Source organism: Natrinema thermotolerans (assembly GCF_031165565.1).
Taxonomy (GTDB): domain Archaea; phylum Halobacteriota; class Halobacteria; order Halobacteriales; family Natrialbaceae; genus Natrinema; species Natrinema thermotolerans.
Genome location: NZ_CP101873.1, coordinates 2458750 through 2679514, shown reverse-complemented (window position 1 = coordinate 2679514; position 220765 = coordinate 2458750). Strand labels below are relative to the sequence as shown.

Sequence of the window (220765 nt, the reverse complement as noted above, 5' to 3'; positions counted from 1 at the left end):
GGGAGGCGACGTTTACCTTCTCCGGCGAGGAGTGTGGCGACTGGTACGGCCACCGCGAGGGCGAGACCTACACCGTCGCCGGCAACCTGTTGACCGGTCCCGCGGTCCTCGAGGCGGCCGCGGAGGCTTACGAGGCGACCGCCGTTCGCGACGAACCGGACCCCTCGACCGGTCCGGACGCCGTCACCACGGACGTCGACACCGACCCGCTCGCGAAGCGATTGATCGACGCGCTCGCCGCTGGCGACCTCGAGGGCGGAGACAAACGCGAGGAGTTGTCGGTCCAGAGCGCGGCAGTCGTCGTCGAGACGACCGAGTCACACCCGGTGGAGCCGCCGTACAACGACCTGCGGGTCGACGCGACCGAGACGCCGATCGCGGACCTGCGGGAGACCTACGACCTCGCGGTCCGGGGCTACCGGGACACCCTCGCCCGGTACGAGGGCGCCTACGAGGCCGACGACCTCACGGAAAGCGGCGAGTGAGCGCCGGCCGAGCGGCGAACGGTGGGTGGCTCAGTCGCCCGCAGTGAGTCCGGACTCGGCCGACCGATCGACCCGGAGCGGCTCGTCGTCCCACTCGATCTCGAGCCGATGCCGCGAGAGGTACGGTGCCAGCGTGTGCGCGGCGAGCAGCCCGCGGTACCGGCCGTCAGCCACGACGGGGAGCTGTCTGACCCCGGCGGTTCGCATCCGTTCGGCGGCCGCGGACAGCGTCGCAGTCGGGCCGATCGTCGTCACCGGGTTCGACATGAACTCCCGAACGGCCGGCCGGTCGTCCGTCTCGGCGACCAGTGCGACGATATCCGACCCGGTGACGATACCAACGATCGAGCCGTCCTCGAGAACCGGGAGCGCGGACACGCCCGGACGGCGGAGTCGCCGCGCCGCTTCGGATACCGGGGTCGTCGGTGCGATCGTCGGGGGTGATCGGAGGGCGACCGTTTCGACCGTCGTCCCTATCATGGGACATGAGACCGCACGTCATTATATAAGGTCTGTGGACATACGTCTTCTAGATCCTAGTATTGCTAGCACTATCTCTCACTAACCGAGGAATTTGAACGGATTCGTAGCAGAGTTTTGGGTCGACGGGGAAACGCGCGCTCTCGCCGCCGCATGACCCGACCGACTCACCCGGTGAACTCGTAGAGGTCGTCGCCGACGTGGTGCAGCGAGTCGACGACCTTCCCCTCGTTGCCGGCCATCTCCGATCCGTCGACGCGGGCGCGGCCGACGGCCAGGACCTTACCGTGGGACTCCTCGGCGATGACGACCAGATCGTCCGGCGAGATGTCGTCGGTGGCCTCGGTGATTCCGGGCCGCATCACGTCGGCCCCGTCGCTGACGAACGAGACCGCGCCGGCGTCGACCGTGACGAGTCGCTTGTCGGGATCATAGGCGTTAGCGCCCCGGACCGTCAGGAACGGTTCCTCGTCGAAGTACGCGACCTGTGGCTCGCCGTCGATGAGGACGACCTCCCAGTCGGTGTCCTCGAACTCGACGCGCTCGTAGGCGTCGCCCTCGGGGGAGACGCCCAGCTGTGCCTCGAGCGTGTCCTCGAGGGCCGAGACCGCGTCGCTGCGGAGGTGGTGTCGGGATTTGACCTGCATGTCCGGGCCAACGAGCGGTCCGGAGTTAAAAGACCCGTTCCGGACCCTCGAGCCGCCGGGCGTCGCCGCGGGGCGTACCAATTGCTAAGTGGGTCCACCCCGTCGGACCGCGTATGTGGCCCGCTCGGTCGGGAACCGAGACCGTCACCTGTCTCGCCTGTGGCACCGAGTGTCCGCGCGACGAGGCCCGCGAGTACGACAAACACGGGGATCGCTGGGACCGCGCGGACAAGACCTTCGAACACCTCTGTAAGTCCTGTCACCGCGAGCTGTGTCATCACCCGCGGGACGACCTCGAGGACCTGCTGGTCGAGATCGAGGCCGGGCGGCGGGACCGGGCAGGCTTTCTCGCGAGCTACCTGACGGCGGTCGAGGAGCGATACGGGCCGCTCGAGGAGGAGTCGTAAGCGGCGTCGCAGTCGGAACGGCGCTACCCCGTGTCGATGGCGTCCGTCACGAGCGTCGCTTCCGCTTTCCGCAGTAGTTCGCCGGCCGTACTGCCGGCACAGTCCAGTTCGGCGGCGACGTCCGCGACCGAGCCCGACCGCGGAACGTCGTAGTAGCCGACGGCGACGGCGGCCTCGAGGGCGGCCCGCTGGCGGTCGGTCAGCCCGGCCGCCGCCCGACGGTCGAACTCGCGGACGCGTTCGATCGTCCCCTCGCCCAGTTCGGTCAGCTCGTCGTAGAAATCAGTCAGCGCGTCGGCTCGTCCGACGGCCTCGAACGCCACCGCACCGGTGTCGCGAAACGTGACCGGCGGCAGGAACACGACCCGCGCGTCCTCGACGAGCGTAAGGATCGCCGCCTCGAACTCGTAGGTCGTCTGGTGGACGAAGGCGTACGTCCCGTCGTCGCGCTCGACGAACTCGGTCGCGGTGACGCTCTCGACGGCGGCCAGCAGGTCGGCGGTCGCGGCGGACCCGCCGTCACACCACAGCAGCGTCGTCACGGTCCCCATCGGCCCCCACATCAGGAGTTCCACCCGCGACACACCGTCCGTCGCCACGAGCCGTCGATGGAGGGGGTGTGCGACCCCATCCGGAAACGTCACGCTGAACGAAACCCGTCTCATCGTCGGCCGATGTCACCGAGAGCTATTAAAAGACCGCATGGGTCCGGGAGAAGTCACTCCCGGATCGGGCGACAACGCTCGGTCGATGACACAGTCGCGATCGGATGCCTCGGCCGAAGACGACGGCCGCGGGGCAGATCCACCGACGATCGTTACAGAGGCCGACGGGAGGCGGGTCGCGTACGCCGACTACGGCGACCCGAACGGGACGCCGGTCGTCGCCCTCCATGGTACACCCGGCTCGCGCCGCTTCGGTGCCCTGTTCGACGACCAGGCGCGGGAAAACGGTGTTCGGCTCCTCGTCCCGGACCGGCCGGGGTACGGACGCTCGTCGCCCGTTCCCGACCGCGACGTCGCCGACACCGGCGCGACCGTGGCCGCGGTCCTCGAGGCTGAAGGCATCTCTCGGGCAGGAATCGTCGCGTTCTCCGGGGGCGGACCACACGCGCTCGCGGTCGCAGCGACGCGGGGAGATCGCGTGACGGAGATCGATATCGTCTCGGGCGCGCCGCCGCCGTCGCTCGCGGCCGATCTCCCCGCCGTTCAGCGCCTGCTCGGCTCGCTCGCACGGCGGACCCCTCGCATACTGCGCGGGTTACTCGGGGTCCAGACGCGACTCGTCGCGCGGACGCCGCCGGCGGTCGTCCTCTCGCAGTACACGACGGCGGCCGAGCGCGCCGAGATCCCGCCGACGATGGCGGAGCGCGTTCGGCGCGACTTCCTCGAGGGGGTCGGGACACAGCGGGACGGGTTCGTCACCGAGACGCGACTGGTAACGACGGAGTGGGAGTTCTCGCCGTCGGATATCGATCACACGGTCCGGCTCTGGCACGGCGACGCCGACGCGAACGCGCCCCTTCGAGGGGCCCGCCGCCTTCGGGAGCGGTTACCCGACGGAGAGTTGACCGTCCTCGAGGACGCCGGCCATCTGACCGCCCTGTCCCGCAGTCGGTCGCGGATCGTCCGGTCCCAGCGGTAAGCGGGCGCGCTTGGCCCGACGCGCCCCGCCGCCCGGTCGGCGGTTCCGAGCGGGGCCGATCCCGACACGACTTTCACTCTTACGTGCGTAGCCCTCGGCATGAGTGACGACGCACAGGCCGAAGCCGGGACCGTGGAAGGGCAAGGTCCCGTCGAGGTCTCCGAGGATCTCGCGCGCCATCTCGAGAACAAGCGCGAGGACTTATTCGAGAAGTTCGAGTTGCGCGACGAGTTCCCCCCGGAAGTGTTGGAGGAGGCCGAGGCCCGGACGGAGGGCGTGACGGCCGAGATCGAGGACGAGATCGACGAGCGGAAGGATCTGCGCGATCTGACGACGTGGACGACGGACCCGATCGACGCCCAGGACTTCGACGACGCGCTCTCGATCGAGGAACGCGACGACGAGTACGTCCTCTGGGTCCACATCGCCGACGTGACCCACTACGTCAACCCGGAGACGGCCATGTGGGACGAGGCCGTCGAGCGGGGCAACACGGTCTATCTCCCCGGCTACACGGTCCACATGCTGCCGCCGGTGCTGGCCGAGACGGTCTGCTCGCTGGTTCCCAACGAGGACCGACTGGCCCACACCGTCGAGATGCACCTCGACAAGGAGAACCTGACCTACGAGAACATCGAGATCTACAAGTCGGTCATCGAGTCCGACGAGCGGCTCACCTACGCCGAGGCCGAAAGCCGGCTCGAAGAGCCCGACGCCGACCTCCACGAGGAGAACGCGCTGGTCTACGATCTCGCAGAGCAGATGCACGAACAGCGCAAGGAAGACGGCTCGCTCGTCCTGAACCCGGCCCGCGACCGCGCCCACACCATCATCGAGGAGTGCATGCTGAAGGCCAACAAGGCCGTCACGCACGAACTCATGTGGAACCGCGGCGTCTCGGCCATGTACCGGGTCCACCCTCAGCCCAGCCCCGACGAGTGGTCCGAAGCGCTGCGGGAGATTCAGGACCTCGACGGCGTCTCGATCCCCGGCAGCACGTGGGACGACCCGCGCAAGGCCGTCAACGCGACGCTCGAGGACGCGCCCGAGCGCCAACTGGACAAGATCCAGTGGGCGGTGATGAAGGTCATGCCTCGAGCGCGGTACATGAACGACCCCTTCGGCGGCCACCACGCGCTGAACTTCGAGATCTACGGCCACTTCACGAGCCCGATCCGGCGGCTCAGCGACCTGATCAACCACTGGATCGTCTACCAGAACGACGTACCGGAGAACCTCGTCGAACTCTGCGATCGGGCCAGCGACAAGCAGAAAGACGCCGAACAGTGCGAGCGCGAGTACAAGGACTTCCTGCAGGAGGTCGGCCTCGATCCGATGGCGGTCAACAACCGCGGGATCGAAGTCGTGGACGAGAGCGAGGCCGAGAAGACGCTGTGAGGGAGGTCGTCCGAGACGGCAACGCCGTCTCGTGATCCCGAAAATATCCGATTTTCGAGGACCTCGGCACAGCGAGCGGAGAGCGTAGCGAGCTGCGAGCAGGCGAGGAAGCCGAGAAGACGATCTGACCAGCTTTCGTTGTCAGAACTTCCTTCGTGAGCGCCCGTGTTCGGTACTGTGCGATTACACCGGGAAGCGGGTACGTTAACGCGTGATTCGGTTGGTTGTCATGCGATGCCCCGCTCGCGCGGCAAATTTGCTGTCAAATTAACTTCTTGCGTGCCACATGTCACCACGGCCGCGCTAAGATGGACCCATTCTTCACCGAAAGCGACTCAACAGGGATGTGACACCCGTGGCCTCCGCGGCGATGACGAATCCGATCACACTTACGCCTAACCCCCAGACGAGACTGGACATCCCCGAGTTAGAAAGCGCGAGGTCTATACCACCGAAGACGAAGAACGCTGCGAGTCCCAAGTACACGACTGTGGCAACCGTCGCTAGCATCGCATCTTTCGTTGCGGAATAGACGGTAGTATAGAGTTGTTCCTGGTCGATACCAGGGGTTGCACCACCATCGGTGGCCGTTTTCTCTTCAGAGTTCATACCTATGGTAATCGCACCTGTGGCTATAAAATTTGTCCGCCAACATACATGAACGACCCGTTCGGCGGCCATCACGCGCTGAACTTCGAGATCTACGGCCACTTCACCAGCCCCATTCGCCGACTCAGCGACCTGATCAACCACTGGATCGTCTACCAGAACGACGTACCCGAGAACCTGATCGAACTCTGCGATCGGGCCAGCGACAAGCAGAAAGACGCCGAGCAGTGCGAGCGCGAGTACAAAGACTTCCTGCAGGAGGTCGGCCTCGATCCGATGGCGGTCAATAACCGCGGGATCGAAGTGGTCGACGACGAGGAAGCGGAGAAGACACTGTAGCAGCCGGAAACCGTCCAGTTTTCTCCCGTTCAGTGGGGACGAGTTGCGGTGGCGCGAACGACCGGCTCAGTCGGCGTCGAACCGCCGTTCGTAGACGTGTTCCTCGAGCCCCTCACCCAGATCCGACGGTCGAGTGCCGACGCGGTCGAACCCCCGCGATTCGTAGAAGGCAATCCCGACGTCGTTGGCTGCAAGCACCGCCAGTCGGAGCCGGTCGGCGGTCCTCTCGAGGGCGGTTTCGAGCGCCTCGAGCAGGGCGGTGCCGACGCCCTCGCTCCAGACGGCCGGGTGGACATAGAGGCGGGCGAGAAACGCCACGGAGGTGTCCTCCGGCCACGGGACCGCGTGGGCGAACCCGTGACAGTCCGCGCCCGTCCCGGTCCCGTCCTCGCCGTCGTCGGTCGATCCTTCGGCCACGAGAAAGGCAGCATCCTCACGGTCCGTCGCCGCCGCGATCGACGACTCGAGGTCGCCGAGCGCGTACCACTCGTCGACGACGGTATCGACCCGCTGGGGGCCGAGGATGTCGTCGTAGGCGGCGTGCCAACTCTCGCGTGCGATCCCGTGGACGACCCAGACGTCGTCGACCGTCGCCGGACGAACGGTTCGACTCACGGCCGGAGGTAGTACAGCGGTCGATAAAAAGCGAGGCCCGACCCCCAGCCGTTCGTTACGGTCGCCGTGCTGTGACTTCGGACCGAGCGAACAGTTACCAACCGACTACCGCGAGATGTCCCTATCCTGCTCTTTGACGACGGCCTCGACCTCGTCGGCGGTGACCAGCGCGACGTCACCGGGGATAGTCCGCTTGAGTGCGGCCGTCGCGGCGGCGTACTCGAGGGCGGTCGGGACGTTGTCGCCGTCGAGTCGACGGGCGATGAACGCACCCGTGAAGGCGTCGCCGGTGCCGATGGGATCGACGGTGTCGGTCTCGTAGGCCGCGTGATCGTGGACGACGCTGTCGTGCCAGCCGACTGCACCCTCTTCACCGCGGGTAACGACGACGGTCGTGAAATCGTATTGCGAGCCGAGTTTGTGTGCCAACTGTCGCGGGTCGCCCTCGAATCCGAGGACCGTCCGCGCGTCGCGGGCGGCGATCACGAGGACGTCGATGCCGGGGAACAGCTTGGTCAGTGTCTCTCGAGCCTCGTCGGGCGACCAGAGCTTGCGACGGTAGTTGAAGTCGAAGGCGGTGGTCGTCCCGCCCTTTCGGGCCGCTTTGAGCAACTTGAGCGTCGTGTCCCGCAGCGTCGAGGAGAGCGCCGGCGTGATCCCGGTCGTGAAAAAGACCCGCGCGTTCTGAATCTTGTCGACGTCGATATCGCGGACCTTCGCCGTCGAGACCGCCGTGTTCTCCCGATCGTAGATCACGTTCGTCCCGCGGGGTTTGCCGGCGTGTTCGAGGTAGTAGGTTCCCTGTCGGCCCCGGTGGCTCCAGGTCACATCGGTCTCGATGCCGTGGCCCCGGAGTTCACTGACGACCCGGCGACCCAGCGGCGTCTCGGGCACCTTCGACAGCCAGGTCGCCGACGCGCCGAGCCGGTCGGCCGCGATGGCGACGTTGCTCTCGGCCCCGGCGGCCCGGACCTCGAACTCGTCGGCGTTCTCGAGGCGCTCGTTCCCCGGCGGCGAGAGCCGGAGCATCGTCTCACCGAAGGTGACGATGTCGCTCACCGGTCGGCCCCCCGAGTTGTACGGCCGCGACGGTCGGTGTGTCCCTCGGTCATACTCCAGCTAACGAACGGCGTTGATATAAGTTGTGGCGGTCTGTCAACCCAGAATCACGCTGAACCGAGGGGAGGGTTTCGCTCGGACCGCGAATCACCTTCGGTGGCGCGGGAATCGACTGACGCTTTACGCTACCAAATGTCGCGTCGGCCGAACGATTATAACGTTGCTATTCGAACATGTCTCCGGATGGTGTCGTCAGACGGACTCAAAACGTGGTTCGACTACCAACTTCTCTTTCTGGGACTCGCGATCACGGTGGTCATCGCCACCGTCGTGTGGAATCGACTGATGTCCTACCTGAGAACGCTACTGCTCGCGGCCCCGGAGTTCGATCCTGCGGCTCCGCAGTTCGCACTCGCGGTCACGGGAGCGGGTATTCTCGTCATTTCCCTGCTGGTCGTGCTAACGGGGCTGTTGAACCGAGAACGGCCGTGACCCCGGAGCCACGCGCTACGGAACCCCGTTCAACGGCGACGAGACCGAGGCGAGCGTCGTCTCGCCGTCGTCCTCGAGGTCGATCTCGGCCCCGAACGCCTCGAGCAGCTCACACCGGGTTTCGACGTGATCGGTCACGGCCGGGATCCGCAGTCGGCCGCCCGCGAGCGCGAGGAAGCCAAGCAGTTGGTCGGCCATGTGTCGATCGACGGGGGCCGCCCCTGCGAGGAAGCGGTTCGCGGCGTCGGCCGCCTCCTCGCCGACCCGCTCGGCCGGTTTCCCGCGTTCGCCGAGGGCGGAGACGCCGGCGACCGCCGTCCCGTGATCGATGCGAATCACGATCGCGGAGCCCGGGGACGGGCTGTCCACGGCGGTTTCGCGCCGCGTTGCGAGTTCGGGGGCGTCCGAATCGAGTCGCTCGAGCGCCCCTTCGGCCTGTCGGTGGGCGACGTCGCGGTCGGCCAGCGATTCCGACTCGGTCGAGTAGAGGTGCAGGGCCTCCAGCGCCCCCCGCTCGACGATTTCGATCGGCTCGAGAGCGGACGGCTCGAGCCGGAGCGTGACCTCGCCGCCGCCCTCGGGGTAGAACCCGCGACGGTCGACCTCGCACGCGGCCTCAAGGCCGAACCGCCGGACGAGCGGGAGTTTCACGTATCGCAGGTAGTCCAGCGGGGGCGACCACGCCACGTCCGTCCCGCCGGTGACCGTGACCGACAGCGGCGACTCGAGGACCGTCGCCAGCGGCAAGAGTGCATTGCAAAGCAGCGTCGCGCTGCCGGCGGTTCCGATGTCGACGGCGTACTCGCCGCCCTCGAGTCCGCCATGGCCCTCGAGTCCGGGGTCGAACGCGACGGTCTCCGCGCCGAGTTCCGCGCCCGAAACGTCGGCGTCACAGACCTCGGCCAGCGTCTGGAGGACCGCCAGATGCTGGTGGCGAAGCCCGGGCGTCGGCCGGTCGCCGCGGACGTTCTCGAGGCGGACCGGCTCGTTCGTGCGGACCGACAGCGCGAGCGCGGTCCGGACGAACTGGCCGCCGGCGTTCGCGCCGTCAAGTTCGCGCGGAGTCGTCATGGATTCGACTGCGGACTCGAGGTACCTACCGGTGGCGGCTTCGGGCCGGTACCGATGAGCGGTTCGTCAACACGGGCTGCGTTTCCGGTTTGTTAACTTTTTCCACGCTCCGCGGAGGAGTTCCAGCGTAATGCGATTCTGGCACGATCCGCTTCGGCGTCGGTGGCTCCTGTGGGCGATCCTGAGCGTCCTCTTCTTGCTGGTCAACGTCAGCCGGCTCTCGACAGCGGTCCTCTCGGAGGATCTGATGGCCGCCTTCGGGACGACCGGGGCACAACTGGGGACGCTCCACGCCGTCTTCTTCTGGGTCTACGCGGCGATGCAGATCCCGTCGGGCCTGCTGGCCGACCGGATCGGGCCCCGGCTGACGGCCACCGCCGGCGCGATCGTGATGAACGTCGGCGTCGTCTGGTTCTCGTTCGCCGAGGGCTATCTCGAGGCGACGCTGGCCCGCGGGCTGATCGGGCTCGGGGGGAGCGTGATCTTCGTCTGCGTCCTCCGGTTCTGTGCGAACTGGTACCGCACCGACGAGTTCGCGACGATGAGCGGCGCGACCTTCGCCGTCGCCGGCTTCGGCGGCGTCTTCGCGACGACCCCGCTCGCGCTGGCGGTCGGCCGGTTCGGCTGGCGGTCGACGGTCGCCGGGCTCGGCGTCCTGGGACTCGCGATGACCGTCGCCGCCTTCGCCCTCGTCCGGAACTCCCCGAGCGCCGCCGGCTTCGAGCCGCTCGAGGGCGTCCCCGGACAGGAGGTCCTGACGAACGCCCAGCTCAAATCCTATCTCGCCGCCGTCCTCCGGGACCGCTGGCTCTGGGTCGTCAGCGTCATGCTGTTCTGTTCGACCGGCGTGAACATCACGCTCTTCGGGCTCTGGGGCGTCCCCTACGTCGTCCAGACCTACGACGTGACGGTGACCCGGGCCTCCACGCTGACCCTGCTGGGCGGGCTCGGGCTGATGGTCGGCCCGCCCGCCGTCGGCTGGCTGGCCGACCGCCTCGAGCGCAGGATCGAGCTGATGGTCGCCGGCGGTGTCTGTTACACCTGCTGTCTCGCCCTGATCGCGGTCGTCGGAAATCCGCCGCTGCCGGTCGTCGGTGCGGTGTTTCTGGTGAGCGGCATCAGCCTCGGCGCGTTCGTGCTGGGGTACTCGGTCGTGCAGGAACGCCACCCCAGCAGCGCGAGCGGGATTTCGACGGGAGCGGCGAACGCGGCGGCCTTCACCGGCGCGGCGATCTTCCCGACGCTGATGGGGCGGGCGCTCGACGCCTACTGGACCGGCGACCTCGTCGGCGGCGTCCGCGTCTACACCGAGACCGGCTACCGGATCGCGTTCGGAATCGCCACCGTCGCCGGCGCGATCGCGTTCGCCTGTACGGGCTGGCTCTACTACCGCGAGAAGCGGGGTGCGACGGGTCCCGCCGACGCGCCCGCCTCGAGCGGCGAGAACCCCGACCTCGATCCCGACCCCGATTCGGACGAGCGGGGCGACGAGAAGACGGACGGCGACGACGGGGGTCGAGGCGTGCCCGGCGAATAAAGCCGGGCGTACCGCTACCGGTCCGGATCGGCGCTCTCGATCGTCGCGGACCGGACCGCGACCTCGTCGTCGACGGTGACCAGCAACGACTCGTTCCCGACGGGGATCGAGACCGCACACCGCCACGGATCCGTGGCCGTCACCGACGCGGCGTCTCGGGAGACGCACCACTCGAGTTCCCAGAACGGCGTCGCCGAAAGCGAGCGGCCGCGCTCGGCGGCGAACCGAACGACGCGTTCGTGTTCGAGGAGGACCAGCCCGGGCTCCGGTCGAAGGCGATTGCCACACCGCCGACAGCAGAAAATCGCGATCGGATCGTCCTCGGGGGCCGCGTCGTCGCCGTCGGAGTCGGTACTGGCGTCACCGTCGACCACCGACGGAACCGTGACCGCCATCGGCCCCGTACAGGCCGGACAGATCCCATCACGGGCAAGCGCCACGTGAGACCGAACGCGCCGATCGAACGCCTCGAGGACGTCCGGTAACGTGCGGGACTCGAGCCCGCCCGGCGGAAACGGGTATCTGACGAGTCGGTCGTCGCAGCCGAGACACTCGACGACGAGCCACTCCTCGCGGTACGACGCGACGAGAGACGCCGCCCCGCAGTGCGGACAGCGGCCGTCGATCCCCTCGGGGCCGAATGCGGCCCGCCGGTTGTACGTCCCCGCGAGGATCGAGGTCGCCACGGCCCAGCCCGCGTACCGGAGTTCGTAGCCGTCGTCGGTCCGCCTGACGAAGTGCCCCGTCAGCTCTCCGAGGTGGTAATTGAACTGCGCGCTGACCTCGGCGCCCACCTGCTCGCGCAGCGTCGAGAACGACGCGGGGTACTCGCCCCCCGTGCGACTCCGTTCGAGGAGCGCCCGCAGAATGTCGACCCGGAGGTCGTGTCCGAGCAGGGAGAAGGCGTCGGCGGGAACGAGATCGTCAGGCGCCGTCCGCTCGCGATCCATGCCTCGAACGTCGTCCCGACGCTGCAATAATCCTGCCGCCGTGGCGCCCACAGGAGTGTTAAATCCCCAACTAAAACTCGCGTTCGCGAGCGTATTTCCGGGCTCGGCAGTAGGTATGGGACGACGATGTCGCGAGTTCGCGGAGGGCGCTCGGTCGCTATCGCCTACTACCTGTACCGGATGGCCGACTCGGTCGGATTCATCTGGCCGGTGTTTACCCTCTTTCTGTTGTGGAACGGTCTCACCTACGTCCAGATCGGGACGTTGAGTGCGATGTCCGCGGTTCTCGTCGTCTCGCTTGAGGTCCCGACGGGCTACGTCGCCGACCGGTACGGCCGTCGGCTCGTTCTTGGAGTGGGAATGCTCGCGATGGCCGCCTCGACGGCGGGATTCGTCGTCGCCGACGCCTTCCTCGAGTTCGCGGTACTGTACGCACTCTGGGCGCTCTCGATGGCGCTCCAGAGCGGGACCGCCGACGCGTGGCTCTACGACGCACTCGGCGGCGACAGAGCGGAGAACGAACCGTCCGAATCGCGACGGTTCACACGTGTACGGGGCCGGGGCGGGGCCGTCCACCAGTGGACGTCGGCCGTCACGATGATCGGCGGGGGCTTCCTCTACGTCGTCCACCCGACCGCTCCCTTCGTCGCCTCGGCGTTGCTCAACGCGGTCGGCGTGCTGGTGGTCGTCGCCATGCCGCGAAATGCGCAGTTCGAGGGGGCGGCCGCGAACTCCGGGAAGACGGACGAGCGGCTCGGCATCTTCGAATCGCTCTCCGTACTCGCCGCGCGACTCGCGGCCCCCTCGATTCGGGCGGTCGTCGCCTACGCCGCGCTGTTTTTCGGCATCGTACACGCGGCCGACACGTACGTCCAGCCGATCACGGTCGACGTTCTCCGCGCACAGGTCGGTGGGGCGCTCGAAAACGTCTCCGTCGCCGGGATCGCAATCCGATCGGCGGCGCTGCTCGGGTTCGTCTACGCGGGGTTCGCGGCCGTGGCCGCCGTCGGCAGCTACTACGCCGAGGCCGTCCGTCGGCGGGTCGGGCTCCGGCACGCGCTCCGGTGGCTCCCGGTCTGTGTCGCTGCGTCGTTTCTCCTGCCGCTTGCCGTCCCGTTGCTCTCGGTTCCGGTCTTCTTCGGTATGAAAGGTGGCGAGGCGCTCTCGAAGCCGCTCGTCGCACAGTTCCTCAACGACCGGATACCCGACGCCGGCCGGGCGACCGTCCTGAGCGGGGTTTCGATGGGCAATGCGCTCGTCCGTGCGCCGTTGCTGCCTCTGGCCGGCGTCGTCGCGGACCGGGCGGCCCCGACCGGGGCCGTCGCCGCACTGGGCGGCGGTTTCCTCGCGGTCGCCGCCGTCGGGTACCTCCTCGCGTCGCCGCTCGCCGACGCCGCACCGAGGGCACCGTCGGAGGGGTAACCTACCCCGTCAGCCGCCGTGACCCGGATAATCCCGTTCGAACCGATCCTCGATCTCGGCCTCGTCGAAGCGGACGATCACCGGCCGGCCGTGCGGGCAGGAATAGGGGTTCTCGCAGTCGTCTAACGCCTCGAGCAGGTCGACGACCGACCCCTCCGTCAACGACGTGTTCCCGGTGATCGACGGATAGCACGCGAGGTCGCCGAGGAACTCGTCGGCCAGCGCGTCGACCGTCTCGGCCCCCGCCTCACGGTCGCCCGCGACGAACGAGGCCAACACGTCCCGCAGGCGATCGGGCTCGAGGGTCTCCTCGAGGACGGCGGGGACGGTCGTCACGGCGACGGTGCGGTCGTCGACCCGGTCGGCGTAAAAGCCCAGCCGCGAGAGCGCCTCGCTGTACTGCGCGAAGGCCTCGGCCTCGGCGGCGGTCAGCTCGAGTTCGACGGGGTCGGCCAGCGCCTGCGCGGTGGCGTCGTCGGCGAACGCCTGCTGCAGGCGCTCGTAGTTGACCCGCTCGTCGGCGGCGTGTTGATCGATCAGGACGAGCCCGTCGTCGGTCTCACAGACCAGATAGGTGTCGTGGAGCTGTCCCAGCACCCGCAGAGCAGGCAGCGAGTCGAACGCGGTTTCCTCGCCCGTCGCGGCCTCGCCGGTCAGGGTCCGCTGCTCGGTCGCGGCGTCGAACTTGCGGTCGGCATCGTGGTCGCGGTCCCGATTCGTCCCAGACCCGCTCGAGGCTCCTGTGGTGGCCGTCCGATCGGACTCCCCCTCCGTCTCGCTCGAGTCAACGGCGGACCCGCCGGTGTCGGACGCCGGCTCCCCAGCGGGCTCCGCCGCAGTCGGAGGCGTCGACCCGCTCGAGTCCGAGTTGGCGCTCGCGGCCCGATCGCCGGCCGCGCCGCTCGGATCGGCGATGGGGTCGCCGGCGTCCGTTTCCGTTCTCGCGTCCGCAGCCCCGTCGGTCGATGACCGCTCGACCGGGTCGTCGTCACCGTCGCGTTCGGTCCCGCTCGAGTCGGTCGCCGCCGACGACGCCGTTTCGACGCCGTCCTCGAGCGTCGCGGGTTCGCCACCGGCAGCGGCCGGATCGGTCCCGGCTCCGGTTCCGCGCGCGTCGGGCCGGACCCGCGCCTCGCCGGGGGCCGACCGACCGCGCGGGGCGCGCGAGCGAAGCAGGCCGTGATCGAGCAGGGCCGATTCGACCGCGGCGTCGACCTGCCGGCGGACCGCATCGTCGTCGTCGAAACGGACCTCCCGCTTGCGCGGGTGGACGTTGACGTCGACCGCCCCGCCGGGCACCTCGAGGAAGAGGGTGACGAACGGGTAGCGGTCGCCGCCCAGTTGCGTCCCGTAGGCACCCATGAGTCCCTCGCGGACGGCGTCGGCGGTGACGGCGCGGCCGTTGACGTAGGTCGCGAGGTAGTCCCGACTCGAGCGGTTGGTCTCCGGATGGGAGACGAGCCCCGAGACGGACTCGAGGGGGCCCGGTGGGAGGTCGTCGGCGTCGGCCTCGACGGGGATCATCGAGGAGGCGACCTCGCGGCCGTAGACAGCTAGGACGGCGGCCTGGAGGTCACCCTGGCCGGTCGTCGAGAACACCTCGCGGCCGTCGTGGGTCAGCGAGACGGCGACGTCCGGGTTCGCGAGCGCGTAGCGGGTGACGACGCGATTGACGTGGGAAAACTCCGTCGCGGTCGTCTTGAGGAACTTCCGGCGGGCGGGCGTGTTGTAGAAGAGGTCCTCGATTTCGACGGTGGTTCCAGCGGGACAGCCCGTCGGCTCGACACTGGTCACGTCGCCGCCCTCGTAGACGAGTTCCGTCCCCGCACCCTCGCTCCCGCGGGGCCGCGAGCGGATGGTCATTCGCGAGACCGAACCGATCGTGTGGAGGGCCTCACCGCGGAATCCCAGCGTCGCGACGCCCGACTCTAAGTCCTCGAGGCCGTCGATCTTGCTGGTCGTGTGTTCGCGGACCGCCGCCCGAAGGTCGGCCTCGCTCATTCCGCGGCCGTCGTCGACGACCCGGATCAGTTCGGTGCCGCCCGCCTCGACGGTGACGTCGACGCTGTCGGCGTCGGCGTCTAAGCTGTTCTCGACGAGTTCCTTCACCGCGCTGGCTGGTCGCTCGACGACCTCGCCGGCGGCGATCCGGGCGACGGTGTCCTCGTCTAACTGGCGGATCTCGGTGTCGTCCTGGGGTGGGTCGGTAGTCATTGCTGGATTCGAGTACGGCGGCGTCGGTACCGTCGGCGTTCGTCCCCGTCGTGCGCACTCGATGGGGATCCCGGTGCGCTCCCATCGGTCCTCGTCCGCGGTCCGTTCATGGTTTTGGCTCGCGTTCGAACGGCGTTAAATTGTGGTTTGGGAATCGGCCGTCCCCCGCCGCGCCCGCTCGATCGCGTCGCGAACGACCTCGGCGTCCTCGATCGCCGACCGATCACAGCGAACGGCCGGTCGCCACCGGCGCTCGAGGACGAGTCGATCCGCGGTCGTTCGCACGTCGACGATCCGGTCCCACGGGACGAACCGCCTGTACGACGGAATGTGACGAGGTTCGATGACGATGCCGTCGGGATAGGCGCGGACATCGGCGCGGGCACCTTCGAGCCCGGAGACCGAGAACAGCGTCAGGTCGTCGCCGCCCGGGTTCGGGATCGAGAGCGTCGGTGCCCACCCGAGGACGATGAAGACGATCGATGGGAGGAGGAACCGGTACGAGGACGTGCCGGCGACGAGCGAGGCCGCCGTTCCGACCCCGAACAGGGCGAGGCCGATGGCGATCAGGAACGCGTGGGTCCCGGATTGATACCACGTCCAGTCGACGAGCATGTCGTCGCGATCGTCGATCACCGCACCGACGTAGGCGTCGCGCGTCGTCCGCGACAACAGCCAGCCCGAGAGGACGACCGCACCCGACGCGATACCGAGCAGTAGCAGCTGCCAGTCCCGTGCGCCTGTGTCGGTCACGGAGCGGACGCCGACACCGCCCGCGACGAGCGACGTGGGCGCCCAACAAGCGACGGTCCGCAACCGCGAGGCACCGAATCGGATCGCGGCGTCGGCGGTGACACGCGCGACGATGGCCCCACAGAGCAAGCCGGCGGTGAACGCGGTCGGAACCAGCGCGACGAGAACGTCGCTCGAGGCCCCCGCGGCGACTCCACCGAGCGCGACGAGGCCGACTGCGACCGCCGCGACGTACAGGCCAACGGCCGCAACCACGTCGATGCCGGGGTTCCCAGAAGTCGCCATCGGCTACACTTGGTAGCCGGTCGACATATTCGTTACCCGTCCGTGCTACCGCGGGGCGCCCCGGATCGATCCGCCAGCGGCTGACACCTGGACAGGGGGAAAGCGAGACGGAGTTCCCGACGCCGTCAGTCCTCGAGGCCCAGATCCTGCGACATCGAGTTGCCGGCTCGCGGGACGCCTTTCACCGTCACGGTCTCGCCGTTCATGAAGGCGGCGGCGGGGCTGGCGAGGAACTGCGCGACGTCGGCGATGTCCTCGCCGTAGCCGATGCGGCGGTCGGTCTCCTCGCGGGGCGGCATGTCCTCGCTGTCGATACCGAGCGTCTCGGCGACGCCGGGCGTCTGGATCAGGCCGGGCGCGATGCAGTTGACGCGGATGCCGTACTCGGCCCACTCGACGGCCAGCGTCTCGGTCAGGCGGATGATCGCGGCCTTGGACGCGCCGTAGTGGCTCTCGCCGGGCGCGGCGTGCTGTCCGTTGACGCTGGACATGTTGATGATGACCCCGCCGTCGCCCTCACGCATGACCTCGCCGGCGAGTTGCGTGCAGTGGACGGTGCTGTTGAGATTGAGGTCGACGATGGTCTCCCAGCCGTTCGCGGAGATGTCCTCGAAGGGCGCGACGAACTCCCCGCCGGCGTTGTTGACGAGGATGTCGACGTCGCCGAACTTCTCGACCGTCTCGTCGACGAGATTTTGAACCTGCTCGCGCTCGCGGACGTTGCACTCGACCGCGAGCGCCTGGGCCGCGTCGTCGGCGTCGTTGATCTCTTCGGCGACCGGACCGACACGATCCATCGACCGCGAACAAATGGCGACGTCCGCGCCGCCCGCGGCCAGCGTCTTCGCGATCGATTCGCCGATTCCCTGGCTCGCGCCGGTGACGATGGCGGTCTTCCCCGCCACGTCGAAGTCTGCTTCGTGCATCGTGCTACCGAGTGCCCCAGTATCTCAAAGTTCTACCGATCGCCGACGGCCTCGCCGTCTCTCGGTCGCGTGGCATCGACGGTCGTCGACCGCAGTGACTGGCGGAATCTCGACGAACTGTGTCGTTCCTCAGTCGGACGGAACGCGACGCCGGCGCTCCCACGGAACGGACCGGTGCTGAACGTTCTGCTGACTCCCCTAGTGAAATTTATATCGTCGGTCCGAAACGCGTCGGTATGAGTTCGTCTCCGCACCGTCGATTCGCCCGAACCCTGGCCGGCTTGGGTGCGATCGCGGTCCTCGTCTCGGCGGTCGTGTCGCCCCCGGATCCGTACACCCAGCTCGTGTACGCCACCCCGCTACTGCTGCTCGCGCTGCTCCTATCGGTCCTGCGATCGTACACGGACGCGCTCGAGGCGTTCGAACGGGACCGCCACCAGTAGTTTCCGGTTCGTGTTCCTCCGCTGGAGCCGGAGAACAATCCAATTCAGGGCACGAAAGTGATACAGACAATATATATCATGAGATGCTTAAAATAGTCGTACAATGAATAATAGACCGATTATCTTCCGCCTTAATCTGATTATCGTACTTTTGCTTAGCAACCTTGTACTGCTGCTTTACCTTATTCTCCCGCGTGAGTTGTTACTTATTGGGGTTGGTTTGATTTTGTTCCTCGGTCCGATGGTGGCTCTGCTAACGCTCCGACTTCTTCGATAAGTTCGCATGTCCACCTGTCGATTCAGCCGCTCCGTTTTCGGAACCCATCCGAACACCGATCGCTACCTCTCGCTCTCCGACATCGAACGCGGCGTCGGCGGCCGGGTCACTCCTCGAGTCGCTCCTGTAGCTCCTGGACCCGCGAGACGAGTTCGATCGGCGGCGTCGTGTTGACGTCGATCGACTCGAGGTCCGCGAGGACGGCCTCGGTTTCGGGATCGAGCGACCCGCCTGCGGCGTCGTTCGCCGCCGGGCCGCCGTCGGTCGACGCCGCCTGCGACCGGTCTTGGGACCCGGTCTGCATCGTCCCGCTGCCCAGATCGAAGACCGCCTGCACCGGCTCGCTCGAGGCCCCGCCTTTCGCCTCGATGGCCTTCTCCTCGCGTAGACGCTCGAGGACTTCCCTCGAGCGGTCGACGACGGGGTCCGGAACGCCGGCGAGGTCGGCGACGTGGACGCCGTAGCTGCGGTCCGTGGGGCCGTCTCGGACCGTCCGGAGGAAGGTGACCTCGCCGTCGCGTTCGTCGGCCGCGACGTGGACGTTGGCGACGCGGGGGAGGTTCTCGGCGAGGCCGGTCAGTTCGTGGTAGTGGGTTGCGAAGAGGGTCTTCGCTTTCACTTCGTTGTGGAGGTACTCCGTCGCGGCCCAGGCGATCGAGATACCGTCGTAGGTCGCGGTGCCCCGCCCCACCTCGTCCAAGATGACCAGCGACTCCTCGGTCGCGGTGTGGAGGATGTTCGAGAGTTCGCTCATCTCGACCATGAACGTCGACCGGCCCTGGGCGAGTTCGTCGAGCGCGCCGACGCGAGTGAAGATGCCGTCGACGACGCCGATCTCGGCCGACTCGGCCGGAACGAAGCTCCCGATCTGGGCCAGCAGGACGATACACGCGACCTGTCGCATGTACGTCGACTTGCCGGACATGTTGGGGCCGGTGACGACCAGAAAGCCGCGGTCCTCGTCCATGCGGACGTCGTTGGGCACGAACTCCGTCGTCTGTTCGACGACCGGGTGGCGGCCCTGCTCGATCGTCAGGTCATCGCCCCGATGCAGTTCCGGCCGCACCCAGCGGTTCTCGGCGGCGTGGGTCGCCAGACTCGCCAGCGCGTCGATCGTCGCTAAGGCCCGGCCGACGTCCTGCAGCAGTGCCGCCCGCTCGGCAACCTCGTCGCGGAGTTCTGCGAAGAGTTCGTACTCCAACTCGCCGCGTCGGTCCTCGAGTCGGAGGACGTCGCGTTCCTTCTCCTCGAGTTCCTCGGTCGTGAACCGCTTGGAGTTTTTCAGCGTCTTGATCTGCTCGTAGTGGTCGGGCACGCCGTCCGCGGCCGATTTGCCGACCTGAATGTAGTAGCCGTCGGTCTTGTTCCGGTCGACGGTGACGTGTGAGAGCCCGTGCTGGCGCTTCTCGCGCTCGGCGAGGGTATCGAGCCACTCCCTGACTTCCTCGTGGCGCTCGATCACCTCGTCGAGTTCCGCGTCGTACCCCTTCCGGAGGAGTTCGCCCTGCGTCACCGTCGACGGCGGGTCCTCGGCGACGGCTTCCTCGAGGGTCTCGCGCAGTTCCCGGGCGGCCGCCCGGTCCGGCCGGTCGACGATCGCCGAGAGGGGGGAGTCGGCCAGTGCCGGCGTCGACTCGATCGTCTCGGCCACGGCCGGGAGGACGGCCAGCGTCTCGCGGACGGCAACCAGATCCCGGGCGTCGGCGCTGCCGTGGCTGGCCTTCGAGGCGAGGCGGGCGAGATCGTAGGCCTCGCCGAGGTGATCCAGCAGTTCGTCGCGGGCCAGCGCCGCCGTCGAGAGCGCGTCGACGCTCGCCTGTCGCTCCTCGAGGGTCTCGAGCGACCGTCTGGGCCGCTGGAGCCATTCTTTGAGCAGGCGGCCGCCGGCGCTGGTCTCGGTGTGGTCGATCGTCGCGAACAGCGAGCCGTCGCGCTCGCCTTGCATCGTCTCGGTCAACTCGAGGTTGCGCTGGGTGGTCGCGTCCAAGGTGACGTGGTCGTCGCCGTGGTGGGCCTGGATGCGGGTCATCGAGGCCAGCACGCCCGCGCCGGTCTCCTCGACGTAGGAAAGCACCGCACCGGCGGCCGCAAGCGTCTGCTCGCCGACTGACAGTCGGTCGACGGTCTCGGTTCCGAACTGCTCACGGACAGTGTGGGCACCGCGTTTCGGCGCGAACGCGTCGGTCTCGTGGAGCGTCAGCGTCGCGTCGACGCGCTCGCGAAGTTTCCCGAGCAGGTCGTCGTCCGTCCGCACCTCGGGGCCGGGCAGGACCTCGACCGGGTCGAACCGGTAGAGTTCCGTCAGCGCCTCGTCGGCGTCGTCGGCGTCGGCGACGAGAAAGCGGCCGGTCGTCACGTCGGCGAACGCGAGGCCGTAGCCGTCACTGCTCGCCCCGCCGATCTCGCCCCCGTCGACGACCGCCGCCATGTACTGGGCGTCGGCGTCGCTCGTCTCGAGTAGGGTGCCGGGGGTCACGACGCGGACGATTTTCCGGGCGTGGCCGGAATCGGTCTCGTACTGGTCGGCGACGGCGACGCGGTAGCCGCGTTCGACTAAGGCCTTGAGATAGGGCGTCAGGTCGTCGATCGGCACGCCGGCCATCGGATAGGAGGAACCGTGCGAGGACTTCTGTGAGACTTTGAGGTCGAGTTCCTCGCTGACGAGTTCGGCGTCCTCCCCGAAGAACTCGTAGAAATCGCCACACTGCATCGTCAGGAGGTCGGCGTCGGTGTCTTCCTTGAGCGAGAAGAACTCGCCGACGATCCCCGTCGCCTCGGTCATATCCGGTGACTGTCCCTCCACCGCAAAAACCCTGCGGGATCCGCGGTGAACGTGGCCGGGCAGCGACGGGACGGCCCTACTCGGACTCCTCGTTCGTCGGCTCGAGCGGGATGCGCTCGATCTCGAGGTCGTCGTAGTCACGTTCGCTACCGAGAACTGGCGTCTCCCACGTGTCGACCATCCCCGCGTGAAGCGAGTCGAAGTTCGTCATCCCGTACTCGTCCTGATACTTGACCGCCTTGAGAACGGCCTGTGAGTGTTCCTCGGGCCGAACCGGGACGAGTTCGACGAGGTTGGAAATCGCTCGAACGCGATCGACGTCGTAGTCGTCGAGGAGGAGAAAGAGTTCTGCGTAGGCGAGGATCGACGTTTCTACCTCGTGTTCGTCGAGGGCAGCTTTCGCCTCGGCCTGCAACCAGTCAGAGTCCTTGAGAAGCGCTAGCAGGAAATCAGTCTCGACGTACATCGTTCGCTGCCTCCTCGCGGGCCAACTCCCGGGCTTCGTCGCGCAGTTCGTCGATCGATTTGTCGTCGAACGCGTCGCCGACGGCTTCTCGAAGTCCCTCGAGCGGGTCGTCGTCGATCGGGATCAGTTCGATGTGGTCGCTGTATTCGACGACGTGAAAACGCTCTCCGTGTCGCTCACGGAGATCCTTCGAGAGATAGAGCCGTCCGCGGTCGTCAGTTTCCGTCCCCATCTTTCACACGTATACGGTTACAGTGGGTACTACTTAGACTATTCCCAAGATCAGTACAGCGTTCCGCCCAGCGGCACGTCCTCGTCCGGCGAGACCAGCACGGGATACCCCTCCTCGCTGGGAACGCCGACGGTCAGCGCCTCCGATTTGAACCCCGCGATCCGCACGGAGCCGAGGTTCGTCGCGCACAGCACCTGCCGGCCCTCGAGGTCGGCGGCGTCGTGATGGTGGTCCAACTGCGCCGCGGACTGGATCTCCTCGTCGCCGAGGTCGATCCACAGCTTGGTCATCTCGGGTTTCTCGGCTTCGGGGAACGGTTCGGCCTCGAGTACCTCGCCAACCTCGATCGTCACGTCGAACGGGCTCTCGACCATGCCCCACGGTACCGTCGCCACCGAAAACTAGGTATCGGTCCGCGACCGTCAGCCGCCGCGGGTGCGGTACCAGACGCGGGCACCGATCGGCGACTCGTCGGCCGCGAGATCGAGTCGCCGGAGGACGAGATCCCGGATCGCGACCGTCACGACGAGTTCGACCGACTCGCCGCCCTCGGCGATTACCTCGAAAACGGCGTGACCGTCCCGTTGGTCGATGGCGGCGATCGTTCCGACCGACCACCGCTCGAGGTCGTGTGTCGGTTTCCGCGCGTGGATCCTGTCGTGGGCCATACGAAATCGAACGGGTGCCACGGGGGAGAGTCTGGCGGGGGGCGACGGTTCCGGACGCCGTCGGTCCGGCGGGCTGAAAGCGGGTCAGTAGTCCCCGAGGACGCCGAGCCGTCTCGCCCGACGGGTCGCGTACTGGAAGATCGCGTAGCCGAGCGCGACGTAGCCGACGGCGACCCCGAGCAGGATCGCGAGATCGACCGCAGGGAACTCCCAGAGGCGGACGTCGTGGATCATCGTCCGCTGGAGGAGCGCGCTGCCCTGGGCGAGCGGGAAGAACCGCAGCCAGCCGAGGTCGAACGCGGGCGCGGAGATCAGCACGATAAAGCCGAACTGGAGCAGGTTGAGCCAGTTGCCGACCCGCTTGTAGAGGACGGTCACGCCGCCGGCGGCCAGTCCGAGCCCCAGCACCGAGACGATGCTGAGCGTCGCGACGACGACGATCGTCAGGACGTTCAACTCGAGGCTCCGCCCGGTGATGAGCAGCATCACCGCCAGCAGCACCGACGAGGTGACGAACGACCGGACGATCTTGGCGAGGCCCTTCAACAGCGCCACGGGGGCGAAGCCAAACGGCGACATGACGTGGCGCTCGAGGGTCCCCCACTGGACTTCGCTCCCGATATCGTTCGCGATCGAGGAGTACGCCCCGACCGAGAGCGACCACAGGAAGTAGCCGACGATGATCCCCTCGATCGAGTCGGTCAAGGCCTGTCCGGCGATCGCCCGGCCGCCGTAGAACAGCAGCCCGAAGAAAAACACCGAGATGACGAGCCCGCCGACGGCGTTTGCGGGGTAGCGAACGAAGATCAGGTACTCGCGATAGAGGACGGCCCGCGCGAGGTGCCGGTAGCCGGCCGGCCGCGGCGCTTCGGCCGCATCCTCCCGACCCGCGCCCGCGCTCATCGCTCACCCCGATCGTCGCTCGTCAGTTCGACGAAGACGTCCTCGAGGTCCGGCTCGACCGTCCGGACGCGCTCGAGGGTCACGTCGGCGTCGCGGAGCCGCTCCAGCAGCACGTAGAGGCCGTCGCTGTCGGTCACGACCTCGATCCGGTGGCCGGCGTCGCGTCGCTCGGCCTCGATCGCGTCGAAGTGCCGTCGCAGTCGCGAGACGAGCGCGGCGTCGATGTCGGCGCTCGTGATCCGAACGCAGTGGCGGTCCGTGTCGGACAGCAAGGCGTCGACGGTGTCGTCCGCGATGATCGCTCCGTCGGACATGATGAGAACGCGGTCACAGACCGTCTCGACGACGTCCATGTCGTGGCTGCTGAGGACGACGGTGAGGTCCTCCTCCGCGGCGAGGCGTCGCAGTTCCCGCTGGAGCGTCCGGGAACTCTCGATGTCCAGACCCAGCGTTGGTTCGTCGAGAAAGACGACCTCGGCACCACCGGCGAGGACGCTCGCCAGCGACACCTTCTGTTTCATCCCCCGGGAAAGGTCGCGGACCGGAACGTCGGCCTTCGCCTCGAGGTCGAGCTGGGCCAGCAGCCGGTCGTGGCGGTCGCGGACCGAGTTCGGATCGACGCCGCTGATCGTAGCGAAGTACCGCAGGTTCTCCCGGACGGTCAGCCGCCAGTAGTCGTTGCGCGCTCCCTCGAGCATGGCATCGACGGCGCTGTAGGCCGCCCGCGGTCGTTCTCGGAGGTCGATGCCACGGATCCGGACGCTGCCCGCGTCCGGCACGACCATCCCGAGAATCGACTTGATGAGCGTCGTCTTACCGGCACCGTTCGGCCCCAACAGGCCCACGATCGAGCCGGTCTCGATGTCGACGCTCACGTCGTCGACCGCGGTGACCGCCGTCTCGCCGGCCCCGAACCGCTTCGAGAGTCCGTCGACGGAGACGGCGACGTCGCGACTATCCGTCGCCGACGGCTCGCGGCTGTCCGGGCGCGTCTCGGTCGGTGGCCGCTCCCGGTCGAACCCTCGGTCAGTCCCCACCGCGTCGTCGCCGGGCGGCGCACCGGCTCCCTCACTGAACGCGGCCACGGCGTCCGTTCCGTTCGTCGTCACGCTGTTTTCTCGCGCCGTCACGGTACTGGTTTAAGTGGCCGAGCTACAAAAACGCGCGGCCGTCCGCCGAAACGGGGCTCGAGGGGGCTGTCGTCGGCCGGGATATATTACGCTGCCCGTGGGAGAGTCACTCGTCAGTCATGTCAGACCGCGCCCATCGCGTGTTGATCCCGGTCGACGTCCTCGAGGGGGAGAGCGTTCCGCGGACGCTCGTCGACGCGTTCGCGTCGATTCCGGTCGTCCTGCTGGGCTATCGCGAACTCCCGGACCAGACCGGCACGGAGCAGGCACGCGATCAGTACGGCGATCGCATGCGGGCCGAACTCGCGGAGCGACGGACGGTGTTCGAGGACGCCGGCTGTGACGTCGCGTCGCGACTGGCGTTTACCCACTCCCGACTGAAGACGTTCGAACGCGTCGCCGTCGAGGAATCGTGCGACGCCGTCCTTATCCTCAACCCAGCGCCCGTCCTCGAGACGGTACTCGTCGCGATTCGGAGCGACGTCAACGTCGAATACATCGCCCGATTACTCTGTACGGTCCTCGCCGACACGACCCTCTCGATCACCCTCTTTCACGTCGCGGCCGACGAGGGGGCGCGGGACGCGGGCGCGGAACTGCTCGAGACGGCGCGGTCGGAACTGGTGGCCGCTGGCCTCGACGACGGGCGGATCGACAGCACGGTCGTCGTCGACGACTCGCCCACGGCGGCGATCCTCGACGCCGCGGCGGATCACGACCTCCTCGTCCTCGGCGAGAGTCGGCCGTCGATCCGCCGGTACGTCTTCCGGGACCGCGTCGAACGACTGGCACGGGAGACGGTCGATCCGGTCCTCGTGATTCGCGGCGAGTACCTCGAGACGACAGCAGAGGACACGGAACACGGCGGCGAAAACGAGGAGTAGCGACCGTGTGGAACACCCACACGCAGTGATCACGCGCCGTCGGAACTCCGGACGATGAGTACCGGACCGACCGACTCGGCGGCGACCCGCTCGGCGTCCTCACCCAGCAGGAACGACCGGAGCGACGGTGCTTGCTCGCCCATGACGATGGCGTCGTGGTCCGCCGCGGCGTCGACAAGCGCCTCGAACGGCGCGTCGTCAACCGCGAGTTCGGTCTCGACGTCGATACCGGCCGCGGCGAGGGCTTCGGCGGCCGCCTCGAGCGATTCGCGGCCGCCGGGCTCGTCGTCGGTCGCGAGAAAGAGCGTGACGTCGATCTCGCGGCCGGCGACCAGGTCGGCGACGAAGGAACCGATGCGGTCGACGGCGGCGGCGTCCGAGAGCGCCACGAGGAGCCGATCGACCGGTCCGGTCACGCCAGTGATGGCGTAGGCGTCCGCTCCCGTTTCCGCGGCGACCCGGTCGATCGTCTGCTCCCGGTCGTGAGTGAACACGAGACGATGATCGGCCGCGCCGCCGGCCGCTTCGAACTCGGCGACGAGGTCGTCGAGGGCGGCGGTCGCCCGGTCCTCGTACTGGAGGCGCGCCTGGTCCGGCGGCGTCTGTTCGGGCAGGACGTGATAGCCGAGTACCGTCACGTCCGCCGGGGCGAGCAGCGTCGGCAGGCCGGCCGGGACCGTCTCACCCTCGAGGATCGCCAGCGGGACGAGGACGCGGGTCATTGGAGCGCCCCCCTGAGCGTAACGTCGCGGGCGTAGTAGGCGTACCACCCGGCGGCCGCGACCATAATCGCGATGCCGATGAGCTGTGACGCGCGTTGCATGAAGCCGATCAGGGCGAAGCTGGCGAGCGCCCCGAGTATCGGAACGACGGGATAGCCGGGGACCCGGAAGTCGGGGTCGTACCACTCCGGCTCGTCGCGCCGCAGTGCGAGCAGGGCCACACAGATCAGCCCGTACATGACCAGATGCAGAAAGGAAGCGACCTCCGCGAGCAGTTCCACGCGGCCGGTCGCGACCAACACGAGGATCGGCCCGCCTGCCAACCCCAGCGCGACGTGTGGCGTGCCGTAGCGGAGGTTGATGTGGCTCGCCCGCCGCGGCAACAGGGCGTCCTTCGAGACGGCGTAGATGGCTCGAGACGTGCTGAGAATCGACGCGTTCGCGCTCGACATGGTCGCGAGCAGCCCGCCGAAGACGATCGCGACGGCACCGGCCGCGCCGAGGTAGTGGCGGCCGACCTCGACCATGGCCGTCTCGCCGAACTCGGCGAGTCGTTCGCTCCCGAAGGCGCTCGTCGCGACGAAGATCGTCGCCACGTAGAGGACGCCGACGATGAGGACGGAGCCGACCATCGCCAGCGGCAGGTTCCGGCCGGGGTCTTTCATCTCCCCGGCAACGGTCGCGACCTGTGCGAAGCCGAGATACGAGGTGAACACGAGCGCCGCGGTCGTCAGTATCGGCATCGTGCCGAAGGGCGCGAACTGTTCGGGCGTGGACGGGTCGCCGATGAGCCCCATTGCGTCGAGGCCGCCGTACCCGAGGAAGACGACCAGAATCGACAGCAGCAACGCGACGATCCCGTTCTGGAGCTTCGCCGCGTTTTCCGTCCCGGTGACGTTCAACACGGTAAAACCCGCGCCGAACAGCAGCGCCAGCGGGATGACGAGTCCGTCGCCGACCGCGACCCCGAGTTCGGCGAGCGTATCGACCGCGTAGTAGCCGAAGCCGACGAGGTAAAACGCCGTCGCGAACACCAGCCCGAACCACAGCGACAGTCCGACGACGGTCCCGGCGAGCGTCCCCAGACCGCGGGAGATGTAGTAGTAGCCGCCCCCGCTTTTCGGCATTGCCGTCGCGAGTTCCGACGTCGGCAACGCGACCAGCAGGGCGACGAGCGCGCCGATCGCGAACGAGCCCGCCGCGGCAGGGCCCGCCTGCCCGGCGGCGAGTCCCGGAAAGACGAAGATGCCGGCCCCGATCATCGTCCCGATCCCGATGGCGAGGCCACCAGTGAGCCCGAGCGTCCGCTCGAGTTCGGCGTCGTCGGTGATCGTCGCCTCGTCGGTCTCGACCGTCGGCTCGAGTTGCGGTGACTCCCCGTCGACGTTAGTCCCGCCGACCGACGACGAATCGCTCATACCGGGTGCGTCTCACGCCTGCCGTATAGCTCTACTGTCGAGTACTGACCGCTGGGATGTCCGCCGGCGGAACGTCACGCGGCGAGTGCCGCGGCCAGCAGCGCCAGACTCTCGTCCCCGTCGTCGGCCGCGTTCGGGATCGCGAGCATGACCTCCTCGATGCCGGCGTCGGCGTAGTCGGCGAGCCGATCGCGGACCTCGGCCGGCGTTCCGGTGGGTGCCGTCTCGAGGTAGCCCGACAGGAAGAACTCCCGGGGCTCGCTCGGCCCGTCCGCGGGCAGGAACTCGTCGCGGAACGACTCGCGCTTCGCCTCGGCGGCCGCGGTCGTCTCGCCGACGAAGACGAACAGTTCGGCGGACTTGCGTATCTCGTCGTACCGGGCGTCGCTCTCGCAGTGATCGCGCAACACGTCGAGCTTGTCGGCAAAGCCCGCGGGCTCAAGCGTGCCGTAGTTCCAGCCGTCGGCCAGTTCGGCGGTGTAGCGCAGCGTAAACTGCTCGCCCCCGCCGCCGATCCAGATCGGCGGGTGGGGCTCCTGGACCGGCTGTGGTTCACAGAAGGCGTCCTCGAGGTCGACCTCGAGGTGTCGGCCCTCGTGACTGTAGGTCTCGGTGGTCCACAGCCCCTGCAGAATTTCGATGGTCTCGGCGAGCCGGCGGAGTCGTTCGGCGGGCGGTTCGCGGAACTCGTAGCCGAAGCGGTCGTACTCGGCCTCGTACCAGCCCCCGCCCAGTCCCAGCTCGAGCCGGCCGTCGCTGATCCGATCGACCTGCGCCGCCATCTTCGCCAGCAGGGCGGGATGGCGGTAGGACTGACTGGTCACGAGCGTCCCTAGCCGAATCTCGTCGGTGGCCTCCGCGAGTGCGCTGAGCGTCGTCCAGCACTCATGGGTCGCTCGCCGGGGGTCACCGATCCACGACTGGAAGTGATCCTCGAGCCAGACCGCATCGTAGCCCAGCCGCTCGGCCTCGAGTGCGGTGTCCCGAACCGTGCCGATCTCGGTGCCGTACTGCGGCAGGATGATTCCGGTCTCGAGGGCGGGCGCGTCGCCGTCGGCGGGGCTCATCGGGTCACCTCGCGCTCGAGCGCCAGCGTCCGGTCGGCGAGCGTTTCGGGGTCGGCCGCGACGATCTTCACGAGCGCCTCCTTGCCGACCTCGCCGCGATCGACGACGGCGACGGGGGGCTCCTCGCGGTCCGCGAACGCCTGCCGGGCACCCCATCCCATCGTACTCCCCTCCGTCTCCCTGATCTCGGCCGACTGATCGCCGCGATCGTACTCGGCGATCGGCCACGCGAGGGCCTCGAGTGCGGCCTCGACGTCGGCGTCGAACCGGCAGTTCACCGCGAATCGGAGGGCGGGGACGAACTCCCGCGCGGACAGCAGGAAGCGAGCGACGTGGCTCGAGGCCCCGAACCGGACCCCGCGGTTGGGTCGAACCCCCGAGAGGGTCCGCGTGATCCGGCCCTCGACGGCGGCGGTCTCGGCGACGGATTCGGCGTAGGGGGTTGCGCCGACGACGTTCATTCCCACTTCGGGGACCAGCGCCGAGACGTCGGCCGCGACGAGTCGGTCGACGATCGCCTGTACCTCCTCGGCGGTGGGTTCCCGGGCGGCGTCGTTTCGCAGCGGGTGCATGTGGTTGACCGCGCCGTGACCCTCGCCCACATCATAGGGGTACCGAACCGCGCGGGCAAGGAAGTCCGTCGCCCCCTCGACGGCCGGCTCGAGCGGTTCACCCGTGGCCAGTCGGGCCGCGATCGCGGCGGCCAGCGCACAGCCCGAGCCGTGGGTGGCCTCGGTCCCGACGCGGGGGTGTTCGAACGTCCGGACCGTCTCCGCGGTGACCAGCACGTCCCGGACCCGCTCGCCGGGGACGTGCCCGCCCTTCACGAGGACCGCGTCGACGCCCGTCTCGAGGATCGCCTCGCCGGCCTCGCGGGCCCGTTCCTCGTCGGTGACGGCGATGTCCGTCAGCACTTCGGCCTCGTCGGCGTTGGGCGTCGCGACCGTCGCCGTACCCAGCAGCTCCTCGTAGGCCCGTTCGGCCTCGGGCTCGAGCAGGCGATCGCCCGAGGTCGCGACCATCACGGGGTCGACGACCAGCGGGAACTCGAACTCCTGTGCGTACTCGGCGACGGTCTCGATGACCTCGGTCGTCGCGAGCATCCCGGTCTTGGCCGCGCCGACCGCGAAGTCGTCGGTGACGGCCTCGAGCTGGGCCTCGATCTCCGCGGTCGGGAGGACGTGCGAAGACTCGACGCCGCGGGTATTTTGTGCGGTAACGGCGGTGATCGCCGACGTGCCGAAGACGCCGTGGGCGGCCATCGTCGCGAGGTCGGCCTGGATCCCCGCGCCGCCGCCGGAGTCGCTGCCAGCGATCGTCAGCGCGACCGGCCGGCTCTCGGGTGCTGGTGTTCGCATACGAAACCGTATTCCCGGCTTATACTAAGCGGTGGTGGTCAGCGACGCTGAGAGTCGTCCGCGGTGTGATCGACGCCTCGAGGACGGCCGGTCGTCGGGAACCGCCCGCCGTCAGTCGTCAGCGAGTTCGAAGAACCCCTGCTCGTGCGTGATCGTGCCCGCGTCGTGGAGCGCCGAGATCGCGCGACTGACGGCCGCCTCGCTGCAGTCGTGTCGGTCCGCGACCCGCTCCCTGAGGGCCGTGTGCGTGTATCGCTCCCCCTCGAGTTCGTCGACGATCGCCGCCTTCTCCCGTTCGAGGTCGCTCATCGGTCACGGCGGGATACGACCTCGAGACGGGTACGCCTTGCCCGCGGTCGCTCGAGGCGGACCCGTCGGCGGAGAGGGGGGCCGGCAGGTCCCGTCGAGATCGGTTTCGAACGGCGACACGCAGCCCGGACGGCAGCGTTATCGGTATGGATATGATATGAATACGTATGGGCGAGCCCGAAACGCGGAAAGTCGGCGATCGCGGGCAGGTAACGCTGCCGAAGCGGCTTCGAGAGGCGTTCGATATCCACGGCGGCGACGAGGTGACGATCCGCGAGGAGGACGACAAGATCGTCATCGAGAAACCGACGTCGCGGGCGGACCTCGCGGAGGGGTATCGACGCCGCGCCGAACACCACCGCGACCTCGCGGCCGAGATGGACGGGACCTCGCGGGAAGCGAACGCCTCCCTCGGCGACGCACCCGACTGGGAGGAGTGACGATGCACGTCCGCCGCGGCGACATCGTCGTCGTCGTCGAACTCGATCCGACGCGCGGCTCCGAACAGCGGGGGACCAGACCCTGTCTCGTCGTCCAGAACGACGTCGGTAACGAGAACGCCCCGACGACGATCGTCGTCCCCTTCACCACGTCCTACGGGGGCGAGCAGTATCCCTTCGAAGTGCTGATTCCAGCCGACGAGTGTGCCCTCCGCGAGGACTCGGTCGCGCTCTGTAGTCAGGTTCGAACCGTCTCGATCGACGACAGGATCACGGACGTCGTCGGATCGGTACCGGACGACCGGATGGCCGAGGTCGACACCGCCCTCGAGTACAGCCTCGGCCTGCGCGAGGTCTGAGCGGCGAGGCGGAGCGTTCGATCATCCGTTCCATAAAATACATTCGTCTAGCCTCGCCAACAATCATCGAATGCCCTCCAGACGCGAAGTAATGGCCGCCCTCGGTGCGACCGGTATCGCGACCGCCGCGGGCTGTCTCGGCGGTTTGTCGGTCGATCCCGGGACGGACGAATCGTACGCGTGGCCGACGGGCGGCGCGGATCGGCGGAACTCGAGAGCGATCCCCGACGGCGTCGCACCGCGCGAGGACCCTACCGTCGACTGGCGCGTCGATCTCGAGTCGGCGCACGCGACCGCCGACCCGGTCGTGGTCGACGGGACCGTCCTCGCGACGATCGGAACCGACGTGGTCGCGTTCGATCGGACGAGCGGGGACCGGCGCTGGTCGATCGACCCGAACAACGAGGCCAACACCTACCGCGGGGCACCGACCGTGTACGAGGGGCTGGCGTACGTCCCGGAAGTGGACACGGTGACCGCTCGCGACCTCGAGAGCGGCGCGGTCGAGTGGAGCGAGACGTTCGAGGCGACCATCGGACAGGGGTCGCTACTGGTCACCGACGACGGGGAGAACGGCCGCGTCTTCACGGCCGGCGGCAACTCTCTGCACGCACTCGACGCCGGAACCGGCGAACGCCTGTGGGAACAGGAGCTACTGGGGACCCCGGAACACTCGCTCGCGAAGTACACTGACTACGTCTACGTCGCGACCGACGGCGGCGAGTTGTACGCCGTCGACGAGTGGGGGACCGTCCAGTGGCGGCGAACCGTCGAGGCCGGCATTCGGAGCGGTCCGGCGGTGCGGTCACTAGACCAGAGCGGGTCCGAGTGGGGCATCGCCGTCGTCGGCGGCGACGGGACGGTCGTGTACTTCGAACCGGACGGAGCGCGGGCGTGGGAGACCGAGATCGGCGGGTTCGGCAACGACGGCATCGCTATCGCCCACGAGACACTGCTCGCGCGCTCGGGACCGCGGGTGTTCGCGCTCAACCTGGCCGACGGGAGCGTTCGCTGGCGGCTCGATCTCGGCGAGAGCGCGCACAATCCGCCGATCGTCGTCGGCGACACGGTGTACGTCGGCGGCGATCGGCTCCGAGCGATCGACATCGAGGGCGGGATCGGGGTTCGATCGTACCGAACCCGCCACCTCCGGTTCGAGTACGAACCCACCGGCGCGGTCGGCTTCGTCACCGCGGCCGACTCGAAGCTGTTCGTGACAACGAACGTCTTCGGAACCGAGACGGAAACCGCCGAGTTGATCGTTCTCTCGTGATTACGAGCCGTCGCTCGCCGCGGCGGCCAACTCCGCGTAGGCGTCCCACGAGGGATCGGCGTTCGGGTGCGCGAGCCGGTCCTCGTCGACCAGCACCTCGCCGCCGTCGCCCTCGAGCGCCTCGACCCGGCCGATCTCGGCGACCGGCGTCCCCCGATCCGCGAGCGCCTCGCGGACGTCGGCGACGCCGTCGGGGTCGACCGCGATCAGTAGCGAGCCACAGCTTGTCGCCGCCCAGGGATCGATCTCGAGGGCGTCACAGACCTCGCGGACGCCGGGGCGCAGCGGGACGGCGTCGCGGTCGATCGCGAACCGGGCGTCGGCCCCGTCGGCCATCTCGTTCAACGCGCCCGCGAGGCCGCCTTCGGTCACGTCGTGCATCGCCCGGACCGGCCCCGCGGCGGCCGCCGTGAGGGCGTCCCGAACGGCGTAGACCTCCTCGAGGCGGTCCTGGGCGGCCGAGATCGTCTCGGCGAGACAGTCGATTTCCTCGCCGAAGAGGGTACTCAGCAGGCCGACGGCCTCGACGGCGGGGCCGTTCGTCAGGAGGAGCCGGTCGCCGGGACAGGCCCCGTCGGGCCGAACGATGTCGCCGTAGTCGCCGACGCCCATCGCGGTGGCCGCGCCGACCCACGGATGGGACGGGTCGGCATATCGCGCCGTGTGGCCGGTCACGACGGCGACGCCGAGGTCCGCACACTCCGCGTGGATCGTCTCCCAGACCGTCGCGAACTCGTCGTCGGTCATCCCCTCGGGCAGCGTGAAACAGATCGAGAGATGTGACGGGGGGACGCCGCTGACGGCCACGTCCGCAAGGACGAGATCGAGGGCGAACCGTGCGGCCCGCTCGAGGCCCAAGGCAGGCAGGATCGAGAGGGGATCGGTGGCGGTGACCAGCGCGCGGTCGTCGATATCGAGGACGCCGAAGTCGACGCCGTGGGTCGGCCCGACGGCGACGTCGTCGCGGTCGGCACCGAGGTTCGGCGCGATGTGGCGGTCGAAGAACGCGCGATCGATTTTTCCGAGGTCGCTCACGGTTGATCGATATTAATCAGTCGACTTATACGTACTGATTCCCGCTCGTAATCGGAATCAGGCGGCGGCATCGACCTCGGCCGGCCTCGCCGATTCGAGCCGAGCGGGTGACTCTCACGCCCGATTCCGGTACCCAACAGTGCAGGGTGAAAACCTAACCGAGTACGTTCATAAGAAGGGTTACTAATCGTGAAATCTGATATGTTCGGAGCGACCGTCGTCGGGGACGCGGGACGGGGGGAGGCGGAATGCACGGCATAATCCTGCAGACGCTCCAGTCGTTCGTCGTCGACACCTACGGCGAGGACGCCTGGCTAGCGATTCAGGACGAGGCCGACATCGAGGAGAAGGTCTACGTCCCGGTCACGGTCTATCCGGACGGCGACGTCTACGAGATCGCCCGTACTGCCGGCGACCTCACGGATCAGAGCCCGCGGACGATCCTCACCCAGTACGGGCGGTGGGTCGTCCCCGCGTTGCTCGAGACCTACGATCTCCACATCGACGACGACTGGGAGGGGCTCGAACTCATCGCGAACATCCAGCGGTTCCATACCTCACTGCGGACCCGGGACATGACGACGCTGACGACCCCGCGCATTCGGTCGGAGCGGGTCGACGAGAACCGGGTCCGGATCACCTACGATTCGGACCGGAAACTCTGTGACGTGGCTCGCGGCGCGATCCAGGGCGTCGCCGACCGCTTCGACGAGGACCTCGTCGCCGAGGAACGGACCTGTATGCACGAGGGCGACGACGCCTGTGTCTTCGACATTCGGCGGCGAGTACCCGCCGAGGCGGACACGGCTACCGTCCGCAGCGGGGAGGCGAATGACTGACTCGCTCGAGGCGGCCGGCGCGGACGCCTCGTCGCCGATCCCCGGGGTGATCCAATCGGATCGACCGGTCGGTTTCGCCCTCGTAGTCGCCGTGGTCGGACTGGTCGTCGTCGCCGTCGCGGCGGTCGCGCTCGGCGGCCAGACCGCGGCCGTCTTCGGGGCCGGCGTCGCCGGCGTCGTCGCGACGGGCGCCACCGCGGCCGGGATCGCTGCCGCCTCGAGCGCCCGAACCGCGCCGGGCCAGCGCGACCGGCTGCGCGAGGGGATCGCCGACCTGACCGAGCGGGTGACGCACCTCGAGGCCGGCGAGTACGACGACTCCTTCGATGGCGACCGCGACGACGAGTTTGCGGCCCTCGAGTCGTCGCTGGCCAGCATTCGCGAGCAGTTGGCCGAACGCGACCGGACGGACCGGTCGCTGGACGAACTCGAGCGGACGGTCGAGGCCCACGCGGAGACGACGCGAGCGGTCGCCGCGGGCGATCTCACCCGGCGGTTCGAGCGGCCGGGCACCCACGAATCGCTCGACGAGTTGGCCGACAACTCCAACGCGATGCTCGCGGAGATCGAGGACACCTTCGGGACGCTGAAGTCCTTTTCCGGCGAGGTCGTCACCTACAGTCGCGAACTCACGACCAGTATGGAGGCGGTACAGGCGGAAGGCGAACGCACGAGCGAGGCGCTGACCGAGGTCGTCGCGGACAACAGGGAACAGAACGAACAATTACGAACCGTTACGGCCGAGATGGAGAACTTCTCGACGACGGTCGAGGAGATCGCCGCGACCGCCTCCGAGGTCGCCGACACCGCCGACCGGACCGCACGCGTCGGCCGGCAGGGAAGCGAGGCCGCGGGCGACGCGATCACCGGCATGGCCGTGATCGACACCGAGACCGAACGGACCCTCGAGGAGATCGAGGGGCTCGAGGCCGAAGCCGAGCGGATCGACGAGCTGATCGAGTCGATCAGCGAGATCGCCGAACAGACCAACATGCTGGCGCTGAACGCCAACATCGAGGCGACTCGTTCGGGCGAGGCCGGCGGCGAGGGCTTCGGCGCGGTCGCCGACGAGATTCAGACCCTCTCCGAGGAGGTCTACGACTCGGTCCAGACCGTCGAGGAGCGCCTCGAGGGACTCAAAGAGCGGGCGATGGCCGCCGCCGACGAGGTCCGGACCAGCCGCGGCCGAATCGAGGACAGCGTCGCCGACGTCGAGGACGCCGCGACCGCGCTCGAGGAGGTCGCCGGACTCGCCGAGGAGACCAACGACGGCGTCCAGGAGATCTCCGCGGCGACCCAAGAGCAGGCGTCGGCGACTCAGCAGGTCGTCGTGCTGGTCGAGGACGCCGCCGAGACGAGCGCGGCGACGGCGTCGACCTCGGCGCGAGCGGCCCGCCGGGCGTCGGCCCAGGCGGAGGCACTCTCCCACGTGGCCCGCAGCGCGACCGTCCTGACCGAGCAGGCCGGCGAGCTGAACGCACAGCTCGTCGCCTACGACACCGAGAGCGGCTACGACCTGCCGGAGCCACGGACCGCCGACGACGTCGACCCGGAGGCCGTCTCGACGGCCGACGCGACGCCGGAGACGATCGGCGACGGCGGCACCGCGTCTCGATAGCGACGACCCGACTGCCGGCCGCCGACCCGCGGCTCGAGGGAGCGTCCCGACCCGCCGTTCGATAACCACTATAGATTACGCTTACGCCGACCCGAAAGGGAGAGTAGTTACAGGCAAGAGTCAAGTCCGTCCCCGAATTACGGGGGACAGATGGCGTACTCCGTCGAGTCGCGGGCCGATCGCGACCTCGAGTTCTCCGCGGGCGAACTCACGGGTGCGCTAGGGGATTCGGTTACGGTGTTGCCGCTGCTGGTGGCGCTCGGGGAGACGACGAGCGTCTCGCTGCCCCACGTGCTGCTTGGCTTTGGCGTCTTCCAGATCGTCTGGGGACTCCACTACGGCCTGCCGATCTCCGTCGAGCCGATGAAGGCCCTGGTCGGGCTGGCGATCGTCGGCGCGCTTTCCTACGCCGAACTGGCCGCGGCCGGACTGCTCGCCGGCGGGGTCTTGCTCGTCGTCGGCCGGCTCGGGCTCGTCGGTCGGCTCCAGCGGATCGTCGGCGAGCCCGTCATCCGCGGCGTCCAGTTCGCCGTCGCACTGCTCCTGCTCGAGGCGGCGGTCGACCTCTCGGTCGGGAACTCGTCCATAGCGGCGGCCGGGCTCGCCGTCGTCGGCCTGCTGGCGCTGGTCGGCCACGCCCGGACGAGCGCACTGGTCGTCCTCGGGCTCGGCGCGGTCGCGGCCGTCGCGACGGCGGGCGTTCCGACGCCGACCGCGCCCGCGCTCGCGGTCTTCCCTGCCGGGCGGCCAGCGCTGTCCGCGGCCGCCATCGAGGGGACCGTCGCCCAGCTGGGCATGACGATCGGGAACGCCGCCATCGCGACCGCCCTGCTCTGTGGCGACCTCTACGACCGCGAGGTCTCGGCCGACGCGCTCTCGCGGAGCATGGGCGTGACCTGTCTGGCGGCGGTCCCGCTCGGCGGCGTGCCGATGTGTCACGGCAGCGGCGGGCTGGCCGGCAAGTACGCCTTCGGCGCGCGGACCGGCGGCGCGAACGTCCTGCTCGGCGTCGGCTACCTCGCACTCGCGCTGGTCGCCGCCGGGGCCGTCCTCGCGGCGTTCCCGATGGCCCTGCTTGGCGTCCTGCTGGTCGTCGTCGGTGGTCAGCTGGCTCGAGCGGCGTTCGACCCAGTCGACGACCGTCGGTCGCTCGCGCTCGTGGTAGGGGTCGGGGCCGTCGGCGCGGTCGTCAACGTCGGCGTTGCCTTCGTCGCCGGGGCCGTCGCGTTCTGGCTGCTCTCCTGTATGGAATAATCGTCGGGAGCCGGACGACCTTTCATCCCGTAGCGCCAACCGTCACCGATGCCACCGAGCTGGGCCGACCTGTTCGATCGCGGCGCGGAGTACGACGGGGATCTCGAGTCGATCCGAGCGGAACGCACGGCGATCCGGGAGGAAGACGATGCCTGAGGAGCCCGATCCCGCCCGCGTCGTCGCGGACGCCGACGTCCTCGCGGCGGACCTGCTGATCGGCGGGTCGGCCCGCGAAGCGCTCGATCACGTGCGCCGGCACTCGTGGGTCGAACTGGTCGCGAGCGATCCGCTGCTCGCGGCGACCGAGGAGTTGGTGACGGCACTCGCCGACGCCGACCTCGCCGCCGATCACCGCGAGCGCCTCGAGGCCGAGCGGGTCGCGGTCGACCAGCCCGAGGGCGACCATCCCGCGCTGGCGTCGGCCTATCGGGGCGAGGCGGCGCACCTGCTCTCCTACGACGAGCGGCTACGATCGGCAGAGGCCGGCCTGACGCTCCAGCCCCGCGTCTCGGTCAGCGTCCGGCCGCCGGACGCGTTCGCGCGCCTGTTCGATCCCGAGAGTCTGTACGCGGCCGTCGAGGATGGCGAGTACCCCGGGCCGGACCGGGACCCGCGAGCGTAACCGCCGGCGACGGGACCGCTACACGAAGAACGTGTGACTTATGCGGTGGGAGCCCCTGATTTATGAGGGGAATGACCAATCTACGTGATCTCCGGACCGGACTGAGCTACGGGGACGTTCTCCTCGTCCCGCAGCGCTCGCCCGTCGACAGCCGCAGTACCGTCGACCTCGAGACGCCGTTCACGCCGAGCGTCGACCTCGAGACGCCGCTGGTCTCGGCCGCGATGGACACCGTCACGGAGGCCGAGCTGGCGGTCGAACTCTCACGGGCCGGCGGCCTCGGCGTGTTACACCGGTTTCTCACGGTAGCCGAACAGGCCGAGCAGGTCGAACGAGTGAAAGAGGCCGACGAGCAGGTGGCCGCCGCCGTCGGGATCAACGAGGACTACGTCAAGCGAAGCGACGCGATCGTCGACGCCGGCGTCGACGCGATCGTCGTCGACGTCGCCCACGGCCACTTGGAGCGGACGCTCGAGGCCGTCGAGCAACTGAGCGAAGCGTTCCCGGAGACGGATCTCGTCGCCGGGAACGTCGCGACGCCCGCCGGCGTCGAGGATCTCGCCGCGGCCGGCGCGGACTGTGTGAAGGTCGGGATCGGTCCCGGTTCGCATTGTACGACCCGGAAGGTCGCCGGGGCCGGCGTCCCGCAGTTGACGGCCGTCGACGACTGTGCGAGCGCCGCCGAGGACCTGGACGTGACGATCTGTGCCGACGGCGGGATCCGTACCTCCGGCGACGCGGTCAAGGCGCTGATGGCCGGGGCCGACACCGTGATGGTCGGGAGCCTGCTGGCCGGCACCGAGGAAGCACCCGGCGCTGTCGTCGAGGTCGACGGCACCCGATACAAGCGCTCGCGGGGGATGGCGACCACCGCGGCCGCCGAGGACCGCGACGACAAGGACGTCGACGTCGACGCCGACGAGGGCGTCGAGGCCCTGACCCCCTACAAGGGGCCGGTCGCCGACGTCGTCGAGGAGTTCTGCGCCGGCATCCGATCCGGACTCTCCTACTGCGGCGGACACACCATCCCGGCCGCCCGGGACGGTGCCGAGTTCATCCGCGTCGCACCCAGCGCGAAGGACCGCGAGGGGTACCACACGGACCACGACTGGGAGGGCGTCAGCGTCGAGAGCGAATCCGAGACCGTCACCGAGGCGGACCTCGTGGCCGACGACGGCTCGAGTCCGCCGGCAGAAAGCGACGACTGACGACCGAGCGTACTGATCGCCGAGCCGCGGGAGCCACGCCCGTTACGCGTCGCGGTCGGCGTACCACTCGGTGAACGCCGCCAGCGCGCGCCCGCGGTGAGAGATCGCGTTCTTCTCCTCGGTACTCAGTTCGGCCAACGTCTGCCCGTTGTACTCGAAGATGGGATCGTAGCCGAACCCGCCCTCGCCGCGGGGCGCGACGAGCGTTCCGGCGACCGATCCCTCGAACGTCTCCGTTCCGTCCTCGTCCGCGTACGCGAGGACGGTCCGGAAGTGCGCGCGGCGGTTCTCCTCCTCGCTCGCGAGTCGCCAGAGCCGCTCGACGCCGACGGTGTCCTCGACGTACGCAGAGTACGGGCCGGGGAACCCGCCGAGCGCGTCGACGAAGAGGCCGGCGTCGTCGACCAGTACCGGCTCCTCGCCCCCGAGTTCGTCGAAGGCCTCCCGGGCCCCGTGGGCCGCGATTTCCTCGAGCGAGTCGCTTTGAATCTCGGTGTAGTCGTACTCGATCTGCTCGACGGGCTCGATGCCCGAGAGATAGTCCCGCGCCTCGCGCGCCTTGCCCGCGTTGCCGGTAACGAATCGAACGGTCATATCCGAGCGGGGGGCCGCGGGCCGAAAATAGGCGTCGGTTGCCCCGTCCGACGGTTCGGGAGCCGGTCTTCCGGCCCCGAAAGACCCATCATATGGTGCCTGGATGACACATCATGGACATCACCGAGTGGGACGACCCCGAACGGATCGACGACCTCGAGGGCGGGCAGCGGCGCGTACTGTCGTCGACCGACGATCTCGTGCTGGTTCACTACGCACTCGAGGAGGGCGCGGAAGGCGAACCACACGCCCACGAGGAGGCGACGCAGGCGACGTTCGTCATCGAGGGGCGACTCGAACTCCGCGGGGAGTACTCGCGGATCGTCGAGGCGGGCGATTCCTACGCCGTCCCGCCGGGGACGATCCATGGTGTGCGTGCCCTCGAGCCGTGTCGCGTCATCGACGCGTTCACACCGCCGCTCGAGGCGTATACGGAGTAGGGATCGGAACCGCGACGCGTCGGCTACAGATCGAGAGCGTCCATCACAGTTTCCTCCGCCTTCCGGAGGTGTTCGGCGGCCGTCCCGGGCGCACAGTCGAGTTCGGCGGCGACGTCCTCGACGCCCGCCGCGCGTGGGACCTCGAAGTACCCCAACTCGCGAGCGACCCGGAGCGTCTCCCGCTGGCGGGCGGTCAGTGCGCTGACCGCCGCGTCGGCCCCGTCGTACTCGCCGACGCGGTCGACGGTCGTCTCGATGCCGTCGGGCATCTCCTCGAGTGCCGCCCGGAGATCGGCCGATTCGCCGACGACGGAGAACCGGACCGTCCAGTCCGACCGGTACTCAAGCGGTGGCAGGACGACGAGACTGCCGGCGGTGAGGCCCTCGAGGAGCCTCGTGTCGACGTCGGCCGGCAGATCGCGGACGTAGACGGTAAAGGTTCGATCGCCGGTCCGCGTGAGTTCGTAGTCGTCGACGCGGTCGGTCTCGGCGAGCGCGGCCTCGTAGACGTCGGCGTCACCGACGACGTGAAAGATAAAGACGTTGTCGTCGTTCTCGCCAGCGAAGTTGCCGTGGACCAGCCGATAGGACTCGAACGCGTCGCTCTCGGCGACGAACCGGTGCATCGGGTGGATCGTCTCGGCGTCGAACCGCAGCGTGAGCCGAACGGTCTTCACGACCGGAGGGTCCGGCCTGCGTATATAAATAGCCTAGCCCGTGACGCAGAACCGACTCGCCTCGAGCGGCCGAACGGCCGGCTATGACAGCGGATTCGACGCTCGAGTCGCGGCCGGTAAAACGGGGCGACGCGGACGGGGAGGAAACGCTCGAGGGCCTGCTCGGGGACGCGGTCCTCGGGCGGGACGATCACGAGAACGCGCCGGCGGTCGTGATCCGGCCCGACGAGGTACAGGCGGTGCTGGCGACGCTTCGCGACGAGGCCGGGTTCGATCACTGTTCCTGTGTGACGGCCCAGCAGTATCCGGACCGGTTCGAGACGATCTATCACTTGAAGTCCTACGCGGACCCGACGCGGGAGGTGAGCGTGGTGGTGCCGACGCCGACCCGCGAACCGAAAGGCGAGTCGGCCGCGCCGGTCTTCGAGACGGCCAACTGGCACGAGCGCGAGGCTTACGACCTGATCGGGACCGAGTACGAGGCCCACCCCGACCTGCGGCGAATCCTCCTGCCGGAGACGTGGCAGGGACATCCCCTCTCGCTGGACTACGATGCGGAGCAATCTCAGATCGTCACCCTCTCGGAACACGCGAACCCGATCGCGGGCGACGAACACGACACCACCTCGGAGACGATGTTTCTCAACATCGGCCCGCACCATCCCTCGACCCACGGCGTCCTCCACGTGAAGGCCGTGCTGGACGGCGAGACGGTCGTCGACGTCGACCCCGACATCGGTTACATCCACCGGTGCGAGGAGCAGATGTGCCAGGAGAGTACGTACCGCCATCAGATCATGCCGTACCCGGACCGCTGGGACTGGGTGTCCTCGGGACTACTCAACGAGTGGGCCTACGCCCGCACGATCGAGGCCCTCGCGGACGTCGACGTGCCGGCGTACGCGCAGGTGATCCGGACGATGGGGGCCGAACTCTCGCGGCTGGCCTCGCATTTCATCGCCATCGGCACCTACGCGCTGGACATCGTCGGCGAGTTCTGTGCCGCCTTCCAATACGCGATCCGGGATCGCGAACTCGTCTTGGACTGTCTCGAGGCGCTGACCGGCCAACGGATGATGTTCAACTACTTCCGAGTGGGCGGGGTCGCCTGGGACCTGCCCGAACCCCGCGGGGAGTTCATCGCGAACGTTCGGGACGTCCTCGACGGCTTCCCGGCGAAACTCGAGGAGTATCACGACCTGCTCGTGACCAACGAGATCTTCCAGCGTCGCTGCGTCGACACCGGCGTCTTGGAGCCCACGGTCGCGAAGGACTACGGCTGTACCGGCCCCGTCGCCCGCGGTTCCGGCATCGACTACGACCTCCGCCGTGACGACCCCTACGGCTACTACGATGAACTCGAGTGGGACGTGGTCACCGAACCCGACGGCGACAACTTCGCTCGCTTGCTCGTCCGACTGGGCGAGATTGAGGAGTCGGCGAAGATCGTCGATCAGTGTCTCGACCTGCTGGCCGACTGGCCCGAAGACGACCGGACGGTCCAGAGCAACGTCCCCAGAACGCTCAAGCCCGAGGCCGACGCCGAGAGCTACCGCGCCGTCGAGGGCGCGAAGGGCGAACTCGGGATCTACATCCGGTCGGACGGCACCGAGACGCCGGCGCGGTTCAAGATCCGCAGTCCGTGTTTCTCGAACCTCTCGGCGCTGCCCGAGATCGCCCGCGGCGAGTACGTCGCCGACCTCATCGCGGCGATCGGGAGCCTCGACTGCATCATGGGCGAGGTCGATCGCTGATCGCGTCAGCCAGTGAATTTCAACGGTTACCACCGTTCTCTTCGAAATCACTCCGACGATAGACGTACCACAGCGGAACGACCACACCGAGAAGCGGAAGTCTCGCAGTTAACGTCGGAAGCTGTTTTATTTTCGGGTCGGTATACCCTCTCCGTCGGATATCAATGCGGAGAAGAAGATAGCCTAGATATTGAACTATGATCGCGAGTACTGCGATTGACAGTAATATCTCCTCCATTTTAGTATCCATTTCGAACACTATAATAAATCATTTTAAGCAAAGGAACTAGTGAGATCTACACCGATATACGGAATTATGCATAGGCACTCTCAGAGCTACTAGCGCGGCTAAAAAGGAAGCGCGCTTAGTCGTCGGTGTCGTCGACGATGACCTCGACGGGTTCGTCGACCGATTCCTCGTCGTCACCGGACGCGCCCTGTTCCTGCTGCCAGAGCAAGCCGCCGGCGACGGCGACGACGATCCACGAACGCCAGTTGGCGAGGTTCAGGGTGTAGCCGACCCCGAAGGGTTTCTCGACGAGCATCCCCTCGCCGGGCTGCCAGTACGACGAGAGCATGCGACTGATGCTCGGTCGTTCGAAGTTGTACGGTACCCCCAGGATCTCACCGGACGTCGACTTGTCTGCCATGCTCGGTGATACGTCGTCCCCCGATAAAGGGATTGTGTGCTGGTGCCGTCACCGAGGACGACTGCCGGCGACCGGATCGCCGGCCCGCCCTACGCGTCCGACTGGTAGCGGCCCCGGCCCTCGACCGCCCGCAGGCGCTCGAGCACCCGTTCCTCGCCGACCTCGCGATACCCCGCCCGGACCGCCTCGCGCAGCGGCTCGGGGTCGTCGGCGGTCCCGACGAGGCTCTGGTCGAAGACGTGGAGATCCATCGCGTAGTCCTCGACGTGGTCCGTGTGGTAGCCCAGCCCGAAGTCGATGAGGTAGGTGCGGTCCGGGCCTTGCTCACGGACGTCGTCCGTTCGCTCGTTCGGCGGCGCTGCGCGCTGCTCGCGGTCGTCGACCGCTCGCTCGGACCGGGACGCGTCGCGTCCCACACGCCCGACCCTGACGTTTCTGGTCGTCGGATCGCCATGGACGAAGCCGGCGTTGTGCAGTCGGGCGAGGTGCCGGCCGACGTCACGAACGCCCGCAGCCGTCAGCGCCGCGCGGAGGTCACGTTCGCCGACGTACTCGAGTTCCAGCCGCGCCTCGCGGGAGTCGACGTCCGACAGCACCGGCGTCGGCACCCCCTCGCGGCGGGCCAGACTGGTCAGGCGGGCCTCGAGGGTCGTCCGCTCGCGACGGAGCCGGTCGTCGAGTTGGGGGTGGCGGTAGGTCTTGGCCTCGCGGCGTTTCGTGACGCGGCCGGCCGCGGGCTCGAGGTCGACGAGCGCCTCGGCACCGCGGACTTGCGTGTCGCCGTCCGCACGCCCCACTGCGAGGTCCGGTTCGTCGGAGCGCCAGGTGACGGAGACCTGATCCGGCCGGAAATCCGGATCGACGCGGGAGTCCTCGAGCGCGAGGGCATCGCCGGCGTCGTACATCTTCGCGCCAAGCACGGCGATCATCCCCGCGTTGTCCCGCAGGAACCGCGGCTCGGGGGCGTGGAACTCGGCCCCGCGCTGGGCGCACATCTCTCCGAGCATCTCGCGCAGGCGGTCGTTCTGGCCGACGCCGCCGCCTAACACGAGTTCGTCGCTGCCGGTCAGCGAGAGGGCGCGTTCGGAGACTTCGGTCAGCATGCCGAAGATATTCTCCTGCAGGGAGAAGCAGACGTCCTCGACGGGGACGCCGTCGTCGTACGCTTGCTTGGCGGCGCTCATGATCCCCGAAAACGAGAAGTCCATCCCCTTGACGACGTAGGGGAGGTCGACGTAGTCGCCGTCCGCCGCTGCCGCCTCGACTTTCGGCCCGCCGGGGTGGGACCAGCCGACGTGGCGCGTGAACTTGTCGATGGCGTTGCCGACGCCGGTGTCCATCGTCTCGCCGAGGACGCGATAGCGGCCGTTGCGGTAGGCCAGCAGATGCGCGTTCGCGCCGCTCGCGTTCAGACAGACCGGCGCGTCGAACCCCGAGGTGTGGCGACCGATCTCGAGGTGGGCGACCATGTGGTTGACGCCGACCAGCGGCACCGAAAGCGCCTGACTCAGCGCGCGGGCGGCGGTGCCGACGACGCGCAGGCACGGGCCCAGTCCGGGACCGCGCGAGAAGGCGACGGCATCGATCGGCGGTTCGCTCGCGGGGCCGTCGTGGGTCTCGCGGGCGTCCTCGAGGGCGCGTTCGACGACACGGGGGACGGCCTCGTGCATGTGTTCGGCGGCCTCGCGAGGGTGGATGCCGCCGCTCTCGGGCTGATAGGCGTCGCTCTCGATGAACACGTCGTCGCGTGCGGCGTCGAAGACGGCCGCGCTGGCGGCCCAGGCGGTGCCCTCGATGCCGAGGATGCGGGTGTCAGTCACGGCTGAAAACGGGTAGTCATCGGCGGTCGAGACATCCCGCTACGGTCGGGTGACCGCGCGCTTGCGGGTCGTTTCACGTCCCGCTCGCGTTTCGATGTGCCTCGCGGTCGCTCGGCACATCGCCTTACTCCCACTCGGTGTAACTGCACTTCCCGCAGTGCTTGCGGTCGCCGTGGTCGGCGAGGAACACGTCACCGCAGCGGGGACACTGTTCGCGCTCCGTACTCCCATCGTCGTTGTAGAGTTCGTAGCGAGCCATTTAGGCTTCCTCCGGTTCTGCCTCGGCGTCGGCCTCCTCGTCGGCACCGATCTTGTTCCGCTCGAGCATGTGGTCTTGCTCGACGTCACGGGCGTCGTCTGCGGTCTCGTAGACCTTGGCCTGCCCGACGGTCTTGCGCATCCCGAACTTGGTGTCGAGCTTGCGGATGACGACCTCGTCGGCGTCCTTGTTCAGCTTCGCGGCCAGACTGTCCCGAACCTGCAGTCGCTCGGGAGTCGCGTCCTCGTGGGAGAGTTCGAAGGTCACGTCGGTCCGATGCAACATGGGGTTCTCCGTTTCGGAGATGATGTCGACGTCCATGATATCACTCAGTTACCCTACTATCCCCGTGTAGCGCCTAAAAGGATTTCGAAGCGGCCACCGATGGGACTCGAGGCGTTCTCCGACGAGTCCGAAACCGCGGCCCGGCTCCGTGGTCCGATCGGATCGAAATGTGAACGCATTTATTTATTGAACTTACAGGTTCAGTGGAATGCCCTCCAGACGACAGGCGCTCGCGAGCGGCGTTCTCGGGGTCGGCGGCCTCTTCGGCGGCTACGCGGCCGTTGACGATCGAGCCGACGCCGCGACGATCGACTGGCCGATGGCCCGCTACGATGCCGCCGGAACCGGCCACAGCCCCGACGCGGTGGGCCCGAAAGACGACCTGCGGCTCGCATGGGAGGGGCGACTCGCGGACACCGGCGGCTTCGCGGTCACGCCGCCCGTGGTCGTCGACGGGACGGTCTATGCCGGCAACGAGAACCTCACCGCATTCGACGCCACGGACGGCGACGAGCGGTTCTCGTACGACAGCACGTTCCGTTCCAGCCCCGCCTACGTCTCCCCCTCGATCTACCGGACCGGAACGCTGACGGTCAGCACGGACAACGGCATCGCCGGGCTGAACGCCGGTGGCGGCCTCCGGGCGTTCGGCGTCCAGTTCGGTGCGAACCGGTGGCGCGGGCCGGGGCCGTCCCCCTCGTCACCGCCCGTGAACGCGCTCGAGAGCCCGCCGCCGGTCCCCGCGGACGGGACGGTGTACGTCGCCGCCCCCGACCGCGGCGAGATCGTCGCGCTCGGGGCCACCGACGGCAGCGAGCAGTGGCGGCGACGGCTCGACGCCGGCGACGAGTTCAGCGTGACCGTACGACGGCCGGCAGTGAAAGACGGGACCGTCTTCGTCACCGGCTGGCCGTCTCAGGTCCGGGCTCTCGACGCCGAAACGGGCGACGTCGTGTGGGAGGACGAACTCGACGAAGCGATGGTACTCCCGCCGACGGCGACGGCCGACGGGGTCGTCGTCCCGACTCGAGGCGGCCTCACAGTCTACGAGGCGAACGGCGACGTTCGCTGGTCGCGGGATCTCGCGGGCAACGCGACCGGCGGCGCGGCCGCCGTCGCCGACGGCCGGGTGTTCTTCGCCGACGGCACCGAGTCGCTACACGCACGCGACCTCGAGACGGGGGCCGAGGAGTGGACGCTGGCGTTCACCCGGGAAGCGGCCCCCGTCGTCGCGGACGGCGTCGTCTACGTGACCGGCGGCTACGACCTCATGATCCTCGACGCCGCGACGGGTGACCGGCGGTTCACCCGCGAAACCGACTGGTTCTTCTCGCAACCGGCGGTCGGCGACGGCGTTCTCTACGTCGTCGACGGCGACCGCGTCCTCGCGCTGGAGGGAGATCATGAGTGACGACGAGGGCGACGACGGACGGGAACGGGAGCCGACCATCAGCGACGACTCGGCGACACCGGCACCGACCGACGAGGCGGCCTCTGAGACCGATAGCGACGATGCCGACACGCCGCCGACCGGGATCGCCGGCGCGATACCGCGTCTCCGGCGCGATCCGGCGCTGCTGGTGCCGTTTACCGTGGCCGGGCTCGTCCTCGCGCTCCTCGACCGGCTCCGGCGGTGGGACCCGATTCCGACGCTGGTCACCGGCGACGACGTCTCGATCGGGATCGAATACGCCGGCTACCCGACCGGCGTCCCGGACACGGCCCGCTCGCTCGGGGCGCTCATCGACCTGAAACTCCCCTACCTCGCCTGGGCGGTCGGCCTCGAGGCGCTCGCGATGGCTGTCGTCGCGGCCGCCGGAACCGCGACCATCGCGCGAACGCTCGAGAGCGACGACGGCTGGAGCTGGCGACAGTGGGGACGGCGATGGCTGGCGTATCTCGGACTGATCGTCCTGTTCGATGCGGTCGGGCGGGCGGTCGGCTCCATCGGCGACGTCGGGCTCGTCGTCGGCGTGATACTCGCGGTCCCCCTCTTCGCCGCGTTCGTGCGGTTCTTCCCCGCGCCCGCGTTCGTCGTCACCGGATCGGGGCCGGTCACCGCGCTCGCCCGGAGCGCTCGTGCGACCCGCGGGATCGGCTGGCGGCTGCTCGCGCTCGTCGTCTGTTTCGGCCTCGCGGCGTGGCTGTTGGGACTCGTTCCGGTCGTGGGAACGGCGCTGAGTACGGCTCTCGTCGGCTCGACGCTGGCCGTAACGATGGCCGCTGTCCGAGACGGGAGACCCGCTGATACTGGCGGGTGACGCGGCAACGCGCCGACCGGCTCGCCGGCCACGTTCGGTGGCGCTCGACTGCGGCAACCGGACCGACCCACGGACGACCGTCCCCGCTCGAGCGCGACGGTCGGCTATCGGGACGGGCCAGTCGCCGGAGGATCGGGGTGCCCGTCGGTCTCGGCCGCCCGTTCGGCGTCGCCGCTGATGAGCGACGACATGAGCCGGGCCTCGATCCGGCGGAGGTGTTGGCCGACCGTTCCCGCAGAACAGTCCAGCCGGGCGGCGATATCCCCGTAGGTGACCTGTCGGGGCTCTTCGTAGTATCCCTCCTCGACGGCGACGCGTAACACCTCCCGCTGGCGATCAGTCAGTTCGGTAAAGGGCCGTTCGGCGGACGGATCGTAGCTGCCGAGTCGCTCGATTTCGACGTCGACGATCGCCCGCGTCTCCTCGATGAGACGACGGAGTGCGTCCTCGCGGCCGATCTCCGAGACGCGGAGGCTCCGGTTTGCCGGCCCGGTGTACTCGAGCGGGTAGTCGAGCAACACCGCGTGCCGGTCGTGTATCGCCCGTAACTCCCGTGTGAGGTCGCTCGGCTCGTAGTGGAGTTGAAGGATCGACCTATCGCCGGCGTCGGTCAACTGGTAGTCGACGACCGTCGGCCCCGTCTCTTCGAGTGCCCGCTCGGCGACGGCCCGATCCCCCCGCAGCACTTTCTGTGTCATGATCGTCCCGTCGTTGAGTTGCTCGACGTTCCGAACGGCATCGAACGTGACCCCAAGTTCCCGGAGACGCTCCGCACCCCGATCGAAGTACCCTCGTAGTGGCGTGATAACGTATGTCACGTACCGCATGCTATTGGATTACGAACCCGTCATAAATAACAGTTATGCGTTCGAATGGATTATTTGAACGACAAAACAAGCGGGCTAAACGACCGACGGGGAGCGCCCCGTCCATAGGAGCCCCCGCAGACCGAATCGAGTGCGCTTTCGGACTCCGATTCAGGTGTAATACGGCCAGTACAGCGACCGGCCGATCTTCACCAGTCGCCAGAGGGGACTACAGCCCCGCTCCCAGACGAAGACCGGGACAGCCCGGCCGCCAAAACTCTCCTTGAACCGGAAGACGCCATCCTCGAAGTCCGCGGTCGTACTCCCGAAGTCGTAGGTCTCGTAGCCGTGGTCGATTCCCCACTGAAACACCCGATCGTAGAGCAGTTCCGACGCGTGATCGTCGAAGTACTCCCGCGGCACAGCCGCGAAAAAGCCATGAACTGCGTCCCGCTCGTCGTCGAGGACCTCGAGCATCCCGCCGGCGTACTCGCCGTCGATCCGGATCGTCAACAGGAGGAGCCGGTCGGCCATCGGCCGGAGCGCATCGAAAAAGGAGAACGGGTAGGTCTCCGCACCGACGCGGTCCATGACCCGTTCGTACGCGCGGTGGAACCGCCGGAGGTTCCCGCGGGTGATGTCCTCCGCGACGATTTCGTAGTCGCCGTCCTCGCCACGTTCGATCCCCCGTCGCCGGGTCCGACTCATGCCCGCGCGGATCGCGTCGTGGCCCCGCGTCAGATCCAGCAGGAACCGACACTCGCGCCGATACGGGCGATACCCCCGCTCCTGCAGCGGATCGTTGTACCGCAGATACCCCGCGTCCAGTCCCCGAATCTGGTGGACGATCGTCCGTCCGCCACAGCGCGACGGCACCGCATCGAGTACCCGCTCGAGCGCGTCGCTCGTGTCCGTCGGCACCAGCGGCCCGCCGAAGCCGGGATAGGCCGACGAGAGCCGCTTGAACGGCGTCTTCTCGATCCCAACGACGACGTTCGGCATGCAGCCGATCGTGTTCCCGTCTTTCCGAACCACGAGGTGTTTGGCCGGATACCCAAGCCCCGACTCGACCGCCGCGAGCCACTCGTAGCGATGAAAGACGCTCTCCCGACTCGAGCGCTCGACCAATCCGTTCCAGCGCTCTCGACCGACCTCCGCGACCGAATCGACGACTTCGATCTCGAGGCTCGAGTCCGCATCGACCGTGGGGCTGACGTGTTCGGACAGCACCGCCCCGACGCGACGGAGTCTCGAGCGCGCTTCGCCGCCGGTCCCTTGTGCCATTGATCGACGACAGACGGGGCACCCTATTTGGTAGTCTCTCCATTCCGTCCCGGGTCGGGGACGGTAACGACGGCCAATAGGTGGAGACCGCGGCTCGAGCGCCGTTGGACTCGGCGTCGGGGTGTCGAGTCGGCCGTCGGGAGGGGCAGCCCTCGCGGCGGCTCCTACGGATCGGGGAGCAACTCCGGTGGCATCCGACAGCCACACGGGGACACGCTGCCGTCGGTCGGCCCGAGGACGACCGTCATGACCACCGGGCCGCCACAGCGCGGACAGACCGGTCGGCCGCTCGAGTCGTCGGCACCGTCGCTCATCGCGACCCTCCGTCGTTGGACGCGCCGGTCGCTCTCGCGGAGTCGATCGATGAACGCGCTCGTCGGTGAGCCCATCTTCTTGAGGTCTGCACCGAGACCTGCATCCCGCATGATTCCGTAGAGTACCTCGGCTTTCAACGAACCGGAAATACAGTTGTGGTAGCCCCAGCGGAGATTGAACGTCTCGCGCTCGAGTTCGCGAACGACGAACCGTGCGAGCGTCGTCTTCCCCGTCCCGCTCGGTCCGAAAACCAACACGTTCTCGCCGGTATCGCCGTCGGTGATCGGCCGGAGCGCACCGGCCAACTGTTCGATTTTTCCGTCCCGGTGATGGAGATCGCTCGGGACGTACGACGGGCGGAGGGCTCGAGCGTCCGTAATCATGACTGGTAGTTTCCGGACTACCTATTAATTACTGACGAGTCGATTGGATGATGAACAGACGGAGGAACAGCAACCGAATTCGTTCAGACTCGGTATGGGTGATAGTTGGAGAACAGATCGATAGTGGGGCTGGTTCAGTCAGTCAGACTGTTTCGGGCTGTTCGAATCCGAGCGCACGTGCTGCATCGGCCGACACCATGACCCCGCTGTCCGCGACCGTCACGGACTCTCCTGCGACCGATTCAATGAGAGACGCCAGTTGCTCCTGATAAGTCCGGGGGCGATCCTCTTTGATCGCCAGTCCGGCGTTATCGACGTGGGGCTGGCCACGGTTCTCGAGATAGATATCGACGAATCGTTTCCGGACCGCGTCGGGGGCATCTTCGAGGTACGACGGAAGCGACAGTTCGCCGGCGTTGGTCTTGCTCCCCAGTGGTACCCCAAGGACATGGAGGGCGCGGCCGATGATCGCAGCATCCGCCGCTGGCCCGACAGTCGGAGCATCTCCAGTTCCGTTCTCGAGTTCCTGCGATCCGACGCCGATCAGCTCGAGGCTGTTGACGACCAATGAGTTCTCGAGCGATTCAACCGTAAACGTGGGCTGGTAGTTTCGGGCGTCGATCGTCCCGGCCGAGAGGGCGGCAGCGACGAGGATATTCAGCGGCGTAATTTCGTCGTAGTCGACCCCGAGTAGTTTGTAGTCATGTGCTTTGTACAAGCCCTGGGCAACCAGCGGCGTCGCACCGTCGTCGATCCACGAGACGACCGAGTTGCGAGCCGCTCCCGAGATACGCATGAGTTCGGCGATCCCGGCGTCGGGGTTGTCGCGATGGTAGGCGATCACCCGCCGGTACTGTTTGACGGCGGCCCACGCATCGTCGTAGGCCCCACCGTCATAGGTACGCGCGAACTCGGGTTCGGTCACGTGCGCGTCTGGCATGGACAATTCCTACGGCCGCATGATCAAATCGGTACTGGTTCGTACTGACGAGCGAGGAATCGCCCGACTGCACCGCTTCAAGACACTGCTGTAAGATATCTGCGGCCGCCTGATTCTCAGTTCTGAAAGTCTTTCGTTTTAAACAGATGGTCACGGACCCATACCATTATATGGGATTGGTCAAGTCATCACTATGAGCATCGGACAACAGTAGGAAAGCGGGGACAAAGGGTTGGTCCAATCCCCCTAACCGCAAGTCTCGGATCACCGAGACTGCAAATAAGCTTTCCTGCGATTTAACACCGGTGCGTGGGAAAAACATGGACGGAAAATCAATTCGAAACAAGTTGATTGGTACAGACGACGAACGGGCTGTGTCGCCCGTCATCGGGGTTATCCTGATGGTTGCAATCACTGTTATCCTCGCGGCTGTGATCGCGGCGTTCGTACTTGACCTCGGTCAAGGCCAAGAAGCTAATCCGACGGCAGGTATCAGCTATGACGAGGATTCGAGTACAGTTACGGTAAACAATCTTGGTCCAAATACTAAGGGAGTTTATTGCAGTAGTACTGGCACAGACTTCAGTGGTGCAGGTGAGAAGGCCTCATCAGCAGGAGGTACATTCTCTTGTAGCGATAACGTCATCGGAGTTACCGAGAGCGGAAACGAAGCTGTGATTCAGAGTCTATAAAAATGGATTTAGAAAAATATCAAGCGAAGCTGGTTGGGAGTAAAGAAGAACGAGCAGTGTCCCCCGTTATCGGGGTTATCCTGATGGTTGCAATTACTGTGATCCTCGCGGCCGTGATTGCGGCATTCGTGCTAGACCTCGGCCAGGGCCAAAGTGCAACACCAGCTGCTGGAATTACCTTTGACCAGAGTGGAGAAGACATTACGATCACTGTCAATAATATTCAGCGTAATGATGCGGATTTCCAAATCCGGGGCGACACCTTAGGGTGTGACAGCGACATTACAAGTGATACTATCTCAAACAGCGTTGGTGCTTCACTAGAGAAAACAAACTGTGACTCATCCGGCACTATCAATATTATTGGTACGTACGAGGGTGAAGAAGCAGTTGTGGCAGAATACGAACACAGCCCATAATCAAGTAGTGTTCCCAATATGATGTCAGTTCAAACCAAAGAAAACAGTTCCGAACGGGCCGTTTCACCCGTTATCGGAGTCATTCTCATGGTTGCGATAACCGTAATACTCGCTGCCGTGATCGCGGCCTTCGTGCTTGACCTCGGACAAGGACAAGAAGCAAACCCCCAAGCAGGACTCAGCGTCGATGAGTCCGCCGGGGAAGTCACAGTGAACAATCTTGGTTCCAATACTCAAGGGGTTTATTGCAGCGACGGTGGAGACTACTCGGGTGGCAGCTTCACTGGCCCTAGTGCAACATCGGCAGGAGGTACATTCCCGTGTGACTCTGGTGACAATGTCATTGGTGTGACTGAGTCTGGAAACGAAGCAGTCATTCAATCACTATAAACAATGGACGGAAAATCTATCCGTAACAAGTTGATCGGTCCGGAAAGCGAACGAGCAGTATCCCCTGTTATCGGGGTCATCCTGATGGTCGCAATTACTGTCATTCTCGCGGCCGTGATTGCGGCATTCGTGCTTGACCTCGGACAGGGCCAAAGCGCGAACGCGCAGGCTGGTATAGACTTCGACGAAGGTAACGACAATGTTACTGTAACTGTGAATAACATCCAACGGGCAGATAGTTTCTCGCTAAGTGGAACGGGAGACTGTAACGCCTACTATGATACAGACTCGGCTGATAAGAACAGTAGTGCTGCAATAGCCGCTAGTGTTGGATCTTCTGTAACAATTCACACAGGGAATGCAGAGCAAGGTGCAACTAGTAGCCTAAGCCTGAGCGATCTTGATAGTTCAGGAATCGGATTTGTCTGTGGAGATGAAAGTACTCATGGAAGTTCGTATGGTGGTCCAAGCAGCGCGTCAGATGGTTCAATCCAAGTGATTGGAACCCACGACGGGAAGGAAACAGTCATCGCTGAATACGAACTCTAATAAACATTTTCTTTTTAGTCATCCGGTGAACGTCAGATCTCGCGGGATAAATCCGTCTTCCGTATACATCTGAGCGCGACCCGTGGGGTCGGCTTCGAAGACCCGGTTGCAGGTCTCTCGGTCATGGACCGATCCGCAGTACGGTCTTCATGTACCACTCGTAGACGAGAATAGACCCAACGAATGCGAACCCGAGGGTAGCATAGTGGCCGTTCTCGTACACGGCGAGGACCTCGGTGAACAGCGGGTAGAATACGACACCCATCGGAAGAATGGCTGCGATCGCGAACCCGAGCGCTATCACCCAGTCCCGCGGCCTGGTCCCTCGAAGACTGGCAGCGAGTGATTCGAACACCGTTGGCCTCTCGTCGCTCACGCATCGATCTCCTCGCCTCCGATTCCGGCGAATTCCTTCGCCTGCTCGAGGTCGTCTGCTTCCTCGAGAACGCGGGCGATCGCCTGCTGGACGAGCTGGGGGAGCCGAGCCCGGAGTTCGATCGCGGCCGTCGCTTCCCGCTCGAGGTCTCGCCGTTGCTCGCGTCTGGCCTCCTCCAGGTACTCGTCCATCATGCCTCGATCTCCTCGACCAACTCGAGGGACCACTGGCCGTCGTCGACGTGACGGATGTGCATGTGATAGTCGCCGTCGATCTCGCCGTCCTCGTCGAGAAGGCCCTCGATGCGCATGTCGTCTTTCGGCATCGTGATGCCAACCGAATCGCGATCGATTTTTCGCAGTTTGTTCAGCGCCATATCCGGCGGGCAACCCGCCTTCTCATAAAACTTCGTGACTCTCTGGGTTCCAAGTGGGGACCCCAAGGGGAGTATCCCTTTATTCCGAGGTTTTTCGGAGAGGCGGGTTGCCGACCGAGCGTATGGCACTGAGTTTGCCAGCAAGCACAGTCCCGGACGCCGTGCGCCGGGAAGATGGTATCGACCTGATTGATAGCGTTCTCGCGCCCCTGTTCGTCCTCGCGTCGTTCTCGGTCGCCGCGGTTGGAACGTTCACCCTGAACGCGCCGTTCAATACCGGCTTCGAGGGTGTTCTGGTCTCGAGCAATGGAACCGAAATCACGTGGGGGTTCCTGATCTCCATGATTACGATCGTCGTCGCGTGGGTCACGAACGGTCAGACAACGGTGGACGACTACACGGACATGGAGACTGTCGTCTTGCTCCTGATGTTCATCCTGAACATCCTGAGCGCCCTCGTGCCGGCCGTCTCGGTCGCGGTCACATCGACGTGGCCGCTCGGTTGGTTCATGGTGTTCCTGAACGGGGCCGGGTTCTACCTGATCGCCTACAAGTGAGGGACCGAACGATGGAAACCACTACTAACGACTCGAGCGCGGAAACGCCCCGAATCGTCCTCGAGAACTTCAGCGAGGGTCTCGAGCGCGACCGGATCATCGCGACGCTGAAGAGCGCCGGAATCCGGCGGGAGGCGATCCATGTCGAATAGACTCGCGACTGGGCTGCTGGCGCTGGTCGTCCTCGGCTCGCTCGTCGGCTTCGTGGCGATCGGCACTGCACAGTCGTCCGAGTTCACCACCAACGAGACGGTGACCGTCTCGAATGATTCGACTCCGATCAACGTCTCGGTCACGTGGAACGAATCCGTCACGGACCCGGCGAACACGTCGGCGTTGGTCACGTTCTACAACGAGACGGAATACGCAAACGACCCGGCCAACGCCACGATCGTCCTCAAGGACACGATCGGGGCCGACGCTGGGAACACGACGACGGCCAGCTACGACGAGAATGCCAGCGGTCTCGAACTGGACACGGATTACCGAGTCATCGTTTCGGGCGGGTCGGCGATCGACAGTGCATCAGTTGAAGACAGCTCTGGCTACCTCGGCGGCGTCTTGCCGAGCGGCGGTGACTCACTCGGCGGCGGGATACTCGTCGGAGGCGCGGTGATCGGGGTCGCCGCAATCGGTGCGGCGCTCTGGACCATTCGCGACTAAGAGATACATCAATGATTCCATCAATCTTTGACAGTACGGACGCTGAGTTGTACAGACCCGCTTCGATAGCTGGTACGGAGGTGGCCTGATGTCGGCCCATCGGCCCATAGCCCATCGCGCCTTTACCGTCCTGCTCGCGTTCCTCCTGGTCGGCTCGGCCGTCGCCCCGATCGGGGCGACACAACCAGCGGCGGCACAGTCGAGTCCGACGCTCCCGAGTGGTTGCACGACGGCGGACTTCCTGAGTTTCTCCGGCGGTGTCGGTAGCTGTCCTACGTCGTTCCTGAATCAAGAGATCAACGACCTGCAGGATGCGAACGACATCTATAATTACGGTTTGAACGGAATGGCGGGGACCGAGGCCGCCTTCACGTTCTTCGATAATTACCTGAATGATACGCGGTCTCCTGCACGGATGCGGATGCAGGTAGCTGTCTCTCAGGCGTACCAGAACGGTAGTTCTGAGATCAAGGCAACAAGCGACGCTCGGGCCGCAGTTACGGAGTATTACACCGTCAAAGAGGAGAATCTTCTGCGAACCTATAACACATCCCTCCATCTTGCTGATGGGATGGTCCAGCGGACCGAGACTTCCGGCTTCGACCCGAAGAATACGACCCGTCTTGTCGGGTCGAGTTCTGAGGGGTACTCCTATTCGTTCACTGGCTCCTTTCGGATCGTCGGCAGCACGACCGTTGAGTTAGGGGACAACTCGACCACGGTCCAAATGCCGGTCATGGAGACGACGTTGGGCTCGATCGGCACTCACAGTTCGTATGGGAAGGTGAATGTCACCTCGACGGCCCGATTCACGCTTCTAAACGCCACGGATGCGCACACTCTACAGTTTGAGGATACCGACGGTTCTGAGACAGGGAGTTTCGATATGTCGTTTACTCAGATCAACCTGCGGCACGCAGTCGATCCGGCGACCTATCCGAAGCACGTCTATCTGGACGTGTCTAAGTTCGAGAACCGACGATCTACTATCACGGATCAGCGTGACGAGATGCTGAACTACTCGGAGAGCTTCGTCTCTAACACTTGGTCCGCCTACGAAGAAGGCCGGATCAACGCAAACGACGTAGTCAGCCGTCTTACCCAACTTGAAGGATTCTCGCAAGATGCCGTCGGCGAGAATGCAACGATGGACGACGTTGTCGTCGCCCTGTCCTCGATGGGGCTGGCGACACCCGACCTAAATTCGACCGGATACATGAGCGTGGAGTTCACGCCGGAAGCCGGCTCTAATCCCGACCCGATTACTCAGGAGGGAATGCTGTTGTCGTCGTCGTCACCCGAGAGTGGTAGCTGGTCCGCGAACACTACTTATACTCCGAGCGAAATCGAGAACTCGACGCCGCTGATGATGGCGACCGACACCGGCGAACAGTACACTATCAACGCCTCGGAAAACGTAACGCTGTACGAGATCGTAGATACCGACGGAGATAACGTCGAGAACACAACGACCGACGAACTCCCCGAGAACTACGACACTGTCGATACTGCGCAGCTAATCAGTGACCTGAACACCTCTCTCCAGCGGATTGAGGAACTCGAGCAGCAAAAGCAGGAAAGTGAGGAACAGGAGGGCGGGATCGGGCTCCCGTCCATCGGCCTCCCAGAAGCCGGGGGCGCGTTCGTCGGGCTCGTGGTGATCGGCGTCGCAGTACTGGCCGTCATCGGAATCGTCACACGGGGAGGGCGACCATGAAGCGGGCAGTCGCTTTCGTCATGGTCGCGATCGCGGTCGCGATAGGCATGGGCGTGGGCCTTGGGCCGGTCGCCGCGCAAGAGCAAGCCAACGAAACAGCGAACCAGACCGACCAAGAGCCGGTGGTCGACCCCGAAGGCGACAACGCCCTTCGGACGATCGACAACCAGACGCGAGTCACTGACTGGAGTTACAGCCCCGGCCGGTTCTCCCTCGAGATCGAAGCCGACGAGCCGACCACGATCAGCCTCACTGAGTCAGGGTCGTTCGAAGAGGACGCGGAGAGCTTCAACTACGCCGAACACGAACTCGAGGAAGGAACGCAGACGGTCACGTTCATGGTCGCGCCGCGGCAGGGCGGCAAGGGCGCGGCCGTCGCGATCGCCACACAACAGTCCCTCGAGAACGGCGGTGGGGCAGTCGTCTCAACCGGAACGGTCCAGAGCAACCCGTTCAGCAACTTCGGGGGCACAAGCGGGCTGTTCTCCGGCGTCGCAATGACCGTGGGCTTCGCCGGGCTCGGTGCCTGGTATGTCGTCCGCTCGGAGAACGACGGGGTGGTCGAAGCATGAGCCTCGATACCAGCGGTACGTTCGGGAGCTGGCGCGATCGCCTGACCTACGTGTTCGCAGAAGCCCAGTTACTCGTCTTCGCCGTGCTGTTCTCGGTCGGCGTCGCGATCCTCTGGTTCCGACCCTCGATACCGGGAATCCCGCCGATCGCAGTCGGCTGGTTCGCTGCGGCGATCCTCCTAGGGCCACCGCTGTTCGCGATGTTCGTCAGCGGAGCCCGGAAGCTCCGCAACCGCCGGATGGTCGACGTGTACCACATCAACGGCGTCGACGACACCCGCCGGAAGCTCTACGTCGCGCCCGAGGTGTGGTCGGAGAAGACCGTCGAGGGCCCGTCGCCGTACAACTGCAACGACGGCGATGCCTTCGAAGTCCGCGAGTTTACCTACCACGAGGACACCGGCCAGCTCGTCGTCCGCGGCTGTTACTTCAGCCAACTCGCCGACTCCAAACTCGTCACGATCAAAGCCATGCTCGAGGACATCCACGGCGATCTCGTCGACGCCTTCCTCGAGTACAATCGACTCCGTGGTCGGATCTCGAAGATGGGTCTCGAGATCCAGAGCGACGTGATCAACGAGGAAGCCGAAGCCGACGAGCGCGGGCTGATGAACCCGCGGACGACGGTTAAGGACCGCTTCGAGGCGGCAAAGCAAAGCGCCGAAGAACGGGACGTCGACGAGATCAAAGATGTCTCTCAGTACGTCGACGACTACACCGAGACTCACGGCGATCGGACGCCGGTCGAAGCGGACGAATCGGCACCAGAACAGCCTGCAGCGACTGACGGAGGGACTAACCGATGAGATACATCCACGACGGGAAACTACGGAATCGGACGATCGATCCGCCGACCGTATTCGTCGTTGATGAGGCGGCCACTCCCGGAATCGGCCGGACGAATACCGCACTCAAGACGGCACTCCTACACCAGCGCCGAACGACCTCGAGCGATCGACACCAGTGGAGGTGGACCGATCGATGAGCGACGAACAGGACAACTTCACGGTCGGCGGCTTTCGCGAGTACCAGGACGACAACCTCGAGCGCAATCCCGACGAGGTCCTCCCGCATTCAGGGTTCGTCCGCGACGAACAGATCGATCGCCAGATGACCGTCCGGGCTCTCCACCATGATCCCGACCGGTGGGAGGGGAAGGCAGCAGCGACCTATATGGACGTGCAGAAGAACCGTGATATCCTCCGCGGGGAAGGCAGCCACACGGCCCGCGACGCCCTCGAGAACGGCGATACGCTCACGCTAAAACACTACATCGGCGACCCGAGCCAACAGGCCGACCTCTCGGGCATCAAGGCGATCACCCGACTGCAGGAGATCGTTGCCGGGCCCGCGCCCGTGATCGTTGTGCTTGGCGAAATGGGAGCGGGCAAAACGAACCTCGCATGTCTGCTCCTGCAGCTCCGTGACCGCTGGGTCGACGGCGATCTCCTTGTCGGCTCGAACATCCGGACGCTCCCGAAACGACGATTGGGTCCGCGACGACGGCACCGTCGAAGACGGCTGGATTCCGAACTTCCCGCTGCTCGAGGAATGGGTCGGCCAAGACGGCGACCCGGTCGAGAACCCCCAACAGCCGAAAGCGTTCGTCGGTGACGAGTTCTCGACGAACGCCTCGGGCACCGGTTCGGACGGCCAGAAGGTCCGCAAACTGATGGGGCCGCTGGTGTTCAAGATCCGCAAGTACAACGGGATGCTCATCTACATCGGCCACGACGAGAGTTCGATTCACCCGATGCTCTGGCGCGTCGGCACGATCATCAAAAAGCCCGATCGCAACAACAAGGGCAAGGCGATCGTCGCCGACCGGATCTCCGGCGGCAAACTGCAGGATGTAGACCCACGACCGTTCACCGGTATCCCGCCCGCGGACTTCGAACCGCACACGAACGACGAGGCCGACTGGTCGTGGTCGGCTCCCTCGAGCAAGGACGACGGCCCGGCGATCGCCGAAGACGAGGTGAAACGCGTCGCCGCCTGGACGATGGAAGAGTGCCGTCAACAGGGAATGTCCGCCCGCGAAACCGCCGAGTTCGTCCCGTACAGCCACGCTACCGTCTCGAACTGGTGGAACGATATCGATGAAGGCGGCGAGAAGCGCGAGTGGGTTAACACCGTCGAGCGGGTGATCGCATGACGGCGTCGGGGTGGAAAGCTGTAAAGCGTAACCTGCCCCCCTTTAGAGAGAGGCCCACCGCCCACGGCCCACCGCGCTCGCTCCCGGTCGGGAGCGAACGGAGAGCGATGGGCCCGCCGTCGCTACAGCCAGCGGAGGAGGATATATATCAGCACGCGGAGCGCGTGTGTAGCCACCAGAAAACCGACATTTTCGAAGGGCGATTTCGAAGAAATCGCGACGCGCGTCAGGGAGGGCGATCGCCGTGACGGTGACGCTGCTCCGGAACCTCGCGTTCGTCGCTCGATTCACCGCCGTCGATCTCGCCCACCAGCTCCGGCGCGACCTCGAGCGGGGCGTGTTCTCGAGACAGACCCTCGGGTTGATCGGCGTCGCGATCGCCGTCGCGGTGTTCGCGCTCGGGCAGGGTGCATGGTTGGTTGCGGTCCTGTCGCTCCTACTCGCCGGGTTCTTCACCTACGGCCCCGCTCGAGCGGACCGACGCTGGCGTGACGACCGGAGGGAACCGTGAACCGCTCGAAGCGCGCGAACCACTTCGGAACCGCCGTCGAGAAACGAATGGCCGAGAAGCGTCGGTTCGACCTCGAGCGGGCGAGCTGGCACGACGCCCGCTTCGGGAACGGGACGCCAGTCGAAATCAAGAGTACGATGCACGAACACGCGGACGGCCAGCCCGGCAACTGGAAGGTCTATCGTGAGTACCATGAGAAACTCCGGCGTCACGACGGCTGGTACTGTTTCGTCGTCTACCGACCACATGGGCGCTCGGGCTGTACGATCCTCCGCGACAAGATGGTCCGCGCGGGCGATATCCCGCTGCTCCGCTGGCACGGGGGCGGCGATCACCGCGGGACCGAACAGGCGAAGGTTTCGATCGACTCGATCTTTTAGGAGAGAGTGTCTAACCGGCACCGTTTGCTTGTTTCTAATCCGGATGGCCAACAGGGCTATTGTAGTCTAACTTGAAGTCACGGACGGCGAGGCACGATTCAGTCGTTCCCGACAGAATCCGCCGACTCCGAGACAAGCGGCACCTCGCCGATGAGATCGTTCCGACACCAATGGCCACATTGACAGCGATCTCAGACCCTCCGATTGATTCCCATCATCGGAAGGGGGCTCAAACGCTGGCTTCCGCCGGCGTTTCTCGAGGGACCGATTCACTCTGTAGTGACGACGATCTCGTCGTCGATATCGAACGTCATCGCTCGCGTCGACAGCGTCTCGGCGATCTCCCGCCGCTGCTCGAGGGTGAGGTCGTCGCGCTCGAGGACCTGGCGGGCGGCCTGGACGAATTTCGGAACGTCATCGCAGGCGCTCACGACCGCTTTCGTCTTGTTGCAGTCGTAGAAGTCAGCTGCCCGTTCGATCGCATCCCGTCGGTACGCGTAGTCGCCGTCGGTCCTGATTCGCATGCTCGTACACACGACCCCCGAAATCCTAGTTTTTTCGACTCACTGGACGGCCCATTTCGGCCCACAACCGGCGGAATCTGTCGGATAGTCGGAGACGAACGACGGTTCAAGCGACGGATCGACTCGAGATATGCACACGAGGTGTCGCGACTCGTGTGCATATTCGGGAATCGGATTCTGTCGACGTGCGACCCCAGGGACCGAGAAACTAGATCCGATCAACAGACTCTACTAGATTATTTTGCTATTTTGCATTAAGGTACTCGCGATATAGAACCGAGGACGTCAAAAATATGCCAAATATGAATATAAATGAAACGAATGTAAGCAGGAGGTATTCAACACTGTCTAATCCAGAATTTAATCCTCCTGCAAATAGTTCATACTTTGAACCACCAACACGAATTGTCCCTGCAATATTAGCTAATAGTATTGCTGTTACTAAAAAGTCAGTAGTAATCTCGCAACAGCCAATAACACGAAAACTCATATCTCAGTTGGTAAACCTTGGCTGTAAGCATATACAAGAAATGAAAGCCCTATCACAAATAGGGGGACAAATCCAAACCCAGAAACCAATATACTCGACAGTAATCCAATAACACCAATCCCGATTGTGGCGATTATGACCGCTAGATAGATGTCTTCGAGACTGCTTTGGTGATTGTCTTCTCTATTCACGTGATGTCTAATACTGTTGACTCCTCTGTCAACACGCCCACGTAAATCTCTTCGCTCTTCTTGTGCTTGCTGCTGATTATCCTCTAAATGAGAGAGTTTCTGGAGTATTTTTTCATTCACATCTGAATCGGAACCACCACTGAAGTCTCTAGGGTCCGGTGGCGACTGTGGATCGCTATCAGTATCAGAATCGGCACCTGACATATCTTATCCGAGAATAGTCTATTTGAGGTATAATTCTGTCGGTTATAGAGACTCTTCTTCGTCCTTTTCTTCTTCGTCTTCTTCTTCGTCCTCCTCTTCATCCTCTTCCTCTTCAACCTCGCCAACCCCAATATCAACGATTAAAACGGGAGAATTATCAACCTCTGTTTCCCCTTCTGAATTGATGACAGAGAATTTTGAATATTGCTTAACCACACTTTTCACCTCATATCTCTCCTCACTTATTATATCCAGTTCATCTCCCTCTTCTTCGTTTTCATAAATATCCATGTCTGAAAGATATATCTTTTCTTCTTCTTCTGGTATCGGTAAATTATTCGACGTAAAACTTTCTATAGTTTCCATTTCTTCGTTTATAAACCTGAAGAGTATCCCTGCAGAAGAAGCAGTACTAGCGTTACTGTCCATGCTCCGCTGTTGAATAGACTTGACTGTAATTCCTTCGAATATTAGCAGCATGAGATACAATATTCATGTGGAGATTCTCGTACTGGTAATCACGAACGTCGCTTGTCCCTGAAGTCCAATAATTCATCTCGATGTACCCTCGTGTACTCGCGAAGACTGGTCTTTGAAGAGACGAAGCAACCTCTGTTTCATGTGCTTCAACTGGAGATTTGCGCGCGGAGGCAGGGCAGGGCGCTGTAATTTTTTGGCGCTGTCGCCTTGGCGACACCCGCCAAGGGGGCTTTCGCGCGAAGCGCGAAACGACCCCGCCGGCGTTGCGGTGCGATCGCGGTGCCGACCCCGCCCTCGAGGGACGGACTACAACCAGTGTTGTCTAAGCATCGCTGTTAGTCAAGCGAACTTGTAGAAAACAGCGAACGCGAGAGTGTTGCCACTACGCGGGCCGGTTCAGCGATCCGCAACAGCACCGACGAATCCAGTTTCAGTCCCGCCGCCCGGAGTCTTCCAGGTAAGCTCGACACCGCGGAGGACGGTCGGGTCGTTCCCCGACTTCGACCACTTCTCGAGGGCCTCGGTGGCGATCGTCGCGACGTTCTCGAAGCTATCGGCCTTCAACCGGGAGAGGATCGTATCGATCCGCATCCTCCGCGGGTCGCCGTTCTCGTCGAACTCGAGGTCGGCGCCGTTCGTCGCGAGCCACTCCTGGAAGGGCGACGACTCCGCGACGTGATCGGCCAAGCCCATGATGTGTTGCATTCGGTCGGCATAGCTCTCGATCGCGTACTCAGCCGACTCGACGAGCGCCCGCAGTTCCTCTCGGTACTTCCGGGCCCGGAACGACACGTCGCCCTGATCTAGTTCGAGGATCTCACCGAGGTCTGATATCGCTCGGTAGATCGTCGCGGGGTGCTTCCCGAGCTGGTCGGCAAGGTCGTCGACGGTCGCACCGCCGTCGGTCGCAACCGTCTCCGAAACGTCGCGGGCGGTCTCGCCCATGTCCCGCAGCGTCGTCATCAACAGGTGGTCCGTCTTCGCCTCGAGGCGCGGCGTCGGATCCTCGTAGAGTTCGACCAGGTCGTCGCGGGCGACCGCGTCGAAGTGATCGTCTGCGACGTAGACACCGCTCCCGTCGGACCCGAGCGGGATGTCTTCCCAGTGGAGCGCGTTCAACAGCGTCTCCTCTATCTGCTCGGTGACCTCGTGACGATCGGCCCACGCCCATGCCTCGCCGTCGTTCATCGACTTGTTTACCAGAACCTCCACCTTCGGATGGTACGACGGGTGGTCTTTCGACACCGCGTCCGGATCGGCCAGCTGGTAGATCTCGAACTTCCGCCCGTACGTGTGGCCCGGCAGTAGCTCACCGGCCGACGTGGGGTTCAAGAACAGCCGGTTCTGGTGGTTGACGATCTCCTGATTGTCGATGTGAAGCTCGGCCTTCACTCCCTCGAGGTCGGAGAGATAGTGCGCGACTTTCTGCAGGACACCGGCCGACGAGAGCTTTTCCGCCCACTCCCGACGGATCCGAACGTAGCGCTCGTATGCCCACATTCGGCTCGCCTCGTGCGGTTCAGTTCGGAAGTACTCAGAGTGAATCCGCTCGCCGGCGTGATCGAAGATCGCCCCGAAGAACTCCGGCAGCAACTCGAGGCCCCGATCGGGCTCGATGTTGCTGGTGTGGAATTCGACGTCGACGCCGTCGACTTCGCCGACCTGATTCTCCCACGGGAGCTGCAGTCGCTCACCGCTCTCCCAGTGGCGCATGTTCGGGAACCGCGGGCCGATGTTGTACGACGCTTTCCGCTCACCGCGCCCACGACCCACGATATCCCACTCGTAGAGCCGCTCGGCGTTGATCCCGTCCGATAGTCGCGGCGCAAACCCCGACTTACTGTAGCTGACTTCGAGGTGCCAGGGCTCGCCGTCGATCTCGGTGTCGATCTCGAGGTAGCCCTCGAAGGGCGGCCCGAGCATCACCGATGACAGCGCGTCGTAGGGACCGCGACCCCAGTCGGGCCACTTCCATCGGCCCTCGATCTCGTGCGGGGTCGTCTCGACCTGGGACACCGCTACTCACCCCGCTCACTCTCGAGCAACCCGGTTAGGACCGCGACCGGGTTCCACCACGTCGCGCCCTGGCACGGGTAGCAGACGTGTTTGAACGACGTGCAGTCGCTCGCCTCGAGGGTGGTCGGATCGGCATCGGGTTGATCCAGTTCCTCGAGGCTGGCCCGCTTGACACGGGTCCGCCCACAGCCCACACAAACGGCGTCGACGGGGATCCCGGACTGGCCGGCCTCGGCGCTGGCCAGCTCGCCCTCGAGGTCGCGGTCGTCTTGATCGGCGTCGACGCTCATCGCTGACCACCGTCCTCGATCTCTGCAGGGTCGAACACGCGCGCCCAGCTGAACTGAACGTATTCCTCGCTGCGACCCTCGCCGGCCGACCGCCACCCGTCAGTAATCACGCTGATGAGGTGGTCGACCTGCGTCGCCGGGACGATCTTCGCGGCGATCAACTCACGATCGTGGGGGGCACAGACGGCGAACAGGTAGACCCCACCACGCTCGAGTAGTTCCTCGTGCTGTCCGCGACGCGGCTGAAACCGACCGCGGCGCTGTTGCTCCCCGTAGACGACGGCGACGCTCTTGATCTCGACCGGCGTCCCTGACTCGAGGACGACGAGACCGACGAACGGGAGTTCGGCGCTGGGTTCGACGAGGTTCTCGGCGATCGCATCGTAGTGCGGCGATTCCGTATCCGGGACGTACCGAAGTTCATCGACGTACTCGAGGACGACCGACTCGGACCGATCACCGGCCTGTCTCGAGGCAGCGAGTTGGGACTGCTGAGAACTCATAGCGGCCCCTCCCGCGCGTTCCGAACCGCGCGCGTACACTCGGGACAGAGTCGGCGAAGCGCGTCGACGCGGTCACCGCACCGTTCGCACTCGTCGGATTCGACGAGGCGGCTCATCGGTCAGCCCCTCCATTTCGCGTAGAGTTCTCAGAATCTGAAGGTGAGCGATCGGTACCCGGGTGTATGGAACGGACGTCCCACGGCTCTGGCTCTGCATCTTTTGGCTGGTAAAGCGGGTGAACCGGGTGCCCTGCCTTCGTTGTGTCGAGTGCGTAGAGGTCGGCGTCCAGTATCTCTCCGACCTCTCGGCCACGTCCGTACAGGTCACCGTTTGCTCCCCACGCGGCGACTACCTTGTCAGCGAACTCGCAGACTGCTTGGAGTTCGTCGTCGTTCCGGCCTCCAACAGGATCCGGATGTTCTCGAAGTTCGTCAGGGTCTGTCGCACGCAAAGCAAACAGGTTGCCGACCGTGATCGAGCCGTATCCCCAGTCCTTCGCGTAGCCGATACAACGCCGGATCGTTGGGTCATCTTCTGTCTCGTCGGCTGTGCTGGGGTTCAGCATAATCCAGCCGAGTGTGGGCTTGCTTTCGTCCCACTTCCGAGTCAGTGTGTAGCGATAGTCACGATGCTCGTCGAACGTCGCGTAGTGACGGTCATCTTCGAGGAGCGGGGATTGGTCAGTATCGCTCGAGGGCTGTCCGCCGTCGGTACAGATCTCTCGGTCCTCGAGCGCGCGACGAACGTCGGTGTCGGTCGCTTGATGGGCCGGATGGGCGATGGGCGTCCGGCTGTCGACATCGTACAGTTCGCTCGCCCGGACGAACCCGCTACGCATCGGCCTCTCCCCCGTGGCGACCCTCGGAGGTTTCCGGATCGGGGACCGCCACGTCGACACCAGCGGCGGACCCGCGGCTCAGTCGGGCGTACGTATCGCAGTCGCCACAGCGGTGGGCGCGGTCCTCGTCGTCGCCGAAGACGCGACGGAACCGGTCCGTCACATGAGTGCCACAATGGAGACAGGTAGACTGTGTTACCTGTCTCGAGAGTGTGGTACTCACGCCGACCACCCCGGATTTCCTTCGCTGAAATCACGGGACAGCGCGGACCCGAATTCGGCATCGTTCGTCCCTCGATTTTCTACGGGGGTTTGTACGGGTTCGGTGTCCGCGTATAATTCGGTATCAGTCGCGAGACTCGCGACTAACCGGGTAATTCGAAACGTTACAAGAGTCGAATGGACTCGCGGGGATTTGAACCCCGGGCCTCTTCCTTGCGAAGGAAGCGATCTACCACTGATCTACGAGCCCTCGAACGTTCATATCCGTGGTTTCTATTTGAGGCTTGTGTTTCGAAGCGGGATCGGGACACACCACCACGGTCGTGGCTCGAGCCGGGTCGTCGCTCGCAAAACGCGGTTGTCGTGATCGGGGGTTCCCTCGGTGCGACGGCACGAAGCGACGGTCGTCGCGATCCACAGTCGGTCACCGGGAGACGACCCTGCTCGGAGTTCAAATCCTCGTGGCGTCCGAGCCGTCACTCGACCCGACCGCGAGAATGCGCGCCCGTCCGGCGACGGCACCGACGAGGAAGCCGACGAAGTGTGCGAGCAGGGCGACGCTGGGCGAGGCGGTCGCGACGGTGACCGCGACCGCGAGGCCGACGACGACGAGCGCCGACAGCCAGGGCGGGACGTCGACGAGCGAGCCCAGCCCGCTCGAGAGGCGATTCGACGCGAGGAGGTAGCCCAGCAGGGCGAAGACGGCGCCGCTGGCCCCGAGGACGCCGGGCGAGGGCGCGACGGGGATCAGCGGTACCGACGCCAGCAGTCGCGTGAGGACGATCTGGGCAGTGCCGGCGGTCGCACCCGTCACGGCGACGAAGGCGTGAAAGCGGGCCCGCGTCGTCGCCCGCGCGACCGGCCAGCCGAAGACGATCAGGGCGAGGCCGTTCGAGACGAGGTGGCCGAGGCCGTCGTGGGCGTAGACGCTCGTGACGATCGTCCACGGGTCGGCGACCAGCGGCGGTCTGAGGACGAAGAACGTTCCCATCACGCCGACCAGCGCGGTCAGCCCCTGGACGACGAAGACGAGGACGAAGACGGCCAGCACCTCGAGGACGGCGCTGCTCGAGCGGGGTCCCGACTCCTCGCTCCCGGAGTCGGGTCGCAGGTCGATCGTCGATTGGGACGTGGAGGGACGGGCCATGAGGGGAGTTGGGACGGCGGTGGGCAAAAGTCCCGGCGCTTACTGGTGTGGTGTCGACGGTCGGCGCGGGCCCTCTCGGATACCGATCGAGACGGCGGCCGCTGGTCGAACGGGAACGGCGAAAACGTGAAACTCGCTCTCGAGTCGCGATCGGACCGTCAGTCTTCGAGGACGATCTCGATCGAGACGTCGTTCGGCACCTGAATGCGCATGAGCTGTCGGAGTGCGCGTTCGTCGGCGTCCAGATCGATCAGGCGCTTGTGGACGCGCATCTCCCAGTGCTCCCACGTCGCAGTGCCCTCGCCGTCAGGCGATTTCCGGGTCGGCACCTCGAGGGTCTTCGTCGGCAGCGGGATCGGACCGCTCAGGTTGACGCCGGTGTTGTTCGCGATCTCGCGGACGTCGTCGCAGATGTCGTCTAAGTCGTCTGGACTCGTGCCCGCGAGTCGAACGCGTGCTTGCTGCATTTATTCTTTCTCGTGGACTTCGAGGACCTTGCCGGCGGCGATGGTCTGACCCATGTCGCGGATGGCGAAGCTCCCGAGTTCGGGGATCTCGCTGGACGGCTCGATGCTGAGGGGCTTTTGCGGTCGGATAGTGACGACCGCGGCGTCGCCCGACTGGATGAAGTCGGGGTTCTCCTCGGCGACCTCGCCGCTCGAGGGGTCCATCTTCTTGTCGATCGACTCGATCGTACAGGCGACCTGAGCCGTGTGAGCGTGGAAGACCGGGGTGTAGCCGGCCGTGATCACGCTGGGGTGTTGCATGACGACGACCTGCGCCTGGAACGTCTCGGCGACGCTTGGCGGGTCGTCGGCGGGGCCACAGACGTCACCACGTCGGATGTCGTCCTTGCCGATGCCGCGGACGTTGAAGCCGACGTTGTCACCGGGCTCTGCTTTGGGCACCTCTTCGTGGTGCATCTCGATCGTCTTGACCTCGCCGCCCACGTCGCTGGGCTGGAAGGAGACGTTGTCGCCGGTGTTGAGGAGGCCGGTCTCGATACGTCCGACGGGGACGGTACCGATACCCGAAATCGTGTAGACGTCCTGGATCGGGAGTCGAAGCGGCGCGTCCGTCGGCGGCTCCGGCTCCGGCAGGTCGTTCAGGGCCTCGAGCAGGGTTTCGCCGTCGTACCACGGCGTGTTGTCGGACTTCTCGGCGATGTTGTCGCCTTCGAACGCCGAGATCGGGATGAACGAGGCGTCGTCGGTCTGGAACTGAACCTGCTTGAGCAGCTGGTTGACTTCCTCGACGACCTCGTCGAACGTCGACTCCTCGTAGTCGACGATGTCCATCTTGTTGATGCCGATGATGAGTTCGTCGATACCGAGGGTACGAGCCAGGAAGACGTGTTCCTGGGTCTGGGGCGCGACACCGTCGTCGGCGGCGACGACGAGGACCGCGTTGTCGGCCTGCGAGGCCCCAGTGATCATGTTCTTGACGAAGTCTCGGTGGCCCGGACAGTCGACGATTGTGAAGTCGTAGGCGTCCGTCGAGAACTCCTGGTGGGCGATGTCGATGGTGACACCACGCTCTCGCTCCTCGGCGAGGTTGTCCATGACGTAGGCGAACTCGAAGCCGCCCTTACCCTTCTCTTCGGCTTCTTCGCGGTGCTGTTCGATGACGTGCTCGGGTACGCTCCCCGTCTCGTAGAGGAGTCGCCCCACGAGCGTACTCTTCCCGTGGTCGACGTGACCGATGATGGCCAGGTTCTGGTGTTGGTCGCTCATTGTTGTAGCTCACGCGCAGAGGCGCTTATATCGGTCCCTTTGGCTCGTTGCGGTTAAAACCATTTCGAAAGCGTATTCGGTCCATCCCGCCGCCTTCTTGCGGTTTGGCTAGCATTCACACGACACGGACCGTTCGAACGGCCGGGGTAGAGGTCGCTCGGACACCCACGACGTCGAGGACGAACTATTCGAACGGAAGAGCCGAAACACGGAGCGTACGGGGGAGAAACAGCCGGTTACAGCGGCGGGAGACGGCCGACGTCCGACAGCACCGCGGTCGCCGTCTCCGGGCCGCCCGCGCCGCGGCCGCTCGAGTGCAGGGAGCCGGCGTTGCGGGTCTCGATCTGGACGATGTTTCGCGTGCCCGTGACCGCGAGCGCGCCGTTCTCGGGGACGAGTCGCGGGCCGACGCGGACGCCGTCGCGGGTCGCCTCGCCGATCAGCCGGATCGTGCGGCCGTCCTCGGCCGCGAGATCGAGCGCGCTGCCGGGGATCGACTGGATGCCCTCGACGGTCGCGTCCTCGAGCGAGAACCCGCCGTCGGCCAGCACGTTCGCGAGGATGACGAACTTCAGCGCGGCGTCGGTGCCGTCAACGTCGAAGGTCGGATCGGCTTCCGCGACGCCCAAGTCCTGGGCCTCCGCGAGGACGTGTTCGTAATCGAGTCCCTCCGCGGCCATGCGCGTGAGGATGAAGTTCGCGGTGCCGTTGAGGACCCCGCGGACGGCGGTGACCGACTGGGGCGTGCAGTCCTCGATCGTCGACAACACCGGGATCGCGCCGCCGACGGTCGCCTCGAACCGGATCGAGCCCGCGCTGTCGGCCTCGAGCGAGCGAAGTTCCTCGTAGCGTTCGGCGACCGGCCCCTTGTTCGCCAGCACGGCATGGCGGTCGGCCTCGAGCGCGCGTCGGACGTGACTGAAGCCGGGTTCGGCGTCGTCCAGCGTCGTCGGCGTCGCCTCGATGAGGACGTCGTACTCGGTCTCGAGGACGTCCTCGGGATCGGCCGGCCCGATGGCCTCGTCGCCGGCCTTGCGCTCGAGAGCCGCCTCGACGGGGATCCCGTCGGGATCGACCGCGGCGCTGGTCGAGTCGGCCAGCGCGACGACCTCGTGACCGTACTCGCCGGCCAGATCGGCCACCGAACGGCCCACGTCGCCGGCACCCAAAATTGCGAGTCGCATCAGGCCTCACCTCCGAGCAGCGGTTCGACGACGGTCAGTTCCTTGTCCGACCCGATCGAGCGGATGGCCGCGAGGGCCTCCTCGGAGCGGCCGGAATCGATCGCCAGCCGGGCGCGGGCGCTCGAGATGCCGTCGGTACCCTCGGGCGCGGCCAGTGAGAGGTCCTGAACGACGGCGTCGGCCTCGTCCTCGATCCGCGAGAGGGTATTCGAGAGATCGGTCTCGACGAGGTTGCCTACCAGCACGACGCTGACTTCCTCGCCGTAGTGTTCCTCGCCGGCCTGAATGACGTTGACGCCGGCACCGCGCAAGGCGTCGACGATGTCGTCGAACCGGTCGGGCGGACACTCGAGGTCGACCTCGACGGGAATGTGCCCCCGCGGTGTGATGTTGCCCCGCTGGTGGTGGATGCTCAACAGATTGCCGCCGTTGTCGGCGATCGGGGCGAGCGCGCGAAGCAACTCGCCGGGTTCGTCGACCAGCTCGAGCCGGACGGTGTACGCGCGGACGCCGCCGTCGGTCTCGGCGTCGGGCTCGTCCTCGCCGGAATCGGGCGCGTCACCCATCGCCGACACCTCCTGCCTGCAGGCGTCTACTCGTCATGATATCTGATGTCCGTAACGGGCGCGTAAAAGGATATAGGACTTGCCAAAACTGTCCGACCCTGTCAACGTGGGACACAGGGGGAAGACGAAGCGTAACCCAGTATCCGAGCCGTCAGAGGTGGTCCTTCCCGGGGTTCGACGAGCCCCAGTCGCCGCGGCCGCCCTCGGTCCGGTCGACGCCCATGATCGACTCGGGTTGGTCGGGGCCGCCGAGGCTATCTCGAGCGTCGGGGACACGGACGGTGACCTCGTCGATCTCCGGCCACGTGATGAGTTCGGCCTCGATGTTGCCGGTCGTCACGTCACTGACCGAACACCCCTTGCAGCCGCCGCCGAGTTCGATGATCACCTCGCCCGTCTCGGGGTCGGCCGCCCGCACCGCGCTGGTCCCGCCGTGCATCTGAATGATCGGCATCTCTCGGGCCATCCACTGCTCGACGCGTTCCTGCAGTGACGGCTCGTCCTCGGAGTTGGTCATGTGCAATGCTAGGCGCTCGAGCGTGGTATAAGTTGGGTCACGACCGCGAAAACAGCCGAATTAATCCTGAACGTTTCCGTTCCCGCGTCGGCGGCACCACTCGAGGCCGGCCACGCCCCCGGCGAGGGTGGCGAGCCCGGTGAAGCCGGGAATCGAATCGTCGCTCGCGGCATCGTCCCCCGCCCCGTTCCTGTCGGACCCGTTGGACGGACCGGACTCTCGCAGCGACGGCGGATCGGCCTGTTCGCCGCGCTCGATCGGGAAGGTATAGAGCGCCCCCTCGAGCGCGGTGTTGGGAATCGCTTCCGTACTCGAAGCGATGAACGTCTCGCCGGGGTCGGCGACGCGGGCCGTCCAGAACCCGGTCTCGTCGGGATCGCGCCACCACGCGAGCCGTTCGGGGTCACTCGGATCGGAGATGTCGTGGATCTTCACCCCGCCCTGATACCACGACGAGAAGAGCCGGTCGCCGCGGAGATCGAAGTTGTGTGAGGTAGTCCAGCGCCCGCCACCGTGGCTCTCGTCGTCGGTCCGGGGCGGGTCGATCGAGCTTCGGTGGACGGGGGCCGCGGGATCGCTCACGTCGTAGAGGTCGATTCCACCCGGCCGGTCGGGCTCGCCGTCGGTCGCCCAGGCCTCCCGGCCGACCGCCAGAAGCTCGCCGGTATCGTCGACGGCTGCGTAGTGGTCGTTGCCAGGCAACCCGTAGACGGCGTCCTCGTAACCGATCCCTCGTTGGGCCTCGAGAGTGGTGTCGGCGACGTGGGTGATGTACTCGGGGTCGGTCGGGTCGCTCACGTCGACCAGATAGGTGCCGGCGTTCCAGTAGGGAAGGGCGGCGATGTCGTCCTGGACGGAAACGTCGTGGAGATATCGCCCGAGAAACGGACGGTCACGCCAGCCCGGCTCGTGATCCAGGAGGGACCACGAGCCGATCCGCGTAATTTCGCCGTCGACGTCGAAGATCGCGAGCGCGTTCGTGTCCGTCTCGGACTCGTTCTCGGCGACGAACAGCAGGTCTCCCTCGAGCGTACAGTTGTGGATGTGGAAGGTGGTCGCGTACTCGTCGACGGCGGTCGGGTCGGCGGGATCGCTCACGTCGTAGCAGCGAAACCCCATCGGCTCGTAGCCGAAGTTGGCCGGGCCCGCGACGACCAGCCGGTCGCCGTCGACACTCACGTCGAGGATATTGCGCAGGGACTCGCCACCGATCTCGACATCATGTTCGGCGAGGACCGTCGGGTTGGTGGGGTCGCTCACGTCGACGGTCGCGAACCCGGTCGTGGTCGCGAGGTACGCCGTCTCACCGTCGTCGCCGACGACGGCCTCGGCGGCGGCCTCGACGGTGACCCGACCGAGCGGTTCGTACGACGCCTGCCGTGCGGCCGCCGGCGCCGCTTGGACCGCCGAGATCGTGGTCGCGCCTGCCAGCGACAACCCGGCAGCACTGGCCCGGAGGAAGGCTCGTCGCTCCATACGTGTTCGCTCTCGCCCAGCTACATAGAAGGTCCTACTCGAGCGGAGCGGGCAGTGCGGTCACGGAACGCGGGGCCACAGCCGGTCGCGAACGGACCGTCGATCGGTCACTCCCGCAGTCGCCGCCGGTCGCCGGTGCCCTCGGTGAGCGCACTCGCCAGCGCCCCCTCGACGACGACGTCGTCACCCTGATCGGTGACGCGAATCTCGGGGACGTTGGTCATCACCATCTCCGAGACGCGCTCGCGGATCGGATCGACGACCAGCTCCTCGTTGTACAGGGCGACCGCGCCGCCAAAGGAGACCACGAGCGGGGCGAAGGCGTGGATCACGTTCGTGACGCCGATCGCGTTCCAGTGGGCCAGTTGCTCGATGACGTAATCGGCCAGTTCGTCCTCGCCCGCGAGTTCGAAGACGTCCTTCGCGGTGAAGTCGGGGCCCTCGAGCGGGAGGCTCGTCGAAATCGTCGGGTCGTCCTCGGCCAGCAGGCGGGCGTAGTCGGGGATGGCGTTGCCCGAGCAGTAGGCCTCCCAGTGACCCTCGTGACCGCAGCCACAGGTCAGTCGGCCGCGCGGGTCGACGACGTAGTGGCCGACCTCGCCGGCGTTGCCGTCCCAGCCGCCCACGACCTCGCCGTCACAGCAGACGCCGGCACCGATCCCCGAGGAGATAGTCACGTAGACCATGTCGTCGGGGTTGCGATCGGCGTGAAAGCGCTCGCCGATGACGCCGGCGGTGGTGTCGTTGTGGAGGAAGACGTCGTCGCTGCCGATCAGTTCCGAAATCGGCCCGGTCAGCGGGATCCGATCGATCGAATCGGGGAGGTTCGCTGGGTCGATCACCGCCCCTTCGGCGAGGTCGAACGGTCCGATCGACCCGATTCCGGTCGCGGCGATCCGCTGAGGGTCGATCCCTGCCTCCGCACACGCCCCCCGAAGCGTTCGCAGCACGCCCTCCGTCACATCGATACCAGTCGGCCCGCGCGGCGTCGATCGGCGGCTCGCACCGATCCTCGTCCCGTCGGCCTCGGCGACGACCGCCCGGACGTTGGTCGCACCGAGATCGACGCCCGCATAGTAGACCATGCTGTCCTAGGGACGACCGCGACCCTACTTAACTACCCAGATTGTACTCGCCGATGAGTTGCGATCTCGATACGTCACGGCCGGCGTTGCCCGCCGTCCGGTCCGTGATCGGGGCGTCCCGCCGTCGGCGACACTCGTATGTTACTCTATGACATAGCCATAGTATGGCTACCGACGAGCCACACCCCGACCGCGACGCCGACCCGGCCGCGGTGCCGTCCGACGCCGAACTCGAGGCCCTCCACGAGGTCGAACTCGGACTCGAGTGGATCCAGCGGGCCCAGGGCTGTCTGCTCGAGTTCCACCACGCAACGGGCCACGGGATGGACCACCTCGCCCGGAGCGAGGAGTTGCTCAGGGAGGCCGGTAACGACGACCTCGCGGACGCGATCCGAACCGAACTGCTCCCCCACGGTGTCGTCGACGAGGACCGCTGGTCCTACGACGTCCTCGAGAACTTCCAGACCACGCTGCTCGCGGAGACCCGATCGCTCGAGCGCCGGGTCCGGCGCGAGTTGGCCGACGGGAAACGACACGTCCGCGAACGCCGACAGGAACGGGAGTGGAAGCGACGGGCGGAGAAGTGATAACCGATGCTGTCGGTCGCCGAACGCCGTTCGTGAGTGGGCGTCTGTCGCGTCGCCGCCGGGACACGGAATCGGGCGAAAGCGAGACGGCGGATCGTGGCCTACTCCATCACGTCGAGGTCGCGGAAGTAGGTGACCGGGCAGGGGGCCTGCAGGATGATCTCCTGCGAAACGGAGCCGAGAACGGCCTTTTCGGCGGGCGAGCGCCGGCGGCCGCCGACGACCATGCGATCGGCGTCGACGTCGACCGCCATGTCGACGACCTCGCTACTGACCTCGCCGAGCGCGCCCCTGATCTCGTAGTCGACGCCGGCGTCCTCGAAGCGCTCCGCGAGTTGGGGCACCGGCGCGCGCTCGGCGGCGACTGCGTCGGGGTCGACGTCCTCGGCGCGAGCGTCGAAGCCCAGTTCCTCGTGGATGTCCTCGTACTCGTCTTCGGTGAAGGCGTGGCCGATCACGACCGTCGCGTCGAGTGGATCGGCGATCTCGAGAACGGTCTCGGCGAGTTCCGGAGCGCGTACTGTGTCCATCGGTCCGACCGCAAGGAGTACTGTATCGATTGCCATACCGTCACAGTGGTTGGGCCACCCGCTTAAGTATTCTCGTCGTTGCAGTATTCCAGAAATACCCGACGGGACCCAGGCGCGGACGGGTCGTGGCGGGACTACTCCTCGAACCCGTCGCTGCGGACGAACGTGACGGGACAGGGGGCCGACAGCATCACTTCCTGGGCCGTCGAGCCGAAGATCGCCTTCCCCGTCGGCGACCGCCGGCGACCACCGACGATGACCCGATCGGCACCGGCGCTCTCAGCCAGTTCGACGATCGACGGGCCGTGTTCGCCGACCGCACCCCGAATCTCGTAGTCGACGTCGTGGTTCTCGAGGACGTCCCGGATGTCGTGGATCGTGGCGTGACGCGAGGCCACCTCGTCGGGGTCGATCTCGTTGACGGTCGGATCGAACTCGAGGCGGTCGAGGACGTCGTCGTACTCGCTACTGGTGAACACGTGCGCGAGAACGACCGTCGCGTCGGCGGGGTTCGCTACCTCGAGGGCAGCCTCGGCCAGCAGTCCGCTTCGGTCGGAATCACCGGGACCGACAGCAAGCAATACTGTCTCTAGCATGGACAGGGATTGCTCGCGCAGCGACGTAAATCCGAGGGTCACGGAAGCGGACGGTGACGGCCCCGTCCCGGGCGATTTTTCCACGTTCTCGCCGACGGGGAAGACATGGACGGACCAGACCTCACGGGGCAGACGGTACTCGTCACCGGTGCCGGCCGCGGCGTCGGCCGCGAACTCCTGTTGGCGACGGCAGACTGCGGCGCGAAGACGGCGGTCCACTACCACACGAGTGCCGACGCCGCTCGCGAGACGGCCGCCGACGCCCGCGAGCGCGGTGCCGAGGCGGCGACGACGGTACAGGCCGACGTGACCGACCCCGACAGCGTCGACGATCTCTTCGAAACCGTCGAAGCCGAACTCGGGGATGTCGACGTACTGGTGAACAACGTCGGCGACTTCGCGCCCGCCCACTGGGAGTCCCTCGCGTTCGAGACCTGGAACCGCGTCCTCGAGACGAACCTCAACGGGACCTACCTCTGCTCGAAGCGGGCGCTGCCGGCGATGCGCGAGAACGAGTACGGTCGGATCGTCAATATCGGGTACGCCTCGAGCGAGCGGGCCATGGTGAGCCCCAAGAACTTCCCCTATTTCGTCGCGAAGACGGGAGTGCTGATGTTTACGCGGATGCTCGCGGCCGACACGGCCGACGACGGGATCACGGTCAACGCCGTCTCGCCGTACGTCGTTGAGAACTCCGACGAGTTCCCCGCGGACCTCCCGCGGGACCGGCCCGCGAGCTTCGAGGACCTGATCGCGCCGCTGTATTTCTTCCTCGATCCCGACAGCGGGTACGTCAGCGGCGAGAACATAGAGGTCGACGGTGGCTGGTTGCCCGAGACGGTGTAATCCGATCGACCCGCGGCGTGATGTGCCGCGGATAGTTTTTGGTCCAGATTTTTGCAAGGAGCGGGTCTCGAACGGCGTGAGAGACCCCGACGCAGTAAAAAGGCGGGTGTAGAACCTCGAGGTAGACGGTGGCTGGTTGCCCGAGACGGTGTGATCCGATCGGACCTGAAATGACCCTCGGACGGACCCGTCAGGACCGAGGGGCCGGGGTTGACAACGTTTGGGGCCGTCCTTTCACGCGCTCGGACGCTAACCAGAGTATGAGTCTCCCGATCGCGATGGGGTGGCGGCACCTGCTCTTTGCCAACTGGGCGGTCGATCCTGGGGTCGTCGCGGCCCGACTGCCGGACGGACTCGAGGTCGAGACCTACGACGGCCGGGCGTGGCTCTCGGTTGTACCGTATCTCAACGTCGACGTCCGTCCGCGGGGCGTGCCCGCGGCCGCCGGCGTCGACCTGCCCGAACTCAACCTCCGGACCTACGTCAGCCGGGACGGCGAGCCCGGCGTCTACTTCTTCAGCCTCGACGCCGAGGGGGTCCTCGGTGTCCTCGGCGCGCGACTGTTCCACCGGCTGCCGTACTACTACGCCGACATCGAGATCTCCGGGACCGAGCGCGGGATCGCCTTCGCGAGCGAGCGCCGGCACCCGGGCGCCGCACCGGCCGAGTTCGTCGGCACCTACGAACCCGTCGGGGACGCCTTCAAGCCGGAACCCGGATCGCTCGCGGCGTTTCTCACCGAACACTACCGCTACTACACGACGGCTCGAGACGGGACGCTTCGCTACGCCGACATCGACCACGAGCCCTGGACGCTCCGTGCGGCGACGGCCGAGATCGAGCGGAACACGCTGTTCGAGGCCAACGGGTTCGACGCGCCCGCCGGGACGCCGGTCTGTTACTACAGCCGCGGCGTCGACATCGCGTCCTCGCGGAATCGGCGGTGGGAGTGAGTCGACCGCGGGGCAGTCGAACGCGCCTCTGACCGCTCTCTCGAGCCGAACGTCCGGCGTCGCCGCGTGCGTCGGCGACGACCTCGAGGCGCGGTCGTTACCGGTCGACCGGAACGAGCGGAAGCTACATGTTCGTGAGCCCGAACGGCCACGTACGATGAACGAACCTGGCATCCAGTCGCTGATGGACCAGGAGACGCTCGATCGGCGCGTTCGCACCGGCGAAGCCCCCGAGTGGGTCGCCGACCACTGGCACTCGTTTCGCGAGGGGCTGCTGGGCGAGCGAAACGACACGTCGTTTCCGTGTTTCTTCGGAGCCGAATCGGTCCGGGACGGCGAGCCGATCTACACCGCAGTGCCCTCGATGAGCGACGCCGACGCGCTGTTGACGCTGCGCGATCGGCTCCTCGAGTACCTCGAGGTCTACGAGGACCACTCCGACCGGGCGTCGCTGGTGACCTTTTTCAAACCGCCTTCGGAGCCGCTGTCGGAGCGGGAGTACCACGACGCGCTCTGGCACGTTCTGCAGACGCTGCACTGTCACGACCCCGAGCCCTGGCCCGCGGACATCCCGACCGATCCCGACGACCCCTACTGGGAGTTCTGCCTCGGCGGCGACCCCATGTTCCCGACCTGCCGGGCCCCCTTCTACGACGAGCGCAGGAGCCGGTACTGCCCGATCGGCCTCGAGATCACGTTCCAGCCGCGGGCGCTGTTCGAGTCCCTCGACGTCACCGCTGACACCGAGGCCGGCCAGCGCGCCCGCGACGTGATCCAGGACCGCCTCGAGGAGTACGACGGCGTCTGTCCCCACGCCGACATCGGCGACTGGGGCGTCGAGGGCGATCGGGAGTGGCCCCAGTACATGCTCTCGTCGGACGAGGAGCAGGCCCCGTCGACGTGCCCGATCACGATCACGCGAACGCACCCGAAACCCGCCGCGCGACTGCCATGACGGCGGACGGGGTCGCGATCGGCGACCGGCTCGAGAACGCCGCGCTCGTCCTCGTCGACCTCCAGCGAGGGTTCGACCACCCATCGTGGGGTGAGCGGAACAACCCCGACGCCGAAGCCAACGCCGCGGCCCTGCTCGAGCGCTGGCGCGAGGCCGATCGCCCGGTCGTCCATGTCCGGCACGACTCGACGGAGCCCGACTCGCCGCTCCGGCGCGACGGGGAGGGGTTCGCGTTCAAACCCGAGACCGCGCCGGTCGACGGCGAGCCGACGCTCGTCAAGTCAGTCAACAGCGCGTTCGTCGGAACGGGCCTCGAGGAGCGACTCCGCGAGCGGGAGATCGAGACGCTCGTCCTCGTCGGGCTCACGACCGACCACTGCGTCTCGACCACGACCCGGATGGCGGAGAACCTCGGCTTCGAGCCGATCGTCGTCGCCGACGCGACCGCGACGTTCGGGCGGACGTTCGACGGCGACTCGTTCGATCCCGAAACGGTCCACCGAACCGCGCTGGCCCACCTCGAGGGCGAGTTCGCCGAGATCGCATGCACCGACGAGTTGCTCGCCGTCGATTCCTGATCCCGCGGACGACGCGACGTGCGGACTGGTCGCGATCGCACCGGGAAATCGGACGGGGGTCGCCGACCGTACCGATGACAAAACAGTAATAGAACGGGAGACAGTCAGGGAGACCAATGAGTGACGATCGACGACCGTTCGTGGTCGTGTTACTGGGGAGTGCGCTGGCCATGGCGGGACTCGTTCATCTCTGGCTGCTCCCGCGATATCTCCCGAACGAACCGGTGTCGGCCGGACTAGCGCTGATAGCCGGCTGGGCGAGCGTGACGTTGCTATGTTACGCGATCGGACGACTCCAGTCCGCTCCCCGGGAGTTGCCGAACATGCGGTTTGCCGACATCGGTATCGCGCTCCTGTTGGTCTCGCTGGTGATCGCGCTGGCGCTCGATGCCGTCGGACTCGCGTCCGAAGCGACCGCGCCGGTCTATGCCCTGCCGGCGCTTGGCATCTATGCCGGCCTCGCACTGATCGGCTGGTCGATCGGCCGCCGGACGGAAGCGATCAACGAGATCGTCCGCTAGTCCCGCCGGCTGCTCGTCCGGTCGGGCCCGGCTCACTCGACGCTCGATTCGGAGTTGGCGACGAAGACCGGCACGTCGCCGAACCGGACGACGTGGTCCGTAACGCTGCCCATCGCCATCCGGTGGACGCCGCCCCGTCCGCGGGTCCCCATGACGATGAGGTCGGCGTCGACGTCGCGGGCGTACTCGAGGATCGCCTCTGCCGGCGGTCCGTCGAGGACCGCCCCGGTGGGCTCGAGGCCGGCGGCTTCGGCGGCTTCGACGACCGCATCGACGGATTCTTGCGCTCGACCCCGCATCGCGTCTTCGGCGCTGGCGGCCTCGCCCGGGAGGCGGAGACCGCCGAGCAGACCGGTGTCGGCGACGCTGACGACGTGTACCGCCGCGTCGTGGGCGGTCGCAAGTTCGATACCGGTCTCGGCGGCGACCTCGGCGTGGTCGCTCCCGTCCGTCGGAAGCACGATCGTGTCAAACATTTCTCGGTCGTACGACAGGCGCGGTGAAATTCCTACCGGAACGTGACTTCGATCGGGGCCGACGGATCAAACGAACGCCAGCGGCACCATCACGGCCACGCCGACGGCGATCCCGGCGAGTAGTTCCCGCTTGCCGCCGCGAGGGAGTCCCTCGCCGACGTCAAGCGCCTCGGGGATGAACTCGGTGAGGACGAGGTAGATCATCGCGCCCGCGGCGAAGCCGAAGCCGTAGGGAAGGAACTCCCGAGCGTAGCGGACGAAGCCAAACGCCAGCACTGCCCCGATCGGCTGGGGGAGACTCGAGAAGACGGCCCACCAGACCATCTTCCATTCGGAGACGCCCATCGAACGCAGCGGGATCGAGATCGCGGTCCCCTCGGGTACGTTGTGGATCGAAATCGCGATCGTCATGAAGATTGCCAGTACGGGGACGGTAAAGCCGAGGAACTGCGCGCCGCCCTCGAGACCGAGGTCCGCGAAGGAGACGCCGATGGCGACCCCCTCGGGGAAGCTGTGAACCGTCAGGATCCCGAGGATGAGGACGAGTTTCTTGAAGTCGGCCTGCTCGTACTCCCGCGGATCGATCTCGGTGTCCATCAGGACATCGTGTGCGATGACGACCAGCGCGACGCCGGCGACCATTCCGATCGCGATCTCGAGGGGTGTCCCCTCGGCCAGCCCCTCCTCGACCAGTCCGAACAGCGACGCCGACACCATGATCCCCGAGGACAGGCCCCAGAGAACGACGTTACGCCGATCGCTAATGCCATCGAAGAAGAAAAACGGGAGCGCGCCGAGGCCAGTCGCCAGCGCCGTGATCAGGCCGGCGATAAACACCAGTACGAGGTTCTCCAGAGCAACCATCTGCCGGATATCGGTGATAAACGTATAAATCGGCGGCGAAAGCGGCGTTCGTAACCGTGTTATCGACGGGTCGTCCCCTCATACGGTGGGAAGCGGGGACGGTCGCTCCGAGATCGCCGACCGATACCGTCAACAGCCACCCGTCGAATGGCACGTGTATGTCACTGTGGCGATCGCGTCGGGCCGGCTCCTACCTCGCGCTGGTGGCCGGAACCACTGTCGCCGCAACGCTACTGTACAACTACGGGATGGCGACCTTGGAGAACGATCCCCAGCCGCTCTACCGGTCGCTCGAGGTCGTCTTCCAGACCTTTACGACGACCGGCTACGGCGAGGATGCGCCCTGGTCGACGCCCCAGATGAACTTCCTGATGATCGGGCTCCAACTGACGGGAATCGGGCTGATCCTCACGGGTGTCGACATCTTCGCCGTCCCGTGGCTCCGGTCGGCGCTCGCGACGACGCCCCCGACGACCGCATCCGACCTCGAGGACCACGTCATCGTCTGCGAGTACTCGCCCCGCGGCGAGGCGTTCATCGAGGAACTCGAGTCCCGCGGACAGGAGTACGTCGTCGTCGAGTCCGACGAAGGAGCGGCGAGGGAACTCCACGAGACCGATCGGCGGGTGGTTCACGGTGATCCCGAATCCATCGACGTTCTCGAGGACGCGGGGATCGAACGGGCGCGGGCGGTCGTGGCCGACGCGGCGGACGACACGAACGCGAGCATCGTTCTCTCGGCGCAGGAGGCAAACCCCGAGATCAGGGTCGTGACGCTGGTCGAGGATCAGCGCCTCGGGGAGTATCACCGGATCGCGGGGGCCGACGAGGTCCTCTCACCCCGGCAGTTGCTCGGCGAGAGCTTCGCCCACCGGGTACCGACGGCCGTCACGACCGCGGTCGACGAAGGGGTCGAGATCGGGAACGATCTGGAACTCGTCGAACTCTCGATCGCCGAGGGAAGCGACCTCTGCGGGCAGACCGCCGACGCGGTCGGGCTCCGGAACCGGTTCGGCGTCGACGGGATCGGTGCCTGGTTCAACGGGGACTTCGAGAGCCCGATTCCGCCCGATCGCGACCTCGAGACGGGGACGCGACTGCTCGTAGCGGGCGAGCCCGACCGGATCGACGAGTTGCGGGCCGAGGCCGCGTCGACGGTCCATCCCTTCGCGGCACGGCGTGTCGTGATCGCCGGCTACGGCGAGGCCGGTATGGCGGCCGGCGAGGCGCTCGCGGCGACGAACACCCGGGTGACAGTCCTCGACAGCGACGACAAGGACGGCGTCGATATCGTCGGAGACGCGCGCGATCCGGCGACGATCGACGAGGTCGGGATCGACGGTGCGTCGGCCGTGATCATCACGCTGGACGACGACACGAGCGCCATCTTTGCCACGCTGGTCGTCCGGGACCTGGACCCATCAGTCGACATCATCGTTCGGGCCAACGACGCGGAGAACGTCCAGAAACTGTACCGTGCGGGTGCGGATTACGTCCAGTCGCTGGCGACCGTCAGCGGGCGGATGCTCGCCTCGACCGTCCTCGAGGACGAGGAGGTCCTGGCCGTCGACAGACAGGTCGACGTCGTGAGACTCCCCGCCGGCGAGTTGGCCGGGCGAACGGTCGTCGACGCCGACGTCCGCTCCCGGACCGGTTGTACCGTCCTCGCCGCGGTTCGAGACGGCGAGACGATCACCGAGTTCGATCCGGCCACGTTCGTCTTCGAGGCGGGCGACGAGGTCGTCATCGCCGGGACGGACGAGAGCGTCCGCTCGTTCGAGACGCTGTTTCTCGACTGAGAACGCGGCACGCGGTTCGGTCGTCGCGGGTCAGTTCGGTATCGCGGGCCGGCGGCCGCTGCCTATACCAGCGAGCGGAAGTCCAGATCGAAGTGCTGTTTCGCGAGTTGGGCGAGCAGCGGCGCGTCCTCGAGTTCGAGCAGGCGCGCGATGGCACGGAAGTTCCCCTTGTTCGCCTTGGCCAGCGTGTCGTCGTCGAGGCGCTCGAGGTCCCGCATGAGCTTGTCGTAGCGCTCGTTGGGTGCGAGATAGAGGAGGCGAGTCATCAGCAGCCGGTTGTCGACGTTGGGCGCGACGTCGCGGTGCCAGAGGGTGTCATAGACCGCGAGGTTCTCGGCGGTGGGCTCGATGTCGTCGTGTTTGAGACAGCTGTCAGCGGCCATGGCGGCCACCCGGCCCGACTGCATGCACTTGTTGATCCCCTCGCCCCAGAGCGGGTCGACGGTCGGGACCGTGTCGCCGATGGCCATGAACCGGTCGGTGTGGAGCTGTCCGGGCTTTTGGATGTGGGCCGAGCCGCGGTGTTGCTTGCCGGCGATCCGCTCGGCCTCGCTGAATCGAGGATCGGTCTCGAGCCAGTGTTCCATGTAGTCGTCGATGGTGTGGCCGTCCTTGGCGTAGCGGCTGTGGTGTTCGTTCTGGATGTAACAGAGGCCGACCTTGGCGGTGTCCTCGCCGGTGTGGAAGATCCACGAGTAGCCGCCGGGCGCGATCTCGTGGTCGAGCCGGAGCATCATCGCGTCACGCAGGTCGGCGAAGCCGGGGCGGTCGATATCGATCCCCTCGAACTCGTACTCGATGCCGATGGCGTGGTTCTCGCGTTTGAGGTCGACGACGTCGAGTTGCTTCGCGAGGGGGGCGCTCGGCCCCGTCGCGTCGACGACGATATCGCCGTATACCTCTTTGTCGCCGTTGTATCTGACGCCGGCGATCTCGCCGCCCTCCATGATCGGCGCGGTCACGCGGGCGTCGAACCGGTACTCCGCACCCGTTTCGCGCCCGTCTTCAACGAGGTACCGCTTGAAGTCCGCGAACTCCAGTACCGCACCGGGCTGGTCCCGGACGTAGTGTTCGGTCGGGGACTCGAGGACGACGCTGTCGGTGTACTGCATCACTACGTCGTCGGGGATACCGAACGCGGACATCATCGAGTGGAAGGTTCCCGCAGTGGACTTGTTGCTCTGGCGCGGGAACTCGTCCTCCGCTTCGGTCTCGAGGACGACGACGTCGTACCCCCTGGCAGCGATATCGCGGGCACACTGTGCGCCGGCGGGACCGGCACCGGCGATGACTACGTCGTAGCGGTCGTTCATGTAATCGGGACTGTGGCGGACCTTAATTAGTTTGTCCAGTTACGATGGGCGGTACGTAGTGGAATCCCTTGAGTACCGGGCCTGACTCGGGAGAACCGATAGACCGGTCGTACAGCATCGATACCGGGAGATACTCCGCCAATCGAACAGGTCCGGCGGAACGAATTGCCGTCTCGAACGTAACGCCGTGGGCATAGTTGCCATAGAACAGAGAGTTCTTCGAGGCCGTCCACGACGAGACGCCGCTCGAGGCGGTCGTCTACGCACGCCTCGAGACCCATACCTCGGAGACGGTCTCGTCCGCCCGTTTGTGCGCCTCGAGGGGTTCGTACGCGTCCCCGGAGAGGCGGACGCTCTTGGACATCTGCAGACAGTCGGATGCAGAAACCGAAAGGCGAATACACGAAACGACGGGTCGCTACCGAACGATCGTCACGGGGACGGGCGCCTGTCGGGCGATCCGTTCGGCGACGCTGCCGAGCAGTACCCGCGAGAACCCGGTCCGGCCGTGACTCCCGACGACGATCCGGTCGACGCCGTTCTCGACGGCGAAGTCGACGATCGTCTCGGCCGGTTGGCCGACGATCGTCTCCGTTTCGAGCGCACAGTCGTACTCGACCGCGCGCTCTTCGGCCTCTACGAGCAACTCCTCGGCGGCCTCCCGCTGGCGCTCGAGCAGTCCCTCCGGGCCCAGATGTGCCATCTCGCCGTAGCCGCTATCGGTCGGATCGACCGCGTGGACGACGGTGAGGTCGTCGTCGGGATGCTCCCGGCAGGCGAACTCGAGGGCCGCCCACCCCGGTTCCGAGTCATCGAGCGCGACCAGTTGGTGCATACCGGACCGTACGCCGACCACCCACTTGAGTGTCAGGCTCCCTCACACCTAGTGACGACTGACTGTCCCGCAAACCGAGTTGCCGCGAGCGAATCGACTCAGGCTGCAGTCACTCAGCCGATCCGGCCGGTGGGACGGCCGTCGCGATCGATCGCAGCCACGACTCCCGATCCGCGGCCTTGAGGGCCGCGGAGGCGGCCCCCGTCGCGTCGACGCCACACTCGAACGCGCGGGCGACGTCCGCGGCGGTGCGGACCCCGCCGCCGACGAACGTCCTCGTCGCCGGGCGTTCGTCGGCGACCGTCTCGACGAACGCCGCGATCCGCTCGGGGTCGCTCCGGATCAGCCCCGCGTCGCTGCCGATATCGGCCGGCCGCTCGAAGAGCAGACAGTCCGGCCCGGCGGCCAGCGCCATCCGGGTCGTCGCCCGGCTCTCGACGGCGACGATCGAGTCGAGGCCCAGTTCGCGACACCGGTCCACCGCACGCTCGAGGGCCGTGAACGCGACCTCGTTCTCGGGATGCGAGACGTAGACGGCGTCGGCCCCCGCGGCCGCGACCGCCTCGAGGGAGAGGTCGCCCACGCCACACTCCGCCCGTGGGGTACCCGCCTGCGCGACGACGAGCAGGTCGGTTCGCTCGGCGACGCGCCGGAGGTCGGGGGGCTGCGGAGCGACGGCGAACCGACGCCCCGTTTCGTCGGCGACGCGGTCGATCGTCTCCGCGAACGCGAGGCCGTCGTCGCCGGCCGTCCCCTCGGCGGTCTTGAAATTGACCAGGAAGAAGGGGTACTCGAGGCCCATCTCCGTTACTCGGAGTAGCCCTCCTGTAAGAACGCTCCCTCGGTCTCGTACATCGAGACCAGTTCCTCGATGAGTTCCTCGGGCGATTGGCCCTCCTCGCAGTGGCTTTCGAGTCGCTCCGCCAGATCGTCGCCGATCTCGAGTGTCTGTGTCATGGGTACGTGTGGTGCGGCCGGTCCGCGTTCCGTCAGCCGTACGGTCTGCACCCAGCGGCAAATAGTCCGGGGGCACACAGCCGAAACCGACCGGGTTCTGGCCGGTTCTCGCCTGCGGCCGTCCCCCGCCGGCACGGGACGGCCGGTCGTTTACCCCGATCCCCCTCGTATCCGCTCCCCGTGACAGCACCACTGACCGACGACGCGGTCGGCAAGACCGTCGTCGACGTCGAAGGGAAGGAACTGGGCATCGTCGCGAAAGTCGAGAACGGCAGCGCGTACGTCGATCCCGATCCCAGTCTGACCGAACAGGTCCTCGCCTCGGTCGGCTGGGAGGGCGAAGACGACGAGGACTACGTCGTTACCGAGGACATGCTTCGCCGCGTCGACAACGAGGTCGTCCTGCGGGGCGAACTCTAGTCGTTGCGTTCGCACCGGCCGACAGCGTCACTCGAACGACCCGTCGTCCAGCGACTGTTCGCGCCAGGTCGTCCAGTCGTACATCCGCTCGAGTTCGCCGCCCTGCTGGCGGATTGCCACGGCGGTGTTGAACAGGAACGCGGCGACCAGCGAGGTCCCGACGAGCCACGCGGCGTCGGCGAGTGCCCCGTAGCCTGCGAGGTGGTTCGTCACCAGATCGACGAAGACGACGGCAGTGACACAGACGATCGCCGGCAGCAGGTGTCGCGTCAGGGCGGCGAATGTCGTCCCCTCGTGGACCCGCACGGCGCGGACGCCGTACAACACCGCCCACGCGGAGGTGACGATCCAGCCGACCGCGACCACCAGCCGGGTCGAGGCGGTCTGTGCGAGGAAGGCCCCCCACCACGCGGCGACGAAGCCGGCGATGACGACGTAATCCGCCCACGCCGGCAACAGCCGGGACCGGTCGCCCGCAGCCGGCTGGTCGTGGTACATCGCACGGATCGCCAACGCGATAAAGAGGAAGAAAAAGAGGATCGCGCCGTCGACGAACCGGCCGATCCACTCGGGCTCGAGCAACAGCGAGGCGACGCCTGAGACGGCGTAGACGATCGCCGCGCCGATGCCGATCAACAGATACCACTGTTCGGTGGTGGCTTCGACGGCCAGCACCTCTCGCACGTAGATAATAGCATAATAGAGCAATACGACAGCTGCGACGCCCATCGAGAGGTACGCGAACAGCCGTCCGATCGCGACCGTCGTGGCCGGATCGCTGGCATCGAACGTGATCGACGAAATAGGGGCGAACACCATCGGATGAACGTGACAGCCGCGCCAGTATAAGTATGTATCCCTGTTTCCGCCGCTCGGGAAGCCGTCGCGGGCGACCGCGGGTCGTCTGCCCCAGCGTCTGACGTACCGACCAGTGACGAGTCGGTTCGGCGACCGCGGTCGCCCCGCTCGAGGCGACGGCCGTCGGTCCAGACGCGGTCAAACAAATTCCGAGGCGGCGAGAAAGGAATCAGCGGCCGAGTCTCCGCTCACGGGTCCTCGTCGTAGATGTCGCGGGTGGGCTCGCCGGTGACGTCGACGACGCCGAGAGCGCCGCGGCGGGCGGCACGAGTCAGGGCGTGGTCGACGATCTTGACGGGGCCGGGGACGGGGAACTCCATTTCGGCCGCAGCGGTGGTGCCGGGTGCGACGGGAGCGGTCTCGACGTTCAGATCGGGGTCGGTCAGGAGGTCGCCGTCGCGGTAGAAGCGACTCCAGACGTTGCCGATCGCGTGCCACGAACTCAGCAGGTTCGGGCCACCGTTGGCGAAGTACACCCGCGCAGTTTCGCCGGTGTTGGCCTCCATGGGGACACCGCCGTCGGGGGTGAAGCCGTAGGCCTGGCCGTTGAACACGACGTAGGTGGGCTCTTCCTTGAGCATGGCGTCGAAGTCGAAGCCGTGGTGGCCTTCCTCGCCGAGGTCGCCGTCCGTGTAGATCTCGTGCTGGCCGAGGTAGAACTCGTTGTCGACCTCGGGGAGGCCGTCCTCGGGTTCGACGAGGATCGAGCCGAACATACCGCTACTGATGTGCTGGTCCATGTTCGGGATCGCACAGTGGTAGATGAACACGCCGGCGTAATCGGCGGTGAAGCTGATCTGGGTGGGGTCGTCGCCGGGCGCGATCGTGGTCGCGTCGGCACCGCCGCCGGGGCCGTAGACCGCGTGGAAGTCCATGTTGTGAGCGGCCACGTTCAGGTCGTCGGGGACGTCGAAGGTGAGGTTCACCCGGTCGCCGCGGCGCACTCGGAGCATCGGCCCGGGAACCTGCCCCTCGAAGGTCATGTAGTCGAAGGTGACCCCGGGCTCGATCTCGGCCGTGACCCGCTCGGTCCGGATCGTGACGTCGTGTTCGCGGGGCTCGTTCCAGTCGACCGGGTCCGGAATGTCGGTCGGGTCCCGCGCGATGCGGTCGACGTCGACGGCTTTGGCCGCTGGCAGCCCCTCGTCCTCAGCCGCCGACTGGTCGCCGTTGCCGCTGTCGGTCTGCGTGTCGCCACCGAGGCAGCCGGCGACTGCCAACGCGCCGGTCGCTCCGATCGCCTGCATCGCCCGTCGTCGGGTGAGATTGGATTGGGTCATTGGTCTTCTCCTCACGTGGTCGTATCGGGGATATACGTACAGGGGCATCGACGATTCTCGAGCAGTGGTAAGCGAATTGATCGTTCCCGATATATCGTGGGTGTTTAAGTGGCGAATCGAATACCGGATTGATTCGACCGAAAAGAGAGGTTTCAGGCGGGTCGAGACGGGGGAGAAATCGACAGCTGACGTCGAGTCCTCGATTTCCCGATACGAGAAGGCCCGCTCGACCGTCGGGGAGGCCGCCAGAGCGAACACGGGACGGCACGAACGGTCGGCCGATGGATCCGATCGAGTTACGCGAGGCGGTGCCCGTCCTCGAGTCGAGCGTCTACTGTAACTGTGGGGCCGGCGTCACCGAGCGGGGGATCGTCGCCCGACCGCTATCGACGCCCGACGCGATCCGGGCGTCGATCCACGCGTTCAACAGCGCGGCCGACGCGGACGCTGCTCGAGGCACTGTAGCGATTCGCGAAACCGGACCGGCGGAAGTCAGTCGGCGGCCTGTCGCTCCTCGAGGGCGGATCTAACGTCGCCGTACCGCTCGAACCGATCGGCACCGATGTAGTCGACGGTGTCTTGCAGGTACTGGGCGAGCTGTTTGCCGATCTGTTGCTGGTCGTAGCCGTCGAAGGGCTGCTCGTCGTAGATCGGGTCGGCGAGCAGTCGATTCTCGACGTACTCCTCGATGCGGGGCTCGTAGACGTCGGTGACGATGTCCGGTTCGGCCACGGCCAACTGCTGTAAGACCCAGCGGCCGTTCTCGATGTGGCGGGTCTCGTCCTGTCGGACTTTGCCGATGGCTTCCTGGAACGACTCGAGGACGATGTCCCGTCCCATTGCCTCGGCTTTCAGTTCGATCATCTGATCGAAGCTGAGGTAGCCGCCGCGGGCGAGTTGCGCCTCGACGATCCCCATGTAGTTCAGGTAGGCTTCCCCGAGGGTGTAGACGAGTTCGGTCCGGTCACCGCCGTTGATCGCCGCGAGGAGGTCGTCCGCGGTGTCGTAGAGGTCGTCCGTGCTGTACCCCTGCTCCTGATAGCCGCCCTCGCGGTAGGGGGCCGTCTCCTGCGTGCCGAAGACCTCCTTGAAGTACCGGCTGAAGAGGTCGGTGTGTTTGGCCTCCTCGTAGACCTGCTGGGCCAGGTACATCTCCTCTTGGACGGTGTCGAAGGGCATCTCCTCGTTGGGCAGGGCGTCCAGCGCCATCATGTACGGCGCGAGCGTCCGGGTGACGTCCTCCTCGCCGTCGTAGAAGCCCGAACACGTCGCGAGGAACCGGTGTTGTTCCGCCTCGGTGAACGACGCCCAGTCCTCCCGATCCCGCTCGAGGTCGTACTCGTCGGGGTCCCACGTCCCCTCCCGTTTGCCCTTCCGATAGAGTTCGTACGACGTCTCGCGATCGCTATAGTCGATTGTCATGTGGGCCACGACAACAGATACCATAATCAACGTTCCGGTCGGTTTCACCGACTGTCGTCGGGAACGAGAGCAGTCGGCCGAACCGGTATCCGGCGGTCTGGGACGCCGCAGCCATCCGTTTCCGAACCGCTACTCGGCGGCCGAATCGGCCGACGCGGCGGCCGTCTCGAGCATCGTCTCCCGCTCGTCGAAGTAGGCCGGCGCGTCGGCGTCGGCCTCGAACTCGATGACCCGGGTCAGGGCCGTCTGGCCGTCCTCGACATCCGTAGCCAACTCCTCGGCAAGATCGGTATAGTCGGCCGCCAGATCCTGAAACGCCTGCATCCGTGCCTGTTTGGCCTCGACGAGGAGCTGTTTCTCCTCGAGTTCCGCCTGTAACTCCTCGATCGCCGCGACGTCGACCTCGCCGGCGTCGGGGACATCGGCGGTCGAGGGGGTTTCGGTCGCCGGTACCTCGTCGGGCAGGGCCTCGAGGCGCGAGCGGATCTCGGCCATCTCGGCGTCGATCTCGTCGAGGAGGTCGTCGGCTTCCGCGGCCATCGTCTCGACGCTGCCCGAGAGCAGGCCGGCCTGCGTACGACAGTACTCGACGAGGTCGTCGACCGCGAGTGGGTCCGCGGCGTCGTCGCTCATAGTCTCCCTTGGGGCTGCCGGCCGAAGTCACTTTGGTCCCGACGGTGGGGCCGGACGACCGTTCGACTCCGAAGCGTCCGCTCCGCACTCGGTCCGGATTTCACTGCGTCCCGAACACTTCCAGAGAGTCCGTTTCCAACGGGGCCTTCGAGAAGAGGGAGACGACGTCGCCCGTTTGAATAACGGTCTCGCCTTTCGGCGTGAGGACGTCTCCGTCCCGTTCGATCCCGACGACGAGCATTTCGTCGGCCAGCAGTTCTTCATCGACCGCCTCTTCGATAGTCGTGTCCGCGATCTCGGCCCCTTCCGAGACGGTAAATTCGACGACTTCCGCGTCTCCGGCCAGACTCATGAAGTCGGTTAACGACGGTCCCTTGGGCACGTTTTCCGGGCCGAACGGGTTGTACGGCGTGTGATACTCGCCTTCGATAACGCTCTCGTCTTCGATCTCCAACCCGAGATCGGAGAGTTCGCCCGCGATTTTGTTAATCTCGTTCGTGTCCGCTCCGACGACCGTGATCCCCAAGTTCGCGGATCCGGCCATCAACTCCTGGACCGTTATGACGCCCGAAATTTCCAGGGCCGACTGGGCCAGCCGGGCACGATCCGGAATGGGGGCCGTACACCTGAAATGATAGGTGACGTACCCGTCGATGGACTTGTAATCGATATCAGCGAGATACCCGCGAAGGATCCCCTGCTCCTCGAGTTGTGCGATCCGGTTTCGGATCGTTGCCGGCGTCACCTCCATTTCTTCGGCGATATCCGATGTTGCCGTGTTCCGTGCATCCAGTGCCAAATAATAGAGGATGCGTTTGTCGATTTCATCGACGCGCTGGGTCATAGGGAAACTACGTTCAGGGCTCATAAATGTCTTCTCTGAACTCCCGCGTTCGTCCAGCGATGCTGGCGCCGAAACTCCCGCAGACCCGCACACGCGGTATTCGTCTCCGTTTGAGTGAAGCGATTCAACCGATTCGTAACGACGACCCGTCCGCGTCGTTGTCGGGCGGGTGAATCGGAGTCGGCGGGGTCGGAGTCTGACGCGATCCGACACTTGCTACCGATCATACTGGTGCCACTATTTCCGCATACAAAAATTTTCCTGGCTTTAGATTCGCTATACCGAAATAGAACCAGGCATATTTATGGTGTGGGAGAAATTTGGATCAGAGCAGGAACGTGTCGTGACAGCTAACGTATCGTTCGCGGACCGCATGACCGGCCGTCGTAGTCCGTAGCCGAACGGAAACGGCGGAGATCCAACTCAAAGTATGACAACGACTGATGCCGATCCCCCGGAGACCGTCCCCGAAGAGATCGCTGCTGTCCTCGAAGACAGCAGTGATAGTCAGCTCAGGGAGATAATCAACTACGCGCAACGATGCCTCCGAGAGCAGCCGCCCCTCACTGATACAATCGAAGCACGAAACGGGGAAGAACTCGTTCGCATAGCGGAGTACGACGCATACACGAACGTCGTCGTCGAACGCCCGGACGAGACGGGCGAGGCACGAGGACCGTTCGCCTACCGTGTCAGGTGGGAACCCCACATCAACGACGAAGGGGGAACGTACCGGTGGCACTACCTCGGAAGAGTCTACGGCGGAGTCGAGGGGGACCGAGATGACTGAGCCACTTTTCCGACGGATCGTCGTTCCGATCGCAAACCGCGACGACGCGACAGCGACCGCTACCGCACTCCGCCCGCACGTTGCGGGGACGGATCGTACCGTAATCGTCGTCCACGTTATCGAGAAGAGTAGTGGCGCACCGGATAAGGCGTCGGTTGAGCAACGCAAGCGGTATGCGGAAGACGTCTTCGCCATCGTTTCCGACGAGTTCGACGATTCCCGAATATCGATTGAAACGGATCTTCGCTACGGAACCGACATTGCGACGGCCATCATCGACGCGGCTCACGACAGTGACGCGAGTGCGATCGCGTTCACACCACGAGGGGGCAGTCGCTGGCGGAAACTGTTGACCGGAGACGTCTCTCACAACCTCATCGAAGACAGTGATATCCCCGTTCTCGTTCTCCCCCGGCCGAACGGTGAGCGAAGCGCAAGTGAGATCAGACGGAACGCTCGAGACTAGCTGCTAAAATATAAGACAACACACATATGTATATAATCATCGTCGGAGCGGGAGATATCGGATCGCCACTGATCGACATCGCTACTCGCTCCGGAAACGAGGTCGTAGTGATCGAGAAAGACGGAGCGAAAGCCGACGAGATCGCCGGCACGTACGACTGCCTGGTGCTGAATGCGGATGCGACGATAAAAGAAACGCTGAGTGAAGCCGGTGCCGACCGAGCGGATGCAGTCATCTCGACGACGGACTGGGACGCAACGAACGTCATGGTCTGTTTACTCGCAAAGGAGTTTGGCGTTCCCGCGATCACGTCCGTGGTTCACGATACGAGCCACATGAACCTCTTCCGTCAGGCGGGGGTGAACACGATCGAAAACCCGCAACAGCTCATCGCGGGCTCCCTCTATCGGGCGGTGGCCAGGCCGGCTATCGTCGATTACATGCGAATCGGGGAGGAGGCGGAAGTCTTCGAAATCAGGGTCACAGCGGAGGCACCGATCGCCGGCAAGACCCTCACTGAAGCAGGCGAGGGGCAGCTCCTACCGGACGATACCCTGATCGTCGCTATCGAACGGGAGGGCGAAGACCAGCCACAGACGCCACGAGGAGACACCCGAATCCGGGCGAACGACCTGCTGACGGTCTATTCCGCGACCGGCGCTGATCCAGAACTCACGGACATCTTCGGCCATTACGAAGACCAATTGGTGTAACTCACATGTCACATTCGACAGTCGGTCGCTCCGGGTTCGTGGCTGCATCGAAAACGGTCAGTAGGGACATCGGTGCCCTCCAGGTCCTCATCGGGGGACTGATGTCTGTACCGCTACTCGTATCGCTCCTCTATCAGGAATGGTATAGCGCAGTTGCGTTTCTGATTGCGGGGATGATAACCGCCCTCGGTGGCGCAACCGTGTATAAAATATGCGAAGACGCTCCCGAACCGAAACGCCATCACGCGATGATCGTTGCGGCGCTCGGGTGGTTCGTCACTGCGGCGTTCGGTGCCCTCCCGTTCATCGTTGCCGCCCACATCACGCCACCGGCCGTACTCGAATCGTTCGTCCCGGCGGGGGAGAGTTACCGCTCGAGTCTCCGCTACTTTCGGAACCCTCTCCATGCCTTCTTCGAGAGTATGAGCGGGTATACGACGACGGGGCTGACGATGAGCGTGCATGAACCCTCGGTCGGGCACGGGTTCCTCTGGTATCGGTCACAGATGCAGTGGATCGGTGGCGCGGGGATGATCGTCCTCTCGTTGGCGATTCTCAGACAGCCCCACGGGGTCGCAGGCATCTCGCTCTATCAGTCGGAAGGACGAAACGAGAAGTTACGGCCCAGTATCGCCGGTACGGCGCGTGCGATCTGGAAAATTTACGTCGGTGTTACCGCTCTGGTCGCCGTGTACCTCGCAGCGGCGACGTTCCTCATCGCCCCGAATTACGGCATCGAGAATACGATCTTCGACGCGATCAATCACGCGATGACCGGGCAGTCCACCGGCGGGTTCAGCACGCTCGACGACTCCATCGCCGGCTACGATTCCTACGCGATGGAACTCGTCCACATCCCCGCGATGATTACCGGCGCGATCTCGATCCCGGTCTACTACGGGGTGCTTTCCGAGCGTGACGTCCGGGAGTTCACTCGAGATCCGCAGGTCAGGGGACTCTGTGCAATGTTCATCGTCGGTGTGGTCGGGCTGACAGCGTTCCTCGCTCGCTGGGTCGGCGTTCCCTATACCGGAGATCCGATAGCGTACCTCGGTAACGTGGTGACGAGTCAGGCGCTCCGTGACGGGCTCTTCCAGTTTATCAGTGCCCAGACGACCACCGGCTGGCAGACGTCCGCGATCGGCGACTGGAACGGCGGCGCAGTCATGGTCATCGTCCTCGGTGCCATGTTGCTCGGCGGGTCCGCAGGTGCGACGGTCGGCGGAATCAAAATCATCCGCGGCCACATCATCGCGCGTGGGATTCGGTGGGAGATATCCCGCGTGTTCCTCCCGAAGCACGCGATCGATGATCTCCGCATCGGACAACGGAGAGTTACGGCCGATGAAGCCAACGACGAGATACGGGCCGCAACGACCTTTGCGTTCATCTATCTCATCGTACTGGCCGTCTCGCTGTTCGTGCTGTTGGCGGTTCTCCCATCGGACTTCACGCTCGCCGACGGGATCTTCGAAGTGGCGACTGCACAGGGTACCGTCGGACTCTCGTCGGGGATCACTGGCCCGGACATGCCGGTTATCGCGGAGCTACTGTTCATCGGTCAGATGTGGATGGGGCGCCTCGAGATCATCCCCGTCCTCGTCCTGCTTAACAGTCTCTTCAGGAGGTGACGTGGATGTTCAACCGGACCGAATCCAGTACGCCCGTCCTCGACGTGCCCGGCCCGCCGACCGGTCGTGATCCCTCGGTCGTATCGCTCGTCGACTATCGCCGTCAGACACCATCACAATGTACGTAATCATCATCGGCGCGGGCCGCACCGGAAACACTGTCATCGACCTCGCAACGCGGGACGACCACGAGGTGGTCGTCATCGAACGCGATACGGAACTAGCCGAAGCAGTGAGTACGACCTACGACTGTCTGGTCCTCAATGCGGATGCGGCATCGAAAGAGATCCTGCTCGAAGCCGGCATCGAAGAGGCGGACGCGCTCATTTCGACAACGGAGAGCGATTCGGTCAATCTCATGATTACCATGTTCGGCAAGCAGTACGGGGTCGAGACGCTCGTGAGTTCGATCAACGACCCCGCCCACATGGAACTGTTCGAGGACCTCGGTGTGAGTATCGTCGAGAGTCCCCACCGACTCAACGGCCAGTATCTCTATCGCGCGGTCCAACACCCCGCGATCCAGGACTTTATGCCGATAGCGGGTGGAGCGGAAATCTTCGAAGTCACGGTCGATGCGGGCGCGCCGATCGACGGCCGCAGCCTGATCGATGCTGACAGGGACGGCCTGCTGCCCGAAGAGACGATTATCGTGGCTATCGTACGGGACGACGACCTGGTCATTCCACAGGGAGAGACCGAGATCCGAGCGGATGACGTTGTCACGATCTTCGCAAGAAACGGGGCAACGAACCGGGTCACGGATGCGTTCACGGGGTCGTAACCATGGTCGACGGTTCCGAGCGAACGGCCGTTCGCATCACCGTCCCACGCCAGTCCGTCGATTCGGATGTGGATTCGTCCCTCCGTAGCGGACCGCTCATCCGGACGCCGGAGTATACCGTCGTCGTCCCCGTGACCGACGTATTGCTCGATACCGAGACGCGGAGCAACGTCCGGCGGCTCCTCCGGACAGCAGTTGCACTCGCAGCGGACAACGACGGCCGGGTACTGTTGCTCGGCCTCGAGACCGTGCCGAACGACGCGTCACTCGAGACGGTTCGACGGTATCTCCGACGGGAACGATCGGCCGACTCCGACGCGGAAGTACCTGAGACCGTCGAAAAGCGACGCAAGCACGTCGCCCGAATAGCTGAGCGGGCTCGAGACCTCGAGCCGAGCGTCCCGATTCGGCCGGTCGTTCGGGTCGTGAGCGATGCCACGGACGGGATTCGTGCCGTCATCGATGACGGGAGTGAAACGGCGGTTCTGTTGCTCCGGGACACCGGGTTCGGTGCGGACGGGCGACGCAGCGTGGGGAGGATTGATTCGAACCTGGCTGACGCCGAGTGTGACGTGTTCGTCGAAACGCCGAGCGTGCGAGGGGAAGAGACCCCGCTGTACGTCCCGGACGTCGAGGACCACACTGTCGCTTCGCTCGCGGAAGCCGAAGCGACGCCGATCGACTCGATACTGTTGCCCGTCGGAGGGGGCCCACACGCCGCCCTCGCTGCGGAAGCAGCACGCGCGCTGGCACGCGCTGTCGATGCGTCAGTCACCGTCCTCCACGTGATTCCCCCTGATGCACCCGCCCAGACGGCGGCTGAGGGGACAGAGCTACTGAAATTCGCCGAATACGTCCTTGGCTCCGACGTGACGTCCGAAGTGGAACTTAGAGAGGCCCCCGAGACGGCCGACGAGATCGTACGGGAAGCGAAGACACACGATCTGACATCGATAGGGGCCCCGGAGCAGCGATCCCGATTGGAACAGTTAGTCTTCGAATCGGTTCAGCAGACGCTTTCGGAACTGCACGGGACAACCGTCCTCGTGGCTCGAGACGCTGATCGAACCACGCGGTCGCTCTACTACCGGTGGAAGCGGGGTATCGAAGCGAGCGGAGACGAGCGCGAGTCCGTAAACTGACGGCGGTCTCTCCGAAGCGTCGACCGACCGTAGGGGGAGAGAGCGGAGAGCAAGCCGTTGGGAGACGGAGGGACTCTGCCCGGAACGGGGCGGTGGCAGTATCGTAGCCGCTGAAAGTCATTGCATACCTGATCGCACGACAGCGTTGCGATCAGTGTGTAACTCGTTTCAGCGGCTACTATCGCTATCGTGTGTAGCGCTGTGAAAAAACGCGATCGCCGTTCGTCGCGATGAGCGACAGCGGGCGGTCGGTATTACTTGCGGACGAGGTTCGTCGCGCGGGGTCCCTTGGGGGATGATTCGATGTCGAACTCGACTTCCTGTCCCTCTTCGAGGTCCGGACCGCCGACGTCTTCCATGTGGAAGAACACGTCCTCGTCGTCGTCTACCTCGTCGCTGTCAGTCGAAATAAAACCGTAGCCGCCCGTGTCGTTGAAGAAGTCAACCTTACCGTTTGCCATTACAACCACTCGTAGTCCCGACTCGGGGATAACACTTCCGAAAGACCCGCCGCCACGACTCGCCGTCGGAATCGGACGCCAGTCCGACGTACTCGTCCGTATTCCAGCGATTCGGCCGTCCGGAGAGAGCGGACGCGACGGTGCGGCCGTCGCTCACGGAGACAAGTATTTACGCCATGGTAACATGGGCCTACAAGCATCGCTATGAAACCGTGTCACAGCTGTCAGGCGGTCATCGACGAGTATCTCCTGGATAAACAACTCGAACCCCTGCGCGACCTCACGGTCGACGACTTCAACGTCTGTGCGGACTGTGTAACCATCGTCGCGGACGCGTGCGTGGAATGCGGCAACGCGGTGTACGTCCCTCGAGGCAAATCCGCCACCCCCGACTACTGTCCGGCGTGTCGGTCCGATCTCATCGAGCAGACCGGCCACGACCCCGGATGGAATCGCGATCTGCCCTCGGTCTGATACGGTTTACTGTAACGATGTACCGGTGGGACCGCAGGACGGTCGCGGTCCCAGCGGCAATGACTTACAGTAGACCGTATGAACGGCGGTCCCGACTCGAGCGACGACGGAGCGGTCGACGTGTCGGATCGCTATTTTTTGTGGGTGAAGATGACGCCCTTGCCGTCGGCCGAGCCGACACAGAGGTCCAGCTGTTTCGAGAGGTTCAGACTCGTCGGGTTCTCCTTGCAGACGACGAGGTCGTCGAACTGCTCGTCACAGGCCGGGCAGGCGACCGCGACCGTGTTCTGGTAGCTCTTGATCGCCTGGTTCTCCTCGCGCAGCGTCAGCGATGCCGCGAGTTCCTCGAGATCGATCTCGTCCATACGTCCCGTTTCGACCCCGGCGGCATAAAGACGGGCGAAAGTCGCGACTCGCGACCTCGGACGGCTATGCGGTTCGAGGGGACGGCCTCACGGACCGATTCTGAATGTCAACGCACACCACGGCATTGGGCTTTCAGACTCGTTAAGTTCTTCCGGCCACTGACTCAGTACAATGAATTCGACACCGTATCGCCGACCCGAACAGTCCCGATTTGCGAGCGAACGATGAGCAAGGACACTATCGACGTCCGCGGTGCGGAAGAACACAACCTCAAGGACCTCGACGTGACGATCCCCCGCGAGGAGTTTACCGTCGTCACCGGCCTCTCGGGGTCGGGCAAGTCCTCGCTGGCGTTCGAGACGGTCTACGCCGAAGGGCAACGGCGGTACATCGAGAGCCTCTCGGCCTACGCCCGGAACTTCCTGGGCCAGATGGACAAACCGCAGGTCGAGACCGTTGAAGGACTCTCCCCGGCGATCTCGATCGACCAGAAAAACGCCGCGAACAACCCCCGTTCGACGGTCGGGACGGTGACGGAACTCCACGACTATCTCCGGCTCCTCTACGCACGCGTCGGCACGCCCCACTGTCCCGACTGTGGCCGCGAAGTCGGCGAGCAGAGTGCGCAAAACATGGTCGAGCGCATCCTCGAGTTGCCCGAGGGGACCAAGGCCAAGCTCGCGGCACCGGTCGTCCGCGACCAGAAGGGGGCCTTCGAGGACCTCTTCGAGGAACTCGTCTCGGAGGGCTATGCCCGCGTCGAGATCGACGGGGAGGAGTACGACCTCACGATGGACGATCCGGATCTCGACGAGAACTTCGATCACACCGTCGACGTGATCGTCGACCGCGTGAAGGTCAGCACCGAGGACCGGCCGCGGATCATCGACAGCGTCGAGACGGCGCTTGCCGAGGCCGAAGGCGTCCTGAAGGTCATCCTCCCGGATGCATCCGAGGAGGTCGCCGCCGACCTCGGCGAGGAAGCCCGCCGAACCGGCGCGCTGGGCGAGGAACGCGAGGAGGACGACCGCTTCGTCGTCGAGTTCTCGAAGGACCTCGCCTGCACCCACTGCGGGATCGACGTCCCCGAGATCGAGACGCGTTCGTTCTCGTTCAACTCGCCCCACGGCGCGTGTCCGGAGTGCGAGGGACTGGGCGAGACCAAGGAGGTCGACGAAGACCTCGTCGTCCAAGACGAGTCCAAGCCGCTCAAGCACGTCTTCGAGGCCTGGAGCTACAACCGGTCGTACTACCAAACCCGGCTCGACGCCGTCGCCGAACACTTCGGCGTCTCCCTGTCGACGCCGTTCAAGGACCTCGAGGAATCGATCCAGCAGGCCTTCCTCTACGGGACGGACGAGGAAGTGGTATTCAAGCGAAGCACCAAGAACGGCACCCGCCGGAAACGGAAGCGCTTCGAGGGGGTCATCCCGAACCTCGAGCGCCGCTACATCGAGACCGACTCCGACTCGACGCGGGACCACATCGAGGACTACATGTCGGTCACGGAGTGTCCGGCCTGTGAGGGCACCCGGCTCAAGCCAGCCAGTCGCGCCGTGTTGGTCGACGGGACCGCGATCACCGAGATCAACGCGATGAGCATCGGCGACGCCCTCGAACACTTCGAGTCGATGGAGGCCGACCTCACCGAGCGCGAGAAGGTCATCGCCGAGGAGATCTTAAAGGAGATCCGCGCGCGGCTGAGCTTCATGGTCGAGGTCGGACTCGAGTATCTCACGCTCGATCGGGAGGCCGCCACCCTCTCGGGCGGGGAGAGCCAGCGCATCCGACTCGCGACCCAGATCGGCTCCGGTCTCGTCGGCGTGTTGTACGTCCTCGACGAACCCTCGATCGGGCTCCACCAGCGGGACAACGACCGCCTGCTCGACACGCTCGAGGAACTGCGCGATCTCGGTAACACCCTGCTGGTCGTCGAACACGACGAGGAGACGATGCGGCGGGCGGACAACGTCATCGACATGGGGCCCGGCCCCGGCAAGCGCGGCGGCGAGGTCGTCGCCAACGGCTCCGTCGAGGAGGTCAAAGCGACCGAGGAGTCGATCACCGGCGATTACCTCTCGGGCCGCAAGCAGATCCCGGTGCCCGACGAGCGACGCGACCCGGAGGGGGCGCTGACCGTCCTCGGGGCGCGCCAGCACAACCTGACGGACCTCGACGTCGACATCCCGCTGGGCTGCTTTACTGCAATTACGGGCGTCTCGGGTTCGGGCAAATCCACGCTCATGCACGAGGTCCTCTACAAGGGGCTGGCCCGCCAGATGAACGACAACACGAGCGTGATCCCGGGCGACCACGACAGCTTGGAGGGTCTTGAGGAAATCGAGACGGTCCGGCTGATCGACCAGTCGCCGATCGGTCGCACGCCCCGGTCGAACCCCGCGACCTACACCGGCGTCTTCGACTACATCCGCGAACTGTTCGCCCAGACGAAACTGTCGAAACAGCGCGGCTACGAGAAGGGACGGTTCTCCTTCAACGTCAAGGGCGGCCGCTGTGAGGAGTGTGGCGGGCAGGGAACCGTCAAGATCGAGATGAACTTCCTCTCGGACGTCCACGTCCCCTGCGAGGAGTGTGACGGCGCGCGGTACAACGACGCCACGCTGGACGTGACCTACAAGGGGAAGACGATCGCCGACGTCCTCGAGCTGTCGGTCGAGGAGGCCTACGACTTCTTCGAGTCCTCGAGCCGGATCCGCCGCCGGCTGAAGCTGCTGAAAGACGTCGGGCTGGACTACATGAAACTCGGCCAGCCATCGACGACGCTCTCCGGTGGTGAGGCCCAGCGGATCAAGCTGGCGGAGGAGTTGGGGAAGAAAGACTCGGGCGAGACGCTGTACCTGCTCGACGAACCCACGACCGGGCTCCACAGCGAGGACGAGCGCAAACTCATCGACGTCCTCCACCGACTGACCGATGACGGCAACACCGTCGTCGTCATCGAACACGAACTCGATCTCGTGAAAAACGCCGACCACATCATCGACCTCGGCCCCGAGGGCGGCGAGAACGGCGGCGAGATCGTCGCGACCGGAACCCCCGAGGAAGTCGCGCGCCTGGACGACTCCCACACCGGCCGCTATCTGCGCGATCTCCTGCCGAAGATCGACCTCGAGGGGCCTCGCGGCGAGCGGGTCGAGCCCGTGACCGCGCCGATGGACGACGACTGACGGCGACGAGCGGTGTCGGCCACCGGGCCGACACGAGGACCGCTCGCTCGGCACTCGACAGCGAACAGTATAACTGCGTTCCGTCGGAACCGCTCGAGCGATGAGTCGATTGAAGACCGTCGTTCGCCGCGGGTTCACCGGCGGCGGCGTCGCGACCCTGTTGTTGGCCGGACTGTTCGTCGTCGGTGGCGAGCCGGGCGCAGTCTCGACGCTGGTTCCGGTCGGGTGGCTCGGTGCCGTCGGCGTCACGCTCTTCCTTGCAGGGACGCGAGAGCGACTCGCGATTGCCGGACGCACCGTCGGCTGGCCCCGCGTGGCCGCGGTCGGCATCTGTCTGCTCGCCGTGGGCTGTGGCGGGTTCGGCCTCACCCAACTCGGCGCGTTCGCCGTCGGAAGCGTGCCGTGGCTGCTCACGGCCGCACTAACCGTCTTCGCGGTGGGGTATTTCGGCTGGTTCGCCCGCGAGTGCTGGACCGGCGGGCGGCTGTTGGACGCGGAGATCTTCGCGGTCGAGTGACGGGAGAGCCACAGCGGCGGGTCGTACCGGCTGTCGGTCCCGGGCCTGCCCGTTCACGATGGCGTCGCCGTCGGTCCTTCGTGGCGCAACTTTCGGAGTGACGACCGGGCGTACAGCCAAGGGGACGGACGGTCAACCCCAGGACATGGGAGAGAACGAGACACACACTGACGAACCGCCGGCGACCGAGGAGGCGCGGACGGACTCGTTCGACCTCGAGGACGCCGAGCGGGTCCGGATCGGCGTCACGCGGGGCGAACTCGACCTCGAGATGGGGCCGCCGCGGGAGTATCCCGAGCGGGCCGATATCTCGGTGCGGCCCGAAGCGGAGGACCGCCACCGAGTCGTGCTGAGCATCGACGCGATGGCGGGGGACCACGCGACCGGCCACGCGGACGTCGAGCTGACGCCGACGGAGGCGCGGCGGTTGCGGGAACGTCTGGGCGAGGTCGTCCGCTGGATGACCGAGGGCGACGCGCCCGGGGACGAGGTCGACTCGTCGTAACGGACACGGGACTCGGCTCGCCCGTCGGGCATGGACCGCCGACCGGCAGTCGTATGACTGGTCGGCGAATGACGGCTACGAGTGGTATGAAAAGCTGTACGCCGGAGCGACGCATCGGGAGCGACGACCGGAGAGTCCGTCGGAGCCCGAACCGGGGGGCTACTCGGGACTCGGCTCCTGTACCCGCGAGATGTAGCCGGCCAAGTCCGATGTCGTGACCATTCCGATGACGCCCTCGTCCTCGTCGACGACGGGGATATGGTGGAAGCCGCGTTCGACCATCACGTCGGCGGCGTCGCGGATGCTGTCCTGTGCCCCGACAGTGACGACGTCCGTACTCATGTAGGTCGAAACCGGGGTCCGGTCCTTGGGCTTTCGCTCGGCGACGATCCGAACGAAGTCCGTCGTCGTCAGGATCCCCTCGAGCCGGTTGTCGTCGTCGACGACGACGACCGACCCGATTCCGTTGTCGAGCATCTCGCCCGCGGCGTCCTCGACGAGCGTATCCGGCGCGACCGTATAGACATCCGTTGACATGACTCGCGCGACGAAAATGTCTTCCATACCGTACGGTATTCGGTAGACAATATAAGAATTGTCGGACTGCGGAAGGCGGACGGAGGGCAGCCGAGCCGTCTCCGAGCGACCGGACGGGTGAGTGGCGCACATTTAAATACGAAATCGGCCATACAGGGTGACGTGTCATGCCGTCCTCGCCAACCCTCGAGGGAACGTGCAAACTCCTGCCCGAACCCGCGCCCAGCGACGCTCTCCTCGCGGCCGCCGCCGACGAGTACGCCGCCCTCGCCGCCGATCACGGCCCGCGGAACGTGCTGGTGCTGAAACGGCATCCGGCGGGCCTGGCATCGCTGACCGAGGCGCTGGCCGATGCGCCCCTCGAGCGCGCCGGCGGCCCCCGCTCGCCCCGCGTCGAGTCGCTGCCGGAACACGCCTCCAAGACCATCGAGGCGTACGACCCGACCCTCGACCGCCTCGAGTACGAGGAACGCATCGAACTCATCTCGCTGGTGATCGACGGCGCGAGCCGCTCCGTCCCCGACTACCTCGAGCGCGCCGCCGACCACGAGGGGTTTTCCCGCGACGTGGGCCAGTTCCTGCTCGAGGCGACCCGCCAGCGGATCCGCCTCGCGGACCTCGACGACCCTCACGACTGTCTGGCCTTCCTCTACGCGATGAACGACCGATTCCACGACGAACTCGCCGACCGGGGCTACGTCGAGCGGGCGGACGTGATCCCGCGGGCGGTCGACCTGCTCGAGGCCGACGCGGACGGCCTGCGATCCCGCGTGACGGCCGCCTTCGACGCCGTGTTGGCCGTCGAGTTCGAGGAGTACCGCCGGCTCGACCGCCGCTATCTCGCCGCGCTGTCGGCGGACGCCGATCTCGTCTGTCTCGGTGAACGCCACGCCAGCGTCGAACGGACGCGGGTCGAGCCCGGAGGAGTCGCCGACATCGCGACCGAAGCCGGGCTTGAGGTCGAACCGCTCGAGCCCCCGAGACCGAACGCCGACGGGCCGCCACACCGGGCGATCACGCGGTTCCTCGCGACCGGCGAGTCGCCGATTCGGAGCGTGGAACCGGACGACAGCAACGGACCGACGGCCGCCGACGCGACGGACGCGACGCCGGTCGGTCGGGCCCGACGGCTCCGGACCGAGACCGCTCGTGAACAGACCCGGGCGGTCGCTACCGAGATCCAGTCGTTGCGCGACCGCCACGGCTGGCCGTTCGACGAGTTCGCCGTCGCCGTCCCGCGGATCGAGCGCGTTCCCGAGACCAGACGGCGGCTCCGCGAGGCCGGCGTCCCGACGGCGACGATCGGCACTCCCTCGCTGGCCGAAGACCCCGCCGTCAACGAACTCTACGCGGTCGTTACCTGTCAGTGCGAGCGGGAACGGGACGGCGACGCACTCGAGCGGGCCGACGCCGATCCCGTCGACCCCGACCGGGACCGGCCCGATTCCCTGACTACGTCGTTGGATCGGCTCCGGGCCCGGGTGCCGGCGTTCTCGCCTGATTTGCTCGCCGAGACCGCCGGCTCGAGCGTCCGGCGTTCGCTCGAGCGCTGGATCCGGCGGACGGACCTCAAGGGGCGGATCGCCCGCGAGGAAGCGTGGGTCGACGCCCGCGAGGGCTACGAGGGTGTCCGCCGGGTTCTCGAGATCGCCGCGTTCGTCGAGGAGACGGACCTCGTGGGGCCGGACTGGCAGGGACTGCGCCGGATGCTCCGGCGGACGATCCAGTACGACGCGCCGTACGTGCATTCGGTCGAGACGCGGCCGCCGACCGGCGGCGTTACCGTCTGTGCCGTCGGCGACCTCAAATACGACTCGCGGCGGGCAGTGTTCCTGCTCGATCTGACCGACGAGACCTATCCGGGCGAGCAGTTTCTCACCCAGCTGTTCCCCGGGGCATGGCTCCGATCGATGCCGAGCTACCCCGCGGTCACCGACCCGTCGGTCGACGCCATCGCCGACACCTTCGCCACCGTCGACGCCGACGGCGTCGGCGACCGCTTCGAGACCTACCACGCACAGCGGTCCCGACGCCGGCTCGCACTCGGGGCTCGAGCCGCCGAGCGGGCCCTCTATTTGTGTTCCTACGAGCGCGGGTCGGACGGCCTGCGCCGGACCCACGACGAGTCGCGGTACCTGCAACTGATCGACGCGACGCCGGGGCTCGCCCTCGAGTCCGTCGACGCGACGGCCGGGGCGGCGATCCACGGCGAGACCGACGCCGTCGAGGCGCTGCTTGCCCAGCCGCGGGGCGAACTCGAGCGGCTCCTCCGGGAGGCGAGTACGGGGGGTGAGGCCGACCTCGGCGAGACCGAGGCGCTGTTCGAGGAGATCGCGGTCGTCCTCGAGGACGGCGACGTCGACCCGGAACTCGCCGAGGCGGTCCGGTCGCAGTTCGAGTTCGCCGCTGGCGAGGTGATCCGGGATGAGTGACGCCGACGCCGTTCCCACGCTCTCCGTCGAGGGGCTCCGGACCGGCCTCCGCTGTCCCCGCCAGTACGAGTTCGCCCACGTCCACGGCCTCGAGGGCGAGCCGGCGGCCGGCGACGACCGGGTCGACTTGCTGCGGACCGCCCTCTGTGACGCGCTCCGGAGCGCCGATGCGGACCGCGAGGCCCTCGAGTCGGTCGCCGCGGACCGGCTGGGTGCCTTGTGGGCCGACCACGACGAGCGCTTTCATTCGGCGACCCAGCGCCGCCACGAGCGGCGCGTCCTCGAGGCGACGGCCGCCGCGTACGTCGAGGCCGTCGGCATCGACCACGCCGCGGGGATCGAGCGACTCGAGGCCGAAGCGACCGGTGGCGAACTCGTCGGACCGGGGCTCCCGCTCTCGAGTACGCTTGAACTGTCCGAGCCGAGTCTCGAGACCGACGCGGTACGGATCGACGCGACGGTCGACTACGTCACCGTCGACGGCTCGTCGCTCGTCGGCGTCCGGTTCGTACCGACGGTCGCGCCGCTTGGCCTCCTCCGATACCGATCGGACTGGGAGGGCGACGTCGCTGCCCTCTTTACCGACCACTTCGACCCCGAGTCGGCCGCGTTCGACCCTGCTCCCGTCGGCGCGCTCCTCGAGACGGCCGTCGTCCTCGACGGCCTCCGCGGGCTCCGCGACCGGCTCGGACTGGGCGATCGGACCTGCCGATACGTGCAGATCCCGCTGGCCGACCGGTCGGGGACGGCGATAAACTGGGTCCGCGACGACGTCGAGACGAGCCTCGAGATCGTCGACCTGACCAACGGCTACGTCGATCACCACACCTTCGGGATGACCCACGAGCATCGCAACGAGACCGTCGACGACCGCCTCGCGGCGGTCGCCACTGAGCTGGTTTCGGGGCCATACGACCCCACGGCGCGGTGGGCGGCGATCGAGGACCACGCCTGCCCGACGTGTGAGTACACCGTCTGTTGTCAGGACTACATCGCCCGGGAGGTGGGATTCGATGGCTGAGGACCGCCGCAGCGGCCCCGACCGCGATCCGACGGACGGGCTCGAGGCCGGGGCCGACCGCGGAACGAGCCGAGCCGACGCCGGCGACGCGCCCGGCCACGCGTTCGCGGCCGGCGTCGACCCCAAGGGCAACCAGCGGGCGGTCATCGAGAGCGACGCGGCCTGTACCTCCGTCGACGCGGGGGCTGGCACCGGAAAGACGACGACCATGCTGTTGCGGATCGAACGCGCCATCGAGCGCGGCGACGTCGACCCCGAGGACGTCCTCGTGTTGACCTTCGCCAACGAGGCCGCCGCGAGCATCCGCGACGCGGTCGCCGAGCGGCTCTCGCCCGACGCCGCCGCGGCGATCGACGTCTACACCTACCACTCGTTCTGTTACCGGCTCGTCCGCGAGTACGCCTACTACCTCGGCTATGCGCCTGACTTCGAGGTCGTCACCGAGCGCAAGCGCCGCCGGATCGTCGGCCGGCTGCTCGCGAGCAACGACTACGACTTCGCGGCCGCCTCGGCCAGCCCGGACGAGGGGACGGCCGATCTCGCCGACGCGGTCGACGACTTTATCGCCGCGATGAGCCGGGAGGGGATCACCCCCGAGCGACTCCGGTCGGCACTGCCGCCGATCCGAACCCTCGAGTTGTGCAACGAGTTCGTCCTCTGGCTCGAGCGGACCGCCGACGCGGAGTTGTCCTTCGACAACGAGGCGCTACGGTGGTTCAACGACGAGGACCACCTCGAGACCGCCCGCGAGTCGCTGGTCGACTACGGCAAGCTCATCGAGTACTGCCGCGAGAAGATCGCCGAAGCGCCGGACGCCTTCCGGGCGGAGGACGTGGTTCGGGACATCGATCGCTATCTGCGGGCGCTCCAGACCTGCGTGACGAACGCGATCGAGGCGCTCGACCTCGCAGAGCCGACCACGAAACACCTCCCGCGGGCGCTGTTCGGCAACGAGATCTGGGGGTCGGCCACGGAACGGCTCGAGCAGACGCCCTTCGGCCGGCTCAAACACTACGTCGAGTTCCTCCGGCTGGCCCGCCACTACACCGACGTCTACGCGGACTACCACGACCACCTCGAGGCCGAGCGGGCACTGGACTTCGACGAACTGGTGCGGACGGCGACGGACCTGCTGGACGATGACGCCGTCGCCCCGGCAATCACCGGCCAGTGGACGCAGGTCTACTGTGACGAGTTCCAAGATACCGACGCGACCCAGTTTTCGTTACTGACCGAACTCACCGACGGCCCCGACCGGCCGGACCTGCTCGCGATCGGCGACAAGGACCAGGCCATCTACGGCTGGCGCGGCACCGACCGCGAGGGGCTCGACCGGCTGGCGACGACCACGGCCGACCACCGCGGGATCGAACTCGAGCTCAACTTCCGCTCGCGACAGGAGGTCCTCGCGCTGACCAACGCCTGTGACTACGCCCACCAGTCCTCGAAGACGCTGCGCGAACACGGCCGGACCGAGGGGACCTACGACGAGGCCGACCCGCCGGATCGCGTCGTCAAAATCGAGAGCGACGAGATTCCCCAGTCGACGCCGGAACAGGTCGCGACGACGGCCTCGCGACTCCTCAATGGAGAGGCGGAAAACGTCCCCCAGCGCTCGCTTGGCGATCTCGCGGTCATCGTTCGAACCAACCGCCACGCGCAGGCAGTGGCTGACGAACTCCGGTCGCTGCGGATCCCCTACGAGGTGTCGGGCTCGCCGCGGGGCGAGGTCTCGCCCGGCCTGCAGACGGCGCTGTCGTACCTCCGGGTGCTGGTCGACCCGGGCGCGGACGCCCACCTCCGGCGCGTGTTACTCTATCGGTACCGGTTCTCCGAGAGCGATCTGGCGACGCTCCAGCGACGGGACGGCTCGCTGTACGACGCCGTGACCGCCGCCGAGCCATCGGCGCTCGATCTCGAGGACCCCGACCGACTCGAGACGGTCCGGGACCACCTCGCGATCCTCGAGGAGTACCGCGACGTCTATCCGCTGTCGGGGTTCGTGCGGCGGTTCAGGGACCTGACCCGGCTCGAGTGGTTCTGTACGGGGGAGGAGCGAAGCGAGTTCGACCGCATCGAGCGGTTCGTCGAGGCCTACGAATCCGATGGGGTCGTCCAGTCGCTCTCGGGGGAGTTCGTGGACGCGCTCGCGGCGACGCTGCGAAGCGGCGGGGGCGACCGTACCCGGGGGAGCCACTCGGCGGACTGCGTCGACGTGATGACGGTCCATCAGGCCAAGGGACTGGAGTTCGACACCGTCCTCGTCCCCTTCCTCTCGGACGAGGAGTGGTGTGTCGAGGGCGACTACGCCGACCGTGCCCGGGATCGCCTGCTGGCGGCGACGCTCGATGACGACGTCGACTCGCCGCTGACGGCCGATCTGGCCGCCGACTCGGTCGCCGAGGAGTGGCGGGTCCTCCACGTCGCACTCACCCGCGCGGCGAATCACCTGTTCCTCTTCGGGTCCGAGTACGAGTACGACCCGGCCGACGGGCTCGCGGCCACGACCGCCGACGCCTGTCTGGCCGACGAGATCGCGTGGTCGGTGACCGGCCGGCGGATGGACCTCTGGTCGTCGCTGACCGAGAGCGTCGAGCAGGTCCGGGAGACCTACCCCGAAACCGTGGTCGACCGCACCGACGAGATCGCTGCCTCGGCCGGCGAGACACCCGGCACGATCACCTACTACGCCGGCTACGGCGACCGCCCCATCGAACCCCTCGAGACCCGCGAGGCGGTCGAGACGGTCCACCGACTGGGCCGACAGCTTCGCCACGGCTCGTTACTGCCCGTCGCCGACGCCGCGAGCCACGGCGGCCTCGAGGCGGACGCGGACGGGCGGGCGGTACCGAGCGGCCGCCGCCCGTCGGCGCTGACGACCGATACCGTCCGCTTCCCCGTCGAGACGCTCGCGACCGCGACCGAGCTGCCCGTCGCGATGCGACACAGCTACTCCGCGATGGACACCCACGAGACCTGTCCGCGCAAGCACTATCTCGATCACGTCGTTCGGGCGTTCGACGATCCGCCGGCGACGGCGGAGCCGGCGGACAGGACAGTAGACGACACGGAGGGAACCGCGACGGAAACCGACGACGCGGCCTCTCGGCTCGTCGGCACCGTCTTCCACGACGTCGCCGAGGAGGCGTTCCACCGCGAGTACGACGGCCGCGAGGCCTGGCGCGAGGCCGCCGTCCGCCAGCTCACCGCGCGGGACCTGCTCGAACACCGCGAGCCCGTCCTCGCCTGTATCGATCGGTACTTCGCGGCGACTGCGCCCGCATACGACCGGCCGGTCGCCGACTGGGAACCCCTGGCCGCGGAACTCCCGTTTTCGCTCGAGGACGTCGCGGACGTGAGCGGGGACGTGGTCGGCTACGTCGACTCAGTCCGTCGGCTCCCCGACGGCGGGCTGGCCGTGCTGGACTACAAGGCCACCGCCGAGCGGATCGCGCCCGCGGACGCGGTCCAGTTGGCACTGTATCTGCGGGCCTGCAAGCAGCGGTTCGACGACCCGATCGCCGCGGTCGGCTACGTCTACGTCGGCGACGTCGACGACCCCCGCGTCGACCTGTTCGACCCCGACGAACTGCCGGCCTGGGAGTCGGTCCTCGAGACGCTCGCGGCGGTCGACGAGCCCTCGTTCACGGAGACGACACCGGGCGACCACTGCCGGCACTGTCCGCACCGGTCGCTGGGCTGTGGACCGGACGAGTGGACGCCGGATACGGGTGTTTCGGACGACGACTGAGGCTCGGACGGGCGGGAAAAGTAGCTCCTACGACCGCCAATCGAACCGTTCCGGATCGTGCGCGGCCAGCGCCGTCCGGACCGCGGCGACGTTCTCGGTTACGTCGTGGACCCGGACGATGTCGGCCCCGCGATCCGCCGCGAGCGCCGTCGCCGCGACGGTCGCCTCGAGTCGCTCGCCGCCCTCGCGACCGACTTTGGCGAACATGGACTTGTGGGAGTGTCCGAAGAGGACGGGACACCCAAGCGCCCGGAACTCGTCGATCCGGTCGAGGAGTTCGAAGTTCTCGGCGGCGGACTTGCCGAAGCCGATGCCGGGATCGACGATGATCTGCTCGCGGTCGAGACCCGCCTTCTCCGCGAGCAACACGCGCTCGGAGAGCTGGTCGATCACGTCCGCGACCACGTCGTCGTAGTCGACGTCGCGGTCGGGGACGACCGGCGCGTCGATGCTGTGCATCACGACCAGCCCCGCGTCGTGGTCGGCGGCGACGAACCGCATCTCGGGGTCCTCGAGCCCGGAGACGTCGTTGACGATGTCCGCGCCCGCGGAAAGTGCCGCGTCGGCGACCGCGGCGCGGCGCGTGTCGACGGAGATCCGGGCGTCGAGATCGGCGATCCGCTCGATGACCGGCACCACGCGCTCGAGTTCCTCGTCGACCGAAACCGGATCCGCACCGGGACGGGTCGACTCGCCGCCGATGTCGATGATGTCGACGTCGTTCGCGACCATCGCCTCGGCGCGGTCGACGGCGTCCTCGAGGGCGTCGTACTCGCCGCCGTCGTGGAAGCTGTCGGGCGTGACGTTCAGAATGCCCATGACGGCCGTCCGGTCGCCCCAGGGGAATCGGTGGCCCGCGTCGTCGCCCCGGGAGTCGTCCGCGGGACGGATCGTCGTCCGCGACTCGTCGCTCGCGTCGATCTCGAGGGTCGCTCGCAGTTCGCGGGCCACGTCGGCCAGCCCGTGGGGCCGCGAGCGGGCCTCGAGAGCCTCGACGAGGGACTCGAACTGCGCTACGGTTCCCATCAGGACGGCGTCGACGGCCTCGTCGTCGCGCTCGAGGCCCGACAGGGCACACTCGCCGCCCAGCCGTAGCAGTTCCTCCTTGAGGACCGACGCCTGTCGGTCCCGCAGGGCCGTCCTGACGACCCGGTGGACGGCGTCGCCGTCCAGTCGCTCGACATCGCCCGCCGCGACGTTGGCCTCCGCGAGGGCGTCGCGGGCATCCGAGCGGTCCCGAATCCGTTTGGGGACGTCGGTGCGAGTCCACCGGGAGCGGGCCTCCGCGACAGCGAACAGCGAGCCGGTCACGAGGACGCAGTCGTCGGCGTCGGCGTCGGCCAGCGCGGTCGCCAGCGCGTCCTGAACGGCAGCCTCGGTCCGGACGCGGCCGGCACCGGCGTCGGCGAACGCCTCGGCGAGGACCGCCGGCTCCTCGGCCCGGTCCAGCGTCGGCTCGGTCGTCACGATCGAGGCCGGCGTCGGCAGGGCGGCGGCCATCTCGCGGTGGTCCTTGTCGTGCATCGCACCGAAGACGAGGTGGAGGTCGTCGTAGTCGTACGTCTCGAGCGTCGTCGCGAGCCCGTCGCAGGCACCGGGGTTGTGCGCGCCGTCGAGGACGACCAGCGGCTCGGTATCCATCACCTCGAACCGGCCCGGCCAGTGGGCGCTGCGCAGACCGCGGGCGAGGTCGGTTTCGGAGACGTCACCGATCTGACGGGCGAGGGCGGCCGCGATACCGGCGTTGACGGCCTGATGCTCGCCCAGCAGCGGAATTTCGGTCTCGAGGTCCCAGTCGTCGGCGTCGATCGAAACGGCGGCTTCGGTGTGGTTGGTCCGGCCGTCGTAGGCGACGTGGACGTCCGGCGCGGTGGGGTCCGACTCCCCCGCGGGTGAGGGGCCGACGGTGATCACGTCGCGGGCGATCTCGCGGACCGCCGCGAGCGCGTCTCCGGTCGTGCCGGTCACGAGCGGGGCCTCGCTCGGCGCGACGTGGGCCTTGTCGCGGGCGATCTCCGTGACGGTGTCGCCGAGGATCCCCGTGTGTTCCAGTGTGACGCTCGTGACCGCGCTGGCGACCGGATCGACGACGCTGGTGGCGTCGTACTTGCCGCCGATACCGACCTCGAGGACGGCGACGTCGACGTCCTCGCGGCCGAACTGCCACAGCGCCATGGCGGTCATCGTCTCGAAGAAGGTCGGCGACTCGCCGTCGGCACCGCGGGTCGTCACGTACTCGCGAACGGCGTCGACGAACTCGCAGACGGCCGACTGGGGCATCTTCCGGCCGTCGACGCGGACGCGTTCGCGGAGATCCTCGAGGTGGGGCGAGGTGTAGAGGCCGACGGAGTAGCCGGCCTCCCGCAGCGTGCGCTCGACCATTCGGGCCGTGCTTCCCTTCCCGTTGGAGCCGGCGATCTGGACGCAGTCGACGTCGTCGTGGGGGGTCCCGAGGTGGGCGAGTAGCCGGGCCGTCGACTCGGTGCCCGGCTTCGGGCGGAACCGACGCAGATCGAATAAGAAGTCCGCCGCCTCGTGATACTCCATACGAAACCACAGCACCCGGTCGTTTTAGAGTATTCCGTTCGCGGACCGCTCGCGTCGCCTCGAGGCGGCCGTTCCCGGCTGCCCGTGCGCTCCCCAGGACGGGCCAATATGTTCGGGGGAAGACCGACCCCGTCGGCCCGTCTCTCCTCCGGTACGGAATTAGGCGGACCTAGATCCGTCGACAATTCAGCCATGCCAGCAACCGATTTCGACGCCGAACGGGCGTACGACGAGGACCAGTTCAGCGCACAGCCGGTGTTCAAAAACGACCGGATCAAGGTCGTCTGTGGCTACTTCGAGCCCGGACAGTTCATCCCGGTCCACGCGCCGGGCAGCGACGTGACGATCTGTGTCCGGTCGGGCACGGGCGTCGTCCGCGAGGGCGAGACCGAACACGCGGTCGAACCCGACGACATCGTCGTCGTGGAAGCCGACGTCGACCGGGGGATTCGAGCGAGCGAGGACGAACGGCTCGAGGCCCTGCTGGTCACGAGCCCGCCGCCGACCGACGCCGAACACGACCCCGTCCGCGAGGGGTTGCGACGCGGCGTCTTCGATCCGTAGCGCGGCCGTCGTCGTGACGGCGACTCGCCTCCGGTCCGGACTCAAGGCGCGACGGACGGTTCACGCGCCCTGCAGCCCGGTCGGCGGGCGGAAGAACAGTCCATCGAGCAGGGCCAGTAAGGCGATGGCAACGCCACCGAGGAGGGCCGCCTCGGTGGGGAGATCGAGGACCTGTCCGACGAGCGCCGCGACCGTCAGCGCCGTCGGAATCAGTCCGAGCAGGCAATCGTATCGGTCGATCGTCGAGAGGCGGTCGGCGATGCGAGCAACCGTATCGAGGCCAGTGATGTCTCTCCGTACCATCGATTCTCACCTCCGGACGAGCGTACGATCGCGACTTACTAAAAACTATGGGGAATCGAACGCCGTAGCTCGCCGATACGAGTCTTTCCGTGCATCTAACGCGGTTTCGGCGCGAAAAGCCGTCTCGAGGGATCGGGGGGTCGAACGGCCGGTCACTCGGCGCGGGGCTCGGCCGCCGTCTCGTCATGATCGCGGGTGATCTCGAGGAAGGCGTCCTCGAGACTGCGGGCGTCGCCGGTTTCGGCGCGGGTCTTGAGCCGTTCGGGGTCGTCCTCGGCGACGAGTTCGCCGTCGTGGAGGACGCCGATCGTATCGGCCAGCTCGTCGACGACCGGGAGGATGTGCGTCGAGAGGAAGATGGTCATCTCGTGGTCGGCGAGGTCGGCGATGGTGTCGCGCATCGTTCGGGCCGCGCGGGGGTCGAGCCCGCTCGTCGGCTCGTCGAGGAAGGCGACGTCGGGCTCGTGCAATACCGCCTGGATGACGCCGACCTTCTGGCGCATCCCCTTCGAGTAGTCCTCGATGCGCTTGTTCGCGTCGTCGAGCAGGTCGAACCGCTCGAGCAGCGACTCGATGCGCTCGCTGGCCTCGTCGTCGGGCAGATCGCGCAGCCCGGCGGCGTACTCGAGCTGTTCCCGGCCGGTGAGTTCGTCGTAAACCGGCGGTTCCTCGGGCAGATAGCCGATGTGGGGAGTGACCGACTCGCGGTCGACGATCGAGTGGCCGGCGACGCTCGCCGTTCCTGCGGTCGGCTTCGTCAGCGTCGTCAGTATCCGCATCGTGGTCGTCTTCCCCGCGCCGTTGGGGCCGAGAAAGCCATAGACAGTCCCGCGCTCGACTTGCATCGTCAGATCGTCGACCGCCGTCGTGTTGCCGTACCGTTTCGTCAGGCCATCGGTTTCGATAGCGAGGGCGTCGACAGGGCTCATAGGCGTCTTTTCGTACCGCTATAGTTAAATGTGTGTCATAAGTGTCGGCCGTCAACGGCCACGGGCGACCGCCTCGAGTCGGAGCCGATTCGACCGACCGAGCGACGCCGCAGTGATGACAAAAACCGAATATTTTACTGAATGCGTTACGCAGGCCCGACTATGAGCCCTGTCCATCCCCGCACGCTGCGATCGACTCGAGGTGATCGCTGATGGGACAAGCCGCTATCGCCCGTACGATTACCGAAACGGAGTTCCGGCGGACCGCTCGCGCTATCGCGGGCAACCGGACGCGGTTGTTTCTGATCGCGATCGCCCTGCTGATCGCGCTCGGCCCGATTACGGCAGTCGGTGTCCTCTTCCTGCCGGAATTGGGCGAACGTGCCGCCGCCGGCTCGCTGTCGGCGTCCGGCACCACAACGATCACGGAGTTTGTCACCGGTGGAACGGCGCTCCTCTGGCTGTTTCTGGTCGTCATGGGCGTCATGCGGGCGGTCACGACGACCGCTGACGTCGATAAGCCGGCCTTTCTCCTGTTGTCGACGTCGGTCCGCAACGCCGTCGTCGGCCTCGTCGGTGCGGAGATCGCCCGTTTTCTGACCTGGGTACTGCTGCCGGCGGTGGTGTTCGCCGCGGCGTTTGCCTCCGGTGCGGGAACTGTAGTACCCGTCCTAGTCGCGCCGCTTTTCCTAGTGGTGATCATCGCGACCGCCGTCCCGGTCGGGTTCGCCGTCGGCGTCTGGGTTCGTCACCTGATCACCGCCTACGAACCGATCGCCAAGTACCGGACGCTGCTGTTTGCCGCCTTCTGGGTCGCGTACTTCGGTGTGATCATGACCGGGGGGATCAACGAGATCGCGGCGACACTCTTTCGGCACCTGCAGGCCAGCCCGCTGGGCTGGCCCGGCCATTTGCTATTGGTCGGCGTCCCCATCATCGATTCGTCGATGGTCGCGATCGGTGGTGCGGCGGTCGGCTCGCTGCTCGTCGTCGGTGCCGCCCTCGTCGTCGGGACGGCCGGCGCACGGACCCACTGGTTCGCCGATGCGGCCCGAACCGAGGACGAGCCCGACCCGACCGTCGAACGGGGCGACGACCGGCTCACGGGTGCCCTCTCGGGCGTCCTCACGCGGCCGGTCCGAACCGTAGCCGTGACGGCGATCCGACGGACGAAACGCTCGCCGATCCGACTCGCGTACGTCGGCTACCCGCTGCTCGGTGCCATCGGGTTCGTCCAGCAGATCATCGAGTCCGGGACCGTCCCGTCGTTCATGGTCGCGCTGTTCTGTCTGTACGTCGTCTGGGCGGCCGGCGCGCTGTTCACGCTCAACCCGCTCGGCGATCTCGGCCCGGCCCTGCCCGCCGTCGTCACGTCGACGCTCACCGGCCGGCAGGCGATCCGCGGTCGGATCGTCGCCGCCGCCCTCGTCGCCGTCCCGTTCGCGGTGGTCGTTCCGCTCGTCCTCGGGGTCGTCAGCCCCCTCTCGCTCGAGCGGACCGGCGCCCTCGTCGCCGGGACCGTCGTCGGGGCGATCGCCACGCCGGCGCTGGCGTCGGGGATCGGCTCGGCGTTCCCCCGGTTTGGCAGCGTCAGCGTGACCAACAACCGCGAGGCGGTGATGCCGAGCAAGACCGCGTTCCTCGTCTACACGCTGGCGATCGCGCTGCCGGCGATCGCGGCCGCCGTCCTCTACCTCGAGGCCCCGGAGACGATCGCCGGCCTGCTTCGAGCCGCCACCGCGTTGACCCCGCTGCCCGAGGTTGAGGTCTCGGCCCGCGCGATCACGATCGGGGCCTGGCTCGTGCTGATCGGCGGCCTGCTCGCGCCGCCGCTGTCCTACCGCTACGGTGTCGAGCGGTTCGACTGGTACGACTTCGAATGAGCGATGTCGGTCGATCGACTGCCGCGTCGGTTGCACAGAATGCGGCCCCGTCTCCGCTGAAGGAGACACGAGGCGACAGCACCGATGCGCTTGGCTGGTCCGGAAAGCAAGCACACCGCGTCAGAAAGAGACGCCGAGTAGGGCGTTACTGCGACGTGCCCCACTTCGCGGCGCGCTTCGGCCGCTCGGTGACCGACGCCACCTCGAGATCGCCGTCGAACTCGTCGAGCGCTTCGACGTAGGCCTCGGCGCTGGCGACCGTCGAGAGGTAGGGGATCTCCTCTTCAACGGCCATCTCGAGCGAGTCGCGATCGCGGCTGACGACGAAGTCGACCTCGCCCTCGCGGATGGCCGCCGGCACGTCGTCGAACTCGGCGACATCGAAGTGGGTCTCGAAGCCGTCGACGTCTAAGTCGACGACGGCGGTCCCCTCGCTGACGGCGTTGCCGGCCGCCTGCTGGGACTTCCAGTAAGCCGTGCCGAAGTCGCTTGCCGTGCCCATGACCTCGCCGGTGGATTTCATCTCCGGACCGAGACGCGGGTCCGAACCCGGCAGGCGGTCGAACGGCAGGACGACCTCCTTGATCGAGGTGTGTTCGGGGATCTGCTCGTCGGCCTCGAGGCTCGAGAGCGTCTCGCCGGCCATGACCTTCGCGGCGAGTTTGGCGATCGGGACGCCGGTCGCCTTCGAGACGAAGGGCACGGTACGCGAGGAGCGTGGGTTCGCTTCCAGCACGTAGACTTCGCCGTCACGAACCGCGAGCTGGACGTTCAGCAGGCCTTTGGTCTTGAGCGCCTCGGCGATGTCTTCGGTGACCTCGCGGACGCGTTCGAGCGTGTCTTCCTCGAGCGAGCGGGGCGGGATCATACACGCGGAGTCGCCGGAGTGGACGCCGGCGCTCTCGACGTGTTCCATGATACCGCCGATGATGACGTTGCGGCCGTCCGAGACGGCGTCGACATCGAGTTCGACCGCGTCCTCGAGGAAGTCGTCCACGAGGATCGGCTTGTCGGGTGCGACGCGGACCGCCTCCTCGATGTAGGTCTCGAGTTCGTCGTCGTTGTAGACGACGTCCATCGCGCGGCCGCCCAGCACGTAGGAGGGGCGCACGAGGACGGGGTAGCCGATGTCGTGGGCCAGTTCCAGCGCCTCCTCCTCCGAGAAGGCGGTGCCACCGTCGGGCTGGGAGATACCCATCTCCTCCATCAGGAGGTTGAAGCGGTCGCGGTCCTCCGCGAGGTCCATCGCCTCAACGGAGGTGCCCATGACCTCGCAGTCGAGATCGCGACGGTTGAGTTCGTCCTCGAGGGGTTCGCCGATGTTGACGGAAGTCTGGCCGCCGAACTGGACCATCACGCCGTCGGCACCGGTCGCCTCGGCGACGTCGGCGACCTCTTCGGCGGTGATGGGCTCGAAGAACAGCCCGTCGGAGGTGTCGTAGTCGGTCGAGACCGTCTCGGGGTTGTTGTTGACGACGTAGGCGTCGATGCCGAGTTCGCGCAGGGCGCGGACGGCGTGGACCGAACAGTAGTCGAATTCGACGCCCTGTCCGATGCGGATCGGGCCGCCGCCGACGACGATCACGCTCTCGATGTCGCGATCGACCTCGAGTTCGCCCGCGGCGGCGTCGCCCAGCAGCGGGCCGGACTCGAACTCGGACTTGCGCGCGGAGTAGTAGTACGGCGTCTCGGCCTCGAACTCGCCGGCGCAGGTGTCGACCTGTTTGTAGGTGCGGCCGGGGACCTCGGTTTCGACGGTGTCGACGTCCGCACCGGCGGCCGAGGCGATCGTCGCGTTGGTGTGGCCGGCGATGGCGGCCTCGGTGAAGTCGCCCTCCTGGGCCGCCAGCGTCGAGTCGGCGATGTTCTTGTAGCGTTCGGTGTACCACTCGAAGATGCCCGTCAGGTCGACGACCTCGTCGACGGTGTAGCCGCGTTCGAACGCCTCGAACATGGCGTAGGGGCGGTCGGGCGAGGGACGCTCGAGGTAGTGTTCCTCGAGTTCCGCGTCCGAGACTTCCTCCCAGTCGACGTCGGGTTCGTACTCCGAGGAGCGAAGCGCCTTCAGGAGGCTCTCCTCGAAGCTGCGGCCGATGGCCATCGCCTCGCCGGTCGACTTCATCGCCGTCGTCAGCTCGAAGTCGACGTCGTCGAACTTGTCTTTGGGCCACCGTGGCACCTTGGTGACGACGTAGTCGATCGCGGGCTCGAACGCCGCCGTCGTTTCGCCGGTGATCTCGTTGTCGATTTCATGGAGGCGCTTGCCCAGGGCGACCTTCGCGGTGACGCGGGCGATCGGGTAGCCGGTCGCCTTCGACGCGAGTGCGGAGGAACGGGAGACACGGGGGTTGACCTCGACGACGCGATACTCGCCGCCGGGGGTGCCGTCGTCGTGCCAGGCGAACTGGATGTTACACCCACCTTGGATACCGAGTTCGCGGATGACGTCGAGCGCCGCCGAGCGCATCTCCTGGTGGCCCTCGTCGGGGACGATCTGGGACGGCGTGACGACCGTCGACTCCCCGGTGTGGATGCCCATCGGGTCGATGTTCTCCATATTACAGATGATGATACAGGAGTCGTCGGCGTCGCGCATCACTTCGTACTCGTACTCGACCCAGCCGGCGATGGACTCCGTGATGAGGACCTCGCTGTTCCGGGAGAGACGCAGGCCCTTGCGGACGCGGCGCAGCAGTTCGTCCATCTCGTGGACGACACCGGAGCCGGAGCCCCCCAGCGTGTAGGTCGTGCGGGCGATGACCGGCAGTCCGCCGACCTCGTCGACGGCGGCCTCGACGCGCTCTTTCAGGTCGGCCTCGGTCATCTCCGAGACTTCTTCGTCCTCCTCGAGCGAGATGGTGGTCGAGGCGGGAACCGGCTCGCCGATCTTCTCCATGCGCTGGCGGAAGAGGTCGCGGTCTTCGGTCGCGTAGATCGTATCCAGCGGCGTCCCCATGATCTCGACGTCGTACTCCTCTAAGACGCCCTCCTCGGCGAGTTCGGCGGTGACGTTCAGACCGGTCTGGCCGCCCAGCCCGGCGATGACGCCGTCGGGGTTTTCCTTGCGGATGATCTCGGCGATGGCGTCGGTGGTGATCGGCTCGATGTAGACCTCGTCGGCCATCTCCGGGTCGGTCATGATCGTCGCCGGATTCGAGTTGACGAGGACGACGCGAGCGCCCTCTTCCTGGAGCGCCCGGCAGGCCTGTGCGCCCGAGTAGTCGAATTCGGCGGCCTGTCCGATCTGGATCGGGCCGCTGCCGATCAACAGGATCGTGCGGCCGTCGCCCGTCTCGGCGTCGGTGGCGGTGTCCGTACTCATTTGTCTTGTCGAATCGGAGTTCGCACATCGTAATAAGCCCCACGATACAGTACGAATCTCGAAATCGATTTTCGAAATTCGAACCCACGGCGTCGGACGGGTGCCGGAGACACCGGTTTCGGGTTTCGACGACCGATCTCCGCCGGTTAAACGTGAATTACGTGCGTAATTCGATCCCCCGTGCCGTTCCCGTTATCCGCGGTCATACCCATATATGTCGGCCGAATTTCTTATCACGGCCCGTTTCCTTGCTTCGGAGCAATCAGATGGTTAGGGCCGGCTCGGATCAGTTCTCTCGACCGACGACCATTATCTACGCCGATCCATCCCCCGAACGCCGACGACGGACGGTCGACGCCCTCGAGTCGGCAGCGAACACACTCACGGTCGTCCCCGTTGCGACGCCGACCGCGCTCCGCGACGCGCTCGCGGGGGCGTCCGAGCGCACCTGTGTCGTCACCGAACGCGACCTCGGCGGGACGAGCGCGGTGACGCTGTACGACCGGATCACGGCCGGCGAGGAGCCGCCCGTCCCGTTCGTCCTCTACACCGGCGACGGCGACGAACTGCTCGCGAGCGACGCCATCGGGGCCGGACTGGCCGGCTACGTTCCGAGAGGTCGCGAGGATTCGCTCGAGCGATTGCTCGCACAGATCCGACGGGCCATCGAGGAGGCGGGACGCGACGAGACGGCGATCGGTCCCCGGTCGGACGGGGCCGTCGAAACCGAGCGGGGCCGGTTTCGCTCGCTGTTCGAGAACATCCCCGATCCGGTCGTGTTGACGGTTCGTGACGACGGCAATCGAATTCTCGACGTCAATCCGGCGTTCGAGGAGATGTTCGGGTACGACCGGGAGACGCTGGTCGGAACGACGATCGAGGATCGGCTCGTCCCCGACGGCTCGGAGCCGATCGACGCCTACGGGGAAAGCGGTCCCGGCGGGAGCGTGACCACCATCGACGAGCGGGTGACGGCGGAGGGGCCCCGGGAGTTCCTGCTTCGCGTGTTCGCCGTCGATCTCGGCGACGAGATCCACGAGTACGCGATCTACACCGACATCGCCGCACAGAAGCGCCGGGAGCGTGACCTCGAGCGGTATCGGACGCTCGTCGATACCGTCGGCGATCCGATGTTCGTCCTCGACGCGGACGGGCGGATCGAGATGGTCAACGAAGCGATGGCAGCCGTCCTCGGAACGACGCGTTCGGACCTCGTCGGGGATCACCCGAGCGCCTACATGCCCGACGAGGACGTCGAACGGGCGACGGCGACCCTCCGTGAGATCCTTGCCGACGAGGATCGGACGTGGGAGACCTACGAGATGCAGTTCGAGCCCGTCGACGGCGACCCGTTGCTCGTCGAGAACAACGTCGCGCCGCTGGTCGACGAAGGCGGGACGTTCACCGGCAGCGTCGGCGTGATCCGCGACATCAGCGATCGCAAGGAGCGCGAGCGACGCATCCACCGCCTCCACGAGGGTACCCGTCGCCTGATGGCGGCCGAACGCACCGACGAGGTCGCTCGCGTCGCGACCGAGATCGCCCGCGATGCGCTGTCGCTCGAACTCAACGCCGTCCACCTGTACGAGGAGCGGCCGACGATCCGATCCGCGTCGGCTACCGACGCGAGCGCAGGGACCGGCCGCCCCAGCGAACGACGGGACGAACACGGCGTTCTCGTCCCGGCCGCGGCGACCGACGAGACGGAAGCCCTGCTCGGGACGGTGCCAGCACTCGGCCCCGACAGCATCGCCTGGGACGCCTTCACGGCCGGGGAAACGCTCGTCCACGGCGACGTCCGCCGTGCCGATAACGTTCGCAACCCCGAGACGCCGATGCGGAGCGAGATCCACATCCCGCTGGGCGACGCGGGGATCTTCATCGCCGGTTCGACGACGCCCAACGATTTCGACGCCGAGACGGTCACCCTCGCGCGCATCCTCGCGGCCAACGTCGAGGCCGCCCTCGAGCGGGCCCGTCGCGAGGCCGAACTCGCCGCACGCACGGCCGAACTCGAGCGCCAGAACGATCGCCTGGACGCCTTCGCCAGCACCGTCTCCCACGACCTGCGGAACCCGCTGACCCTCGCGGCGGGCCACCTCGAGAACCTCGAGGCCCACGTCGATAGCGAGGGTGAACGCTACCGCGAGGAGATCGACTGGGCGCTCGAACGGATGAACACGCTCATCGAGAACGTTCTCACACTGGCCCGGAGCGGCCAGCACCTGACGGAGACGGACGCGGTCGATCTCGACGAGATCGTCGAGCGGGCACACCGGACCGTCGATCCCGACCTCGACCTCGTCCACGCGGACTCGCTCCCGACGGTCGAGGCCGATCCGGAGCGGCTGCTCGTCTGCTTCGAGAACGCCTTCCGCAACGCCCGCGAACACGTCGGCGAGGACGTGACGGTCACGGTCGAGCGGACTGCCGACGGGTTCGCGATCGCCGACGACGGTCCCGGCGTCCCGCCAGCCGAACGTACGGACATCCTCGAGTCCGGCTACAGCACCGATCCGGACGGGACCGGCTTCGGGCTGGCGATCGTCTCCGAGGCGATCGAGGCCCACGGCTGGTCGATTGCGGTCGAGGAAAGCGACGCGGGCGGGCTCCGGCTGGCCGTTTCGTTCGAGGAGTAGACGCCAAGGCGGGCGGCCTACAGCGCGCGGTCGTGTTCGCTCTCGAACTCCCGTTCCTGCCGGTACTGCTCGACGAAGGCCTCGACGTCGAACTCGAGCATCTGGGACTCGAACTCGGAGACGGCGGCGTCGTCGTCGGCGTGGCTGATCGCGTGTTCCATGAGTTCGACGACGAGTTCGACGACGACCTCGTGGAGTCGGCGGGCGTCGAAGTCGGTGATCCAGACGAGCGTGTAGCCGACCGCACCGTCGTCGCTGGCGTCGTGGACGACGACCGCCTCGGGGAACTCCTCCAGAACGACCCCCAGCAAGTGGGGGGTGCCGAACTCCTCGAACTCGTCGTCGGTGTCGATCGTCTCCCGCAGGACCGTCACCAGCGATTCGGGAAAGAACCGAGAGGGCGGGTGGACGTCCGTGACGACCGCGTGGCTGTCCCCGCAGGGACAGTCGTACTCGCGCATCCCCAGATCGATCTCGTGGGGGTCGAGGTGTTCCCCGCAGGGTAACTCGAGCCGATCGCCGCCGTCCGCACCTGCAGCGCCGGGGCCTGCCATTGCCCGCCGTTCGGCCGGAGCGGGCTTAAGGGCGACGATCAGAGGTCGGTCCCGTCGAACAGGACGAGGCCGATCACCAGCGACACGAGGACCCACGCGAGCAAAACGAGGACGCCGATCTCGGGGCTCGCGTAGAACGGCTCGGCTGCGTCGGCCGCGACATCGACGCCGGCTCCCGCCTGGGCCGGCTCGGCCGCGTCCGCGAGATCGGGCAGCAGGGCGACGACGGTCGAGAGATACGCCGACGAGGGCGACAGCTGCAACAGGGGGTACAGCCAGTCCGGCATCGTCGACGGGATCGTAAAGCCCTCGAGGACGTAGAGGATCCCCATCGGGATCACGTCCCAGAGCAGTTCGAAGACGACGAAGAAGCCAAGTGCCAGCGTCGTCGCCCGGGACGTCGAGCCGGTCGCCGCCGAGATGCCGACGACGATCGTCGCGTAGACGGCCGCAAACGCCAGCGTGATGAGGACGAAAAGCAGTGCCGCGGCGGCGTCGAGGTCACCGAGCAGTGCCGCACCGACCCCGAGACCGACGAGGAGGCCGACGCCCAGCCCGAACGCGAGGACGGCGGCACGGCCGACGACCTTCCCGACGAAGACCCGCCGACGCGTGGTCGGCAGTGAAAGCAGGAGCTTGATGCTCCCGAGTTCGCGCTCCCCGGCGAGGGACTTGTAGCAGACGACGATCGCGGCCAACGGGACGAAGAGGCCGACGAGACCGACCGTGAAGAGCAGCAAGCCGCCGAACGTCGCCGCCGTCGTCGAGCCAAGCAACGCGGGCGCTTCGACGTAGGCGTACGTCGAGGCGATCGACAGGACCACGAAGACGGTCACGAGCGCCCACAGCGCGCGCGACTGGACGGCATCCCGGAAGTCCTTCTTCGCGACTGCGACCCAGCTCACGCCTCGACCTCCTGTTTTTCGGTCGTGTACCGAACGAACAGGTCCTCGAGCGACGACTCGACGACCGAGAAGTCCTGTACCGGCGCGATCTCGTCGATCGCGTGCAACACGGCGAACTTCGAGACGCCGTCGACGGTCACCCGCAACCGGCCTTCGTCGATCGCCGCTCGCCCGACGCCGTCGAGGCCACGCACGCGCTCGAGAACACCCTCATCGAGCGCCGTGACGTACACGTACAGCGTCTCGCCGGTCTCGGTCGCGTCCCGGAGGCCGTCGATGGTGTCGACGGCGACGAGCCGGCCCCGATCGATGATCGCGACGCGGTCACAGACCGCTTCGACCTGTTCCATGATGTGACTCGAGAAGAAGACGGTCGTCCCGCGAGCGTTCTCCTCGCGGATGATCTCGCGCATTTCCCGAGCGCCGTTCGGGTCGAGTCCGGTCGAGGGCTCGTCGAGGACGAGCAGGTCGGGATCGCCGGCCAGCGCCATCGCCAACACCAGCCGCTGGCGCATCCCCTTGGAGTAGCCGCCGGCGGGGCGGTCGGCCGCGTCGGCGACCCGGACCCGCTCGAGCAGGGCGTCGGGATCGTCGTCGACGCCTTTCATCTCGATCGCGAACTCGACGTGCCGGCGACCGCTAAGTCGGTCGTAGACGTGGTAGGCGTCCGGAAGCACACCGGTTCGCTGCCGGACGGCCAACCCCTCCGACTGGGCGTCGTGACCCAGCACGGACGCGGTCCCGCCGGTCGGTCGAGTGAAGTCGAGCAGGATGTCGATCGTCGTCGACTTCCCCGCGCCGTTCGGGCCGAGAAAACCGAATATTTCGCCCTCCTCGACGGTCAGATCGAGTCCGTCGACGGCGACGACGTCCCCGAACCGCTTGGTCAGTCCCTCGAGTTCAATCGCGGCCATGGCCGAGCCTCCCGACCGCCGACGAACTGCGTGCTCGCGGTTGTACAGTCTGCATACGGCTTCGTGGACGGCCACTACGATAAGGATTAGCGTCTTTCCGCGGAGTCGGCTACGACGGCAACTCACGGCACGGGGCACGTGCGCCGGGGCCGCGGTCGGTCCCGAATGCGGTTACACAGGGACGACGCGGCTCCCCCGGAACGGGACCGGCCGTCGCTGCGACGGTCTCAGGGCCAGTCGTCGCGGACCTCTTCGGCCTCGTCGTCGTCGTCCTCGGCGCTCGAGGCGATGATCCAGTCGGCCGCGTCGGCGGCGTCTTCGACCGCCAGATACTCCCAGTCGACCTCCTCGGCCAACTGTTCGTCCTCCTCGCTGGCTCCGACGTAGACGTAGCGTCCGGTGTCGAACTGGTCTTTGACGCCCTCGAGGCTCTCGGCTTTGCCACGGGGCCCGGAGAAGAAGTCCTGACGGATGCGGTTCTTTCGGGTGAAGTTCGTGACGACGTAGGTCGGTTTCTCGGAGACGACGCCGATGTACTCGGTCCACCCTCTGGCGTCTTCGAACACGCGCTCGGGCGAGGCGAGTTCCTTGAGCGCCTCGAGTTCGAACGCCAGTGTCATGTCGCTGTCGCCGTTCATGCGTCATCGAAAGCGCGCACACGGGAAAACGACTTCGATACCGCCCCCGGGAAGGAGACGGAGCCCTGGCGGCTCAGACCCGTTCGACGCGGAAGTAGTCCGTGAAGACGATCACCTCGCCCGGCTCGAGGTCGGTCTCGGCGGCCGAAACGGGGCGGTCCTCGGTGACGGCGCGATAGATGGCGTCCAGCGTCTCCGTCTCGAACTGATCGACGTGACGGACTGTCGCGTCCGCCGGCACGGACGGGACTCGCTCGAGTCGCACAGCAGCGGACTCGGGACGTACTGATCGGGACTGGAGTTCACTGGTCGCCATGTTCATTGTTACCAAATGTACTCATCTGTGTTAAGCGTTCCGCTTCCGGCAGTGGCGGCGGCGAGACGGGAGAACAGTTCGTCGTCGCGGAGACGCCGGTCTCTCGGTTCGATTCGTCGGAAAAGCGCCGCGAACGGATCGGAAAACGGAGGTGGCCGCTACTGCTCCTGTGCGGGGGCGAGGTCGTCGAGGTCGACCGATTGCTCGAGAAGGACCTCGGCCTGATCGGCGACGACGCGCTGTTCGCGCATCAGCTGTTTGAACTTGCTCTGGGGCGAGAGGTCGCCGATGAGGACGCCGCCGACGATCTTGCCGTCCTTGAAGGCGATGCGTCGCCACTCGGTGTCGCTGTATTTGCGCTCGGCGTGTTCGTCGCCGCGTGTCGGATGACCGAAAGAGAGGAACGGGAAGTCGAAGTGCGTAATGGAGTACGACGAAACCCACTGGAAGCCCTCTTCCTCGGCGTCGGCGGCCATGTTGATGGCGGCGACCCGACCCTGTTCCTTGGCCGAGCCCCACGAGCCGTTCTGGGCCTGCTCGCCCAGCAGGACGTCGTGGAACTGCGTGAGGTCGCCGGCCGCATAGACGTCGTCGACGTTGGTCTGCATGTACTCGTCGACGACGATCCCGTTGTCCTGCTCGATGCCGGCCCCGCGGAGGAACTCGGTGTTGAACGACAGGCCGATAGCGACGCCGGCGAAGTCACACTCGTAGCGGTCGCCGTTGGGGTCGACCGCGGCGGTGACACGGCCGTCGTCGTCGACCTCGAAGTGGTCGACGCCGCTATCGAAGACCGGCTCGACACCGACGCTGCGCATGCCCTCGTGCATGATCTCGGCACCCTCGGCCGAGAGGGCGTAGCGCCACCAGCGATCACCGCGCATCAGGTAGTCGGCGTCGATCCCCTGTGCGCCACAGACCGCGGCGAAGTCGATCCCGAGCAGGCCCGCGCCGACGATGACGCCCCTGTCGGCCTCGTCGGCGTGGTTGCGGATCCCGCGAGCGTCCTCGAAGGTCCAGAAGTGATGGATTCCGTCGGCGTCGCTGTTCTCGACGGGCAGTTGGGTCGGCGTTCCGCCGGTCGCCACGAGCAGCTTGTCGTAGGGGATCTCCCCGCTGTCGTGAGTGTGGACGACCTTCCCCTCCGTGTCGACGCTCGTGACGTGGGTATTGAGCGAGAGGTCGATGTCGCGGTCCTCGTACCAGTCCTCGTCGTGGATCGAGATCGGGGCTTCGGGGAGTTTGCCCTTCGCGTGTTCCTTGATGAGAATCCGGTTATACAGTGGCTCCCCCTCATCGGTGATGACGGTAATCTTCGCGTCCGGGTCCTCTTCCCGGAGGGTCTCGGCGGCCGAACTGCCCGAGATCCCGTCACCGATGATGACGTACTGAGTCATATCCCGATGGTTCGTAATCCGGGTTAAAGTGGGTTGCTATCTCGTCTATTTTGCCGGACGACAGTGTTTGACACTACGAGCGTAAACTGAACGCCGAATATATTCACCAGAGTTTACCGATCTCGAGCCATCCGGCACCATTTCTCGAGCATGCAACGATTGCTGGCATCGCCGACGATCGCGGACCCTAACAGTGTTGTCCGAACCGTTCTTTAGGATATCCCCCCAACCGTCGGGCATGAAACTGCGACAGAACGCGAAACACTTCGCCTATCGCAAGGCCCTCGAGACGCCCGGGATCCGCTCGGTCGCCAACTCGGGGCTGGTTCGACTCCACACCAAGATCTTCACCGGGAAGGCCGACCCGGCCCGCGCCGAGGAACGGAAAGCCCACCTCGACGGTCTCTTCGACGCGACGATGGACACCTACCTGCGGGCGCTCCAGGAGGGGTACTCCGAGGCCGAGGCCCGCGAGATCACCCATATCCAGGCCAACTTCGACTTCTACAACCACGGCTGGACCGAGATGATGGAGTTTCCGGCCGACGAACTCGAGGCCCATTACGACCGCTACGGCGAGTTCTTCGAGCGCTGGGACGTGACCATCGACGAGCCGCTGGGCCAGTTCGCCCCGCCGGAGGGACTGCCCGCGGCACCGTCGACCCCCGAACGGCTCGACGACCCCGACCATCCCCACGCCGAGGGCGGGTTCGCCGACGACGTCTACGTCGAGACCGATGACGGCGAGCTGATCGTCGGGGGGCAGGACGAACCCGAGGACGTCGACGTTTCGGAGACAATTAATACAGATGAATAACTAGCGGGTTATTCTGTTTGAAAAACAGAATAATAGAAGAGCCACTAACAAGGCACCTAAAAGAGATTGAAACGCTGCTAATAACCGGATTAGAATCGTTGTCGGCTCAATATCACCATATCCTAATGTGCTAAATGTAGTAGAGCTAAAATAGATCAAGTGTAAAACTTCCGTAACATAATCTGATGTTGGGGGAATCTGATCCGGAAAATGTAACGTAGCTACATGCGAACGACCACTACTGTCTATTCTAACACCACCAGCTATTCCATAGAGAACAGTAAAAAGCAAAATTGATAGAGAAGATATACCAATAACCCTATATGGGCTTTCTCCATACTTCGACGACCACCTACCCAGAGCTAGTATATTCCAGTTTGTGAAATCACCCTCCAGAATAGACTTTTTTCTCCAAGCATCTTTTTCTCGGACCCTATATTCGCGGATTTCTTCATAGAGGGCATTTTCCCGCAAAATACGCTGATACTCTCCATAAATATGTATCGCCTTTTCCAAATCTGAAACAGGTCGATGGGTGCCATTCCTATTATAAATTATATAGGCCGGGGGGATCTTCCGCAGGAGTTTATTAATAAGAGAACTCTGGGAAAGGGCGGAATTAGCATCTTTTTCAGCAAGACATCTACTCCCAAATTCTGTCTTCTTATCAACTTGAATGTCCTCCAGTCTACTTTTTTCAAAATCTACATCCACAAGACAGGATCCAGATAAATCAACAGAATCAAGCGCAGACTCAAAGAAATGCGTATTAGATAGATCTGTACCCGTGAAATCCACATTACTTAACTCGGATAAGTCATAGTTGCAATTTAGGATATCTGAGTAGGGGAAGTTAGATTCAATAATTTCAATACGTTCACCAGACACACACTCAAACCGACTACGCTTGAAATCTGAATTGTATATTCTAACACCGATAATGACAGTATTTTCTAGGACTATTCCATATGCAGTAGTTTCTGAGATATTTGCACCCTCCAGATCACAGTCGATAATATTTGAGCGAGCTATATGCGAATCCTCAATAGACATTCCAGTTAAATTAGAGCCATTGAAATTTGCTCTATGAAAATGAGATTTAGCCATAGTACTGAACCTCAATTGCGAATTGTCAAATTCAGAGCCATCAAACAATGAGCTTCTGAATATGGCCCCATTCAAAATTGCATCAGTAAAAAATGACGAATGCAGATTGGAATCTAAGAATTCTGAATTGGATAAGTCTGAATTATCAAATATTGTTGATTTCATTCGGCAGTCTACAAACTTCGAATTGTTAAGAGAGCAACCAGAGAAATCAATAGGCGAGTTTCCAATATAGGACTCAGTTTCCGATAACTCTCCCTTTCGCGATAGTCTCGCTATAGAATTGTTGATTGGGCCGCTATCGACACCACGGAAAATAGCACCATCAAGCCTCTCTGGGCCATCTTTCCTCGCTTCCTTTAATTCATCATATGGCTTATTGGCTACATCAGCATGCCATATACATCGATTATTATCTCTCCAACAATCCCGTTCACAGATGTCATCTGAACTGTTATCTCCGGTGGAATATTCATACTCACATTTCGATGGCATTCAAGTCTATCAACCCGACTCGAATATAATAGTCTCCTTGGTCAGGCATTCCCGTATCGAGTTGATTCATAGCGACAAAGACCAAGTCGCTAAGTATTCGGAGCCTCCGGGTTTGAGCAACGGCTATCATGGCACTCGAGGGCAACGACCGATCGATCGCGGCGTTTACCATGGCCGGCCACGCGCTGGTTCACTGGTTCGAAACCTCGATTCCGATCTTTCTGGTCGTCTGGCTGGCCGAGTTCGACGCGGGCGTGAGCCTGTTCGGGATCGTCGTCGCGCTGGGCTATGCCCCCTTCGGGATCGGCGCGTTGCCCGGCGGCGTCCTCGCGGACCGATACGGCACGAAGCGGCTCATCGTCGCCTGTCTGGCCGGGATGAGCGCCGCCTTCCTCGTTCTCTCGCTGGCGACGTCGATCTACGCCATCGCCGTCGGCCTCGTCCTGTGGGGCGTCGCCGCCAGCGTCTACCACCCCGCCGGCCTCGCGCTGATCAGCACCGGCGTCGAGGAACGGGGCACCGTCTTCGCCTGGCACGGGATCGCGGGCAACACCGGCATCGCGCTCGGCCCCTTCGTCGCCGCGACCCTGCTGATCGTCCTCGAGTGGCAACTCGTCGCCGCCCTCCTGGCCGTGCCGGGCGTCCTCGCGGTGCTGTACGGACTCAGTGCGGAGTTCGATCCCACCGCGGCCGTCGCCGAGGGCGTCGACGCCAGCCCCGACGACGCGCTGTCGCTCTCGGAGTTCCTCGCGGACTCGCGGGCGCTGTTCGCCAGCGCCTTCGCATTGATCTTCGCCATCGTTGCCGTCGAGGGGCTGTACTACCGGGGGATGCTCACCTACCTCCCGGAGATTCTCCACGGGCTGCCGGCCATCGAGGGACTGGTCGTCCCCGCCGGCCTCGAGGGGATCGAGCCCGCGGACTACATCTACGTCGGCCTGTTGGTCGTCGGGATGGGCGGCCAGTACGCCGGCGGGAAACTGACCGATCGGCTCGAGCCAGCCCGCGGTCTGCTGGCGATTTTCGGCGTCCTCGCGGCGCTGGCGCTGGCGTTCGTTCCCGTGACCGGACTGGGACTGCTCCCCGTCGCCGCGCTCTGTGGCGCGTTCGGGTTCTTTCTCTTTGCGATCCAGCCGTTCTATCAGAACGCCGTCGCGGTGTACACGCCGCCGGACACCCGGGGGTTGTCCTATGGCTATACCTACCTCGGGGAGTTCGGGATCGGTGCTGCAAGCATCGCCGTCGGCGGGTTCGTCCTCGGCGAGGCGTCGCTGGCGGCGTTTTTCGGCGTGATCGCGACCTTCGCCCTCGCCGGGGCCGGCCTCTCGGTGGCGTTGCTCGCTGGTCTCGGTCGATTCACCGGGGCCGAACGCCCCGCCGGGGCGAAGGAGTAGCCGACACTGGGCTCCCACGCGGCGACGGGGAGAAACGCGGTCGCCGCCGCTCGCTCGAGCGGAAGATTACGCGAGCCAGGTGGGCGTCTGGTACTCCGCCGTCGCTCGGTCCTCCGGCCAGATGATCTCCTGTGATCCCTCGCCGTCCTCGTTTTCCTGCCACTGGAAGTAGACCGGGTCCGGATCGGAGCTGTTGTACCGGAGATCGTGCGTGTATTGATGGTCCCGACCGTAGAACTCGACCGTCCCGGCGGTGCCGGTAAACGAAACCTCTTCCATATACGAGACGAGTTCGTCGGCGTCGAACGTCCCCGTATTCTCGACGGCGTCGGCGAACAGGGCGACCGCGTCGTACGTGTGATAGCCGGTGTACACCGGGCTCGATCCGCCGTAGGCGTCCTGATACGCGTTCACGAACGGCTCCGTCTTGTCGGTTCGCTCACTCTGTGCCGTCGCGCTGCTCTGACCGACCCCGAACCGACAGGCCTCGTTCGTCGCCTCGTAGTACGAGGGGAGTTGCATCGGCACGTGGATGCCGCCGAACGCGAACGGGCGCGGTTGGGGCGTGACCCAGTCCAGGAGCGCGTCGGTGCCGGTGTGGGCCGTCGTGATGAACGCCGCGTCCGCCCCGGCGGCCTCGACCTCGTCGTAGATCGCCGTGAAGTCCTCCGTCGCGGGCGGATACTGCTCTTCCATGACGACGTCGACGCCCGCGTTCGGGAGCTGGTTCTGGTAGACCTTCCACGGCTCCTCGGTCCAGTCGTAGTCCTCGACGAGGACGGCGACGGAGTTCCAGCCGATATCGTCGGCCTTGTCGGTCAGGAAGTCGACCTGCATCTGGCCGAGGTCGTGATTGTTGTTCGGCCCAACCCGGAAATGATACTTGTACTTCTCGTACTGCTCGCTGATGCGCTGGCTTACCGCCGTCGTCGCCGCACCGGACGTGAGGTGAACCGTCTCCTGTTCGGCGATGTCGTCGATGATGTTCATCAGTGCCTCGCTGGCGAAGACGCCGATCGTCACGTCCACGCCCTCCTCGAGAATGAGCCGCTGATACTGCCGCCGGGCCTCGGACGGACTCCCGTTCGTGTCGCCGACGACCAGTTCGACGTCCCGCCCGTCGATTCCGTCGTTGTCGTTGAGTTCGTCGACCGCGACCGACGCCCCGCGTTCCATCGACCGGCCGATCTGATCGCTGTCCGGATCGGGTGCGAGCAACCCGATCCTGACCGGTCCCTCGGTAGCGCTTCCGCCGACGATCGATTCGTACGTCCCGAGACAGCCCGCAAGCGATGCGCCGGCGGCGACTCCACCCGTCGCTCTCAAGAGCCGTCGGCGGTCGAGTGCCCGAGAACGCGACGTCGAGTGGTCGTTCGGTTCGGTACCGTGGCCCTTGCTCCCATTCATCTTGACAAGCGTTTCTCCTTGGGTTTCTTAGTGTTTTCGCATAGTTACAATCAGAATACTACTTATTGAATGACACGTGTCGATACGCATAGCAGCTCGTGCCGGTCCGCACCACCGGGCAGTCGCCGCTCGGAGCGTGACCGGGAATCGATGACTGGCCAGGGCGAATCCGGCGACCGGATCTCGGCTCCTGCGTCGCCTACTTCCCGCCTGTATCGCTGTACTGTCGCTGGACGGACGCTCCGAACGCAATCGATGTGGCCAAGCGCCAGCCATCGGCCTAACCGGTCGTCCGAGTTCCCATCCGAACGGATATCTCGGCGGTACAGGTTGGACCGACAAACGGGGCCGTCGCTGCTCGTCGAGACCGGTGAAAACGACGGCAGTCGTCGTGAGGACCGACCGCTATCGGATGGAACCAGCGCCGAAACGGCGGCAAACGGGAAAAACTCGAGCGGGTTACAACCAGTCCGGCTGTTCGTACTCGTCGCCGTCGGCCGCGTGTTCGTCGGGCCAGATGACCGTCTGCTCGCCCTCGCCGTCGTCGGTCTCCTGCCACTGGAAGTAGACGGGATGGACGTTGCCCTCGCCGTAAATGACGTCGTGGGGGTGTGGGCCGTCCTGGCCGTGGAACTCGATGGTGCCGGTGGTACCGGTAAACGAGGTCTCCTCGAGCGGCCCGACCAGATCCGTCGACGCGACGGTCTCGCCGCGCGTGGCCGCATCCGCGAACACCTTGACCGCGTCGTACGCGATGTAGCCGGTGTAGACCGGACTCGTCCCGCCGTGTTTGGACTGGTACGTGGAGACGAAATCCTGCGTTTTGGACGTGATCTCCGCGGTGGACACTGCACTGGCGTAGCCGACGGCGTACTCACAGGCACCATTGGTCTCCTCGTAGTACGAGGGGAGTTGCATCGGCACGTGGATACCGCCGAACGCGAACTCACGTTCGGCCGGTCGCCAGTCCTGCAAGGCCGCAGTACCGGTGTGGGCCGTCGAGATGAACGCCGCGTCGGCCCCCGACGCCTCGACGTCATCGTAGATGTCCGAGAAGTCCTCGGTCGCCGGCGGATACCGCTCCCACGTGGCGACGTCGATGTCGGTGTCCGGGAACTGGCTCTGGTAGAACGCCCACAGGCCGTCGGTCCAGTCGTAGTCTTCCGCGAGAACGGCGATGGAGTCCCAGCCCATGCTCTCGCTTTTCTCGGTCAGGAAGTCGATCTGTGCCTGTGCGAGGTTGGTCCCGTTGATCGGCCCGACTCGGAAGTGATACTTGTACTTGTCGTAGTCCGAGCCGACGTTCTCGCTGGCCGTCGTCGTCGCGGAGCCGGCCGTGAGATGGACGGTCTCCTGTTCGGCGATATCGTCCATCAGCGGCTCGAGGACCTCGGTCGTCGAGATGCCGACGGTGACGTCGACGTCCTCCTCGAGGATGAGCCGCTGGTACTGGCGACGACCTTCCGTCGGACTCGCGTTCGTGTCGCCGACGACCATCTCGACGTCTCGGCCAAGCAGCCCATCGTTTTCGTTGAGTTCGTCGACGGCGATCCGAGCGCCCTGCACGATCGAGCGGCCGGTCGAATCGCTGTCCGGATCCGGTGCCAGCACGCCGATCCGAACCGGCTCGGCCTCGTCGTTCCCGACGATCGAGCCATACGTCCCGAGACAGCCCGCAAGCGATGCACCAGCGGCGATCCCGCCCGTCGCCCTCAAGAACCGTCGGCGGTCGACCCTCCGAGAACGAGACGTCGTTCGGTCGTTCGATTCCCCACCACGTCCCTTGTACGCATTCATCCTGACGATCGTTTCAACCTCTGTTTCTTAGTGTTTTCGAATATTACAATCAACATATTGGACATATTATGTGATATGCTACTTGGCGAGTGGGGCTCGTATCATCCGCCACCTTCGCCGCGCAGTCACTGCTCAAGGACGAAACGAGGACTGCAGTCGGCAATCACCACGTCTGGTGGCCGGGTCACACCCTGCTGTCTCGTCTCGCCGTCCGCATCGCTTCGCTGCCGCTGGACGAGGTTCCGACGGACTTCGATGGTGCCAGACAGCCACAACCGAGACGCTGGCTGTACCGCCGGCAGTCGCGAGAGAGCGATAGGCAGTTGCCTGCCGAATCCCCCTCAGAACCAGTCGGGTTCGACGTAGTCGGTCGTCGAGTACGTGTCGGGCCAGATCGTCCGCTGAACGCCCTCGCCATCGTCGTTTTCCCGCCACTGGAAGTACAGCGGATGGACGTTATCCTCCCCGTAGATGACGTCGTGGGCGTGTTCGTGGTCCGCATCGTGGAACTCGATCGTTCCGGTCGTTCCGGTAAAGGAGGTCGATTCGAGCGCACCAACCAGGTCGTCGGAATCGAACGTACCGGCCCGTTCGGCCGCATCGGCGAAGAGTTTGATCGCGTCGAACGCGATATAGCCGGTGTAAACGGGGGCGTCCCCTCCGTTTCTGTTCTGATATTCCTGAACGAACGGCTGGGTCTTGTCGGTGGTTTCAGCGGTCGGTGTCGCGAAGGCGTAGCCGGCCGCGTAACGGCACGCACCATTGACCTTCTCGTAGTACGAGGAGAGTTGCATCGGGACGTGAATCCCGCCGAAGGCGAACGGCCGCTCCGCCGGCCCCCAATCCATGACGGCCTGGGTACCGGTGTGGGCCGCCGAAACGATCGCTGCGTCGGCACCCGATCGTTCGACCTCGTCGTAGATGTCCGAGAAGTCGTCAGTTGCCGGCGGGTATCGTCGTTGCATCGCAACGTCGACGTTCACGTCACCGAGTCGGTTCTGGTACACCCGCCACAGCCTCTCAGTCCAGTCGTAGTCCTCCACGAGAATCGCAACGGAGTCCCAGCCGATTTCGCCGCCCATATCGTCCAGGAAGTCGATCTGGGTTTCGGCGAGATTGACGTCGTTGATCGGGCCGGCACGGAAGTGATACTTGTACTTCTCGTATTGGTCGTTGACCAACTGACTCGCCCCCGACGTCGCGGAACCGACAGTGAGGTGCGGAACCGCTTGCTCGGCGATGTCGTCCATCAACGCCATCAGCACCTCGGTCGTGGCAATACCGATAGTCGCGTCTACCTTCTCATCGAGGATCAGTCGCTGGTACTGGCGGCGCGCCTCGAGCGGACTTCCGTTCGTGTCACCGAGGACCAGTTCGACATCCCGCCCGTCGATGCCGCCGTTGTCGTTGAGTTGCGCGCGGGCGATCGCAGCACCGGAAACGATCGATTGCCCCGTCGGATTGCTATCCGGGTCGGGTGCCAGCACGCCGATCCGAACCGGCTCGACCACCTCATCGCCGACGATCGATCCGGCGGTCTCGAGACAGCCCGCAAGCGAGAGTCCGGCGACACCGCCGGCCGTCGTTTTCAGCACGTGGCGGCGGTTCGGCCCACGTGCTGGCGTATCGGTTGGAGCGCGCCCGCCGTTCCGACGGCCGCAGCTATCTTCAGCCATATTGAACGGTCGTTTCGACCTCCGTTTCTTAACGTTTGCGAAGCTACCGATCTCGAAAGTATAGCATTGTGACTCGTCGAGAGCGGCAGGAGAGACATTCGTTCCAGCCACCGATACGGTTCGAAATACTTTATTTTACTATATTGGCCCGGAAGAATTGGACAAGGGAGAGGATTTCGACTATGTGTGTGACGATGTGGTGAAACGGTGCCATTATCAGCTTCGATAACCACGCCTGACAATTTATGTACCGACGAAATCACGCGTGATCTATCCATGGATTTCGCTCGACGACTGGTGCCGACAGCTATCCGACGGCGGTACGCCGTCAAGTTCGGAATCGCGCTGTTGATTCTCGGACTCTCCGTCGGTCTCATCGGATACGCTGCAACGGGGGCAATTACCAACCAGGTGGAGGATCGGGTGCAGAACGACCACGCGTCTGCAGCGGGACAGGAAGCACAGAGCCTGCAGATGTGGAACGAACAGAACGAACATACGATCAGTACGATCGCCAGATCGGACGTCGTCGCCAGTGACGATCCGGAGGCGATCCAACAGCGGTTCCTCGACTGGGAGGAACACCTAGACGCCGACACGTTCGACATCTCCTACGTCGATACCAGCAACGACACGGTCACGGCAAGCACCGACGCGGAGCTTCGTGGGACGACCGCAACCGAGATGGACAACGTCGACGCGAGCGCCTACGAGGAGGCGACCACGAACGTTCCGTGGGTCTCCGACGCCTACCTCGCCGAGGGCGAACTCGGCGAGGAGACGACGGTGATCACGTACGTCCAGTACTCGCCCGAGACGGAAGATCGGGCGATCGTCTACACCGCCGACCTGCAGGCCTACGCCAACCAGCTCCAAGACGAGAAGGTCACGACGATGGTCGTCGACGGCGACGACGAGATCATGCTCGACAACGCCAACTACGGCGGCAACCACTCGACGCTGGGGACCGCCTACGCCGGCAACAGTAGCCTGTTAGAGTCCGCACGGACCGAGGGTGCGACGACCCAGCAGACCGATAGTTCCACACTCACCTTCGAGAACGATGCCTACGGGTTCGGATCGGACGGCCACGACGAGTACGTCACGAGTTCCGCACGCGTGTTCGGCACCGACTGGGTCGTCGTGACCCACGAACCCGCCGATCAGGCCTTCGGGTTCGTCAACGCGGTCAACCAGTACGGGATCTACGCGACGATCCTCGGCGTCCTCATGATCGGCATGGTGGGTGCCGTCCTCGGCCGGAACACCGCCGTCTCCATCGACCGACTGACCGACAAGGCCGGCCAGATGGAGGAGGGCAACCTCGACGTCGACCTCGAGACGAAGCGGATCGACAACATCGGCCGGCTCTACAACGGCTTCGACTCGATGCGTGACGCCCTTCGCGAACAGATCCGCGAGGCCGAAGCCGCCCGTGAGGAGGCCGAACAGGAGCGCGAACGCGTCAAAGAGATCAACGACCACCTAGAGGACAAGGCCGCCGAGTACTGTGCGGTCATGGGCGACGCCGCCGACGGCGATCTCACTGCCCGCGCGGACGCCAACAGCGACAACGAGCAGATGCAACAGATCGGCGAGGACTTCAACGAGATGCTCGACGAGATCGAGCAGACCATCGCCGAACTCAACCGGTTCGCGACCGACGTCGCGACTGCCTCCGAACAGGTGACCGCCTCGAGCGAGGAGGTCCGCTCGGCCTCCCAGCAGGTCACCGAATCGATTCAGGAGATTTCCGACGGTGCGGACCGACAGAACGAGTCGCTACAGTCGGTCAACCAGGAGATGAGCGGCCTCTCGACGACGACCGAGGAGATCGCCGCCTCCTCGAACGAGGTCGCCGACATCGCCGAACGGACCGTCAACACCGGACAGGAAGGGCAGGAAGCCGCCCAAGAGGCGATCGCCGCCATGGAAGAGATCGAGACCGAGTCCGAGTCGGCCGTCAGCGAGATCCGCCGGCTCGAGGAGGAGGTCCAGCAGATCGACGAGCTGATCAACACGATCTCCGAGATCGCCCGCCAGACCAACATGCTGGCGCTGAACGCCAACATCGAGGCCTCCCGCTCCGCGGGCGGCAGCAGCGACGACGAAGGGTTCTCCGTCGTCGCCAAGGAAGTCAAGGCACTCTCGGAAGACGTCGCTGAGGCCGCCAACGAGGCCGAGGACCGCCTCGAGGCGATCCGCGATCGGACCGAGCAGTCCGCGGCCGAGGTCGAGGGCACGAGTAGCGACATCGAGAACGCCAGCCGGCAGGTCCAGGAGGCAGTCAGCGCGCTCGAGGAGATCGCCGACCTCGCCAAGGAGACCAACGTCGGTGTCCAGGAGATCTCCGCGGCGACCGAAGAGCAGGCGGCCTCGACTCAGGAGGTCGTCGCGATGGTCGACGACGCGGCCACGATCTCCGAGGAGACGACCTCCGAGGCCGAAAACGTCGCCGCCGCCGCCGAGGAACAGACCACTGCACTGACCGAGGTCACCAAGTCCGCCTCGAGTCTCTCCGAACAGGCTTCGCAGCTCTCGGAAGCGCTCGACCGGTTCGACACCGAGATCGACCTCGCGGACGTCGAACTCGAGTCGGCGTTCGACGTCGATACGGAACTTAGCGAGACCGAACCCGAGTACGCGGTCGACGACGGGGCCGACGAACAGGAACAGGGGATTACCTTCGATACCGACGCCGACGACACCGAGACGGCGGCAAGTCCCGGCATCGGTGACGACGACGCGCCCGCGGCCGACGCCGAGCCGACGGACGACGACAACGACGGGGACGCCCTCGAGGCGACGCAATCGAGCGCCGACGAAACGGACGCCGAGCCCGCGACCGCGGTCGAGGACGCCGACACCCCCGAGGAGATCGGTGCCGAGGAGATTCTCGGCATCGAGGACGAAGCGGCGGCGGAGCCGCTGACGGACGCCGACGAAGCGACCGCGACCGACGATGTGGATCCGCTGGCCGACGACGAGTCAGCCGAGCCGCTCGGCGGCGACACCGAAACGGATCCGCTCGCGGACGACGGCGAGACGGACGACCCGCTGGCCGACGCCGACGAACCGGATCCGCTGGCCGACGACAGTGAGCCGGCCGACCCGCTGGCCGACGAGACGGAATCGGCGACCGAGGGCGAACCCGCGGCCGACGAGAGTCCCGGATTCGAAGTCGACGAGGAAGCCGACAGCGACGATGCGGCCGCCGAACCGCTCGAGCCGGTCGACGACGCTGACGACACCGACGAGGGAGACGCTGACGACGGCGGAACCGACGCTGACGACGGCGACGACGACGACGTCTTCACGTTCGGCACGACCGACGACGAGTAACGACGATCGACCGAGCCGGTTCCCGATCGGGACCGCTCGAGGTGACGACGGCAGCCGCGGCGGCTGCCGTCGTCGTTCGCTACCTTTTTGACTGCAGTCTGGAAAGGAATCGGCATGCTCACCGTGCGGGCCCCCGCGACGAGTGCGAACCTCGGGAGCGGCTTCGACGTCTTCGGCGTCGCTCTCGGGACGCCCGCCGACGTCGTCCGGGTCGAACGCGCACCGGAGACGACGATCTCGGTCACCGGTGCCGGCAGCGAGTACATCCCCGAAGACCCCGAGAAGAACACCGTCGGTGCGGTTGCGAAGGCGCTCGACGCCCCCGCTCGCATCCGAATCGACAAGGGGGTCCGTCCCTCGTCGGGGCTGGGGTCGTCGGCCGCGAGCGCGGCCGCCGCGGCCGTCGCCCTGAACGCCCTGTACGACCGCGGTCGCACCCGGGAGGAACTCGTGCCGATCGCCGCCGAGGGCGAGGCGCTCGTCTCCGGCGAGGCCCACGCGGACAACGTCGCACCCTCGCTACTGGGCGGGTTTACCGTCGTCACCGACGACGGGGTCACGCAGGTCGACGCCTCGGTCCCCGTCGTCGTCTGCCTCCCCGATATCTCCGTCTCCACGCGCGATGCGCGCGGCGTGGTCCCCGAGTCGGCGACGATGGACGAACTCGTCGATACCGTCGGCAACGCCGCCACGCTAGCCGTCGGCATGAGCCGGAACGATCCCGATCTCGTCGGCACGGGGATGGCCGACACGGTCGTCACGCCCGAGCGCACCAAACTCATCGACGGCTACGACCGGGTTCGGGAGGCCGCCCTCGAGGCGGGCGCGACCGGCGTCACCGTCAGCGGAGCCGGCCCCGGGATTCTGGCGGTCTGTCACCGGGGGGACCAGCGGGCGATCGCCTCGGCGATGGTCGACGCCTTCGACGCCGCCGGCGTCGAGAGTCGGGCCTACCAGACGACCGTCAGCGAGGGGGCGACGCTGTACCGGGACGGCTCGTAGCTCGGCGATGGGAACTCGAACCGACGCGGTACTTGCGTCGATCTCGCTGGCCGGGTTCGTGATCGCGTTCGCTCACGTCGGCTCCCGGCTCTCGATTTCCTGTTTTGTATTCGGCTGTGTCGGGACGATCGGTTTCGAGCTGGTCGCGTTCCAGTACTACGGGACGGTCCGGGCGTACTGGGAGCGCAGGCCGGTCCAGCTCGCGGCGCTCGCGCTGTCGTTCGGTATCGTCGGGCTCGGCGTCGCGTTCGCACCGACGGCAGTCCTCTCGGCGGGGATCGGAACGCTAGTGACGTACCTGCTGTTCCTGTTTGCCGTCGTCATATCGCGTGCCAGGTAGTCGAACTCTCCGGGCAGTTCGTCGAATCGAACCGCCGTAACGACCGTCTACCACCTGGTAGGCCGCCGATTACGGGTCGGAACTCGACTGATAACTATCCGTGACAGTCAGGGATCGATTCCCGTATGCGGGGGGAGTTCGACGCGCCGCGGAGCGGGGGAGTACCGAGGATCGAGCGGGACGCCGAAACGTCGTCCGGCGGCGTCCCGACGGATCTGGATCGAGGACAGACACACCTGCTCGGCTACGTGTTGCTCGTCGGTATCGTCGTCGTCGGATCCGGCGCGGTCCTGTTGTTCGGCGGTTCCGGCCTCGAGGCATCCGAATCGGCCGTCGAGATCGAACACGCCGAGCGCTCGCTGCTCGCGTTCACGCACGCGACCCGGACGGCGACCGAGGCGGGCGACGACCGGGTCCCGGTGACGATCGAGGGACTCGAACGCGGGACGCTCGAGACGCGAGCGGACGCCGGCCGCGTGCGGATCGTCCGCGAGGACGGGTCGGGGACCGAGGTGTTGTACGACGAACCGCTCGGAGCGGTCACGTACGCCAACGGCGACACCGAGATCGCGTCCCAGGGCGGCGGCGTGTGGCGGTCCGACGGGGATGGGACCGTCGCCGTCTCCGCGCCGCCGCTCGAGTATCGGGACGGGTCGCTGTGGTTCCCCGTCGTTCGGTTCGTCGAGACGCGGACTCGAGGGAACGCCATCGACGGCGTCGTGAGTCGGTCGGAATCGCCGACACGCGTCGGCCGGGGCGACCGCCGGTCGGCGGGAAGTGGCGACGTGCGGATCGAGATCGAGAGTACCTACTGCGAGGGCTGGCAGCGCGAGATCGAATCGACGCTCTCCGGCGGAGTCACCGAACGATGTTCGGCGGGGCGGACCGACCGCGTTCGGTTCGAACTGACCGACCCGCCCGACATCGGCGGTATCGATACCGCCATCGCCGCACACGAGGTCGACATCCACCGGAACGCGCCGCCGATCGAGGGCGACGTCAACGCGGCCAGCGTCGACGCCGACCGGGTCGACGGGAGCGTCTCCGGAGCGGGCTACGACCACCCGTCGGTCGATAGCTACGTCTCCGGCCGCGTCGCGGCGTGTGAACGAACGGGGTTCGAGGAGCCCGACGACGTCCTCGAGGCCGGTCGCTACTGCGTCGAGGCGCTCGAGGACGGGCACACGTTCGATACGTCCGACGGGGACGTCGAGGTCGTCGTCCGGGACTCGATCGACGTTCGGGGCGACGCCCTCCGTCACGTGGGCGAGAACGACGTGACCGTCCTCGCGGACGGGCCGGTTTCCGTCGGCGGGAACGCCGTCCTCGGAAACGAATCCGATCCGGGCCGAACGCAGTTGCTCGTCTCGGCCGACGGCGCCGTCGCGACTGCGACGGGCACCCCGACGGTCGCGGGACTGGTCTACGCGCCGGACTCGAGCGTCTCGCTGCAGGGAAACCCGACAGTACGGGGCGGCATCGTCGCCGAACGCGTTGCGGTCGGCAACGTCAGACCCGGTGGAGTCGCGTACGACGAGCGGATCGCCGCCGCGGAAGTCGCCGCCACCGGACCGCGGCTCCGGCGTCTCGGCGTGACCGCCTACGACGTGTCGCTCGAGGAGTGAGTGTGGACTGACCGGTGACGACGAACGCTGCGTGGGTCGGTGTGCAGCGTCCGTGACGAGCGGAGAACGAGGCGTCGAGGAAACGAGTCGTGGCCGATCAGACGCCGCGGTCCTGCAGCTTCTCTTCCTCGGGGAGGTCGGCGTTCGCGTCGCCTTTCATCCCCTTGCCGAGGTTCTTCGAGATCTCGGCGAGGCGCTCGGGATCGTCCCAGTTGTTCGTCGCCTCGACGATCGCCTCGGCCATCGCGGGCGGGTTCTCCGCGCCGAAGATCCCGCTGCCGACGAAGATGCCGTCACACTCGTGGTGCATCATCAGGGCGGCGTCGGCCGGCGTCGCGATGCCGCCGGCGGCGAAGTTCACGACCGGGAGCCGGCCCAGTTCGGCGGTCTCGTGGACCAGTTCCGCGGGCGCTTCGATCTCACGCGCGTAGGCCTCGCGTTCCTCGTGGGTCATCCCTTCGAGTTCGCGGATCGCGCCCTTGATCGTCCGCTGGTGGTGGACGGCCTGGTTGACGTCGCCGGTACCGGCTTCACCTTTGGTGCGGATCATCGCCGCGCCCTCGTTGACCCGGCGCAGTGCCTCGCCGAGGTTGCGCGCGCCACAGACGAAGGGCGCGGTGAAGTCGCGCTTGTCGATGTGGTAGGCGTCGTCCGCCGGGGTCAGGACCTCCGACTCGTCGATCATGTCGACACCGATCGCCTCGAGGATCTGTGCCTCCTTGGTGTGGCCGATCCGGGACTTGCCCATCACCGGGATCGAGACCTCGTCGACGATCGCCTCGACGTCGGCGGGGTCGGCCATCCGGGCGACGCCGCCGCGCTTGCGGATGTCGGCCGGAACGGCCTCGAGGGCCATCACGGCGACCGCGCCGGCGTCCTCGGCGATTCGGGCCTGCTCTTCGTTGACGACGTCCATGATGACGCCGCCCTTCTGCATCCGCGCGAACCCGCGCTTGACGAGATCGGTCCCGCGTCGTAGTTCTTCGAGATCGGCTGGTTCCGACATACTGCGCGCTTAGGAGTCGTCGCACTTACGCGTGTTCTTTGGGAACGGTCCGGCCGCGGACCCCGAAATCGTTCGCCTCGCCCGGCGGTCGGTCACCGCCGTTGCGCCGTCGACCGCCGGATCGCTCGCGAGTCGCTCCCGAGGCCGGCCGCGGTCACGGACCGGACCACTGCTCGAGGCAGCGCGTGCCGGTTCGGAGACCGCTACTGTTTTGCGGGTGCCGTCCGTCGCGCCGGACGATGACCGCGTCGACTCGGACGGCGGAGCGCGGACGCGCGGACGACGAGGAGTCGCTCCCGGCCTATCTCGCGCCGGTCCCGAGAGCGCTCGAGGACCTCGGCCTGCGCTTTGCGTGGCTGGTCGTCGCGATCAACCTCGCGGGGACGGCCTTTGGCTTCTGGTACTACTCGGGACAGTTCGCCGGGACCGCGACCGCGCTGTGGCCCTGGGTGCCCGACAGTCCGCTCGCGACGCTGTTTATCGCGCTGGCGATCGCCGCCTGGAAACTGGGTCGCGAGCAGCCGTGGCTGACCGCGCTCGCCTTTTTCGGCAACGTCGTCCTCGGCCTGTGGACGCCGTACACGCTGCTTGCCTTCGCCGACTCCTACGCGTACCTCCCCGTCTGGATGTATCACTTCCTCTTCTGGAGTCACCTCGCGATGGTCGTCCAGGCCTTCGTCCTCCACCGGATCAGCGACTTCCCGGTGTGGGCCGTCGGCGTCGCCGCCGTCTGGTACTGGAGCAACCTGATCGTCGACTACTTCGTCCCGATCGTCGGCGAGCCCCACCACACGATCATCCCCGTCGAGCGCGCGAGGGCGATGTTCCTCGAGGCCGACGCACTGGGCGTGATCGCCGCCGGCGAGGTCACGTTCGTCCTGCTGGCACTGTTTCTCGCGCTCTCGATCCGGGTGCAAAAACTCGAGACGTAAACGGGAACGGGCGGAGCGAAGCAGCGATCGACCTCGATTCGGGACCCGAAAGGAACACGCTACTGGGGCGGCAGGACTCGGGTATGTGTGCTTCGGACGCGATCGACGAGATGGACCCCGGGAAGCGAGACATCATGGAGGCGACGTACACCGCCGTCAGTAAACACGGGTACAGCGACCTCACGATCCAAGACATCGCGGACGAGTTCGAGAACAGCAAAACACTGATCTATTACCACTACGACGGGCGAAACGAACTGCTCGTCGACTTCCTCGACTACGTTCTACAGCGGTTTCTCGCGGAACTTCCGGCCAGTTCGGAGTCGCCTCGAGACGAACTCGAAACGCTCGTCGACACGCTGTTACCGACGACCGTCGACGAGGAGCCGTATCGCGTGATGCTCGCGATGTTCGAACTCCGGGTCAACGCGCCCCACGACGACGACTGTCGGGAACAGTACCTGGCTGTCGACGACGAACTCAAATCGCATCTCACGGACATCCTCTCGCGCGGTCTCGAAGCCGGAGACTTCGAACGGATCGATCCGGCAGTGGAGGCGGAACTGCTCCTCTCGCTGTTGATCGGAACGCGGGCACGGCGTCTCACCGTCTATGAGCCGGCAGAGTCGATCGACTCGCTCAAGGCCGCGATCGAGTCCCACATCGACCGCATCTCGGCCGACGCCGACTCGAGCGCGCCCCGAGCGGACGACGACTGAACTGGATTCGTCGGATCGGGGCTCCCCACTCAGGCGAGTTTTCCGCCTTCGACCGGAAGGGCGTGACCGTTCACGAACGACGCGTCCGCCGAGGCGAGCCACGCGACCGTACTGGCGATTTCCACCGGTTCTGCCATCCTGTCGAGGGGCTGTTCGCCGGTGATCCGTTCGACCGCATCGGGGTGTTCCTCGAGCGATCGTTCCACCATCGGGGTCCTGACGACGCCCGGACAGACCGCATTGACGCGAACACCCCGATCGGCGTAGTTGACGGCCGCAGATTTGGTGAGCCCGACGACGCCGTGTTTGCTCGCCGTATAGGGTGCGGTCCCATCAGCTGCGAGGCCGGCGATCGAAGACGTGTTGACGATCGCACCGCCGTCCCCCTCGACGAGTTTCGGGAGTTCGTATTTCATCGACAACCAGACGCCCGTCAGATTGATGTCGAGAACGCGGTGCCAGTTCTCCGCCGTCTGTTCGGTCAATGGCGCGTTTTCCCCCTCGATACCCGCGTTGTTGTGGGCCACGTCGAGGCCGCCGTAGGTTTCACACGCGGTTTCGACCATCCGTTCGACGTCGTTTTCGTCGGTGACGTCGACTGCCACGAAGGTCGCTTCACCACCGTCCGCTTCGATTCCGTCGACGGTCTCGGTTCCGCCGTCCTCGTCGACGTCGGCGACGACGACCCGTGCCCCTCGAGATGCGAACTGTTCTGCCGACGCCCGTCCGATACCCGATCCCGCTCCCGTTACGATCACCGTCTTCCCGTCGAATTCGTCCGGCATACTTGTATTGAATATTTGGTTAATATATAAATCTTGGGTCACTCCCTCCACAGACGACACGTTCAGACCAAACACGGTGTACTCGGTTCGGACTCGTCCCTTCTCGAAGCGATCCGGATCGCTCCGGGTCACCGAACGGAGACAACAGCTCCTCACTATCGCGAATACCTCACAGAATCGTCCGAACACTGCCCAGTCGGGTGGGTGTCACGCCGCACGACCCTCGGTGCGAGCGCCAGAGGACCGTTCCGGTCGCCGACCGCGACGGATGGCGAAAACGGCCAGCACCGTCCGCGATGGAGCAGTCAGCCGCGACGAACGGCGGCAGTTAGCGAACTGCAGTACTGATTTCTCGACGTTCCAACGGGGCTCCGACGGACCCGCTTTCGGCGGCCGTTTCAGCCCTCGAGGATGACGACCGCCGATTCGGTCTCGATCATCTCGCCCTCGCCGGAGTAGGTCCGCTCGAGTTCGACTTCGAACAGGTCGTCCTCGAGTTCCTCGCCGGCGACGCGCAACACACCGTCGTCATCGTGGTCTCGCGGCTCATCGCCGCTCGACTCGTCCGCGGAGCGTTGCTCCGCGCTCACGATCTCGTACTCGCCGCTCTCGATCCCGGCGTCGATCTCGCCGACCTTCGAGCCGAACTTCGGCCCGAGCGTCGAGTAATCGAGGTCGATTTCGGCGACCTCGGTCGAGATTTGGGGCTCGTCCTCGAGCAGAGTCAGCTCCCGCACGTGCATCACGTTCCGGATCGCGTCCTCGAAGCCGTCGACCGGGCCGTAGACCGACACCAACTCGAGGTCGGCGTTCAGCGGCAGCTGGTTCTCGCTTTTGTACCGGCGCAGCGCGGAGATGACCTCCATGGCGGTCTCGCCGGCCTCGAGATCGGCCTCGTATCCCTGCGGTGCGGGCCAGTCGCGGACGTGGATGCTGCTGTCCTCGAGGGCCGCCTCGCCGTCCGCGTAGACGGCCTGCCAGATCTCCTCGGTCGCGTGGGGCAGGAACGGGGCCCAGAGTTCGAGGAAGGTCCGGTGGGCCGTCCGCAGCGCGTACTGCGTCGACGGGTTGTCCTCGCGGGTCTTGGCGATCTCGAGGTAGTCGTCACAGAAGGTACTCCAGAAGAACGTTCGCAGGCGGTCGCGGGCCTTCGCGAACTCGTAGTCCTCGAAGTGGGCGGTCAGATCCGCGACGGCGTCGTCGAGTTCCGCCAGCAGCCAGCGGTCGATCGCCTCGAGGTCGGCGGGTTCGTCGGGCTCGCGCGGTGCGAGGGTGTCGACGAGCTTCGAGGCGTTCCAGAGCTTCCGGAGGAGTTTCTCGCCCGCGGTCAGGTCCTTCTCCTGGTACGGGAAGTCGTCGCCGACGGCGGCGCTTGCGGCCCAGAACCGGACTGCGTCGACGGGATACTCCGCCAGGACCTCGTCAGGGGCGACGATGTTCCCTCTCGATTTCGACATCTTCTCGCGGTTCTCGTCTAAGACGTGGCCGTTGATCATCGTCGCGTCGAAGGGCACCTCGCCGGTGTGTTCGTAGCACTTGACGATGGTGTGGAACAGCCAGAAGGAGATGATGTCGTGGCCCTGCGGACGGAGATCGAAGGGGTAGAGTTCGGGGTTGTCCATCGTGAACGCCTCGCTGTCGGCGTCCCAGTCCCAGCCGGCGTTGATCAGCGGCGTCAGCGAGGAGGTCGCCCACGTGTCGAAGACGTCCTCCTCGGCGACGAACTCGTCGTGGCCACACTCCGGACAGTGATCGACGGGTGGGTCGTCGCTCAGCGGATCGACCGGAAGGTCCTCCTTTGCGGCCATGACCTCGTGATCGCAGTCGGCGCAGTACCAGACCGGGAACGGAATCCCCGAGTCGCGCTGGCGCGAGATGAGCCAGTCCCACTCGAGGCCCTCGATCCAGTGCTGGTAACGAGAGAACATCTTTTCGGGGTACCAGTCCATCTCCCGGCCGGCCTCGAGGTACTCCTCCTTGTGATCCAGAATTTCGACGTACCACTGCTTGGAGACGCGGTACTCGACGGCGGTATCACAGCGTTCGTGAACCTGCACGGCGTGGGTGATCTCCCAGCGGTCGCGCAGGGAACCCTCGGCCTCGAGGTCCTCGACGATGGCCTCGCGGGCCTCCTCGGTGGACATGCCCTCGTAGTCGCCGGCGAGGTCGGTCATCGTCGCGGACTCGTCGATGGCCACCCGCAGCGGCAGGTCGTGGGCTTGGTACCACTCAATGTCGTTCTGGTCGCCGAAGGTACAGCACATCACGACGCCGCTGCCTTTCTCCATGTCGACGCGTTCGTCCTCGATGATCGGCACCTCGTGGCCGAAGATCGGGATGCGAGCGGTCTCACCGACGAGGTCCTGGTTCTCCTCGTCGTCGGGGTGGACGAAGACGGAGACGCAAGCGGGGATCAGCTCGGGGCGCGTCGTCGAGATAATGAACTCGTCGCGGTCCGTCCCGTCGCTCGCGAGTTCGAACGCGATGTCGTTGAAGTGCGAGCCCCGTTCGTCGTCTTCCATCTCGACCTGCGAGATGGCCGTCTCGCACTCGGGACACCAGATCGCGGGCGCTTTCTTCCGGTACTCGCGGCCCTTCTCGTAGAGATCGAGGAAGGACAGCTGGGAGATCCGCTGGACGCGCGGTTCGATCGTCTTGTAGGTGTTGTTCCAATCGATCGAGGTCCCGAGGTTCTGCATCTTCTCCGTGAACTCGGCCTCGTACTCCGTACAGACCTCGCGGCAGAGTTCCTGGAACTCCCGGCGCTCGTAGTCCTGATGGCGAATGTCCAGTTCCTTCTCGGTCAGGCGCTCGCTCGCGATCCCGTTGTCGTCGTAGCCGAAGGGAAAGAGGACGTCGCCGTCGGCCATCCGCTGGAATCGCGCGGCGAAGTCCTGCAGGGTCGAGCCGTAGAGATGGCCCATGTGCAGGCTCCCCGAGACCGTCGGCGGCGGGGTGTCGATCGCGTAGACGGTGTTGGGATCGCGCTTCTCGTCGCCGTCGTAGGCGTAGACGTCCGAATCGACCCAGCGCTCCTGCCAGCGCGACTCGACCGCCTCGGGGTCGTAGCCGCCCTCGAGGCTCGGCTCGTCGGCCTGTTCGGGCGCGTCCATGCTCATGCTCTCACCGCCCGTCGCGGGCGTCGTCGATCCGTCGAAGTTCGAACGTGCAGTCGATTGTCGTCCATAGAGCGGTCGTTGTGCTGTGAATGCTGGTCGGCGACAATACATCCGTCGAAACGGGGTGGGAATGCGGGGCTACGGGGCCCCTACGAAAACGGTGCCGCACGGGCCGTCGAACGGGTCGGTCGCCGCGACGGACTCGATCATACGTCTCACTTGCCCCGGGAACGGTGTTAGGTGTTTCGTCGTCCACTGTCGATCGCTACTCGGAGAATTACCGGTCTTCTACTCGTTCACCCAACCACTATACTAGTCGAGTATTATCGATTGAGGTATCGCACATGCGCCAAAGAGAACAGCGTCGAAATTGCTGTTATTGAGAGTAATACTGTGAGTAGAAGCTGATTCGAAAGATAGGTGTAATATCCGAGGAGTGAGAACGCCACAGCAGACAGAATTCGACTACTGTCTCTTCGCTCGGTATGTAGATGCAGATACAGGCCGAGAGACGCGATAACAAGCGAAATAGGAACGATCACCCATGGATCTCCGAGACCGGAGATACCTCCGAAAGCCTCTCGCATACAGATATGAAATCAATTTCTATTCTGAAATAACTTTTGTCTATATTATGGTCTGTCGAAGAAAATCAACCGCCGAGGATCTCATTCGTCTGCATCGTCATCCGAGTGGGCCCGCACCCACAGTTCGCCGATCCGCGACAGCCGCGTCCGGTAGGACTTCCCGTGTTCCTCGCGCTCGATGTAGCCCTTGCCGCCCGGCCCCAGCCGGTCGACGTTGTAGATGACCTTCGAGCGGAAGCTATCGGTGTACTCCTCGTTGAGTTCGCGGGCCAGTGACTCCGCAAGTTCCGAGACGGAGTCGAACTCGCCGTCCTCGCCGAGCTTGTAGAGGATGAGTTCCTCGAAGGGCTTGACGTTCGAGAAGGAAGCGACCGGTAACTCGACGATGTGCTTGCCGTCGATCTCTTTCGCGCCGATCGTCGTCCCGCGCTCGTCGAACTCGGCCAACAGGTCCCGCGCGCTCTCGAGGCGGGTCGCGATCCGGTCGTCTTCGGGGTCGTCGTCGTTCCGGAGGTCCTCGAGCAGGGCGATCTGCTCTCGCAACTCCTCGGCGAGTTCCGTCTCGAGGTACTTCTCGGGGGCGGTGTAGTAGGTGTGGATCCCCTCGCGGTCCTCCTGGCGCTCGACCATCAGCGAGTGGGCAGCGTTGGCGAAGGCGAAACTCACCGTCCGGGGCATCGCGGCGACGTTGACCCAGACCTCGTTGCCGGCGTCCAGTTCCGCAGTAATGAGTTCGTAGGCCTGCTCGAAGGCGTCGTCGTAGTCGTAGACGTCCTCGAGGACGAACCGATCGGTGTCGGCCCCCAGCAGGTTCTTGAAATCGGTCTCGAGTTTCTGAGAGAGGTGGCGGGAGTACTCGACGTTGGCCTCGCTCCCGACCGCGCCCTCGAGCAGAATGACGCTGTCGACGTCGATCTGATCGCGGACCAGCGGCGCGATCAGCCGGTCGTAGTCGAAGCCGACCGGGACGATGTGGGTTTGCATGGCTGGGGATTAGACGGGGCCGATACAAAACCCCTCGAATCTCGGCCGCGTCACTCGGTCAGCGGCATGACGATCCCGAACACGAACGGCGACGCGAATCCGATCGCGAAGCCGACGAGTGCCATCGCGAACAGCAGCGTGTTCTCCCACTGCGGGAGCGAGCCGAAGAGGGCGTGACCGACCAGTTCGGTCCCCGTTCCGACGACGAAGAGCGCGAGGCCGACAAAAAAGCCGGTCTTCGTCAGTTTCGAATAGTTCCGACCGCCGTAGTGTGCCATGGTTGAGTGATCACGCCCCGATCACCTAATTATTACGACAGAGCGACGGTCAGTCGCCGTCGGAGGCCTCGAGGTCGAGCCCCCGGAAGAGGTCCACGATCGCCTCGCGATCACGGGCCGGATCGACGTCGAGGGCGGCCGCCAGCAGGTCCGACTCGGGGGCCTCGAGCGGAAGGAGGCCGCCGGCCAGCGTGTAGGACTCGCCGTCGGGCCAGACCGCGGCGTGGACCTCGGCGTCGATGGTCACGGAGTCGTCATCGGGCGTCCCGCCGTCGGTCGCCGCGGTCGCATCGATCGGGTACGCGGCCTCGAGGACCGTCAGGTGGCCGATCGCGCCGTCGGGCCGGTCGATGTACTCGTTTGCGCGTTCCGCGCCGACCTCGATCCCGTCGTCGGCGAGCGTCTCGACGACGCCGTCACGGGCCTTCGGGGCGGCCAGCTCGAGGGCGTCGCCGGGGTCGAGCCCGATCGCCGAGAGGGAGGGGCTGATCGCGAGGTCGACGGTGAACAGCGACCGGGCCGGGACCGAGCCGTCGGCGCGGAGCCGCTCGAGGGCGTCGGCGGTCGGCCGGTGGCGGAAGACGGCCGTCTCGGCGGTGATCGTGGCCAGCGAGAGACTCCGGTCGTCGGTCCGGCCGCCGACGTGGTGCCAGTCGTCGGCCACTGCGGGCGGCAGATCGATAGCCATCGCCGACGGATACGACGGCGGGGCGGTTCAGCGTGGCGGTTCGGCGGTCAGTCCGCGCCGAGTCGATCGAAGTAGATCGTGCGACGCTCCTCGGCTGCCGGCGACGTGACCAGTGAGACGGCGACGGTGACGACGAGGCTCAGCCCCATTCCGACGATGCCGGCCGTCCAGCCGGCGTAGGAGCCGGGGACGACGGCGAGGAAGAGACTCGAGAGGTAAAAGCCCTGACTGGCGAGGATGCCGGCGGTGATACCGGCCCGCGTGATCGACCGCCAGTAGAGCGCGAGCAGGACCGGCAGCGCGAGCTGTGCGAAGCCGCTGAACGCGGCCTCGCCGAGTTCGAACAGTCCGGCCGGACGGAACAGGCTGCCGAGAAACGCCGCGGTCGCGAAGAGGACGACACCGCCGCGGGCGATCAGGTCTTCCCGGCGGTCGGAGAGGTCCCGTTCGACGAAGGGTCGGTAGAGGTCCCGCGTGAAGTACGACGAACCAGACAGCAACATCGAGTCCGAAGAGGACATCATCGCGGCCATCGCGCCGGCGATGACCAGCGCGGCGAACCAAGTCGGCGTGTACTCCGCGAGGACCAGTGGCAGGACGTTCGCGCCCTCGGGGACCGCGACCTCGAGGCCGGCGGCCCACGCGCCGAGCATGAACGACGGAACGAACAGGAGGACACACAGGATCGGCCAGAGGGCAAAGGTACGCTTGAGTACGGTTTTCGAGCCCGCGGCGAAGAAGCGCTGGTTGACCTGCGGGAACATCGCGACGCCGAAGCCGATCGTGATCGCCGTCGAGAGGATCCACTTGACGGTGTAGTAGTCGCTGCCAAGCGAGAGGAAGCCGGCGGTGTCCGGGTTCGACGCCAGCGCCTCGGTCGCGGCGCCGGGGCCGCCGACGGCCGACAGCACCCACAGCAGCGCGACCCACGTGGTCACGAGCATGAACACGCCCTGTAACGTGTCGGTCCAGGCGATCCCGCGCATCCCGGCGGCGACGACGTAGAGGATCATGAACGCGGTGATCAGCCCGGCCCCCGCGGCGTAGGAGACCGCGCCGTTCGTGAGTGCCTCGAGGGCGGTGCCGGCCCCGACCTGCTGGAGCATGACGTACGGGAAGAGCCACACGAGGCTCACGGCGGCGACGAGCCCGCGAAGCCACCGCGAGCCGAAGCGGTCGCCGAGCATCTCGCCGAGCGTGACGTAGCCGTGTTGCCGGCCGAGCAGCCACTGCTTGTAGCCGATCACGTACCAGAGGACGGCGAAGATGATCCCGTCCATCAGCCCCATGACGAGGATCCACTCGGGGCCCTGCGCGTAGGCGACGTTCGGGCCGGCGAAGAAGGTAAACGCCGACAGCAACGTCGCAAACGTCGTAAAGAGCAGGACGACGGTTCCGAGGGTTCGGCTCGCCAGATAGAAGTCCTCGGCGGTGCGGTCGGTCAGCCGGTAGGCGACCAACCCGACGGCGAGGGCCAACAGCAGGTAGCCGATGATGATCGACAGCTGGATGGCGACGGCGTTCATCGGCGGTCACCTCTGACGTCAGTCCCGTCGCGCGAGCCGTCAGCGGCCGTTTCGATGCCGAGTCCCCAGGCCCGCTGGGCGAACAGCCAGAAGGCGACCGACGCGAGACACATCCAGCCGACGTGCCACCAGAGCCAGACCGGCAGTCCGGCGACGACGGTCGAGGAGCCCCACAGGAACCACGGCACGGTCAGTCCGGCGAGGACGACCGCGGCTGCGAGCCACGGCAACAGTTCAGTCCGGCGCATGTCGGATCGTTCGTCCCGACATGGGTAGTTCTTGCCCTTCGAATACCGATATCGAAGAAATATATTCATCGATAGGGCATCCCCACCATGTCCTGCGGTTTCCGGTAGGTGAAATCGGTCTTTCACCGAGGAAAAAGAGTATATGTGTTTGTCATCGAATAGGAACCGACACCTGTATGGCTCGTCTGTTTCCCTTTCGCTCCGAAACGAACGCCGAGGAAGGCACGCCCCGCGTCGTCGATCTCGAGGGAGAGGACGCCGACGCGGTCTTCGCCGCGCTCTCGTCGACGACGGCACGGCGGATCTACGCGCATCTAGACGGCGAGCCGGCGACGCCGAGCGATATCGCCGAGGCGGTCGATTCCTCGATCCAGAACGTCCGCTACCACCTCGAGAAACTCGAGGGCGCGGGGCTGGTCGAAATCGTCGATACGTGGTATTCCTCGCGGGGCAACGAGATGAGCGTCTACGCGACGACCGACGGGCCACTGATCGTGACCAGCGACGAGTCCCGCGCGACGCGGCTCAAGGAGGCGCTCTCGCGGCTGCTTGGCGGCGTCGGCGTGCTGGCCGGCGGAAGCCTGCTGGTCCAGTACGCGGCGACGCGGTGGCTCGGACCCACGGACGGGCAGCCGACGGACGATAGCGGGGCACAGCCCGTCGGGGCGGACGGTGGGGCCGACGACGGCTCGAGCCCTAAATCGACCGAGGACGGGAACGATATGGGGACGACAGACGTTGGCGAAAACGACAACGGAACCGCCGGCGATGCGGGTGCGGACGGTGCCGACGGTGATGTGGGTGCAGACGGTGCCGACGGCGACCTCCTCGAGAACGCCACGGACAACGAGACGGTCGGCAACGTTGCCGACGGCGGCGCGGAAGTGGCGGATGCAGTCTTCGGAACCGTTCCGCCGGGACTGCTGTTTTTCCTCGGCGGGTTGACCGTGCTGCTCGCGGTCGCGGCCTACTGGTACTGGTACCGACCGGCGTACTGAGGGAGTACGACCGCCCGCTGCCGGAGATTTCGGCCGAGGCAGTCAAGCGGGTCTCCGTCTCGCTCTCTCACACGCAGGTCCCGAAGTTGGCGGACGCGGACCACGTCCGCTACAGTCAGGAGCGAGATGAGGTCGCGCTCCTGGATCACGTAGCGCACCTCGAGCAACTCCGGCGCTATCTCGCGGCCGAGCGATCGACCACGAACGGTTAGTGCAGCCAGCGACGACCGCGCCCTCGCGGGATCACACGAGACGAGTCACGGAGTGTCCGACCGGGAGCCGGGATGCAAGGCTGGCACGGGTCAACAGCTATTTGCCTTTCACGAACGAAATCGTATATAAATCGGTCTCTGTACGCGTTTCCCGCGTCACCGCCCCTCACGGGGACAGATCTCCCATGGAAGACACCTCGAAATACCTCATTCACGCGGACGTGACGGCCGACGGGGTCGTCGAACGCAGCGACGTCGTCGGTGCCATCTTCGGCCAGACGGAGGGCCTGCTCGGCGACGACCTCGACCTTCGCGACCTCCGTCAGTCCGGCAAAGTCGGCCGTATCGACGTCGAAATCACGAGTACCGGCGGCCAGTCACACGGCCAAGTAACCATCGCGACGAGCCTCGACAAGGTCGAAACCGCCACCCTCGCGGCCGCCTTCGAGACGATCTCGCGGGTCGGGCCCTGTCGGGCCGCCCTCGAGATCCGCGAGATCGAGGACGTCCGGGCGGCAAAGCGAAAGGAAGTCGTCGACCGGGCGAAGGAACTGCTCCGGACCGGCTTCGACGACACGATCATGTCCTCCGACGAGATCCTCGCGGAGGTCCGCCAGCAGGTCCGCGTCGAGGACATCACCGAGTACGAGGGGCTGCCCGCGGGTCCCCGGGTGACGGACAGCGATGCCATCATCGTCGTCGAAGGACGAGCAGACGTCCTCACGCTGTTGAAATACGGCATCAAAAACGCCATCGCCGTCGAGGGGACGAACGTCCCCGACGCGGTCGCCGAACTCACCCGCCACCGTACCGTCACGGCCTTCCTCGACGGCGACCGCGGCGGCGATCTGATCCTCGAGGAACTCGCACAGGTCGGCGACATCGACTACGTGGCCTTCGCCCCGGCCGAGGGCTCCGTCGAGGACCTGGACCATCACGAACTGTTCGCCGCCCTCCGGAACAAGGTCCCCTACGACACCGTCGCCGAACTGAACGAACCCCGGGAGGCGGTCGCCGCGACCGACGGCAGTGCGACGCCGTCCCCGCCGCCGACGGACGCCGGACCCAACGCGACCGACCGTCGAGAGACGACGGCCACGACCGAGACCGGGGCCGGCGACGGGGCGACCGCCGCCGATGCCGACCCGACGCAGCCGGCGAAAGCGAAGACCGAACGGACGGCCACGACCCGATCGGCGGACAAGTCCGGACCGAACCGAACCGGTGCGGAGTCGTCCCCGGCATCCGGCGGTGACCGGACGGCCGCTGATGAGGCCGAATCGGACGACGATCGCTCACCGGAAACCGTCTACGGCCACGCAGCCGCCGTCGTCCGTGCGGAGACCGACCGCGTTCGGTTCCTCGACGGCGACGGGGAGACGATCGACGAGGTCCACACCGGCGACGCGTACGACGCCCTCGAGGACCTCGAGCCGGTGCCGACGACGGTCGTCCTCGACGACGCCTTGGGACAGCGGCTGCTCGATCTGGCGGCCGACCGCGGCGTCGACCGGATCGTCGCCCGCTCGCTCGGGCAGTTCACCAAACGGCCGACGGCCGTCCGGATCCACGCGATCGACGAGATCGCCGAGCGACCGCCGGAGACGAATAAGAGCCACTGAACCGGGTTTCGTACTGATCGCAGGAGAGTCGTGGGCCGGGTGGACAGTGCTGGCAGTGGCTCCGACGGCGTCCTCACCGGCCGGGAGCGGTCCGAACCGTTGATAGGCGGCGAGTGCCGAGCGGCCGGTAATGGCACACCCGCGACCGCCGCGCTCGCGCTGCTCGGCGTCTGGATTCTCGTGACTCTGTGGGCAACGACGACCGCCGCCAGAGGGCAAGCGCGGGCCGACGATCGATTCGGTCTCGAGGAACAGTCCGAACAGTCACTCGAGGAGCCGTCGTTCTCGACTGCGGACGACTGACTCGTGTGCCGGTTTTCGTCCACGCCAACGTCAGCCGAGGAGGGGAACGACCATCACCAGCGCGGCGCTGGCGAGCGCGCCGGACAGCGTCGCGAGGAAGTTCACGCTCTGATTACCCAGCAGCGGCCCCTCAAGGGTCGCCCCGAGGAGGCTGTCGACGGTCATCCCGACGACGCCGGCCGCGACGACGATCGCCCCGCCGACGAGGTCGATCTCGGGGAAGACGCCGGCGGTGATGGCGGCGACGACGGTCGCGCCCGTGAGACCGGCGAGTTCGCCCTGCCACGTGACGCCGCCGTCGGTGCCTGGTTCGACCGGCTCGAGCGTCGTGATAAGCCGGGGGCGATCGAAGACGCTACCGATCTCGCTCGAGAGGGTGTCGCTCATTGCGGTCGCGATCGAGCCGGCGAAGGCGAAGAGAAAGAGTTCGGGTTCGTGGGGGAGCAATCCGGCGTCGCTGGCCGCGTAGCCGAGGACGGCGACGAGCGCGACCGCGGCGTTGCCCAGGACGTTGCCGCTGCCGCGGGCCCCGTTGTTGTCCTCGGCGACGCCGAGTTCGGTCTTGCGGTCGTACCGGAACTTCGTCGAGAGGCCGCCGATGGCGAAAAAGGAAACGAGGACGGCGACCCAGCCGTACCCCCCGAGAACGATCGTCAGCAAGACGAGCAAGACGCCGGTGAGCATCCCGGCGATCGAGGCCGTCTCGAGGGCGTAGGAGGCGTAGCCGAGCGCGACCGTGACCGCGAGCGCGACGACGATCTCGAGGCGGCCGATTGAGGGGCCGAGTTCGGCGAGCAGCCACAGCAGGAGGCCGACCGAGAGGACGACGATCGGGTCGTCGGACCGCAACAGCATGTCCCGGAGCAACGCGCCGAGAACGGCACCGCTCGCGGCCAGAAAGACGACGACCGGCAGCGCCGCGGCGACGGGATCGCCGGCGAGAGCCCGCGTCCCCGCCAGTCCGGCGACGGCGGCCAGGCTCCCCGCGAGACAGAAACCGGCGACGCGAACGACGTCGTTGTCCGTCCGGAGCCTGACGAGTTGCTCGCCGAGATTACCGTAGCCGACCAGCAGGATCGTCCCGACGAAGACGGCGACCGGCATCGACGCCGCGGTCGCGATGAGCCCGAGGGCGACCCCCGCGAGGACGAACGTGATCAGGCCGTACAGCCGCGCGTCCTCGTAGTCGCCCGGGTAGGCGAGCAGGTCGAACAGCGACCCCTCGGGGACGAGGTAGGCCCCGAGCAGGACGACGCCCGCGACGGCGGCACCTACCTGCGGACCGAAGAGCGGCACGGCGAGCGAGAGCGTACAGAGCGCCGCGAACACGCCGGCTCGCCGAACGGGTGCTGTCACGATATCGATCCCTTTCTGTGGCGGTTACTTCAAGCTTCGTGAACCGCTCGAGGCGGGTATTACCGCACTCAGCGGCCCCACTCCGGACGAATCGGCCGGCCGTCGAACGACCGGTCCGAACCCGTAACCGGTATAGCAGCCGCCGAGAAAATCGCCGGTGTGGGACTGTACGAACGGTACCTCGCCTTTCGGATCCGGCGTCACGACGGCGACCCGCCCGATCACGTCGCGCTCGTGATCACCGAACGCGATCTCCTAGAACGGGGAGCCTACGAGACGCTGACCGATTTCTTCGAGTGGGCCACGGAGTACGCATCGCGGATTACGGTCTACGTGAGCGTCCTCGACGAGGCCGCGGTGCCGGCCCTGCAACGGGAACTCGAGACGATCGATGCGCCGCGGCCGGTCGCGGTTCGAGGCCCGGGCGATCGGGCCCGGGCCGACGCGCCGATCCGAATCGGGATCGGGCTCGGCGGGAAACACGAGTTCACCAGCGCGGTCCGGACGCTGGCCGAACGGGTCGAAGCGGGCGAGTTAGCGCCCGACGAGATCGACGACGACAGCGTCGAGGACCACCTGATATTCCCGTCGGAGCCGGATCTGGTGATCAAGACCGGAGCCGAACGGCTCTCGGATTTCATGATCTGGCAGTCGGTCTACTCGGAACTGTACTTCACCGACGTGAACTGGCGGAACTTCCGCAAGCGGGACTTCCTCCGGGCGGTCCGAGAGTACTGTAACCGGTCGCGGCGGTTCGGCCGCTGATCGCGGGTCACGGGGACGCGTTCGGCCCCGATCGGTCGGGCAGCGATGGGTCCGTGAACGGATCCGCGGCCGCGACGACCGGGCGCTCGAGACGGATTCGACCGGTTTCACCGTCGTACTCGAGAACGTCCGCACCCGCGAGTTTCGGGAGGACGACGTGGACGAGCGACGCTTCAACGGTCCGCTCGTCGGCGCCGTCCCGGTCGGCGACGACGGCGGCCAATTCGGTGACCGAAACCGGTGGTTCGGCCGCCGATAGCGCGTGCAAGGCGAGACGCGTCCGCGGGTTCGCGAGGAGCGTGTACGCCTCGTCGAGCGGGACGTTCGTCAGCCGAACGAACCGTTCGACGTCGACTGGAGGGGCGGTGTTCGGAGTCGGCATCACGACTACTACTGCCATAATGACAGTGAAATGTCTTCTGGTGGCTGAAGTAGTCGTTACCGGTGGGGACGAGAACCGATGCGGTCAGTCCGCGGCCTGACTACCCGAGTCACCGGCCTCGAGATCGTCGGCGTCGGGCCGTTCGGCGGAGGGCAGCGAGTCGCGGAACCGATCGACGATCGCTCGGGCCTCGGCGAGTTCGGTCTCGCTGACGGCACCGAGCAGGGCCAGCGCGCGCCGGGCGCGGGTCCGCCGCCACGATTCCGCCCGGTGTTCGTAGGTTCGGATCCCCCGGAGGAAGTCGGCCTTGGAGAACTCCGGCCAGTAGGGTGTACAGAAGAAGACGGCCGCCTCGTTGCCGTTGGCGTGCCAGGGCAGGAAGTTCGAGGTACGCTCTTCGCCGGCGGGTCGAATTATCAGGTCGACGTCCCGGATCGGCCGGTCGTATAGCCGGCGTTCGATGTCCTCGATGTCAATCTCCTCGGGGTCGAGGTCGCCCGCCTCCACGTCCGCGGCGACTCCGCGGGTGGCCTCGAGCAGTCGCGAGCGACCGCCGTACGCAAGCGCGATGTTGAGCGTGAACCGGTCGTAGTCGTGCGTGCGGCGTTCGGCGTATTCGACGGCGTGTTGGACCCGCTCGGGGAGCATGTCCGTCTCGCCGATCACGCGAATGCAGACCTCGTTGTCGTGGACGCGGTCGGCGTCCGCGAACTCGTGGAGTTTCTCACACAGCAGGTCGAACAGCGCCTCGTTTTGCTCGTCGGGACGGTCGAAGTTCTCCGTCGAGAACGTGTACAGCGTCAACTCCTCGACGCCGATGTCCTGACACCATTCGAGGACGTGTTCGGTCGTCTTGGCCCCCGCACGGTGGCCTTCGTGGGCATCGCTGCCCCGCTTGCGGGCGTATCGTCGGTTGCCGTCTTGAATGACGGCGACGTGGGTCGGCGCACCCGACACTTCGCGGGCGAGCAACCGCTCGTACGCCGCGTCGACGCGTTTTCGGAGCCACCGCTTCATTACTCGAAGGAAGGTCACCGACGCGTATGTGTCTTGCGTGTCCTTCTCCGAGCGCGAAACCGATTTGATACCGTGTATCGAGACGGGTAAAATCCCGCCGAACGACGGGTCGATCGGCCCGTCCGAACCGTGACGGCTTTGGGCCCGGCCCCTCACGGTTCTGACAATGGCAGACGCGAACCAACAGCCGATCGACGAGGACCTCTACCAGCGGACCAAGGCACTGCTCGAGCCCGGCGAGATCGACCTCAACGGGGCGATCGTCCACACCGACTACGACGGTCAAGAGGACGTCAAGATGATGCAGGCGACGATCGACGTCGGCGATATCATCGCCGAACAGTCGGGCTACGACCCGACGGACTGTTTCGTCCACTCGGGCAACGACGACCCCGACTTCTCCTCGAACCAACACCAGGGCCTGACGCTGGAGGACGAGGAGTTCGTCTGGGAGTGTCAGCAACTGCTGCGAGAGGGCAGCTTCGACATCGTCATCTACTACCGGGCCACGGCCGACCACGAAGCCATCCTCGAGGGAATCCGCGAGTTGGGGTTCGACGTGACCGGCGTCGAAGGCGAGTAAGACCGTCGCGTGTGACCGACAGCCGGTGCCCGAACCGCTGTCGGTCGGCCGACGTGTTCGGGGGGCAGGACGATGCCGTCCGTCGTGCCCGCGAAGCGGATCAGACGGGCTATTTCGAGTCGACGACCTGCTTCATACCGACCGGTACCGCACTACTGGCGTGAACCGTCGGCAGCAGACAGCCGGCCGTGTGGACGGCCGGATCCGAGGTTCCAATCCGCTTATACACCGTCAGTCCCGAGGGGTTCGTATGACCACGGACGTCGATCTCACGGAGCGCGAGCGGGCGGTCGTCAACGCCTATCAGGGCGGGTTCCCCGTCGTGGAACGACCGTTCGAACCGGCGGCAGCCGCCATGCGCGACCACGGGGTCGACATTACGGCCACCGAGCTGCTCGAGACGATCCGCGACCTCGACGACCGGGGCGTTCTCTCGCGGTTCGGGCCGCTCGTCAACGCCCAGGAGATCGGCGGCGCGGCGACGCTGGTCGCCATGCACGCCCCCGAAGACCGGTTCGACGAGATCGTCGAGACGGTCAACGATCACCGCGAGGTGGCCCACAACTACGAGCGCGAACACCCCCACCTCAACGTCTGGTTCGTCGTGAGCGTCGCGGACGAGGACCGCGTCGCGGCGGTCCTCGACGAGATCGAGGCCGAAACGGGACAGGAGACGTACAATCTGCCGAAACAGCGGGAGTTCCGCGTCGAGGCCAAGTTCTACGTCGACGGCCCGCTGGACGGCGACGGGGACGTCGAGGCGGCCGGCATCGACCGCTCGGATCTGGGGCCCACGATCGAGCCGACCGACGCGGCGACGCTTGCCCCGGCCGAACGCGACCTCGTGATCGAGGTCCAGGACGGCATGCCCCTGACGGCGACGCCCTACGCCGATGTCGCCGACGCGATCGGGCAGGACCGCGAGTGGGTCCTCGAGACGATCAAGCGGTTCGAACGCGAGGGCAAGATCCGCCGGATCGGCGTCGTGCCGAATCACTACGCCCTGGGGTACACGGAAAACGGCATGACGGTCTGGAACGTCCCCGATGAAATCGTTCCCGAGGTCGGCCCCGAAATCGCCGCACTTCCGTTCGTGACACACTGTTACCGGCGTCCGCGTCACGAGGGCGTCTGGCCGTACAACTTCTTCGCGATGACCCACGGCCGTAGCGAGGCCGAAAGCCAGCAGCGAGTCGAACACGTTCGGGAACGGATGGAGGAGTACTGGGACGTAACGGCCAACGACTGGGATACCTTGCACTCGACGCAGATCTTGAAGAAGACCGGCATACGAATGGCGGAACGAGCGGACGCGAACACGAGAGCGCAGTAACGCCGCCCGTCCGACACAGATCTTCGACAATGATACCGCTTTTGCACGATTTCACGAACGAGACGGTGCTGATCTTCGGCGGCGGTCCCGTCGGGGCCCGGAAGGCCCGGCGGTTCGCCCGCGAGGCGCGGGTGATCGTCGTCAGCCCGGCCTTCGCCGATCGCGAGTTCGGCGGGGCCGAACGGGTCCGAGCCGCGCCCGACCCCGCGGACGTCCCGGCGTGGCTCGAGCGGACCGAGCCCGCTCTGGTCGTCGCCGCGACCGACGACGCGGCGGTCAACGAGGCCGTCGCCGACGCGGCCCGCGAGCGGGGGGCGTTGGTCAACCGTGCCGATCGCTCGGGGGAACGCGACGTCGGCAGCGTCGTCGTCCCCGCGACCGTCCGCGAGGATCCGGTGACCGTCGCCGTCGCGACCGGCGGCACCGCGCCCGCGCTGAGCAAGTACCTTCGTGAAGAACTCGAGGAGACGCTTTCGGGGGCCGGCGAGATGGCGCGGGTCTGTGGCGAGTTGCGGGCGGAACTCAAGGCCCGCGACGTGCCGGCGGAGCGCCGCCGGGCGATCGTCACCGACGTCGTCAATTCCCCGGACCTTTGGACAGCTTTACGTACGGGTACTTCCAACTGTGCCCAAGTGATCGAGGACGTGTTCGGCGAGGAACGCTCAGGGGGTGATCGAACGTGATGTCGACCGGAGTCGTCACTGCGGCGCGAGTGACACACGGAAGCGGTAGCGTCGACCAGCTCGCCGCTGCCAGTCCCGACGGCCAGTCAAGCGCCGTCGAGGAGCTGCTGGCCGTTCCCGACATCGAGGAGGCGTACGTCCTCTCGACGTGCAACCGGGTCGAAGCCTACGTCGTCGGGCCGGACCACGCCGTCGGTCGAGCCGCCCTCGAGGAGTTCTTCGCCGGCGTCGCGGACGAGGCGGTCGTCGTGACCGACCACGACGAGAGCTTACGCCATCTCATGCGTGTCGCCGCCGGCCTCGAGTCGGTGATCCTCGGCGAGGACCAGATCATCGGGCAGGTCCGGACCGCCTACGAGGATTCGCGCGACGCCGGCGGCATCGGCTCGATGCTCGAGGCCGGCGTCACGAAGGCGATCCACGTCGGCGAACGCGCCCGCACCGAGACCGCGATCAACGAGGGCGTCGTCTCGCTTGGCTCGGCCGCGACCCGCCGGGCCGCCGAGGAGATCCCGCTCGAGGACGCGACCGCGCTGGTCGTCGGGGCCGGCGAGATGGGGCAACTCGCCGCGCGGAGTCTCGCGGCCGCCGACGTCGCGGAAGTCGTCATCGCCAACCGGACCATCGCCCACGCCGACCATCTGGTCGCCGATCTCGAGGCCGAAACCGACGCCCGGGCCGCGCCGCTCGAGGCGCTCGATTCCGTCGCCTCGCGCGCCGACGTCGTCGTCACGGCGACAGGTAGCGAGGTGCCGGTCCTCGAACCCCGCCACCTCGAGGGCCCAAGCGAGCAGGTCGTCGTCGATCTGGGCCAGCCCAGAGACGTCGCCCCGGCGGCCGACGACCTGTCGTCCGTTCGAGTCTTCGATCTGGACGACCTCGAGTCGATCACCGCGGAGACGCGCGACAAGCGCGCCGACGCCGCCCGCGAGGTCGAGGCGATCGTCGATCGGGAGTTCGATCTCCTGACCGAACAGTACAAGCGCGCCCGCGCCGACGAGGCCATCGCGGCGATGTACGAGGCCGCCGAGCGGATCAAAGAACGGGAGGTCGAGACCGCCCTCTCGCATCTCGAGGAGCCGTCGGAGCAACACCGCGAGGTCCTCGAGTCGATGGCCGACTCGCTGATCAACCAACTGCTCGCCGCGCCGACCAAGAGCCTGCGAGAGGCCGCGGCCGAGGACGACTGGAGTACGATCCACACCGCCTTGCAGTTGTTCGATCCGGAGTTCGGCGAGAACGACGGCCCGATCGCTCCCCCCTCGATCGCTCCCACCGCCGGGAGCGGCGAGGCGAGCATCGGCGCGACCGACGACGACTGATTAGTGCCGTTCTCGAGGAGCTTTCCAACCGCCGAGAGCCACGGGGCCGTCGCTGGGAGCGTCGTGACCCGGAAAACCCCTACCCGTCTCCGTGAGCGCCGTGACTGCCTATCGCTCGGCCGAGCCGTACTCGACGTGGACCGTCGGGACGCTCGCGGAGTCGGCCGCCTCGTTGCCGTTCCAGTCCACGAGTCGGACGTTCGCCATCTGTCCCGAAAACCGGAACCGCTGGACGCCGACGTCGATCGCGCCCTCGGCGACGCCGCCGGAGACGACGGTCCCCTCGGCCACAGGGTCGTCGGCCAGCATCTCGAGGTCGCCGTCGACCGAGATCTCGAAGTTCGATGGAACGCCCCGTCCGACGATCGTGACGAGGTTCGGAAGTGTCTGGGTGGCGTCCGCGGCTGTACTGTTCTGTACCGGAGTGTCGCGTGCCATGGCTCGATAACGCGAGGGTCCCGGCATAAGCTTTCCTGTCGAAATAATGGTAAGATGGCGTGAATACGACGGTCAGGTGACCGGTCGACGCCGGCGGCTGCCCGGCCAACGTTGATGGCGATCCGTGTGGTCGGACCGACGAATGCTCGAACTCTATCAGGCGGAGGACTGCCCGCATAGCGCGACGGTTCGGGAGACGTTGACGGAACTCGGCGTCTCGTACGTGATTCACAACCCCCGTCGGCCCGGAAGCGACGGCGAGGTTTGCAACGAATGGGCCCACGAGGCCATGACGGACCTCGGTGGCACGGACGCCATCCCCTTCCTCGTCGACACCGACCGACAAGAACAGCGCTACGAGAGCGACGAGATCGTCGACTATCTCGAGGAGTACTACGGGTAGCGACGGCCGCGCCGTTCGATACGTCAGTCGCTCGAGGGAGCCAGTTCGCGAGCCAGAACCGTCCCGAGTCCGTCGGGCGTCGTCGGCCGGACGAGCGACTCGCTCGAGTCGATCGTGTGGCCCGTTTCGACGTAGTGGTCGATCGCCGCCCGAGAGCGGTCGCGCTGGTCGGGGTCGTCGTCGGCGGTCGCGTGCCAGTCGCAGTCGAGACAGTACTTCATCGTAACTCCGAATCCGACTGCACTCCTGAAGCCCTTTCGGTGAGACGGTGGGTCGCCCATCGCTCTCGAAGCGGCCGAACGACGAGGCCGGTCAGTACAGTTCGTCGAAGGACGTGACCCGGTGGTCCCCGAGAACGCAGCGGCCCCGTTGCTCGTGGCCGACGCGCTCGACGTGGATGGCGTCGAGGCCGGCGTTCCAGGCCGCACCCACGTCACAGGCCCCATCGCCCGCGAGGACGCCGCGATGGCCGTTGTGGCCGACGCCGAGGTCGTTCATCACCCGCTCGACGGGCCCCGGATCCGGCTTCCAGCCCGTCTCCTCGGTACAGCACAGTCGCGCGTCGAACCAGTCGTGGATATCGAGGTGATCCAGGACGGGTTCGGTGAGAAACTCCTGGCAGTGCGTGACCAGCCCGACCGGAACCTCGAGATCGGCGACGACGGCGGCGTCCTCGTGGAGGTAGGTCCGTTCGGCCCGCTCGATCGGATCCTCCTCCGCGTGGAAGGCCGTCCAGAACGCGTCGGGATCGACCCCCCACGCCTCGAGTTGGCGGTCCCGGGAGCCGGTCAGGCCGTTCCAGATGATCTCTGCCTGCCGATCGGAAAACTCGCGACCGAGCCGGTCGCCGACCCGGTCGAAGACCCCCCGCGTGTAGGACCACTCGACGTCGACGAGGGTCCCGTCGAGATCGAGCAACCAGAAGTCGTAGTCGTGGTCGAGGGTCATTCGGACACAAATGTAGCGGCTACCGGAGTAAATGCCTGTCGCCCGAACGCGGGTCCGGCCCGGTCTCGGACGGTCTCCTGTCCGTCATCGCCGGGAGGACCGCGACCGCCCTGCGGTCCCACCGGGAAATCGGTACGACAAACCGTCTCAGTCGGCCGTCGGCCGGATCCGGGCGGCGTACTCTGCCACCAGCTGCTCGTCGGTCGGTCGGAACTCGTCGGTCCAGGCGGCGTCGGGGTCGATCTCGCCCTCGAGCAGCGCCGTCTCGGACAGCGTCTCGCCGAGGCGATCCCAGCGGTCGGGGTCCTGTGCCCCCCAGCCGTGGTCGCGGACGTACGGCGTGAACTGCAGCCGGTTGGCGGCAGTCTCGAATTTCAACCGCTCGATCGCTCGATTGCGCTCGAGGGTGGCGTTCCGGTCGACGAGGACGTCGATCGCCCGCTCGGGGTCGCGGGTCGCGTCGGCCCAGCCGCGGGCGGTCGCCCGGAGGAACGATCGGAGCCGCCCGGGGTGGTCGGCCGCGAACTCGGGGCTCGTGACCAGCGTCATCCCGTAGATGTCGAGGAACTCGCCGATCGGCAGTTCGTCCGGCGTTCGGTCGTGTTCGCGCCCGATCTCGATTCCGTTCGTGACGACGCCGACCGCCGCGTCGACGGTCCCGTCGATGACCTTGTGCTGGACGCGGTGGTGGGTGTGGGGATCGACCGCGAGCAGGTCGACCTCGTCGCGGATCCCCGCGTCCTCGAGCAGTTGGGCGGTGAGGATCCGGGTCTTCGTCGCGGAGGGCGCGACGGTCCGCCCGGCCAGCTGTTCGGGCTCGGAGAGTGGCTCGCCGAAGACGTCGCGCAAGGTGTAGACGGCCGCGGGCGTCTTCTGGGTCACCGCGGCGATCGCCCGCGGCTCGAACCCCTCGCTCCGTTTCGCCAGCACGGCGCTGGCCCCGGCCAGCGCGATATCGGCGCCGCCCTGGGCCGCGCGTTCGGCCGCGTACGGCGAGCCGTGGCCCTCGACGAACTCGACCGCGAGGCCCTCGGCCTCGTAGTGGCCCGCCTCACGGGCGAGGAAATACGGTGCTTGGAAGCCGTTGGGCTCCCAGTTGAGTTGGAAGGCGAGCGGAGCGGGTCCGCTCATGTCTTCACCTCGAGGTCGAGCCGGAACAGCCCGTCGGGGAGTTCCGCGACGCCGAGGGCGTCCGCGCCGGCGACTCCTTTCAGTCGGTCGAACAGCCGTTCCATCCCGTCGACGGTGCCCTCGTCCCAGTCGCGGACGACCATCTCGCGCCACCGGTCCCGTACGGCACGGACGACGGCGGGATCGTCCTCGTACATGAGCCGCTCGCCGATCTCGTCCCAGAGGTCGTCGTCGCGTTGCAACCGGTCGACCGCGTCGCGATACGCGCCTTGGAACCCACGAACTGCATCGGGGTGAGCCGCGAGGTAGTCCTCGCTCGTCAGGAACGTCGAGACGGGAATCGGTCGATCCTCACCGCCGGCATCGGCGTCCGCGAGCCGGTCGACCACCCGCGACATCGGGAGGACCTCGCGATACGGCCCGGTTTCGACGATTTCGGGAATTATCTGCCAGAACTGGAGGACGCCGTCGACCTCGCCGTCCTCGAGCAGCCGAGTGAGTTCGACTTTCGAGCCGGCCTCGACCGGGGTGGCCGTCTCGTCGGGATCGAAGCCGTGGAACTCGCGGCAGGCCGCCCGCACGAGGATCCAGTTCTTGTCGAGGCGTCTGACGACGCCGATCCGGTGGCCCGAGAGGGTCTCGAGCCCGTCGATCGGGGAATCCTCGGGGACGACGAGGCCGCCGACCGTCTGGCCGTAGGGGTAGAAGGCGACGATCGGCGCGCCCGCGGCGCGCTCCCGCGCCGTCGAGACGTAGTCGATGTCGATCAGGTCGGCGTCGCCCTCCTGGAGTTTCGCCTCGACGGTCTCGCGGCCCTCGTCCAGTTCGTCCGAGACCAGTTGCAGGTCGAGGTGGAAGCCGTGGTCGTGATCGATGCCGAACCGCGTGATCGTATAGAGCATGTACCGCGGGCTCCCGTTGTGTTCGAATCGGGCCCGCAGAACGGGTCGGTCGCCGGGGTCGCCCTGATACTCGTCGATCGCCGCCTGTTGGGTACTGATGTCGATGTCGGTCATGGCTGGAACTCACAGCGACGCGACGATGTCGTCGATCGCCGCCTCGTCGTCGATCAGGCCGCGCGCTCGCATCCACTCGAGGTGGCCGTCGAGTTCGTCGGGATCGACCGGGTCGGGTACTTCGTAGCGTGGGACGGTGAGATCCTCGCGAACCGCGTCCATGTCCACGTCGTCGAACAGTGCGGGCGCGACCGCGGCGTCGGCCGCGAGCATCTCGAGGTAGGTCTCGCGGTAGGCCTCTGGGCGTGCGTTGACGTCCTCGACCGCGCGGCCGTAGGCCCGAAGGAACGCCTCGAGGACGTCCCGATCGATGCTCTCGTCGCCGACGATTCCCATGTGGTTGTCGTACTCGAGCAGCCGCTGGAAGCCGAGGTGGTCGGCGAGGGTGGTGTGCGGGTCGATGAGCGTCACGGCGTCGACCCGTCCCTCGTAAAGCGCCTGTAGCCGGTCGGTCGGCATTCCGCAGCCGACGAGGTCGATCTCGTCGGGCTCGAGGTGGTCCTCGAGGGCCTTCCGTGCGGTGTACTCTTGCCCCGTTCGCAGGTTGACGCCGACCGGGACGTTCGCGAGGTCGGCCGGGGACTCGATATCGGAGTCGGGACGGGTCACGACGGTGTAGGGAAGGTTCGCGAACGTTCCGTTGGCGACGATTCGGCCGTCGTCCATCTCCCACGTCCGGCGGATGCTCTCCCACTTACAGATGGGGTAGAGATCCACGTCGTACGCCCCGGTCAGCGTTTCCTCGGCGGGGATGTACTTGACGGAGACGTCGCGCCGGTCCCGTTCGACCAGTTCGACGGCGAGCCCTTCCTCGCGGAAGTACCCCTCCTCGGCCGCTACCTTCTGGGGTAGCATGAACGAGAACGGGAGGTGGAACAGCCGAACCGATTGCTGTGCTAACATGGGACACCCCACACCGAAGAGGTGCTTAAAGGGTTTTCATGATACGTTTATCAGTGTCGGCGTGGGGAGTGAGCCGTGTTCCCATGGAACGAGTATCGACGACCGACGCGGCGTTCGAGGAGGTCGCCGACGGAGTGTCGCTGGCCGACCTCCCGGCGGGCGAGCGGGCGAGCATGGTCTACTGGCGGATCGAGCCCGGGGCGACGCTGCCCTCGCACACGCACGCGAACGAACAGATCGGGTTCGTCCTCGAGGGGGAACTCGTCGCCGTCGTCGAGGGCGAGGAGTACCCGCTCCGGACCGGCGACGCGTACATGTTCCACCCCCACGAGCGCCACGGCGCGGAGAACCGAAGCGACGAGGCGGCCGTCGGCATCGGGGTCCTCGCGCCGCCCCGAGAGGAACCGGAGTGGCGACGAACCCCGTCGCGATCGCGGGTCGAACCGGAGTCCTAGCATGGACGCCGTCGATCACGTCAACGTCGACGTCGACGCGCTCGAGCCCTGCTACGAGTTCTACCGGGAGACGCTCGGTCTGGAGGTAGTCAGACCGCCCGACGACTTTCAGGGCGATCACGCGATGTTCCGGGCCGGCGAGACGGTCGTCACGCTGGCCGAAACCGGCCGCGCCGAGAACTGGGACCGGACGGGCCTCGATCACCCCCTCGACAAGGCCCACCTGGCGTTCGAGACCGACCGCACGGACTACGACGCGTTGCTGGACCGGCTCGAGGGCCAGTTCCCGAACCAAGGGCCCTACGACTGGGGCGAGTTCGAGGGGTTCTACTTCCTCGATCCCGACGGGAACCTGCTCGAGGTCGTCACCTACGAACCGCCCGCTGGCGAGCGAACGCGACCGCTGTTGACCCACGACGACGTGACGTAGTCCCGAGTCGGCGGGCACGGAAGGCGCGAGCGTGACGATCGGCTGTCGGCCCGGTCGCCGGCTATCCCTGAAGCGCCGCCGGTCCGTCGATCCGGGACGCGCACGCCGGTTCGTCGAACGCCCGCGTTTCGACGGCGGTGAGCCACTCGTCGACGGTGTAGGTCCGCTCGTCGCCGGTGTAGGAGAGTTCCGTACACGGGAGGACGGCCCGCAGCGTCTCGCCGTCGCCCGCGTCCTCGTAGAGCGCCAGCGCCACCAGCGGGACGCGGACCCGTTCGTGCGAGTCGACGTCGACGCCGAACGGCGATCGCGGGACCGTTCGGCGGCGAAACCCCGGCTCGAGGCAGTAGTCGTGTCGGTCCGCCCAGCGTTCGAACTCGGCGACGAGTTCGTCGCGGGTCCGCATCGGTCCCGTCGCGTGCTGGGACGGCCACTGGTCGATTCGCAACTCGTCGACGTAGCCCCGGTCGCGAAGCGTCCGAAGCCGCTCGGTGACCGCAGCGATCCGTTCGGAGACGGCGGCCGGGACGCTCGAGCGGACGTAACAGTCGACCCCGATCGCCCCGCCCGTATCGGGGTCGGCGATCAGTGACACGGCTGGCTCACGGTCGGACATCGTCACCTCCGGTCGGTCCGACGGCTGCTGCGCCGATGCGTCCTTCGACGGCGAAAACGTCCGCCGGCCCGAGCGTTCGTCCGGGGCCTGTCCAGCCGCCGCGGACGGAACGCACGACACGTCGCGCCCCTCGTGAGCCGCGTCTCTCCCGAACCGCCGATCGGTGTTCGCTCGCGATCATCACCAACAGCGGCCACAAGCGAGTATATAAAGGTAGGCGAAGGTTGTTACCAACACCCATTATCTGCGGCTCCCGAGACCCCGTTCCCGTGACACGATCGTCACCACCGACCGTCAGTCGCCATCGGTCACGCGGATGCTCGAGCCCAGATACTTCGAGAGCGCGTCGTCGACGTCGTCGGCCTTGAACGCCTCGAGATCGGCCGCGATCGCTTCCGTTAGCGCGTCGAGGTACGCCTCGTCGGTCTGGAGTTCGCGGAAATTGACGGCGTCGACGGTCCGTTCGGGAACACCCAGCCACTCCGCGGCGAGCCGGCGGGCGTAGTCGTCGTCGCCGACCGCGCCGCGCCAGAGCGTGTTTCGGAAGAAGAGCCACCCCTCCGTGCCCGGTTCCGGCGCGTCCCGGTAGAGCGTCACCGTCGTCTCGGCGCTGTCGGGCTCGAGCGAGACGACCGCCCGAGCGGGCTCTATGTGGACTCGAACGCGGAAGACGTAGCGGGCATCCACGGTCGGTTCAGTCCCCGCGTTCGGCCTCGATCAGTTCCGCCATCTCGATGTCGTCCTCGGTGATGCCGCCTTCCTCGTGGGAGGTCAATCGGATCTCGAGTTCGGCGTAGCGGATGATGATTTCGGGGTGGTGGAACTGGGCCTCGGCGATCTCGCCGACCATCTGGGCGAAGTTGACCCCGCGGAGGTAGTCGTCGAACTCGTAGATCCGAACGATCTCGTCCCCCTCGCGGTCCCAGCCGTCGGGGAGTTCCGCTTCGATCTCGTCGTCGGAAAGCAGATCAGCCATGTGGAGCCGAACGCAAGCCAGTCAAATAACGATTGTGCCGCGTTCGTACCTGAGGGCGGCGGGGTCGGCGGTCAATCGAACCGCGACCCCTCGCCGGCCGGCTGGAGTTCGGCGTCGACCAGCGTCTCGTAGGCCCGGCGGAACCGCTCGGAGAGCGCCTGATGCGAGATCCCCAGCTCGTCGGCCAGCTCCTCCATCGAGACCCCGCGCGGGATCTCGAAGTAGCCGTACTCGAGTGCGGCTTCCAAGGCCTCCTGTTGTTCGGGCGTGAGTCGCGTCGCGTGGCCGCCGGTATCGGTCACGTCGGTCACGCGCCGGAGTTCGACGTTGATCCCGCGGTCGAGCAGCCGCTCGTAGGCGGCACAGAGCGTCTCGCGGTCCCGGTAGCGGACCGTCACCTGCCACCAGCCGTCGCTGGCCCGGGCCTCGAGCAGGGAGCCGCCATCCACTAGCAGATCCTCCCAGAGGCGGGTCGTCCCCGCGTCGTCGGCGAAGGTCACGTCGTACAGCAGCCGGGCGTCGGTTTCGACGAGCAGTTCGGCGGCCTCGACCGACGGGTCCGCGTCGAAGGCGGCGTCGGCCGTCTCCCGGTCCACGTCGGCCACCCACAGTGAGGGCCGGGTCTTCGATACCGAGGACTCGAGTTCGAACGTGGCCGCCGGCGCGCGCTCGAAGGCGGTGGCAAGCGCCGTCTCCGCGGCCGGCAGCCGAAGGTCGGCTATCGTCGACATCGGGCGTCGTACACCGCCAGTGCGTAAAAACCGCTGTCGCGACGAACCTGACTGTCGCGCTGGCTGATACCGCCGTTTCCGTCGCGGACGAATCCCCTCGCGGCGGCTCTCGAGAGCCGGAACTGGCCGGCCGAGTTCTCAAGGCCGGCCGCCGCCGACGACCGCCCATGACCGCCGATCTCGACGCCGAGACCGACTTCGCGGAACTGGCCGCCCGCGTCCGCACTCAGTCCCAGCGAGCGCCCGGCTCCGGCACCGATCGCGTGACGATCCGCTCGCTCGAGGCCGTCCGCGCCGACGCGCTCGAGACCCTGCTCGAAGCCGCCGAGAGCGAACACCTCGAGCCGGGGGCGCTCGTGGTCGTCTGCTCGCGGGCCAACACCGACCTGTGCGTCGACCGCGAGTCCGGGATCGACGACGTCGGCGACCTCGAGTCGGCCCTGGGCTGTGGCGTACGGGTCGAGAGCGAGATGCCCGACGACACGATCCTCGTGGTCCATCCCGACGCCGTCGACGGTACGGACCTGCTCGAGCCCGAAGCGATCGCCTGCGGAATCGTCGGGACCGACGACGCGGACTGACTCGACGACACCGGCGACTGACGGAGACCCGTCCACTGCCGACCGGAGGACTATCCGCGACTCCGGTGTGGCCCCCGTATGCGCTATCTCGAGATCACGGTCCCCGAGGGGAAGCGGCGGGCCGTTCTCGACGTCCTCGAGGACGAGGGATTCGACTACGTCGTCAGCGACGAGACCAGCGGTCGCGGGGAGGCGGCGGTCGTCCGGTTTCCGGTCCCGACTCAGGCCGTCGAACCGCTGCTCGATCGGCTCGAGCGGACCGGGATCGGCGACGAGGCAAGCGTCGTCGTCATCAACGCCGAAACGGTCGTCTCCGAGGAATTCGCGACGCTGCGCGAACGGTACAGCCGCGGCGGCCAGACGGGCTCGCGCACCTCGCGGCAGGTGCTGCGAACGAAGGCCGACGAACTCACGCCGCCCTTCGCGATCTACACCGTCATGCTGTTGATCAGCGCGGTCGTCGCCACGTCGGGGCTGCTCGCCGATTCGCCGGCGGTCGTGATCGGTGCGATGGTCATCGCGCCGCTTTTGGGACCCGCGCTGGCCGCAAACGTCGGTATCGTGACCGGCGACGACCGACTCCAACGGGCCGGCTTCTCCTATCAGCTCGTCGGCGTGGCGATGGTCATCGCCGCCTCGGTCGGCCTCGCGACGCTGGCTCGGCTGGCCGGCCTCGAGCCCGCGGGGGTCGACATCGTCGCCGCGACCGAACTCGAGGAACGGGTCGCGCCGAACCTGTTCTCGCTGGCGGTCGCGCTGGGCGCGGGAATCGCCGGCATCCTGAGTCTCACGCGGGGTTTTTCGGAGGCCATCGTCGGCGTGATGATCGCGGCGGCGCTGATCCCCCCGTCGGCCGCGGTCGGAATCACGGTCGCCTGGGGGATGTCCGGCGCGGCGATCGGGGCCGCCGGCCTCGTGATCGTCAACCTCCTGTCGATCAATCTCGCCGCGCTGGCGACGCTGTGGATCGCCGGCTACCGCCCGCAGGGCCCCTTCGACGTGTCGCCGACCCGGACGCCGACCTACGCCTACGCGGCGGTCTTCGGGGTCGGGCTGTTGGTGCTCGCCGCGCCGCTGGCCGGCGTCACGCTGCTCGACTTCCACACGACGGAACTCGAGTCCGCCGCCGAGGACGAGGTCGACGCCGTCCTCGCACAGCCCCGCTATGACGGGCTCGAGAGCGACGACGTCGCGGTCGAACTCGACGGCGACTATCCGATCCAGTCGGTCGACCGGGTCGTCGTCACGGTCTCCGAGCGCGAACCCGGTCCGGAATCGGGGCTCGCCGACCGGCTCTACGAGGCGATCAGACCCCACAGCGACGGGCCGCTGGTCGTCGAAGTCCAGTACGTGGTCGCCGAGGAACGGGGCGGAAACGCCACCGCGGAAGCGACGATCGAACGCGGCCGGCGAACGGCGGCCGCCGAGAGCCGTCCGTGAGTCCGCGGCCGGGGAGGTGTCGGGGCGGTCGATTGGCGAGTCGTCGCCGACCGTTCAGCCGGGTTCGGAAGACGGCCGGTACCGCCGGCTCACTGCCTTCCAGCGCCCGCTGTGGAACAGCCAGTAGTTGATCCCGCCCGGGACGGCCGTCTCGAGGAAGAGCGCGAGATAGAGCCCGCCGACGGCGAGGGGCGTGACGAGTCCGAGCGCGGCCGCGGGAAGCGCGAAGGCGTACCGACCGAGCAGCGACGCGACGAACGGCCAACGGGTGTCGCCGGCACCGAGCAAGGCCCCGGCGGCCGCTCCGTCGAGCCCGTAGCCGACCGAACTGACCGCGCCGACGGCGACGAAGACCGCGGCCTGGGTAACCGCTGCGGGGTCGCTCACGAACAGCCCCGCGATCGGCCGCGCGAAGACCACGACCAGCGCCCCCGCGACGGCGTAGATCACCGTCGAGAGCCGGATGATCGCCGCGCCGTAGGCCCCCGCTTCCGCCTCCTCGCCCGCGCCGAGGTGCTGGCCGACCAGCGAACTCGCGGCCAGCGACAGCCCCCAGTTGACGCTGTTGATCAGGGCCCGCACCCGGCGGCCGACCTCGAGCGCCGTCACGACCACCGGGCCGAAGGAGGCGGCGATCCACAGCAGCGGGAAGACGACCGCCCCCTGCGCGAGTCGGCGGCCGATCTCCGGCAGGGAAATCTCGATCAGTTGGCGCAACAGCGTCGGCTCGAGCCACGGCCCCGACCGGGTGATCGGGACGGGGCTAGGTTCCATCCCGAGTCGGCCGTAGGAGCGGCCGAGCATCCCCCACGCGAGGACGACCGTCACGAACCCGCTGGCGAGGGTGGTTCCGATGGCCGCACCCGCGGCACCGAGGCCGAAGCCGAAGATCAGCAGCCCGCTGAGGACGACGTTGAGGACCGCGCCGCCCGCGCGGGCGACCATCTCGGTGAACGTGTCGCCGACGCCGGTGTAGGTGCGGCTGGCGATCAGGTTGAGCATTTCGAAGATCACCGCCGGCGCGACGTAGACCAGATAGGTCCGCCCGTGAACGAGCGCGTCCGATCCGGAGCCGAGCAGGGCGATGAGGGGGCCGGGAACCGCGACGAAGAGGGTCGCGATCGGCACCGCCAGCGCGGTGGCGAAGACGACGCTCTGGTTGACGGCCACCGACGCGCGGTCGGTCGCCTCGCCGCCGTAGTTCTGCGAGACGAGCGTAACGGTCCCGCCCGCGACCCCCAGTCCCAGCAGCGTCACGATCTGCCAGTACCCGAGCGCGAAGGCCAGCCCCGCCGTGCCGGCCGTCCCGACGGCGGCCCCGACCATCGCGAGGTCGGCCGTCTGCTTGGACATGATCGCGAAGCCGGTGACGATCCGGGGCCAGGCCAGTTCCATCGTCGGGCGAAACCGCTCCCCGTCGATGATGCCGGCCCGCTCGAGCGCTCCGGCGACGAACGCGAGCGCGGTCGCCCGCCACTGCTGGCCCGTCATCGCTCCCCCGTTGCGTGACCGACGCCTTCGGTCTGTCGGCTCCGGCACTCGAGGCGGCCTTTCCTCCCGCGTGGAGCCCGCGAAGCGCCTACCCGCGCAGCCGCGAGAGCATCGCTTTCAGGTGGGTCGGCGAGACGAGCGAGGTCGGCCGGTCCATGTGGACACCGATATCGCCCGACAGCGCGCCCAGTCCCAGCCGCTGGACGGGTTCGGGCAGCGAGTAGGCGCGCCGGATCCAGTGACCGAGTCGCTGTTCGCGCGCTAAGTCGTCGCGCCAGGCGCGCTCGTAGGCCGCGAGCGTGGTCGGCCGGTCGGGATCGATCTCGCGGGCGGCGTGATCGGCGCTGGTCATGCTATAGAGGATGCCGCCGCCGGTGAAGGGCTTGGTCTGGGCGGCCGCGTCCCCGATGAGGAAGGCCCGTCGGGACGTCACGCGGTCGGGCGGCCCGACCGGGATCGCGCCCGAACAGCGATGGGAGACGTCGATCTCGTAGCCGTCGATCAGCTCCTCGAAGTGCTTGGTGACCTGCACGCCCGGCGGGGCCGCCAGCCCGTACTCGACGCCGGCCTCGCCGCGGGGGATCCGCCACGCGAAAAAGGTCGGCGGCGTGAGATGGACATCGACGAAGTCCTGGTGATCGTCCTCCTCCGAAAAGGCGAGGACGCCGTGGAGGAACTCGTCGGGCTGTGGGAGGCCGAGTTCGTCCCGCACCCGCGAGCGCGGCCCGTCACAGCCCGCGACCATCTTCGCCTCGACCTCGAGGCGGCCGTCGGGGCCGCTGGCGACGATCTCGACCCGGTCGTGACGTTCGGTGACGCCGGTGACGGTGTGGTTCTCGCGGACGTCCGCACCCGCCTCGCGGGCCAGTTCGGCGAGGTGGCGGTCGAGTCCGACGCGGTCGATGACGTTCGACGCGACCGCGTCCTTGTAGAACGGATAGGCGTCGCTGCCGGGTCCGCCGACGTGAAAGCGAGCGCCGTAGATCTCGTTCTGAAAGAGGTCCTCGCGGGCCCCCTCGCCGGTGAACTCCCAGATGTCCGTACTCACGTGGCCCGAACAGGCGAGCGGCTCGCCGATCGTCCCTTTCTCGAGGGCGAGGACGTCGTAGCCCGCCTCGGCGGCCCGGCGAGCGAAGCGCGCCCCCGGCGGGCCGACGCCGACGACGACGAAATCGTACATGCTCGGGACGTTCACGCCGGACGGTAAATAGGTTCTCGAGATTCGCTCGCTGCTGTCGGACACGTTCGAAACGTCCCGGCCGTCGACCGACGCCGACGATGGTCGGGACCGGCGACTGACAGTCGATAAACGGATACAGTTTTGTGAGTTGTCCGATCTCACACAATATGAACGCGACGCGAGCGCCGACTCCGACCGAGAGACAGGCGATGGCCCGGGGCGAACGCGAGCTGATCGCACCGTGATCCCCGCGGAACTCTCGACCGGCGCGCTGGTCGTCTTCGGCCTCATCGCCGTCGCGCTCGTCCTGTTCGTGACCGAGGCGATCCCCACCGACGTGACCGCGATCGGGATCATCGTCTCGCTGGCGGCCCTCGAGCCGGTGACCGGCGTCGGTCCCCGAGCGGCCATCTCCGGGTTCGCCAACACCGCGACGGTGACGATCGTCGCCATGTACATGCTCAGTGCGGCGATTCAGGGAACGGGCGTGGTCCAACGTCTCGGCGTCTACCTCGCAACGATCACGAACGGCAGCGAGAAGCGGGCGCTGTTGGCGACGATCTGTACGACCGGGCCGCTCGCGGGCTTTATCAACAACACGCCGATCGTGGCGATCTTCGTCCCGATGATCACCGACCTCGCGGAGAAGACCGGGATCTCCCCGTCGAAGCTCCTGCTGCCGCTGTCGTACGCGGCGATTCTGGGCGGCACGCTGACGCTGATCGGGACGTCGACGAACCTGCTGGCCAGCGAGTTCGCCGTCGAACTGCTCGGCCGCGAGCCGATCGGCATGTTCGAGTTCTCCGCGCTCGGCGTCGTGATTCTACTGGTCGGGCTCGCATACCTCGCGACCGTCGGTCGGTGGCTGACGCCCGCGCGGATCCCGGTCGACGCCGACCTCGTCGAGGAGTTCGAACTCGAGGACCACCTCGCGACGGTTCGAGTGCGGGCCGATTCGGCACCGGTCGGTCGGACGGTCGACGACCTCGAGGCGCGCGCGGACGCGGATGTCCGCGTTCTCCAGCTCCGCCGGGCGGGCGACGGGAGTGACGGCGAAACCGCGTCGGCGGACCGTGTCCTCGAGTACGACGGTGAGCGGGAGGCGACCCTCGAGGCGGGGCCCGAGGCGTCGCCCCCCGGCCAGCGCTCCGGCGACAGCCGGACGCGACTCGAGGCAGACGCGGCGTCGATCCCCGCCGATGGCGAGTCGTTCGTCGCGGCCGCGACCGACGAGCGGATCCGCGAGGGAGACCTGCTCACGGTCCATGGGAGCCTGCAAGCGATCAACCGGTTCGTCGAGGCCCAGCGGGTACACCAGCTGGCCCGGGAGTCGGTGACCGAGGAGACGTTCGAGGAGGCCCCGAGCGAGGACGTCCTCGTGAAGGCCGTCGTTCCCGAGTCGTCGGCGTTCGCCGGCGAGCGCCTCGGCGAGACGGCCCTCCGGGAGTTCTTCGGGACGACCGTGCTGGCGATCCGCCGGGGCGGCGACCTCCTCCGAACGGACCTCGCGGCCGTCCGACTCGCCCCCGGCGACCTCCTCCTGGTCCAGACCTCCGACGACGCGATCGACCACTTCGCCGCATCGAACGACCTGCTGGTCGTCGACGACGACGTCGTCGATCGGCTGGCCGACGCGGACCTCGACGAAGTCGCGCCGCTGTCGCCGAAGACGCCGATCGCGGTCGGAATCATGGCCGGCGTCGTCGGGGCGGCCGCGCTGGGGCTGGTCTCGATCGTGATCGCGGCCTTCGCCGGCGTCTTTCTGATGGTCGTCAGCGGCTGTCTCTCGATCGACGACGCCTACGACGCCGTCTCGTGGAACGTCGTCTTCCTGCTGGCAGGAGTCATTCCGCTGGGCATCGCCCTCGAGGCCACCGGCGGCTCGGCAGTCATCGCGACCGGGTTGGTATCGGCGGCCACCTACCTGCCGCTCGTGGCGGTGCTGTTGCTGTTTACCGTCGTCACTGGACTGCTGGCGAACGTCATCACGCCCGTCGCGACGGTCGTGTTGATGATCCCGATCGCGGTCGACGCGGCGACGAGCCTCGGCGCTGCGCCGTTCTCGTTTCTTCTCGCGGTGCTGTTCGCCTCCGCGACTTCCTTCATGACGCCCGTCGGCTACCAGACGAACCTGATGGTCTACGGGCCCGGCGGCTACGAGTTCACCGACTTCCTGCGCGTCGGCGGCCCCCTCCAGTTGCTGCTGGCGATCGTCACGACCGTCGGTATCACGGTCGTCTGGGGGCTCTGACCACCGGCGGTCGCGGCGAGTCACTTTTGAGTCACTTTCAAATGGGTGCCCACAGTCGTGGCTACCATGAGAGAACTGTTGACAGGCGACAAGGCAGAGTTGATAGACCTCAGTATCGGCCTCGAGGACGGCGTCGCGAGCGAACCCACCCCACCGGAGATCGACGCCTTCGGCCACGAAGCGGGCGCGAAACGCCTCGCCGAGACCCTACAGGAACAGGGCTACGACGTCGATCCAGCGGACTTCCCCGAGGGGATGGGACTGGCGTGGGAGGACCTCGCGGTCATCCCCCACGCCGGCACCCACCTCGACGCGCCGTGGCACTACGGCCCGGAGGTCGACGGCGAGCCCGCGAAGACGATCGAGGAGATCCCGCTCGAGTGGTGCCGTGGGAACGCGGTCGTCCTCGACTTCCGATCGATGGATCCCGGCGAGGAGATCGGGGTCGCGGACCTCGAGGCCGCCCTCGACGACCTGGATCACGACCTCTCGCCCGGCGAGATCGTCCTGATACAGACCGGGGCCGACGAGCTGTGGGGCCAGCCGGAGTACCTGACCGAATTCCCCGGAATGAGCGCCGAGGGGACCAAGTATCTCGTCGAGCGAGGGATCAAGGTGATTGGGACGGACGCCTACGGCTTCGACAAACCGTTCGCGGCGATGGGCGAGCGCTACGTCGAGTCGGGCGACGAGGATGAACTGTGGCCGGCCCATTTCGCCGGCCGCGAGGTCGAGTACTGCCAGATCGAGAAGATGGCCAACCTCGATCAACTGCCGCGCAAGACCGACATCCCCCTTGTCGCGTTCCCCATCAAAATCGAAGACGCGAGCGCGGGCTGGGTGCGACCGGTCGCCCTTATCGGGGACGAGACGGGAGGTGAGAGCGCATGAAACTCGCAACGTTCGAAGTCGATACCCCGGTCGGTCCGATCGAGCGCATCGGTGCCGTCGACGAGTCCGGCGACACCGCGGCCGGCGACGCGACGCTCGTCGATCTGACGGCGGCCTACGGGGCCGTCCTCGAGGCCGAGGGCGAACCGGCACCCGCGGAGTTGGCCCACGCACACGTCCCGCCGGAGATGATCGCCTTCCTCGGGCGAGGCGACCGGGCGATCGCGGACGCGCGAGAGGCCCTCGAGTACGCGGCCGAGACCGACGCCGAGCGCGGTCCCGGCGGCGCGACGCTCCGGTACCAGCCCGGCGAGTACCGGCTGCTACCACCGCTACCACGTCCCAACTCGCTGCGCGATTGCATGGCCATCGAGGAACACGTTCAGAACAGCATGGACGGCGAGATCGCCGACGTCTGGTACGAGTTGCCGGTCTACTACAAGGGCAACGCCGACAGCGTCGTCGCGCCCGGCGAGACGATCCAGTGGCCCGACTACTCACAGATCATGGACTACGAACTCGAGATCGCGGCTGTGATCGGGAAACGCGGCCGGAACATCTCGGCTGCCGACGCCGAGGACCACATCGCCGGCTATACCGTCTTCAACGACTTCAGCGCCCGCGACATCCAGGGCGAGGAGATGGAGGGGCGGCTCGGCCCCGCGAAGGGCAAGGACTTCGCGAACGGGCTGGGCCCCTACTTCGTCCCGCGCGAGGATATCGACGTCCTCGAGGCCCCGATGACCGCCCGGATCGACGGCGAGGTCTGGTCGACGGGCACCGTCGACGAGATGTACCACTCCTTCGCCGAGATCATCGAACACGTCTCCCAGTCCGAGACGCTCCACCCCGGCGACGTCATCGGCAGCGGCACCGTCGGCGAGGGCTGTGGCCTCGAGCTGGGCCGGTGGCTCGAGGACGGCGACACCGTCGAACTCGAGGTCGAGGGGATCGGCACCCTCGAGCACACGGTCGTCAGGTAGCCCGCCGCTCGCGGCGTTACCGGGCGTCGCGCTCGCTCCCGACCGCGGCGGCGCTCGAAGCGAGCAGAAAACCGACGACGCCGAGATAGGCGACGAAGAGCTGGAGGCTCACGTCGGCCGTCGTGAGCTGTCGGCTGACGGCGACGGGACCGATACTGAGACCGAACAGCCCGATCGCGTAGCCGAATCGATCGACCGACCGATCGAACGGAGGATACTCGCGGGTTAACAGTCGGCGATACTCCACGGTGAAGTATCCCAGTCCGGTATAAAGCGTGACGACGGCGAGGACCAGAAACCAGTTCGACCCGAACGCGACGCGGAGACTGCCGCCGGCGACCAGTCCGATGCCGAACCCGGCAGGGAGTGCCCTGTTCACGGCCCGTATTGTTGTTCGTCTGATAAAAACGTGTCCGTCGCCGTCAGTCGTCGCCGGCGCTGGCCGCCGACGGTTCCGCACCCGCTGCGACGCCGGTCACGTCGGCGTAGCGCGCCCACAGCGCGAGCATGCTCGGGAGGACCAACACGCTCACCAGGAACGAGGTAACGAGCGCGAGGACGACCAGCAGGCCGAGGCTCTGGAGTTGCGGATGCGGGTGCAGGAGTAGCGCCAGAAACGCCGCCGAAGAGGTGAGCGTGCTCCCGAGCAAGGCGCCACCGGTCCCGACGACGGCCGCCTCGAGCGCGTCGTAGACGCCGCCGTGTCGTCCGATTTCCTGTGCGAAGCGATCGCTGAGATGGATGTTGTAGTCGATCCCCAGCCCGATGACCAGACTCATCAGGAGCGCGGTCAGCAGGGTCAGCGGTATCTCGAGCAGGTACATGCTCCCGATGACGAGGCCGGCGACCAGCGCGATCGAGACGACGGTCACGGCCCCCAGCGTCGCGCTGCCCTCGCTCAGCCGGTAGATCCCGACGAGTGCGATTCCGATCACGCCGAGCGCGAGGAGCAACACGTAGAGGACGCCCTCGGTGACCTCGCCCAGTTCGGCCTGCGTGACGGCCGCCGGGCCGGCCGCGGTTGCGGTCAGGTCCCCGTCGCCGTCCTCGATCGCCGCGGCCACCGCCTGCATGTCGTCGGCGCGCTCGTCGTAGGTGTCGCCCCGGTCGACGGTGACGAGCATCCGAAGCGACCGGTACTCCCCGGTATCGGTCCGTTCGATCACCTGCCCCGCCTCCGCGGGGGCGACCTCGAAGAGGTGATCGTAGACCGACTCGAGGTCCCGGTCCGGGACCCCGTCGTCGTCCGCGTCGGCCGACTCGACCGTCGCGGCGAAGGAGTCGTTTGCCGCGGCGGTCGCTTCGATGACCGACAACGGCGAGCGGACCGACTCGATCCCCTGCTGGTCGAAGGCGACGCCGGTTTCGCGGGCGGTATCGCCCCCCTCGACGACCCGTTGCAAGGTCCCGTCGGCGGTCACGTCCCCCTCGATGAGGACGGCAGAGCGGCCGACGCTGTCGTCGCTGGAGCGGTACTGATCGGTCACGTACAGCTGATGCTCGACGAACTCGGACTCCTCCCAGGCCATCGGTCCCGGCAGCTCGGTCTTCCAGTCGGCGACCGACTCGGTCCGCTGCTGGAAGCTCTCCTGCTCGAGTGCGGGCCAGGCCACCGCGCCGGCAGACCCCGCAACGAGCGCGACGACGATGACGACCGGGGCCGCCCGTTTCGCGAGGGTGACGCTGCCGCCGAGGACGCGGCCCAGATAGCTACCGTAGCCGAGCGGTTGCTTGTGCCGATCGACGCCGACCCGCTCGAGGAGACCGTCGATACTGATCTTCAACGCGGGAACGAGCGTCACGAAGATGAAAAACGCCGAGACGACCCCGAGCGTGATCCCGATGGCCATATCGCGGATCGATGTCACGGGGTTGACGACGTTCGAGAGGAAGCCGATCGCGGTCGTCACGGTGACCAGTGCAAGCGCGACGGCGACCGAGCGGACCGACCGCGTCATCGGCGGGCGGATCCCCTCGTCGCTCCCCCGCTGTTCCCGGTACCGCATGAAGACGTGGAACCCGAAGTCGATGCTGAGCCCGGCGATCATCACCGGCCCGATGATCATCGTCATCCCGGCCGAGATCCCGAGCCAGCCCAGGATGCCGAACATCCATAGGATGGAGACGACGACGCCGATCATCCCGACGACGACGTCGACGAGGTCGCGGTAGGTGAACGCGAGGATCCCGAGGATCAACGCCAGCGCGACCGGCAGGATCAGGGTCGTCGTGTTCGACGCCATCCGCTGGTTGAGATCGGCGACCGCGTGTTCGCCGAGGGTGAAGTAGTTCGGCTCGTCGCGATCGTCGGCCGCCTCGTAGAGGGCCCGCTGTGCGTCGCTTGGCACTCCCGACGAGCCGTCCGCCCCGTCGGTCTCGAACCGGAAGACCATCCGGTGGCTCTCGGCGGTCGTACTTCCGGGGTCGTAGCGCTGTGGCAGCAAGGAGAGCGCGCCCGACTCGGGCGTCAGCGACTCCGAAAGCAGCGCCGCGTACTCGTCGTCGGTCGACTCGAGGGCGGCGATCTGTTCCGCGCGGGTCGCGTTGGGGTCATCGGCGGCCCGCGCCCCGACAACGTTTGCGACACCGGTGACCCCGCCATCGTCGGCGAGCGCCGCCGACACCGAATCGTTCTCGAGGACCGTTTGCTGGTACTCGAGGGAGTCGATCAGCGCCGCCGACACCGAATCGTTCTCGAGGACCGTTTGCTGGTACTCGAGGGAGTCGATCAGCGCCGCCTTCGAGAGGGCGTTGCCGTCCTCGTGGCGGACGTAGACCGGCGCGGCGGAGACGTTCGATTCGTCGCCCGGATCGCCGTAGTTCTCGGCGATGTAGTCGGCCTTCTGTGCGGCCGTCGTCTCGCCGACGTCGCCGCTGCCGGCCTGATTGGACGTATCGAGGTTCCCGATCCCGGCGACCGCGCCGGCGGTCAACAGTAGCAATACGACGATCACGATCCGGTTGTGGGTCGTGATCGCGTCGATGCACCTGTCGAGTGCATCACGTACCATCTCGTTTCCCACTCTACGAGGGTATCATATAAACCGAGAATCACGGTTTCCGGCTCTGAAGTTCGGCCACCACGCGGAGGACATTACACCCTCGAGTCGCTAGCACCACCATGCTCCTGTACTGGCACCGGCGCGATCGACGGACGGCCGACGATCGGGGACTGGCCGCCGCGGTCGACGCCGCGGACGGGCCCGTCCTCCCCGTCTACGTGTTCGATCCCGCAGTCACCGACCGACTCGGGGCGCGCAAACGCGCGTTCGTCGATCGGACCGTCCGGGCGCTCCGGGAGCGGTACCGCGACCTCGAGAGCGATCTCCTCGTACGCTCGGGAGCGGCTCCCGACGTCCTCGCCGACCTCTGCGACGAGTACGGTGTCGACCGCGTCGTCACGACGGAGTGCTACGATCCCGTTCGGCGGGACCGGACGGCCGCCGTCGACGCCGCGCTCGGGGTCCCCCTCGAGACCCACGTAGATACGGTCTTGGTCGACCCGCGAACGCTCGAGCCGTCGTATCCGACCCACAGCCAGTTTCACGCGGACTGGCGAGAGCGGCCGAAGCCGTCGCCGGCGTCCGAACCCGCTCCGGACGCGCTCGCCGAGATTACCGCCGACGAGCCGATCCCGATCGCGAACAGTGATATCGATCTCCCCGAGGCGGGGACCGAAGCCGCCCGCGAGCGCCTCGCGTCATTCCGCGACGCCGGACTGCGGCGCTACGCCGACACCCGGGACGATCTCGCGGCCGCGGTCGAGCGCCCGCTCGAGGCCGTCTCGCGGCTCTCGCCGTATCTGGCCGCCAGTGCGATCGGAATCCGCGAGGTCTGGGAAACCGTCACGGACGTCCGGGACGCCGTCGACGGCGACGAGCGGCGCAACGTCGACAAGTACGCGTTCGAACTCACGTGGCGAGAACTGTACTACCACCTGCTCGCCCACACCCCCGATCTGGCGACGGTAAACTACAAGCAGTTCCCGAACGAGATCGCGTGGCGAACGGACGACGCCGACTTCCGCGCCTGGCAACGCGGCGAGACGGGGTATCCACTCGTCGACGCCGGAATGCGCCAGCTCGAGCGGGACGGGTACATCCACAACCGGCCGCGACAGGTCGTCGCGAGCTTCCTGACGAAACACCTCCTGCTCGACTGGCGACGCGGCGCGGCCCACTTCCGGGAGCGGCTGGTCGATCACGATCCCGCGGTCAACCCCGGGAACTGGCAGTGGGTCGCCTCGACGGGGACCGACTCGGTCGACGTTCGGATCTTCGATCCCGTCGCACAGGCCGCCAAGTACGACGACACCGGGGCGTTCGTCCGCGAGTACGTCCCCGAACTGACCGACGTGCCCGCCGAGGCGATCGTCGAGTGGCCGACGCTGCCGGCCGACCGCCGGGCGGCACTTGCGCCCGACTATCCGGCCCCGATCGTCGACAGAACGGACGCGTACGAGCGGGCCCAGCGGGTCTTCGAGCGGGCGCTCGGAAAACGAAACGACGGGTAACTCAGCCCTCGAGCAACTCCCAGAACCGTTCGGTGTCGCCCTCGAAGCGCTCGAGTAACTCGCGCATCTCCGCGCGGTGGTCGTCGGTGACGGTCACGTGGACCATCCCCTCGTCGGGCTGGCCGTAGACGACGCTTGCGCCCTCGGGCGCGGCGACGATCGCCGGCAGCGCGACGAGGTCCTCCTCGCCGTCGACCAGAATCGTGGTCGGGTCGTCGGTCGAGAGCGCGCGCCGGAGCGCCCGGACGACCGGCACGCCCAGTTCGGCGGGGGGGTTTCGGACCTCGATACTCGCGCCCTCGGTGACCGCCTCGCGGATTTCGGCGTCGACCTCGGTGCGTTTGGTCCGGCCGTCGACGAGGGCCACGTCGGGCCGGCGGCCCGCCTGCAGGAGGTGATAGGTGACGACGTCGCCGACGGCGATCAGGGGGCCGTCGACGCCCTCGAGGAGCCGGTCGGCGTCGGTCTCGATCGGGCCCATCGGCTCTTTGAGTTCGTGGCGCAAGGCGTCGGGCAGGACCAGCAACTGGTCGTCGTCGGCGAACGCGTCGTCTGTGTCGTCGCGAGTCACGCGTCAGCGAACCTTCAGGGCGTACGCGCCCGGTTCGGTGATCTGCATCTCCGTCGCGATCTCGCTGTCCTCGGGGTGGGCGATGATGACGTAGCCCGCCCAGTCCTCGGTCAGCGAGGAGGAGTTGCAGGCGTCACACGTCTCGTTGTCGGGTTCGTTGACCCGGTGACACTCGCGACAGACGAGCCGATCGGATGCCATGGTTATTCACCCGCCGTGGCTTCGCGTTTCTCGTGTTCGTCCTCGAGCCAGGCGTGTTTGCCGAGGCCGGGCTGTTTCGCGGTGAGCCCGATCTTCGAGTCCCGGGGGTTGCGTTCGTCGATGCTCTTGGTGACGATGCGGGCGCGGACGGCGTCGTCGACGCCGAGCGCGCGGTCGGACTCGTTCGATGAGAGCCGCTGGTTCTCGCCGTCGAAGGCGAGGTATTCGTCGCTGATCTGCGAGACGTGGAGCAGGCCGTCGACGGGGCCAATGCCGACGAAGGCACCGAACTCGACGACTTCGACGACGGTGCCGTCGACGACTTCCTGCATCTGTGGATCGAACGTCACCGCGTCGAACTCGGCCTCGTAGTACACTCCGGGGCGGTTGGGCAGGACCGTCCCCTCGCCGATATCGTGAACCTCCGTGACGGAGACGACGCTGCCCACCTCCTCGTCCATGCGCCCCTCGAGTTTGTCCTGGAGCAGTCGTTTGACTCGATCCGGCGAAACGTCGCCGAGTTCTTCCGGCGGTACTTCTACCGTGTCCTTCAGTCTAACCCGTTTGTACATCTATGGTTGAGTGATCGCTAACTTGTTTCTCCCGCGTAATGCAATTACCGGTCTCCCCGCTTCGAGGACCCGGTCGCGCAGCGGGCGGTCGTTCGTGACGACGTAGTCGACGTTGCCCTCGCGGGCGAGTTCGACCAGTGCGTCGTCGGCGTACGATGCCTCCGTGTCGACGGCGAGACAGCGCTCGGTCGCCAAGTCGTGGCCGACGGTCGCGGCCGTTCCCTCCTGCCCGCCCTTCTCGGAAAGTCGCCGGAGTTCCTCGAGGACGGCCTGTGGGATCGTCGCCTCGTAGTCGTCCAACAGCCGCTCGAGTTCCTCGAACAGCCGCACGTCGAGTTCGACCGGCATCATGAGCGCGCTCGTGTCGAGGGCGACCCGCGTCGACTGTCCCATCTCAGTCCGTCAGGGTACCGAGACCGATCAGCCGCCAGCGCGCGCCGATGCGGCGGTTGATCGCGATTTTCGTCCCCGGTTCGGCGGCGACGGGTCGCTTGAGTCGGACCTCGCACTCGCCCTCGCGGGCGCTGGTGACCGAGCCGACGGTCGTCGCCGTGCCGACGGTCATCATCAGCGGTTCGCCGGTGCTGATCTCGTCGACCGTCTCGCCCTGGTCCGCGCCGACGACCCGTTCGAGCAGGTCGACCTCCATCGTGAACTCGTTCCAGGTCGGTGGGAGCGTCCCCGGCGGGCCGGCCATCCGGCCGGCCAGCGCGTCGCCTTTGGTCAGCGAGGGGTCGAGCCCGGTCCCGACGCCGAGCAGGCCGCCCGGCGTGACGGTGTCGACGGTCTCGCCGCCGGCCTGCAGCGAGCGGATCGTCGTCTCGATGGGGACGTACTCCGTCTGGCCGCCCTCCTCGACCTCGCGGCCGGGGCGGATCTCGATCTCGTCGCCGACCTCGAGTTCGCCTTCGACGAGGCTGCCCCCGAGGACGCCGCCGGCGAGGTCCTTCGCGGACGTACCGGGTTTGTTGATGTCGAAACTGCGGGCGACGTGCATCCGGGGATCGGCGTCGGGATCCCGATCGGGGGTGGGGATCTCCTCCTCGATCGCCTGGATCAGCAGGTCGAGGTTGACCTCCTGACCCGCGGAGACGGGGACGATGGGTGCGTCCTCGGCGACGGTGCCTTCGACGAACTCCTTGATCTGGTCGTAGTTGTCGCGGGCGGTGTCGGCGTCGACGAGGTCGACCTTGTTCTGGGCGATGACGATGTTGTCGATCCCGATGATGTCCAGCGCCATCAGGTGTTCCTCCGTCTGGGGCTGGGGAACGGGTTCGTTGGCGCTGACGACCAGCACCGCGCCGTCCATCAGGGACGCGCCGGACAGCATCGTCGCCATCAGGGTCTCGTGCCCCGGGGCGTCGACGAACGAGACGGTCCGCAGCGGCTCGCTCTCGGAGCCGTCCGGACACTCCTCCTCGACGGTGTAACACTCGGGTTCGTCCAGTCCCTCGCAGTGACGGAACGTGGCGTCGGCATAGCCGAGCCTGATCGAGATTCCGCGTTTCATCTCTTCGCTGTGTTGGTCCGTCCACGAGCCGCTGAGCGCTTGCACCAGCGTCGTCTTGCCGTGGTCGACGTGACCGACGAGCCCGATGTTCACCTCCGGTTGTCGATTTCCTACCATAAGACGATGAGTAATCTTGGGTAGTGATTCCCCTGTGCGACTGATAAAGGTTGCGAGCTATCCCGTCGATTCCGGGGCCGACGGAACCGGGAGAATATCACCCGTGCTGTGGTTCCACACCGGCGATCCCGACGACTTATCTCCCGTCCGCCCCTCACACGTACCGTGTCCGAGTTCGCGTTCGAACTCGAGTTGTGTGCCCACCTCGAGGAGCGCGGCGAGGGAATCGTCGCCCGCCAGCTCGGGGGGAGCGTCGCTGATCCCGGCGGCCGGATCCTCGACGTACTTTGCGTCGAGCCCGGCCCCGAGTTCGAGGAGCGCGTCGAACTCACCAGTGAGACGATCCCCGACGCCGCGATCGAGTCGGCGGTCGGCACCGGGCGGGCTCGTTACTGGAAGGACGCCTTCGAATGCCACCCCGAGCGCGCCCGCAACGCCACCGAGCGGGCCAAAGAGATCGGCTTCTTCGAACGCGACCGCGAGGCCAGCGCGACCAGCAACCGCGAGTACGTCCGGCAGGTCGCCCGCTACCCCGACTGGTACGACCGCATCGTCGGGATCGAGAACAAGCCCGATCTGGGCCGGCCGGGCGACCTCGAGATGCAACTGCGGACCGACGTGAGCCTCGCCCTGCTGGACGAGGCGATCCTCGCGACCGAGAGCTACGTCACGCGCGCGCACCTGAACCGGATCCCCGACGAAGTCGGCGTCTGGCGGGTCCACCGCGACGAGACCGCCGCGGGCGACGGCCTCGAGATCGAGGTGATTCGCGAGCCGGCCCCGCTCGTGCCCGACGTGCCCGGGATCGAGCCCCTCGCCGCCCACCCGGGGCGAACGGAGATCGAGGTCGTCTCGCCCGATGCGAAAGCACGGGCTCGCCGCCGACTCGCCGAACGGGCCTACGGCAAGGGGTGGCGGACCTACGAGTTCCCAGACTGCGGCGCGTGTCGCCCGGCCGACGCGAGCGGCGCGACGCTACCGTACTGCGAGTGGACGGACCGGGTCGTCGACGCCAACACGGAGTGCGGGCCGGACTGTCCGGGCCACGAACCGGAGTCGGCGGCCGACCTCTCGACCGACCTCGAGGCCGAACGCGACCGCCGGACCGCGTGGACGGCCGATCCCGACGGCAAACGGCGGCGACAGTCGGGACTCGATCGGTTCGGCTGACGGCCCGGCGGCCGCCGCTCGAGCGCCGGACGGACACGTTCCCCCGGATCTATAGTTCGTAGACCTCGCCGTCGACCGCCAGCGGCTCCGCGAAGGCCTCCTCGGCGGGGTAGAAATGCGCGAGATGAACCAGCCGCGTCCGGTCGGCGTTCAGTTCCTCGGCCAGCGCGAGCGCGCCCTCGCGAGTCATGTGTTTCGTCCCGAACGTTCGAGCGACGCCGTCGGGACCTTCGTGGCGGCCGCCGAGCGGGTGGTAGTCGGCCAGGCTCGCCGGGACGATGCCGTCGGCCAGCAGGAGGTCGGCGTCGGCGAGGACTCCCCGAGACGCCTCGGGGACGTCGTGGCTCGTGTCGCCCGTGATCGACAGCTTCGCGCCCGTCACGGGGTCCTCGACGGAGAGGCCGTAACAGACCAGCGGCGGGTGGTCGACCGGCACCAGGGTTACGTCGAGCCCGCAGATCCGGACCGTCTCGAGCGGCGTCGTCGGCACCACGGTGACGGGATCGAGATAATGGTAGTCGTCGTCCACCGTCTCGGCGACGCTCTTGCCCGTCTCGGGGTCGGTCTCGTCGGCCGCGTAGACCTCGAGGGAGTCTAGCACGCGAAAGACGTTGCCAAGCCCATCGAGGTGGTCGAAGTGGATATGGGTGATGACGGCGGCATCGGGCAGGGGCACCTCGTCCCGGAGGAACTGGTACCGGAAGTCGGGGCTGAAGTCGATCAGCAGCGACTCGTCGACGCGCTCGTTCTCGACGTGGACCGAAAAGCGCGTGCGTTCGACGCCGCGCTCTCGAGCCGCTACGCAGGTGTCACAGTCACAGCCGACGGTGGGCGTCCCGGTCGTGTCGCCGGTGCCGAGCAGGGTCACCCGCATCGTCAGTTTATCCCCCCGGCGGCGTGTCGGCGGGCCGGCTCGAGGCGGTCGCGACTCCCGACTCGTCGCCTACACATACGATCGGCCTTCCTCGAGCGCCGTCCGGATGAACGGGTGGTCCGAATTCGCCTCGACCCGCTCGGCCGGCAGGACGTGTACCTCGAAGACGACGCCGTGTTCGGCCCCCACGGTTTCGGCGAGGGCCTCGAGTCGCCGCTCGCGTTCCGGGTCCGCCTCCTCGAGGACCAGCAGTACCTCGACCGACGCGTGGACGCCGCGGTCGTCGCCCCGGACGGCGTCGCCGAAGACGACGAGGTCGCGGATCGCCTCGCCGTGGTCGTCCTGTGCCCGGGCCGCGAACGTCGCCGCGGCGTCTCCCGCTGGGGCGTCATCGCTCATAGGTGCCCCTTGACAGCCGTCGCATAAAGGGTATTCCCCGCAGGACGGGCGCTCCATCGCCCCCGTTGGCGACGCAACCCCAGGTCGCGCCGTCCCCGAAGCCAACGCTCGAGGGGCGGAATCGAACCCGCTGCGAAAACGTATCGGGACGGCCTCGGACGGGCGCCGCAGGGCTCAGTGGTCGTGATCGTGGTCGTGCGAGTGGCCGCCGTCGGACCCGTGGTCCGACGAGGATCGCCTCGCGTCGCTCGGCTCACCGCCGTCGCTGGCCTTGTCGAGGTCCCCGCCAGCGACTAAGGCGTCGTGGTCGCCCTCCATCATGTCCATGTTCTTGAGGGTGTCGCGCTCCTCGAACTCCTCGACGGCGTTCAGGAGGTCCTGCTGGGTCAGCGTCGTCCGGTCCTCGGTCAGGGCCTCGAGGACCGCCTCCCGGAGGACCATCCGGAGGTCGCTGCCGGTCAGTCCCTCAGTGACATCGGCGATGAGTTGGGGGTCGAACTCGTCGATGTCCATCGTCCGGGTGATGAGTCCGAGGATGTCCGCCCGCATGCCCTGGTCGGGTTTGGGGAAGTTGATGATCTCGTCGAAGCGCCGCCAGGCGGCGTCGTCCAGTTGGTCGGGGTGGTTGGTCGCCCCGATGAGCAAGACGTCGTCCTCGATGAGCGAGATGTTGTCGATGCTCTTGAGCAGGGTGTTGACCGCTCGCTTCAGGGCGGCGTGTTCGTCGCTGCGGCGGGTCTTGGCGACGAAGTCGAACTCGTCGATAAAGAGGATACACGGCGAGAGTCGCTTGGCGACCTCGAAGGTCTTGTCGACGTTTTTCGCCGTCTCGCCGAGGTACTGCGAGGTGATCATCGAGAGTTTGACCTCGACGAACGGCAGGTCCATGTCCTGTGCGAGCGCCTGTGCGGTCGAGGTCTTCCCGGTGCCCGGCGGCCCGACGAACAGCAGCTTCCCGATCTCGCGCAGGCCGATGTCGGCGAGGTAGTCGCGGTGTTCGATCGCCTTCGAGATCTTGTTGAGTTCGTTCTGTTGGTCGTCGGTCAGCACGAGGTCGTCCAGCGACATGTCGACCTCCTCGGGCGCGCGGACTTCCACGAGGTCCAACATTTCCTCGTCTTCCTCCTCGTCGAAGTACTCGTTCAGGAGGCCGTCGATCCAGACCCGATCGGCCTGGATCGGCCGGTTGCGCTCCCGGGCTGCCTCGTGGGAAACGTCGAAATCGTAGTCGTCGTGGCGCTCGAAGTGTTTCGCCAGCGTCGGGTTCTCCAGCAGGCGCTCCGCGTCGACGCGTTCGGCGAACCACTCCTCGGCCATGTCCCGTTGAGCGAGGGTGATCGTCCCCGAGAACTCGTCGCGCTCGGTGAACATCAGGTCGGAAATGGCTTCCCACGGCCGGTCGACATCGGTCGCCTCGCGGGCGGTCGTGGTCGTGACCGAGAGCGGGCGATCGATCCCCGCGGGTTTGCGGCTCGAGCCCCCGTCGTCCCCGTCCTCGTCGACGCCACCGGTCCAGTAGACCCGGCGAAACGCCGGCGGGAGATCGTTCTCGTCTAGCGTCCGGTCGTCCGAATACACGCTCGTCGTGAGCAGGAACTCCACGACATCGAGCGCTGCATCACTCATTCGGTCAACGTATTCACTACACGCTCTTAACAGCGTCGTCCTGCACAACGTCTGCGATTGGCTGGCTCGCGAACGGTCGGCTCGACGCGATTCGGGGGCAAATGGCACAACCGTTTTCGTGTATCGGCTCACAGTCACGTGTATGAACGTGTTGCTGGGTCTGGGCGGCAGCGACGAGTCGGTGAAGACGCTGCGACGGACCATCGAGCGAACGACCGACGTCGGCGACGACCTGACCGTCGCCATCGTCGACAAACCCGAGTCGAAGCGATCGCAAGACGAAATGTGCCAGCAGGCCCGCGAAGCCCTCGACGAGGCTGGCCTCGAGGACAGGCCCGTCGAGAAACTCGAGGGCGATCCGGGCAGCGCGCTCGTCGATTACGCCGAACAGGGCGAGTACGATCAGCTGGTCATCGGCGGCGGGACGCTGAGTCCGATGGGGAAGATACAGCTCGGGCCGATCACCGAGTTCGTCCTGTTGAACGCCCCCACGACGGTCAAGTTGGTGCGATAACGATGTCGGGTTCGCGTCAGTACCCGGACGACCCGTCCGGACCGTTTCCCGCGCCGCCGACGACGATCGAGGACCGCGAGGACCGCCCCATCGAGATCCGCGCCGTCGGCTCGTTCGCCGAGGGCGCGCTCGAGGACGTCGTCGAGATGTACCTCGCGTTCGATCCTGCCGATCGGGCACAGGGGATCCCGCCGACCGGCGAGAGCCGCATCCGCAACTGGCTCGAGACGATCGGCGAGGACAGCGTCAACGTCGTCGCCTCCCACGATGGCGACGCCGTCGGCCACGCGATGTTGGTCCCCGACACCGACGATCCGTCGGCGATCGAGGACAACGCCGATATCGAGTGGGAGCTGGCGATCTTCGTCCTGCAGGCCTATCAGCAGGCCGGGATCGGCACCGTGTTGCTCGAGAACCTACTGGGCCACGCGGCCGAGATCGGAATCGAACGCGTCTGGCTGACCGTCGAGCGCTGGAACAACCCGGCGATCGCCCTCTACGAACGGGTCGGGTTCGAATCGACGGGGACCGAGAGCTTCGAACAGGAGATGGCGATCCTGCTCGATCCCGAGGGCTGACACGGTCTACTGTAACGAGTTGCCGGTGGAACCGCAGGGCGATCGCGGTCCCACCGGCGATGACTCGCAGTCGCCCGTATGGAACGGTCGCCGTCGCTACACCGATAGCACGGGTTGGCTCGCGTAGGAGAGGACGTACTCGGCCGCCTGCTCCAAGACCTCCGCCTCGGTGCCAGTAACCGGTTCTCGAGGGAGGACGATGAAGTCGGCGTCGACGGCGTCGGCCGTGTCGAGGACGACGTTGCCGGGGTGGCGGGTCTTGCGCGTCTGCGAGAAGCCGTCGTCGACGGAGGTCGCGAGGTCGACGTCCGCGTCGTCGGCGATCCGCCGGACGTCGTCGAAGAACTCCTGGGTCGTCTCCGCGACGTCGATCTCGTCGACCGTGCCGGCGTCTAACCCGCGGACGACCCCGCGCCCGAGGACGAACAGCGCGTGGACGCTGGCGTCGTAGCGGTCGGCGACGGCGACGGCGTACTCGACGGCGGTGGCTGACTCCTCGCTCCCGTCGACCGTCGCGAGGACGGTGTCGACGGTAAACGGCTCGCTGGCGTCCATACGCGGCAGTGGGTGGGCCGGCATGAAAAAGCCACCCCACCGCGGCGGCGCGCCGGCAGCCGTTCGCCCCGTCGAACGGGGAGGTTTAAGCGCTCGCGAGCGAAAGCTCCCGCTATGTTCGATACCGTCGTGGTCGCGACCGACGGCTCCGACAGCGTCAAACGGGCGGTCGACGTCGCGCTCGATCTCGCCGCCCGCTTCGAGGCCGACGTCCACGCCCTCTCGGTGGTCGACGCCAGCGAGGTCGACGCCTCGCCCCAGCAGCTCCGGGACGAACTCCGCACCGCCCTCGAGACGACCGCGGACGCGGCGCTGGCCACCGTCGAAGACCGGGCCGACAGGCAGGTAACGACGGCGATCCGGGACGGCCGGCCTGCCGCCGAGATCTGCGAGTACGCCCGCGAGGTCGACGCCGACGCCGTCGCGACCGGGACCCGCGGTCGCCACGGCGAGAACCGGCTCCTGCTCGGCAGCGTCGCCGAACGGGTCGTCCGCACCTCGCCGGTACCCGTGTTGACGGTCCGTCAGCTCGAGCCAGCCGGCGACGACGGCGACGGGTCGACGGCCGACGCCTGACGCCGCGTCCGATCGCGCCGGCGCTGCCGGCCTCCGACGCTCTCGAGACCGGCGGTTACTTCCCCGGCGATCACCCACGAAGAACCATGTACGACGAACTCATCGAGAGCGGTGATCTCCCGCTCTCGCGGAAATCCGTCCTCCCGGGAACCGGCTTCTTCCTGCCCGACGAACTCGAGGAGGACGTGGAGGAACAACAGGCCGAGGCCGCCCTCGAGGGGGCCGAGGTCGCGGTCGTCGCGGACCCGGACGCTGACGGACTGGCCTGCGTGGCCCTGCTCCGGGAGGCCTACGACGACGTGCGAAACGTGCCGGAACCCGACGACGCGGACGAGGGCGCTGCGAGCGACGACGGCGCCGAACCGGTCGCCGACGCGACCGACGACGTCGACGAGACGGAACTGGCCGTCGCGACCGGCGAGGCCGACGCCCCGCTCGAGGAACCCGAGCCGACGCCCCACGGCGTCGCCTTGATCCCCGCCAGCCCCCACGACGTCGAGGACGCACTGGCCCGCGTCGCCGAGTACGGCGACGAGGGGATCGACCTCTATGTCTGTGACCTCGCGCCGGACAAATACGAGTACGTCGAGTCGGAACTCGACGCGGCCCTCGAGACGGCCGACCGGGTCTCGTGGTACGATCACCACCAGTGGGGCGATGACGTCGCGGCGGCGGTCCGCGAGGCCGGCGTCGACCTCGTGATCGGCGACTCCGACGAGGAGTGTTCCGCCGACGTGGTCTATCGCTCGCTCGAGTACGAGTTCGACCCGATGTACGAGGAACTCGCGGCGGTCACGCGGGACCACGACCTCTGGCTACGGGAGGACCCCCGCAGCGACGATCTGGCGGACTACGCCTACTGGACCGACCCCGCCGAATACGTCGAGGTCGTCCGCGAGTACGGCGCCGACCTGCCCGCGTGGGCCGAGGACTACATCACCGAGCGCCGCGTCGAGAAGGAGGCGCTGATCGATCGCGCGGTCGGACGCGCCGAGTACCGCGAGATCGGGGGCTACACTGTCGGCGTGACCTACGGCCGCTGTTCGCAAAACGAGGTCGCGGAAGCCATACGCGAGCAGGGTGCCGACGCCTCGGTGATCGTCAAACCCGCCGGCTCGGCCTCGATCCGGGGCACCGACGAGTTCGACCGCTGTCACGAGGTCGCGGGGAAGGTAAACGGCGGCGGCCACCCGAAGGCCGCCGGCTGCAAGCCCGACATCTACGACGACATGCTCGACTACGCGAACCACTGGACGACCCGCGGCGCGGTGACGAAGCAGGTCATCCTCGACGCGTTCCGCGAGGTCGTCGACGAGGCGACCGACGACGGCGAGAACTGATCGGCTCGAAGAGCGCCCATCTCGGTTTCTCTTGCTAACAAGAGCGGAACCATCGAGACATCACTCCCTGCTGACCGGCCGGTATGCGGTGGCGCGCACTGTCGACCGGCCGAACGATAGTGAGGACGGGAGACGACACTGTGCGAGGGATGAGCGAGGGAGTCTCGCGACCGAGCGAATCGGCTGGGGAGGGCGTGGCCCCTCCGTGTGCCACGATAGCAGAACTCCGTCCCACAGCCACGTTCCGTATCGATCACGCCGTTTGTGAAAGAGCCGCTCGAGTACGTCTCCTAGCCTCGAGACGCGAAGTACCGCATCACGAGCTGTAACACGTGGACGAAGACGCCGGCGACGGCGATGTAGACGCCGATCGTCTGGAGCGCGACCGACGCGGTTCGCTCGTCCCGAACTTTCCAGATCTCCCAGCCGAGTCGCAGCAGGAATCCCAGGAAGATCAGGACGAAGCCGGCGAGCAACGCCGGCGTGTAGAACGTCCCGACGGCGATGGCGACGAGCCCGCCGATGAAGGCGTAGTTGGCGTAGGAGCCCCAGTGATCGAAGTCACTCGAGCGGGCGTAGACGTAGGCGGCGATGACTGCCGTCAGCACTGCGACGACGACGGCCGTCACAGCGAGGACTGTCAGCTGGGACTCCCGCGGCACGAACCGCAGCACGCCGGCCCCGAAGACCCCGAAGGCCAGTTGGAGGATCACCATCCCGAGGACCGCGACCCCGGTATCGCCGCCGGCGACGCCGCGCTCGGCGACCAGTTGGCCGGCCATAATCGCCGCCCCGTAGGCGATCGCGCCGACGATCGGGAACGAAAAGAGGGCGTCGTTGAGCGCCGCCAGCGGCGTCGTCGCCAGCGCGTACATCACCGCGACGTTGATCGCCAGCAGGAGGCTCGCGCCGCCGATCACCCGCGCGTCCCGACTCGAGAGACCGAACCCGCGGCGGGTCTCGGACGGCGTTCCGGTCGCGCTCATGGCGGTGAAAACGCCGGTGCGGCGCAAAAGCCTGTGGCCTACCGCTGACTGCGGGGTTGGGCCCGTGGGCGGAAGCTACGCCTCGGAGACGTTCCAGCGGTCGGAAAACGCCGTGCCACAGGTACACTGGGCGTAGGCGTGGATCACGTCGCCGTCGGCGTAGATACCGCCGACCTCTTCGTTTTGCTCCTCCGCGAAGGCGAAGACGAACTGGATCGCGTGGTCGCCGTCGTCGGCCGCGTCCGGACACTGCGCGCCCGCGAGATCATCGTCGATCTCCCCTTCGGTACTCATCGCGGACTTGGCGAACTCCATCGCGCCGGTACCGGTCGCCGCCTGGAACGCGTTACGGCCCCGTTCGCCGTCGACGACGATCAGCGTCCCGTCCGCGACGGGATCGCCGAACTGCGCCAAGCGGTCGTCCGAGACGAACGAATCGGCCAGAAACAGCGCCACGTCCTCGGGGCGCTCCCCAGCGAGGAACTCCGCGCGTTGGTCAGTCATGGCCCCGGATTCGCGCTCGAGGTGGAAAAAGGACCGTATTCGCGGTTCGCCGCGCCATCGGTCGGCGACAGCCACGGCAGGCCGATCGCGCGTGGCTACCCGTCCTCGAGGTCCTTCGCGATCTCGCTGAGGCTGTCGCTTGGCGGTTCGCGGGCGTCGTAAAAGACCGTCTCGCCGGGCGCGCGACAGCCGTAGAGGAACTCGGGTTCGACGACGTCGATCAGCACCGAGCCGCCGAGGGGAACGTCGTGATCGTCGACCCACTCGGGAAGGCGGTCGGTCGCGCCGCTGGGATCGCGGGCACCGTCCGGCGTCTCGTAGACGCCCGGCACCGACAGCTCGTCGCCGGTCAGTGCGCGCTCGATCTGTGCGAACAGTTCCTCGCCCTCGAGGACGAGCCGGACGACCTCGTCGGTCGGAAAGGCGTCGCGGTCGTCGGCCGGCACCTCGAGTTTGACCCCGGTGGCCGTCTCCGTACACGTCGCACGGACCGTCCGCACCGAGGGATGATCGCTCGAAATTCTATCTGACATGGAAAACGGATGGCGAGGGCGTTACTCGTCGTCGCCGTCGCCGAGGAGTTCGTCGACATCGCTGCTACCGCGCTCGGAGATCGAGGCGTTGATCTGGGCGACGGCGTCGGAGACCTCGCGGCCGCGGACGGTGATCCGGCGGCGCTCGCCGTCACGGGACGGCTTGTAGCCGGTCTGTCGACCGTTCATCAGCACTTCCTTCAGGTTCGAACCGGCGACCTCGTCGTTGAGCGGGCGGCCGGCCTCGTCGGAGCCGCCGGTGATCTCGAGCGTGTAGCCGTCGAGCCCGACGGCACCGCCGTCGACTTCCTCGCCGATCGACTTGCCGATAAAGCGGTTCGCGTCCTGTTCCTCCGCCTCGAGCTGGTAGGACGACCCGGAATCGGGGTCGCCGACAACGACAGTGAAACTTGCCATGCCCGACGGAAGACGGCCGTCGCTCAAAAGAACATCGATCGTCACCCAACTTTTGCGCTGTCGTTCGAGAGAGCAAAGCTCTCTCGTGACTGAGCGAATCGAAGATTCGCGAGGTCCGCGAAACCGAAGGTTTCGCTTGATGACGAAAGACGCCTTTGGCGTCTTTCGAACCACGGGCCGGCTTCGCCGACCCTCGGCAAAACGTGGATGAAAAGCACTCCTCCCTCCGTTCCGAGCGCTCCGCGCTCTCCACATCGGTCGTCGGCCCGCTCGCTCGCCCGGTCTCACGGCCTTCGGCCGTTCGACGTATCGCGGCGCTACGCGCCGCGTGCGGCCTCGCTCGCGGTGATAAACGGGGGGGGGGGCGGCCTGCCCTCTCCCGGGTCGGACGGCTCTCGCAACGCTCGAGCCGTCCTCCCGGCCATCGAACCGTCTTCGACGCTTTGCCCGCCCGTTCCGCTCGAACAGTCAAGTACCTGCAACGCCTACCTCGAGCCGTGTTCATCGATCCGGGGCGACTCGAGGGTCGCCTGCGCGAGGAGTTCGGCGGCACGATGGGCCAATCGCGGGTCGTCGTCCGGCAGGCCGTCGACCTCGCGGACGCCGGGAAATACGAATCGGACGTCGGGACCGCGCTGACCAACGAGATCGTCCTCGAGGAGTTGGCCGACGCCCCCGAAGGAACCCCACCGGAGCGGTGGAACTGGTGGATCGGCTCGCTCGAGCTTGCATACGGCGGCTACGGCCGGTTCGATATCCGCCAGTATCGGAAATAGCGATCCGCAACGAAGAGTAACACCGATTGTCCTCCGGGCCGTAGGGGTCCCCGATGAGCGAACTGTCGCGACCGGTCTGGCCGGCGTACCCGCTATCGATACTCGTCGCCGGCCTCGGCCACTGTTATCTCGGCCGGTGGAAACGCGGCGGGATCTGGTTCCTCTGTTACGGCCTCGCGCTCGTGTTCCTGAGCGCGCGAACCGTCTCGGGTGCGCTCAGCCTCGAGGAACCGTTCGTGGTGACGGCGCTGCAGTTCGACGCCGTGAGTTACACCGACGTCGCCGTCCCGCTGACGATCCTGCTGGTCTGTCTGCTCGATGTCTATCTCATCGGGCTGGCCGAACGGACCACCCTCCCGCCGGCCGGGGCGGACGACCGCCGCTCGAACAGTTCCTGACGAACCCGCCGGCGACGGCGGCCTGGGGTGGCCCCGCGTGTTTTTGTGCCCGTCGACCGAACGACGACCATGGGACGTCTCAGTTCCGTCCTGCTCAAAGGGCTCGGCGCGGTCGTCCTCGCGGTCGTCGTGCTGAGCGTCGTCGCCACGATCGTCGGCATCGCCCTCTCGGTGATCGCGGCCGTCCTCTCGTTGGTGCTGACGCTTGCCGTCCTGTCGCTGGTCGTCCTGGCCGCCGTCGGTCTGTTCTCGTTGTTCGGCGCGGACTCGAGCGCCGGGAGCGACTCGGACACGCCGGCCGAAACCCGCCCCGATCCAGAGGAACGCGTTCGCTCCCGGTACGTCGACGGCGACCTCGACGACGAGGAGTTCGAACGGGAACTCGAGCGGGTTCTCGGCGAGGAGACGGTCGGCGTCGACGACGTCGAGACCGATCGATCGCGTCGTCGGCACCGAGAACGAGAGCGGCGGTGACGGAGCCGCGGATCGGCGCGGCCGTTACTCGTCCAGCGCTTCGATTCTGCTCACCACTTCGTCGGCCGTTTCGACCGACCCGTCGCCGGAGACCGCGTATAGGACGAGTCCGAGGACACACCAGCCGAGGACGATGAGCCACTCGTAGGGCCACAACAGTGCCGACTGGCCGCCCGGAAGATAGAGCGTGATGAAAATCGCCGTTGCCACGAACCCGAGGATACCGACGACGGGGCCACCGGGGACCTCGTACGGCCGATTCATCTCGGGTTCACGGTAGCGCAGAACCAGAAACGAGACGACGACGAGGAACCAGGCGACGACGATGCCGAGGCCGCCCGCGTTGACGATCCACGTAAGCATCTGTTCGCCGAAAAACGGCGCGAGCGCGGACAGGCCGCCGACCAACAGGATCGCGTTGCTCGGAGTGTTGTGTTTCGGGTGGACTTTCGAAAGGGGTTCCGGGAGCATCCCCGACTCCGAGAGTGCAAAGAGCGCTCGACTCCCGCCGATGATGAACGCGTTCCAACTCGTGAGGATTCCCGCGACGCCCGCGAGAGCCATGAGTTGGCCGGCGGTCGAACTGTCGTACAGTTCGGCCATCGCCGCCGCCGCAGGGAGCGAACTATCGACGAGGGCACTCCCGGAGAGCGCGCGACTCGAGCCCCAGATGACGGCCATGTAGAACAGGGCGGCCAACCCGACGGCGAGGATGATCAGCAGGCCCAGCGTCCGCGCCGGAATGTCGGCTTCTTCGGCGGATTGTGGAATAACGTCGAAGCCGACGAACATAAACGGCGTCATCAATACGACGGTGAAGATGCCAGCGGTCCCGGCGCCGAACGAGCTATCGGGCGACGGTTGCCCGTTGGTAACTGCCCCGCCGATCAGGATGAGGCCGGCGAGCGCGATGATGACGGTCATGATGATCTGGAACTGCGCGGCGACCCGGATCCCGATATAGTTCAGGTACGTGATACCGAGCGTGCCGAATACGCCGACGAGAATCCACGTCGCGTACACCGGTTCGCCGGCGACGTCCCAGAGCGGGATCGCATTGAACCCGGGGACGATAAACGCCATCGCGGACGGGAGCGCGACCGCTTCGAACGCGGCGACGGTAACGTATCCGAAGACGATCGCCCAGGTGCAAACGAACGATCCGGTCGGTCCGAGGGCGCGGAGGCTATAGACGTGTTCGCCCCCGACTAACGGCATCGCAGCGGCGAGTTCGCTGTAAATGATCGCGACGATACCGACGACGACGGCTCCTCCGAGAAACGCGACGATCGCTCCCAGTGGGCCCCCATCGTTGATCCAGTCACCGGCGAGGATGATCCATCCCCACCCGATCATCGCTCCGAACGCCAGAATCAGCATCTCTTTGCTTCCGAGCGCCTTCTCCAGTCCGCTCTGTGTTGTCTCTGACATGGTATGTCTTGTGACTTCTTAACATGTACCGCATGCATACGCCCCCACTTATATCTTCCGCCAGTATTGTATATTTACCAGGAACAGGTATCTGCACTGCTAGCTATCCAACTTCACCATCTAATATTGTATATTTAGCAGAATCGTTCGGCCGGCGATTACCGGCGAGCGGACGCCCAAAGGGACTCGAGAACAGCCACTCGAAGGGACCGCACAGAACGTCACGATTCCAACCTGATTGGATAATATATGATATTCTATTCTTTATTGGCTATATTCCTATCTCGCTGCATCTAGGTAGGAACCGAACCAAATATATCCAAAGAGTGTGACTAGGGCACATGGCCGTAGGCCCATCGATCGACGAGCTTCACTTCGCGACCGAACCATCGGTCGACGAGGTGCCGGGACCGAACTCACGGAAACTACTGGAACGACAACGGGAGATCGATAGCAACGCAGTGGCGTATCCGCGCCGCGTCCCCATCGCACTCGAGGAGGCCCGGGGAGCGACGGTTCGGGACGCCGACGGAAACACGTTCCTCGATTTCTTCGCGGGGATCGGCGTCCTGAACGTCGGTCACTCGAACCCCTACGTCCTCGAGGGGACCCAAGAGCAACTCGAGTCGATCGCACACACGATCGACTTCCCGACCGAGGCGCGGGTCGATCTCATCGAGAAACTGCGAACGATCGCCCCGGGCGGGTTGGCCGGCTCGAGCAACGTCGTGTTCGGCGGTCCGAGCGGGAGCGACGCGATCGAGGGATCGATCAAACTCGCCAAACACAACACTGGACGCCACGGAATTTTGGGCTTCGAGGGGGCGTATCACGGGACGACCGCCGGCGCGCTCAGTCTCACCGCGGGCAAGAAGTACAAAAAAGGGTACGGCCCGCTACTGGCGGACGCCGTTCACGTCCCGTATCCGACGCGGGACGCGGGCGCTGGTGGCCGGGACGCGTGTGAGCGGTGTCTCGATGCCGTCAAACGGAAGTTCGAGGCCCCCTACGGCGGTCACGAAACGCCCGCCGGCATCTGGGTCGAGCCGATCCAGGGCGAGGGGGGCGTCGTCGTGCCCCCGGAGGGCTTTCTCCAGGGGCTTCGCGACATCGCGGACGACAACGACGCGATGCTGATCGTCGACGAGATCCAGACCGGACTGGGTCGGACCGGCGAGTGGTTCGCGACCGACCACTTCGACGTGACTCCCGACGCGATCACGATGGCGAAGGCACTGGGCGGGACCGGCCTGCCGATCGGGGCGATGCTCTATCACGAGAAGTTCGATACGTGGGGGCCCGGCGGCCACGTCGGGACCTTCCGTGGCAACGCGCCGGCGATGGTCGGCGGGCTGCGAGCGATCGAGTACATCGAATCCCACGACCTGCTGTCACACGCGACGGCGCTCGGACAGTATCTCCGCGATCGGCTCGACGAGGTCGCGGAGACGACGCCGGAACTGGTGGACGTGCGAGGCAAGGGGCTCTTCGTCGGCGCGGAGTTCGTCGACGCCGACGGCGCTCCCGGCGCCGATATCGTCGAAACGATCCAGACCCGCTGTTACGAGAACGGACTCCTGGTCTGGAACGCCGGCCGACACGGGAACGTCTTGCGGCTGATCCCGCCGCTCGTCCTCACCCGCGAACAGGCGGAAGTCGGGATGAACATCCTCTGTAACGCGATTCGAGCGAGTACCACGGAGGGACGGAACTGATGTTCGATTTCCTCGATCTCGAGTCGGAACTGACGGACGAAGAGCGCCTGATCCGGGACACCGCACGCGAGTTCGTCGACGACCGGGTGCGCCCGGACGTCGGCGACCACTTCGAGAGCGGGAGCTTCCCCACCGACCTCATTCCGGAGATGGGCGAGATGGGGTTTTACGCCCCCAATCTCGAGGGCTATGGCTCGCCGAACGTCTCCGAGACGGCCTACGGCCTGTTGATGCGGGAACTCGAGGCCTGTGACTCGGGGCTGCGCTCGATGGCCTCGGTACAGGGTGCGCTCGTGATGTACCCGATCCACACCTACGGTTCAGACGCACAGAAAGAGGAGTGGCTGCCGAAGCTCGGCAACGGTGAGGCCGTCGGCTGTTTCGGGCTGACCGAACCCGAACACGGCTCGAACCCGTCGGCGATGGAAACCCGTGCCGAAGCGGACGGCGACGGCTACGTCCTCAACGGCTCCAAAACCTGGATCACGAACTCGCCGATCGCCGACGTGGCCGTCGTCTGGGCGCGTGATCAGTCGGCCGAGGACGACCCCGTTCGCGGGTTCCTCGTCGAGACCGACCGCGACGGCGTCACGACCAACAAGATCGACGACAAACTCTCGCTGCGGGCCTCGATCACGGGCGAGATCGGCCTGAACGACGTCTACGTGCCCGAAGAGAACGTCCTCCCGGGCGTTTCCGGAATGAAAGGGCCACTGTCCTGTCTCACACAGGCTCGCTTCGGCATCGCCTGGGGTGCCGTCGGGGCCGCCCGCGACTGCTTCGAGGTCGCCAGACAGTACGCGACGGATCGCGAGCAGTTCGGCGGTCCGATCGGTCGATTCCAACTCCAGCAGCGCAAGCTCGCGGAGATGGGCACCCAGATCACGCTCGCCCAGTTGCTCGTCACCCGTCTCACCGAGCTGAAAACACGCGGCGAGATGCGTCCCCAGCACGTCTCGATGGCCAAACGCAACAACGTGCGGATGGCGCGCAACCAGTCGCGGATCGCCCGCGAGATGCTCGGCGGCAACGGCATCACCACCGACTACTCGCCGATGCGACACATGGCCAACCTCGAGACGGTCTACACCTACGAGGGTACCCACGACATCCACACGCTCGTCCTCGGCGAGGAGTTCACCGGCATCCCCGCCTATAGTAGCCGCTGAAACGATTGACACACTGATCGCACCGCCGTCGTGTGAGCAGGTGTGTATTGACTGTCAGTGGCACGATACGAATGAGCGATCGGAACGCGTCGCGGAGATACCGCCGTCGCTATTCCGTCTCGTCCGAGAGACCGTGTGCCTCGAGAAACGATGCCCGATCGTAGTCGCGCAGGGTGCCGATCCCCTCGCTGGTCTTGATCGTCGAGATGACGAACTTCGAACTCGTCCGGTTGATTTCGTCGATCGATTCGTAGTCCTCGACGAGTCGTTCGACCATATCCCGCGAGGTCAGTCGCCCGATGAGGATGAAGTCGGTGTCACCCATCGTGAAATACACCTGGTTGATCCCCTCGATATCGGCGAGTTGTTCGCCGACCCGTTCGTGATACCCCTCATCGAACTCCGCCCAGACCTCGGAGATGACGGTCAGCCCCAGGCCGACTTCGTCGAGATCGAGTTCGTACAGATCGTTCGTGATGACGCCCGCCTCTTTGAGATTCTGCAGGCGATAGTGGACCGTCGACTTCGGGATCCCCGTTTCCTCGTGGATGATTTCCGTGTTATCGGTCTCCCGATCGGCGATCGCAAAGAGAATCTTGACGTCCCGCTCGTCGAGTGTGTTGTTCATCCGTGCGTTCGTTTGACGTACCCGAGCCTATTCTCTTTCGGTGATCAGTCCGCCGGGCCGATCGCGAGTATGCAGCCGGGTGTAACCGATGGCGTCAAACGGTCCGGACCGTTACCGCTCGGTAATGGACGTACGGTTTCTCGGCGGTGCCGGCGAGATCGGTCGGAGCGCGCTCTGTATCGACGAGAGGCTCGTTCTCGATTTCGGAATGGACTCGGGGAACCCGCCGGCGTTCCCGATCGGCGACGTCGACCCCGAGGCCGTCGTCGTCAGCCACGGCCACCTCGATCACGTCGGTTCGGTACCGGCACTGCTGTCCGGCGACGCCCGCCCCGAGATCCACTGGACGCCGCCGACCTACGACCTCACGATGGTCCTCGCTCGGGACACGCTGAAGCTCCACGGCGGCAGCTACGACTGCCCGTTCACCGAGGCGGAACTCGCCCGCGTCGCCGAAGTCTCCGAGACCCATGGCTACGAGGAATCCTTTGAGGCCGCGGGCTACGAGGTCACGTTCTTCGACGCTGGCCACGTCCCCGGCAGCGCCCACGTGTTGGTCGACGACGGCGACACGCGGCTGCTCTACACCGGCGACTTCCACACCGAGGACCAGCGGCTGCTCGCCGGCACGACCGCCCGGCCCGACGCCGACGTCGTGATCTGTGAGAGTACCTACTCGGACGTGACTCGGCCACCCCGCGAGGAGATCGAACGCGAGTTCGTCGAGAGCCTCCGGACGACGATCTGGGAGGGTGGGACCGTCGTCGTCCCGGCTTTCGGCATCGGCCGCACGCAGGAAGTGCTGTGTCTCTGCGAGGCGTACGACCTCGAGTGCTACGTCGACGGCATGGGCAAACGCGTCACGGAGCTGTTCCTGCGCGAGGCGAACCGCGGCTATCTGCGCGATCCGGACCTGTTGCGCCGAGCGAAGGGCAACGCCCGGTTCGTCGACGGACGCGACGGTCAGCGGCGGCGGATCGCCGAGCAAAACACCGTCATCGTTACCACGAGCGGGATGCTCCACGGCGGGCCCGCGATGACCTACGTTCCCGCCATCCGTTCGCACCCGACCAACAAGATCGCCATGACCGGCTATCAGGTCGAGGGGACGCCGGGACGGGACCTGCTCGAGACCGGCAGCGCCGAGATCGACGGCCGGATGCTGCCGGTCAGCGCGCAGGTCGAGCAGTACGACTTCTCGGCCCACGCAGACCGCGACGGCCTGCGCGACTTCCTCTCGGCCTACGAGGACACGCGCGTGCTGGTCAACCACGGCGACCGCTGTGCGGCGTTCGCCGCGGAGCTTCGTACCGATGGCTTCGACGCTGCCGCGCCGGAACTCGGCGACCGCTGCGAGTGCTGACGATGTGGCCGAGCCGCCACTCGCAGGAGCCGGTCCGGCACGTTCAACGCCGACCGTTTTGACCGCCGTCCCCGTCGGACCTAGTATGAGCGATCCCGATTCCACGGCCGGTCCCGAGACGGACGTCGACCTCGACGACCTCGAGCTGAGCGACGCCGAACAGGCGGCGCTACACGAACTCCAACTCGGGACCGAACACGTCCACCGCGCCTACGGCACCCTGCTCGAGTTCCACCACGAACTCGGGCACGCGATGGATCGGATGGGCGACGCCGAGGACCGACTCCGCGAGGCCGGCCACGAGGAGTGGGCCGACGCCCTCCGGGACGAGCATCTCCCCGCGGGCGCGATCAGCGACGAGTGGACCTTCGAACTCGTCGAGGAGTTCTCGGGGGAGTTCCTCGACGAGGTCGACACCTTCGAGGAGGAAGTCAGGGAGGAACTGGCCGACGGGGTCGACCACGTGACCGAGCGCCGCCAGAAGCGGCGGTTGCGCGACCGGGCGAAGGACCGATAATCGAGATTGCTGCTATCGTGTCAAGCAGGAACCTCCATCAGCGATCCTGCTTAGAACTCGAATAGATCGCGGTATTCTTTCGGGAGCGATGCCACGTATTCTTCGCACATTCGTTCATTGACATCGGTCCGTTGGATTCGGGGTGCATCTTCTGTTTCGAATACTTGTTCATCATCGATATCTGTCTCTTCGATAGCGGTTGCTAGCTTCTGTTTGTCGACACTGAGGACCGTCTTTGGATCGATACCAGCACGGTCAAGCGTATCGAGGACTTCGTCTTCATCCCTCACGTACCGTCGCTGCGTAGTATACCGACGAATCTCTCCGTAATCAGATTCCACGACCCGATCATCGTGAATTCGCTCTAGCAACGCGTCTCGGACGACCTCGCGGGCATCGTTCGAAGATCGAGTGATCGTTGACAACAATGCATACAGGTTCGTTAGACGGAACGGATCTAGCTCGTCAAGTGAGTCGAAGTCATACTCGTCGACCAGCGCGAAGAAAGCAAGTGTTTCGTAAGCGAATTCGATCGGTAATTCGCTTGCTTCCGTCTCGTTGGTATCCTCTTGTTGCCGTTTGCGTGCCATAACGAACGCACGCGCACCATCGTGTCCGAGCCGATCCCACGAGTGGTTTTCATCGTGAGTCCCACTGATGTGAGCCGCGACCGATCGAATCCCGTTCTCGTATTCACAGCCCTCAACGGGACATTCGATCGGATCGTACGCATCGGGTTCGCTCATTCGGTTATGCATTCCAGTCAGGTCGAATAAATGTTTCATTCGAACTATCCGAGACGCAGCCCTCCCGGACCGAGACCCGTTCGTCGGCGAACCGAACCAGCGGACGGTATCATCTCTACCGTGGGACCAATAGCGGTCGTGCGGTAACAGGAGGTGCAGCATAACACGAACTCATTTGCTCGACGGTTCATCAACCCTAACCGTCGCTACAGGTCGTCGATAATCTCGTCGGCGAACGTCGCCAGTGCGGCCTCACGGTCGTCGTTTTGAATCCCGATAATCGCGTGATCGAGGCCGTACGTCTCGAGTCGGCGGAAATAGTCCCGGAACCACTCGACACCGGCCCGAAAGCCCAGGTGGAGCGGCTCGGGGTCGGCCGTCCGGTCGTCGGCCAGCTCGACCCGGACCGCGATGGCGAAGGGCTTGTCGCCGGCGGCCGCGCGCCACTCGGCAAGATAACTCTCGAGGGTCGATTCGGGGAGGTGATAGAACAGCCAGCCGTCGCCGTGGTCGGCGATCCACTCCTGGGACTGGCGGGCGTTGCCGGTCGGCAACAGCGGGATCGTCTCGGTCGTCGGCTTCGGGACCACATCGAGGTCGCCCTCGAGCCGGCCCCACCGGCCCTCGAGTTCGGGGAACTCCTCGCGCCAGACCGTCCGGAGGGCGTCGACGGACTCGCGAAACAGCGCGCCACGCTCCTCGCGGTCGACGTCGAAGGCGGGGTACTCGGGGTCGCGATCGCCGGAGGCGACCCCGAGGACGAGTCGCCCGTCGGACAGCCGGTCGACCGTCGCGGCCGACTTCGCGACGTGGAGCGGATGCCGGAGCGTGAGGACGACACTCGAAGTCCCGAGCGCGATATTATCGGTCCGGGCCGCGACGTGAGAGAGCCACGGTCAGGTGTCGAACGTCTGACCGGCATCGCCGAACTTCGGCCAGTAGGTCGGCACGTCGCGAGCCCAGAGGCCGTCGAAGCCGACGGCTTCGGCGTGTCTCGCGAGTTCGACTTCGGCCTCGATGTCGGGCGTCGATCGGTTCGCTCCGGTCAGGGGAAAGCCGGCACCGAAGGTCAAGCCGTCCGGTTCGAACAGTCGTCGATACCCAGCGTTTTCGTGTCCGTCGGCGGGCATTCGGTCGTGCTATCCGGCCGAACGGTATGACGGTGGCGTTGTCCGGTATCGTTGCCGGCATCGGTTGGCAGCCCTCGGCTATGATCGGGTAACGGGAACCGACCGCCGGGAGCGTCGCCACTCGAGTCCGGTAAAAAAGACAGAATTGAGAGTCGCGAGCAGCCGATCAGTCGTCGGCGGGCGTCGCGCCGCCCTCGTCGCTCTGGGCCTGTTCTTTCGTCCAGGAGAGCTTGCCGCCGGCCGCGAGGATCGCGCGTTCGCGCTCGGAGGCGTCGAGCGTCGCGGTGTACTCCTCGCCGTTGACGCGGACGGTGAACTCCTCCTGTCCGGAGGTGACGGCGTCGTAGACGTCGTCGACGATCTCGACCTCGTCGCCCTGGTCGATGTCGGCGTAGGTGTCCTCGTCGATCGTCAGCGGGACGATCCCGAAGTTGAAGAGGTTCGCGCGGTGGATGCGAGCGAAGCTCTGTGCGAGGACGGCCTCGATGCCGAGGTACATCGGACACATCGCCGCGTGTTCACGCGAGGAGCCCTGTCCGTAGTTCTCGCCGGCGACGAGGACGCCGCCGTCGGCCTCACGGGCGCGCTCGGCGAACGTGTCGTCGACACGGGAGAGGGTGAACTCGGAGAGCTTGTCGATGTTCGACCGGTACATCAGGATGTCCTGGGTCGCAGGAATGATGTGGTCGGTCGTGATGTTGTCCTCCATCTTGAGGAGGGCCTCGCCAGCGATGTCGGCGTCGAGCTGGTCCTTCAGCGGGACGTCGCCGATGTTCGGGCCCTTGACGAGTTCGTCGTCGGGGGCTTCCTCGGGCGTGATGAGGTCCGTCTTCGAGCCGTCGTACTCGTCGGGCAGCTCGATGCCGGGTGCCTCGAGACCGTCTTCCTCGTCGGCGAGGTCGCGCGGGTCGATGATTTCGCCCTTGATCGCCGCGGCGGCGGCGACCTCCGGCGAGCAGAGGAAGACGTTGTCGTCCTCGATACCCGAGCGGCCCTCGAAGTTGCGGTTGAACGTCCGCAGCGAGACCGAATCCGAGGAGGGGACGTGGCCGATGCCGATACAGGCACCACACGTCGCCTCGGAGAAGTTGACGCCGGCGGCCATCATCTCCGCGACCCAGCCCTCGCGGGCGAGCATCTCGGAGGCCTGCTTGGAGCCGGGCGCGACGATCATCTCGGTCGTGGAGTTGACCTCGCGGCCCTCGAGCATCTTCGCGGCCGGGAGGACGTCCTCGTAGCCGCCGTTGGTACAGGAGCCGACGATGACCTGTTCGACGGACTGGCCGGCGACCTCACGGACCGGCACGACCTTGTCCGGCATCGAGGGCTGTGCGATCAGCGGCTCGAGGTCGGAGAGGTCGACGACGATCTCGTCGTCGTACTCGGCGTCGTCGTCGGGCTGGAGCCGCTCGTACTCGTCGCCGCGGTTGAGACGCTCGAGGTAGTCTTCGGTCTGCTCGTCGGTCGGGAAGATCGACGAGGTTGCGCCCAGTTCGGTGCCCATATTGGTGATGGTCATCCGCTCGGGCGCGGTCAGCGACTCGACGCCGGGGCCCGTGTACTCGAGGATCTTGCCGACGCCGCCCTTGACCGTCAGGCGACGGAGCAGCTCCAAAATGACGTCTTTCGCGGTGGCCCACTCGGGGAGTTCGCCCTCGAGGCGGACGTTGACGACTTCGGGCATCTCGATGTAGTAGGGCGCGCCGCCCATGGCGACGGTGACGTCGATCCCGCCGGCGCCGATGGCGAGTTCGCCGAGGCCGCCGGGCGTGGGCGTGTGGCTGTCCGAACCCAGCAGGGTCTTGCCGGGGGCCGCGAAGTTCTCGCGGTGGACGTTGTGGCAGATACCGTTGCCGGGTCGAGAGAAGTAAGCGCCGTATTTACCGGCCGCAGAACGCAGGAAACGGTGGTCGTCGGTGTTCTTAAAGTCGAACTGATAAGTCTGGTGGTCGCAGTACTGCGCGGCGATTTCGGTCTGGACTTCGTCCAGTCCCATCGCTTCGAACTGGAGCCAGACCATCGTTCCGGTCGTGTCCTGGGTAAGTACCTGGTCGATCTCGATCCCGATCTCCTCGCCGGTCTCGAGTTCGCCCTCGACGAGGTGGTCGTCGAGAATCTTTTCGGTGAGAGTCTGTCCCATAGCACCCAAAAGTCGGCCGTCCGTCCTGATAAATCCAGCGTGTTTCTACCGATGTAGGGCCCAATACCACCTCCCGAATCGGAACGCGATCCGTAAATATTGCCGGTCGGCTGCCCGTTCGTTGAACGCAGTTTCAGCAGGACCAGATGCTCCCGCAAGGGACACGCGACGACGGGCCGGCCGGCACGAACCGGCGGACGGGACCGTGACGGGCTGGGTCGCGGCGTGACGGATGCTACCGCACCGTCGGGTCACCGCGAACGGATACGCTTTTCTCAACGCCGCGGCGTCGAACCAACACGATGTTCCGCTCCGGTGCGTTCGTCGCCGACCACGTTTCGCCGACGACCGACGAGCAGGTCCAGCCCAACGGGGTTGACCTGACCGCCGACGTCGTCTTCGAGCAGTTAGAACCGGGCCGCATCACCCGGGACGGGAAGCAGATCGGCGACCGGATCGCCCGCCCGCTCGAGGAACTCGAGGAGGCCGATCCCGACACCTACTATCTGCCGAAGGGGGCCTACGTCGTCCGGTACGGCGAGCGGATCGCGATCCCGGAGGGCCACGTCGGCTTCGTCTACCCCCGGTCGTCGCTCATGCGCAACTCCTGTATGCTCAACACAGCCGTCTGGGACGCCGGCTACGAGGGTCGCGGCGAGGGCCTGTTGCAGGTCCACCACGACATCGAACTCGAACGCGGCGCGCGGATCGCCCAACTGGTCTTTGCCAGGGCCGATCACGAGGACGTCTACGAGGGGAGCTATCAGGGCGAACACCTCGAGTGACCGCGGCCGTTTTTGCCGTTCCCCTCGTAGCCGCTCGTACCGATGATGGCGACCACGCACGTGTTTACCGGGCTCGCGGTCGTCGCCCCCGTCGCGTACCACGTTCCCGAGTTCGGGACGGCGCTCGCGCTCGGGGCGATCCTCGGCGGACTGGCTCCCGATCTCGACCTCGCGTTCGCGCATCGGCGGACGTTTCACTTTCCGGTCGCCGGGCTCGCGGCCGCCGCCCCCGCCGTCGCCGTCGCGGCCGTCGCTCCGGCGAGCGCGACGCTTGCGGTCGCCGCGTTCGCGGTCACGGCCTGGCTCCACGCCGTCAGTGACTCGATCGGCGGCGGGCCGGAGATGGACCCGTGGAACGACCGCTCCGACCGCGCGGTCTACGATCACGTGCGCGGCCGCTGGCTCCGGCCGCGGCGCTGGATCCGCTACGACGGCGCGCCGGAAGACGCCGTTCTCGGCGTCGCGCTCGCGGTTCCGGCCCTGCTCGTCTTCGAGGGATGGCTCGTCACCGCCGCCGCCGGCGGCCTCGCGGTGTCGCTGCTCTACGCGCTCTGTCGGCGACGGCTGGTCGCGTGGACGCCCGACTGGCTCGAGTGACCGCGGACACGACAGCCGTCGCGACAGTCGGGCGATCCGAAGTCGGAACGCTGATACGCCCGCTGTTCGAGCGATGCCGTATGATCGACGTTCTCGCAGCCAGAACACTCCATCTCGTCTTCGCGGCCCTCTGGGCCGGCAGCGTCTGTTTCGTCGCCGCCGTCGTCCTGCCGCTGGCACGCGACGGCGCGTTCAACACGACCCACCCGCTCGAGGTGATCTCGGGGAAGCTCACGACCGTCTCGCGCGTGAGTTCGCTCGTTCTCTTTCTCTCGGGCGGACATCTGGCGGGACGGACCTATACGAGTGAGACGCTCTTCGGCTCGACGAACGGCCACCTCGTCCTCGCGATGGTCGCGCTCTGGCTGGTGCTGACCGCCCTCGTCGAGATCGGTTCGAAGCGACTCGAGACCGGTCTCACCGGCAAGAAGATCCGCGAGCCGGCCCGCGACGCCCTGCCCGTTTTCCGCGCGGCGGCGATCGCAGCCGTTGGCCTGCTGGTGGTTGCGGGGCTGCTGTCGGGCAACGTCGCTAGCTTCCTATAGCGGCGACTGACGATCGGTTTCCGGCGGAACACCTTCGCAACGAACGTTCTTGCGAAAGATACTTAGTCAGTTACTGTAAGGTACTCGCTAATGATCAGGGGTAAGGACATGGCACTATCACTGCTTGCGGTCGGGACGGCCGCCGTCGCCGGCTACGTACTCAGTTCGGACCGGTCGGCGACCGGCGCCTCGCGATCGAAAGCCGACCTCGGCGCGCGGGTCATCGGCCCGGACGAGGTTCCCGACGACGCCACGGTCGTCGACGCCTCGGCGGAACGGCTCGGCCGGATTCCCGGCGCGCGGCGGGCGCTCGATCGCGCGGTCCGCAACGGCGCACACGAGGAGTGGGAACACGTCACGCTCGATCGTGACGGCGCGTGGTCGGTCGTCGACCGGATCCGCCAGTCGCTGCCGTACTACGATGCCGACGATGACGGGTACAACGGGGTCTACGTCCGGTACAACGACCGCATCGTCGTCCTCGATGCGATCGGCTGGGCGCGCCTCGAGGAACCGATCGCGTAGGTTGCTCCCTCGACCCATGGTATCTCGCCACAACATTAATGACCAACGGCACCAACCGTTGGCCAGACCGTGTCCCGAGCCGGCCAGCACGTCGTTTTCGTCGGTAATCCGACGCCGCCGTGTGACCTCGACGCCGCCTTCGACGTGGTCACGGCGGGCGACCGGGCGGCGGTCGTCGACTGCCTCGAGACGACTCGCGTCGACTGTGTGATCGTCGACGGGACCGGCAGCGATCGCGTCGAAACCGTCGCCGCAGTCCGCGACGTTGCACCGACGGTGCCGATCATTTATACGACGGCAACGCCCGATGGGAGCGCCGCGGCCGCGGCGACGCGGGCGGGTGCGACGGAGTACGTCGTCCGGACGGGCGAACCATCCCTCATCGATCGCATCGAGGCCCTCTCGACCGGCGAGGGAGACAGCACGATCCGACCGGCCACGGTCGACGCCGCGACCGAATCGCCCGCTTCGGCCGACGTGGGAACCGACCTCACCGCTCGGACGGAAACGGTTGACGGGCAGGCCCCACCGGTCGGGCCTGCGGAGCGCGACGCGATCCTCGGTCGACTCCACGCGATCGTGTCCGGGGACGACCCGTTCGAGGAGCGACTCGAGGACCGGTCCCGACGGCGCGAACTCGAGCGGGGTCGCACCGCCCGCGGACGCACCCTCGATCGGCTCGACGACGCCGTCATCGTCGTCGATTCGGATCGGCGATTCGTCCACGTCAACGATGCCTTCGCCGATCTCGTGGGTGCTGACCGAGAGGGTCTCGTCGGGCGTTCGGCGGCGTCGATCATCGACGAAGATGCGTACCGTGACTGGATGGCCGTAGTCGGATCACCGACCCCCGGCGAAACGGTCGAAACCGAACTCCAGCGAGTCGACGGCGGAGTCGTCCACGTCGAGGCTAACGTCACGCCGCTTTCGGCGGCCGGTTCGGACGATATCGCGTTCGTCTGCGTCGTCCGCGACGTGACCGAACGCCGCCGCCGCGCGGACGTCGTCACCGGGTTGCTCGAGACGACCCGCTCGCTGTTCGCCTGTGAGTCACGTGCCGACGTCTCGGAGGTCGTCGTCGAGGCCGCCGAACGCGTTCTCGGGTTCGATCTCGCCACGGTCCGGCTGCACGACGCCGATTCCGACGATCTCGTCCTGACGGCCGTCTCGGAGGCAAGCGGCGATCAAATCCGAAGGCGAACGCGAGTCGGCCTCGGCGAGGGGCCGATGGGAGAGGCGTTTCGCCGGGGCGAACCGGTCCTCATCGAGGACCTCCGAACCAACTCGCCACACGAGTACGACCAGCTGCAGGCCGGCATGTGCGTCCCGCTCGGGGACCACGGATTGCTCAACGTCGGGTCGCCGGTCGTCGACGCGTTCGACGACCAGCACGTCCAGCTCGCGCAGTTGCTGACCGCCAGCGCGGCCGCCGCCTTAGAACGGGCCGAACGCGGCGAGGAACTGCTGCGCCACGAACGGATCCTCGAGACCGTCGAGGGGATGGTGTACGCCATCGACGGCGACGCTCGCCTGACGCTCGTGACCGACCCGCTCGCCGAGCGGTTGGGCTACGATCGCGACGAACTCGTCGGCGAGCCCGTGTCCCGCATCTTCGCCGACGAGTCCGACGACCGCGCGGTCGACCACATCGAGGCCCTGCTCTCGGACGCCGACTGCGACAGCGGGGCCTTCGAAGCCACCTACACGACCGCCGACGGGGAGCGGTTCCCGGTCGAGATCGAGTGTTCGCTGTTGCCCCACGACGGCGACGACGACGAGTTCCACGGTACCGTCAGCGTCGTCAGGGACATCACCCAGCGCAAGGAACGCGAACAGTACTTGCAGGTCCTCAACCGCGTCCTCCGGCACAATCTCCGGAACGACCTCACCGTCGTCATCGGCTACGCCGAACTCCTCCGCGAACGGCTCGACGACCCGGACCTCGTCGCCGCGGCCGACACGCTCAGAGAGACCGCGGCCGACCTCGCGGATACCAGCGAGAAGACCCGTGCCATCCAGTACGCGCTCGATCGCGACGGCGACCTCGAGCCGATCGACGTCGCCGCGACCGTCACGGAGACCGTCGAGGGGCTCGACCCCGACGGCGCGACCGTCTCCGTCTCGGCGGCCGACGACCCCTCGGCCTGGGCCGATCCCGGACTGGGGCTGGTCGTCGAGAACCTCGTCGAGAACGCCATCCGACACGGGGGTCCGGAGCCGACCGTCGAGGTCGCCGTGGCACGCGAGGACTGTCGGGTCCGGCTGGCGGTCGCCGACGACGGGCCCGGTATCCCGCCCGCCGAGATCGACGTCGTCACCGGCGAAAGCGACATCACGCAGCTGACCCACAGCAGCGGGCTCGGCCTCTGGCTGGTCCGGTGGATGGTCGACAGCTACGGCGGCAGCGTCTCCTTTAGCGAGTCGGAGCTGGGCGGCAGTCGAGTCGAGATCGCGCTCGAGCCCGCGCCGTCGGCCGACGGGGACTGATCCCGACGCGCCCGCGGACCCGGAACCGCAACCCCTACCACACCGGCCGGCCGACCCCTATCCATGCAACTGGGCGTAATCGGACTCGGACGGATGGGACAGATCGTCGTCGACCGAACCCTCGCGGCGGGCCACGACGTGGTCGCCTTCGACCTCGACGAAGAGGCCGTCGCGACGGCCGCCGACGCGGGCGCGACCCCCGCCGACTCGATCGACGACCTCGTCGAGCGACTGGGCGCGGACAAGCGCATCTGGCTGATGGTCCCCGCCGGCGAGGCGGTCGACGTCACCCTCGAGGAACTCGCACCCCACCTCGACGGCGACGACGTCGTCGTCGACGGCGGCAACTCCTACTTCGAGGACTCGGTCCGCCGGGCCGAGTCCTGCCCCGCGGCCTACCTCGACTGCGGCACCTCCGGCGGCCCCGCCGGCGCGGAACTGGGCTTCTCGCTGATGGTCGGCGGCCCGCAGTGGGCCTATGACGAACTCGAGCCCGTCTTCGACGCCGTCGCGACGGGGCCGGACGGCCACGGACGGATGGGTCCCGCCGGCTCCGGCCACTACGTCAAGATGATCCACAACGGCGTCGAGTACGCCCTGATGCAGGCCTACGGCGAGGGGTTCGAGCTGCTCCACGAGGGCCGGTACGACCTCGACCTCGAGTCGGTCGCGTCGGTCTGGAACAACGGCGCGGTGATCCGCTCGTGGCTGCTGGAACTCTGCGAGGAGGCCTTCCGCGAGGAGGGGTCCGATCTGGGTACCGTCGCGGACCGCGTCGAGGGCGGCTCGACCGGCACCTGGACCGTCCAGGAGGGCCTCGAGCAGGAGGTCCCGCTGCCGCTGATCTACACCGCCCTGTCCGAGCGGTTCGGCTCGCGGGCCGACGACGGCCGGTTCTCGCGACGGCTCGCCAACCGCCTGCGGTACGGCTTCGGTCGCCACGAGGTCCCCCGGCGGGAGTGACGCTCGAGTCGGCGACGCCACGACCGGGGGACCGAGAGCGGGGCCGTCGCACCGCCGCACACGTATCTGGCCATCTGACTGTCGTTTCGTCCAGAACGGATGGGCTGCAATAGTGGGATATTTTCTTTACCGACGGCCCCCCAGCAAGAGTGATGCAATCGATCGAGACGACAGCCGTTTCTCTCAGTGAAGGCGAGCAGCTCAGTATGGCCGTCATCGACCTCGTCTCCCAACTCGAGGATGCCGATCCAACGGCGCTCGAGCCGCTCTACGACGCGATCGATCCCGACCTGCTGGACTCGCTGCCCGATGCCGCGGGCTTCGAGAGTCTTGCGTTCGACTATCACGGCTACTCGATCACCGTCTCTGCTGAAGAGGGTGGGATCGAGGTCGCGCTCGAGGATCCTTCCGAGCCTGAACTCGGGAGGTAAGCGGACTCGAGCGGGGATTGGGCTATTTTTTGTGGTAGGTGGTTCGCTCGAGAGTGCGTAGCGTAGTGGATAGAGTCCTCGATTCCGGACAGAGATGACGAAGGTGAGTAGTCCCGACGGGAAAGGGTGTCTTCAACGGGACTGAGCCAAAAAATCACAACGTCCCAGCCGACCACCACCACCGTGGATGAAGATTTATTCCACTCTATATGGCTCAGGGAACGACGGGTGATCAAATCTAGAGTATAACCCTGAACCAGGCAATTCGCAAAGGAAAACCGTGTATTCTGTGGAGGTAGTTGAGAAAGTAGATGTCTCGGAGAGAACAGCAAGAGACTGTCTCAAATCAATCGCCGGAGCAGCCTTTCTCAAGAGAGGTGTGATGCCGTCAGGGGAATTTCGTTACCTTCCTCCTGACGGCTTAATTGACTGATTTAGACCTAAGAGAGAAGAATGAAAGGAATGGCATTCCCCGTGATACTTTCCGATATAGAAGTAGAAGGGAAACCCCGTGACTTCGAACTGATATTAGCTAAATAGAGGATGGACACTGATCGAGAAAATATAGTAGCCACTGAAAGTCATTGCACACCTGATCGCACGATAGCGTCGCGATCAGTGTGTGACTCGTTTCAATGGCTACTATATTTTTAGGATAAGCCCTTCACACAAATGCACGCTCAAATTGCCCACTGATATAAGGCTACATCACAAATGCATTCACAGACCCCTTCAAATGACTAGACTCGATAGCCTCCAAATTTCAGGGTTTAAGGGGATTGACGAGGTTGATATTGAAACAACCTCAGTCAACATAATAACCGGTAGGAATAATGCCGGCAAAACTTCTCTTTTGGAAGCCATCGATTTATTATTTAATCCTGACAAGATAAAGAAATTTGAAGATAATATTGATAGCTTGATACACGAAGGCCACGAGGAATGTGTTATTAGTTGTGAATATATTCGAGGCCCACAGCTATCATTAGATGATTTTGGGTCAAAATCAGAAACAGATCTTACTGAAACTCGAACAATGAAGTTCGAACAGCCGCATCATCAAGAAGCGGCAGATTTCTTTCTAGAATGTATGAGAGATCTTGTAGAAACGGGTCCAGATTCAGGATATATTGTTAATAGATTTACACGTAACAGAGTAGAACTCGATCAATCGGACCAGCATCCAGATATAATTGAAGAAGAATTATTGGACACGATTACTGGATACCCGATTGAAGAAATAATTGAGAGCATCATAGAGCATAGTCTTGTGATTTCAATAGATGGGGAGAGTTACCCGTATATTTACTTAGGGAATTATTTCCAAAAGTTCAGGGATCGTGTAGTGGGCGAAACCTCGAATAAAATAGAGAATTCGTTGAGAGATGATCCAGAAAAATATGAACAACTAAAAGAGGTCAACCCACCTCAGCTCGAAAGGATCCTAAGCGACATTTTAGTACCCCGTTTCGGAAGTGGAAGGTTTGTATCTGGTTCACCCCCTATATTAGAAGGTGTAGAATTCAATGAGAGTATTAAACTAGATCCAAATGATATAGATTTGAGCAAAGAGAACGCAGCTGTTAGACTCAGCAACATTGAAGATTATGTGAAAGAGCACAATCTAGTAGAGAATCTTTCAGATCTCTCTTTAGACACTATAGTTTTCCATGATGGAAGTAATAAACATCAAGTTCCATATGACTTCATGGGAGATGGTCTTAAATCACTTATTGGGATATTATGGGAACTTTCAGACAGCGACCGAAACGGAAATGTCCTGATGCTAGAGGAACCGGGCCAAAATATGCATCCAGGATATGTGAATAATTTAGCCTATAGGATTACTACGATCTCGAAACTAAGGGGCATACAACTATTCCTCACAACACACAATATTGATCTGATTAGGTCATTCCTGTCGGAAACGCTTCCGGAAGAGGAAAGAGAGTTCCTTGAAGAAGAGTTGACGATATTACAAATGTCGGATGGTATCCCACAGGAACACTCTTATGATGCTGCAAAGATGCAAATGGACCAACTGCAGTTAGACCTCAGAAGTATATGAAAAAAGCATTTTTTGGCGAAGGAAAGAATGATTCTGAGTTCATCGAAATATTCGTAGAAGAGCATATAGATAATGTGAAGTTTGATCGCTTAGATATAGAGGATATTAATAAAGAAGCCGTAGTTCCCAGAGAATCAAGCAAAATTCGTGACTTTAAGGAGCAGTGGAACCCATATGATATCTTAATAAAGTCCGAAGGGGGAGAAGATAAATTAAAAACGGGCTTTTCCACTTTGCTACTTGGTCTAACAAAGTTGCCCTTCGATTACTATTTGTTAGTAGATATGGATGGGGGAGAGATAGATGATGTAGAATCAGAGTTGAATGATAGGATACATAGCATACATAACAACAACAATATAGAGATTTCTCAAAATGGGAGAAAAGACACATACGAACATTTCGTAATACAGTCCTTTTCTGTGATCAGCCACGAGACTATTACTGATAATTTTGAGGTGGTAGCATTTAAAGAAGATCTTGAGGAAGAAGCAGGAATTCCGGATGGAGTAGAAGAAGTGGAAACCATAAGAGATTCACTTGCTGATTTTGTCCAAAAGAACTCAGTTTATCAGCCGTTTTTAGATTGTTGTTTCTCGTGATATTAGAATGGGCAAGATCTCCGACCAATTTTCCCTCCCTGGGGTTGCACGTCGATAGAATCCGATTCCCGAATATGCACACGAGACGCGAATCCTCGTATGCAGATCTCGAGTTGGGCTACTGGTGAGAATAGAATTCATCTCTGAATAGGCGACAAGTTCCGCCGGTTTGGGGGCAGAATGGGCCGTTCAGTGAGTCGAAAAACTAGGAGATACCGGGGCGTGTGTACGAGATGAGAGTTCGACCGTCGCTTCTTGACCATCCCCGTCTGCGTCCCTGGATAGACGACTAGTCCTCTGATTAGACCTTCAGCGAACCGAAATCGAAGAGAAACCGAGCCCGTACAGACGAACCCCGAAACGAACGAAATCCGTTACCTATCCATCGCCGTCCCGCTGCCGATTCCGCTCGAGCGTCCCGGGCTCTGGACCCCGAAACGCCGTCGTGAGCGAGCGACTACGAGACACCTCCGGTGTATCGCCGTCGTGGGCCGCTGGGTCGTAGGGAATCGCCATCTCGGGACCGAACAGCAGGAGGCCGACGTGGCTGGCCTCGGCCCTGATCTCCCGAACGTGTCGGCAGGCCTCGGAGCGATCGTCGGCGTCCGCGGGGGGCGTAGCTCCCGCTCCGGCTTGGATGTCGGCGAGCAACGACCGCGTGAGTCTATCGATCGCCTTGAGGCGCTCGCGGACGGTGCCAGCCGTCAGTTCGGCATCGGACGCGGATGGGATCGATACGTCGGGTCGGTCGGGACCTTCATGATCCCGTGAGTTGTCGTCGGACATGGCTTCCGTAGCGTGATACGGGAGCTGTCGCGGCCCGGTGTCAGGGCACCGAGCCGCTTTCTCCTGAGACGAGGTAGTCGCCTCACGATTCGTTCCCGTGTACCAACAAGTTCTGGCCGTTCCCTAATAACGTTTGTTACTAATTAGTAACACTGGTGAATTCTGTGGGTAGCGTGTATCTACCGTATCGATAGTCGTAAGGAGCTGTTTTGCTACCCAAAAACAATGCGACAACCCGGCGAGTGGATGCAATTACCCACCGACGAGAGAATTCTCGAGATTCTCAACTCGGGGTTGCTGCTCTCGCCGCAAGTCATCGCGAAGAATATCGACAAGTCGCGCGTCCACGTGAACCGCCGTCTCTCTGTCCTCGTCGACTACGGACTCGTCACTCGAGTCGAGCGCGGCTACTACGAAATCGCTGGCCCCGGAGTGCAGTATCTCGAGGGAGAACTCGATGCCGACGATCTCGAGCCCGATAGCGAGTAGGAGCCGGCGATCACTGCGGTAGTTAGGGAGTTGCGGAGGCGGAATCACCGCCGTCGTGCGCGAAGGGACTGATGATGAGGTCGTCGTAGGGAAAGACCGGCCGCTTCGACCGGCCGTCGTCGTCGAACCGGATGATCCCCAGCGCCTCGAGGGTCGTCAGCTCCTCGTGGACGTTTTTCACGTCGCGACCGACGACCCGGGCCGTCTCGCGGATGCTCTCGGGGTCTTCGTCGCGGATCACGC

Annotated in this window: 233 protein-coding genes, 1 tRNA gene and 4 pseudogenes (2 of these 238 running past the window's edge); 109 read left to right on the top strand and 129 right to left on the bottom strand. The window is 65.9% G+C overall.

The genetic code is table 11. The annotated features are described in order from the left end of the window. Positions 1-485 carry the 3' portion of a DUF1028 domain-containing protein gene (locus tag NP511_RS13815; RefSeq protein WP_049965967.1) on the top strand. It extends 280 nt beyond the left edge of the window, so 485 of the gene's 765 nt are visible here — the last part of the coding sequence; its start codon lies beyond the left edge, outside the window; the stop codon is at positions 483-485. Positions 486-515: 30 nt separating this feature from the next. Here the strand turns inward: NP511_RS13815 and NP511_RS13810 are convergent, their stop codons facing one another. Together NP511_RS13810 and NP511_RS13805 are read right to left on the bottom strand one after the other, a co-directional pair. Continuing rightward, positions 516-965, bottom strand: a complete 450-nt coding sequence (locus tag NP511_RS13810; RefSeq protein ID WP_049965966.1) for a CBS domain-containing protein — start codon at positions 963-965, stop codon at positions 516-518. Between the two features lie 167 nt (positions 966-1132). Continuing rightward, positions 1133-1612, bottom strand: a complete 480-nt coding sequence (locus NP511_RS13805) for an RNA-binding protein (RefSeq protein WP_006651131.1) — start codon at positions 1610-1612, stop codon at positions 1133-1135. Between the two features lie 113 nt (positions 1613-1725). Between NP511_RS13805 and NP511_RS13800 the strand changes: the two genes are divergently transcribed. After that, the gene (locus tag NP511_RS13800; RefSeq protein WP_006181481.1) at positions 1726-2019 is read left to right on the top strand and encodes a DUF7562 family protein; all 294 of its coding nucleotides are present in this window, start codon (positions 1726-1728) and stop codon (positions 2017-2019) included. 23 nt (positions 2020-2042) lie between these two features. On the opposite strand, the gene NP511_RS13795 is transcribed toward NP511_RS13800, so the two are convergent. Beyond that, complete coding sequence (locus tag NP511_RS13795; RefSeq protein ID WP_049965965.1) at positions 2043-2684, bottom strand: helix-turn-helix domain-containing protein; 642 nt, start codon at positions 2682-2684, stop codon at positions 2043-2045. Positions 2685-2769: 85 nt separating this feature from the next. Here NP511_RS13795 and NP511_RS13790 point away from each other — a divergent pair, with 85 nt between their 5' ends. Then, complete coding sequence (locus NP511_RS13790; protein ID WP_233274345.1) at positions 2770-3663, top strand: alpha/beta fold hydrolase; 894 nt, start codon at positions 2770-2772, stop codon at positions 3661-3663. A 99-nt stretch (positions 3664-3762) separates the two neighbouring features. Continuing rightward, a complete protein-coding gene (locus NP511_RS13785; protein ID WP_049965963.1) occupies positions 3763-5061 on the top strand; it encodes an RNB domain-containing ribonuclease in 1299 nt (432 codons plus the stop codon). A 321-nt stretch (positions 5062-5382) separates the two neighbouring features. Here NP511_RS13785 and NP511_RS13780 read toward each other — a convergent pair whose 3' ends face one another. Next, positions 5383-5670, bottom strand: a complete 288-nt coding sequence (locus NP511_RS13780; protein WP_049965962.1) for a hypothetical protein — start codon at positions 5668-5670, stop codon at positions 5383-5385. A 45-nt stretch (positions 5671-5715) separates the two neighbouring features. On the opposite strand from NP511_RS13780, the pseudogene NP511_RS13775 reads away from it, so the two are divergent. Beyond that, a pseudogene (locus NP511_RS13775) lies at positions 5716-6009 on the top strand (RNB domain-containing ribonuclease); the annotation flags it as partial. A 66-nt stretch (positions 6010-6075) separates the two neighbouring features. Here the strand turns inward: NP511_RS13775 and NP511_RS13770 are convergent. Together NP511_RS13770 and kdgK1 are read right to left on the bottom strand one after the other, a co-directional pair. Beyond that, a complete protein-coding gene (locus tag NP511_RS13770; RefSeq protein ID WP_049965960.1) occupies positions 6076-6624 on the bottom strand; it encodes a GNAT family N-acetyltransferase in 549 nt (182 codons plus the stop codon). Between the two features lie 105 nt (positions 6625-6729). Next, entirely contained in the window at positions 6730-7683 is a 954-nt protein-coding gene (kdgK1, locus tag NP511_RS13765) for a bifunctional 2-dehydro-3-deoxygluconokinase/2-dehydro-3-deoxygalactonokinase (protein ID WP_006651124.1), read from the bottom strand. A 243-nt stretch (positions 7684-7926) separates the two neighbouring features. Between kdgK1 and NP511_RS13760 the strand changes: the two genes are divergently transcribed. Beyond that, positions 7927-8175, top strand: a complete 249-nt coding sequence (locus NP511_RS13760) for a hypothetical protein (protein ID WP_006651123.1) — start codon at positions 7927-7929, stop codon at positions 8173-8175. Positions 8176-8190: 15 nt separating this feature from the next. Here NP511_RS13760 and rtcA read toward each other — a convergent pair whose 3' ends face one another. After that, on the bottom strand, positions 8191-9246 hold the full coding sequence (gene rtcA / locus NP511_RS13755; protein ID WP_049965959.1) for an RNA 3'-terminal phosphate cyclase: 1056 nt from the start codon (positions 9244-9246) through the stop codon (positions 8191-8193). Between the two features lie 130 nt (positions 9247-9376). Between rtcA and NP511_RS13750 the strand changes: the two genes are divergently transcribed. Continuing rightward, on the top strand, positions 9377-10783 hold the full coding sequence (locus NP511_RS13750; protein ID WP_049965958.1) for an MFS transporter: 1407 nt from the start codon (positions 9377-9379) through the stop codon (positions 10781-10783). A 14-nt stretch (positions 10784-10797) separates the two neighbouring features. Here the strand turns inward: NP511_RS13750 and NP511_RS13745 are convergent, their stop codons facing one another. Next, entirely contained in the window at positions 10798-11733 is a 936-nt protein-coding gene (locus tag NP511_RS13745; RefSeq protein WP_049965957.1) for a DUF7351 domain-containing protein, read from the bottom strand. A gap of 126 nt (positions 11734-11859) precedes the next feature. On the opposite strand from NP511_RS13745, the gene NP511_RS13740 reads away from it, so the two are divergent. Next, complete coding sequence (locus tag NP511_RS13740; RefSeq protein WP_049965956.1) at positions 11860-13155, top strand: MFS transporter; 1296 nt, start codon at positions 11860-11862, stop codon at positions 13153-13155. A gap of 9 nt (positions 13156-13164) precedes the next feature. Here the strand turns inward: NP511_RS13740 and mutL are convergent, their stop codons facing one another. From mutL to NP511_RS13725, 3 genes are all read right to left on the bottom strand, one after another. Further along, the gene (mutL, locus tag NP511_RS13735) at positions 13165-15369 is read right to left on the bottom strand and encodes a DNA mismatch repair endonuclease MutL (RefSeq protein ID WP_049965955.1); all 2205 of its coding nucleotides are present in this window, start codon (positions 15367-15369) and stop codon (positions 13165-13167) included. 135 nt (positions 15370-15504) lie between these two features. After that, positions 15505-16407, bottom strand: a complete 903-nt coding sequence (locus NP511_RS13730; RefSeq protein WP_049965954.1) for a hypothetical protein — start codon at positions 16405-16407, stop codon at positions 15505-15507. A gap of 125 nt (positions 16408-16532) precedes the next feature. Further along, entirely contained in the window at positions 16533-17333 is an 801-nt protein-coding gene (locus NP511_RS13725) for an SDR family NAD(P)-dependent oxidoreductase (RefSeq protein ID WP_049965953.1), read from the bottom strand. A gap of 236 nt (positions 17334-17569) precedes the next feature. Between NP511_RS13725 and NP511_RS13720 the strand changes: the two genes are divergently transcribed. Beyond that, complete coding sequence (locus NP511_RS13720; protein WP_049965952.1) at positions 17570-17776, top strand: DUF7534 family protein; 207 nt, start codon at positions 17570-17572, stop codon at positions 17774-17776. A gap of 383 nt (positions 17777-18159) precedes the next feature. Here NP511_RS13720 and mutS read toward each other — a convergent pair whose 3' ends face one another. The 7 genes from mutS to NP511_RS13685 form a co-directional block, all read right to left on the bottom strand. Beyond that, positions 18160-20835 carry a DNA mismatch repair protein MutS gene (gene mutS / locus NP511_RS13715; protein ID WP_049965951.1) on the bottom strand — a complete coding sequence of 892 codons (2676 nt, stop codon included), beginning with the start codon at positions 20833-20835 and terminating at the stop codon, positions 18160-18162. Positions 20836-20911: 76 nt separating this feature from the next. Further along, positions 20912-21301 (bottom strand): hypothetical protein, encoded by a 390-nt coding sequence (locus NP511_RS13710; protein ID WP_049965950.1) that lies wholly within the window; start codon positions 21299-21301, stop codon positions 20912-20914. Next, positions 21285-21533 (bottom strand): hypothetical protein, encoded by a 249-nt coding sequence (locus NP511_RS13705; protein WP_049965949.1) that lies wholly within the window; start codon positions 21531-21533, stop codon positions 21285-21287. The genes NP511_RS13710 and NP511_RS13705 overlap by 17 nt, the downstream gene beginning before the upstream one ends. 50 nt (positions 21534-21583) lie before the next feature. After that, positions 21584-21907, bottom strand: coding sequence for a hypothetical protein (locus NP511_RS13700; RefSeq protein ID WP_006181501.1), 324 nt, complete (start codon positions 21905-21907; stop codon positions 21584-21586). Between the two features lie 48 nt (positions 21908-21955). Beyond that, positions 21956-22201, bottom strand: a complete 246-nt coding sequence (locus NP511_RS13695; RefSeq protein WP_049965948.1) for a DUF7861 family protein — start codon at positions 22199-22201, stop codon at positions 21956-21958. An 84-nt stretch (positions 22202-22285) separates the two neighbouring features. Continuing rightward, complete coding sequence (locus NP511_RS13690) at positions 22286-23104, bottom strand: hypothetical protein (RefSeq protein ID WP_049965947.1); 819 nt, start codon at positions 23102-23104, stop codon at positions 22286-22288. Beyond that, positions 23101-24234, bottom strand: a complete 1134-nt coding sequence (locus tag NP511_RS13685) for an ABC transporter ATP-binding protein (RefSeq protein ID WP_049965946.1) — start codon at positions 24232-24234, stop codon at positions 23101-23103. The genes NP511_RS13690 and NP511_RS13685 overlap by 4 nt, the downstream gene beginning before the upstream one ends. A gap of 119 nt (positions 24235-24353) precedes the next feature. On the opposite strand from NP511_RS13685, the gene NP511_RS13680 reads away from it, so the two are divergent. Next, positions 24354-25118 carry a universal stress protein gene (locus NP511_RS13680; protein ID WP_049965945.1) on the top strand — a complete coding sequence of 255 codons (765 nt, stop codon included), beginning with the start codon at positions 24354-24356 and terminating at the stop codon, positions 25116-25118. Between the two features lie 29 nt (positions 25119-25147). On the opposite strand, the gene NP511_RS13675 is transcribed toward NP511_RS13680, so the two are convergent. The 5 genes from NP511_RS13675 to NP511_RS13655 form a co-directional block, all read right to left on the bottom strand. After that, the gene (locus NP511_RS13675) at positions 25148-25840 is read right to left on the bottom strand and encodes a universal stress protein (protein WP_049965944.1); all 693 of its coding nucleotides are present in this window, start codon (positions 25838-25840) and stop codon (positions 25148-25150) included. Beyond that, complete coding sequence (locus NP511_RS13670) at positions 25837-27258, bottom strand: APC family permease (protein ID WP_049965942.1); 1422 nt, start codon at positions 27256-27258, stop codon at positions 25837-25839. The genes NP511_RS13675 and NP511_RS13670 overlap by 4 nt, the downstream gene beginning before the upstream one ends. 74 nt (positions 27259-27332) lie before the next feature. Then, positions 27333-28325, bottom strand: a complete 993-nt coding sequence (locus tag NP511_RS13665) for a TIGR03560 family F420-dependent LLM class oxidoreductase (RefSeq protein WP_049965941.1) — start codon at positions 28323-28325, stop codon at positions 27333-27335. Then, the gene (gene thiD / locus NP511_RS13660) at positions 28322-29683 is read right to left on the bottom strand and encodes a bifunctional hydroxymethylpyrimidine kinase/phosphomethylpyrimidine kinase (RefSeq protein WP_049965940.1); all 1362 of its coding nucleotides are present in this window, start codon (positions 29681-29683) and stop codon (positions 28322-28324) included. The genes NP511_RS13665 and thiD overlap by 4 nt, the downstream gene beginning before the upstream one ends. A gap of 111 nt (positions 29684-29794) precedes the next feature. Continuing rightward, the gene (locus tag NP511_RS13655) at positions 29795-29992 is read right to left on the bottom strand and encodes a hypothetical protein (RefSeq protein ID WP_049965939.1); all 198 of its coding nucleotides are present in this window, start codon (positions 29990-29992) and stop codon (positions 29795-29797) included. Positions 29993-30159: 167 nt separating this feature from the next. Between NP511_RS13655 and NP511_RS13650 the strand changes: the two genes are divergently transcribed. The 3 genes from NP511_RS13650 (at position 30160) to NP511_RS13640 (ending at position 32064) form a co-directional block, all read left to right on the top strand. After that, positions 30160-30432 (top strand): AbrB/MazE/SpoVT family DNA-binding domain-containing protein, encoded by a 273-nt coding sequence (locus NP511_RS13650; protein WP_049965938.1) that lies wholly within the window; start codon positions 30160-30162, stop codon positions 30430-30432. Between the two features lie 2 nt (positions 30433-30434). Then, positions 30435-30791: a type II toxin-antitoxin system PemK/MazF family toxin gene (locus tag NP511_RS13645; RefSeq protein WP_049965937.1), complete on the top strand. Its 357-nt coding sequence runs from the start codon at positions 30435-30437 to the stop codon at positions 30789-30791. 70 nt (positions 30792-30861) lie between these two features. Continuing rightward, complete coding sequence (locus NP511_RS13640; protein ID WP_049965936.1) at positions 30862-32064, top strand: PQQ-binding-like beta-propeller repeat protein; 1203 nt, start codon at positions 30862-30864, stop codon at positions 32062-32064. Here the strand turns inward: NP511_RS13640 and NP511_RS13635 are convergent, their stop codons facing one another. Then, positions 32065-33099: an AIR synthase family protein gene (locus NP511_RS13635; protein ID WP_049965935.1), complete on the bottom strand. Its 1035-nt coding sequence runs from the start codon at positions 33097-33099 to the stop codon at positions 32065-32067. It lies immediately after the preceding gene. Positions 33100-33347: 248 nt separating this feature from the next. Here NP511_RS13635 and NP511_RS13630 point away from each other — a divergent pair, with 248 nt between their 5' ends. From NP511_RS13630 to NP511_RS13610, 5 genes are all read left to right on the top strand, one after another. Next, complete coding sequence (locus tag NP511_RS13630; protein WP_049965934.1) at positions 33348-33938, top strand: heme NO-binding domain-containing protein; 591 nt, start codon at positions 33348-33350, stop codon at positions 33936-33938. Next, positions 33931-35556, top strand: a complete 1626-nt coding sequence (locus NP511_RS13625) for a methyl-accepting chemotaxis protein (RefSeq protein WP_049965933.1) — start codon at positions 33931-33933, stop codon at positions 35554-35556. The genes NP511_RS13630 and NP511_RS13625 overlap by 8 nt, the downstream gene beginning before the upstream one ends. Before the next feature lie 150 nt (positions 35557-35706). Further along, positions 35707-36810 carry a putative sulfate/molybdate transporter gene (locus NP511_RS13620; protein WP_049965932.1) on the top strand — a complete coding sequence of 368 codons (1104 nt, stop codon included), beginning with the start codon at positions 35707-35709 and terminating at the stop codon, positions 36808-36810. Positions 36811-36958: 148 nt separating this feature from the next. Next, positions 36959-37432 carry a DUF7384 family protein gene (locus NP511_RS13615; RefSeq protein ID WP_049965931.1) on the top strand — a complete coding sequence of 158 codons (474 nt, stop codon included), beginning with the start codon at positions 36959-36961 and terminating at the stop codon, positions 37430-37432. A 71-nt stretch (positions 37433-37503) separates the two neighbouring features. Then, positions 37504-38640, top strand: coding sequence for a guanosine monophosphate reductase (locus tag NP511_RS13610; RefSeq protein ID WP_049965930.1), 1137 nt, complete (start codon positions 37504-37506; stop codon positions 38638-38640). Positions 38641-38682: 42 nt separating this feature from the next. Here NP511_RS13610 and NP511_RS13605 read toward each other — a convergent pair whose 3' ends face one another. Next, positions 38683-39234, bottom strand: coding sequence for an XTP/dITP diphosphatase (locus NP511_RS13605; RefSeq protein WP_049965928.1), 552 nt, complete (start codon positions 39232-39234; stop codon positions 38683-38685). 113 nt (positions 39235-39347) lie between these two features. Here NP511_RS13605 and NP511_RS13600 point away from each other — a divergent pair, with 113 nt between their 5' ends. After that, positions 39348-39674: a cupin domain-containing protein gene (locus NP511_RS13600; protein ID WP_006651091.1), complete on the top strand. Its 327-nt coding sequence runs from the start codon at positions 39348-39350 to the stop codon at positions 39672-39674. A 23-nt stretch (positions 39675-39697) separates the two neighbouring features. Here NP511_RS13600 and NP511_RS13595 read toward each other — a convergent pair whose 3' ends face one another. Beyond that, positions 39698-40351 (bottom strand): helix-turn-helix domain-containing protein, encoded by a 654-nt coding sequence (locus NP511_RS13595; protein ID WP_049965927.1) that lies wholly within the window; start codon positions 40349-40351, stop codon positions 39698-39700. A gap of 83 nt (positions 40352-40434) precedes the next feature. Between NP511_RS13595 and NP511_RS13590 the strand changes: the two genes are divergently transcribed. Beyond that, the gene (locus tag NP511_RS13590; protein WP_049965926.1) at positions 40435-42105 is read left to right on the top strand and encodes an NADH-quinone oxidoreductase subunit D; all 1671 of its coding nucleotides are present in this window, start codon (positions 40435-40437) and stop codon (positions 42103-42105) included. A 365-nt stretch (positions 42106-42470) separates the two neighbouring features. On the opposite strand, the gene NP511_RS13585 is transcribed toward NP511_RS13590, so the two are convergent. From NP511_RS13585 to NP511_RS13570, 4 genes are all read right to left on the bottom strand, one after another. Beyond that, complete coding sequence (locus NP511_RS13585) at positions 42471-42755, bottom strand: DUF5808 domain-containing protein (RefSeq protein WP_049965924.1); 285 nt, start codon at positions 42753-42755, stop codon at positions 42471-42473. A gap of 89 nt (positions 42756-42844) precedes the next feature. Then, positions 42845-44575: a bifunctional N(6)-L-threonylcarbamoyladenine synthase/serine/threonine protein kinase gene (locus NP511_RS13580; protein WP_049965922.1), complete on the bottom strand. Its 1731-nt coding sequence runs from the start codon at positions 44573-44575 to the stop codon at positions 42845-42847. A gap of 124 nt (positions 44576-44699) precedes the next feature. Further along, on the bottom strand, positions 44700-44834 hold the full coding sequence (locus NP511_RS13575) for a 30S ribosomal protein S27ae (RefSeq protein ID WP_006181525.1): 135 nt from the start codon (positions 44832-44834) through the stop codon (positions 44700-44702). Then, a complete protein-coding gene (locus NP511_RS13570) occupies positions 44835-45155 on the bottom strand; it encodes a 30S ribosomal protein S24e (protein WP_006181526.1) in 321 nt (106 codons plus the stop codon). A 172-nt stretch (positions 45156-45327) separates the two neighbouring features. Between NP511_RS13570 and NP511_RS13565 the strand changes: the two genes are divergently transcribed. Then, a complete protein-coding gene (locus tag NP511_RS13565) occupies positions 45328-46530 on the top strand; it encodes an outer membrane protein assembly factor BamB family protein (protein WP_049965921.1) in 1203 nt (400 codons plus the stop codon). Beyond that, positions 46523-47380, top strand: a complete 858-nt coding sequence (locus NP511_RS13560; protein ID WP_049965920.1) for a hypothetical protein — start codon at positions 46523-46525, stop codon at positions 47378-47380. Before NP511_RS13565 ends, NP511_RS13560 begins: the two co-directional genes overlap by 8 nt. 104 nt (positions 47381-47484) lie before the next feature. Here the strand turns inward: NP511_RS13560 and NP511_RS13555 are convergent, their stop codons facing one another. From NP511_RS13555 to NP511_RS13540, 4 genes are all read right to left on the bottom strand, one after another. After that, positions 47485-48207, bottom strand: coding sequence for a helix-turn-helix domain-containing protein (locus tag NP511_RS13555; RefSeq protein ID WP_049965919.1), 723 nt, complete (start codon positions 48205-48207; stop codon positions 47485-47487). Positions 48208-48357: 150 nt separating this feature from the next. After that, a complete protein-coding gene (locus NP511_RS13550; RefSeq protein WP_049965918.1) occupies positions 48358-49470 on the bottom strand; it encodes a lipid II:glycine glycyltransferase FemX in 1113 nt (370 codons plus the stop codon). A 164-nt stretch (positions 49471-49634) separates the two neighbouring features. Further along, on the bottom strand, positions 49635-50168 hold the full coding sequence (locus NP511_RS13545) for an AAA family ATPase (RefSeq protein ID WP_233274344.1): 534 nt from the start codon (positions 50166-50168) through the stop codon (positions 49635-49637). A 142-nt stretch (positions 50169-50310) separates the two neighbouring features. Then, positions 50311-51108, bottom strand: coding sequence for a hypothetical protein (locus tag NP511_RS13540; RefSeq protein WP_049965916.1), 798 nt, complete (start codon positions 51106-51108; stop codon positions 50311-50313). Positions 51109-51428: 320 nt separating this feature from the next. On the opposite strand from NP511_RS13540, the gene NP511_RS13535 reads away from it, so the two are divergent. Genes NP511_RS13535 through NP511_RS13520 form a run of 4 tightly spaced genes read left to right on the top strand, consistent with a single transcriptional unit; the run spans position 51429 to position 53158 of the window. Next, positions 51429-51800: a type IV pilin domain-containing protein gene (locus NP511_RS13535; RefSeq protein WP_084158290.1), complete on the top strand. Its 372-nt coding sequence runs from the start codon at positions 51429-51431 to the stop codon at positions 51798-51800. A gap of 2 nt (positions 51801-51802) precedes the next feature. Then, positions 51803-52219 (top strand): type IV pilin domain-containing protein, encoded by a 417-nt coding sequence (locus NP511_RS13530; RefSeq protein ID WP_084158289.1) that lies wholly within the window; start codon positions 51803-51805, stop codon positions 52217-52219. Between the two features lie 18 nt (positions 52220-52237). Next, positions 52238-52609 carry a type IV pilin domain-containing protein gene (locus NP511_RS22985; protein WP_084158288.1) on the top strand — a complete coding sequence of 124 codons (372 nt, stop codon included), beginning with the start codon at positions 52238-52240 and terminating at the stop codon, positions 52607-52609. 3 nt (positions 52610-52612) lie between these two features. Continuing rightward, positions 52613-53158: a type IV pilin domain-containing protein gene (locus NP511_RS13520; RefSeq protein ID WP_084158287.1), complete on the top strand. Its 546-nt coding sequence runs from the start codon at positions 52613-52615 to the stop codon at positions 53156-53158. 121 nt (positions 53159-53279) lie between these two features. Here NP511_RS13520 and NP511_RS13515 read toward each other — a convergent pair whose 3' ends face one another. The 3 genes from NP511_RS13515 to NP511_RS13505 are packed head-to-tail and all read right to left on the bottom strand — an operon-like array spanning position 53280 to position 53910. Next, the gene (locus NP511_RS13515; RefSeq protein ID WP_049965915.1) at positions 53280-53534 is read right to left on the bottom strand and encodes a hypothetical protein; all 255 of its coding nucleotides are present in this window, start codon (positions 53532-53534) and stop codon (positions 53280-53282) included. After that, on the bottom strand, positions 53531-53725 hold the full coding sequence (locus NP511_RS13510; protein WP_049965914.1) for a hypothetical protein: 195 nt from the start codon (positions 53723-53725) through the stop codon (positions 53531-53533). The genes NP511_RS13515 and NP511_RS13510 overlap by 4 nt, the downstream gene beginning before the upstream one ends. Beyond that, a complete protein-coding gene (locus tag NP511_RS13505; RefSeq protein WP_049965913.1) occupies positions 53725-53910 on the bottom strand; it encodes a DUF8053 family protein in 186 nt (61 codons plus the stop codon). Before NP511_RS13505 ends, NP511_RS13510 begins: the two co-directional genes overlap by 1 nt. A 122-nt stretch (positions 53911-54032) precedes the next feature. On the opposite strand from NP511_RS13505, the gene NP511_RS13500 reads away from it, so the two are divergent. The 9 genes and pseudogenes from NP511_RS13500 to NP511_RS13460 all read left to right on the top strand — a co-directional run bounded on the left by NP511_RS13500 (position 54033) and on the right by NP511_RS13460 (position 60465). Continuing rightward, complete coding sequence (locus tag NP511_RS13500; protein WP_049965912.1) at positions 54033-54467, top strand: DUF8023 family protein; 435 nt, start codon at positions 54033-54035, stop codon at positions 54465-54467. Between the two features lie 11 nt (positions 54468-54478). Continuing rightward, positions 54479-54619, top strand: a complete 141-nt coding sequence (locus NP511_RS13495; RefSeq protein ID WP_158413756.1) for a hypothetical protein — start codon at positions 54479-54481, stop codon at positions 54617-54619. Then, a complete protein-coding gene (locus NP511_RS13490; protein ID WP_049965911.1) occupies positions 54609-55130 on the top strand; it encodes a hypothetical protein in 522 nt (173 codons plus the stop codon). Before NP511_RS13495 ends, NP511_RS13490 begins: the two co-directional genes overlap by 11 nt. Positions 55131-55218: 88 nt before the next feature. Beyond that, positions 55219-56847 carry an Env/VP5 family phage fusion protein gene (locus NP511_RS13485; protein ID WP_049965910.1) on the top strand — a complete coding sequence of 543 codons (1629 nt, stop codon included), beginning with the start codon at positions 55219-55221 and terminating at the stop codon, positions 56845-56847. Beyond that, the gene (locus tag NP511_RS13480; RefSeq protein WP_049965909.1) at positions 56844-57419 is read left to right on the top strand and encodes a DUF8063 family protein; all 576 of its coding nucleotides are present in this window, start codon (positions 56844-56846) and stop codon (positions 57417-57419) included. Before NP511_RS13485 ends, NP511_RS13480 begins: the two co-directional genes overlap by 4 nt. Beyond that, positions 57416-58225: a hypothetical protein gene (locus NP511_RS13475; RefSeq protein WP_049965908.1), complete on the top strand. Its 810-nt coding sequence runs from the start codon at positions 57416-57418 to the stop codon at positions 58223-58225. Before NP511_RS13480 ends, NP511_RS13475 begins: the two co-directional genes overlap by 4 nt. Positions 58226-58400: 175 nt before the next feature. Beyond that, positions 58401-59574, top strand: a pseudogene (locus tag NP511_RS13470) (hypothetical protein). Between the two features lie 244 nt (positions 59575-59818). Next, positions 59819-60085, top strand: coding sequence for a hypothetical protein (locus tag NP511_RS13465; RefSeq protein WP_084158286.1), 267 nt, complete (start codon positions 59819-59821; stop codon positions 60083-60085). Continuing rightward, positions 60082-60465 (top strand): PD-(D/E)XK family putative nuclease, encoded by a 384-nt coding sequence (locus NP511_RS13460; protein ID WP_049965906.1) that lies wholly within the window; start codon positions 60082-60084, stop codon positions 60463-60465. The genes NP511_RS13465 and NP511_RS13460 overlap by 4 nt, the downstream gene beginning before the upstream one ends. 269 nt (positions 60466-60734) lie before the next feature. Here NP511_RS13460 and NP511_RS13455 read toward each other — a convergent pair whose 3' ends face one another. The 17 genes from NP511_RS13455 to NP511_RS13375 form a co-directional block, all read right to left on the bottom strand. Further along, complete coding sequence (locus tag NP511_RS13455) at positions 60735-60989, bottom strand: DUF7692 domain-containing protein (RefSeq protein WP_049965905.1); 255 nt, start codon at positions 60987-60989, stop codon at positions 60735-60737. A gap of 486 nt (positions 60990-61475) precedes the next feature. Further along, entirely contained in the window at positions 61476-61874 is a 399-nt protein-coding gene (locus NP511_RS13450) for a hypothetical protein (RefSeq protein WP_136396895.1), read from the bottom strand. 42 nt (positions 61875-61916) lie between these two features. Next, on the bottom strand, positions 61917-62303 hold the full coding sequence (locus NP511_RS13445) for a hypothetical protein (RefSeq protein WP_158413755.1): 387 nt from the start codon (positions 62301-62303) through the stop codon (positions 61917-61919). A gap of 447 nt (positions 62304-62750) precedes the next feature. Beyond that, a complete protein-coding gene (locus tag NP511_RS13440; protein ID WP_049965903.1) occupies positions 62751-64370 on the bottom strand; it encodes a DUF7845 domain-containing protein in 1620 nt (539 codons plus the stop codon). A 2-nt stretch (positions 64371-64372) separates the two neighbouring features. After that, positions 64373-64660 carry a hypothetical protein gene (locus tag NP511_RS13435; RefSeq protein ID WP_049965902.1) on the bottom strand — a complete coding sequence of 96 codons (288 nt, stop codon included), beginning with the start codon at positions 64658-64660 and terminating at the stop codon, positions 64373-64375. Beyond that, entirely contained in the window at positions 64657-65163 is a 507-nt protein-coding gene (locus NP511_RS13430) for a PD-(D/E)XK family putative nuclease (RefSeq protein ID WP_049965901.1), read from the bottom strand. The genes NP511_RS13435 and NP511_RS13430 overlap by 4 nt, the downstream gene beginning before the upstream one ends. A gap of 112 nt (positions 65164-65275) precedes the next feature. Continuing rightward, on the bottom strand, positions 65276-66001 hold the full coding sequence (locus NP511_RS13425; RefSeq protein WP_084158285.1) for a DUF1643 domain-containing protein: 726 nt from the start codon (positions 65999-66001) through the stop codon (positions 65276-65278). Further along, the gene (locus NP511_RS13420) at positions 65994-66233 is read right to left on the bottom strand and encodes a DUF7563 family protein (RefSeq protein ID WP_049965900.1); all 240 of its coding nucleotides are present in this window, start codon (positions 66231-66233) and stop codon (positions 65994-65996) included. The genes NP511_RS13425 and NP511_RS13420 overlap by 8 nt, the downstream gene beginning before the upstream one ends. A 168-nt stretch (positions 66234-66401) precedes the next feature. Then, positions 66402-66473: transfer RNA gene (locus NP511_RS13415), tRNA-Ala, on the bottom strand. A 201-nt stretch (positions 66474-66674) separates the two neighbouring features. Further along, positions 66675-67370 (bottom strand): rhomboid family intramembrane serine protease, encoded by a 696-nt coding sequence (locus tag NP511_RS13410; RefSeq protein ID WP_049965899.1) that lies wholly within the window; start codon positions 67368-67370, stop codon positions 66675-66677. A gap of 158 nt (positions 67371-67528) precedes the next feature. Continuing rightward, on the bottom strand, positions 67529-67837 hold the full coding sequence (gene rpsJ, locus NP511_RS13405; RefSeq protein WP_004215311.1) for a 30S ribosomal protein S10: 309 nt from the start codon (positions 67835-67837) through the stop codon (positions 67529-67531). Continuing rightward, the gene (gene tuf / locus NP511_RS13400; RefSeq protein WP_006181534.1) at positions 67838-69103 is read right to left on the bottom strand and encodes a translation elongation factor EF-1 subunit alpha; all 1266 of its coding nucleotides are present in this window, start codon (positions 69101-69103) and stop codon (positions 67838-67840) included. It abuts the gene before it with no gap. A 236-nt stretch (positions 69104-69339) separates the two neighbouring features. Beyond that, entirely contained in the window at positions 69340-70287 is a 948-nt protein-coding gene (locus NP511_RS13395) for a homoserine dehydrogenase (protein ID WP_049965896.1), read from the bottom strand. Continuing rightward, entirely contained in the window at positions 70287-70853 is a 567-nt protein-coding gene (locus NP511_RS13390; RefSeq protein ID WP_006647757.1) for a hypothetical protein, read from the bottom strand. Before NP511_RS13390 ends, NP511_RS13395 begins: the two co-directional genes overlap by 1 nt. Positions 70854-71004: 151 nt before the next feature. Further along, a complete protein-coding gene (locus NP511_RS13385) occupies positions 71005-71370 on the bottom strand; it encodes a NifU family protein (RefSeq protein WP_006647758.1) in 366 nt (121 codons plus the stop codon). Positions 71371-71430: 60 nt separating this feature from the next. Next, positions 71431-72846: an LVIVD repeat-containing protein gene (locus NP511_RS13380; RefSeq protein ID WP_049965895.1), complete on the bottom strand. Its 1416-nt coding sequence runs from the start codon at positions 72844-72846 to the stop codon at positions 71431-71433. 107 nt (positions 72847-72953) lie between these two features. Then, positions 72954-73931: an ROK family protein gene (locus tag NP511_RS13375; RefSeq protein WP_006647760.1), complete on the bottom strand. Its 978-nt coding sequence runs from the start codon at positions 73929-73931 to the stop codon at positions 72954-72956. A 164-nt stretch (positions 73932-74095) separates the two neighbouring features. Between NP511_RS13375 and NP511_RS13370 the strand changes: the two genes are divergently transcribed. After that, positions 74096-74518, top strand: a complete 423-nt coding sequence (locus NP511_RS13370) for a hypothetical protein (RefSeq protein WP_049965894.1) — start codon at positions 74096-74098, stop codon at positions 74516-74518. 101 nt (positions 74519-74619) lie between these two features. Here the strand turns inward: NP511_RS13370 and NP511_RS13365 are convergent, their stop codons facing one another. Both NP511_RS13365 and NP511_RS13360 read right to left on the bottom strand, forming a co-directional pair. After that, positions 74620-75084 carry a universal stress protein gene (locus NP511_RS13365; protein WP_049905329.1) on the bottom strand — a complete coding sequence of 155 codons (465 nt, stop codon included), beginning with the start codon at positions 75082-75084 and terminating at the stop codon, positions 74620-74622. Between the two features lie 98 nt (positions 75085-75182). After that, positions 75183-75644, bottom strand: coding sequence for a universal stress protein (locus NP511_RS13360; RefSeq protein WP_049905330.1), 462 nt, complete (start codon positions 75642-75644; stop codon positions 75183-75185). A 105-nt stretch (positions 75645-75749) separates the two neighbouring features. On the opposite strand from NP511_RS13360, the gene NP511_RS13355 reads away from it, so the two are divergent. The 5 genes from NP511_RS13355 to NP511_RS13335 all read left to right on the top strand — a co-directional run bounded on the left by NP511_RS13355 (position 75750) and on the right by NP511_RS13335 (position 79497). Further along, the gene (locus NP511_RS13355) at positions 75750-76490 is read left to right on the top strand and encodes an SDR family NAD(P)-dependent oxidoreductase (RefSeq protein ID WP_049965893.1); all 741 of its coding nucleotides are present in this window, start codon (positions 75750-75752) and stop codon (positions 76488-76490) included. Between the two features lie 260 nt (positions 76491-76750). Continuing rightward, entirely contained in the window at positions 76751-77443 is a 693-nt protein-coding gene (locus NP511_RS13350; RefSeq protein WP_049965892.1) for a YqjF family protein, read from the top strand. 157 nt (positions 77444-77600) lie between these two features. Then, the gene (locus NP511_RS13345; protein WP_049965891.1) at positions 77601-78398 is read left to right on the top strand and encodes a YqcI/YcgG family protein; all 798 of its coding nucleotides are present in this window, start codon (positions 77601-77603) and stop codon (positions 78396-78398) included. Beyond that, the gene (locus NP511_RS13340; RefSeq protein ID WP_049965889.1) at positions 78395-78976 is read left to right on the top strand and encodes a cysteine hydrolase family protein; all 582 of its coding nucleotides are present in this window, start codon (positions 78395-78397) and stop codon (positions 78974-78976) included. Before NP511_RS13345 ends, NP511_RS13340 begins: the two co-directional genes overlap by 4 nt. Positions 78977-79092: 116 nt before the next feature. Continuing rightward, positions 79093-79497, top strand: coding sequence for a hypothetical protein (locus NP511_RS13335; protein ID WP_006181548.1), 405 nt, complete (start codon positions 79093-79095; stop codon positions 79495-79497). 32 nt (positions 79498-79529) lie between these two features. Here NP511_RS13335 and NP511_RS13330 read toward each other — a convergent pair whose 3' ends face one another. After that, positions 79530-79973 (bottom strand): universal stress protein, encoded by a 444-nt coding sequence (locus NP511_RS13330; RefSeq protein WP_006181549.1) that lies wholly within the window; start codon positions 79971-79973, stop codon positions 79530-79532. Positions 79974-80039: 66 nt separating this feature from the next. Further along, positions 80040-80837 carry a ZIP family metal transporter gene (locus NP511_RS13325; protein WP_006647769.1) on the bottom strand — a complete coding sequence of 266 codons (798 nt, stop codon included), beginning with the start codon at positions 80835-80837 and terminating at the stop codon, positions 80040-80042. Between the two features lie 158 nt (positions 80838-80995). Here NP511_RS13325 and NP511_RS13320 point away from each other — a divergent pair, with 158 nt between their 5' ends. Then, on the top strand, positions 80996-82636 hold the full coding sequence (locus NP511_RS13320) for a potassium channel family protein (protein WP_049965888.1): 1641 nt from the start codon (positions 80996-80998) through the stop codon (positions 82634-82636). A gap of 62 nt (positions 82637-82698) precedes the next feature. Here NP511_RS13320 and NP511_RS13315 read toward each other — a convergent pair whose 3' ends face one another. The 4 genes from NP511_RS13315 to NP511_RS13300 form a co-directional block, all read right to left on the bottom strand. Next, entirely contained in the window at positions 82699-83949 is a 1251-nt protein-coding gene (locus NP511_RS13315; protein ID WP_049965887.1) for a digeranylgeranylglycerophospholipid reductase, read from the bottom strand. Between the two features lie 418 nt (positions 83950-84367). Beyond that, complete coding sequence (locus NP511_RS13310; RefSeq protein WP_049965886.1) at positions 84368-84784, bottom strand: universal stress protein; 417 nt, start codon at positions 84782-84784, stop codon at positions 84368-84370. A gap of 109 nt (positions 84785-84893) precedes the next feature. Then, positions 84894-85586 (bottom strand): triose-phosphate isomerase, encoded by a 693-nt coding sequence (locus NP511_RS13305; protein WP_049965885.1) that lies wholly within the window; start codon positions 85584-85586, stop codon positions 84894-84896. A gap of 5 nt (positions 85587-85591) precedes the next feature. Continuing rightward, the gene (locus NP511_RS13300; protein ID WP_162834895.1) at positions 85592-85741 is read right to left on the bottom strand and encodes a DUF7557 family protein; all 150 of its coding nucleotides are present in this window, start codon (positions 85739-85741) and stop codon (positions 85592-85594) included. A gap of 180 nt (positions 85742-85921) precedes the next feature. On the opposite strand from NP511_RS13300, the gene NP511_RS13295 reads away from it, so the two are divergent. Beyond that, positions 85922-86161, top strand: a complete 240-nt coding sequence (locus NP511_RS13295) for a hypothetical protein (protein ID WP_006647775.1) — start codon at positions 85922-85924, stop codon at positions 86159-86161. A gap of 27 nt (positions 86162-86188) precedes the next feature. On the opposite strand, the gene NP511_RS13290 is transcribed toward NP511_RS13295, so the two are convergent. Then, complete coding sequence (locus NP511_RS13290; RefSeq protein ID WP_049965884.1) at positions 86189-86980, bottom strand: hypothetical protein; 792 nt, start codon at positions 86978-86980, stop codon at positions 86189-86191. Positions 86981-87207: 227 nt separating this feature from the next. Continuing rightward, positions 87208-88266 (bottom strand): copper-containing nitrite reductase, encoded by a 1059-nt coding sequence (gene nirK / locus NP511_RS13285; RefSeq protein WP_211249123.1) that lies wholly within the window; start codon positions 88264-88266, stop codon positions 87208-87210. A 314-nt stretch (positions 88267-88580) separates the two neighbouring features. Here nirK and NP511_RS13280 point away from each other — a divergent pair, with 314 nt between their 5' ends. Next, positions 88581-88829 carry a hypothetical protein gene (locus NP511_RS13280; protein ID WP_049965882.1) on the top strand — a complete coding sequence of 83 codons (249 nt, stop codon included), beginning with the start codon at positions 88581-88583 and terminating at the stop codon, positions 88827-88829. On the opposite strand, the gene NP511_RS13275 is transcribed toward NP511_RS13280, so the two are convergent. The 3 genes from NP511_RS13275 to NP511_RS13265 form a co-directional block, all read right to left on the bottom strand. Next, on the bottom strand, positions 88792-89721 hold the full coding sequence (locus NP511_RS13275; protein WP_049965881.1) for a ferritin family protein: 930 nt from the start codon (positions 89719-89721) through the stop codon (positions 88792-88794). The two genes, NP511_RS13280 and NP511_RS13275, sit on opposite strands and share 38 nt — an antisense overlap. A 129-nt stretch (positions 89722-89850) precedes the next feature. After that, a complete protein-coding gene (locus tag NP511_RS13270) occupies positions 89851-90354 on the bottom strand; it encodes a hypothetical protein (RefSeq protein WP_049965880.1) in 504 nt (167 codons plus the stop codon). 100 nt (positions 90355-90454) lie between these two features. Next, entirely contained in the window at positions 90455-91198 is a 744-nt protein-coding gene (locus NP511_RS13265) for an Lrp/AsnC family transcriptional regulator (protein WP_049965879.1), read from the bottom strand. Positions 91199-91628: 430 nt separating this feature from the next. On the opposite strand from NP511_RS13265, the gene NP511_RS13260 reads away from it, so the two are divergent. The 6 genes from NP511_RS13260 to NP511_RS13235 all read left to right on the top strand — a co-directional run bounded on the left by NP511_RS13260 (position 91629) and on the right by NP511_RS13235 (position 96724). Then, a complete protein-coding gene (locus tag NP511_RS13260) occupies positions 91629-91988 on the top strand; it encodes a hypothetical protein (RefSeq protein WP_049965878.1) in 360 nt (119 codons plus the stop codon). Further along, positions 91981-92454, top strand: coding sequence for a universal stress protein (locus tag NP511_RS13255; RefSeq protein WP_049965877.1), 474 nt, complete (start codon positions 91981-91983; stop codon positions 92452-92454). Before NP511_RS13260 ends, NP511_RS13255 begins: the two co-directional genes overlap by 8 nt. A gap of 26 nt (positions 92455-92480) precedes the next feature. After that, a complete protein-coding gene (locus tag NP511_RS13250) occupies positions 92481-93167 on the top strand; it encodes a potassium channel family protein (protein ID WP_049965876.1) in 687 nt (228 codons plus the stop codon). A gap of 101 nt (positions 93168-93268) precedes the next feature. After that, the gene (locus NP511_RS13245) at positions 93269-94798 is read left to right on the top strand and encodes a TrkH family potassium uptake protein (RefSeq protein ID WP_049966888.1); all 1530 of its coding nucleotides are present in this window, start codon (positions 93269-93271) and stop codon (positions 94796-94798) included. Positions 94799-94916: 118 nt separating this feature from the next. Then, on the top strand, positions 94917-95582 hold the full coding sequence (locus NP511_RS13240; protein WP_049965874.1) for a potassium channel family protein: 666 nt from the start codon (positions 94917-94919) through the stop codon (positions 95580-95582). Between the two features lie 2 nt (positions 95583-95584). Then, on the top strand, positions 95585-96724 hold the full coding sequence (locus tag NP511_RS13235) for a universal stress protein (RefSeq protein ID WP_049965873.1): 1140 nt from the start codon (positions 95585-95587) through the stop codon (positions 96722-96724). Between the two features lie 254 nt (positions 96725-96978). Here the strand turns inward: NP511_RS13235 and NP511_RS13230 are convergent, their stop codons facing one another. Further along, positions 96979-97185 carry a cold-shock protein gene (locus NP511_RS13230; RefSeq protein WP_006180818.1) on the bottom strand — a complete coding sequence of 69 codons (207 nt, stop codon included), beginning with the start codon at positions 97183-97185 and terminating at the stop codon, positions 96979-96981. A gap of 204 nt (positions 97186-97389) precedes the next feature. Here NP511_RS13230 and NP511_RS13225 point away from each other — a divergent pair, with 204 nt between their 5' ends. Beyond that, on the top strand, positions 97390-97659 hold the full coding sequence (locus NP511_RS13225) for a DUF7571 family protein (RefSeq protein ID WP_049965871.1): 270 nt from the start codon (positions 97390-97392) through the stop codon (positions 97657-97659). Between the two features lie 131 nt (positions 97660-97790). On the opposite strand, the gene NP511_RS13220 is transcribed toward NP511_RS13225, so the two are convergent. Then, entirely contained in the window at positions 97791-98024 is a 234-nt protein-coding gene (locus tag NP511_RS13220) for a DUF7385 family protein (RefSeq protein WP_006647780.1), read from the bottom strand. A 225-nt stretch (positions 98025-98249) separates the two neighbouring features. On the opposite strand from NP511_RS13220, the gene uvrA reads away from it, so the two are divergent. From uvrA to NP511_RS13205, 3 genes are all read left to right on the top strand, one after another. Next, entirely contained in the window at positions 98250-101213 is a 2964-nt protein-coding gene (gene uvrA / locus NP511_RS13215; RefSeq protein ID WP_049965870.1) for an excinuclease ABC subunit UvrA, read from the top strand. Between the two features lie 100 nt (positions 101214-101313). Further along, positions 101314-101730, top strand: coding sequence for a DUF7994 family protein (locus NP511_RS13210; protein ID WP_049965869.1), 417 nt, complete (start codon positions 101314-101316; stop codon positions 101728-101730). Positions 101731-101875: 145 nt separating this feature from the next. Then, positions 101876-102235: a hypothetical protein gene (locus NP511_RS13205; RefSeq protein WP_049965868.1), complete on the top strand. Its 360-nt coding sequence runs from the start codon at positions 101876-101878 to the stop codon at positions 102233-102235. Positions 102236-102394: 159 nt separating this feature from the next. On the opposite strand, the gene NP511_RS13200 is transcribed toward NP511_RS13205, so the two are convergent. Further along, on the bottom strand, positions 102395-102799 hold the full coding sequence (locus tag NP511_RS13200) for a CBS domain-containing protein (protein ID WP_006180811.1): 405 nt from the start codon (positions 102797-102799) through the stop codon (positions 102395-102397). A 140-nt stretch (positions 102800-102939) separates the two neighbouring features. Between NP511_RS13200 and NP511_RS13195 the strand changes: the two genes are divergently transcribed. From NP511_RS13195 to NP511_RS13185, 3 genes are read left to right on the top strand one after another with little or no spacing between them, the layout of a single operon-like run. Continuing rightward, positions 102940-105204, top strand: a complete 2265-nt coding sequence (locus tag NP511_RS13195; protein ID WP_049965867.1) for a hypothetical protein — start codon at positions 102940-102942, stop codon at positions 105202-105204. Next, complete coding sequence (locus NP511_RS13190) at positions 105197-106225, top strand: PD-(D/E)XK nuclease family protein (RefSeq protein ID WP_049965866.1); 1029 nt, start codon at positions 105197-105199, stop codon at positions 106223-106225. The genes NP511_RS13195 and NP511_RS13190 overlap by 8 nt, the downstream gene beginning before the upstream one ends. Continuing rightward, positions 106218-109976 (top strand): UvrD-helicase domain-containing protein, encoded by a 3759-nt coding sequence (locus NP511_RS13185; protein ID WP_049965865.1) that lies wholly within the window; start codon positions 106218-106220, stop codon positions 109974-109976. The genes NP511_RS13190 and NP511_RS13185 overlap by 8 nt, the downstream gene beginning before the upstream one ends. Positions 109977-110003: 27 nt before the next feature. Here the strand turns inward: NP511_RS13185 and folP are convergent, their stop codons facing one another. Further along, complete coding sequence (gene folP, locus NP511_RS13180; protein WP_049965864.1) at positions 110004-112523, bottom strand: dihydropteroate synthase; 2520 nt, start codon at positions 112521-112523, stop codon at positions 110004-110006. A 192-nt stretch (positions 112524-112715) separates the two neighbouring features. Between folP and NP511_RS13175 the strand changes: the two genes are divergently transcribed. Next, positions 112716-113087 carry a cupin domain-containing protein gene (locus NP511_RS13175; RefSeq protein WP_006647788.1) on the top strand — a complete coding sequence of 124 codons (372 nt, stop codon included), beginning with the start codon at positions 112716-112718 and terminating at the stop codon, positions 113085-113087. Positions 113088-113147: 60 nt separating this feature from the next. On the opposite strand, the gene NP511_RS13170 is transcribed toward NP511_RS13175, so the two are convergent. Together NP511_RS13170 and NP511_RS13165 are read right to left on the bottom strand one after the other, a co-directional pair. Then, positions 113148-113390, bottom strand: a complete 243-nt coding sequence (locus tag NP511_RS13170; protein WP_049965863.1) for a DUF8015 family protein — start codon at positions 113388-113390, stop codon at positions 113148-113150. Between the two features lie 152 nt (positions 113391-113542). Then, complete coding sequence (locus NP511_RS13165) at positions 113543-114319, bottom strand: ABC transporter ATP-binding protein (protein WP_006647790.1); 777 nt, start codon at positions 114317-114319, stop codon at positions 113543-113545. A 212-nt stretch (positions 114320-114531) separates the two neighbouring features. Between NP511_RS13165 and NP511_RS13160 the strand changes: the two genes are divergently transcribed. Continuing rightward, positions 114532-116202 (top strand): hypothetical protein, encoded by a 1671-nt coding sequence (locus NP511_RS13160; RefSeq protein WP_049965862.1) that lies wholly within the window; start codon positions 114532-114534, stop codon positions 116200-116202. 145 nt (positions 116203-116347) lie between these two features. Here the strand turns inward: NP511_RS13160 and carB are convergent, their stop codons facing one another. Next, positions 116348-119524: a carbamoyl-phosphate synthase large subunit gene (gene carB / locus NP511_RS13155; RefSeq protein ID WP_049965861.1), complete on the bottom strand. Its 3177-nt coding sequence runs from the start codon at positions 119522-119524 to the stop codon at positions 116348-116350. A 266-nt stretch (positions 119525-119790) separates the two neighbouring features. On the opposite strand from carB, the gene NP511_RS13150 reads away from it, so the two are divergent. Continuing rightward, positions 119791-122163: a PAS domain S-box protein gene (locus NP511_RS13150; protein ID WP_049965860.1), complete on the top strand. Its 2373-nt coding sequence runs from the start codon at positions 119791-119793 to the stop codon at positions 122161-122163. A 17-nt stretch (positions 122164-122180) separates the two neighbouring features. On the opposite strand, the gene NP511_RS13145 is transcribed toward NP511_RS13150, so the two are convergent. The 6 genes from NP511_RS13145 to NP511_RS13120 all read right to left on the bottom strand — a co-directional run bounded on the left by NP511_RS13145 (position 122181) and on the right by NP511_RS13120 (position 126887). Continuing rightward, positions 122181-122717, bottom strand: coding sequence for a DUF5815 family protein (locus NP511_RS13145; RefSeq protein ID WP_049965858.1), 537 nt, complete (start codon positions 122715-122717; stop codon positions 122181-122183). Between the two features lie 38 nt (positions 122718-122755). Next, positions 122756-123622: an ABC transporter permease gene (locus tag NP511_RS13140; protein WP_049965857.1), complete on the bottom strand. Its 867-nt coding sequence runs from the start codon at positions 123620-123622 to the stop codon at positions 122756-122758. Continuing rightward, positions 123619-124536 carry an ABC transporter ATP-binding protein gene (locus NP511_RS13135; RefSeq protein WP_049965856.1) on the bottom strand — a complete coding sequence of 306 codons (918 nt, stop codon included), beginning with the start codon at positions 124534-124536 and terminating at the stop codon, positions 123619-123621. The genes NP511_RS13140 and NP511_RS13135 overlap by 4 nt, the downstream gene beginning before the upstream one ends. A 227-nt stretch (positions 124537-124763) precedes the next feature. Beyond that, positions 124764-125174 carry a DUF7124 domain-containing protein gene (locus NP511_RS13130; protein ID WP_049965855.1) on the bottom strand — a complete coding sequence of 137 codons (411 nt, stop codon included), beginning with the start codon at positions 125172-125174 and terminating at the stop codon, positions 124764-124766. 73 nt (positions 125175-125247) lie between these two features. Continuing rightward, positions 125248-125496: a hypothetical protein gene (locus tag NP511_RS13125; RefSeq protein WP_006647798.1), complete on the bottom strand. Its 249-nt coding sequence runs from the start codon at positions 125494-125496 to the stop codon at positions 125248-125250. Between the two features lie 152 nt (positions 125497-125648). Then, positions 125649-126887: an NAD(P)/FAD-dependent oxidoreductase gene (locus tag NP511_RS13120; protein WP_049965854.1), complete on the bottom strand. Its 1239-nt coding sequence runs from the start codon at positions 126885-126887 to the stop codon at positions 125649-125651. Positions 126888-127125: 238 nt separating this feature from the next. Here NP511_RS13120 and NP511_RS13115 point away from each other — a divergent pair, with 238 nt between their 5' ends. Then, the gene (locus NP511_RS13115) at positions 127126-127704 is read left to right on the top strand and encodes a DUF6149 family protein (RefSeq protein WP_049965853.1); all 579 of its coding nucleotides are present in this window, start codon (positions 127126-127128) and stop codon (positions 127702-127704) included. On the opposite strand, the gene NP511_RS13110 is transcribed toward NP511_RS13115, so the two are convergent. Next, the gene (locus tag NP511_RS13110) at positions 127705-129306 is read right to left on the bottom strand and encodes a pentapeptide repeat-containing protein (protein ID WP_084158284.1); all 1602 of its coding nucleotides are present in this window, start codon (positions 129304-129306) and stop codon (positions 127705-127707) included. 128 nt (positions 129307-129434) lie between these two features. On the opposite strand from NP511_RS13110, the gene NP511_RS13105 reads away from it, so the two are divergent. Next, positions 129435-130700 carry an MFS transporter gene (locus tag NP511_RS13105; protein ID WP_049965852.1) on the top strand — a complete coding sequence of 422 codons (1266 nt, stop codon included), beginning with the start codon at positions 129435-129437 and terminating at the stop codon, positions 130698-130700. A 66-nt stretch (positions 130701-130766) separates the two neighbouring features. On the opposite strand, the gene NP511_RS13100 is transcribed toward NP511_RS13105, so the two are convergent. From NP511_RS13100 to NP511_RS13090, 3 genes are all read right to left on the bottom strand, one after another. Beyond that, positions 130767-132107 (bottom strand): ABC transporter substrate-binding protein, encoded by a 1341-nt coding sequence (locus tag NP511_RS13100; RefSeq protein ID WP_049965851.1) that lies wholly within the window; start codon positions 132105-132107, stop codon positions 130767-130769. Between the two features lie 459 nt (positions 132108-132566). Continuing rightward, a complete protein-coding gene (locus NP511_RS13095; protein ID WP_049965850.1) occupies positions 132567-133904 on the bottom strand; it encodes an ABC transporter substrate-binding protein in 1338 nt (445 codons plus the stop codon). Between the two features lie 341 nt (positions 133905-134245). Further along, positions 134246-135499 (bottom strand): ABC transporter substrate-binding protein, encoded by a 1254-nt coding sequence (locus NP511_RS13090; protein WP_049965849.1) that lies wholly within the window; start codon positions 135497-135499, stop codon positions 134246-134248. A 357-nt stretch (positions 135500-135856) separates the two neighbouring features. Between NP511_RS13090 and NP511_RS13085 the strand changes: the two genes are divergently transcribed. The 4 genes from NP511_RS13085 (at position 135857) to NP511_RS13070 (ending at position 141889) form a co-directional block, all read left to right on the top strand. Beyond that, entirely contained in the window at positions 135857-138922 is a 3066-nt protein-coding gene (locus NP511_RS13085) for a methyl-accepting chemotaxis protein (protein WP_049965848.1), read from the top strand. Between the two features lie 114 nt (positions 138923-139036). Then, complete coding sequence (locus NP511_RS13080; protein WP_049965847.1) at positions 139037-139924, top strand: homoserine kinase; 888 nt, start codon at positions 139037-139039, stop codon at positions 139922-139924. Positions 139925-139931: 7 nt separating this feature from the next. Beyond that, a complete protein-coding gene (locus tag NP511_RS13075; RefSeq protein WP_049965846.1) occupies positions 139932-140264 on the top strand; it encodes a hypothetical protein in 333 nt (110 codons plus the stop codon). A 125-nt stretch (positions 140265-140389) separates the two neighbouring features. Next, positions 140390-141889, top strand: a complete 1500-nt coding sequence (locus tag NP511_RS13070; protein WP_049965845.1) for a DUF7289 family protein — start codon at positions 140390-140392, stop codon at positions 141887-141889. A 97-nt stretch (positions 141890-141986) separates the two neighbouring features. Here the strand turns inward: NP511_RS13070 and pdxS are convergent, their stop codons facing one another. Continuing rightward, positions 141987-142895, bottom strand: a complete 909-nt coding sequence (gene pdxS, locus NP511_RS13065) for a pyridoxal 5'-phosphate synthase lyase subunit PdxS (RefSeq protein WP_049965843.1) — start codon at positions 142893-142895, stop codon at positions 141987-141989. Between the two features lie 239 nt (positions 142896-143134). Between pdxS and NP511_RS13060 the strand changes: the two genes are divergently transcribed. Together NP511_RS13060 and NP511_RS13055 are read left to right on the top strand one after the other, a co-directional pair. Then, positions 143135-143827 carry a DUF1405 domain-containing protein gene (locus NP511_RS13060; RefSeq protein ID WP_049965842.1) on the top strand — a complete coding sequence of 231 codons (693 nt, stop codon included), beginning with the start codon at positions 143135-143137 and terminating at the stop codon, positions 143825-143827. Between the two features lie 83 nt (positions 143828-143910). Further along, the gene (locus NP511_RS13055) at positions 143911-144546 is read left to right on the top strand and encodes a TetR/AcrR family transcriptional regulator (protein WP_049965840.1); all 636 of its coding nucleotides are present in this window, start codon (positions 143911-143913) and stop codon (positions 144544-144546) included. Positions 144547-144575: 29 nt separating this feature from the next. Here the strand turns inward: NP511_RS13055 and NP511_RS13050 are convergent, their stop codons facing one another. The 7 genes from NP511_RS13050 to NP511_RS13020 all read right to left on the bottom strand — a co-directional run bounded on the left by NP511_RS13050 (position 144576) and on the right by NP511_RS13020 (position 152761). Further along, positions 144576-145331, bottom strand: a complete 756-nt coding sequence (locus NP511_RS13050; protein WP_049965839.1) for a glucose 1-dehydrogenase — start codon at positions 145329-145331, stop codon at positions 144576-144578. 398 nt (positions 145332-145729) lie between these two features. Then, positions 145730-148444, bottom strand: coding sequence for a valine--tRNA ligase (locus NP511_RS13045; protein WP_136396930.1), 2715 nt, complete (start codon positions 148442-148444; stop codon positions 145730-145732). A 674-nt stretch (positions 148445-149118) separates the two neighbouring features. After that, the gene (locus tag NP511_RS13040; protein ID WP_049965837.1) at positions 149119-150021 is read right to left on the bottom strand and encodes an HFX_2341 family transcriptional regulator; all 903 of its coding nucleotides are present in this window, start codon (positions 150019-150021) and stop codon (positions 149119-149121) included. Positions 150022-150071: 50 nt separating this feature from the next. After that, positions 150072-150299: a DUF7860 family protein gene (locus NP511_RS13035; protein WP_049965836.1), complete on the bottom strand. Its 228-nt coding sequence runs from the start codon at positions 150297-150299 to the stop codon at positions 150072-150074. Positions 150300-150348: 49 nt separating this feature from the next. Next, a complete protein-coding gene (locus NP511_RS13030) occupies positions 150349-150987 on the bottom strand; it encodes a DUF6517 family protein (protein WP_049965835.1) in 639 nt (212 codons plus the stop codon). A gap of 47 nt (positions 150988-151034) precedes the next feature. Next, a complete protein-coding gene (locus NP511_RS13025; RefSeq protein ID WP_049965834.1) occupies positions 151035-152513 on the bottom strand; it encodes a sodium:solute symporter family protein in 1479 nt (492 codons plus the stop codon). After that, positions 152510-152761 carry a DUF3311 domain-containing protein gene (locus tag NP511_RS13020; protein ID WP_049965833.1) on the bottom strand — a complete coding sequence of 84 codons (252 nt, stop codon included), beginning with the start codon at positions 152759-152761 and terminating at the stop codon, positions 152510-152512. Before NP511_RS13020 ends, NP511_RS13025 begins: the two co-directional genes overlap by 4 nt. A 176-nt stretch (positions 152762-152937) precedes the next feature. Here NP511_RS13020 and NP511_RS13015 point away from each other — a divergent pair, with 176 nt between their 5' ends. From NP511_RS13015 to NP511_RS13000, 5 genes and pseudogenes are all read left to right on the top strand, one after another. Beyond that, positions 152938-153759 (top strand): ArsR/SmtB family transcription factor, encoded by an 822-nt coding sequence (locus tag NP511_RS13015; RefSeq protein ID WP_049965832.1) that lies wholly within the window; start codon positions 152938-152940, stop codon positions 153757-153759. Continuing rightward, positions 153732-153839: pseudogene (locus tag NP511_RS22980) on the top strand (hypothetical protein); the annotation flags it as partial. The gene NP511_RS13015 and the pseudogene NP511_RS22980, both read left to right, overlap by 28 nt. Positions 153840-153845: 6 nt before the next feature. After that, on the top strand, positions 153846-153971 hold the full coding sequence (locus NP511_RS13010; protein WP_257720307.1) for a hypothetical protein: 126 nt from the start codon (positions 153846-153848) through the stop codon (positions 153969-153971). A gap of 185 nt (positions 153972-154156) precedes the next feature. Continuing rightward, the gene (dnaG, locus tag NP511_RS13005; RefSeq protein WP_049965831.1) at positions 154157-155593 is read left to right on the top strand and encodes a DNA primase DnaG; all 1437 of its coding nucleotides are present in this window, start codon (positions 154157-154159) and stop codon (positions 155591-155593) included. Positions 155594-155632: 39 nt separating this feature from the next. Continuing rightward, a complete protein-coding gene (locus NP511_RS13000; protein WP_233274342.1) occupies positions 155633-155896 on the top strand; it encodes a hypothetical protein in 264 nt (87 codons plus the stop codon). A gap of 30 nt (positions 155897-155926) precedes the next feature. Here NP511_RS13000 and NP511_RS12995 read toward each other — a convergent pair whose 3' ends face one another. Beyond that, positions 155927-157252: a DUF92 domain-containing protein gene (locus NP511_RS12995; protein WP_049965830.1), complete on the bottom strand. Its 1326-nt coding sequence runs from the start codon at positions 157250-157252 to the stop codon at positions 155927-155929. A gap of 159 nt (positions 157253-157411) precedes the next feature. Between NP511_RS12995 and NP511_RS12990 the strand changes: the two genes are divergently transcribed. Then, on the top strand, positions 157412-158017 hold the full coding sequence (locus NP511_RS12990; RefSeq protein WP_006647823.1) for an undecaprenyl diphosphate synthase family protein: 606 nt from the start codon (positions 157412-157414) through the stop codon (positions 158015-158017). Between the two features lie 7 nt (positions 158018-158024). Here NP511_RS12990 and NP511_RS12985 read toward each other — a convergent pair whose 3' ends face one another. Both NP511_RS12985 and uppS read right to left on the bottom strand, forming a co-directional pair. Beyond that, the gene (locus NP511_RS12985; RefSeq protein WP_006647824.1) at positions 158025-158399 is read right to left on the bottom strand and encodes a DUF7344 domain-containing protein; all 375 of its coding nucleotides are present in this window, start codon (positions 158397-158399) and stop codon (positions 158025-158027) included. An 84-nt stretch (positions 158400-158483) separates the two neighbouring features. Next, complete coding sequence (uppS, locus tag NP511_RS12980) at positions 158484-159416, bottom strand: polyprenyl diphosphate synthase (RefSeq protein WP_006647825.1); 933 nt, start codon at positions 159414-159416, stop codon at positions 158484-158486. A 166-nt stretch (positions 159417-159582) separates the two neighbouring features. Here uppS and NP511_RS12975 point away from each other — a divergent pair, with 166 nt between their 5' ends. The 4 genes from NP511_RS12975 (at position 159583) to hemA (ending at position 163337) form a co-directional block, all read left to right on the top strand. Beyond that, entirely contained in the window at positions 159583-159999 is a 417-nt protein-coding gene (locus tag NP511_RS12975; RefSeq protein WP_006647826.1) for a DUF5778 family protein, read from the top strand. Between the two features lie 250 nt (positions 160000-160249). Then, positions 160250-161332, top strand: coding sequence for a siroheme decarboxylase subunit beta (gene ahbB / locus NP511_RS12970; protein WP_049965827.1), 1083 nt, complete (start codon positions 160250-160252; stop codon positions 161330-161332). A gap of 29 nt (positions 161333-161361) precedes the next feature. Further along, positions 161362-162015, top strand: a complete 654-nt coding sequence (locus NP511_RS12965) for a precorrin-2 dehydrogenase/sirohydrochlorin ferrochelatase family protein (RefSeq protein ID WP_049965826.1) — start codon at positions 161362-161364, stop codon at positions 162013-162015. Continuing rightward, positions 162015-163337, top strand: coding sequence for a glutamyl-tRNA reductase (gene hemA / locus NP511_RS12960; RefSeq protein ID WP_049965824.1), 1323 nt, complete (start codon positions 162015-162017; stop codon positions 163335-163337). The genes NP511_RS12965 and hemA overlap by 1 nt, the downstream gene beginning before the upstream one ends. A 108-nt stretch (positions 163338-163445) precedes the next feature. Here hemA and NP511_RS12955 read toward each other — a convergent pair whose 3' ends face one another. Then, positions 163446-163775, bottom strand: a complete 330-nt coding sequence (locus tag NP511_RS12955; RefSeq protein ID WP_006647830.1) for a hypothetical protein — start codon at positions 163773-163775, stop codon at positions 163446-163448. Positions 163776-163917: 142 nt separating this feature from the next. On the opposite strand from NP511_RS12955, the gene NP511_RS12950 reads away from it, so the two are divergent. Beyond that, positions 163918-164178 (top strand): glutathione S-transferase N-terminal domain-containing protein, encoded by a 261-nt coding sequence (locus NP511_RS12950; RefSeq protein ID WP_006647831.1) that lies wholly within the window; start codon positions 163918-163920, stop codon positions 164176-164178. 23 nt (positions 164179-164201) lie between these two features. Here NP511_RS12950 and NP511_RS12945 read toward each other — a convergent pair whose 3' ends face one another. The 5 genes from NP511_RS12945 to NP511_RS12925 all read right to left on the bottom strand — a co-directional run bounded on the left by NP511_RS12945 (position 164202) and on the right by NP511_RS12925 (position 168176). Then, the gene (locus NP511_RS12945; protein ID WP_049965823.1) at positions 164202-164399 is read right to left on the bottom strand and encodes a hypothetical protein; all 198 of its coding nucleotides are present in this window, start codon (positions 164397-164399) and stop codon (positions 164202-164204) included. Between the two features lie 91 nt (positions 164400-164490). Then, positions 164491-165126, bottom strand: coding sequence for an HAD family hydrolase (locus NP511_RS12940; protein ID WP_049965822.1), 636 nt, complete (start codon positions 165124-165126; stop codon positions 164491-164493). A gap of 147 nt (positions 165127-165273) precedes the next feature. Beyond that, on the bottom strand, positions 165274-166257 hold the full coding sequence (locus NP511_RS12935; protein ID WP_049965821.1) for an ABC transporter substrate-binding protein: 984 nt from the start codon (positions 166255-166257) through the stop codon (positions 165274-165276). Next, positions 166254-167273: an ABC transporter substrate-binding protein gene (locus tag NP511_RS12930; RefSeq protein WP_049965820.1), complete on the bottom strand. Its 1020-nt coding sequence runs from the start codon at positions 167271-167273 to the stop codon at positions 166254-166256. Before NP511_RS12930 ends, NP511_RS12935 begins: the two co-directional genes overlap by 4 nt. 9 nt (positions 167274-167282) lie before the next feature. Beyond that, complete coding sequence (locus NP511_RS12925) at positions 167283-168176, bottom strand: ABC transporter substrate-binding protein (RefSeq protein WP_049965819.1); 894 nt, start codon at positions 168174-168176, stop codon at positions 167283-167285. Between the two features lie 83 nt (positions 168177-168259). Between NP511_RS12925 and NP511_RS12920 the strand changes: the two genes are divergently transcribed. Together NP511_RS12920 and NP511_RS12915 are read left to right on the top strand one after the other, a co-directional pair. Beyond that, entirely contained in the window at positions 168260-168631 is a 372-nt protein-coding gene (locus NP511_RS12920; protein WP_049965816.1) for a cupin domain-containing protein, read from the top strand. Position 168632: 1 nt separating this feature from the next. After that, positions 168633-169061, top strand: coding sequence for a VOC family protein (locus NP511_RS12915; RefSeq protein WP_049965814.1), 429 nt, complete (start codon positions 168633-168635; stop codon positions 169059-169061). Between the two features lie 61 nt (positions 169062-169122). Here the strand turns inward: NP511_RS12915 and NP511_RS12910 are convergent, their stop codons facing one another. The 4 genes from NP511_RS12910 to NP511_RS12895 form a co-directional block, all read right to left on the bottom strand. Next, the gene (locus tag NP511_RS12910) at positions 169123-169677 is read right to left on the bottom strand and encodes an HTH domain-containing protein (protein WP_233274341.1); all 555 of its coding nucleotides are present in this window, start codon (positions 169675-169677) and stop codon (positions 169123-169125) included. A 294-nt stretch (positions 169678-169971) separates the two neighbouring features. After that, on the bottom strand, positions 169972-170364 hold the full coding sequence (gene lwrS / locus NP511_RS12905; protein WP_049965811.1) for an LWR-salt protein: 393 nt from the start codon (positions 170362-170364) through the stop codon (positions 169972-169974). A 7-nt stretch (positions 170365-170371) separates the two neighbouring features. Next, positions 170372-170653: a 4a-hydroxytetrahydrobiopterin dehydratase gene (locus NP511_RS12900; RefSeq protein WP_006647841.1), complete on the bottom strand. Its 282-nt coding sequence runs from the start codon at positions 170651-170653 to the stop codon at positions 170372-170374. A gap of 71 nt (positions 170654-170724) precedes the next feature. Then, positions 170725-171384, bottom strand: a complete 660-nt coding sequence (locus NP511_RS12895) for a helix-turn-helix domain-containing protein (protein ID WP_049965810.1) — start codon at positions 171382-171384, stop codon at positions 170725-170727. 167 nt (positions 171385-171551) lie between these two features. Between NP511_RS12895 and NP511_RS12890 the strand changes: the two genes are divergently transcribed. Both NP511_RS12890 and NP511_RS12885 read left to right on the top strand, forming a co-directional pair. After that, entirely contained in the window at positions 171552-171965 is a 414-nt protein-coding gene (locus tag NP511_RS12890; protein ID WP_049965809.1) for a hypothetical protein, read from the top strand. Between the two features lie 78 nt (positions 171966-172043). Then, positions 172044-173405, top strand: a complete 1362-nt coding sequence (locus NP511_RS12885; protein WP_049965808.1) for a TIGR00341 family protein — start codon at positions 172044-172046, stop codon at positions 173403-173405. A gap of 54 nt (positions 173406-173459) precedes the next feature. Here the strand turns inward: NP511_RS12885 and NP511_RS12880 are convergent, their stop codons facing one another. Both NP511_RS12880 and NP511_RS12875 read right to left on the bottom strand, forming a co-directional pair. Further along, the gene (locus tag NP511_RS12880) at positions 173460-174896 is read right to left on the bottom strand and encodes an MATE family efflux transporter (protein WP_049965807.1); all 1437 of its coding nucleotides are present in this window, start codon (positions 174894-174896) and stop codon (positions 173460-173462) included. Positions 174897-174984: 88 nt separating this feature from the next. Beyond that, positions 174985-176076 carry a geranylgeranyl reductase family protein gene (locus NP511_RS12875; RefSeq protein ID WP_049965806.1) on the bottom strand — a complete coding sequence of 364 codons (1092 nt, stop codon included), beginning with the start codon at positions 176074-176076 and terminating at the stop codon, positions 174985-174987. A 241-nt stretch (positions 176077-176317) separates the two neighbouring features. On the opposite strand from NP511_RS12875, the gene NP511_RS12870 reads away from it, so the two are divergent. From NP511_RS12870 to NP511_RS12860, 3 genes are all read left to right on the top strand, one after another. Continuing rightward, complete coding sequence (locus NP511_RS12870; RefSeq protein ID WP_049966886.1) at positions 176318-178327, top strand: SLC13 family permease; 2010 nt, start codon at positions 176318-176320, stop codon at positions 178325-178327. Positions 178328-178393: 66 nt separating this feature from the next. Further along, positions 178394-179218 (top strand): cyclase family protein, encoded by an 825-nt coding sequence (locus NP511_RS12865; protein ID WP_049965805.1) that lies wholly within the window; start codon positions 178394-178396, stop codon positions 179216-179218. Beyond that, a complete protein-coding gene (locus tag NP511_RS12860; RefSeq protein WP_049965804.1) occupies positions 179215-180201 on the top strand; it encodes a fumarylacetoacetate hydrolase family protein in 987 nt (328 codons plus the stop codon). Before NP511_RS12865 ends, NP511_RS12860 begins: the two co-directional genes overlap by 4 nt. 16 nt (positions 180202-180217) lie before the next feature. Here NP511_RS12860 and NP511_RS12855 read toward each other — a convergent pair whose 3' ends face one another. After that, on the bottom strand, positions 180218-180580 hold the full coding sequence (locus NP511_RS12855; RefSeq protein ID WP_049965803.1) for a hypothetical protein: 363 nt from the start codon (positions 180578-180580) through the stop codon (positions 180218-180220). A 43-nt stretch (positions 180581-180623) separates the two neighbouring features. Beyond that, a complete protein-coding gene (locus NP511_RS12850; RefSeq protein ID WP_049965802.1) occupies positions 180624-183212 on the bottom strand; it encodes an efflux RND transporter permease subunit in 2589 nt (862 codons plus the stop codon). Between the two features lie 110 nt (positions 183213-183322). Between NP511_RS12850 and NP511_RS12845 the strand changes: the two genes are divergently transcribed. After that, positions 183323-184714, top strand: coding sequence for a cryptochrome/photolyase family protein (locus tag NP511_RS12845; RefSeq protein ID WP_049965801.1), 1392 nt, complete (start codon positions 183323-183325; stop codon positions 184712-184714). A gap of 1 nt (position 184715) precedes the next feature. Here the strand turns inward: NP511_RS12845 and NP511_RS12840 are convergent, their stop codons facing one another. From NP511_RS12840 to NP511_RS12820, 5 genes are read right to left on the bottom strand one after another with little or no spacing between them, the layout of a single operon-like run. Further along, on the bottom strand, positions 184716-185285 hold the full coding sequence (locus tag NP511_RS12840; RefSeq protein ID WP_049965800.1) for a GTP-dependent dephospho-CoA kinase family protein: 570 nt from the start codon (positions 185283-185285) through the stop codon (positions 184716-184718). Positions 185286-185288: 3 nt separating this feature from the next. Further along, the gene (gene spt4 / locus NP511_RS12835; protein WP_006180733.1) at positions 185289-185486 is read right to left on the bottom strand and encodes a transcription elongation factor subunit Spt4; all 198 of its coding nucleotides are present in this window, start codon (positions 185484-185486) and stop codon (positions 185289-185291) included. A 2-nt stretch (positions 185487-185488) separates the two neighbouring features. After that, positions 185489-186058, bottom strand: a complete 570-nt coding sequence (locus NP511_RS12830) for a DNA-directed RNA polymerase (RefSeq protein WP_006180732.1) — start codon at positions 186056-186058, stop codon at positions 185489-185491. Next, positions 186059-186451 (bottom strand): type II toxin-antitoxin system VapC family toxin, encoded by a 393-nt coding sequence (locus NP511_RS12825; RefSeq protein WP_006180731.1) that lies wholly within the window; start codon positions 186449-186451, stop codon positions 186059-186061. It lies immediately after the preceding gene. A 1-nt stretch (position 186452) separates the two neighbouring features. Then, positions 186453-187685, bottom strand: a complete 1233-nt coding sequence (locus NP511_RS12820; RefSeq protein WP_049965797.1) for a translation initiation factor IF-2 subunit gamma — start codon at positions 187683-187685, stop codon at positions 186453-186455. Between the two features lie 165 nt (positions 187686-187850). Between NP511_RS12820 and NP511_RS12815 the strand changes: the two genes are divergently transcribed. After that, complete coding sequence (locus NP511_RS12815; RefSeq protein WP_049965796.1) at positions 187851-188855, top strand: DUF5787 family protein; 1005 nt, start codon at positions 187851-187853, stop codon at positions 188853-188855. A 49-nt stretch (positions 188856-188904) separates the two neighbouring features. Here NP511_RS12815 and NP511_RS12810 read toward each other — a convergent pair whose 3' ends face one another. The 3 genes from NP511_RS12810 to NP511_RS12800 form a co-directional block, all read right to left on the bottom strand. Beyond that, positions 188905-189729, bottom strand: coding sequence for an MBL fold metallo-hydrolase (locus NP511_RS12810; protein ID WP_049965795.1), 825 nt, complete (start codon positions 189727-189729; stop codon positions 188905-188907). Between the two features lie 69 nt (positions 189730-189798). Further along, positions 189799-190128 carry a hypothetical protein gene (locus NP511_RS12805; protein WP_006647857.1) on the bottom strand — a complete coding sequence of 110 codons (330 nt, stop codon included), beginning with the start codon at positions 190126-190128 and terminating at the stop codon, positions 189799-189801. 174 nt (positions 190129-190302) lie between these two features. After that, entirely contained in the window at positions 190303-191754 is a 1452-nt protein-coding gene (locus NP511_RS12800) for an ATP-binding protein (protein WP_006647858.1), read from the bottom strand. A gap of 142 nt (positions 191755-191896) precedes the next feature. Between NP511_RS12800 and NP511_RS12795 the strand changes: the two genes are divergently transcribed. Together NP511_RS12795 and NP511_RS12790 are read left to right on the top strand one after the other, a co-directional pair. Continuing rightward, the gene (locus NP511_RS12795) at positions 191897-192268 is read left to right on the top strand and encodes a universal stress protein (protein ID WP_006180139.1); all 372 of its coding nucleotides are present in this window, start codon (positions 191897-191899) and stop codon (positions 192266-192268) included. Between the two features lie 2 nt (positions 192269-192270). Beyond that, complete coding sequence (locus NP511_RS12790; RefSeq protein WP_049965794.1) at positions 192271-192846, top strand: GNAT family N-acetyltransferase; 576 nt, start codon at positions 192271-192273, stop codon at positions 192844-192846. A 96-nt stretch (positions 192847-192942) separates the two neighbouring features. On the opposite strand, the gene NP511_RS12785 is transcribed toward NP511_RS12790, so the two are convergent. Beyond that, complete coding sequence (locus NP511_RS12785; RefSeq protein ID WP_049965793.1) at positions 192943-193401, bottom strand: universal stress protein; 459 nt, start codon at positions 193399-193401, stop codon at positions 192943-192945. Between the two features lie 114 nt (positions 193402-193515). Between NP511_RS12785 and NP511_RS12780 the strand changes: the two genes are divergently transcribed. Continuing rightward, positions 193516-193977, top strand: coding sequence for a universal stress protein (locus tag NP511_RS12780; protein ID WP_049965792.1), 462 nt, complete (start codon positions 193516-193518; stop codon positions 193975-193977). An 86-nt stretch (positions 193978-194063) separates the two neighbouring features. Beyond that, the gene (locus tag NP511_RS12775) at positions 194064-195317 is read left to right on the top strand and encodes a DHH family phosphoesterase (protein ID WP_049965791.1); all 1254 of its coding nucleotides are present in this window, start codon (positions 194064-194066) and stop codon (positions 195315-195317) included. Positions 195318-195607: 290 nt separating this feature from the next. Here the strand turns inward: NP511_RS12775 and NP511_RS12770 are convergent, their stop codons facing one another. The 4 genes from NP511_RS12770 to NP511_RS12755 all read right to left on the bottom strand — a co-directional run bounded on the left by NP511_RS12770 (position 195608) and on the right by NP511_RS12755 (position 197757). Beyond that, the gene (locus NP511_RS12770; protein WP_049965790.1) at positions 195608-196303 is read right to left on the bottom strand and encodes a hypothetical protein; all 696 of its coding nucleotides are present in this window, start codon (positions 196301-196303) and stop codon (positions 195608-195610) included. Positions 196304-196378: 75 nt separating this feature from the next. Further along, positions 196379-196807 carry a DUF5807 family protein gene (locus tag NP511_RS12765; protein ID WP_049965789.1) on the bottom strand — a complete coding sequence of 143 codons (429 nt, stop codon included), beginning with the start codon at positions 196805-196807 and terminating at the stop codon, positions 196379-196381. A 95-nt stretch (positions 196808-196902) separates the two neighbouring features. After that, complete coding sequence (locus tag NP511_RS12760; protein ID WP_049905343.1) at positions 196903-197340, bottom strand: DUF7112 family protein; 438 nt, start codon at positions 197338-197340, stop codon at positions 196903-196905. Positions 197341-197361: 21 nt separating this feature from the next. Beyond that, positions 197362-197757: a 30S ribosomal protein S6e gene (locus tag NP511_RS12755; RefSeq protein ID WP_006647866.1), complete on the bottom strand. Its 396-nt coding sequence runs from the start codon at positions 197755-197757 to the stop codon at positions 197362-197364. A gap of 497 nt (positions 197758-198254) precedes the next feature. Between NP511_RS12755 and NP511_RS12750 the strand changes: the two genes are divergently transcribed. The 3 genes from NP511_RS12750 to NP511_RS12740 all read left to right on the top strand — a co-directional run bounded on the left by NP511_RS12750 (position 198255) and on the right by NP511_RS12740 (position 199405). After that, a complete protein-coding gene (locus NP511_RS12750) occupies positions 198255-198533 on the top strand; it encodes a WNWW family protein (protein WP_006647867.1) in 279 nt (92 codons plus the stop codon). Between the two features lie 53 nt (positions 198534-198586). Continuing rightward, positions 198587-198931: a hypothetical protein gene (locus NP511_RS12745; protein ID WP_006647868.1), complete on the top strand. Its 345-nt coding sequence runs from the start codon at positions 198587-198589 to the stop codon at positions 198929-198931. A gap of 69 nt (positions 198932-199000) precedes the next feature. Further along, on the top strand, positions 199001-199405 hold the full coding sequence (locus NP511_RS12740) for an SHOCT domain-containing protein (RefSeq protein ID WP_049965787.1): 405 nt from the start codon (positions 199001-199003) through the stop codon (positions 199403-199405). 24 nt (positions 199406-199429) lie between these two features. Here the strand turns inward: NP511_RS12740 and NP511_RS12735 are convergent, their stop codons facing one another. Beyond that, positions 199430-200836, bottom strand: a complete 1407-nt coding sequence (locus NP511_RS12735; protein WP_049965786.1) for an APC family permease — start codon at positions 200834-200836, stop codon at positions 199430-199432. A 341-nt stretch (positions 200837-201177) separates the two neighbouring features. Here NP511_RS12735 and NP511_RS12730 point away from each other — a divergent pair, with 341 nt between their 5' ends. Together NP511_RS12730 and NP511_RS12725 are read left to right on the top strand one after the other, a co-directional pair. Further along, positions 201178-202551 carry an aspartate aminotransferase family protein gene (locus tag NP511_RS12730; protein ID WP_049965785.1) on the top strand — a complete coding sequence of 458 codons (1374 nt, stop codon included), beginning with the start codon at positions 201178-201180 and terminating at the stop codon, positions 202549-202551. After that, the gene (locus NP511_RS12725) at positions 202551-203720 is read left to right on the top strand and encodes an acyl-CoA dehydrogenase family protein (RefSeq protein WP_049965784.1); all 1170 of its coding nucleotides are present in this window, start codon (positions 202551-202553) and stop codon (positions 203718-203720) included. Before NP511_RS12730 ends, NP511_RS12725 begins: the two co-directional genes overlap by 1 nt. A 109-nt stretch (positions 203721-203829) precedes the next feature. Here the strand turns inward: NP511_RS12725 and NP511_RS12720 are convergent, their stop codons facing one another. After that, positions 203830-204348 (bottom strand): Lrp/AsnC family transcriptional regulator, encoded by a 519-nt coding sequence (locus NP511_RS12720; RefSeq protein WP_049965783.1) that lies wholly within the window; start codon positions 204346-204348, stop codon positions 203830-203832. Positions 204349-204472: 124 nt separating this feature from the next. On the opposite strand from NP511_RS12720, the gene NP511_RS12715 reads away from it, so the two are divergent. Then, positions 204473-205711, top strand: a complete 1239-nt coding sequence (locus tag NP511_RS12715) for an MBL fold metallo-hydrolase (RefSeq protein WP_049965782.1) — start codon at positions 204473-204475, stop codon at positions 205709-205711. An 85-nt stretch (positions 205712-205796) separates the two neighbouring features. Then, a complete protein-coding gene (locus NP511_RS12710) occupies positions 205797-206228 on the top strand; it encodes a hypothetical protein (protein ID WP_049965781.1) in 432 nt (143 codons plus the stop codon). 50 nt (positions 206229-206278) lie between these two features. Here NP511_RS12710 and NP511_RS12705 read toward each other — a convergent pair whose 3' ends face one another. The 3 genes and pseudogenes from NP511_RS12705 to NP511_RS12695 all read right to left on the bottom strand — a co-directional run bounded on the left by NP511_RS12705 (position 206279) and on the right by NP511_RS12695 (position 210244). After that, entirely contained in the window at positions 206279-206974 is a 696-nt protein-coding gene (locus tag NP511_RS12705) for a DUF7983 family protein (protein ID WP_049965780.1), read from the bottom strand. A gap of 206 nt (positions 206975-207180) precedes the next feature. Then, a pseudogene (locus tag NP511_RS12700) lies at positions 207181-208104 on the bottom strand (LLM class oxidoreductase). A 166-nt stretch (positions 208105-208270) separates the two neighbouring features. Further along, complete coding sequence (locus NP511_RS12695) at positions 208271-210244, bottom strand: aconitate hydratase (RefSeq protein ID WP_049965779.1); 1974 nt, start codon at positions 210242-210244, stop codon at positions 208271-208273. A 302-nt stretch (positions 210245-210546) separates the two neighbouring features. Between NP511_RS12695 and NP511_RS12690 the strand changes: the two genes are divergently transcribed. The 9 genes from NP511_RS12690 to NP511_RS12650 all read left to right on the top strand — a co-directional run bounded on the left by NP511_RS12690 (position 210547) and on the right by NP511_RS12650 (position 219247). Beyond that, positions 210547-211029, top strand: coding sequence for a deoxyuridine 5'-triphosphate nucleotidohydrolase (locus NP511_RS12690; protein WP_006647878.1), 483 nt, complete (start codon positions 210547-210549; stop codon positions 211027-211029). Between the two features lie 42 nt (positions 211030-211071). After that, on the top strand, positions 211072-211626 hold the full coding sequence (locus NP511_RS12685) for a hypothetical protein (RefSeq protein ID WP_049905348.1): 555 nt from the start codon (positions 211072-211074) through the stop codon (positions 211624-211626). Positions 211627-211706: 80 nt separating this feature from the next. Next, positions 211707-212171 (top strand): hypothetical protein, encoded by a 465-nt coding sequence (locus tag NP511_RS12680; RefSeq protein ID WP_049966885.1) that lies wholly within the window; start codon positions 211707-211709, stop codon positions 212169-212171. Positions 212172-212261: 90 nt separating this feature from the next. Beyond that, complete coding sequence (locus tag NP511_RS12675; protein WP_049965778.1) at positions 212262-212696, top strand: hypothetical protein; 435 nt, start codon at positions 212262-212264, stop codon at positions 212694-212696. A 69-nt stretch (positions 212697-212765) separates the two neighbouring features. Then, positions 212766-215183: a PAS domain S-box protein gene (locus NP511_RS12670; protein ID WP_049965777.1), complete on the top strand. Its 2418-nt coding sequence runs from the start codon at positions 212766-212768 to the stop codon at positions 215181-215183. 63 nt (positions 215184-215246) lie between these two features. After that, entirely contained in the window at positions 215247-216146 is a 900-nt protein-coding gene (gnd, locus tag NP511_RS12665; protein WP_049965776.1) for a phosphogluconate dehydrogenase (NAD(+)-dependent, decarboxylating), read from the top strand. Positions 216147-216298: 152 nt separating this feature from the next. Beyond that, positions 216299-216577 carry a HalOD1 output domain-containing protein gene (locus NP511_RS12660; protein ID WP_049965775.1) on the top strand — a complete coding sequence of 93 codons (279 nt, stop codon included), beginning with the start codon at positions 216299-216301 and terminating at the stop codon, positions 216575-216577. 736 nt (positions 216578-217313) lie between these two features. Further along, on the top strand, positions 217314-218645 hold the full coding sequence (locus NP511_RS12655; RefSeq protein ID WP_084158282.1) for an AAA family ATPase: 1332 nt from the start codon (positions 217314-217316) through the stop codon (positions 218643-218645). Further along, complete coding sequence (locus NP511_RS12650; protein ID WP_136396893.1) at positions 218642-219247, top strand: hypothetical protein; 606 nt, start codon at positions 218642-218644, stop codon at positions 219245-219247. The genes NP511_RS12655 and NP511_RS12650 overlap by 4 nt, the downstream gene beginning before the upstream one ends. Before the next feature lie 378 nt (positions 219248-219625). Here the strand turns inward: NP511_RS12650 and NP511_RS12645 are convergent, their stop codons facing one another. Next, complete coding sequence (locus tag NP511_RS12645; protein ID WP_049965773.1) at positions 219626-220033, bottom strand: hypothetical protein; 408 nt, start codon at positions 220031-220033, stop codon at positions 219626-219628. 225 nt (positions 220034-220258) lie between these two features. On the opposite strand from NP511_RS12645, the gene NP511_RS12640 reads away from it, so the two are divergent. Beyond that, complete coding sequence (locus tag NP511_RS12640; protein WP_049965772.1) at positions 220259-220522, top strand: ArsR/SmtB family transcription factor; 264 nt, start codon at positions 220259-220261, stop codon at positions 220520-220522. A 22-nt stretch (positions 220523-220544) separates the two neighbouring features. Here the strand turns inward: NP511_RS12640 and NP511_RS12635 are convergent, their stop codons facing one another. Next, a protein-coding gene (locus NP511_RS12635; RefSeq protein WP_049965771.1) for an HVO_A0114 family putative DNA-binding protein crosses the window boundary here: on the bottom strand, positions 220545-220765 show its 3' portion. The gene runs 181 nt beyond the window's last position; the window shows 221 of its 402 coding nt (coding positions 182-402); the start codon falls outside the window, past its right edge; it ends in the stop codon at positions 220545-220547.

Excerpts from the sequence above, each read along its gene's own strand:
- NP511_RS13390 (WP_006647757.1), bottom strand. The coding sequence starts at position 70,853 with ATGGGTGACGCGCCCGATTCCGGCGAGGACGAGCCCGACGCCGAGACC.
- NP511_RS12965 (WP_049965826.1), top strand. The coding sequence starts at position 161,362 with ATGATACCGCTTTTGCACGATTTCACGAACGAGACGGTGCTGATCTTC.
- NP511_RS13430 (WP_049965901.1), bottom strand. The coding sequence starts at position 65,163 with ATGAGTTCTCAGCAGTCCCAACTCGCTGCCTCGAGACAGGCCGGTGAT.
- NP511_RS13745 (WP_049965957.1), bottom strand. The coding sequence starts at position 11,733 with ATGGATCGCGAGCGGACGGCGCCTGACGATCTCGTTCCCGCCGACGCC.
- NP511_RS13115 (WP_049965853.1), top strand. The coding sequence starts at position 127,126 with ATGAAACTGCGACAGAACGCGAAACACTTCGCCTATCGCAAGGCCCTC.
- NP511_RS13240 (WP_049965874.1), top strand. The coding sequence starts at position 94,917 with ATGTACGTAATCATCATCGGCGCGGGCCGCACCGGAAACACTGTCATC.
- NP511_RS13025 (WP_049965834.1), bottom strand. The coding sequence starts at position 152,513 with ATGAACGCCGTCGCCATCCAGCTGTCGATCATCATCGGCTACCTGCTG.
- NP511_RS13725 (WP_049965953.1), bottom strand. The coding sequence starts at position 17,333 with ATGCACGAAGCAGACTTCGACGTGGCGGGGAAGACCGCCATCGTCACC.
- NP511_RS13220 (WP_006647780.1), bottom strand. The coding sequence starts at position 98,024 with ATGGACGAGATCGATCTCGAGGAACTCGCGGCATCGCTGACGCTGCGC.
- NP511_RS13290 (WP_049965884.1), bottom strand. The coding sequence starts at position 86,980 with ATGGTGTTCGCCCCTATTTCGTCGATCACGTTCGATGCCAGCGATCCG.
- NP511_RS12975 (WP_006647826.1), top strand. The coding sequence starts at position 159,583 with ATGGCAGACGCGAACCAACAGCCGATCGACGAGGACCTCTACCAGCGG.
- NP511_RS13620 (WP_049965932.1), top strand. The coding sequence starts at position 35,707 with ATGGCGTACTCCGTCGAGTCGCGGGCCGATCGCGACCTCGAGTTCTCC.
- NP511_RS13790 (WP_233274345.1), top strand. The coding sequence starts at position 2,770 with ATGACACAGTCGCGATCGGATGCCTCGGCCGAAGACGACGGCCGCGGG.
- NP511_RS12660 (WP_049965775.1), top strand. The coding sequence starts at position 216,299 with ATGCAATCGATCGAGACGACAGCCGTTTCTCTCAGTGAAGGCGAGCAG.
- NP511_RS13145 (WP_049965858.1), bottom strand. The coding sequence starts at position 122,717 with ATGGCAGGCCCCGGCGCTGCAGGTGCGGACGGCGGCGATCGGCTCGAG.
- NP511_RS13710 (WP_049965950.1), bottom strand. The coding sequence starts at position 21,301 with ATGTACGTCGAGACTGATTTCCTGCTAGCGCTTCTCAAGGACTCTGAC.
- NP511_RS13370 (WP_049965894.1), top strand. The coding sequence starts at position 74,096 with ATGGCTACCGACGAGCCACACCCCGACCGCGACGCCGACCCGGCCGCG.
- tuf (WP_006181534.1), bottom strand. The coding sequence starts at position 69,103 with ATGAGCGACCAACACCAGAACCTGGCCATCATCGGTCACGTCGACCAC.
- NP511_RS13170 (WP_049965863.1), bottom strand. The coding sequence starts at position 113,390 with ATGGTACGGAGAGACATCACTGGCCTCGATACGGTTGCTCGCATCGCC.
- NP511_RS12695 (WP_049965779.1), bottom strand. The coding sequence starts at position 210,244 with ATGGGACAGACTCTCACCGAAAAGATTCTCGACGACCACCTCGTCGAG.
- NP511_RS12805 (WP_006647857.1), bottom strand. The coding sequence starts at position 190,128 with ATGAGCGATGACGCCCCAGCGGGAGACGCCGCGGCGACGTTCGCGGCC.
- NP511_RS13425 (WP_084158285.1), bottom strand. The coding sequence starts at position 66,001 with ATGCGTAGCGGGTTCGTCCGGGCGAGCGAACTGTACGATGTCGACAGC.
- NP511_RS13610 (WP_049965930.1), top strand. The coding sequence starts at position 37,504 with ATGACCAATCTACGTGATCTCCGGACCGGACTGAGCTACGGGGACGTT.
- NP511_RS13250 (WP_049965876.1), top strand. The coding sequence starts at position 92,481 with ATGTATATAATCATCGTCGGAGCGGGAGATATCGGATCGCCACTGATC.
- NP511_RS12640 (WP_049965772.1), top strand. The coding sequence starts at position 220,259 with ATGCGACAACCCGGCGAGTGGATGCAATTACCCACCGACGAGAGAATT.
- NP511_RS13210 (WP_049965869.1), top strand. The coding sequence starts at position 101,314 with ATGAGTCGATTGAAGACCGTCGTTCGCCGCGGGTTCACCGGCGGCGGC.
- NP511_RS12710 (WP_049965781.1), top strand. The coding sequence starts at position 205,797 with ATGAGCGATCCCGATTCCACGGCCGGTCCCGAGACGGACGTCGACCTC.
- NP511_RS13730 (WP_049965954.1), bottom strand. The coding sequence starts at position 16,407 with ATGGCGACTTCTGGGAACCCCGGCATCGACGTGGTTGCGGCCGTTGGC.
- NP511_RS13035 (WP_049965836.1), bottom strand. The coding sequence starts at position 150,299 with ATGGCACACTACGGCGGTCGGAACTATTCGAAACTGACGAAGACCGGC.
- NP511_RS12875 (WP_049965806.1), bottom strand. The coding sequence starts at position 176,076 with ATGTACGATTTCGTCGTCGTCGGCGTCGGCCCGCCGGGGGCGCGCTTC.
- NP511_RS13680 (WP_049965945.1), top strand. The coding sequence starts at position 24,354 with ATGTCAGACCGCGCCCATCGCGTGTTGATCCCGGTCGACGTCCTCGAG.
- ahbB (WP_049965827.1), top strand. The coding sequence starts at position 160,250 with ATGACCACGGACGTCGATCTCACGGAGCGCGAGCGGGCGGTCGTCAAC.
- NP511_RS12810 (WP_049965795.1), bottom strand. The coding sequence starts at position 189,729 with ATGCGGGTGACCCTGCTCGGCACCGGCGACACGACCGGGACGCCCACC.
- NP511_RS13315 (WP_049965887.1), bottom strand. The coding sequence starts at position 83,949 with ATGAACGACCGCTACGACGTAGTCATCGCCGGTGCCGGTCCCGCCGGC.
- NP511_RS12755 (WP_006647866.1), bottom strand. The coding sequence starts at position 197,757 with ATGGCAAGTTTCACTGTCGTTGTCGGCGACCCCGATTCCGGGTCGTCC.
- NP511_RS13015 (WP_049965832.1), top strand. The coding sequence starts at position 152,938 with ATGGCTCGTCTGTTTCCCTTTCGCTCCGAAACGAACGCCGAGGAAGGC.
- NP511_RS13110 (WP_084158284.1), bottom strand. The coding sequence starts at position 129,306 with ATGCCATCGAAATGTGAGTATGAATATTCCACCGGAGATAACAGTTCA.
- NP511_RS12775 (WP_049965791.1), top strand. The coding sequence starts at position 194,064 with ATGTACGACGAACTCATCGAGAGCGGTGATCTCCCGCTCTCGCGGAAA.
- NP511_RS13300 (WP_162834895.1), bottom strand. The coding sequence starts at position 85,741 with ATGACACAGACACTCGAGATCGGCGACGATCTGGCGGAGCGACTCGAA.
- NP511_RS13235 (WP_049965873.1), top strand. The coding sequence starts at position 95,585 with ATGGTCGACGGTTCCGAGCGAACGGCCGTTCGCATCACCGTCCCACGC.
- NP511_RS13185 (WP_049965865.1), top strand. The coding sequence starts at position 106,218 with ATGGCTGAGGACCGCCGCAGCGGCCCCGACCGCGATCCGACGGACGGG.
- NP511_RS12735 (WP_049965786.1), bottom strand. The coding sequence starts at position 200,836 with ATGTCAGAGACAACACAGAGCGGACTGGAGAAGGCGCTCGGAAGCAAA.
- NP511_RS13345 (WP_049965891.1), top strand. The coding sequence starts at position 77,601 with ATGAACGAACCTGGCATCCAGTCGCTGATGGACCAGGAGACGCTCGAT.
- NP511_RS13600 (WP_006651091.1), top strand. The coding sequence starts at position 39,348 with ATGGACATCACCGAGTGGGACGACCCCGAACGGATCGACGACCTCGAG.
- NP511_RS13455 (WP_049965905.1), bottom strand. The coding sequence starts at position 60,989 with ATGCGAATCAGGACCGACGGCGACTACGCGTACCGACGGGATGCGATC.
- NP511_RS13030 (WP_049965835.1), bottom strand. The coding sequence starts at position 150,987 with ATGGCTATCGATCTGCCGCCCGCAGTGGCCGACGACTGGCACCACGTC.
- rpsJ (WP_004215311.1), bottom strand. The coding sequence starts at position 67,837 with ATGCAGCAAGCACGCGTTCGACTCGCGGGCACGAGTCCAGACGACTTA.
- NP511_RS12730 (WP_049965785.1), top strand. The coding sequence starts at position 201,178 with ATGGCCGTAGGCCCATCGATCGACGAGCTTCACTTCGCGACCGAACCA.
- NP511_RS12845 (WP_049965801.1), top strand. The coding sequence starts at position 183,323 with ATGCTCCTGTACTGGCACCGGCGCGATCGACGGACGGCCGACGATCGG.
- NP511_RS12770 (WP_049965790.1), bottom strand. The coding sequence starts at position 196,303 with ATGAGCGCGACCGGAACGCCGTCCGAGACCCGCCGCGGGTTCGGTCTC.
- NP511_RS12650 (WP_136396893.1), top strand. The coding sequence starts at position 218,642 with ATGAAAAAAGCATTTTTTGGCGAAGGAAAGAATGATTCTGAGTTCATC.
- NP511_RS13040 (WP_049965837.1), bottom strand. The coding sequence starts at position 150,021 with ATGCAAACCCACATCGTCCCGGTCGGCTTCGACTACGACCGGCTGATC.
- NP511_RS13505 (WP_049965913.1), bottom strand. The coding sequence starts at position 53,910 with ATGGCGCTGAACAAACTGCGAAAAATCGATCGCGATTCGGTTGGCATC.
- carB (WP_049965861.1), bottom strand. The coding sequence starts at position 119,524 with ATGAGTACGGACACCGCCACCGACGCCGAGACGGGCGACGGCCGCACG.
- NP511_RS13160 (WP_049965862.1), top strand. The coding sequence starts at position 114,532 with ATGGGACAAGCCGCTATCGCCCGTACGATTACCGAAACGGAGTTCCGG.
- NP511_RS13590 (WP_049965926.1), top strand. The coding sequence starts at position 40,435 with ATGACAGCGGATTCGACGCTCGAGTCGCGGCCGGTAAAACGGGGCGAC.
- rtcA (WP_049965959.1), bottom strand. The coding sequence starts at position 9,246 with ATGACGACTCCGCGCGAACTTGACGGCGCGAACGCCGGCGGCCAGTTC.
- NP511_RS13330 (WP_006181549.1), bottom strand. The coding sequence starts at position 79,973 with ATGTTTGACACGATCGTGCTTCCGACGGACGGGAGCGACCACGCCGAG.
- NP511_RS13625 (WP_049965933.1), top strand. The coding sequence starts at position 33,931 with ATGACTGACTCGCTCGAGGCGGCCGGCGCGGACGCCTCGTCGCCGATC.
- NP511_RS13340 (WP_049965889.1), top strand. The coding sequence starts at position 78,395 with ATGACGGCGGACGGGGTCGCGATCGGCGACCGGCTCGAGAACGCCGCG.
- NP511_RS13785 (WP_049965963.1), top strand. The coding sequence starts at position 3,763 with ATGAGTGACGACGCACAGGCCGAAGCCGGGACCGTGGAAGGGCAAGGT.
- NP511_RS13045 (WP_136396930.1), bottom strand. The coding sequence starts at position 148,444 with ATGGACGCGCCCGAACAGGCCGACGAGCCGAGCCTCGAGGGCGGCTAC.
- NP511_RS13545 (WP_233274344.1), bottom strand. The coding sequence starts at position 50,168 with ATGATTACGGACGCTCGAGCCCTCCGCCCGTCGTACGTCCCGAGCGAT.
- NP511_RS13255 (WP_049965877.1), top strand. The coding sequence starts at position 91,981 with ATGACTGAGCCACTTTTCCGACGGATCGTCGTTCCGATCGCAAACCGC.
- NP511_RS13695 (WP_049965948.1), bottom strand. The coding sequence starts at position 22,201 with ATGGCCCACGACAGGATCCACGCGCGGAAACCGACACACGACCTCGAG.
- hemA (WP_049965824.1), top strand. The coding sequence starts at position 162,015 with ATGTCGACCGGAGTCGTCACTGCGGCGCGAGTGACACACGGAAGCGGT.
- gnd (WP_049965776.1), top strand. The coding sequence starts at position 215,247 with ATGCAACTGGGCGTAATCGGACTCGGACGGATGGGACAGATCGTCGTC.
- NP511_RS13225 (WP_049965871.1), top strand. The coding sequence starts at position 97,390 with ATGAAACCGTGTCACAGCTGTCAGGCGGTCATCGACGAGTATCTCCTG.
- NP511_RS13650 (WP_049965938.1), top strand. The coding sequence starts at position 30,160 with ATGGGCGAGCCCGAAACGCGGAAAGTCGGCGATCGCGGGCAGGTAACG.
- NP511_RS13360 (WP_049905330.1), bottom strand. The coding sequence starts at position 75,644 with ATGCTAGAGACAGTATTGCTTGCTGTCGGTCCCGGTGATTCCGACCGA.
- NP511_RS13165 (WP_006647790.1), bottom strand. The coding sequence starts at position 114,319 with ATGAGCCCTGTCGACGCCCTCGCTATCGAAACCGATGGCCTGACGAAA.
- NP511_RS13605 (WP_049965928.1), bottom strand. The coding sequence starts at position 39,234 with ATGACCGTTCGATTCGTTACCGGCAACGCGGGCAAGGCGCGCGAGGCG.
- NP511_RS12890 (WP_049965809.1), top strand. The coding sequence starts at position 171,552 with ATGACCGCCGATCTCGACGCCGAGACCGACTTCGCGGAACTGGCCGCC.
- NP511_RS13055 (WP_049965840.1), top strand. The coding sequence starts at position 143,911 with ATGTGTGCTTCGGACGCGATCGACGAGATGGACCCCGGGAAGCGAGAC.
- NP511_RS13485 (WP_049965910.1), top strand. The coding sequence starts at position 55,219 with ATGTCGGCCCATCGGCCCATAGCCCATCGCGCCTTTACCGTCCTGCTC.
- NP511_RS13445 (WP_158413755.1), bottom strand. The coding sequence starts at position 62,303 with ATGGACAGTAACGCTAGTACTGCTTCTTCTGCAGGGATACTCTTCAGG.
- NP511_RS12940 (WP_049965822.1), bottom strand. The coding sequence starts at position 165,126 with ATGACCCTCGACCACGACTACGACTTCTGGTTGCTCGATCTCGACGGG.
- dnaG (WP_049965831.1), top strand. The coding sequence starts at position 154,157 with ATGGAAGACACCTCGAAATACCTCATTCACGCGGACGTGACGGCCGAC.
- NP511_RS12895 (WP_049965810.1), bottom strand. The coding sequence starts at position 171,384 with ATGTCGACGATAGCCGACCTTCGGCTGCCGGCCGCGGAGACGGCGCTT.
- NP511_RS13305 (WP_049965885.1), bottom strand. The coding sequence starts at position 85,586 with ATGGGCCTCGAGTACCCCTTCTTCCTGGTCAATTTCAAGACCGCCGAG.
- NP511_RS13655 (WP_049965939.1), bottom strand. The coding sequence starts at position 29,992 with ATGAGCGACCTCGAACGGGAGAAGGCGGCGATCGTCGACGAACTCGAG.
- NP511_RS12790 (WP_049965794.1), top strand. The coding sequence starts at position 192,271 with ATGTCGGGTTCGCGTCAGTACCCGGACGACCCGTCCGGACCGTTTCCC.
- NP511_RS13100 (WP_049965851.1), bottom strand. The coding sequence starts at position 132,107 with ATGAATGGGAGCAAGGGCCACGGTACCGAACCGAACGACCACTCGACG.
- NP511_RS13105 (WP_049965852.1), top strand. The coding sequence starts at position 129,435 with ATGGCACTCGAGGGCAACGACCGATCGATCGCGGCGTTTACCATGGCC.
- NP511_RS13260 (WP_049965878.1), top strand. The coding sequence starts at position 91,629 with ATGACAACGACTGATGCCGATCCCCCGGAGACCGTCCCCGAAGAGATC.
- NP511_RS12760 (WP_049905343.1), bottom strand. The coding sequence starts at position 197,340 with ATGTCAGATAGAATTTCGAGCGATCATCCCTCGGTGCGGACGGTCCGT.
- pdxS (WP_049965843.1), bottom strand. The coding sequence starts at position 142,895 with ATGTCGGAACCAGCCGATCTCGAAGAACTACGACGCGGGACCGATCTC.
- NP511_RS12825 (WP_006180731.1), bottom strand. The coding sequence starts at position 186,451 with ATGGGACAGTCGACGCGGGTCGCCCTCGACACGAGCGCGCTCATGATG.
- NP511_RS13190 (WP_049965866.1), top strand. The coding sequence starts at position 105,197 with ATGAGTGACGCCGACGCCGTTCCCACGCTCTCCGTCGAGGGGCTCCGG.
- NP511_RS12785 (WP_049965793.1), bottom strand. The coding sequence starts at position 193,401 with ATGGACGCCAGCGAGCCGTTTACCGTCGACACCGTCCTCGCGACGGTC.
- NP511_RS12865 (WP_049965805.1), top strand. The coding sequence starts at position 178,394 with ATGAGAGAACTGTTGACAGGCGACAAGGCAGAGTTGATAGACCTCAGT.
- NP511_RS13560 (WP_049965920.1), top strand. The coding sequence starts at position 46,523 with ATGAGTGACGACGAGGGCGACGACGGACGGGAACGGGAGCCGACCATC.
- NP511_RS13570 (WP_006181526.1), bottom strand. The coding sequence starts at position 45,155 with ATGGACGTCGACATCATCTCCGAAACGGAGAACCCCATGTTGCATCGG.
- NP511_RS13365 (WP_049905329.1), bottom strand. The coding sequence starts at position 75,084 with ATGGCAATCGATACAGTACTCCTTGCGGTCGGACCGATGGACACAGTA.
- NP511_RS13335 (WP_006181548.1), top strand. The coding sequence starts at position 79,093 with ATGAGTGACGATCGACGACCGTTCGTGGTCGTGTTACTGGGGAGTGCG.
- NP511_RS13520 (WP_084158287.1), top strand. The coding sequence starts at position 52,613 with ATGGACGGAAAATCTATCCGTAACAAGTTGATCGGTCCGGAAAGCGAA.
- NP511_RS13480 (WP_049965909.1), top strand. The coding sequence starts at position 56,844 with ATGAAGCGGGCAGTCGCTTTCGTCATGGTCGCGATCGCGGTCGCGATA.
- NP511_RS13665 (WP_049965941.1), bottom strand. The coding sequence starts at position 28,325 with ATGAGCCCCGCCGACGGCGACGCGCCCGCCCTCGAGACCGGAATCATC.
- NP511_RS13265 (WP_049965879.1), bottom strand. The coding sequence starts at position 91,198 with ATGACCCAGCGCGTCGATGAAATCGACAAACGCATCCTCTATTATTTG.
- NP511_RS13530 (WP_084158289.1), top strand. The coding sequence starts at position 51,803 with ATGGATTTAGAAAAATATCAAGCGAAGCTGGTTGGGAGTAAAGAAGAA.
- NP511_RS12860 (WP_049965804.1), top strand. The coding sequence starts at position 179,215 with ATGAAACTCGCAACGTTCGAAGTCGATACCCCGGTCGGTCCGATCGAG.
- NP511_RS13385 (WP_006647758.1), bottom strand. The coding sequence starts at position 71,370 with ATGACCAACTCCGAGGACGAGCCGTCACTGCAGGAACGCGTCGAGCAG.
- NP511_RS13125 (WP_006647798.1), bottom strand. The coding sequence starts at position 125,496 with ATGAACATGGCGACCAGTGAACTCCAGTCCCGATCAGTACGTCCCGAG.
- NP511_RS13070 (WP_049965845.1), top strand. The coding sequence starts at position 140,390 with ATGCGGGGGGAGTTCGACGCGCCGCGGAGCGGGGGAGTACCGAGGATC.
- NP511_RS13130 (WP_049965855.1), bottom strand. The coding sequence starts at position 125,174 with ATGAACGGCGACAGCGACATGACACTGGCGTTCGAACTCGAGGCGCTC.
- NP511_RS12645 (WP_049965773.1), bottom strand. The coding sequence starts at position 220,033 with ATGTCCGACGACAACTCACGGGATCATGAAGGTCCCGACCGACCCGAC.
- NP511_RS13760 (WP_006651123.1), top strand. The coding sequence starts at position 7,927 with ATGGTGTCGTCAGACGGACTCAAAACGTGGTTCGACTACCAACTTCTC.
- uvrA (WP_049965870.1), top strand. The coding sequence starts at position 98,250 with ATGAGCAAGGACACTATCGACGTCCGCGGTGCGGAAGAACACAACCTC.
- NP511_RS12800 (WP_006647858.1), bottom strand. The coding sequence starts at position 191,754 with ATGAGTGATGCAGCGCTCGATGTCGTGGAGTTCCTGCTCACGACGAGC.
- NP511_RS13080 (WP_049965847.1), top strand. The coding sequence starts at position 139,037 with ATGCTCACCGTGCGGGCCCCCGCGACGAGTGCGAACCTCGGGAGCGGC.
- NP511_RS12930 (WP_049965820.1), bottom strand. The coding sequence starts at position 167,273 with ATGACCGACATCGACATCAGTACCCAACAGGCGGCGATCGACGAGTAT.
- NP511_RS13495 (WP_158413756.1), top strand. The coding sequence starts at position 54,479 with ATGGAAACCACTACTAACGACTCGAGCGCGGAAACGCCCCGAATCGTC.
- NP511_RS13270 (WP_049965880.1), bottom strand. The coding sequence starts at position 90,354 with ATGAGCGACGACGCCGCGGACCCACTCGCGGTCGACGACCTCGTCGAG.
- NP511_RS13310 (WP_049965886.1), bottom strand. The coding sequence starts at position 84,784 with ATGCACCAACTGGTCGCGCTCGATGACTCGGAACCGGGGTGGGCGGCC.
- NP511_RS13510 (WP_049965914.1), bottom strand. The coding sequence starts at position 53,725 with ATGGACGAGTACCTGGAGGAGGCCAGACGCGAGCAACGGCGAGACCTC.
- NP511_RS13705 (WP_049965949.1), bottom strand. The coding sequence starts at position 21,533 with ATGGGGACGGAAACTGACGACCGCGGACGGCTCTATCTCTCGAAGGAT.
- NP511_RS12720 (WP_049965783.1), bottom strand. The coding sequence starts at position 204,348 with ATGAACAACACACTCGACGAGCGGGACGTCAAGATTCTCTTTGCGATC.
- NP511_RS13450 (WP_136396895.1), bottom strand. The coding sequence starts at position 61,874 with ATGTCAGGTGCCGATTCTGATACTGATAGCGATCCACAGTCGCCACCG.
- NP511_RS13435 (WP_049965902.1), bottom strand. The coding sequence starts at position 64,660 with ATGAGCGTCGACGCCGATCAAGACGACCGCGACCTCGAGGGCGAGCTG.
- NP511_RS13535 (WP_084158290.1), top strand. The coding sequence starts at position 51,429 with ATGGACGGAAAATCAATTCGAAACAAGTTGATTGGTACAGACGACGAA.
- NP511_RS13720 (WP_049965952.1), top strand. The coding sequence starts at position 17,570 with ATGAGTTCGTCTCCGCACCGTCGATTCGCCCGAACCCTGGCCGGCTTG.
- NP511_RS12675 (WP_049965778.1), top strand. The coding sequence starts at position 212,262 with ATGATCAGGGGTAAGGACATGGCACTATCACTGCTTGCGGTCGGGACG.
- NP511_RS13780 (WP_049965962.1), bottom strand. The coding sequence starts at position 5,670 with ATGAACTCTGAAGAGAAAACGGCCACCGATGGTGGTGCAACCCCTGGT.
- NP511_RS12725 (WP_049965784.1), top strand. The coding sequence starts at position 202,551 with ATGTTCGATTTCCTCGATCTCGAGTCGGAACTGACGGACGAAGAGCGC.
- NP511_RS22985 (WP_084158288.1), top strand. The coding sequence starts at position 52,238 with ATGATGTCAGTTCAAACCAAAGAAAACAGTTCCGAACGGGCCGTTTCA.
- NP511_RS13810 (WP_049965966.1), bottom strand. The coding sequence starts at position 965 with ATGATAGGGACGACGGTCGAAACGGTCGCCCTCCGATCACCCCCGACG.
- NP511_RS13205 (WP_049965868.1), top strand. The coding sequence starts at position 101,876 with ATGGGAGAGAACGAGACACACACTGACGAACCGCCGGCGACCGAGGAG.
- NP511_RS12880 (WP_049965807.1), bottom strand. The coding sequence starts at position 174,896 with ATGACGGGCCAGCAGTGGCGGGCGACCGCGCTCGCGTTCGTCGCCGGA.
- NP511_RS13675 (WP_049965944.1), bottom strand. The coding sequence starts at position 25,840 with ATGACCCGCGTCCTCGTCCCGCTGGCGATCCTCGAGGGTGAGACGGTC.
- mutS (WP_049965951.1), bottom strand. The coding sequence starts at position 20,835 with ATGACCGAGGCGACGGGGATCGTCGGCGAGTTCTTCTCGCTCAAGGAA.
- NP511_RS13540 (WP_049965916.1), bottom strand. The coding sequence starts at position 51,108 with ATGCCAGACGCGCACGTGACCGAACCCGAGTTCGCGCGTACCTATGAC.
- NP511_RS12850 (WP_049965802.1), bottom strand. The coding sequence starts at position 183,212 with ATGGTACGTGATGCACTCGACAGGTGCATCGACGCGATCACGACCCAC.
- NP511_RS12820 (WP_049965797.1), bottom strand. The coding sequence starts at position 187,685 with ATGGTAGGAAATCGACAACCGGAGGTGAACATCGGGCTCGTCGGTCAC.
- NP511_RS12945 (WP_049965823.1), bottom strand. The coding sequence starts at position 164,399 with ATGAAGTACTGTCTCGACTGCGACTGGCACGCGACCGCCGACGACGAC.
- nirK (WP_211249123.1), bottom strand. The coding sequence starts at position 88,266 with ATGCAGGCGATCGGAGCGACCGGCGCGTTGGCAGTCGCCGGCTGCCTC.
- NP511_RS12680 (WP_049966885.1), top strand. The coding sequence starts at position 211,707 with ATGATCGACGTTCTCGCAGCCAGAACACTCCATCTCGTCTTCGCGGCC.
- NP511_RS13200 (WP_006180811.1), bottom strand. The coding sequence starts at position 102,799 with ATGGAAGACATTTTCGTCGCGCGAGTCATGTCAACGGATGTCTATACG.
- NP511_RS12925 (WP_049965819.1), bottom strand. The coding sequence starts at position 168,176 with ATGTTAGCACAGCAATCGGTTCGGCTGTTCCACCTCCCGTTCTCGTTC.
- NP511_RS13795 (WP_049965965.1), bottom strand. The coding sequence starts at position 2,684 with ATGAGACGGGTTTCGTTCAGCGTGACGTTTCCGGATGGGGTCGCACAC.
- NP511_RS13690 (WP_049965947.1), bottom strand. The coding sequence starts at position 23,104 with ATGAGCGCGGGCGCGGGTCGGGAGGATGCGGCCGAAGCGCCGCGGCCG.
- NP511_RS12900 (WP_006647841.1), bottom strand. The coding sequence starts at position 170,653 with ATGGCTGATCTGCTTTCCGACGACGAGATCGAAGCGGAACTCCCCGAC.
- NP511_RS12705 (WP_049965780.1), bottom strand. The coding sequence starts at position 206,974 with ATGAGCGAACCCGATGCGTACGATCCGATCGAATGTCCCGTTGAGGGC.
- NP511_RS13350 (WP_049965892.1), top strand. The coding sequence starts at position 76,751 with ATGAGTCTCCCGATCGCGATGGGGTGGCGGCACCTGCTCTTTGCCAAC.
- NP511_RS13500 (WP_049965912.1), top strand. The coding sequence starts at position 54,033 with ATGGCACTGAGTTTGCCAGCAAGCACAGTCCCGGACGCCGTGCGCCGG.
- NP511_RS12715 (WP_049965782.1), top strand. The coding sequence starts at position 204,473 with ATGGACGTACGGTTTCTCGGCGGTGCCGGCGAGATCGGTCGGAGCGCG.
- NP511_RS13805 (WP_006651131.1), bottom strand. The coding sequence starts at position 1,612 with ATGCAGGTCAAATCCCGACACCACCTCCGCAGCGACGCGGTCTCGGCC.
- NP511_RS13490 (WP_049965911.1), top strand. The coding sequence starts at position 54,609 with ATGTCGAATAGACTCGCGACTGGGCTGCTGGCGCTGGTCGTCCTCGGC.
- NP511_RS12920 (WP_049965816.1), top strand. The coding sequence starts at position 168,260 with ATGGAACGAGTATCGACGACCGACGCGGCGTTCGAGGAGGTCGCCGAC.
- NP511_RS13320 (WP_049965888.1), top strand. The coding sequence starts at position 80,996 with ATGTCACTGTGGCGATCGCGTCGGGCCGGCTCCTACCTCGCGCTGGTG.
- NP511_RS13585 (WP_049965924.1), bottom strand. The coding sequence starts at position 42,755 with ATGGCAGACAAGTCGACGTCCGGTGAGATCCTGGGGGTACCGTACAAC.
- NP511_RS13075 (WP_049965846.1), top strand. The coding sequence starts at position 139,932 with ATGGGAACTCGAACCGACGCGGTACTTGCGTCGATCTCGCTGGCCGGG.
- NP511_RS12780 (WP_049965792.1), top strand. The coding sequence starts at position 193,516 with ATGTTCGATACCGTCGTGGTCGCGACCGACGGCTCCGACAGCGTCAAA.
- NP511_RS12830 (WP_006180732.1), bottom strand. The coding sequence starts at position 186,058 with ATGTACAAACGGGTTAGACTGAAGGACACGGTAGAAGTACCGCCGGAA.
- NP511_RS12950 (WP_006647831.1), top strand. The coding sequence starts at position 163,918 with ATGCTCGAACTCTATCAGGCGGAGGACTGCCCGCATAGCGCGACGGTT.
- NP511_RS12985 (WP_006647824.1), bottom strand. The coding sequence starts at position 158,399 with ATGCCGACTCCGAACACCGCCCCTCCAGTCGACGTCGAACGGTTCGTT.
- NP511_RS13085 (WP_049965848.1), top strand. The coding sequence starts at position 135,857 with ATGGATTTCGCTCGACGACTGGTGCCGACAGCTATCCGACGGCGGTAC.
- NP511_RS13750 (WP_049965958.1), top strand. The coding sequence starts at position 9,377 with ATGCGATTCTGGCACGATCCGCTTCGGCGTCGGTGGCTCCTGTGGGCG.
- NP511_RS13565 (WP_049965921.1), top strand. The coding sequence starts at position 45,328 with ATGCCCTCCAGACGACAGGCGCTCGCGAGCGGCGTTCTCGGGGTCGGC.
- NP511_RS13640 (WP_049965936.1), top strand. The coding sequence starts at position 30,862 with ATGCCCTCCAGACGCGAAGTAATGGCCGCCCTCGGTGCGACCGGTATC.
- NP511_RS13475 (WP_049965908.1), top strand. The coding sequence starts at position 57,416 with ATGAGCCTCGATACCAGCGGTACGTTCGGGAGCTGGCGCGATCGCCTG.
- spt4 (WP_006180733.1), bottom strand. The coding sequence starts at position 185,486 with ATGGCATCCGATCGGCTCGTCTGTCGCGAGTGTCACCGGGTCAACGAA.
- NP511_RS13575 (WP_006181525.1), bottom strand. The coding sequence starts at position 44,834 with ATGGCTCGCTACGAACTCTACAACGACGATGGGAGTACGGAGCGCGAA.
- NP511_RS13050 (WP_049965839.1), bottom strand. The coding sequence starts at position 145,331 with ATGCCGGACGAATTCGACGGGAAGACGGTGATCGTAACGGGAGCGGGA.
- NP511_RS12910 (WP_233274341.1), bottom strand. The coding sequence starts at position 169,677 with ATGTCCGACCGTGAGCCAGCCGTGTCACTGATCGCCGACCCCGATACG.
- thiD (WP_049965940.1), bottom strand. The coding sequence starts at position 29,683 with ATGCGAACACCAGCACCCGAGAGCCGGCCGGTCGCGCTGACGATCGCT.
- folP (WP_049965864.1), bottom strand. The coding sequence starts at position 112,523 with ATGGAGTATCACGAGGCGGCGGACTTCTTATTCGATCTGCGTCGGTTC.
- NP511_RS13375 (WP_006647760.1), bottom strand. The coding sequence starts at position 73,931 with ATGGTCTACTATGCGGGCGTCGATCTCGGTGCGACCAACGTCCGGGCG.
- NP511_RS13195 (WP_049965867.1), top strand. The coding sequence starts at position 102,940 with ATGCCGTCCTCGCCAACCCTCGAGGGAACGTGCAAACTCCTGCCCGAA.
- NP511_RS13135 (WP_049965856.1), bottom strand. The coding sequence starts at position 124,536 with ATGGCCGCGATTGAACTCGAGGGACTGACCAAGCGGTTCGGGGACGTC.
- NP511_RS13645 (WP_049965937.1), top strand. The coding sequence starts at position 30,435 with ATGCACGTCCGCCGCGGCGACATCGTCGTCGTCGTCGAACTCGATCCG.
- NP511_RS12795 (WP_006180139.1), top strand. The coding sequence starts at position 191,897 with ATGAACGTGTTGCTGGGTCTGGGCGGCAGCGACGAGTCGGTGAAGACG.
- NP511_RS12740 (WP_049965787.1), top strand. The coding sequence starts at position 199,001 with ATGGGACGTCTCAGTTCCGTCCTGCTCAAAGGGCTCGGCGCGGTCGTC.
- uppS (WP_006647825.1), bottom strand. The coding sequence starts at position 159,416 with ATGAAGCGGTGGCTCCGAAAACGCGTCGACGCGGCGTACGAGCGGTTG.
- NP511_RS12935 (WP_049965821.1), bottom strand. The coding sequence starts at position 166,257 with ATGAGCGGACCCGCTCCGCTCGCCTTCCAACTCAACTGGGAGCCCAAC.
- NP511_RS13700 (WP_006181501.1), bottom strand. The coding sequence starts at position 21,907 with ATGGTCGAGAGCCCGTTCGACGTGACGATCGAGGTTGGCGAGGTACTC.
- NP511_RS13630 (WP_049965934.1), top strand. The coding sequence starts at position 33,348 with ATGCACGGCATAATCCTGCAGACGCTCCAGTCGTTCGTCGTCGACACC.
- NP511_RS12690 (WP_006647878.1), top strand. The coding sequence starts at position 210,547 with ATGTTCCGCTCCGGTGCGTTCGTCGCCGACCACGTTTCGCCGACGACC.
- NP511_RS13120 (WP_049965854.1), bottom strand. The coding sequence starts at position 126,887 with ATGACTCAGTACGTCATCATCGGTGACGGGATCTCGGGCAGTTCGGCC.
- NP511_RS13245 (WP_049966888.1), top strand. The coding sequence starts at position 93,269 with ATGTCTGTACCGCTACTCGTATCGCTCCTCTATCAGGAATGGTATAGC.
- NP511_RS13020 (WP_049965833.1), bottom strand. The coding sequence starts at position 152,761 with ATGCGCCGGACTGAACTGTTGCCGTGGCTCGCAGCCGCGGTCGTCCTC.
- NP511_RS13275 (WP_049965881.1), bottom strand. The coding sequence starts at position 89,721 with ATGACAATCGACTATAGCGATCGCGAGACGTCGTACGAACTCTATCGG.
- NP511_RS13060 (WP_049965842.1), top strand. The coding sequence starts at position 143,135 with ATGACCGCGTCGACTCGGACGGCGGAGCGCGGACGCGCGGACGACGAG.
- NP511_RS13800 (WP_006181481.1), top strand. The coding sequence starts at position 1,726 with ATGTGGCCCGCTCGGTCGGGAACCGAGACCGTCACCTGTCTCGCCTGT.
- NP511_RS12955 (WP_006647830.1), bottom strand. The coding sequence starts at position 163,775 with ATGGCACGCGACACTCCGGTACAGAACAGTACAGCCGCGGACGCCACC.
- NP511_RS12745 (WP_006647868.1), top strand. The coding sequence starts at position 198,587 with ATGAGCGAACTGTCGCGACCGGTCTGGCCGGCGTACCCGCTATCGATA.
- NP511_RS13615 (WP_049965931.1), top strand. The coding sequence starts at position 36,959 with ATGCCTGAGGAGCCCGATCCCGCCCGCGTCGTCGCGGACGCCGACGTC.
- NP511_RS12655 (WP_084158282.1), top strand. The coding sequence starts at position 217,314 with ATGACTAGACTCGATAGCCTCCAAATTTCAGGGTTTAAGGGGATTGAC.
- NP511_RS13395 (WP_049965896.1), bottom strand. The coding sequence starts at position 70,287 with ATGCGACTCGCAATTTTGGGTGCCGGCGACGTGGGCCGTTCGGTGGCC.
- NP511_RS13325 (WP_006647769.1), bottom strand. The coding sequence starts at position 80,837 with ATGGTTGCTCTGGAGAACCTCGTACTGGTGTTTATCGCCGGCCTGATC.
- NP511_RS13355 (WP_049965893.1), top strand. The coding sequence starts at position 75,750 with ATGGACGGACCAGACCTCACGGGGCAGACGGTACTCGTCACCGGTGCC.
- NP511_RS13175 (WP_006647788.1), top strand. The coding sequence starts at position 112,716 with ATGCCAGCAACCGATTTCGACGCCGAACGGGCGTACGACGAGGACCAG.
- NP511_RS13095 (WP_049965850.1), bottom strand. The coding sequence starts at position 133,904 with ATGAATGCGTACAAGGGACGTGGTGGGGAATCGAACGACCGAACGACG.
- NP511_RS13280 (WP_049965882.1), top strand. The coding sequence starts at position 88,581 with ATGGATCCGATCGAGTTACGCGAGGCGGTGCCCGTCCTCGAGTCGAGC.
- NP511_RS13740 (WP_049965956.1), top strand. The coding sequence starts at position 11,860 with ATGTCGCGAGTTCGCGGAGGGCGCTCGGTCGCTATCGCCTACTACCTG.
- NP511_RS13230 (WP_006180818.1), bottom strand. The coding sequence starts at position 97,185 with ATGGCAAACGGTAAGGTTGACTTCTTCAACGACACGGGCGGCTACGGT.
- NP511_RS13380 (WP_049965895.1), bottom strand. The coding sequence starts at position 72,846 with ATGGAGCGACGAGCCTTCCTCCGGGCCAGTGCTGCCGGGTTGTCGCTG.
- NP511_RS12915 (WP_049965814.1), top strand. The coding sequence starts at position 168,633 with ATGGACGCCGTCGATCACGTCAACGTCGACGTCGACGCGCTCGAGCCC.
- NP511_RS12765 (WP_049965789.1), bottom strand. The coding sequence starts at position 196,807 with ATGACTGACCAACGCGCGGAGTTCCTCGCTGGGGAGCGCCCCGAGGAC.
- NP511_RS13550 (WP_049965918.1), bottom strand. The coding sequence starts at position 49,470 with ATGGCACAAGGGACCGGCGGCGAAGCGCGCTCGAGACTCCGTCGCGTC.
- NP511_RS13555 (WP_049965919.1), bottom strand. The coding sequence starts at position 48,207 with ATGCGGTACGTGACATACGTTATCACGCCACTACGAGGGTACTTCGAT.
- NP511_RS13410 (WP_049965899.1), bottom strand. The coding sequence starts at position 67,370 with ATGGCCCGTCCCTCCACGTCCCAATCGACGATCGACCTGCGACCCGAC.
- NP511_RS13150 (WP_049965860.1), top strand. The coding sequence starts at position 119,791 with ATGGTTAGGGCCGGCTCGGATCAGTTCTCTCGACCGACGACCATTATC.
- mutL (WP_049965955.1), bottom strand. The coding sequence starts at position 15,369 with ATGACTACCGACCCACCCCAGGACGACACCGAGATCCGCCAGTTAGAC.
- NP511_RS13670 (WP_049965942.1), bottom strand. The coding sequence starts at position 27,258 with ATGAGCGATTCGTCGTCGGTCGGCGGGACTAACGTCGACGGGGAGTCA.
- NP511_RS12885 (WP_049965808.1), top strand. The coding sequence starts at position 172,044 with ATGCGCTATCTCGAGATCACGGTCCCCGAGGGGAAGCGGCGGGCCGTT.
- NP511_RS12685 (WP_049905348.1), top strand. The coding sequence starts at position 211,072 with ATGATGGCGACCACGCACGTGTTTACCGGGCTCGCGGTCGTCGCCCCC.